The following is a 230686-nucleotide window of genomic DNA, read 5'->3' on the forward strand; positions in this document are numbered from 1 at the left end:
TACAAAGTGGAGGCATTTGATGTACTGAAGGTGCCTTACTATGCCTCCAGCATCTCGGCTGGATTTCCCTCTCTGGCTGATGATTACCTGGACGAGCGTATCAATTTAAATGAGTTCCTGGTGAAGAACCCCACCGATACATATATGCTAAAGGTGCGTGGAAATTCTATGGAGGATGCAAATATAAAAGACGGCGCCATATTGATTATAGATCGCTTGCTGGAGCCGGAGAACGGGCGTATTGCTGTTTGTTACCTCGATAATAATTTTACTGTAAAAACGATCCGGAAAAGAGAGGGCCGGGTTTTTCTGGAAGCTGCCAATGCGGCCTATCCGGCAATAGAAATTACGGAAGGCATGCGCATGCAGGTGCTGGGGATCGTAACGTTTATTATTATTAAGGCGGAGGAGCAATAGAAGGATTTAGAGCTTATTTATTGATTTCTGCACTTTGCTGCCCTTTTGCTGGCGCGAGCTTGCAGCTCGTGCTTGTAATATACCTACCTAATAGAATGCTGCCAGCTCGCGGCAGCGGGAAATATTAGGACTACAAATTAAATGAAATAAACATAGGTTCTTTTGAAAAAATATTCGGTTGCAAATTAACTAGTTAAGGATTTGTGGGTGCTTTTATTTGGAGTAAGAAATTAAATATTAGAGAAAGGGCATGTTCTTTGAAACAGAATTATTGTGGCTATATCAGGCACATTGTTTTCTAATATATAAGTATCATGAGAATATTCATTACGATTCTTGCTACGTTATTAATGAGTGCCTGCACACTTCTCCGGAATACTGTTGAAATTGGTATGACCGAAAGTGAGTTTAAGCAAAAGAACATCCCTGTTTATTTGTCTGAAATGACGGAAGAGTATACAATATACCGGATTCCCCAGGACGAATCCAGGGATCTGTTCGTTTACTTTGAGAAGGGTAAGTTAGTACGGGTTCAGGAAGTTGTCTACAGGCCAGACCTCATTATCGAGAAACGACAGAATTAAAGATCTTCTTCTTGTTTTAGAGCATCCATTGTTTTTTCCTTCCAGGCTGGGTTCTGCAAAGGCTTTCCTTTTGTTTAGAGGTTTTAGGCTTCTCAGCCCTTTGCTGGCGCGAGCTTTCAGCTCGTGCCTTTTTTATTCGGCAATCTCTTCTAAGTAGAAAGAACAATTAACAAAATTTTTCCTTTGCTTTTGTTGGATTGGATGCTGCGAGCAAAGGCACGAGCTGCAAGTTCGCGCCAGCGGGTCGTGCCGGATAAGTTTGCTCAGCGTGTTTGCCAGCTGGCATCTGTTACAGGATGGAGAGTAGGAGAGAAGGTCGGGCGGGGTGCAATGTCCAGGAAAGGGTAGGTGACTTTGGAAAGGTACAGCCCCTGCGGATACGCCGGTGTCAGGTGTTTGGGCGCTTTCTCAAGAGCCAGGTAACTTTCGAACTCCTGCAGGCTGAGCGTGCCGGAACCAACCTGCAGGAGTTTGCCCACGATAATGCGGATCATGCGGCTCAGGAACCTGTTTGCCGTTATCTGAAAACGCAGCCTGTTACCCTGCAGGTCCATAAACCAGCGGGCTTCTGTTACATGGCAAATGGTGCTGTCGTGCTCTGCGGGCGTAATACACAGGTTCCTGTAATCGGAATAAAGAGGGAGCAGGGCAGAGGCCGCCTGCATAGCATCCAGGTTCAGGTTCCGAACCTGATACAGGGCGCTTACATCGTTCAAAAACGGATCTTTGTAGGTATGTATAAAATAGTCGTAGCTTCTTTTGCTGGCATCGAACCGGGCGTGGGGCAGGCCTTCCACCGGAATAATATCAAACACAGCAATATCGGGTGGTAATACTTTGTTCAGCCTGAATAGCATGTCGAAGTCCCAGGGCTGTGCTACATCCAGGTGAAAAAAGAACTGGCTCGCATGTACTCCGGCATCTGTTCGGCCACAACCCACTATAGCTACCGGCTGCTTCAGAATCTTCTTCAGACAATCTTCTATCACCTGCTGCACCCCAACACCATAGGGGTGTCGCTGCCAACCTTTGTACTGTGTGCCGCTATAGCCGATATGAAAGAAGTAACGCAAGGTTTTGCTCCGGTTTAAGTGAAGGAAGTTTCCTTGCAAGATAGTGATAAAGGAAGTTTAGTATACTAGTGCTCCTCCAATTTGATTTTTAGAAAGGTTATGTGCCTTTAAAGTTGTTCCAAAGCGGCCAGAGGCCGCGGAATAGCAGTCACAAGCGAGGACGCTCGCGCCATGTTAATTTCTAATTTTTAATTTGGAAGTGCACTAGTCAGCACAATGAATATGGATGTTTAAGTATTCCCTCCCGTGAAAGCGACTGTCCTTGGCATCACCCCTCAGTTTAAAAATATGGTATGTCCTGGTTTGCTAGTCGTTTTCGACAGCCCGGCCGATGCACGCACTGTTGGCTAAAATGATGTGCAGGCAAATGTTTGGCGGGTAGGGGAGTAGGTTAATATAAGGCACTATTATACTTCCAGTGCTCCGGCTCCGATACAAATCAAAGACAGCGGATTCTATTTCAGGGGGTTAGGTAAAAAAATAATATAAAATAATTTGCGCAACCGATTAATTGCGCGTATATTAGCAATCATTCGGTTGCATATTTAAATTGACAAATGAGAAGAGACGTTTTCCAGGCTATAGCAGATCCTACCCGTAGAGCCATTATTGGTTTAATTGCCCTTCAGGCCATGACTCCGAATGCTATAGCCGAACATTTTGACACTAGCCGGCAAGCTGTTTCAAAGCACTTGCAGATCCTGACCGAGTGCCAGCTTGTAAAACAGGAACAGCAGGGGCGGGAAATTTATTATCAGCTTGAAGTTTCTAAAATGAAAGAAATTGACAAATGGCTGGAACAGTTCAGGAAGATCTGGGAAGACCGTTTCAACGAACTTGACACAGTATTATCAAACATAAAATCAAACAAGCCATGAAAAAAGACCTGGAATTCGAGTTTTCCGTGAACAAGGAAAACAAGACAATCACCGTTAAAAGAGAGTTTGCAGCAGAGCTCCCGCTGGTGTGGGATGCTTACACAAAAAGTGAGCTCCTGGACCAGTGGTGGGCGCCTAAACCCTGGAAAGCTCGCACCAAAACAATGGATTTCAGAGAAGGCGGCTACTGGCACTATGCCATGGTTGGTCCGGAAGGGGAAGAGCATTGGGCATTGGCCAATTACAAAACCATTGATCCTAAAAAGAGCTTTACCGCGCTGGATGGCTTTGCAGATGCCGAAGGAGTGGTAAACACAGAAATGCCGCAATCGAAGTGGGAGGTAAGCTTCACACCCAAAAATGAAGTTACCTTAGTTGAGAACCTGATCATATTCGATGACCTGGCTCAGCTCGAAACCACGATCCAGATGGGCTTTAAAGAAGGCCTGACCATGGCAATGGAAAACCTGGATGCCTTACTGGCTGCTCAGAAACAGGAGGTTTAAAGTCTGTAAGCTGCAGAAAAGAGATCATTTTTAATAGCATGCTATAAAAGCGGGGCTGGTGCAAAACCTTCGAGCCTCGCTTTTATAGTTTAATGTACTTATTCATCGGCTGCTAGTACAATCTTTAAGCTCGTGCCGGTACTCGTGCTGATGGTACATCTGCGTGGAAAAGAATTGAAAATTGGAATGATGCTCTGAAGCAGCATTTTCAAATCTTTCAGTTTTTATCAAATTTTGATATTAAGTTGACTGTGTACCAGATGCCTTCACTAATAAAATGTCTTGTACACCCTTGAGGCTTTATAGATACATATACTTCCGAAGGCCATTTTCATTAGAATATTTTAAAAACCGGATGGCATATTGAACCATCTTACCCGAAGGAAATTTTTTTGACTTGATTTGATAAGGCTGCAGCCTTGGGACCAGTTTTTTATATTCCTCTTATAAGCTTTTCCTGTAATTGTCTGTTTTCTACTTGTTTTTCCTGAATACTAACTGCTTTTCCTATCTTTGTAATATAAGCTTTTCATGATAGCCGATGCATGATAATCAAATTTCCTCTGCTGGCGCGAGCTTGCAGCTCGTGCCTCCATTTCCATTGCGCTTTTCTCAGGCTATATCTATTTCCAGCAATCCTTTGCCGCCGCTGTAGTCTATGGCGCTGCTGTATTTCCAGTAGTGGGCCTCCGATACAAAGCCAGCTTCTACCGGGTTCTGGTGGATATAGTCGATCTTCTGGTCGATCACGGCGGCACTCCAGAGCTCAACAGGTTGGTTGTGCTGCTGCCAGAACTGCCGGTGCTTCACGTTGCTGTTCTTTAGGCCTGCCCGCTCCATGAGCCACAGCATCCATTCCTTCCGGCTTTCCTGCGGATGTTCGGCAATGGCTTTCTGCAGCGCTTTGGAAGTAAAGGTTTTCAGTTCCTTGAGCAGCACGCTCGGGTTATGATCTTTTGCCCGGAATAGCAGGTGCACATGGCTGGGCATGATGCACCAGGCGTAAATTTCCATGCCTTTGTTTTTTCGGCAATAGTCCAGGCTGTCTCTTACAATAGCAAAATACTCTTCCCGCGTAAAAACGTCTATCCAGTACACTACCGCAAAGCTCACAAAGTACAGCCCTTGCTGGTCATGAAATTTATACTTCCGGCTCATGTTCAGGATTATACTGCCAATAGCTGATTTCAGGTTCAGAAGCTACCTATTTACCGGTGCCTTGCCGAGCGTTGCTGGCAATTCTATAATTGCTGGTACTTGCTGGCGCGAGCTTGCAGCTCGTGCCTCCTTTGTGTCAATGCATTAATCCTACTGCATGCTGCCAGTAAAGAGATCGAAGCTTTTGTTTAAAGTGAATGGTTCGTGGAGAGGGAAAGGCACGAGCTGCAAGCTCGCGCCAGCGGGGCTGAATGTATAGCTGCATGTAAAAGTAAAGCCCGAACTGCACGTTCGGGCTATAAAGTGTAATATTTATACATTGATTAACTAAGAACTATTTCCTCATATCTTTTTGCTCTCATAGTGAATGCATGTTTAGTCCCCTCCATGACATCACAAATTTCCTTTTTAATATCAGGTATATCAACTGTTCCAGAATATAGAACACCTAACTTTTTACTTTCTGAATTCATAGATACGATATACTCTGCGTCACCATTGACAGGAATATTAGCGTTATGAGTAACAACAATTATTTGGCGTTGTTCTTTTGCAAATTTTAGTCTATCAACTATCAGCTCATAAACCAATCTATTATCTAAATCATCTTCAGGTTGATCTAATAATAAAGGCATGTTGCCTTGGGAAAGTATAAATGTCAAAATTGCTGTAGTTTTTTGACCTGCAGAGGCCGTGGACAATGGTCGGAAAGAAGCATTATTTGTTGGTTTATACTGAATCTCAATTTCATCTTCAGGCCATAACAAGTCAATTTCATCAATTTGAGCATCATTTAGTTTTTCTACTAAATTATAGAAGTAACCAGTAATCTCATCCACTTCTTCTTTATTTCGAATTCTGTGAAAGATATTTCTGATACCGTTTATTGTTCTCTCAACATTCCCACTAAAACATATTTCAACTAAAATGTTGATATCTTTATCAAAGCTATTTTCTTTTTGTAGAATTGTTCTAAGTTTGGTTTCGAAATCTGTTTTATTCCTAAGTGGCTTTATCAAAATCTTAACTTTGTCATCAGGAAGGATAGAAGCTACAGCAAGCTGCCTTTTTTGTGTAATCTCTTTGGTTGTATCTAAAAATTCTTTCTGGATTTCTTCCCGAGATTTTAATTCTTGATCCAATGTATCCTCTAAAACATTTATCTTATTTAGATCCTTTTCTTTGGAAGCTTTTTGTGCAGTTATTTTCTCAAAGTTTTTGATATCATCTATGCCTTGAGCTTCTAAATCAGCTTTTTTTGCATTGAAATCGGAGAGATTTCTATTGTACTTATCTTTCCATTCTGACACCTTAATTTCATCTATCAAAGTATCTTTTACATTTAATACTTTATTTTTAAGAACTTCGATTTCTATTTTAATGCTCTCTAAATCTTTTTGAGCTTTGCTATTGATTTCGTAGAGTTCTAAAGATTCATTAGCATTAAATGCAGTTAGGTTTAATGAATCTATATGGATTTGATCAATTAAATCATCAAAGGAACTTTCAATATTTTCAAACTTGGATAATTCATTATTGATCAAAACTTCCTGTGTTGTAAGCAACTCCTTTTCAGACAACAGGTCTGCTATTCCACTTTCATGAAAAAGCTTTATTCTTTCTTCTAAATCTTTGATCTCTGTCTGTAGTTTGCCCTTGCCAGCTATTTGTTGCTGAATGGTTCTAATAGAAGTAGATTTCTCTAGAAATAACCTTTTTGTTGTTTCTCTACTATCTTTTAATGTTTCTATGTCAACATCCAATTTGTCAATTCGCTCTCTTAAGCAATTGGGCTCTTGAGCTATCTCATATATTTGCTTTTGAGAATACTGTTCATATTCAAAGAAATCGATAAAGCCCTCTTCTTCTACAGTTACCCAACTATCCTTGGCTGTATCAAACTTTAGTATTTCTACCTTTTGAGACTCTTGATGAATTATATCAGTTGCTTTAATTTGATATTTTACTTTGTGCCGAATGAATTCAATCAGTATCTCAGAGTTTTCAGTTAAGACTCCTTTTTTTGATCTATTGTCAAATCTTTTATAGAAATCTTTTTGATCAGCAAAAATCTCCTTCAAATCACATATATCTGCACACTTATTAAAGACTCCTCTTATAAATCTAAAAATACTTGACTTTCCACTTCCTCTTCCGCCTATAATAGTTGTTAGTTGAGGATTAAAATCAATTCTTAAAGGAGTAGTGTGATCTGTAATAGTAGTATTAGTTATCTCCAACGATTTTATCCACAGGTCAGGGGCTTCGTAAGGTATATCAGCGCAGATATGATTAGTTTTAACTCTTCTCTCAGGGATCAGAAATGCTTGCCTTAAACCTTCTAAAGATGGTTTTTCATCCATCTTAATCCAGCTATAGCAGCTTCCAATTCCCCACAAACCATGTTTTGGATTATTCTGTTCATGAGGGTTATCAGAGAATGAAAGTACAGCTAAGTTGGCATCATTAGCATATTTTACTGCAGTTGACCACTCTTTTATAATTGAATCATCTATTTGTGGATTTGGATAAGAATAATAAAAATTAAATTTCTCTTTAAGCTCACTGTCATATGGTGACGAAATAGGTGATAAAAATTCAGGGTGTACTACCTGAACAGCATTAATGTAATCAAGCGCGTAGAGCTTTTTTAAATTAGCTACGCTTATTGAGCCTAAACCATTGTACTCATCTATATGAGCAGGAATAATAATAGCTCCTGCATTTTTTGCTTTTTCTGCTACTTCAAAAATACTAAGCGAGGTGAAAGCTTCCTGCGTACCAAACTGACTTCTAGGGATACCACAGGTTATTAGAAAATCATTAATATCATCTGACGTTTTATCGGTATCGAAAATTATTAAAAGGTGTACCTTCGATGGATCGCATGTAATTTCAACACCAGGGAAAACAGTGAGTTCTGTTCCTTCAGCAGCTAATTTTATTTGATCAACCATAGCTCCAGTATTATGATCAGTAACTGCTACACAGTTTAAACCTTTTTTTAGAGCTTCATTTACCCACTGTTCTGCAGTAACAGTTTTATCTTGAAAGCAAGCACTTGCTGTTGAATGGATATGAAGATCACATTTGAACCATCTTGCACCTTTATACTTCATAGCATCTATTCTTTTGTTCGTTAAAGGGAATTTAAAATCAATAAATTCTTAGTATGTTGTAAGTCAAAGTTAGATGCATAATATATATATATTGCATTATATAGAACTTTATTTATCAACTAATTCTCCACATTCCTAGCTGTACCACAAGGATGACCTAGCCAGAAATTTGTAGAATCTTTAGATCGGCTATTTTATTAGTTTTGTAATTATCTTACTGAAGTCACGTTTAAAAAATTACCCCTTGCCTTTCAACCCATTCACCATAGACCTCCCCGTTCGGGAAATCATACCTGCCGTGCGGGAGCACCTGGCGGCGCAGAACACATTAATCGTAAACGCCCCTCCTGGAGCCGGTAAAAGCACTTTGCTGCCGCTGGCTTTGCTGGACGAGGCCTGGCTGCAGGGTCAGAAGATTATTATGCTGGAGCCGCGGCGGCTGGCGGCCAAAACCATTGCCGAGCGGCTGGCGCAGTTGCTGGGCGAGGAGGTAGGCCAGACGGTTGGTTACCGCATCCGTTTCGAGACCCGCATTTCGGAGCGCACCCGCATCGAGGTCGTAACCGAAGGCATCCGATTAAACTTCTGGCTATGGGCAAATCGTATGTTATTGATTTTCTAAAATAGATATATCTTTAAAAAATATTTTAGATGTGTATGGTTCTACTTTTACGTTTAATAAAATCCCTTTTCTTTCTCTTCCTTTTACTGCTCGCCACCACAGAGGGTATAGCGCAAAGCAAAAGAGCTAACCACTGGTACTTTACTTATCTTTCCGGAATTGATTTTAACTACAATCCGCCTCGTGCCACTAATCACGGAAAGGTGGAGCATGTGTTCAGAGGATCTGCGACTATAAGCGATGCTGCAGGGCGACTCCAGTTTTATACCGATGGGCACAGCGTCTGGAACAGGGACCACCAGGAGATGCCTAACGGCTCAGGCTTAACAAAGGGTGAAGTAGCTACTTATCTACAAACGTCCATAATTGTACCCAGGCCAGGCTCCGAATCTTTGTTTTATATTTTCACAACAAACCCTGGCCACGGGCCGGTGGACCAAGGCCTGTTCTACGCAGTAGTGGACATGTCGCTCCGGGATGGGTTAGGCGATGTTATACAGAAGCATGTGCCGCTACAGAACCCTGTTACGGGAAGTCTGACTTCGGTGCTGCATGCTAACGGAACCGATTACTGGGTTATAGCACATGAGTTTGGAAGCGGCAACTACCTGGCCTATCTCGTTACAGCATCAGGTGTGGAATCAACGCCTGTCATCAGTGATTTACCTTCCCTACAGAGGGAATACCCTGGCCAGATGAAGGTCTCCCCTGATGGAAGCAGGATCGTCGTGCCCGCAGATGGAGGAGCTGAAATCTCTGATTTCAACACCCGAACAGGTAAGCTGTCGAACAGTTATATACTGCAAAGGAGGGGCCTGAGAGACAGGATATCCGGATTAGAGTTTGCTCCTAACTCAGCTGTGCTTTATGTTGCAAATGTAAATGAGACCATTTACCAGTATGATCTGAGCAAGAATTCATGGGCTGAAGTTGAAGCCTCTGGCTACCAGGTGGGAGGCTGGGGGTTCTCAAACATCATATGCGATTTGCAACTGGCACCAGATGGCAGGATATATGCAGCCAAAGGCGGTGGGCAAGGCTCGGGAGCTGCCTTTCTGGGCGTTATAAGCAATCCGAATGGTTTGCGCCATCAGGCAAGTTTCGACGAGAAGGGATTTCCGCTGGTGTCGCCTGTCGATCAGCGGTTGCCCCCGTTTGTTACGTCGTTTTTGGCTGATCCTGCAGCTATTAGTTACACCAATCATTGCTTTGGTGAGGCTACAGCCTTTCTGGCTACTGGCATTGGCAGCAGGAATGCACTACTTTGGAACTTCGGAGACCCAGCTTCAGGAACACACAATACCTCAACCAACTTAGACGCCACACACGTGTTTAGTTCGCCCGGTACCTATACAGTGACATTGCAAGTTACGTTAGAAGGCCAAGTGAAAATACACCATGTAAAGGTAACCATCCACTCCATTCCGACAGTAGACCTGGGGCCAGCTATACGTGTTTGCGAAGGCACCGCAGTAATGCTTGATGCAGGCACTGGACCCGGGTTCACGTACCGTTGGTCAAACGGCGAAACAACCCAACAGATAGCTGCCACTTCCGCCGGAAACTATTGGGTGGAGGTAAGCAACGGCTACTGTACAGCAAGAGGCGAAGTTAACGTGGTTTTTACGCCAAACCCCGTGCTGAACCTTGGGCCGGATCGTACGGTTTGTGATAATACGCCTGTGCTCTTATCGGTAGGAGGGGCAAACCAGGCTCATGAAATTTTATGGTCTACAGGCGAAACAACGCCAAGCATTACCGTAAGCACATCTGGTTTGTACTGGGCAGAGATTGTCAGCGGAACCTGTCGTGTGCGGGATGAAATTAAGATCAGTTATTCCGGGCTAAAGGATCTGTCGATAACGGCGGTGAAGGATGCTTTGTCTTATATGGAACCGCTATACCTGCAGGCGGAGGGCACTGATTTAGTTTCGTGGAACTGGGATTTGGGCGATGGCACTACCTCCAGTACCCTGCATCCTATCCACCAGTATGCCTATGCAGGAAAATACAACATTACCCTTTCCGCGACAAATAAGCAAGGTTGTTCGGCCACAATTGAAAAGGAGGTTGTTGTGAAGCCGCACCTGTTCATCCCGAATATCTTTACACCCAATAACGACGGGAAGAACGACTTCTTTCAGGTAGAGTACAATGGCAGGGGACTTTTTAAAGTGCAGGTGTTCAACAGGTGGGGCAAACAAGTATACCAGGCCGATACAAAAGACTTTGCATGGTCCGGAGATGGCTTTGCAACAGGTTTATATTTCTATTTAATAAAAACCGAAACCAGTACTTACCGCGGCTCCGTAACTTTGATGAACTAAGACATACCTTAGATCACTTAACTTTCCCCAACTTTGTCCTTCAACCCATTCACCATCGACCTCCCCGTTCGGGAAATTAAACCTGCCGTGCGGTAGCAACTGGCGCAGCTGCTGGGGGGAGGTATATTCTGGTTTTCCTGAGTTTGTACGCTATGTACCTGTTTTTCATGCCCTGTACATCTTTTTCTGGTCAAAGTTTAATGAACAGTTTCTACATACTTTTAGCCAACAGTTCAATTTAATGAACAATATTGTACGCTTATCTGTACAACATATTGTACATTTGTTTAAAACTACGTTTATGAAAGCCATTACCATCACCAGTTTAAGAAATCGCATTAAAGCCTATCTGGACGAGGTCATCCAGTCAGGCGAGACCATTATTGTGGCACGCAATAACTCTAATGATGATGCCGTGGTGTTAATGTCGCTGCGTGAATATAACGCACTCAAAGAAACAGAATATCTGCTCTCTTCAGAAGCAAACCGTTCGGCACTAGAAAAATCGATATCACAGCTAGATGCCGGCAAAACAATTGCTTTTCCGATGGACAATCTGAACCAGTAGGCATGAACATTACTTTTTCGGAACAGGCTTGGGAAGAGTACCTTTACTGGCAGAGCGTTGACCCTTCTATAGTTTCTAAAATCAATGCCTTGCTGAATGTTATTAGACGCACTCCCTTTGAAGGGATAGGAAAACCAGAAGCTTTGAAGCATGGCCTGAAAGGATTCTGGTCGCGCCGCATTACAGATGAACATCGGTTGGTATATCGTGTGTACGGCGATAAAGGTATAAATCAGGTATGCGAAGTAGCCCAGTGTCGCTATCACTACAAAAGGTAAATGCGATTCGCCACTCATGCTGTTTTTAAAACTTAAACTCATCTTAATTTGTACCAGGAACAACTTAAAGCACTATTTTTGAAGGCTTGTGTCTTGATACTTGTGTCTAAAATCTAAAAAATTGCCCTTCAACCCATTCACCATCGACCTCCCCGTTCGGGAAATCATACCTGCTGTCAGAGAACATCTGTCAGCCCAGAACACGCTGATCGTAAACGCCCCTCCCGGAGCCGGTAAAAGCACTTTGCTGCCGCTGGCTTTGCTGGACGAGGCCTGGCTGCAGGGCCAGAAGATTATTATGCTGGAGCCGCGGCGGCTGGCGGCCAAAACCATTGCCGAGCGGCTGGCGCAGTTGCTGGGCGAGGAGGTAGGCCAGACGGTTGGTTACCGCATCCGTTTCGAGACCCGCATTTCGGAGCGCACCCGCATCGAGGTCGTAACCGAAGGCATCCTCACCCGCATGATTCACAGCGACCGCTCCCTTACGGGTGTAGGCATCGTGATCTTCGATGAATTTCATGAGCGCAGCATTCATGCCGATGTAGCCATGGCCCTGAGCCGCGAGGCGCAGCACACGCTGCGCCCGGACCTGCGCATCCTGGTGATGTCGGCCACGCTGGATATGCCGCAGCTCACGAGCCTGCTCAAGGCCCCGGTGGCGCAAAGCATGGGGCGGCAATACCCCATCGAAACCATCTACACCGGCGATGCCGACGACCGCATGCTGCCCGAACTAACGGCCAAGGTCGTGCAGCAGGCAGCGAAGGAGCAGCAAGGCGATATCCTGGTGTTTCTGCCCGGTGAAAACGACATCCGGAAAGTGGAGGAACTCCTGCGCAGGCAGCTGCGTGGGTTTGCCATACATCCCTTGTTTGGAATGCTGCCGTTCAACAAGCAGTACGCCGCCATTATGCCCGACCGCAACGGCAAACGCAAAGTAGTGCTGGCCACCAGCATCGCCGAAACCAGCCTCACCATAGAAGGCATTTCGGTGGTGGTCGATACCGGCTTCGGCAAAACTTCCCGCTTCGATCCGAAGTCGGGTTTGTCGCGGCTGGAGACGGTGCGCATTTCCAAAGACGCCGCCGACCAGCGTGCCGGTCGCGCCGGTCGGCTGGGCCCCGGCACCGCCTACCGCATGTGGAGCAAAACCACGCACGAGCGAATGGCCCTGCACCGCACCCCCGAAATTCTGGAAGCCGACCTGTCCTCGCTCGTGCTCGACATGGCGCAGTGGGGCATTATGGATATCCGTGGCCTGACCTGGCTGAACCCGCCGCCACGTGCTGCGCTGCAATATGCTACCGACATGCTGCACCAGCTGCAGGCGCTGGAGCATGGCCGCATAACCGAGCATGGCAAAAAGATGCACGCGCTGCCCTGCCACCCACGCATTGCGCACATGCTGCTCAAAGCCGAAGAAGCCGACCAGGTGGCGCTGGCTTCCGATATTGCCGCCATCCTGGAAGAGCGCGACCCGCTCGACCGCAATGCCGGCATCGACATTAACTTAAGAATAGAAGCTTTGCGCCGTTACCGGAGGGAGCAGGGGCAGGGCAAGCGTTTCGGCAAGATCGAAAAAGTAGCCCGCTCGTACCGCAGCCTCTTCAGCATAGAACCCGACAACAGCACCTACGACGAGTTTGAAACCGGCGTGCTGCTGGCGCACTGCTACCCTGAACGCATCGCTTACGCCCGCCCCGGCAACAACGCGCAGTTCCAGCTGGCCAACGGCAAATACGCCTCCGCCGGCCACCGCGACGACCTGGCGCACGAGCCCTGGCTCGCCATCGCGCACCTGCACGCTGGCGGTAGCGACAATCCGGGCCGTATTTTCCTGGCCTCGCCGCTCAACCCCAAAGACCTGGCCCCGCTTGTAAAGCAGCAGGAAAGCTACCACTGGGACGTAAACGATGGCGAACTCACCGCCTCCCTCGACACGCGCATCGGCAGCATTGTGCTGCAAAGCAAGCCGCTGCCACCCCCCGACGAGAAGCACAGAATACCAGCCATTTCTGAAGCCATTAAAGTAGAAGGCGAGCACCTGCTGGATTTCAACGAGGAAGTAACCCAATGGCAAAACCGCGTCCTCAGCCTCCGCAAATGGCGGCCACAGGAAAGCTGGCCCGACGTAAGCACCTCCACGCTGCTCATGACCAACTGGGACTGGCTCCGCCCTTACCTGCCGGACATTGAAGGCCCGGATGATCTGATGCAAATAGAATTGCTCCCGATCTTGCAGAAGTACCTCGATGAAGAGAAGCTGGCGCAGTTAGAGGTATTGGCTCCTGCTGAATTGCCGCTTCCGGATGGCTCCACCATTGAGCTGCAGTACCAGGCAAATGGTACGCAGCCCAAGCTCGAAATTCGCCTGCAGGATATTTTAAGTTGGCAGGAGCAGCCCCACGTGGCAGCAGGTGAAATAGCCGTAGAACTCCACCTGCTCACCCCCGACCTGAAGCCCATCACCACCGTATCGGATCTGGCCGCCTTCTGGAAAGGCAATTACCGCGTTATAAAACGACAGCTGGAAGTGGTGTTTCCGGAGGTGAAGTGGGAGAGGGGGTAAAGGTTTATTAATTCAAAATTAAAAATTCAAAATTAGAAATTTGGTCTTGCTTGATTGCGCTTTGAATAATGGTTTACACTTGTCATTCCGAGCGCAGCCGAGGAAACTATTCAGTAGAAGAAGCAACAGCGGTAGATTAACAGATCGGCTGATCAGGCAAAGAGGAAGCTCTATTAGCTGAAACGTTGAAGTGCCTGCTGGTTAGGGTATCAAAAGCCAAGAGGTATTAAATAGTTTCCTCGGCTTCGCTCGGAATGACCTACTAGAGTGTTGAAATAGAATTTTGGATACGGGTACAGAAAGACGATGGTGAAGCGGAACTTCTGATACACTCGCAAGGTTAGGCTACCACAAATACAGGTACATGTTCAATAGCAATTTCTTCGTTTACATCACAACAAACCCAAAACGGACCACCTATTACATTGGCGTTACAAATGGTCTGACAACCAGGCTAACACAGCATTACCAGAACAGCGGCGATAAGAAAACTTTTGCTGGACGCTACTTTTGCTACAACCTAATTTATTTTGAACGATATACCTCGGCTATTCACGCTATTGAGCGTGAGAAGCAGTTAAAAAGCTGGAGTCGTAGTAAAAAGGACACCTTAATAAAAAGTAAAAATCCTGAGCTCAAGTTTCTGAATAACCTGGTAAGGGAAAAGGAGTAAAATGAAGAAGTTAAACTTATAGTAAACACAAATTAATGTGAACTAGGTTGAGCAATTTTATATTCAGGTAAATTGAGCCTAGAAATTAGTTTTAAGGTTTTAATAAGCCAGTTAACCTTTAGTCTCAGAATAGAAAGCCGATCAAGGACGCTCGCGCTAGTCCTATTTTCCACATTACCCTGCTTTATTTGCCGCACTACTTCCTTCACCGACCTTACTTCCATTTCCCCAGCAACCTCCTAAACAACACAATCTCGCCGAGGTGGTAGGCATTGTGTTCGGCTACCAGCATGGCTTCGCGGAGCAGGTTCTGGCCGTTGCCGTGCGCAAAAGGTTCGAACAGGTCGTTGGCAGGATCCTGCACCATAGTCACCATCGTTTCTACACCAGCTCTAATCTTCTGAACGCTGGCTTCCAGGGCGGCCTGGTTGGCGGGGGCATATTCTTCGGGCCAGTATCCGTCTGGCCAAGTTGGTGACTTATAGCCAGGATCCCGACTGAACTCGAGGATGTCGTATAAGGCGATGCGCATGTGCTCAATGATCTGCCAGAGCGTGTACGGCAGATTTTTAACGGTTTTCCCGGCATCGGCAGCCTGTATATCGCCCAGCACCTCCTGCAGCGAGGTAAATGCCTGTCCGCAGCGCATGAGCTTGGAAAGCTGGTCTCTAAGTTGTTGATCTTGTCTCATATGGAAGTATAGCGGCATAAGCTGTTTTCAGGTTTCCGGTTTCTCCTTTATAAATGCTTTTGTTTAAATCCCAGTTGGTGTGCCTTTAGCTAAGCCGGATACCATAAGGTAAATTCTTTTAATGAAAAAGCCCTTCCAGAGGTAAAAGGCAGGCTATCAGGCTTAGGGTAAGAAGGTGTAAAAGTTGCGGGTAGTTCTATTAGTAAGTCAAGTCCGCTTCACTACATAACGGAAGTTACGCAATACCCTGTAAGAGCCATATTGGACTGGTTTCTGTAGAGAGCAAAAAAAAGCCTCCCGTTTTAGGGGAGGCTTTATAATGTCAAGGCTGCTTAGTTGCCGGGCCAGGAAATCCAGGGAATGCGCACCAGGATGAGGATCAGGGCAATGGCATAGAAAATGGCGATGCTCTTGAATCCGGAATTTTGCCCGATCAGGCGTTTAGCGCGGGAGTACCCCACAGTTACCAGCACCACCGCTATCACCATGGTAAGCGGGTGCTCCAGCATGTAAAGCCTCGAAACAGAATCTTTCATGGAATCACCAGAAAAGTTTGAAGCACCAAGCGGCGACACAAAATACAAGATCAGTCCGAAAACGATCTGAAGGTGTGTTGCAATGAGCCCGAACAGGCTGAGCTTGCGATCTTTGTCGGTGTACGGTCGGTTGCCAAATGTGCCAGCCAACGCAGCGCCCAGACTAATGAGAAGTCCCAAAAGTACCAGGTAGGCCATGTAAGAGTGTAAATGCTGTAATCCTGTATACATGTTTGTAGTGGTTTGTATCTGCTGTAAAGATAGGAGAGTCTGTTTATATTCCGACTCAAAAGTTATACAATTCGGGTTCGGCTATCAGATCTGCGTTTTTTTCCAGGTTCCTTTCCGGAAGAGCCACCAGCTCACCAGCGCATGAAACGAGTGGCAGAAGGCAATAGCGATAAAAATACCGGTAGCCTCCAGGTTCATCGTAATGGCTAACAAATAAGCCAGCGGAATTTCAATCACCCATAGCACGGTAATATTGATAAGGGCTGGCGTTTTAGTATCGCCGGCTCCATTAAAGGCCTGCACCATGACCATGCCTAGCCCAAAAAAGATGTATCCCAGGGTAATGATGCGGAGGGCTTCGGAAGAAATTTCGATAACTTCTTCATTACTTGTAAACAAGGCGGAGAGGTGGTCGCCGAACAACAGGAAAACAAGCGTGGCCGCCGCCATAAAAATGACATTGTAACGTGCCGTGAGCCACACTGCCAGCTCCGCACGTTTTGCTTTCTGGGCACCCAGGTTTTGCCCCACCAGCGTAGCCGCCGCCGAGGATAGGCCCCAGGCAGGCAGCAAGGTAAACACAATAAGCCGGAAGGAAATAGTATACCCGGCGAGTGCATTGCTGCCAAACTCTGCAATAAGCCTGGTCAGGAAGATCCAGCTGGCGGAGTCGATCAGGTACTGCCCCATCCCCCCCGACGATACCTTGATAATTCGCCAAACCATCGCCAGGCTGATGACAAGATTCCGGCGCGTGATGCGCAGCAGGTGGCGACCATTAAAGAGGTGGTAAAGCTGGTATACCACGCCAATGCTGCGGCCTGCCGTAGTGGCCCAGGCGGCACCCTCTAAGCCTAAACCCGGTATGTTGCCGATTCCAAATATCAGGATGGGGTCCAGCAGGATGTTGGCGCCATTTGCCAGCCACAGGGCCCGCATAGCCAGGTGCGGTGAGCCCGCCCCACGAAATGCCCCGTTTATCAGGAACAGCATGATAATGGCGAGGTTACCGGCAAAAATGATCTGAGCATAGGCCAGGCCCGTGTTTAATATCTCTGCGGAAGCACCCATCAGGGCCAGGATATCGGCCGCAAAATAAGTGGCTAGTCCGCCCATGAGCAGCGCCAGGATGACACCGGTTGCCACCAGCTGATAAGTAATATTACCGGCTTCGTGGTAGTTTTTTTCGCCAAATCGCCGGGATATCATGGCAGTTGCTGCAATACTGATGCCCATGCCTACTGCATAAATAATCATCAGGATAGACTCAGTAAGGCCTACGGTAGCCAGGGCATCGGAACCCAGTTTGCCTACAAAAAAGATGTCAACCACCGCAAACAGCGATTCCATCAGCATTTCCAGTATCATGGGAATGGACAGCAGCACGATACCTTTTTTGATGCCAAGGGTGGTGTAGTCCTGTTCCTTGCCTTTTACGGCAAACCAAACCAGCTGCAGAAACTCTTTATACCCGTTCATAGTGTTGTTATCTGGAATGGATGTTTAGGAGGTAGTTTTGCTTCTCTAAAAAGAAATGGTAAATGTATTTGTTTCTGTTCTGATGAAGCAAACTGTTTTTATTAAATCTCGATAAAATTAATGAGTTACAGGATGCACGGTTGCTGTAGGGAGAAGGCTTTGGGTTTTATTAGATGATGCTTTTGTAATAAGCTTTCCTGAGGCTGGTAAGGGAATGCAGGCTCTGGATGTAGGTCAACTGTATTTCCCTGATACACTTTCCTCTGCCAGAGTTTAGAGGCCTGCTTTCTTTGGCAGCTGTTTCTGCGGTAGCACTTAGTTGGTGACTACCTCTTCCTTCCTTTCTTTATCCTGTTGGTTCTCCTTCTTGTTCTTTTGTTTGTTCTCCTATTTGTCATCCTGAAAGGATCTCGTGGGCGAGATCTGACTGCAGTCGCTAGTTGCTTTTTGGTTCAAATTCCTTGCTAGTGCGAGCTTGTTGCTTGTGCTTTCATGCCAAGGGTTTAACTTTCTAGCGTGAGCGAGATTCGCTAGCTTCTGCTATTTTTGGTTTAGACTAAGTTAGCATAGTGGCTTTTCTTGCTGTGACAGCGGAATGAAGCTGTTGCATTGCTGGAGTTTTTGTTCTTTTTGTCTTGATACAAAAAGAACCAAAAAAATCAAGACGATTTTGAACTCGCTGAACGCTCAAACATAAAATCGTCAATGTTGCACCTGGCAAGGGTTTTCCTCTGTAGCTGGCGTATGGTACTACAAAGATTTTGTTAGCTAGTAGATCTTTCTATAGCAATCAACAACTAACAAATACCAACCAAATTATTCTAATAAAAGTGACCTTCCAGAGGCTATTAAGTGATACAAGGCATAGGGCTTTTATGTCATTCTGCGAATCCTAGAATTACCCATAATTTCTAATTTCCAATTTATAATGAGGCGCAGCTACATCGGGCGCAGCCATGCAATTCTTCTAATAAAAACAGTCTTCCGGCGGCAAAAAGGAGTATTGAAAGTATTGGACGGGCATAAAGTAGTATGATGCATATTGAGTTGTGGGGAAGGTAGACAAACTTCAGCAAAGTCTCTCTATTCTACAAACGCTTCTTGTAAAGTCATCCTGAGCTTGTCGAAGGAACAATTAAGTAAAGGTATTGTAACTTCAACCATTTTGAGGCTGAACCTGAAACTAGGGTAATTGCAAGAGAACCCCTTTTCTGGAGTAGGAGAAAGTTCCTTTTACAAGCTTAGGATGGAGATATTGGTTTTTCTAGCTAACACTACTAGTGCTGCTTTTTCCCCGCAATTCTGAAATGCTCTTATTTCATCTTCTGAAAACATCAGGACATTTGCTCAATTCTTCTAATAAAAACAGCCTTCCAGAGGCATATTCTAGGGTTGGGGAATAGGGGGGAGGTGATCTGTAAGGTGGCTACAGGTGGTAGAAATCTTCTTTTTACCTACTGATATTCTTCTACGTTTAAGAGGATTACCGACTGATGTGGCTAAGCCTGAAATGTAAAAGGGGAACCCGAGAGTCCCCTTCTTCAACAAAATATGAACAGCTAAATAATTCAAATTAAAAGGTGCCGGACACGGGGTCAGGCTTAGCAGGCCTGTGCCACAGCAAGAAAAGCTACAGCGTTTCGCCGTGCTGGCTGTAGTCGAGGCCCTCTATTTCCTCTGCTTCGGTTACGCGCAGCTTTGTGATGAGATCGGTTACTTTCAGGAGCAGCATCGAACCAAAAAAGGCAAAAATGCTCACACCCACTAGTCCGGCTACGTGCACCAGAAAAAGCTTGGTTTCGCCAAAAATAAGGCCATTGCCCAGCTCTATGGCCGGGTTAATGTTTTGACTGGCGAAAACTCCTGTCAGTAGCATGCCTACCATACCGCCTACACCGTGGCACGGGAACACATCGAGTGTATCGTCGAGGGTGGTTCTGGTCCGCCAGTCTACCACCAGGTTGCTTACCAGAGAGGCTACCACGCCAATAACAATGGAGTGAGGAATAGAAACAAAACCTGCCGCAGGCGTAATGGCCACCAGACCTACTACGGCTCCAATACAAGTGCCCATGGCAGAAGGCTTTTTGCCTTTCATGGCATCAAAAAAGATCCAGGCCAGGGCAGCAGCAGCCGAAGCGGTAGTGGTGGTGCCCAGCGCAATTACAGCCAGCGTACTGGCTCCCAAGGCTGAGCCTGAGTTAAAGCCGAACCAGCCAAACCAAAGCAAACCGGTGCCGAGCATCACGTAGGTAATGTGGGCAGGGTTGTGGTTGGTGTCGTAGCGGCGCTTCAGAAAAATAGCTGATGCCAGTGCCGCCAGACCAGCTGACATGTGCACCACGGTACCGCCTGCAAAATCCAGAATGCCATAGCCCATTAGCAGGCCGTCGGGGTGCCAGGTGGCGTGTGCCAAAGGCGCATAAATAAACGTGAAAAAGAGGCAGATAAACAGGATGTAAGATTTGAAGTTGATCCGCTCTGCAAAAGCTCCTGTAATAAGTGCCGGCGTAATAATGGCAAATTTCAACTGAAACATGGCAAATAGCAGCAGCGGAATAGTGGGCGCGCCAGGCCAGGGGGCCCCGCCAATTACGCCGCGCATCATAAAGAAGGTAGCCGGGTTGCCAACAATGCCACCTATCGACTCTCCAAAGGCAAGGCTAAAACCATACACGATCCAGATTACCGTTACCACCGCCATACAGATAAAGCTCTGCAGCATGGTCGAGATGACGTTCTTTTTGTTTACCATACCACCATAGAAAAAGGCGAGGCCAGGCGTCATGATCAGCACCAGGGCGGTTGCTGTCAGCATCCAGGCAGTATCGGCGGCACTTATATCTCCGTTTTCTTCGGCTATAGGAGCCGAAGGAACAAAAAGTGCCACCAGTACAATCAATAGTAAAAAGAAAAAGGGTATACGAGTTAGATTTTTAGCCATAGGATAAAGTAGGTTTTATAGAGGGCCGAAATTATATCGTAATTTTTAAAAATAAAACATTTCGCAATATATTTTGAAAAATTATCAAATAAATAAATAAAATGTAAATGAAATGATATTGATTAAGTGCTTTGACTGCGTCTGCTGAAAATATTGTTTAAAGGAAAGTTTACCTTCCTTTTAACAGTAGCCTGTGGTGAGGGAGGGTGCCAGTTTACAAAGGCAGTTTCCACCGATTTCTGTTTTACCTACATCGGCTGTTGCTAGTTTATCCTGTGAATTGGCAAAAGAACTTGATTATGATTACCTAAATTTCAGGTAGCTGCCTCTCTTATTGTATTGCGACAGGAGGCTACAGAGCAGACTCCTTTGCCAGGTGCACCATTTGACGCTAAACTGTCGGGGGTAGGGGCCCTCTATAAAGAGCGTTCAGCAAGTTTTTCGCGTCTTGATTTTTCTTGTTCTTTTTGTATCAAGACAAAAAGAACAAGAAAGCCAGCTATGCAACAGCTTCACTCCGAAGTCACAGAAAGAAATTAACTATGCGAACTTAGACTAAACCAAAAATAGCAGAAGCTAACGAATCTAGCCCACGCTAGAAAGTTAAACCGTTGGCATGAAAGTACGAGCTACAAGCTCGCACTAGCGAGGGAACAGTAGCCTTTGCGAAAAGGTCTTGCCCACAAGATCCTTGCAGGATGACAAAAAAGGAGTATTGCCTCTCGCTCACAAGATCCTTCCAGAATGATAAAAAGGAGGTGGTGATACCGCTAATGGAGAATGTTCAGATACTGCACAAATGAGTTATAGGTCTTACCTGGTGTAGGAAATAACTGGGTATTTAGAGGTTTCTGCTTGTAGCTTAGCTCAAGTTCTTTATTTTTACACCAGGTATATAAGGCTAAAGTCATAATTTAATAAAACAAATATTAGTTAATTTGTGCGAGCAGGTAAAGCGCCTGAGGCAAAGGCTGCACTGGTGGTAGCTCCAAAAAACCAACTATCTCTCAACAACATACACATGTTTCAGAAGATAATTCCTACAGACAATTCCCAAACCACTATCCTGATTCGGCTGATGGTAGGTGCCGTCTTTTTTTCTGAAGGAATTCAGAAATTTATGTTTGCCGAAATGCGTGGGGCTGGGCGCTTCGATAAAATCGGACTGCCCGAGCCGGAGTTTTTGGGTGCCTTTGTCGGTGGGTTTGAAATTGCCTGTGGTCTGCTCATTCTGCTGGGCCTGCTAACGCGCCTGGCCTGCCTGCCGCTCATTTTGATCATGCTGGTGGCCATTGCCACTACTAAAGCCGATGTGCTTGTAAACGATGGATTTTGGGCCATGCTGCACGGCAGCCGCACAGACTGGGCTATGCTGCTGGGGAGCATTTTCCTGCTGATCAGGGGAGGCGGCAAATGGTCTTTCGATCACCAGATTACAGATGAAACGACAGCAGTAAACTAGCACCTTTACAGCTATCTTTTGCATGGGAGCTAAACATTATTCTTCTTATTTACCTGTTGGTAGTAGCATCTTCAGATTGTGAATTGTTTCCGCACTTGGTTAGTACCTTTGGCCGAACGATTTATTAGTTTCACTCAAGTTGTGCGGTGGAGTATTTTCTCTTAACGCTACATCTGTCTCCCTTTTGTCCTCCTGGAAGGATCTTGTGGACGAGAGCCTTTAGCTACAAAGGTTACTGGTTTAGTTGTCTAAGTTCGCATAGCTACTGCTGATGCTTTATCGAGCTGAAGTTATTTCATTGCTGGAGTCTTTGTTCTTTTTGCCTTGATAAAAAAAGAACCAAAAAAATCAAGACAATTTTGTCTAAAGGGGGCCCCTGCACCCCCACTCGCTGAACGCTCAAACAAAAAATTGTCAATGGGTGCACCTGGCTCAGATGATCGCTCTGTAGCTGCTGTACGGCACTGTAAGGAATCGTTGCTAGTTGAGCTTTCTATAGCAATCAACAACTAACAAATACCAATCAAATTCTTCTAATGAAAATGGCCTTCCGGAGGCATAATAGAAGCTCATGATGTAAGGCTTTATTATCAGAGAAGTCTTTTGATAATAAAGCCCATAATTTCTAATTTTTAATTAGACAAAGTCATGTAAATTTTCTTTTGAAATTAGCCTTCCAGAGGTGGTAATAAGGTGGTGCGGTGATGGCTTGTAACTTACATGGCTTTGAAATCATTTTCCTTCACCTGTTCTACCAGCACAAGCTTTTGAAGGATTTAAATAAAACAGGTCAGCTTGATCAGGGAACCTTTTCCTTCCGAAGCCTCAATCTCCAGTTCGCCACCCAAGAGTTCCATTCTATGCTGGATGCTTCTTAAACCGATTCCTTTCATACTTTTAAGCTCCTCCTTTCCCAAGCCAATACCATTGTCTTGCACAACGAGTGTCACCTTTTGGCCTTCTTTGTGCAATTCTACAGAAGCTTTGGTTGCCTTAGAATGTTTAATGATGTTATTTATAAGTTCTTGTGTAATCCGGTACAGCAACAGCTCAATAAAGTTATCGAGGCGATTTTCAAAGCCATGGTATTTGAGTGTGATCCTAAGCGTGGGACTGCTAATACGCGATATGATTTCTTTCAGGGCGGCGTGCAGGCCAAAATCCTTCAGTACAGACGGGTTTAAGCCAAACGATATGTTTCGGGTTACCTGAATGGTTTCCTTTAGCAATTCCCCGATTTTGTTTATGATAGCTTGCTCCTGCTTGTTCTGGGGCTTTAGCTGATCCAAATTCAGTTTGGTGGCATACAAGGTCTGGCCAAGGCCATTATGCAGGGCTTCCGATATATTCTTTCGTTCGGCTTCCTGCGTTTGGAGCACAGCTTTGAGAATTTCGCGGTGTTGCGATAAGCGTAACCGGGCATTTGCCTCCTCAGAATCTTTAAAATCCTGAATGTCAGTGGCAGTTCCTATCCAGAGACTAATTTCTCCTTCGGCACCTTTTATGGGAACATTTTTAAATACATGGCTGCGGAACCTTTTGCTGCCTTTGTGCCAGATACGTGCCTGGGTGTTTAACACTTCTCCTGTTTCCAGTGATGCCTTAAACTTCTGCAGAAAGGCATCTTTATCCTCTGGATGAAAAGCAACAGACCAGCCCCATCCCTTCGAGTCTTCCGAACTTAAGCCCGTAAAATTGTGCCAGGCTTCATTTACCGATATGTTCTCACCGCTGGGTTGGTTTGTCCAGGTAATAAGTGGCACGGCTTCGAGCAGCGTACGGAACCGATAGGCGCTTTTCTCATTCTCTTCCTGCTGCCTCATTATTTCCTGCTCGTATAGTTTTCTTTCGGTTAAGTTGTGGAGCGTCAGCACCAGGCCATCTTCAAATCTAACAGCCACTATGTGCATCCAGAGCTGCTGCTTATTGTGCAGTTGAAATTGCTCCACTTGCAGCAGTTCGTCCTTCTCAACTACCTGCACCAGGCGCTCAAACATGCCCTGCTCTAACAAGGCTGGCCAGCCTTTCCAGAGGGTGCTGCCCTGCAACTCATTTTCTGAAGAACCGAATAGTTCCTGAGCATTGCGGTTTACTGTGCTTATGCTAAAGTCTACGATGGCATTGCTGCTATTGCGGACAGACTTTAGGGTTATAATGGCGTTAGGTGAGCTATCCAGAATGCCCGATTGCATGAGGTGCAGGGTTTTAAGCTCATGAATCTGGATGAAAATAATAATAGCGCCATCAATTTTCCGAGCCTGTGTAATATAGGGCAGAATACGCACTTGGTACCAGATGCCGTTGTTGTCCTGCACCTCTCTCTCCTGGACATGCGTGTTACTGATTACCCTTTTAATGTCATCTATCAGGTTCTCGTACTTCAGGTTGTTGGATATCTGGTAAATTGAGCGGCCAATATCGCTTTCTATCAGGTTAATAAGGCGTGCAGCGGCAGGCGTATATTTCCGGATAATCAATTTTCTGTCCACAAAAATTTGCCCGATCTCGGTGCTTCTGAAGTAATTGTTCAAGTCATCGTCGAGCTCCATCAGCGCCTTAATTTTGTACTGGTGCTCGGTGTTGATGGTGTGCAGCTCCTCGTTCAGCGACTGCAGTTCCTCGTTGGTGCTCTGCAACTCTTCGTTAGACGAAAGCAGTTCCTCCTTGGTACTCTGGAGTTCTTCGTTCGAGGTTTCGAGTTCTTCTACAACTGCCTGCAGGTCATCTTTAGTGTGCTGCAACTCTATTTCCAGCTCTTGTACCCGGCTCTCGTTTTGAGGTTCTGATAAAGAGATCTGGGTAACGCCAATATCGGTTCTTGGCCTAGCCTCCTCAAAAATTACCAGAAGCGCTTTTTGTTGCAGCTTATTTTCCTTCAGGTAAGGATTTACGATAATATTGATAAAGCGCAGAGAGTTGCCATCGCGCACCTGCACGTTGTGTGCCACTAATTTTTCGTGGTCGCGGGCCGCTTTCCGCAGGAGTGTGCCTAAGTTAGAGGCCAGGTCCTGGGGCACCAGCTTGAGCAGGTTAAACGTGAAATTCTGATCTGGCAAATCGAGGTAATTCTTAAATTTGCCCACCCCGTGCAGGATATCGTAATTTTCGTCTATGTAAACAGCAGCAAAACCATATTCATTTATAATGGTGTCGTTGAGCAGCTCGGTAAAGTTCTGCTGCAAATGTTGTTTCGAAGTTAAATCTCGCGTATAACCTGGTGCATGGGTGCCCACCGTTTTTTTGCTCAGGTTGCCGCTGGTAAACGATTCCATTCCCAGGGCGTGCGCCTGCTCTATGCTTCGGTAAATTTTCCATTTTTTATTTACCTCCTGAAAGCTTTTGAGTTCTCCTATACTCTCGCTTGATCCCAGAAACAGGTAACCGCCCACCTGCAAAGCATAATGAAATCTTTCAATTACTTTTTTCTGAAGCTGCGGGTTCAGGTAAATGAGCATGTTACGGCAGCTAATCAGGTCTATTTTGCTGAAAGGAGGGTCGTTGGTAACATTGTGTGGGGCAAAAATAACCATGCGGCGCACCCGCTGGCAAACTCTGAATTTTCCTTCTTCTTTTACAAAATACTCGTTTAGCCTGTCTTCCGACACTTCGCTTACGCTCCGTAGCGGGTAAAGGCCCTTGCCAGCATATTCCAGAGCTTCACGGTCTATGTCGGAGGCAAATATTTTTACCTCCAGCTCCTTTTTGAATTTATCCATGTACTCCCGTATGAGAATGGCTATGGAGTAAGCTTCTTCGCCGGAGGAGCAGCCTGCTACCCATACACGCAACTGCTCAGAGCGGTTTTTGATCTCAACTATCGCGGGTATTACCTGAGAGGCCAGCACTTCGTAAGCTTCTTCGTCGCGGAAGAACTTGGTAACACCAATCAGAAACTCTTTACTCAGAATCTCCACTTCGGCCGGGTGCAGGTTCAGGTAGTCGAGGTAATCTACGAGCGAGGTTATGTCGCAGAAAGCCATACGCCTGCTGATGCGCCTGATGATGGTGGGGCGTTTGTAGTTGCTAAAGTCTATGCCGGTACGCTCATGAATCATGTCCAGAATAAGGTAGAAAGAAGATTCATTGTCGCTGTTTACCAGCTCTGAAATTTCGCTGACAATAGGCGATACCTTTACATAGTTAAAGATCTCGTGCGGCATGGCCTCAGGGTCCAGAATAAAGTCGGCATACCCTGTGTTAATGGCATTGCGCGGCATGCCGTCGAACTTAGCCGTTTCAGGATTTTGCACTATTACCATACCGCCGGCTTTTTTTATGGCCACCACACCTTCGGTACCGTCGGTTCCTGTACCCGACAGGATTATGCCAATGGCGCGATGCTGTTTATCTTCGGCCAGCGATTTAAAAAATATGTCTATCGTTTTGGATCGGTCCTGAAAAGCTTTCTCAGTTAATTGTATCAGGTTATTTTTAATGGTGAGTTCCTTGTTATTCGGAATCACGTACACCTTGTTCGGCTCCACCAGCATGTTTGGTTCGGCCTCTAATATATCTAGGATAGAATGTGGCTTCAGGAGCTCTTTTAAAAAGCTTCTGTGTTCAGACGAAAGGTGTTGCACGATAACGTAGGCGACACTATCGTGGGGAACGTTGTTAAAAAGAACGCTGAGCGCTTGCAAACCTCCGGCAGAGGCACCTATTCCGATAATGTATACTTCTTTAGAGGCCTTTTTAGCCGCACTGTATGTTTGCTTTTTCTCTGTCTTTGCCATGCCCGGTTTTTATGTGCAGAATAGTCCTGATCTCTGAAACGTTACCAATTTGCAATTTACCAATTTAAATTCATTATAACTTCAGGAGGCTAAAGTATAAGTATTGACAGAAGATGCAGAATAAGTATTAGTACGCAGCGGTGCTTACTTAATTTTTACAGGAGCTGGTGCTGCTATCAACTCTCTGTTCATAGCCACCGTAAACATGAGCTCATATACTGGTAAACGGAAGAAGGAGCGAACGATGCCTACTAAAAACAAAATAATAGTAATTGGTACATCTGCCGGAGGTATGCAGGCCTTGTGCAAGTTGGTGGACCAACTGCCAGCTGATTTACCTGCCTCTATTTTTGTGGTGCAGCACCTGAGTGTAGACTCTTCAGTTTCTTTCCTGATCAATCGACTTAGCCAACATACAGCGCTTACCTGCAAAGCAGCCCAACACGAGGATACCATAGAGCCAGCCACGCTTTACATGGCGCCTGCCGATAAACACCTGCTCTTAAACAAGGACTCTTTAATAGTAGTGCGTGGTGCCCGCGAGAACCAGTTCAGGCCTGCCATCGACCCCATGTTCCGGTCTGCGGCAGCTTACCACGGCCCTCATGTTATTGGGGTAGTGCTTACCGGGTTTATGTCTGATGGTGTCGTTGGCATGGAGTCTGTAGTCAGGTCCGGCGGCACAACCGTAGTACAGGACCCTGCTGATGCAGAGTTTCCGCAGTTACCATTAAATGTAATCCGAAATGTAACCACAGATCATGTAGTGCCGCTAACCGAAATGGGAGCACTGCTGACTAAACTTGTTGATATGCCTGCCCCAGAATCGGTGACGGTGCCAACCGATATATGGCAGGAGGCTCGAATAACGGAACGAATTATGAAAAACAGTAACATGACCAGTATCGAAGAATTAGAGAGTATAGGAGAAAGAGCTGCCTATAGCTGTCCGGATTGTGGAGGTGGGCTTTGGGAACTCACGCAGCCAGGCACAGTAACGCGGTACAGGTGCCACTCCGGCCACGCCTACACTCAGGACACCCTGCTGCACGGTATGTCCAGCTCCCTGGAAGAAACCCTTTGGGTAGCCATGCGCACCCTCGAAGAACGACGCAACATTTTACTGAACATGTCGCAGGCTGAAAGCAGCAACTCCAATAAGCGCTGGGTGAGCCTGCAGGAAGAAAGAGCCGAAGAGATGAAGGTGCACATTGAGCGCTTACGCGAGCTGCTTATCAAGTCGGCCTTATCAGATGAGGAGCATCTGGGCGAAGCAATGTAAAGGTAGCTAGCGTCTTCTCTGGAGCTAGTGAAAGGCCTAAACCCCTGCTGTATTCAAAACAAGGAAGCCACAGACCTATGATAAATTAAAAATTAGAAATTCAAAATTAGGGTATCCTAAAGAAAGATCAGGTGCCAGCAAAAGCCTAAAGCCATTTACTTACCATCTTCCTCTGGAAGGGCATTTTAATTAGAAAAATTAATAAGCTTATAGCTAATCTTAAATAAAATATTGCGGCAGGATGCTACAGGGTAAACACATCTGACAGGTGCAACTACTGACGATTTTTTGTCTGAGCGTTCAGCGAGTTCAAAATCGTCTTGATTTTTTTGGTTCTTTTTGTATCAAGACAAAAAGAACAAAGACTCCAGCAATGAAATAACTTCAGCTTGATAAAGCATCAGCAGTAGCTATGCGAACTTAGACCAAATGTTCCATAGCCGAAGCTAAAGAATCTCGCCCACGCTATAAAGTGAAACCGTTGGCATGAAAGTACGAGCTACAAGCTCGCACTAGCGAGGAATTTAAACCAGAAAGCTACTAGCGGTTGTTGTAGGATCTCGCCCACAAGATCCCTTCAGGATGACATAATGGAAAAGGCTGACTTAACACGTGGAAGAGAGTTGGTGCTCTGTATCATAATCTCCATACTGCCTCCGGAAGGCCAATTTCATTAGAAGAATTCATTGCTACCAAGAATCATGGTAAGGAGGTGCGTAACATCAATAGCTACTTTCACCCACACCTCCTTACAAAAAAAAACGCTTTCAACAAGCAGCTAAAAAATCAGCATTTCTGAAGTCTCCTAAACACTCATTTTCTTCATCAACCCTTTTACTCTTTGCAACAGGTTAAATCATTCCCCGGGCTTTAATGTCGAGGTATTTGTTGATGGTGTTAACCGTAAGCTGCTCCGGCGGCGTCAGGATGGTGAGAATGCCGTGCTGCTGCAGCTCTTTTACGATTTGGCGTTTTTCGTAATCAAACTTCTGGGCAATGGCTTTGGTGTATACTTCTTCGGTATTGGCGGCCGGCTTGTGCAGCAGGGTGTGCAGCTCTGTGTTCTCGAAGAAAACAACCACCAGCAAGTGGTGGCGGGCCAGGGCACGCAGGTAAGGCAGCTGGCGCCTGCAGCCGCTCAAAGTTTCAAAATTGGTAAAGAGCAGGAGCAGGCTACGTTGCGTTACTTTTTGCCGCACCGCCACATAGAGGCGCTCATAGTCTGTTTCCTGGTAGTGGGTTTTCTGATTGTAGAGCAACTCCAGAATGCGGCGTATCTGGTCCGGCTTCCGCTGTGCCGGCAGTAGGTTGCTTATGGTATTGGAAAAGGTAATAATCCCGGCTTTGTCTTGTTTCTTAAGCGCGATGTTCGCTATCACCAGCGAGGCGTTAATGGCATAGTCTAGCAGGGTTAACCCCTCAAAAGGCATTTGCATAACCCGCCCCTTGTCTATAAGGCAATATACCTGCTGCGACCGCTCATCTTGGTAACTGTTCACCATCAGTTCCGACCGCCTGGCAGAAGCTTTCCAGTTGATGGTGCGCTGGTCATCGCCTGTTACATACGGCCTGATTTGCTCAAACTCAGAGCTGTTTCCGATGCGCCGAACCCTTTTTGTGCCCACCTCCTGCAGTTTGTTCGATATGGCCATCAGTTCATAATGCCGCATCTGGATAAAGGAAGGATATACCGGCACCTCCTGGTCCTGGGCAAAACGATAGCGCCTTTTAACGAGCTGTAGTGGCCCCAGCGCAAACACATTAATGGCCCCAAAATGATAGCTGCCCCGTTTGGTGGGCCGCAGGGTGTAGTGCAGCACATGGGTGCGGCCGCCCGGAATATACACCCTGAACAGGTTGTCGCGCTTCTGGAACTGGAAGGGGAGTTCATCTATTACCTCGGCGTGCAGGCTAAAAGAATACTTGTTCTCCAGGTACAGGTAAATGTCGTTGTCGGAGCCATTAGAGAGTTTTTCCTGCATGCTCCGGCTGGCAAAGGTGCCCTTTTTTGTGCGGTAAAGCAGAAACAGGTCTAGCAGGAAGCACAGCAGGAGCACCCCAAAAGCAATTTTGGAAAAAACCAGCAGCAGGGGCAGAAAGAAGGACAGCACAAAAAGCACGACTAACCCTGCCAGGCCCAGGTACAAACGGTTCGAAAAATACAGGCTACGAATAAAGTGCACTAGCGCGGAACTTCTATTTTCTGGATAATCTGTTTTACAACTTCATCGGGCGTTATTCCTTCCATTTCGCGCTCTGGTGTAAGTAGGATGCGGTGCCGCAGCACAGCCGGTGCCAGCTCCTGTACATCCTCGGGAGTTACAAAGCCTCTTCCACGGAGAGCAGCCAAGGCTTTGGCGCTGTTCAGTAAGGCAATAGAGGCGCGTGGAGAAGCTCCCAGGTACAAAGACTTGCTCACCCTTGTTTCGCCCACCAGCTGCGCAATATACTCCAGCAGCTTGCTGTCGAGGTGCACGGCCTGAACCGCCTGCCGCAGGACGAGCAACTGATCGGCTGTGAGAACTGGCTGCACACGCTCCAGGTCCTGTTTGAGATCTTTGCCCTTGTGCTGTAACTCCAGCAGAGCTACTTCTTCGGCCAGGCTAGGGTAACCTACCAGAATTTTAAACATAAAACGGTCGAGCTGGGCTTCGGGCAGCCGGTATGTTCCTTCCTGCTCAATCGGGTTCTGCGTGGCTAGTACTACAAAAGGAGCAGTAAGCGGGTACACTTGGCCATCGTGGGTAATATGCTGCTCTTCCATAACCTCGAACAACGAAGCTTGTGTTTTAGCGGGAGCACGGTTAATCTCGTCTATCAGTACAATGTTGGCAAAAATAGGACCTTTCTTATAATCGAAGCTGGCGGTGCCGGGGTGAAAAACAGATGTACCCAATACATCAGAAGGCATAAGATCAGGAGTGAACTGTATCCGGCTAAAGTCTGCCTGCACGGTGCGGGCCAGAAGTTTGGCTGTCAGGGTTTTGGCTACTCCCGGTACCCCCTCTATCAGCACATGCCCGTCGGCGAGCAGGGCTACGAGCAACAGCTCAATCAGCTGATCTTGCCCCACTACCAGCTGGTGCAGTTCTTTCTTTATGGCACCAACAGCCTGGTGCAGGTCGCTATAATCGGTTTTGTTTTCTTGTACGGTGGTTAATACTTCTTCTTCCATGCGTTCTTTTCAGCCTTTGTGGGCTTTGCTTGTGTCTGTCTGTAAAAATTTTCCAGGTTGTTGTTTAGCTCCATCAGGATCTGCTCACTTATGGCTTTGCTGCTCCAGATGGACTCTATCAGGTTAAAAAGCTGATTTATCAATTGTGCCTCCACGCCTGCTTTGGCTACCACCCGCTCGCGTAGCTCCTCGTTCCACTCATTAGTAGCCAGGTGGTAATGGGTGCGCAGGTATTCCAGGAAATAAGTTATCTTTTTTTCTGCTATGTTTTTGTGGTGGCCATTGTTGAAGTACAGATTCCCCATTACCTGCACAAAATCGAGGGTGGTGTTGCGGGGCGGCTCCAGCACAGGAATAACGCGTTGTGTCCGTTTGCTTTTAAAGAACACAAACAGCGCCACTGTAAAGAGGCCAATATAGTAAGCCCACCGCAGGGGTTCGTGCGCCAGCAGCACCCTGAACACCGATTCCTCTTCCTGTCGGCCCAGTTTCTGGTATTCGTCCCAGTACACTGGCTGCAGGGGCAGGTGCGAAAGGGCAGTGGCAGCATAGTTGGGTTCGTTGAGGGTAAGGAGCTCATAATTGGTAAAGGCAAGGGGCACGGAGCTGATGTAAAAAGCGCCGGCACCAAAATTCATCCGCAGAAAATTCAGCTTTCCGGCTTTGTTCCTCCCCAGCGGTTCGTAGGGCAACGAATCTGGTACCGTCAGGTAATAGGCATAGTGGTTGGCGGGGTAGGAGTAGGCTTTCTCATCAGAAAGGCCTGTAAACATCAGTGCTGTGGTGTCGGGGACCATGCTGTCGTGGGATTCGGTGCTGAGGTGCAGGGTATCTGCCAGCAGGCCATCTATCCATTCGGCTGCAATAAACACCTGGTTGCCCCTGTGCACAAAGTCCAGCAGCATATTTACGTCCAGGCTGTCGGCGTCGAAATACTCGTTAATAAAAATGTAGTTGCCGGTGAGGCTACTATCCTGCAGGTGGTTAAAAATCGGCTCCCGCACTACCTGAACCGGCTGTTCGGGGAACAAGTCGGGCAACAGGGTGTGCAAGGCGTAGGTGCCAAATGGAATTTTGTCATGAGTGGCATAGCTTTGGGTCCAGTCCACGGGTTTGGGCCTGAAATATTCCAGCAAAACCAATGCTCCAAAAAGCAGCATAATAAGAGCTATGTAGCGTCGGTACCCCTTCATGCGTGCTGTTTAATTAGGGCGTCGAATTGAAGAAATTCTGCGCGGGCAGTAGAAAAGAGTTCGGTTCCTAAACCGGCTCCACCGTACCACACATACTCAAACATGCTGGTGAGCTGCTCAAACTCCTGCCGCAGGTGCGGGTGCTGAATTTCGGAGATATAGCTGCGGTTGGTTTTGCCAGGCTGCCAGTTAATTAGGTTGGCATCTGTTAATTTTTTAAGGCTCAGCAGGTAGTGCAGCCGTATAGCCTTGCGAAGTTCCTGGTTGTTAATGGCTTCTTCTATCAGTTGGTTCAGGTCCAGGGCATGAATATTTTCTTCCACAACATCGTAAGGCATGGAACCGGCGATATTCATTTTGCTTCTATTTTCGGTAATTCCGACTTTCTGCATTTTAACGATTACGTACACAACAATCCCAACCATGAGCGCATAAATAACAAACTCCCAAAAGCTGCTGGACTTGCCTTTGAAAAAGAGATTATTTATCCAGCTTCTTACTTTGCGGGTAAAGCGATCCCAGAAAGAGCTATCTTGCTGTACCTGCTCGTGGTAATCAAAATCTTTGTCGGCTCGTAATGCTGCCAGCTTTTCGGGGTGGGGGAGGCGCACCACCAGTTCTTGCTGTGTGGTCTGCACACTATCTGGTGCCTGGGCATAGCCTGCATAGCCAAATCCGGAGAAAAGGCAGAAGGACATCAGCCAGAAATAAAATTTAATAGTGGCCTTCATTTGCGGAGGTGGTCTGGTGGTGGCGGCCAATAAGCTCTGCTTGCTCTAAATACCCGATGCCGTCTTTTTTCTCTACCAGGTTGTAATACTGAAATCCGACGGCCACAATAGAAATGACATAGACGTAAATAGTCAGGACGGAGGAAATAACGCTGGCCACTACCAGGAGCAGCTCACTCTCCATGCCAGGCACCTGCAACCCGCGTAAAAAGGCTACCATACCTACCGGAATGGATGCCAGCCAGCCGAAAACTGCCTGAATGAAACCGGCCGTTAATATGAAGCCAAAGGTGGCCCACCAGTTTCGTTTTACCAGGGCAAAACAGCGTTCTGTTGTTTCAACAAAACCTGTTTCTTCGCGCACCATTACAATAACGAAGATCGACATTACCACACTCAGGTACACGCCAATACCCAGCAAAGCCACGGTTAGCACTATTAATACGCCAATGGCAATGCCGCTGTAAATAACCTTTACCAGGTGCTCTTTCACCAGCGGCCATACTTCGGCAGGTTCTGCTTCCTGGTCGTGGTCCTGGTACAGCACCATGTAGCTGTAAACAGCTAGCGAAAGCACCAGTACGCTCACCACCGTAAAAAACAGCATGGCAAAGTAGTTCAGGGAGTTCAGTTGGCTAAAAAAGTTCAGATCGGCGTAGGAGTCGTAAGAGCTGGCGCCACTGACGCGTTGCATCAGGCGGGCCTGGTATACTCCGGAGAGCAAACCCGATACCAGGGCAAGCGGTGTACCATAGAGCAGCACCAGGCGGCACAAAGGCCGGAAATGTGACTTTATAAAATAAAAGGTGACATTAAGCTTTTGCCCGAAATCTCTTTCCTCTCTGAAATTAAACTTCTGAGTTTTTTCTAGCATGTGGTTGGTGCAGTAAACGTGGGTAAAGTATAAAGTAAAAAATGATAAAGGCCGCAGAAGCCGCTATTATGAGCAGGCTCAGGGCAAGGGGCATTTCGGTGTGCCGTGTTACGAAGCCTTCCAGAAAACCTGCTACTACAAAAACCGGCACCAGCCCAATAACTATTTTAATGCCTTGCCGTGCACCGGTTTTAAAAGAGTGAAGCCGCGAATATGTTTTGGGGAACAGCAGGCTATTGCCCATCACAAAACCGGCACAGCCCGCAATGATAATGGCCGCAATCTCCAGCGTGCCGTGTATCCAGATGGTCAGGACAGAAGGCAGCAACAGCCCCTGTTTGTAGAAAAAATACTGAAATGCGCCCAGCATAATGCCGTTTCTGAAGAGCATCCACACAGTGCCGACCGAGAAAAAGACACCCAGGATAAAAGCCATAAAAGATACTTTTATGTTATTAAGGGTGATGTAGAGAAACATTTCGGTTTCGCCCTGGCTCTTGTAAACCGCCATGGGGTCTCCTTTCCTGATGTTTTCCAAGGTCATGTTGACATAAGAGTCGCCCAAAATGAGGCGCACAAACGTGTCGTCGAGGGCAGCGGAAAGCGCTCCAATAAATACGGCTACAGCAAAGATTAAAAAAGCATAGAGCAGCTGGCGCTGGTGATGCCGAAACAACAAGGGAAGCTCAGATTTCCAGAACGTAATAAGCCGGTTCTGCTTCACTTTCTTGTTTTTATAAATAGCCTGGTGGAATTGCCCTGCCAGTGTATTAAGATACGCGGTGGTGTCGGAGTTAGGGTAAAAGGTCTGGGCATAAGCCAGGTCGTTTGTTAGCTCCACAAACCTGTCGGCCAGTTCATCAGGGCCCGACGGTTGCTGGGTTTCGAAAGACTTCCACTTAAATTTATTTTTCTTTATGAAGGCAGCTTCGCGCAAAACGATAGGATTTTAATCTAAACCAAATATATGTATATTGTGATGTAAATAAAAGGAAATTCTTTAGTATGAATACGATTAAAGTAAGAACAACCCAAAACGTAGAGGTAGCCTATGCCATAGCCAGTGTAGGAGACAGAATAGTGGCGCATCTCATCGATCTGGCGGTTTATGTGGTGTGGGTATTCAGTATTGCTTTTATTATGGCTGGTATTGGTAATATAAAATCGCCTTTGTTCTATATTTTACTGAGTATTCCCCTGCTTTTTTACCATTTGCTCTGCGAAATTTTCTTTAATGGTCAAAGCATTGGAAAAAAGGCGCGCGACATTAAAGTAATAAAACTTTCGGGTGCCGCTCCCTCTATTGGAGATTACCTGCTGCGTTGGATGTTCCGGCTCATCGATACCGGCATTTCGTATGGCCTTTTAGCCCTTGTTACTGCGGCTATCAGCAACAAAGGGCAACGCCTTGGCGATATGGCTGCAGGCACCTGCGTGATAAAAACAAAAGCGGTAAAACCTCAAACCAGATTTCAGGTGGAGATAGAGGAAGATTACCAGATTCAGTTTCCGCAGGTGAATGTGCTGACCGACGAAGATGTGGCCCTGATAAGAAAGCTGCTGTCGAAGGCCCAGGAGCACAGCAACTATAACCTGCTCGAAAAAATTGCTGAGCGTGTTAAAGACACCACCGGCATTCAAACCGACATGGCCGACTGGCAATTTCTTGTTACGATTATAAAAGATTATCAGCACTATACCTATGCGATGTGGCGGTGCAGTAGTTCTGGAATAGTGGAGGTTGTTTAGAGACGATTTGCTGCCGCACATCAATTATTCTAATGAAATGGACCTTCCGGAGGCTTTTTGGTGATATAGAACTCAGGGCCTGTTGAAGTATAGAAAATAGTATAATTAACCTAGGCTTATCTTCTCTGTGCCCTATCCGCTATGTCATTTTGGAAGGATCTTGTGAGTGAGAGCCTTAAGCTTTTAGGTCTAAGTTCACATAGCTGCTGTTCCTCGCTAGTGCGAGCTTGTAGCTCGTACTTTCATGCCAACGGTTTAACTTTCTAGCGTGAGCGAGATTCGTTAGCATTGGCTACTGGAGTTGCAGTTATAGTCTAAGTTCGCATAGTTGCTTTCTTTCTGTGATATTTGCGTAAAGCTATTGCATAGCTGGCTTTCTTGTTCTTTTTGTCTTGATACAAAAAGAACCAAAAAAATCAAGACGATTTTGAACTCGCTGAACGCTCAAACAAAAAATCGTCTTTGGATGCACCTGGCGAAGGTGTCTGTCCTGTAGCTACCGCACGGTACTGTTATGAATCGTAGCTAGTTGAGCTTTCTATGGCAACCAGAAACTAACAATCAAATTCTTCTAATGGTTTTTGCCTTCCAGAGGTTTTTTAGAGGCAAAAGGCCTTAGGCTTTCTGTTACACCGATGCCTTGGGAACATACTCATCAAGCTAAATGATCTTGGCAAACGGGTTAAAGCCTTTGTTAGCAGGTGTTGAAAGGTTCTGGTATAACATAGGCAGTAGGAAATTATCCTTGGCTGTCGTTGTCTGTTGATTGCCCTGGCTGCAGCATCCGTTCTAGAGTAGTAGTTTTAGCTTTCACCATGCTTTTGAGGCAGGTGTAATCCGGAGAGGTTTGCGCAATGGCGTCTGTTCCCTCAAAATATGACTGTAGTGAAGCAAGCGTTTCTTTGTCGAGCTTTATTTCCTGCTCTTCTTTAGCATCATCGGAGGAGATGCGCCGGCCATCTGCTTGGATATACACTTTAAAGCTAGGGATCTGACCAGCTGTAGCAAGTGATTCAAACCTGGCGAAAGTAGTTAAAGCCTTGCACCCAGACCTCTATGTATACCACTATCCCAACTGCTCCGGGAGGGATGCTCCTTGCAAACGGCAAGTATGGCTTAATTATGGTGGAGCCGGAAGAGGGGATGGACCCGGTTGACAAAGAACTTTACAATATACAGGGCGACTTTTATACGAAGGGCAGCTTTGGTGCTCCGGGCCTGCAACCTTCTGACATGGAAAACCCCCTCGATGAAAAACCATCTTATGTGTTGTTCAGCGGCACTGTTGGGGCCCGGACCCGCGACAAGGCCATTACAGCCAAAGTAGGAGAAAAACTGCGTTTGTTTGTTGGCAATGTCAGCCCCAACCTGGTGTTTTCTTTCCACGTGATCGGCGAGATTTTCGACAAACTGTATCTTGAAGGGGTTCTAACATCAATACCAGCGTGCAGACAACGCAGGTGCCTGCTGGCAAATCGGGCATAGAAGTACTCAAAGTAGAGGTACCCGGAAAAACTTTTGCATCTAAAGCCTAGTGTCTAAAATCTCGTAAAAGCCTCGGGAAGGGCAATTTTATTTAAATAATTTAGAGATGCTATAGCCCCTTTTTCATTCCTATGTTACCACAAATGTTTTCATAAATTCATACTCCGGCTAGTGCAACGCCGGCCGGGTATTGCTCGTAAGCCTCAGAATAAATTTAAGGTTTTATGATATCATATTTATTTCAGGATTGGGATGCGAACAGGGGCAATTTAAAAGGAAGGCTTGTCATGTTTTTGTTTCGCCTTGCCCGACCTGCCTCTATTAATAATAAGTTGCTAAGAGTGCTCTGGCTTCCTTACCTGGCTTTTTATAAAGTATTCGTCGAATGGTTTCTGTGCATAGAGCTGCCCCACTGGACAGCTGTAGGACCGGGCTTAGGCCTGTTTCACGGGCAGGCCCTGGTGGTAAACGGCTGTACCACTATCGGTAAAAACTGTTACCTCCGGCAATCAACCACCATCGGCAACATTATCCGCGAGGATGGATCTTATTCTGGCTCGCCCATTATTGGCGATAATGTGGAGATTGGCGCGAACGTGTGCATTATTGGCGAAATCCGGATTGGGAACAACGTGAAAATAGGAGCGGGCTCTGTGGTTATCAAAGACCTGCCAGACAATGCCATTGCAGTAGGTAATCCGGCTCGCGTAATCCGGATTGCACAGCCGGTTAAACCAACACTACAAAACGAGCCGGAAATGTTACAGGCTTAGCCCGTGGCAATACAACATCCACTTTAAGAAGGTGATAGGCAAGCTTAAACGAGTTACTTGTGCTAACATAACATCAGGTTAAGGCGATGCTTATATGGCTGCCTGAAAATAAACTCTGAAAAATGTGCCTGATCCTTCCTCACTTTCTTCTTCTATTTTACCACCTGCCTGTTCAATAATCTTTTTTACCATATAAAGGCCTATTCCTGATCCTTCTACATGATCGTGAAAGCGCTTGAACATGGTGTAGAGTTGCTCCTGCTGGTGCTTACTTATGCCCAGGCCATTATCCTTTATGCCTAGCACCACATACGGCTCCTCCAGCCAGCTATGTGTTTTAATTATACACTCCCGGTCTGGTGCCTGGTACTTTACGGCATTGCTAAGCAGGTTGTACAAAATGCTTCGGAAGCTTTTCTTTGGAAATTTTAACTGGTGTACCTTAAAATCTGTTTTCATAAAGCAGGAGCCAGGGGCAATTGCATAATCCAGATCTTCCAGAACGTTCTCGTACTCTTCCTGAATATTGAGAATATCATTTGTATGGTGGTAGGTAATGTTCTTTTGAAGCTTGTTTATTTCTGTCAGGTCCTCCACTGTCTGCTTAAACCGAATTACAGCATCTTTGATGCCTTGCAAAATAAACTCCGTCTCAGGACTGAAGCAGTTCGCCTTTTTGAGGTCCTGTTTCAGCAGATCGGTTAAACCTTCAATATTAATGATGGGAGCACGCAGGTCATGTGAAGCTGTATAAATAAAGCTGGTGAGGTCCATGTTAACCTTTCGAAGCTCATTGTTTTTAGCGTCTAACACCAGTTTCTGCCTTTCCGCCAGCTTATCCTGAAGCGCTTTTTGCTTGGTTAAATCGCCTGTAACTTTGGTATAGCCAATATGCTTTCCCTCGGCCGACATAATAGGAGTCAGCATAACGCTTGCCCAAAACAGAGTGCCATCTTTCCGTTTGCGCCAGTCTTCGGCTTCATAAACACCATCGCGCAATGCCTGCTCGAGCTCCTCTTCTGGTTTGCCTGCCTGCTGGTATTTGTCGGGGTGCAATATGCCATAAAACTGCCCTATTATTTCATCTTCAGTGTATCCTTTAAGTCGCTCTGCCCCCTTGTTCCATGTGGTAATAATCCCATTGGTGTCGGTGGCAAAAATGGCATGGCCTTTAACCTGGTCTATAAAAAAAGAGTTAATACTAGCTGCTGAATAAGGTGAATCCATAGAATTTGTGGGTTGTCGGCTCCTCAACCTCTACTACATCTAAGTACCAAAAGTTGTTTGAAGATCGCGCTACGATTCTATTTATTCCTTCTAATTTTATTACAGCAGGCTGAATGGTAACGGAATTTCTGGATTTGGTGAAGTAGCTTGTAAAGGAGGTGAAGCAGGTAAAAAATACTTGCCAGGTAAGGCCAAAGTAACCACCAAGATGAAGTATATTTAAGCCTGGATTTTTATGTTGGTTTTCTGGTATGGCCTTTTTCCGATCGCTCGAATGCTTGCTTCACCGCACGGCAGCTTTTTGCTTCTTTTTATTATTTTTTTCCTGCTCGGAACCCGGTAACGACAGTTCTTTCTTTGATCTTTTTGAAGATAAAGATCAAAAAGAAGAGGTAGTTGTTCCAGCTTCGTTTACAGAAGGCAGCGCTATTCAACTCTGTATGCAGGTCGATTCTATGTTTAAGTACCTGCACCAGAAGAAAGGTTTTAACGGAACGGTGCTGGTAACTAAATACGACCAGGTTATTTACCAGGGCGCCTTCGGTTATGCTGACTTCAAACGCAAAGACACCCTTACTACCCAAACAGTATTTCAATTGGCCTCCGTATCCAAGCAGTTTACAGCCATGGCCATTATGATGCTGAAAGAGCAAGGGGTGTTAACCTATGAAGACAGTGTGCAGCAATACTTTCCGTGGTTTCCGTACAAAGGTATAACTATCCGGCATCTGCTCACGCACCGTTCTGGTTTGCCCGATTACACTTATTTTAGCGAAAAGCACTGGCCCAACCGCAATTTACCTATCAGCAACCAGCAGGTATTGCAGCTGTTAACGGAGCATCAGCCACAGGTGTATTACCAGCCCGATAAGCGCTTTTTCTACAGCAACACGGGGTATTTACTTTTAGCTGCCATTGTAGAGGAAGCCTCCGGTATTTCGTTCGAGAGCTTTTTACAGAAGCGCATTTTTGAGCCACTGGAAATGACCCGCACCTACACTTACAACCCGGAACTTATTGCCCAGCCTGGTGTGGTTGCCACTGGCTACCTCAGCGGTAGAAGAAAAAGAACCCCAGATTACCTCGATTCTGTATTGGGCGATAAAGGCGTGTATTCTACTGTAGAAGACTTATATAAATGGGACCAGGCGCTTTACACACAGAAACTGGTAAAGCGGGCGACCTTAAAAGAAGCTTTTGCCGTTACGAACGGAGTTGATAAGAAAACAGAAGACTATGGGTTTGGCTGGCGCATTCGGCAGGTAGAAAGTGGCGATACCGTTGTGTACCATGGTGGCCTGTGGCACGGATTTAACACCTATTTTTTAAGAAATCCCAAAGATCATAGCACCATTATCGTGTTAAGTAACCTGACCAATGGCAGCCTGAATTACATGAAAGAGATCCGGAATTTCCTGTATCCTGCTCCTCCGGTTATTATAGCAAACCATAGCACCGAAAATGAAAAAGCAGCTGGTTCCTGAGCTTATTCCGATGCTGCTTCTCTTGTAAAAGGTACAAACACCACAGGCATCAGGTGCTTGCTTACGGCCTTCCCGTTTTTCTTTTGGATCAGCTTAAGTGATTGAGTCTGGCGCACAGGGCCAACAGGAATTACCATGCGACCACCTTCTTTCAGTTGCTCGAACAGGGGAGGAGGTACAGTTTCAGCCCCGGCTGTTACGATAATGGCATCGAAGGGAGCATGCTCTTTCCAGCCTTGGTAGCCATCTCCGATCTTGACTTGTACATTGTTATAGCCAAGAGCTTTTAACCGCTCTGCAGCCATTTTACCATGAGCTTCCACTATTTCTATGGTATACACTTCTTTTACAATTTCTGCCAACACAGCAGCCTGGTAACCGGAGCCTGTGCCAACCTCCAGTACTCGCATCTGCTCATGAGGCTTCAGCACCTCCGTCATGTAGGCTACTATAAAAGGTTGAGAAATGGTCTGGTCATGTCCAATCGGCAATGGGTGGTCTTCGTAAGCATTTTCTACTTGTGAGGCGGGTACAAACAAATGCCGCTTAACAGAACGCATAGCTTTTAGTACAGCTTTGTCTTTTATGCCTCTGGCAGCAATTTGCCGTTGCACCATGGCTTCTCTTTTTGCTGTATAAGGCTCTTCCTGGGTGGGCAAAGAGCTCAGGAAAAACAGCAGCAGGAAGGAAACAGGAAATAACATAAGCCTTCTTCTTTTTCAGCCTTACCCTTCTTATCTTATAACAGTAATTTTTCGAACTAGCGCACACCTAGCATGTTTCTTGTGTCGGCTGCGCTTCACCGGCTTCAGCACAAGTATGTCCTAACGGCACCGGATAAGGGTCTCCAGATTCAACAGTTGTTACCTCTGGGTTGATATTATATACTGAAGCATGTTAAATAGGTTTTTCTTGATAGGAATAGGAGAGGGAAGTCTAGCATTTGGTTGTGCCAGACCAGGTATGGAGGTAAAGATAGCCTTAGAGGAGAGCCACTGGTGCTGCGTTACACCTAATTACTCTTTATTATAATAGACATAGCCTCCCTGCTCAAATCGTGCTTTGATAACGGATGGTGGAGTAAAGACTGCAGGTCGTCTTTATAAGGCAAGCGAGTAGTTTTCCTTTGATTATCTGGTGATGAAGTTAATTTGGTTTCTAACTCAGTTTATAATGCTTAATTTTAGCTCAAACTCCAGAATATCCACCTATGATAAAATGCTTATTAGTTGAAGATGATGCCAGTGTAGCCTCCTTTATAAAAGAGGGTTTAACAGATAATCAATATCAGGTTGAACTAGTATCGGATGGTTTCCAGGCTGTAACGTTAATTAGCGAAAATGAGTACGATGTTATAATTCTTGACATCATGCTGCCAGGTATAGATGGTTATGAGGTATGCAAGATTACCCGCAAACGGAACATCAAATCTATTATAATTTTTCTTAGCGCCTTAGGAAACCCTGAAGAGCGAGTAAAAGGCTTGGAAGCAGGTGCCGATGATTTTATGGCAAAGCCCTTTCATTTCAGAGAACTGCTGGCCCGGATAAATGCTCACATGCGAAGGAAGCAGCTGGAGCAAGGCATTTTTGAATCAGATAAATATGCTGACCTGGAGGTAAATGTAGAACAGAACAAAGTTGCCAGGGGAAATACCGAAATTTCCCTTACCTCAAGAGAATTCAACTTATTGATTTTCTTGTTGAGGAACCGGGAAAAAGTCGTTTCGAGGGTGGAAATCGCGCAGGCCGTCTGGGACATTCATTTCAGCACTAATACCAATGTAGTAGATGTGTATATCAATTACCTGCGAAACAAAATAGACAAAGGGTTTTCTTATAAGCTGATACACACCATTAAAGGAAGAGGCTATATGCTGGCTCGCAAAACAAATGAATCTTAAACAGAAGCTCGCAATACGCTCTACGCTTGTATGTGCTTTTACGCTCCTGTTAGTGTTTGGTAGTACCTTGTACATTTACCAGAAACAAACCATTAACTACTTTTATAACAAATTGGAGGGTAGAGCCTTGTTATCGGCGATCATCTATTTAGAAAAAGATGAGCTGAACAAGCAAAAATACCATGAGTACGAAAGCAGGTACCTTAACCGGGTAGATAAAGAGGTCGTTCAGATTTATGATGCAAACGATCAGGTAGCCTTTGTGCCGGAAATTTCTTCTTTCCCGGTAGAAAAATCAACCTTAAACAGGATTCGCAGAAAAGGAAAAGAAAATTTTCTGGTAAACGGGAAGCAGTACACCGGCCTTTATTACGAAGATAACCAGGGCAATTTCGTAATTATAACCACTGGAGAGGATAACTCCGGCCGTACGAGGTTGCAAAATCTCGCCCTGGTTTTAGTCTGCCTGTTTGTGGTTGGCGTTCTGGTGAATTACATCCTGAATGTGCTGCTGGCCAGAAAAACCTTTAAGCCTTTTTCCTCCATTCTTCGCAAGGTAAATACCATTTCTACTGAGAACCTGAACTCCCGCCTTGAGCAGGTAAACCAGCCCGGAGATGAGCTAAGTGAGCTTATAAAAACCCTCAACACCTTTCTGGATAGGCTGGAACTGGGAGTAAATACACAGAAACAATTCTCCAAAAACGTTTCGCATGAGCTCAAAACTCCATTGGCTGCCATTATAGGCGAAGCAGAACTCAGCCTGCACAAAGAAAGAAGCCAGGAGGAATACCGAGTGGTTCTGCAAAAGATACTGAAGAGTACAATCGACATTAACTCTGTAATAGAAGGCTTGCTGCTCATTAGCGGGTTAAAGCAAACAGACTCGCGGGCCCATTTCCGAAATTTCAGGCTGGATGAACTACTTTGGGAGGTACTGGAGCGACTCAAGATTAAATATCCTGAAGCTGAAGTAGACACGCTGCTCGAAGTAGAAGATGCCGACCTGCTGGAACTGCACCTGCACCCCGAGTTGGTTTCCACTGCCATTACCAACATTATAGACAATGCCCTTAAATTTTCAGAAGATCAGAAGGTAAAGCTTGTTTTAAGGGAGCTGGACCGGAACCGACTGGCCCTGCTCGTGCAGGACACAGGACCGGGAATACCCGAACAGGAACAGGAGAAAGTGTTTGATCTGTTTTTCAGAGGATCTAATACCCAATACTACAAACCAGGCCATGGAGTTGGCTTGTCGCTCACCAAGCATATAGCAGAATTCTGCCAGATTGAGATTTCTCTTTCCTCGATTACAGGTCAGGGTACAGAAGTTAAACTGGTATTTCCTCCATCCGTAGTGGATTTAATGCAAAACTAACCTGGTTCTAATGTAATTCTAATATTAGCCAAAGAAGCATTTAATGTTGTGGATATAGCTTTGTAAAACAAATTTACAAGCTACACTGGCAACATGACAATAAAGCTATTTTCTTACATTCTATTTCTACCCATTTTACTCCTCGTATGCGGCTTGCCCTCGCAAACGCAGGCGAAGCAGACTGATACCCTATCTGTCACAAGAGTAGAGGCAGAGCGAATTTTTCTGGAGCGTAACCTGGCCCTGCTGGCAGAGAAACTTAACCTGGACCAGGCCGATGCGCTGATTCTGCAGGCAAAAGCGTGGCCTAACCCATCGCTGGAGATAAGCGAGGTAAACTTTTGGGCAACGCCACACCAGGTTGCTTATGGCGACGGTAACCCTCCTCTTTTTCGAAACGGTTTCGGTGAGAACAGGCAACTCTCAGCACAATTAGACCAGTTGGTGCAAACAGCCCGCAAACGTAAAAAGAATATATCGTTGCAGGTTGCCAACCGGCAATTGGCAGAAGTTGCCTATTCTGAAGTACTGCTGTCGCTAAAAGCGGAGTTCCGTACACTCCTTTCGGAGCTGCAATTTCAGCAAAATAATGTGCGAATACTTCAGCAGCAAATGCAGGTGCTCAACCAGCTTATACGCGCGCAGGAAGTGCAATTGCGCAGCGGCAATATATCCAAAGCAGATTTTTACCGGGTAAGGGCACTCGACCTTTCTTTAAGAGCCGAATTAAAAGAAGCGCTACAGGAAAGAAATGAAGTACAGCAGAGCTTAAAGTCCTTGCTGTTGCTGCCTGCCGAAACAACAATTTACCTGGAAGATTCGCCTAACATCTCCCGCAGCTCCTACCTTCTTACTCAACCACTGGATAGCCTGCTGGCACGTGCCGAAAAATATAACCCTGACGTGCGGGTGGCGCAATCAGACCTACGGGTAAGAGAAGCGGAGCATACGCTGGAGCGTGCCATGCGAGTTCCGGACCTTACTTTTAATGCCAACTACGATCGCGGCGGTAATATCCTGCTCAATTTTATTGGCTTTGGAGTATCAATGGACTTACCCTTCTTCGACCGGAACAAAGGAAATATTCAGGCAGCTCAGATAGGAGTGCAGCAAGGCAGATACCTACATACTCTGCGGGTGCAGGAGGCGCGGAATGAGGTAGTAAGGGCTTACAGCGACTATGTGGAACTTGCGGATCTCTACGAATCAATAGACGAAACCTATATCAATGAGCTGGACGATGTGTTGGCTGGAGTAAGCCGAAACTTCCAACGCAAAAATATAAGTCTGCTGGAGTTCCTGGACTTCTTTGATGCTTTCAAAGATAACAAACTGCTCTACTTCGACACCATCAGAAGCCTTGAATCTAAAAAAGAAGAACTCAATTTATTAATTGGAAGCGACATATGATACTTTCCTTGCAGATTAAAACAATATTACAATTTTCGGCAGTTGCCTCTCTTGCCCTTACCTTCTCTTCGTGCCAGCAACAGGAAGCGGCAAGCCAGGGAACAGGCAAGGCTGCCGCAGGTTACTGCCTTACCGGCACGCTCGCTAAAAACATGAAGCTGGCAGAAGTAACGCCTGTTTCCGAAAACTTACAGACCCAACTCACCGGAAGAGTGGTGAGCAATCCTGAAAAATACTTCCGTTTTGTGCCTTTGCTGGACGGTGTGGTATCGAAGGTGAATTTTGGCTTAGGAGATTACGTGAAGAAAGGAGCGGTATTGCTTGAAGTACGAAGCCCTGAGCTGAGCAGCCTGAACGCCGAACTCCGTACCGGACAGGCACAGCTAAAACTGGCTCAGCGCCAGTTAAGCGCTACTCAGGAAATGTTTGATGATGGCGTTGCTTCGGAGCGTGAGTTAATTGAGGCACAGCAGGAAGTGGAAATGGCGCAACTGGAGATCGCCAAAGTACAAGAGAACCTGGCTATATATGGCGGCAGCCTGGAGCGTGGCGTGCTGATAGTGCGTGCCCCTTTCAGCGGCTATATTTTGTCGAAAGATATTGTAAGCGGGCAGCAGATAGAAGCGGGAGATGAGCCTCTTTTTGCAATCTCAGACTTGGAGGAGGTTTGGGTAATGGCCAATGTGTATGCTGGAAATCTCAGCAGCATCCGCGAGGGCATGTCTGTTTCTGTTAGAGCTTCTGCCTACCCTAACCAAACTTTTGAAGGAAAGATTGATCGGCTTGCCAACACCTTCGATACCGAAGAACGGGTACTGAAAGCACGCATTCGCCTGCAAAACAAGGACCTGCTGCTGAAGCCTGAAATGTTTGTGAACGTTTTCGTGAACCAGGAAAACGACACTTCAGACCCGGAGCTGGCGCACCTGCTGGCCTTTCCATCCAAAGCCATGATTTTTACCGACTCCAAACACCAGGTAGTGGTATACCGCGACAGCTGCAACTTTGAGATTGTGGAACTGGAGCCAGTGTACCAAACCAGCACAGCAGTTGTGGTAAAGAATGGGTTGAAGGAAGGCGATAAAATTGTGACCGAAAATCACCTGCTGCTTTATAACCAGATTCATAACTAAAAGAAGAAAGCACCGACTTACCACATGGATAAATTTGTTCAGAGTTTAGTATCATTCTCGCTTAAGAACCATATAATAGTATTCTTCCTGACGGCGCTTCTGGTTGCAGCTGGTATTTTCAGCTATGTCAGAACTCCGATAGAAGCCTTTCCGGATGTAACCAACACCAGGGCCCGCATTATTACCCAATGGCCTGGGAGAAGTGCGGAAGAGGTAGAGAAGTTTGTGACTTTGCCTATTACCAGGCAAATGAATACCATACCAAGAAAAGCAGAGGTACGCTCCACCTCCCTGTTCGGGCTGTCGGTGGTTACAGTGCTTTTCGATGAGAACGTAGATGACTTTTATGCCCAGCAATATGCCTCAAACAGGCTGCAAAGCATTGAGTTGCCAGACGGAGCAGAGGCAGAAGTAGAGCCGCCTTCAGGTGCCACAGGCGAAATTTTCAGGTATGTGCTCCAAAGTAAATCTCGACCTGTGCGGGAACTTGCTGCTATACACGAGTGGGTTGTAGAGCGCGAGCTGGTAGGTGTACCCGGCATTGCAGAAGTAGTTAGCTTTGGCGGTGAAGAGAAAATTTATGAGATACAGGTGAACCCTGTTGAACTGGCCAACTACAACCTCTCGCCCCTCGATGTATACGAGGCGGTGGAGAACAGTAATATTAATGTAGGTGGTGATGTGATTCAAAAAGGCGATCAGGCATATGCTGTTCGTGGCGTTGGATTGCTGGAAAGTGTTGCTGATATCGAAAACATTCTCATCGAAAATGTAAACGGCACGCCTGTATTAGTTAAGCACGTGGCGGATGTAAATATATCAGCTAAGCCTCGCCTGGGGCAGGTGGGCCTCGACGACGAGGATGACCTGGTGCAGGGTATTGTGATTATGTTGCGTGGCGAGAACCCTAGTGAGGTTATAGAACGACTGAAAAGGAAGATTGATGAGCTCAATGAGCGGATTCTGCCATCTGATGTCAAAATACAGGCTTTCCATGACCGAACGATACTAGTAGATAACACAGTGAGTACTGTTACGCACAACCTGGTGGAAGGTATTATACTGGTATCGGTGCTGGTGTTTATTTTCCTGTTTAACTGGCGTACTACTGTTATTGTAGCCTCTGTTATTCCGCTGGCATTCTTGTTTGCCATGGTAATGCTTCGCATACAGGGTTTGCCGGCCAACCTTATCTCAATTGGTGCGGTAGACTTTGGCCTCTTGCTGGAAGGTACTATGGTGGTGGTGGAGCATGTATTTGTAGGTCTCGATAAACGGGCCCAACAACTGGGTATGCCCCGCTTTAACAAAATAAGTAAACTGGGCATTATCAAGAACCAGACGAGAGGGGTGGCAAAATCGATTTTCTTCGCCCAGATAATCCTGATCGTGGCCCTGATGCCTATCTTCACGTTCCAGAAAGTGGAAGGTAAAATGTTTGCGCCGCTGGCCTTTACATTGGGTTATGCCTTAATTGGGGCCGTTTTACTCAGCCTAACTTATGTGCCTGCCATGTGTAAGGTGCTCCTGAACAAGAATGTGGTAGACCGCGATAACCCGATTACCAATTTTATCAGGGGTGTTATGTTTAAACTGTACCAGTTGGGTGCGGCTTCTAAAAAATTAACTATTACCTTGTTTGTGATCTTATTGGCACTATGCGGATTCGGATTTAGCCAATTAGGAACAGAGTTTATTCCAAAGCTGAACGAGGGCGCTCTCTATGTGCGGGCAACTTTACCGAACAGTGTGAGCCTTCAGGAATCGGTGAAGCTGACAAAAGAAATGAAAGCCAAGTTCAGAGAGTTCGAAGAGGTGCAGTTTGTGCTGACACAAACAGGAAGGCCAAACGATGGAACGGACCCAACCGGTTTCTTTAACATTGAATTCCACGTGCAGTTGGCAGATGAGAAGGACTGGAATCGCAAGATCACAAAAGATGAGCTCTTGCAGGAAATGGAATCATCTTTAACGGTTTATCCAGGTGTTATATTCGGGTTCAGCCAGCCGATTATGGACAATGTGGAAGAATATGTATCGGGTGTAAAAAGCTCGCTTGTAGTAAAGATCTTCGGTAACGATTTGTTCGAGCTGGAAAAATCTGCAGATCAGGTGGCAGAAGCTATCAAGGATGTACCAGGTATAGAAGACTTGAATATTTACCGCAATATTGGTCTGCCGGAACTGCGCATTAAACTGGAAGAAACACGTATGGCACGCTATGGGGTGAGTATGGCAGATGCACAGGCCGTGATAGAAATGGCTATAGGCGGTAAAGCAGCTACCTCTTTTTATGAAGATGAGCGTATTTTTGATGTGCGGGTTCGCTATGCGGAGCCATTCCGAAAATCAGAAACTGAGATTCAGAATATATTAGTGCCAGCCAATGGAGGTTCTATGATTCCGCTTTACGAAATAGCGGATGTGGGCTTCTTTACGGGACCAGCCTTTATTTACCGCGAAGGCAGCAGCCGTTACATTGCCGTTGGTTTCTCAATACGTGGTCGCGACCTAGGTAGCACCATAAAAGAGGCCCAACAGCGGGTAGATGAACAGGTACAATTGCCAGAAAGTTATGCCTTAACCTGGGCAGGAGAGTTTGAAAACAAAGAAAGAGCTACCAAGCGCTTAACTTACATTGTACCTATTTCGCTTCTGCTTATCTTCTTCCTGTTGTTTGTAAACTTCGGAAACTTAAAGGATACTGTTATTTCACTCATTACTATTCCGTTTGCCTTCGTCGGGGGCTTCCTGTCGCTGTGGCTCTCGGGCACTACGTTTGGTATTTCAGCTGGTATAGGCTTTATCATCTTGTTTGGTGTAGGTACGATAGATGGTATTATCCTGATTGCAGTTATGAAAGAATATCTGCGGAAAGGCCTGCCTTTAGAAGAAGCGATTTCGCAAGGGGTGTACAGCCGTATCAGGCCAGTGTTTATGATTGCAATCATGGGGTCGGCCGGTTTGCTGCCTGCAGCACTCTCGTCGGGTATGGGGTCTGAAATTCAGAAGCCGCTCGCCATTATGATTGTAGGAGGCCTGATGATTTGTATGATTCTCTCCCTGATCGTGCTGCCACAGGTTTACTACCTGGCATACAAAAAAGGGAAAAGAGCATAAGCTTCTAAGGAGTATATACAGTGTAAAAAAGGAGAAGCCGGTTCAGTGTTTTCTGAACCGGCTTCTCCTTTTTTACATCTCCGTGTAGCTCTTATTCCCCAGTAACAGCTGCCGACCAGAGGTAAGAGGGTAGGGCAGGACCATGCCTTACCTGGGAACATCTAGCTGCGCACTTATAGCTATCCGGTTCCACGCGTTTATGGTGACCACAGCCATAATGATCTCGCTCAGGTAGCTTGCTCCAAAAATTTCTTCGGCTTTTTTATACGTGTCATCCGTTAAACCCTTCTGATGTATCAGAGTAACTTCTTCTGTTATGGCCAGTATGGCTTTTTCTTCTTCGGTAAATAAAGCTGTTTCTTTCCAGGCATTTAGCAGAAAAATACGTTGATTTGTTTCACCGTTTAGAAGCGCATCTTTCGTGTGCATGTCTATACAAAAAGCGCAGCCATTTATTTGAGAAGCCCTGATCTTGATCAACTCTTTTTGTGATTTCGATAATTGTGTTGTCGAAAGATAGGCTTCTAACCCATACATAGCTTTTGCCGCCATAGGTTGTGATTCCATAATGTTTAAGCGCTTTTCCATTTGTTTTTTGTTAGAGTAAGAGATAAAACAAAGGTCGGTAGGGCTGCGCTGAATATACTTAAACTAGTTTAAGAACGATTCCTGCTTCTGATTTCGCTTAAATATTCTGGCGTAAATCCTAGGAAGGAAGCCAACAGATATTGGGGTACCCGTTGCACAAATTCAGGGTAATGCTCGTTAAAATGACGATAGAGTTCTTCCCTGGATAAACCATACAGATACCTAATACGCATCTGAGAAGCCGCAAAGGCTCTTTGGTAGACATACCTGAAATAACGCTCCATTTTCGGATGCTGTTGCAGCAGGTTCTCTTGTGAAGAGTGGCTGATGGAAAGCAAATCTGCTTTTTCCACCGCCTGAATATGAAAGCCAGATTGCAATTGCCGTTCGTAGGCAATGTGGTCTGTTAACCACCAGTTCTCGATGGCAAACTCTGTTGTCTGCTCCACCCCCTTCTCGTTTATGAAAAACTTTCTGAGGCAGCCTTTAAGAACGAAATAGTGCTTTTTACATACCTGTCCTTCCTGCAGCAGATACTCTTTTTTAGATACCGAATGGGCCTCAAAGAAGGTCAGTATCTCCTGGTATTCCTGATCTGAAAGGTGTATGAACTTGTCTAAATGGCTTCTGAATATTGCTGACATGAAGGTTCTTCTAATTGATAATTTTAGTAATAAACACAAAAGGCCTTTTTCTGTATTATTTTAGCGACAGTTACAACATCCTGGTATCGTAATTTTAACTATTAATTAGGAATCTAAGACAGGTTTTTTGCCGATTTTACTTAAATAATTTACCAGTAAAAAGGGTACCACAATGTACTATCCTGTTACTAGCACTTTCTAAACAGGTACGCAGATTCCACATAGTGCTACTGCTAAATTATTCTAATGAAATTAGCCTTCCGGAGGCTTTTTGGTGGTTTTGGGTATTAGGCTACTTCTTAAGCTTTCATTTCCAGTACATACGTTTGCAGGAGCTGCAGACGCTTTGAGGCAATACTGCTTTTTTCCCTGATACTTAATTTACAATTAATAATACAGCACTCACCAATTAGCCACCAACCACCAATTATTCTAATAAAAACTCCCTTCCGGAAGCAAAAAAAGCTAGTTACCCTTAAGGGTTTCAGAATGGTTTTAGCACGATTTAAATATGTAACGTTGTCACTTGCTTACTCTTCGCCATTATTGAATTTTTAGATGATAAATGCATCTGTGCAACAACTAAAGGCTTAGGAAAGTATGGCAAAGCAAACATTTTGTCTTAGGTTGGCATGGCAGAAAATTGCAGCAGATGGCAACTGTAAATTGTCTAAATCAAATATTCCGGGTATTTTTGGCCGGCGCTATTTTTGCCGATAATGTATGAGCGATAACAAGGATGAGGCCATTAGGTCGGATATATTAAACGAGGCGCAGAAATTGTTTGGGCATTTTGGCTTAGCTAAAACTACCATGGAAGATATAGCCAAGGCCGCAGGCAAGGGGAAGAGCACGCTTTATTATTACTACAAAAGTAAGGATGAGATTTTTGATGCGGTTGTAATCCGTGAGATGGAGGAAGTCTTTCGTATTGTAAAGCAGGAGGTCGATAAAGTAGAAACGGCAGAAGAGAAACTCAAAGTGTTTTTCCTGACTAAATTTAATATTGTGCAGGGTAGAGCTAATCTCTGGACAATTCTACGGGGTGATATAGAAGCCAATTTGCACCATATCATGGACTTGCACAGAAGATATGAACTGAAGGAGCTGAGCCTGGTGCGGAACATCCTGAAGTTTGGTCTTGGAAACGGGGAATTTGCACATTATGCAGCCGAGGACGTGGATGCTGTTGCTTTTGGCCTTGTCTGCGCTTTCCGTGGATTAGAAGTCGGCTTGCTGGTCGAAAACAAATTTGCAGACTTTGAAGCCAGGTTAGGGGTGATCCACGGTATCCTGATGCAAGGGCTTCGGGCTTAAGATTATCTCTTAATAGACCTGTAGGTGTGTGGTAGGTTGGTCCAAATTCTGGACGCCTCAAATCTTATAACCCTTACATCACCTGTCACCCGATTCCAATTCTTAAACAGTTAGTTTCTGAGCAATTGCTGCAGGTTTCACTTATACTCCGGTTTAGAACTTCATTAAAGCTTCAGCACAACTAATAAAAGGATATAGGCAGATAATTTTGTGAATTGATAAGGAACTTTTAAATTTGCTAACACTGTTAGGTAAAATAACAGGAGTATAATGGGCATAACAGAACGAAAGAAACGGCATAAAGAAGAATTGCATGCATCCATACTGGCAGCTGCCTGGCAACTGGTGGTGGAGGATGGATGGCAGGCACTTTCTATCCGTAAAATTGCTGATGCGATTGAGTACAGTGTGCCGGTAATTTATGACCATTTCGAGAACAAAGAGGCGATATTACTGGAGTTAACAAAGCAAGGTTTTCGAAAGCTAAACCACGATTTGCTGGAGGCCATAGAACTTGCTGCTGATCCGGAAAGCCAAATTGAAGGTATGGCATATGCTTATTGGAGGTTTGCCTTTAACAACAAAGCTTACTACCAGGTAATGTATGGTTTAGGAATACCCTCCTGCGAGACTGTAAACCAGATCAGCGAACTAAGTACTTTTAGTGGACTGATTCTGCAGCCTATCCGGGAGCTAATTTCCAAAGGCCAACATCCTGACACAGATCCTTTTCTTAAGTTACATACCTATTGGTCTATGCTGCATGGTCTCATCTCTATCAACATGATGGGAGCTCAGCAGGATAAAGAAGAATTAAACCAGATGGTGTTAAAAGATTTTATTCGTGGTTTTATTTCAGGTTTGAAAGCATAATTTTTTGCATATAACCTAACAGTGTTAGAAAAGTTAATAGAGTTAAATAATATTATAAAAGTTAAATATATTCAATAGACAATGGCAACAACTAAATGGTCTTTAGATCCAACGCACAGCGAATTGGGCTTTAAAATTAAGCACCTCATGATTTCGAACGTGACTGGAAAATTCACTGATTTTGAAGCAGAAGCAGAAACAGTGGGTGATGACTTTTCAAGTGCAAAAGTGGTGGCTAACATAAACCCAGCTTCCATTAACACGAGCAACGAACAGCGTGATGAGCACCTGCGTAACGCTGACTTTTTTGCCGTAGAAAATTACCCGAACATGAAGTTTGTGTCTACTAAAATAGAGAAAGTGGACGACGATACCTTTAACGTGGTAGGCGATCTTACCATTAAAGATATTACCAAGCCAGTAAAGCTCTCGGTGGAGCACAATGGTGTAGCAACTGACCCTTGGGGAAACATTAAGGCTGGTTTTTCTTTCAGTGGCAAGATCAACCGTAAAGATTGGGGTATTACCTACAATGCAGCACTGGAAACAGGAGGCGTAATGCTAGGCGAAGAATTAAAACTGCAAGGTGAGGTACAGTTGGTAAAGCAAGCCTAGTAGCTCGTGAAATTAAAAATCTTGGATCATCCTTCTCAATAATAGGGAAGAGCACCAGAAATGGTTAATACTATAATAAGAAGGCTGCCTGCTTTTACCTGGGCAGCCTCTATTTTTTTAAAAAGCTTGGGACCGGATCATCTCATTGCAGCTTAGAAACTTCTCCATGCTTTTTACTCTTTCTCCGATTTTTCGAACATCAGGAAATGCTGAATCGGCAGAAAATCTTTCCGCTGGAATAGCTTGAAACCATTTGCCTCCAACTCTTTCTGTACCTGCTTGGCAGTCATTTTGTGTAGCTCCCGAATAGCCACCTTCGGGTCCTCGGCGCGGTACTCCATCAAAAGCAATTTTCCATCGGGTTTTAATGCCTTGTGTATTGCCTGCAGCATCTCCTGGGGGTATTCCAGCTCGTGGTATACGTCTACCATAAACGCCAAGTCAAGCGACGCCGCAGGCACATTTAAAGACTGAGTACCGCTCTTTACCACTTCCACCTGCGGGAGATTTAGTTCCTGCCTGCGCTTTTTCAGTTCGGAAACAAACTCATCCTGTAACTCTATGGCATAAATTTTACCTTTGGGTAGTAAAGGAGCTATTTTAAAAGTATAATAGCCTGTTCCTGCCCCAATATCAGCTACCACACTTTCAGGGCTCAGCATCATGCTGTCAATGGCCCGCAGCGAGTTTTCTTCTTCCTGCCTGGTGCTGCGGTCGAGCCAACCGCCGCCGCCAGCTCCTATGACCCGTGCTATTTCGCGGCCCATGTATACTTTGCCCGTACCACCTGAAGCAGGTGATTTTGTAGTATAATGAACTACTTCTTTTTGATCTACTTGTGCTTGGCAGGCACTGCTGCCAGCACTAAGCAAAAAGCCTAATAGCAACACAAAAAGTTGCTTCCTACTATAGTAAGTGGATAATTTCATTCGTATTAGGAAAAGAGTGAAATCATTTTTCCTTTTGTTACGGCATCCATTTGGTGAAGTCTTTTTAAAGCTGAATATTAACTCTTAAATTTTATTGTTTAAATCGATTTTTAATAACTTAAATTGGCTCTTTCCTTACTATCTTGAAAACTCTAACTCAACAGTCTTGCGAACTAATAGTAATATTATGAATTACCTGCTTTTTCCATAATAGTTATTCTTTTTTAGTTTTAACTCCTTAAATTATAGTATTTTAGGGTGTTAATGGGCTGGCGATTTCTAAGGAAATAATCACAGATGTTTTTATACTCTAACCTGATGAAGGGATGTAACTAATCAAGAAGTGGTATACTGCAGGCGGTGCATGATCCTACATCGGGAGATACCAAAAAGAGTAGCATCAGCTTATTTATATTTTTAGTTTACTTGGTCTTTTGCATCAATTCCTGCTCCTTTGCAGAAGATGTTCCGTACAGGAGTAACCTAATGCAGCATTAAAGTAAATATTTTAAATATACCTGATATGACTTTAACTGAGCTTTATAGCAATGAGTATGCAAGGGTAGAGACCAATGCAGAAAATCATTTTATTCAGGTAACCTGGCTACAGCACGCCAGTCATACAGCCTTAAGGGAGGTGCTTGAAAAAGCGCTGCAGTATGCAAAACCAGCCAAACTTAACCGCTGGCTCTTTGACATGCGTAAAATATATTTTGTGACAAGTGCCGATCAGGTTTGGACAGAGAAAAGGTATTTTCCTTCTTTTGATCCTGCGCTACAACATCATGTAGCCTGTGTACTGAGTCTGCTCAACGCAGAAATGATCCCGCTCGCCCAGGATCGGGTACTGTCAGACAATATGGAGATGCAGATATTCCTGGACATCGAGATGGCCCACAGCTGGTTGTTGCCTCATTAATAAACGTGCTTTTGTATTACATTAGTATTAAAGTCAAAAGCCGAACTGGTAAACCGTATACAAACTATCTATGAAACTTACGCTGATCTACTCCAACGAAAATGCCCGAATTGAGGCAAGTCCGGAAGATAAATACATACAAGTGACTTGGCTGGAACACACGAGTGGTACTCCTTTAAAGGATGTATTACTAACAGCTCTACAGTATGCTCTTTCAGAAGGTATTTTTCTTTGGCTATACGACATGCGTAAAATAAATTACACTACCGTGGCCGATCAGGCCTGGACTTTAAAAGAGTTTTTTCCAGCTTTTGATGCTCAATTGCAATATCGGTTAGCCTGTGTCGCAAGACCAGAAAACGTGGAAATGCTCCCCGATGCTCTTATACAAGAAGCTATTGACCATGATCCGGTACTTTACAAGAACATAAAAATGAAGATACTGTTAGACATGGAGCTTGCTAAATACTGGCTATTTCACTAATACCAGATTTGGTGGAGTTCTCTTTTCTTGCACCTTTTGCTGTAAATTTAAAAAAGTATAGCAAGAGGATTCAGTAACCGTTACTTCATAACTTCCATTTAATCCTGTTCACCTAGTTTATCAAGAAATGGAATAGCGTTTAAGTGGAATGCGGTCAAATATTATCCGTAAGCTGAAACAACTAAGTAGGGGGCTCCGTATAAAGAGAAGGCTAAAAGTTGTTAAATTTCGATTTTAAATAAAGGAAGGCTCTCTGATGAAAAGGAGAGCCTTCTTTGTGTTTATACTTATCTAATCTAGGTAATAGCTTATTTCTTAATGGAGCAGCTAGGAAGAAATAAACCCAGCATGCCTTTCTGCCCATCAGCTTTTACTTACAGTAAATTCAGTTTTATACCACCATTGATCACTCTTCCATCTACTGGTGCATAAATTTTATTAAACGCAGGGGTTCTCATGCTACCGCTGTAAATACTTCCAAACCTGCTTTGCCTGGTGTCGAAGATGTTCTCGAAGTTAAGGAACAAGGAAAAGTTTTCAAACATTTTTTCCATCATGATCCCGTTTATCCAGTAGTCTCGCCCCCAATTGTTACCCGGCAGTTGTTGACGACTGAAATAATACGCTTCCAGGCCTATGCGAAATTTGTCCTCCTTCTCAAACATCAGCACCGTATTCACTCTATGCTTAGGCGTAAGAGGCATATCCGTAACGGTGCTATTGTAGTGCTGCCTTGCATTGGTAAAGGTATATCCAAGGAAGAGCTTTGCCCATTCGTAGCCGAACTTTATATTCGTCTCTACACCTTTAGTATCTACGTATCCGTTCGCATTCTGAAACTCATACAGATTGTCTGGCCGTAGCATGAGAACAAGGGGGTTATTGAGGTAGGTGTAAAAGAACATGTGGTTTAGGCTGAAGGTAACATCTTCTCCAATCAGAGTGTTGTAGTTAATATCGGCGTTTCCGCCAATAGATGTTTCCGCCTCTGTCTGGCTTAGGTTCAGCGGGAGTATGTTGCGAAAAGCCACATCTTCTGCATCCTGAGTAAAAATTGTAGGAGTTTTGTAACCCATGCCTCCACCTATACGGGAGGTCAGACGGTCACTTATTTCAATAAGAGCAGATATTCGAGGCAATATGAACAAACCTTTTGTCTTGTTAGCGGGGGAAGGGCTCACATAATCGGCTCTTAGACCTGATTCCAGTACAAACCAATCGACGGGTGAAAAGGTGTTTTGAGCAAAAAAACCTACTATCGTGCTATGATAATTTCTGGGGCCGACAGCATCAGCACTCTGTTCCGAAAAATTATCTGTCCAAAGGTTCGCTCCCAACACCCAATCCATTTTTTTAGTATTCAGGCTATAAGCCACTTCGCTGAAACTGGCAGATTGCTTTCCTGCAAAATTATAAACAGGTACCGCAATGTTTCGATCAAAGAAACTAAGACTGTTCTTTACCCAAAGAATAGAATTTTCTGATAGCCGATGCTCAAAGTTAAATTGAGTAGATAAGCGTTCTGTTTTATTGTGTTCAAAATAAAAATCGCCTTTTTCTCCATCAATGTACCGCAAATCGCCACCTAATCGGTTTTCTTTGGATGCGTTCACACCCAAAGAAAGTTTAGTGTGCTCAGTAGGGTAGTAGTGAATGGTAGGATTTGCTGTGTACCGTTCAAACTTTGGTATGGCAGAGAAGCCAATGTTAGCGGGATCATAAGCCTGGTTGGCGTTTCTGGAAGCAAAAACAGTGACGCCCAGTTTGCCGAACCTTTTGCCAAAAAAACTGCTCAGGTCAAGCCCGTTTGCACTGGTAACATTCGCCATCAAGCTCAGTTCGCCTTCTTCTGTCGGTTTCTTTGTAATTAAGTTTACAAGACCGGCTATTGCACCGCCACCGTATAAGGTGGATGAACTGCCTTTTATTATTTCTACCTGGTAGAGGTTGAGCGGGGGAATTTGCATGATGCTCAGGCCGCTGGAAAAACCTGCGTAAAGCGGTAACCCATCCTGCAGGATTTGGGTGTAGCGACCATCCAACCCTTGAATACGAATATTGGCGTTGGCACTTGTAGCAGATGTTTGTTGTGTCTGAATGCCGGTACTTTCGCTTAACAGCATGCGAATATCCCCGGGCTTCATATTCGCCTTCTCTCCAAGCTCTTCCAGCGTAATAGCTTCTACACGCGTCGGGATATCTTGTATGGTACGGCTGCTGCGCGTAGTCGTCACCACCACTTCTTCCAGTTCCTCACCACTTGGAGTTAGTAAAATAAGGAGGGGTTTGGTTTGTGAAAGGGGGAAGCTAAGGGTATCCCATCTATCTTCATATCCTACAAAGCCAAACCTGATAACCTGCCTGCCATCTGGAATATTGGTCAGTTCAAGTTCTCCATCTGCATCGGCACTTGCACCTATTGTAGTTCCGTAAATGGCTGCAGTTGCACCTACTAAAGGCTCTTTCGATTCGCTGTTTCTGATTATGGCTTTTAGTGTATTCTGGCTAAAGGCCAAATTATTGCTAATTATTATGAGCAATACAAAAATGTATTTTTTCATTTTGATTTAATCTAATGCTATAATGGAATATCGTGCGGTACAGGATTGCGCCGCATAAAACAATAACTTGTATGGCATTAGGTTAGCTTTGGGGGCTGCCAGAACGAAAGGTAAATCTGAGGGAAGGAGTTCGGCTTGTACTCCGCAAATTGGGGCTTGAGATTAAGCTGGAAGTTGGCTGGATCAAGGAAACAATTCAACAACGTAAAACCGATACAGGCTGAGCAACTATAAAAGGGTGAGCATAATTCAGCTTTTGGGCTGTGGTCATCTGTATGTTCGGTTTTGATACTATCAATTTCGCAATTCTCAGAGATGCAGCATGGCATCACCGAGAGTACTGTGACTAGTAGAGCTAATATAATAGGTATCACTTTCACACTGCAAATATACGGCTTCTATTCTTAACTGTAAAGCCTGGCAACAATGCCTTTCATATGCTGCTTATCATACTAATCAAAATGGTGGATCAAGTTAAATGAGAATAAACCCGTTGCGTGCACCTGCTAATGACACTATATACTTCCGATTTCTATGTATAAGTTAATTATTATTCTGTTCCATGAAAGGCATTGAAATCAAAAGGGCAGCTCCTTGGTTTGTGGAGCTGCCCTTTTGATTTCAATGCCTAGAATTTTTCTAATAAATTTACGTTGATATTAAGCAGCATCAAGTGCTTCGCGAAGGGCTTTAGCGGCGGCTGCAGGGTCAGCGGCACTATAAAGAGAAGCCCCAGCTACTGCAACCTTAACACCTGCTTGCTTTACAGCTACAATGTTGTTGATGTTTACGCCACCTGCTATAGAAACGGGTACACCAACGCGAGCTGCTTCATCAATCAACACCTGAATAGAATATCCGGGCTGTGCCTGCTCATCAAGACCTGCGTGCAGCTCTACAAATTCAACACCCAAGGCTGTTACTTCCTGAGCACGCTTTACACGGTCAGCCTCTCCAATAGTATCTACAACTACTCCTTTGCCATATTTCTTAGCAGCTTTAACAGCACCTTCTATAGTGGCATTACCTGTTGTGGCCAGCACAGTTACTAAATCTGCACCAGCCTTAAAAGCCATTTCTGCTTCAAGTTCACCAGCATCAGCTGTTTTAAAATCAGCGAAAACGATTTTATCTGGGAAAGCATCTTTCATCGCAGTGATTACTGCCAGACCTTCGCTCTTAATCAAAGGTGTACCCAGCTCAATGATATCAATATAAGGTGCTACTTTTCCTGCAAGAGCCAACGCATCGGCTGTCGTTAATAAGTCTATTGCTACTTGTAATTTTGCCATTATTATTTTTATATATGTAAAAAGATACTTGTTTTGGTGCTGTGCGTTTATTATTCAAGGTTTGCATGTCGCTTCCATAGTTCTTTGGCAGGTGTTTCGTCTAAAGCCCATAGGGTCTGAAAAATGGCATCAGTGAGGAGCAAAATGGCCTGTTCAAACAAGCTGCCGGCATATTGTTCCGAAACAGTGGCACTATGGTCCTGCTTTTGTGCAGCAGGAACAACTGCCACATGCGCTGCCAGTGTTCCTAAAGGGGAATTAGCTGTTGTAGATAATGCCACCACTTTGGCACCAGCTGCAACTGCTTTTTCTGCGGCTCTAACAATAGAGCTTGTTGTGCCAGAACCAGAGGCGGCTATAAGCAAATCCCCATCCTTAATAGCTGGCGTTGTTGTTTCTCCAACTACAAAAACGGAAAGGCCCAGGTGCATGAGCCGCATAGCGGCTGAATGTAATGCTAGCCCTGATCTCCCGGCTCCCACTAAGAAAATTCGCTCAGCACGCTGAATAAAGGGAATGAGTTTCGCTACGTTATCATATTGCATCTTATCAGCCAGCTTCTGATTTTCGTCTAATATAAGTGCAACATTAGCCTGCAGAGAAGCTGCTAAATCATGGCTGTTTGTCTGTGTCATCTTGTGATGGGGTTTACTATCAAAATCGGCTTACAGCGGGTGCTCCTATATACTACATATTCTTCTGTTAGCTGGTACAAAGGTAGGGCCACGAGCTTTGCTCAACGTTACACAATCAGCGCAATGTGTTGGACAATTTAGAAACTGTAGTGCTAAGAGCTTAAAAGGAACTTATACAGAAGACAGAAGACCATATTTACAGTTTGATCCTGTAAATTTGCACAAGCACATAATGTAAATGTTTAGGAGGTTTCTTGTTGGATCTCCGCGCAATCTTATATTACCAAGATTGCATGAGTTCGCGAAAAGTGCTGATAAGTAGGAAAAAATGATAGAAGAAAAAGTAACGGAAGAGCTGAATAAATCACTTATCTATATAAGAAACCTTGCCAGCTGCCCGCCAAGCTATTTGAATGACCCTGGCAGAAAAGAGTTTTTTGAAGTAGTCTGGCTAAAAAATGAATATCCACTGCACGCCATAAAAGATGAAGATGTACCTGAAAGAGGGCATTGGATTTATTTACTGCCGCCTTACCGGGTACATCAGTTGAACAAGGCAGGTAAGAAAGGCGTTTTGTTGTCTTTCAAAAGGGACTTACTGGATGAAGAGGCAAAAGAATTTTCCCTTGATGTTTTTAAAATATTTAATTTTCATGGAGAGTATACTTTCCTGAAGGTTAGTAAGGAGTTATCTGATCAGCTATGCAAGGTATATGACCTCATGGAAGAAGAGTATCAGAAAGGAGATTATAGCCTGTTGATTATTCAATCTTTGCTGAAAGCCTTTCTATTGAATATCATCCGAATCAAGGAACATGCGTTCACCACACAAGATGTTAATCAGAAAAGAGTGTATGAATTTATGTTGTTGTTAGAGGAGAACTACCTGCACAGCAGGAACATAGACTTTTATGCAGATAAAATAGGGGTCAGTTCAAAGCGGTTAAATCAGATCTTGAAGGAAAAGCTTCAAAAGACGGGGTTACAGTTAATTCATGATAGGATTATTCTGGAGGCAAAAAGGCAGATAATTCATAGTGCCCATACACTTAAAGAGATAGCATACCTCCTTGAGTTTAAAGAATACCCTTATTTTAGCCGCTTTTTTAAACACCACACTTCTCAAACACCGGAACATTTTAAAAAGCAGGCTCACAACCACATTGCTTCAAAGGCAAATACATTAATATGATGTAAAGAACTAGGTATCCGCAGCTTTAATTGGTTGGTAAATAAGTGGCTAAGTGAAAAATGTCTTATCGCTATTTGCTATTAAGTAGTACAATATAAGTTCTGCTTACAGACCTAAAAGTTCAACAAGCTGGCCAGATTTTACACTTGAAGCTACCTTATAGACAAAAAAGGCTCCTTTAAGAGGAGCCTTTTTTGTCTATAAGGCTAACTATTCTTGAGCAGTTGAAAATACTATTAACTTAATCGGAGCAAGGTCCTTACATTACCTTCTTAGTTAACTTTTCAAAAGAGTTGTTCTTCAGGTACATGCGAAAGGCTTTTTCGGCAGGTTTTTTTGCACCACTTGCTTGCTAAAATTTTTTCCTAATTAATTTAGCTGGTATAGCAAAAAGCTTGAAAGTTCTATTGTTAGATAAGTCAAGTCCAGTACAGGATAGGGGCTGCCGGAAAGCGTTTCTTCAGTTCCGAATAGAAAAAGCTGCGAAGAAGGTTCATGGTTTGCGTATTGTAAACATATTTTTTACCGCCAAACTTGTTGTACTTTAGCGACCGGTTAGCTTCATCAAAGTCAATTAAAGTGTTTGGATACCACTCCTGCAAAAGTGCTTTGGAGCCTGGTGTAAACCGGTGGCTGATCAGTTCAAAAGTTAATTCACAAGTGAAGTCAAGCGTTTGCTCTAGTCTGTCCAACAGGTGCGTATACTGCTCTTCCCAATCTGGAACAGGCATAATTGGAGAGATAATTAAACCTACTTTATAGCCTCCTCCGCCTTCTGCTCTTGGAAGAGCCAGTTTACGTATGGCCGCTAATCGAGCCTCAAGCGAGGCGGTGCCACCTTCCATGCGTCTCGATATAAAGTCTGTGTTGAGGCTAATTCTGGGCTGGGTGTTGCCATGGTGTGGAAGGTTAAGCAAGCCGTCTACCTGGTCGAACTTTGACACCCATCGCAGATGCATGTCTTTCTGTTCTCCGAAAAAGCGGATCGTTTTGGCTAGGCTGCCTGTTAGGTGCTCTATGCCTAACAGATCGGTATAGCAACTTGCCTCAAAAGTACTCACTTCCTGTGGCTTTTTATAGTTCACAAGATTTTGCAGGATAGAGGGAAGGTTTGCAAAAGCACGAATAACAGGTGGACCCTGCAAGCTTCCGGCCAGGTAGCAGTACTGGCAATGGGCAGGGCATCCTTCTGCCAGGTGAAATTGCCAATCAGCCGAAGGGGGAATAGGCTGCAATTTAAAGGCACTTGGTGGCGCTGTGACAATGGCCAGAGTGCTTTTTGCTATACGGTATGTTTCCCGCTCATCCTCCCCACGTAGGCCAGTAATTCGATTCTGTTTTAGTTCCTGAATCGGTAACCCCAAAGCCTGAACTCGTTTATAAATCTGCTGGCCCCAAGGCTCTTCCAATGCGGTGGGCGTAAAGAGGACTTGCTTGGGCATCCAAAGTTTTGATGCTGGCTTAGTTGTAATCGTGCGTGTTTCTTCCTTGAAGACTATTTCCATGCGTTATATATCCTATTAAATGGATGAGGTTAGGCCACTGCATTTATTTACCTAAAAAGGTACAGCAGGTGCTATAAAGTCAACATAAATGCAGGCATTATGATTCATAAAAAATAAGTTATAAAATAATTTAAAACATTGATAATCAATATTTTGTAAACTTATTTTTATGAACCTAGCAGGTAGTATGGCTGTTATAAGATAGTATGCAAAAATTCAATCCAACAACTATTTTTTATACCCCGGATGCCCTAAATGAGCGCGGGAAGCAAGTACTACGCTCTTACCCTGCAGCGGCTCAGAAAGAGATTGTGCAGCATAATAGGCTTCCTGGTCTGGAAGGCAATCATTATCAGGTAAAATCAGATGTGCTGGTGCTGGGACGTTTGAAGACGCTGGTATGCAAGGAAAGTGGACGAAGCTCAGATTTCATTTCTCCCAGCCTTGCCAACGGCTGCATGGGAGCCTGTGCTTACTGCTATGTAGACCGTAACAAGGCTGTAAATCCTATTACGCTTTTTAGTAACACTGAGGAAATATTGCTGGCAGTGGACAAGCACGTGCAGAAGCAGGCATGGCCTAAAGAGCCAAACCAGACGCATGCACAGTACTACACCTACGACATCGGTTGCAATTCTGATGTATCGGTGGATGCTGCCATTTCAGATGGCGTGCAGACGGCGATCAGTTTCTTCAGAGAGCATCCGAAGGCTTTTGCCACCTTCGCTACCAAATTTGTGAATCAGGAGATGCTGACTTATGATCCGAAGGAGAAAACCCGGATTCGCTTTAGCCTCTTACCAGAAAAAATAAGTAAGCTAGTGGATGTACGAACCGACAGTTTAGCAAAACGTTTGGCTGCCATCAACGATTTTTATCATGCAGGTTATGAGGTGCATATTAACTTTTCACCAGTTGTCGTGTACGAAGGCTGGCTGGAAGATTACAAAGAATTGTTTGAGCAATTAAATCAGGTGGTGCATCCTAAACTTAAAGTGAAAATGAGCTGTGAAGTGATCTTCCTGACGCACAACCAGTGGCAACATGAGCTAAATGTATCTATCAACCCGAAAGCGGAGGAACTGATCTGGACACCTGCCATTCAGGAGACAAAGCAAAGCCAGTTTGGGGGCATCAATGTAAGATATCAATATCAGCTAAAGGCACAATGGATCAGCCAGTTTAGAAAGCTGCAACAGGAAGTTGTGCCGTGGTGCTTTATTCGCTATATATTCTAAAGGATGCACTAATTACTAGAGTTTTTGTAGCTAATCTAAAAAGGGATTAACCGAATTAAAATGCTGCTTCAGTTTTAGCTGAAGCAGCTATTAAATACACTAAGGGAATAAATTGTAGCAATTCATTGAAAATAACTTTCGCAGCGTTACATAAATCTTATATATAGGTGAAGGGTAGAGGATATTATTTTACTGCATCACAGGCTCAATTATAGTGTATCGGATACCCTGTTAGCCAATACTAATCATAAACCGTTATTTCCCTGTTAAGTATAAAGCGATAGGTCATGTTCTGTTGCTTTCATTCAAACGCTTTGCGTAAAGCATAGCCCTCATGAACAAATCCTAATAGCCTTTTTCCCCTCAGGTTTTTTTGTTCACCATTTCTTCAAGGCAGGACCGTAAATTGGCTAGAACCGTTTGCTTTGGATTGACTGCCAGGTTAATAATATGGCAACACAAAAATACTATCTTCTTTTATTAGAACAAGACACTATAAATATTAATGTGATAAGTGTCTGTGATTGGGCTAATCTGATTAGATTAACCCACTAAATGTACTGGTCTCTTTCCTCTCCGGGCTAACTGCCTTTGCCTACCCTGATCAAGCTACCACTAGGTTAAAGCTTACTAGACCCAATACCTAATTTAATAATTGACGATAAACCAGTACAAAAAGACACTAATTTGAAACATTTTTATATAGTTTATAAATAATTAAAAAATCAGTAATCTTTAGCTAATACGGCACGGCTAGCTTTGTGTAACAAATAAGATCAATATGAGAAACTATTCGCACACTCAACTAAGCCTGGCTATGGCTTTTGTTACCCTTTTCGCAAGCGGATGCAAAGATGAAAACAACTCAGAAACAGATGTACCTGCTGTTCTAATCGAAGACCAATCTGTAAATCCCTCTCTTGTGAAGGTATTGCCCGGATTTGAAGGCGTAAAAATTAACACGCTTATCAGCAGCGACGATGTGCTGCCACAATCTCCAGATTTTGTGTATGGCGGTCAGCCAGATGGCGGCGGCATGATGAAAGATCCAGCCGGTGATGGTTTTATCATGATCACAAACCATGAGTTTCTTCGCTCTGTTTCTCGTGTTTACCTCGACAAAAATATGAAGCCGGTTAAAGGAGAGTATCTGGTAAATGGCACCGGCGGTATGTGGCGCCTATGCTCCGCCACACTTGCTACTCCACAGGAGCATGGGTTCGGTCCAACCTTTCTTACAGCAGGAGAGAGCGGCGTGGAATCTATGATTCATGCCATTGATCCGCTTGGAAATGCTGCCGACAGAAGTCGTACCGACCGCGTTTTACCTGCTTTAGGTAAAGCAAGCGCTGAAAATGCAGTACCTCTCCCTAAAGGAGCTTATGCAGGCAAAACAATTATTTTTATCGGTGAAGACGAGAGTACCCCAGCCAACAGCATGGGACAGGTAAATATGTATCTATCCAATTCAGTCGGTGATTTGCAAAACGGTAAATTGTACATGCTGCGCCGGAAAGATTTGAATGTAACAGAAACAGATATGGAAGTAGGCAAAACTTACGATATCGAATTTGTAGAATATTCAAATGTTAAAAATAGTACTGGTGTTCAATTAGCTCAGCAAACCATAGAACAAAAAGCCATTCAGTTTGCCCGGGTAGAAGATCTAGACTATGGTAAGGGATCTGCCGCAGCTAATCGTACGCTATATTTCGTATCTACCGGCGTTAGTCCCGATAAAGTAAATGCTGCTCCTGGTCTGACCATGTGGGGTCGCCTGTATAAATTGGAGTTAGGTGCCGACAATCCACTTGCAGGTAAAATAACTCCTCTGGTTGATGGAAACGAAAATCCAGGTAACAGCATTGTAAATCCTGATAACGTGTGTGTAACTGAAAATTACGTTTATATACAGGAAGACGGTGACTCGTTTTACGAAGCCACTAAACATGATGGCCGTATCTGGCAATATAACATCAGTAATAAGCAGCTTAAACCAATGCTGGAAATGGATCATCGTCGTAACGATCCTGCCTTTAACGCTAAGTATAATACTACAAACAGCAACCTACTGAGTTCGTGGGAGTATGGTGCTATGTTCGATATTTCTGACCTGACAGGCAAGCCTGGTACCTTCGTAGTAAACCTGCACCCGCACACCTGGCGTGATGAGAAATACAAAGATGCCGATGGCAGCGGTATTTCTACAACAGGCAGCGGGCTGGAGGGAGGACAAACTGTAATTCTGACAAACGTTCCCCGCTAACTTCAACTCTTTATAATCTTCCAGCAAAGCTTTCCGACACACCGGAAAGCTTTGCTTTCTTTATTTTAAGCCCTGCTAAGCTCATATTGATTCTGCACTATTACAACCTGCTGTGTTTATGAGAATTATTATTTGTTCTATACTGCTTCTGCTAAGCATTTTTTTAGCTTGCTGTACAACTAAAACTCCTCCTGAACCTGCCCAGGAGGCCAAAGCCTATCTGTTGAACCGGCTCGACACTTTACAGACTGTTGCAGATAAGCACCTGCTGCGGCTAGCTAAAACTGGCGATGAGGATTCTTTGCGGCTGGCCTTCCGTAAAACCCGTTTAGCCTATAAAAAAGTAGAACTCTTTACAGAATATTATGCTCCCACTGCCAGTAAAGAAATGAATGGGGCACCGCTACCTGAGTTAGAGGTAGAGGAAACAACTGCATTTGAGCCTTCAGGCTTACAGGTAATAGAAGAGTATTTATACCCAGCCTTTGAGGAGGCTAACAGAGATGAACTGATACGGGAAGTCTTAAAATTTATTTCTGTTACAAGCCGTGCCCGGTCTGTACTACAGGAAACAGATTTTACCGATGCTCATATATTCAATGCCTGTCGTCAGGAAATATTCAGAATAATGGTGCTCGGATTTACTGGTTTTGACACACCGCTCACAACTACAGGTGTGCAGGAAGCAGCCATTGCCCTGGAATCAGTAAGGGAGGTATTGCAGCTTTACGGGCAAAACCCAAAGGTTCAAAACTTATTAACTGAAGCAATTGCCAACACCGCTGGACACCAGGATTTTGACAGTTTTGATCGAATGGCTTTTATTACACGATTTGCAAATCCTGTTACGGCAGAACTTGTGCGTTGGCAGGAACAACTGAACATTGCACCACTTTCTGGTCTTATGGCCGTTAGTGCACAGACTTCCTCTTTGTTTGAAGAAAGCAGCTTGAGTGCCGATTATTTTGCAGGAACTACCGAGGGAAGAATAACACCAGCAAGAGTAGCGTTAGGCAAGAAGTTGTTTTTTGATCCAAAATTATCGGGCAACACCAGTACCTGCGGAAGCTGCCATAAACCAGAACTTGCCTTTACGGATGGCCTGCCTACAAGTGCCGCTCTGGAGGCTGGCACTTTTGTGCAACGAAATGCACCTACGCTGTATTATGCAGGCCTGCAGCACGCTCAGTTTTACGACATGCGTGCTCATTCTTTAGAAAGCCAGGCGGTAGACGTGCTACGAAACAAACAGGAAATGCACGGTTCTGTAGAAGAGGCGGCTCAACGCCTAAATCAGTATCCTGAATTTGTGTACCAATTCCGCCAGGCATTCCCTGATATAGAAGTAGAGGTACAACCCAAGCACGTGATGTTGGCTTTAGCTACTTATGTTCGCTCCCTTACACCTTTCAGTTCCCGCTTCGATAAGCACATGCGGGGTCAAGAGCAACTAACACCGCAGGAAGTAAAAGGTTTTAATCTGTTTATGGGAAAAGGGAAGTGTGGCACATGTCATTTTATGCCCCTCTTTAACGGTACAGCTGCTCCTGCTTTTACAAACACAGAAGCTGAAGTATTAGGTGTACTTCAGAACCCACGGGCAGCTCAACCTATAATTGATCCAGATCAAGGGCGTTATAATCATGGCAAGATGGAGGAACTTCGTTTTGCTTTTAAAACACCTACATTACGAAACATCACTAAAACAGCTCCTTACATGCACAACGGTGCCTACAAGACGCTGGAAGAGGTAATGAACTTCTACAATAAAGGCGGTGCACAAGGATTAGGACTGCAATTAGAGAACCAAACTTTACCACCCGATTCGCTCCATCTGACGGAAGAGGAATCTCAATCCATCATCGTATTTATGCAAACACTTACAGATGAAATATAAAGTTAAAGCAGCGAGTTGTTCTGAAGATGATGATCTAACTGCCCTCACACAATAGGTATCGTCCGTCTTTGGCCGCAACTTGAGAATCAAATCTGTTTAGCAGATAGGGTGAGCTTTGTCCTGTTAGGAATTTAATAAACTTTCTCTGTACTTTTTGCCGCCTGTGTGATTGGTTTGTTATTTTATTAAAGTAAAAAAGGACCACCGATTTCCTGCTTAACACCTTTTAATTCAACCAAAGCGGCAATTACTGGTAACTGAGTTCACAGCCATTAGCTTTATGCGGCATCTCCTCCGCAGCAGCCAGACATACAGACAATAAACAGCAAGGAAAGTCAATAACTCCTGCTCCTTTATCCGTACATATAGATTATGTTTGGAGTAAATGACATCCCGAAGTTTTTTCTGGCCTTCTTTCTGGTGCTTCCGCTAATTTCTTTTCTGCACGAGGCGGGGCATGTGTTCTTTGCCTGGCTGATGGGAGGCAGAAATATCCGGGTAACCATTGGCTCGGGTGCCGTGCTCTTCCGCTTGGGAATGGTGGAAGTGCGCAAATATTATTTTTGGTACGGCCTCTGCACCTTCGACAACCTGAGGCGTAATCACCGCTTTGCCAATCTCCTTATCTTCTCTGGAGGGGCAATCTTCAATGCCATTTCAACAGTGGCAGTGGTTTACCTTATTGAAAATAATATGCTGGAGGAGGGTATGCTTACTTACCAGTTTACCTACTTCTCCCTCTACTATATTTTTTTTGCGTTGCTGCCCATGCCTTACCCGGACGGCAACTCCAGCGATGGGAAAGTTATACTTGATTTACTCCGAAACAAAGAGCAGGCGGCGGAAAGAACTTACCGCATACAATGGAATGAGGAAGAGCAGCAATGGTGCGTGCTGGACCACAACCAAGAGCTGATAGAAGCCTTTGCTGATGAAGCACAGGCACTCACTAAAGCGCACCAAGTGGCACAGCTAAACCGCCCTAGCCGCCTGCTAAGCACCAAGGGCGGCAAGGAAGCAGAGCTTATCAATTACCCGAGGGTGCCTTTGTAATTCTTTTATGCTTGCATTGTTTTGAGGTAAAGCAGATCATCTTCCTTATAGTGTAATGAAAAAGAAATTCTGTGTTTCCTGAAAACCTTTATAGTAATCCGTAGGAGTGAATTATTGAACCTTCTCCACAGGGGTTTGGCTACATTGATAGAATATTTGAAGAAGGCAGACTATAATCTTTGAATTGCTGGGCGTTTTTTCTTATTTGTAAATAAAAGCTGCCATTTCCGGTTGTTTCTCTGGGATGCACGTTAAGAGTAGCATACTTATAAACAGCTAATTGTCAAGTAAAAACACAAATCAATTCGGCGTGTGGCTAGATTTACACCATGCAACTGTAGTAGGCAAAGAATTGGTTGATAGCGGAAATTTTGTTATTCTGGCCGAGGCTTAGAGTGTTAATCAAGGAAATTCTTCTAACGAATATATAAGCTATAACTCAGAACAAACGTTACAGCAAAAATTTTTTAAAGTAATAACCTCGCACCTGCAGAATGCTGAAGAAGTGCATGTAACTGGTAGTGGTATTACGCAGGAACAATTTTTAAATTACATTGCGCAAACAGCCCAGTTTAAAATCACGGAAGCTAACGAAAGTACTTCGCAAAGAATGAGCGACGAGAAGTTGGTTGAATATATTGCCCAAAAATTTAATTAAAAAATTAGCATTTTAAACAGGAGGCTGCCTCAAATTTTCTGAGGCAGCCTCCTGTTTTTGTATCCAATATTATATAAAGTTACTTATATGATAACTTTCTCTGTGATTGATTTTTTGAAAAGAATCAATCACATCTTCAGCTATCTGATTTATAATTTATAGCATCACTGCCAACTCAGTTCCTTACAAAGAATCGTAGTGAGAACATACTGATAGAATAATTCACGACCATGAGAGGCTGTTTTGATTTCATTTATCAAGTTTGTTAAGCATGATTTGAATCATAGTTCCTTTGATAATGGTCTCAGATGACTTTGTTGAGCACTCATAGTCTTTGGAGAGCCTAAGATAAAGATTGAGCCAGCCGAAGGATCGCTCCACTATCCACCGCACCGCTTTGGCAAAGCCTCAAAGGCTTGCTTATGTATTTTGTTAACTATTTCCAGTTCAGGTGGCGGAAGGTATTCATTGCAGTGGGTGAAAATTTGACATTTTGACTTTCAAACTGTCAAATTTACTGTGCAAATAAATTATTGACCCATTTATTAACTTTGGTATCTTGATTGATAGGCAAAATTTGAAGTCACAGGCCAGTGAACTTTCGTCAAAGTTAATTTTTGTGTGATCGCTAAATAGCGGTTTTCAATTTAATTAAATGATAGTTGAATTGTAAAACACCAAAATCTAATGAAGATAAATATCGCTACAAGAAAGCTCTCAGCAGGTTCTTGTCTGTATGCTATAGTAAATATCCCTTGCCTGCTCCCTCAGGATAATAGAAGAGTAGCTTTACTTTTTCCACCACTCTCTCAATAAGTTTGTTACCACAGATAAGCCGTCCCTCTTTCTATGTCTATAGCAGATAATGAGCTATGATAGACACAGGAATTAGGATGTGGTAGCAAACTTATACTTGTTAATGAATTCATCTAAATATGTGATATCAAACTATTAAAATCTTTAAGGTTTAAAAGTTATGAAAATAGCACAAATATCACCTTTGTATGAATCAGTGCCGCCAAAGCTTTATGGTGGTACTGAACGAGTTGTCTCTTACTTAACAGAGGAGTTGGTACAGCAAGGTCATGAGGTAACGCTTTTTGCCTCAGGTGACTCCTGTACGGCAGCTAAGCTTATTAGTCACGTAGATAGTGCCTTGCGCCTTAATAAAAAAGTAGAAGATTCTCTGGCCCATCATATTGTGCAGATGAAGGATGTGGCAGAGCGAGTGCATGAGTTTGATGTGCTGCACTTCCATACCGACTACCTTCATTTTCCGTTTTCAGCTTTACTAAAGAATCCGCACCTCACTACGTTGCATGGAAGGCTGGACATTCCTGACCTCCGGTATGTGTACCACAAGTTCGGAGATCAACCTGTTGTCTCTATTTCTGATGCTCAAAGAAAGCCGCTGCAACAGGCTAATTGGTTAGGAACCATTTACCATGGACTGCCTGTAAATCTGTACAAAAAAGGAGAAGGGAATGGCGGATACGTGGCGTTTATAGGTAGAATTTCACGTGAGAAACGACCAGACAGGGCGATAGAAATAGCCAGAAAAGCAGGTGTGAAAATTAAAATAGCAGCAAAAATAGATAAGGCAGATAATGCCTATTTTGAGAATGAGATCAGGCACCTGTTAGATCAACCGCATGTAGAATTTATTGGTGAGATAGGTGAAGATATGAAAGGGGATTTTTTAGGAAACGCCAAAGCGTTGCTTTTCCCAATAGACTGGCCGGAGCCATTTGGTATGGTATTGATTGAGGCTATGGCTTGTGGCACACCTGTTATCGCCTACAATCATGGTTCAGTTCCTGAGATCATATGTAAAGGAGAATCAGGATTTATAGTCGATCATATGGATGATGCCGTGAAAGCCCTAGAAAATATAGATCTGCTGGACAGGAACAGAGTGAGGGAGGTTTTTGAAAAGAGATTTAGTGCGCGCGTAATGGCCGAGAACTACGCCAGGCTCTACGAAAAGCTAAGCAGGAAAGCGACCTCTATCCATATCTCAACCCAATCAAAAGAAGGAAACTTGTTGCAGCTAGAGAAGTAGTTTTCTAGCTGCACTTATACAAGCCAAAGGCTGGCACGAATGTATTATCAAACTAAGATTCATATAGCTATGGAAGAACAGATTATGCAACTGGAAGATAACAAGTACTACATATCGGCAGATTCCACTTATGCCGATGATCGGGTACAGGTGCTAAATCACTGTGACACATTCGGCATTTTTGACCGCTGGGGAGATATTTTGCCCATTGGAAAAGGTACACAGGGAATCTATTACCGCGATACACGCTTCATCAGCAGATTGGAGCTACGGCTTAATAACCAACGCCCGCTACTGCTTAGCTCCAATATAAAAGAAGAAAACGAAATACTTTCTGTAGACCTTACTAACTCAGAAATGGAGCTGGATAATGGTAAAGTTTTGCATCATGGTTCCATTCACATACGCAGAAGCCAATTTGTGAAAGATAACCTGTATCATGAGAAGATCGAACTGGAAAACTATAACGGAGAGTCTTATCCGCTCGATTTATCGCTGAAGCTGGCTGGGGACTTCCGCGATATCTTTGAAATAAGAGGCCTTGAGAGGAGCAGGCGAGGAGAAATACTGGAAACACAATGCGTAGATCACAAAACTTTGATTCTGGCTTATCGGGGTTTAGACGGTCTGGTCAGAAAAGCAAAAGTTTCTTTCCCGCTTCCTTTTGAACAGTATACCGAGGATGGTACCATACATTATTGGGTACTACTATCTTCGAAGCAAAAAGCCACTTTGGATTATAGTATATTGTTTGAGCAGGGAGAGAACGGAGATGAGGATGACGGTAAGAAAGACACATTAGGCTATTATGAAGCCAGGGAAAGTTTAGGGCCAGATCTGGATAATACCAAGTCCTACTTTCCCGTGATAGAAACGGCAAACGAGCATTTCACCCACTGGGTAAACCGCTCTCAGGCTGACCTGGTGTCGCTGATGGCAGATACGCCCTACGGGAAATACCCATACGCGGGCGTGCCCTGGTACAATACGGCTTTTGGCCGGGACGGAATTCTAACTGCCTTTGAGACTTTATGGGTAGCTCCCGATTTAACAAAGGACGTGCTAAAATTTCTGGCTGCTCACCAGTCCAATACCTTAAATGAAGCCGCAGATGCTGAACCAGGAAAGATTCTGCATGAGACACGCGGTGGCGAAATGGTAGCACTAAATGAAGTTCCGTTCAAACAATATTATGGTACTATAGACGCAACACCTTTATTTGTACTACTGGCCGGGGAATATTTCGAGCGTACTGCAGATTTTGACACGATCAAGTCCATCTGGCCGAATCTAAAGGCTGCTATGAACTGGATTGCAGCATATGGAGATCCAGACGGTGATGGTTTTGTGGAATACCAGCACAAAGCCGCCAACGGCCTGACCAACCAGGGTTGGAAAGATAGTTTTGATTCGGTTTCCAATGCTAATGGTGAGTTAGCCGATCCACCTATTGCACTTTGTGAGGTTCAGGGCTATGTGTATGCTGCCAAAACCCATGCTGCCAACATTGCGCAATTAATGGGCGAGAAAGAGTTGGCAGAGAAGTGGAAAGCAGAGGCCCGGGAACTAAAGCTGAAATTTAATGAGGTATTCTGGGATGCCGAGCTAAACTGCTTTGTGCTAGCTCTCGATGGACAAAAGCGCCCTTGCCGTGTAAAATCTTCTAACGCGGGGCACCTACTGTTTACAGGTATAGCAGACAGTGGCAAGGCTAAAAATCTTGTAAAAACCCTTATGCGGCCTGATATGTTTAGTGGCTGGGGTATCCGGACGCTATCAAGCAATGAGCGCAGGTATAATCCTATGTCCTATCATAACGGCACCGTATGGCCGCATGATGTTGCACTTATTGCTTTTGGCATGGCTAAGTATGGCTTCAGAGAAGAAACCGTAGCGCTTGTTACAGGCCTTTTCGATGCCTCTTTGTTTATTCCTCTGCAACGCTTACCAGAGCTGTTCTGTGGCTTTGAAAGAAGGAAGGGCGAAGCGCCAACATCGTATCCTGTTGCCTGCTCACCGCAGGCCTGGTCGGTGGCGGCTGTTTTCATACTGCTACAAGCGCTGCTGCAGATCAGGATAAATCCTTCGAAAAAGGAAATATCATTTCATAAGCCCATACTGCCAGGTTACCTAGAGGCAATCAGGATTAAAAACCTGCAGGTTTGTGATCTTTTAGCTGATTTAGAAATTTCCCGCCATGGTAACGATAACATGGTGGGGGTAAACTGGGAAAATCATCCAGAAGATTGGAAGTTGGTGGTCGTGAAATAGCGAAGCTATATAGCAGGCTTTTGAAACAGAATGATCTAACCAAGTGGAATGACTATGTAAATACTTGAAAGGAAATGGTTACCCGATGATGTTTGGAAAACTTTGAAGACAATATTTATACTGATTTTTTATCAGTACCACACAGAAATTTTGGCAAGAAAAGTGTCAAAATTTCTGTGTGGTTAAATTGGCAAGCCGTTTGTTTGGGGCTTATTAGCTTTTTAAGCTTCTCTTTTATTTAAAAATGTAATTTAAATAAGAAAGGAGGATTAGATATGGGAACTCTAATGATAAAACACAAGAATTTATTTCCAACCATTCCTTCATTCTTTGATGACAGCATGTTGAGGGATTGGTTTAACTGGCCGCTCACCAACAATACAGAGCGAGGATCGGTGCCTGCAGTTAATATTAAAGAGACCAATAATGCCTATGAACTTGAAGTGGCTGCTCCAGGTATGAGCAAGCGGGACTTTAGAGTTGAGCTCGACAATAACATGTTGGTAATTTCTGCTCAGAAAGAAAACAACCATGAAGAGCAGGACACCGAAGAGAACTATACCCGTCGCGAGTTCACTTATCAATCTTTTACAAGATCATTTGCCCTGCCTGAACGACTGGTTCAAGCCGAACAGATCGCTGCAAAATATCACGATGGCATCCTTCATATAACATTGCCTAAAACGGAGGAGGCCAAAGTGAAGCCTGCTAAGCAGATAGAGATTTCCTAAAAATTAAGGTTAAATATAAGAAAGGAGGTAGCTATGAAAACACAGTTGTTTTATGATAGACTGTTGGAAAGATGGGTGCCTGCACCTATAGATACACTTTTGATAGACAAACCTTTGCCGGATCTTAGTTACTTCAGCGCCTTTGATAACAACCTGCTCGAAACACCTGATGGTTACAGGCTGGAAGTGGCTGTACCGGGCATGAGAAAAAAGGATCTCAAGCTGGATGTCTCTGGTCGCGTCCTTACTGTTCAGGGGCAGAAGCGTCAACAAGATGTGTTCGGGTGGTTTGGAGAGGGCGTTAGACTTAAGAGGACGCAATTGTGCAGAACCATTATCTTACCCAAAGATGCCGATGCAAACAGAATAAAGGCCAGGTGCAGGGACGGTTTGTTGGTGATTAAAGTACCTAAGGTTAATAATAGGGATGAAAAGAGATACATACCTGTAGAGCTGGCAGAGGAACAAGAAAGCTGGGGGCAAAGCTTTGTGAATTCTGTTAAAATGCTAAAATCAAAACTTAACATTATAATGAATAAGCTAGGCTTTGGTTCTGGACCTCGTAAAATCATATTGTCCTAAAATCTGCTACTTTGTATAGGAAGCAGGTGTAGAACCCGTACAGATGCAAAGTGCTTTTGCCGCTTCCACATGTGGTAAATTTATATAGAAGGTTTATGTATGGAGAAGAAGGTAAGTTTTCGGTTGCATACTTTCAAGGCTTATTATTCTTCCTGAATACATTGTAGGGGAGTATCAGAACCAAGCTGGTACAGAATCTTCTTCCTCTATCAGCACGGTTCCTTCAGCTCCCTGGCGGCTAAGAATACCATCTGTAGAAGACCAAAGAGAAAGGCAGTTTATAGTTTATCTATTAACTGGTTTCGAGGATGAGAGCCTGCTACGCCCGGTAGAGGATGCAGGAGTGGAGCATAGTGGCAGAATGGAGGTAAACACGTTTCGGGACGTGATCCTCAACTGGGGCCTTCCTTTTGTGTTGATTTATTTGTTGTGACGATATATCCTCTTCAGCCGCAAGCACACAGGAAGTATGCTTGATTTAGGTAGGAACAAAGCTAAAATTCAGGCAGAAAAACCTGAAAAAGCCATTTTCTTTAATGATGTGGTAGGAGTGGATGAGGCAGTAGAGAAAGTCGCTGAACTCCAGAAAAGCCCAGAGAAGTTTACTTGTTTGGGCTTTTCTGGGCTTTTATAAGTGGGACCTCCTGGCACAGGTAAAACACTTCTGGCCAAAGCCGTTGCTGGCGAAGCTGGTGTTCCTGTGCCAGGAGGTCCCACAAACAGACCTGAGGTGCTGGATCTTGCTTTGCTGCGTAAAGGCAGGCTTGACAGGCAGGTGGTAGTAGATAAGCCTAATGTGAGAGGCCGTGAAGCAACCTATAAAGTACATACACGCTTTTTAACACTGGATGCTGGCGGTGATCTGAGAAAGTTGGCTGCCCATACAACAGGATACGCAGGAGCGGAGATAATAGGGAGAAGGAAGAGCTGACATCACTGATACCCCTCCCCAACTGATTTAGCTGTGAAAACAAGCTCTGGAAAGAAAGAATAAATGGTGTTGATGGGAGGCTACAGAAGCTTTGTGTCCGAAATAAAAAAAAAGCCTCTCAAAATAAAATGAAAGACTATCTACTACACCCAGTGAGTGAATGTTTAAACTTTACTCACAGAGATCTTGCCAAACTTCTGGAGTATTTGCCAAGGACTACATTTAATGCAGTGCTACTGTGAAACCTCTCAAATACTACAAGTGTAGCAGATTAGAACTTGTAAACTAGAAAGCAGCCTCTTTGTATGTTCCAGGTATTATATTATGTTTACTTATGAAAAATTTTTCTATTTGATTTTACTGGCAAGTTAGGTGCTATAACTAATTATAAAATTTGTGAGCGATTATATTATGTGGTCTCTATTTATAGTACTTGGATTGAGTTGGTGGTTGAAAGCGTATTTTCACTTCCTACTTTTCAAGAAGAAAAAGAACTTAGACATCACTCTATTTGATTTATGGTTTAATCCATTCAGTTACCTATACTCCAAACTGTTCATATTCTTTCCTTTTTACTTATTTAAATCATCAGAAGAAAGAACAGAATACAATAGACTGAGAAGATTAGTAGTAGTTTGCTCTTGGGTTAGCTTTGTTTCTTTTATTACTCTTGGAACATTAGCAATATATTTAGATAAGCAAAGCTCTTAGATAATCAAGATAATAAAAAAATTAAAGCACCTTACAAGGTGTATACCTTATGCTTCAACTGACTGCCTCGCACAAGGTATACACAAGCCGTTACCATTAGGCTCTAACCTTCAACTTCACAGCAATGCACGAAACGCTGCTTCAGTACATAAGCCAATATGCAAAATCTTCCCTAACAGATGAGGAGAAGGGCCTGGTAAGCACTGCCTTTCTACCGAAGAAGCTACGGAAAAAGCAGTACTTTTTGCAGGAGGGAGGCGTTTGTAAGCATTTCGGATTTATTGTGCATGGTGCCATGCGCCAATACAGCGTCGATGAAAAAGGAATCGAGCATGTGGTGCAGCTGGCCACAGAGAACTGGTGGGTCGGAGACAGGGAAAGCTACCTGATGCTGACTCCATCACTTTATAATATCGATGCCTGGGAAGAGACGAACTTGCTGATCGTTGAAAGGGCAGATCTGTTGAATCTGTTTCAAGAGGTACCGGCCCTGGCTCTTATGGCAAGGGAAATGGATAACAGAAACGCGATGGCCTCACAGAGAAGGCTGAACGCCGCCATAAGTTTCTCCGCCGAAAAACGCTACTCAGATTTTGCTAAAGACCACCCTGAGTTCCTGCAGCGTTTCCCCCAGCATTTGATTGCCTCTTACCTCGGCATTACCAAAGAAACCCTTAGCCGTATCCGCAAGCAGTTGATGTAGTTTTCGCCTTCAACCTTCCTAATAATTTCTGCTTTTCGTTGACATTTGTCAACGGCATTTCTTATCATACCTCATCGACAAAAGGCTGGCGAGGGTTGCACCTTTGTATCGTTAGTTAGCTCGTTGAAAAGCAGCTTTTATCAAACCAAAAAATGATACGAAATGAAAAAAGAAGTAAGTTTCTCATCTCAGGGCCAGAGGGCCGACATAGGCGATATTATCATCTATCGCATTTTGCCTAATTGGTATGCAAAATCCGTGGGGCCATTTGTTTTCCTGGACCATATCGCGCCTACCTTCCACGCACCGGATAAGCCTCTTATGAAGAACGGAACAGGTGCACACCCGCATAGGGGTATAGCGACCCTGACCTACCTTCTGCACGGAGAAGGTGAGCACTTCGACAGCGCCGGGCACCATGCCAAAGTAAGTTCAGGAGGCATACAATGGATGAAAGCGGGTAACGGCATTATTCACGACGAGAACCTGAACGTTGATTCGCAGGCTGGAAACAGACTCACGCACGGCCTTCAGTTCTGGATTAACCTATCCTCCAAAGCCAAGGCTGAATCGCCCGATTACCTGGCGGTTCAGGCAGAGGAAGTACCACAGAAATTGCTTGACGATGGTGCAGGATGGTTGAAGGTGATAGCTGGAAGCTATGAAAACCTAGTGTCCAGGATACCGAGCTATACAGATCAGTTTCTGTACCACGTTCATTTAGAGGTAGGTAAAACACTTTCAATAGAGACAAAAGATGGGCAGGAATATGCTGCCTTTCTACTGGAAAGTTATGGTAACATAAACGACACTGCCTTCAATGCAGGCGACTTTATCGAGTTTGGCCGAAAGGAGGGAAGCATTGAGATAAGCAGTAGCGCTGAGGCTACTATGGACCTGATCCTGTTTGGAGGTGAGAAATATATGGAGCCAATCGTGTCGGAAGGACCTTTTGTGATGAACAGCAGGGACGAAATCGTGCAGGCCTATAGAGACTTTTTTAACGGCAAGTACGGCCAGATTGTGTACAACAACTAATTCAGTTCCCATAAAAAAGCTATTATTATGACAACAATAGGAATAATAGGCGCTGGTAAAATAGGCAAAGCCTTAGCCACCCAAGTAACGAAGGCAGGTTATGAGACCCTCATCAGCAACAGCCGAGGACTTGAATCATTGGATGTGATTGTGAAGGAAATAGGCAATGGCATCAAGGCAGGAACCGTAAAGGATGCAGCCTCGGCGGATGTAGTTTTCCTGGCCGTGCCTTGGAACAAACTGGAAGAGGCAACGGCAACTGTACCTTCATGGGTAGGTCGTGTTGTTATAGACGCCACGAACCCTGTGCTGCCTGGATATGTGGCAGCCGACTTGGGTGGAAAGGCCTCCAGTGAAGTAGTAGCATCTTTGGTGGAAGGTGCCAAGGTGGTAAAAGCGTTCAATACGCTGCTGGCTCATGTTTTAAGTTCAAGTCCAGAAGAAGCTGGAGGAAGAAGGGTTATCTTTTTCTCTGGCAATGACAGTGAGGCAAAAAGAGTTGTTGCCGAAATAATAGAACGTATCGGTTTTACTGGCATTGACCTGGGCAGGCTGGATGAAGGGGGAAGGTTGCAGGAGTTCCCGGGAGGGCCTTTACCTACGCTTAATCTTGTAAAACTATAACTGAAAACGTCATGAAAATAAAGCAGAACGATAACGGGAAAAGAGGCGGGTTCTTTATCGAGCAGGAAAGCAGAACTGTCGCCAAGATGACTTACTCCTGGGCAGGAGAAAGCAGAATTATAATAGACCATACGGAGGTGGATGCCAGTCTGAAAGGGAAAGGAGTAGGAAAGCAACTTGTGGCACAGGCAGTTTTATTTGCCCGCGAGAGAAATATTAAAATACTTCCGCTGTGCCCCTTTGCCAGGAGTGTCTTTGAGAAAATGTCTGAATACCAGGATGTGCTTTAAAACAGGTTTGCTATGCAGAATAAAGAAATAAAATATTCTAACGGTGAAATCACTGTTATCTGGAGGCCCGAACTCTGCCAGCATGCAGGTATCTGTGTTAATATGCTGCCGCAGGTTTATAACCCTGCGGAAAGGCCTTGGGTAAAAATTGGCAATGCAAGCACAGAGGAGTTAGTGGAGCAAATAATTAGCTGCCCTTCGGGTGCGTTAAGTTACCTTTTCAACAAGGGGAATGAAGATCAAGTAGGCAGGTAATCCATATAATCGGCAATGGTTTTTTGCTTTGCAAGGAGACAGTTGAGGAGTGACGTTAAAGTGGCCGCTTGCTATTGTGCAGTATAATCGGGTTCAAGAAGGGGAAATCTTAATTATGTTCTTAAAAAAGGAAGGGCACTATCTCAGTTCGATGAAGTGCCCTTTTATCACTATAAGTAGACCAAAGGAATGAATTTCGAACCTTATCCACAGGGATTTATGTGCTATGAGCGATTATTCAACGTGAGGTAAGTGCAGCAAGCTTATTTCCTGTGATGTCAGTTTTTTACTTTGCAACGGCCTGGCGTTTCGTGGGAGAAAAACAAGTTTAGAACAGGTTTAATGAATAGTCCCAGCAAGGGAGTTGTCAGCTTGGTAGTGCAACCCTTTCGTCCGGATGATTCTCTGACCCAGCAGCAAGATCAGCAACGAGAACAAAGCTGACGCGGCCATAACGCCCGCCATGGGCACGGCGGAGTGGTTGCTGAAGAGGCTTAAGACAACAGTTGCCAAAGCTCCAATTCCCATCTGTGCGGCACCCATCAGCGCGGAGGCACTACCTGCGTTCCTGGTGAAGGGCGCCAGTGACAGCGCAGAGGCGTTGGGGAAGGTAAAGCCGAGGCAGCAAAGAAACAGGAAGATGCACGCGATGGTCGGGAACAGACCCAGCCATCCATTCATTGTGCCCAGTAGCAACACAGCTCCTACCACCAACTGGCACACGAGCGCAGTCACAATAATCGATTGGCTACGGTACCTGCGTAGCATGATGCTGTTCACCTGGCTAGCACCAATTAGGCCAATGGAGAGGAAGGCGAAGATCCAGCCGTACTCCTTCTCGTTCACTCGGAAGAGCTCCATGAACAGTAGCGGCGAACCAGCCACGTAAGCCAGCAGCCCCGCGAAAGAGATGGCACCGGACAGGGCGTAGGTGTAGAACTGTGGCTCCTTTATAACCTGCAGGAACTTTGAGAGGATGGGTTTGGGCTTGAGCGAGTAGGAGGGGTCAGGTTTGCTGCTCTCGGGTAGGCCTAAATAAACGGAAAGTAGAATAACCGCCGCCATGGCAGCCAAAATAAGAAACACGGCCTCCCATCCGAAACCGGCTGTCACGTAGCCGCCCACTGTTGGAGCTATCATCGGCGAAACCCCGATAACGAGCATCAACAGCGAAAACACCTTAGCGTTGTCTTTAACAGGAAACAGGTCCCGCACCATAGCTACGGAGGCCACCGCGGCAGCGCAACTGCAGACCGCCTGCACAAACCTCAGCACAACCAGCGCTTCGATAGAGGTGGCAAAGGCACAGGCCACTGAGGCAAACAAGTATCCAGCAAGCCCGATGTAAAGCGGCCTCTTCCTTCCAAAGCGGTCCATAAGAGGGCCGTACAGCAACTGGCCGGCTGATATACCGATAAAGAAACTGGACAATGAAAGCGAAACCTCCGCCACCGTTGTTCCCAGATTTTTGGCGATGGCCGGGAAGCCAGGCAGGTACATGTCAATCGAAAAAGGCCCCAGAGCTGAGAGGGTTCCTAAAATGAGAATTAGCGAAAAGTATTTCTTGCGAGTCATAAAATGGGTAATTACGCAGCAAAGGTACAATAAAAGAAGTTGCGACTGGGGAGGAGGTGTAACTGCTACTGTCAGCGATTTCGTGAGAGTTGAGGGCTGTCTGAGAAACACATCCTTATGTTCAATTTCGGCTAATTTTGTACTCCACTTGCAAAAGCAGCTTTTTTGGTTTAGTAGACTGAAGGAATGAATTATTGAACCATATCCTCAGGTATATGACAAAATTAGAAGAATGTCTGGACTTCTAAAACTTGATACTATTAAGGTAATGATTTCTTATTAGTTGCTCTGAATTGCTCGGGAGTAACACCGCTATGTTTTTTGAAAAAGCGGAAGAAATAAGCGCTGTCAAAATAGCCAAGCTCTGCAGCGATCTGAGAGCTAGTCAACTCAGAATGAACCAATAGTCTTTGTGCTTCCAGCAGTGTCCGTTGTTGCATCAGCTCTTTTGGTGTTTTACTCAAATAATTTCTGCAGACGGTATTTAAGTGCTTTGTAGTTACATGCAAACGCTCAGCATAAAAGGCTACGTGCTGGTGCTCCTTGTAATGCATATCAATGAGTCGCTCCAGGTTTTGCAGGAGGGTTTGTTCTTTCCCTTGATGGCTTGCTCCGCCTTCAATCGGCCGGAAGATACGGGTCAACTCGATTAGAAGTACATCCAAGTACCTACTGAGCATAACTTCTTGCATCAGCATTGGCTGCTTGTGCTCGAGCTCTATTTTATGCAAAATGGGGATGAGCACATTTTCATCTTCCTGTGTGATATGCATTACCGGGTTGTAGAGCAAGGCATTGAAGAAGGGGTAATCAAGAAGCAATCTGTTTGGGTACTCTTTGGCATAATACTCTTGTGTGAAAAACATGACATAGCCATCGGCATCCTCAGACAGCTCCCAACTGTGCACCTGGCCAGGCGTCATAAAAAAGAACATACCTGGCTTTACGTCATTCGCCTTGAAGTCTATGGTATGTACCCCTGTTCCCCGGGTCACGAAAAGTACTATGTAGAAATCGTGCTTATGGGGCTCGCGTATAAATAGGTGTTCCTGCAGGTGCGCTGCGAACGAACTAAAGTAGAAGTACTGGTCTTTCTGTTCCCGGGCCTTAAAATCCTGTATCTGGTAAATAGGTAAAAGTTCTTTCGGCATAAGAGTTCTTAACGCTGCTTAAGTTGCAGATGGTTTATCAAGGTATAATCCATCTGTATGCATAAATGTGGTACAAAAGTACAGTAATTCGTCTCTTTTGTGCAGATACTTAGCTCTGTTAGCGTGTTAACTTTGTAGCGTTAGTAAGGAATAAAGTTATGACCCAGAAAAATTCATTTTTATATAGTGCGCTTACTATTAAGTGCCCTCGTTGTTGTGAAGGGAATATGTTTCCGGAAGGCACCTTATATACCACCAAATTTGCAGACATGCACAAGTATTGCTCGTGCTGCGGTCAAGCTTTTGAGCCTGAGACTGGGTATTACTATGGAGCCATGTATGTTAGCTTCGCTTTTAACGTGGCCATCTTCCTGGTATCCTTTTTTATACTCCACCAGTTCGTGGAAGAAGTAACGATGGCTATGATGATGGGAGTAGTGGCCATCACGGTTGTTGGGTTTCTGCCGGTTATCTTCCGATTATCCAGGGTATTGTGGATCAGTATTTTTGTCAGGTATGAAGGGCCTTGCAGTCTCATTCCCAAAAAAAACACAAAATGATAATGTTATGAAGGATTGCTGCAAAACAGGTGACGAAATGCCACCTAAAAGGGGACAAGTTTGGCTGAAAAGGTTTGTATATGCCATTGTTTTCATATTTATGACAGTAGTGCTATTCCAGCAATTTACCTTCTGATTAGAAATGAAAAAACAACTGACTTATTTCGCAGTAGCCTTTTTATTGCTCTCAAGTGGTTGCAAAGAAGATAATATGCAGGAAAGCGTTTATTCAGTTGATGCAATTAAATCAACAAAAGAGAAAAACAGTTTAGTGCATGCATCTCAGGACTTTGTGACATTATTAGGTGCAAAAGAACCTGTTCAAATGCATGGTGGTCTTCCAAAAGAGTTTGTGTGCATGGTCAATAATGCCTACATGGGTAAAGCACAGTTTCCTGTTGAATTTGAGGGGAAGCAATACTATGGATGCTGTCAGATGTGCGTGAAAGCTATTCAGAATGAGCGTCGGGTGCGTGTTGCATTGGATCCATATACTGGAAAAGAGGTAGACAAATCATTTGCATTTATTGCGCTCAAGCCAGGCTCTGTAAATGGAGAAGTATTTTATTTTGAATCTGAAGCAACTTTTGAATCCTACAAAGTGCAGAACTAGGTATGTTGACTTCCAACGGAGATGCATTTAATTATATGCCGTAAAAGGAGTTGAAGTGTTGATGGGTTCTTGTAAATCAGGCAAAGGTGAAACTCTTTGCCTGATTTATTTTTAGCAATAATTTTATCATGATTTAAATGACGGAGCAAATCAGAAACTATGGCTTTAAGGAGGGAATGCCTGTCGAGTTTGAGATTGTATCCATCACTGATCTTTACAAGAAAAACAAAGACATATTAACTTCTCCCCATAGAACAGCTTTCTATCACATTCTCTGGTTTCAAAAGGGCACTCCAAGCCATTTAGTAGATTTCAATCCAGTCGAAATTAAACCCCAGACGCTGCTCTTTCTGAATAAAGATACGGTTCAACTCTTTGATCCTAAAGAAAGCTTTGAAGCCAAAGGTATTCTATTCACTGACAATTTCTTTTTCAGGACTGAGGCAGACATGAAGTTTCTCCGCAGTTCCATTCTGTTTAATGACCTGCTGGGTGTTTCTCAAGTGCAGCTTGATAGCTCTATAGACAATTTTAAAATCCTCTTCCGCTTGATGGAAGCAGAACTGGCTAACAAGCATGAAATTTATTACGCCGATACGTTAAGGAGCCTGCTGCATAGTTTTCTGTTGCTAGCTGAGAGAGAGCGTCGCAAGCAGGACTTCACAGAGCTGAAGAAAGGGCCGGACTTAGACTATACCATCCTTTTCAGGGATTTGGTTGAAGCTGATTTCAGGCAATTGAAGCAAGTTAATGGATATGCGTCTAAGTTAAGTGTGACCGAGAAACGACTAAATCAGGCAACTACGGTAATACTCGGCAAATCCCCTAAAAGCATTATCGATGAAAGGGTAATGCTGGAGGCAAAAAGACTGCTGGCACATACCAACGACAGCATAAAAGAGATTGGCTATTCGCTGGGCTTTCAGGAGCCGACCAACTTTATTAAGTTCTTCCGCAAGCACAACAGGAGCACTCCTGTAGAGTTCAGAGAGCAGTTTGCTACCTAAGTCCTCTTCCCAAAAGTATCATCCAAAGGACTAAACCTACCTTTTACAACCTGCCTGTTTGTAGGAACTTTGTATCCATAAATAAACAAGAAAATGAAAGTATTTAAAACTTCCTTATTGGCAGTAGCAGTGGCAGGTATAGTATCCTGCTCTCTGGAAAATAAAGTATCATCACAAGAAGAAGACACAGCAATGAGCACAAAGAAACAGCAAGTAGTAGAACTTCTAAAAGCACTTGAGACAGGTGCAACAGAACCGGTAAGCGTAATCAACCCTGACAAATACATCCAGCACAATATACAGGTTGCCGATGGTCTGGAAGGGTTTGCGGCATTTGCCAGCATTCTTCCTAAAGGAGAAACGAAAGTAAACACTGTGCGGGTTTTCCAGGACGGAGACTATGTGTTTGCGCACAATGAGTACAACGTCTTCGGCCCAAAGATCGGGTTCGACATCTTCCGTTTTGAGGACGGAAAGATTGTGGAGCACTGGGACAACCTGCAGGAGACACAGCCTGTTAACCCAAGTGGCCATACCATGATTGACGGCGCTACTGATCTGAAAGACCTGGACAAAACGGAAGCAAACAAAACGCTGGTTAAAAACTTTGTGGATGACATATTGGTGAACGGCAGAATGGAGAAGCTCATCGGCTATTTTGACGGCGACAACTATATCCAGCACAACCCTTACATCGGCGATGGGCCGTCCGGATTAGGTAAAGCGCTGGAGGAGTGGGCAAAGCAAGGCATCACCATGAAGTATGATAAAGTGCATCAGGTTTTAGGAGAAGGCAACTTTGTATTGGTGGTAAGTGAAGGTGAGCTTGGTGACATGCATACAGCATTTTACGATCTGTTCCGAGTAGAGAATGGCAAGATTGCAGAACACTGGGACACGCTGGAAACCATTCCTTCAAAGGATCAGTGGAAAAACAACAACGGTAAGTTCTGAATACAGAATGGCACCACAAATTTTGAAAAGTTAGCCATGAAAGATAATAAGATGAAAATAGAAATCTGGTCTGATATTGTATGCCCCTTCTGCTACATCGGCAAGCGCCAATTTGATGAAGCACTAGCACTATTCAAGCACAGGGATGAAGTGGAGGTAGTGTGGCATAGCTATCAGTTGTTTCCAGACTATGAGCAGAAAGAGGGTTCGGACTTTTACACTGAAGTTGGACGACTGAAGGGAAATAACCGGGAGTGGAGCATCTGTTTCCATAACCAGATAACAGAACATGCGAGAAGGGTCGGGCTTGAGTACAACTTCGAAAAGATCCCCTTCCCCAATACCTTCAACGCCCACCGCTTTTCCCTTTATGCTAAAACCAAAGGGGTGCAGCATGAGGCAGAGGAAAAATTATTCCGCGCTTATTTCACTGAAGGAAGGAACATTGGTGATTTGGAAGTTCTGGCACAATTAGGGGAGGAGATAGATCTGCCAAATGCTGATGTTAGAGAGGCTTTATCTGGCAATCAATTTTCTCAACTGGTTCGTAAAGACATCGCCGAAGCTCAAAGGATTGGAGTAAATGGAGTGCCTTTTTTTCTCATTAATGGAGAACTGGCAGTAGCAGGCGCTCAAGACCCAAATGGATTTGTTAAGGTCCTCAACCGTGCCTGGGAGAAATGGAGCATAGAAAACCATAAAGCCCTCATCGGAATTGTGGAAGGAACCACTTGCGATGTACAGGGAAATTGTAAATAATATTTAAAAATTTAAAAAGATGAAAATAGCTGTTATCGGGGCTACCGGATTTGTGGGTAGCCAAATTACGAATGAATTAATAAACAGAAATCTTGTCGTTATTGGTATTTCTAGAAAAGAACAATTATCTGACAATAGTAATCTTCAATATGCAAAAGTGGATGTTAGTGATGTAAATGCATTAACAGAGATATTGAAAGGAATGGATGTTGTAGTGAATGCCTTTAGTCCTGTAGCGGAAAATCCTAATCTTTTGGAAGACTTTATGAAAGGTTCGAAAGCGATACAGCAAGCCGTTGAAAATGCAGGTGTAAACCGATTCATCATCGTAGGTGGCGGAGGGAGTTTGTTAAACGAAAATGGTGAGCAAATTATCGATACCATACCACAAGACCTTCCATTTATCCCGAAATCAAAAGCGACCAGAGCTTATTTTGAGGTGATCAAAGAAGAAAAAGATCTGAATTGGGCTTATTTTAGTCCTGCTTTGGAAATGAATCCACGCATTACGATTGGAAGAACCGGCAAATATCGTTTAGGAACAGATTATCCCGTAATGAATGAAGGAGGAAGAAATATACTTTCTGTGGAAGATGTAGCCGTAGTGATTGCAGACGAAGTAGAAAACCCCAAACACTATCAAGTTCGTTTCACTGCGGGATATTAAGCTTGAATTACGGGTTTAGATAACTACACAAGAAAAGAGGGAGTAACAACGAAAAAAATAATTTTTGTTACTCTGAAATGAAAGAACCCGCTTATTTACACAAATAAGCGGGTTTTAAAGCTTTACTGTGTAGACCGAAGGATCGATTTAACGACCCTTATCCATAGGTTTGAAAGGCCTGATTTTTAGTCTCAAAAATGTCCGTGGCTGTTGCACAACTCAGCTTTCGACTTATCCCCGGTCCTACTTTAAGCTTAATACTTAAGCCCCGACTTAATCTTACAGCTGAAGAAGTGATGATCTAACCATAAAAAACAACTACAAAAAGCCTGTTGCTGCTCCACTTCCATCGCCTTGACCATGCTTACCGACTTGGTTGGCTTGAACTTCATGTATTTTCTGAGGATGAAGGCAGCCGCAGCCATCAGCATAACCTTATGCGCCCCTGATATCCCTAGCACATTGATCTTGTGCAGGCCATAGTACTGCACCAAGCTCCCTGTTAGCTTGTAGAGAAAGTCCAGATTTAGACACTGCTTCAGCTGCTGATAAAAGTTTTGCTCCGGCACGTGTGCCGAGAGCGAGAAGTGCAGCTCCTTCTCATCCTTAAAAGTCTTCCTGCCCAGCATAACACCAAAGGTTTAACCTATAGGCTTACGGCTATATTTGGACAGTTGTGCAACAGCCACTCCCGTTTATTGAGGCTGCCCCATCCTGAAGCGGCAGTCGCTCTAAGCTAAACTTCTAATTCTTATTTTGCCGTCTCAGAAATCAAAATGGGGTTTAGATCTTTGTGATGAGTAGCTGAGACAGTTAGAGAAGTTATATCAAAAAGGATAAAGCTGTTGCGGCAACTGACAAACTAGGGAAGGAGAAAATTAGTCATCTCTATGCTTGCCCTACTAAGTAGCAGGTGTGCAAATAAATTAAATAAGAGGCGTTACTGACTACTCTAGCGTTCGAATAGTGTCCGAACCACATAAAGAAAGCCGCTCCATTTTACATGAAGCGGCTTTCTTACTTTTGTAGACCAAAGGATTGAATTATCGAACCTTATCCACATGGATTTGGAGGCCGTGAGTAGATACCTGGAGGTGGGAGAGGAGCGTTAAAGCCTTTCAACAGTAGCATTGAGTGCTTGTTTATCACAACACTTGTTAGAGTGCTGCTTATAGGCTACAAAAATGAAAGGCTCCCTGTCCCGAGGAAGCCTTTTTTATAAGATCAGTTTTAGAAAACTTATCAGCTTTCAGCCATGCCTTTATACACAGCCTCTGCGCCTAAACAGGGGGAGGAAAGAAACGGTCGTTTTGTTTACACAGCTTATTTATAGTTTCTCATCTAGCCTAATCTACTTCGGTACTCACTTGGGGTAGCACCCAACAACTTTTTTACATAGCGGGTGAAAAATGAACGGCTGCTAAATTCCATCTCATCGGCAATTTCAGAAATATTAAGGTCTCTGTTTTGTAAAAGGATGATGATGCGCTCTTTGGCGAAACGTTGGACCCATTCAGAAGCTGTGATGCCGGATGTATTTTTACAAATCTGGTTAAGGTACTTGGAAGTGATGTTCAACTGATTGCTGTAGAACTGTACTTCACGCTCAGTTAAGCAATGCTCCTGTGCCATTAGCATGAATCGCTCATATAAAGTTCCGGTTTGCAGACTGTGCTTCCTTCTTTCATACTCATTGGCAAAGATGTGCCACATGTCGAGGATAAACAGTTGCATCTGCAAGTTCAGGACTTCGTCGTAAAAGCGATGATCGGTTCCCAGACAGCGATCATTTAGCCATTTAAAGTTCGAAAGGATTTTCTGCCTGTCATTTCTGTCATGTATCTTTTTTACCGGATATACCCTGGAATGCAACAGGGCATTGATACTCCAGCGTTGGTCAGGAATGTTGTTGTTCAAAAAATCTTTTTCCACCAGCAATGCTGTTGCTTTAAAGCTTTTTGAAAGCTGCAAGCCTGCAAGTCTGCTCTCGGCAAACCAAAACAAAAATTCCCCTCTCCCGCATTCCATCTGCTGGTCATTGAACATAAATTTAATGCTTCCACGATGACAGAACAAGTGGGTATGGTAAAGCTTTTCGAAATGACTGGGAAAGTCTTCCTTATTTGATATTTCTAATGAAATAACTTTCGGCTGTACTTCATTTGACATTGAATGGAATCTTTCTGCTAATATAGGTGATATTTGACATTACTGCCGAATAATGTGTAACAATTGAGAAGTTGTTTTGCTTTAACTTTGTAATTATCAATATGATACACTATGAACACGTCCGACAAAGATATTTTCGAACGATTGAGGAAAGGGGAAGCAATCAGCCCAGATGATTCGCAGAGTGGCAGACTGCGTGCTGCATCCTACGCTACGATGGAATTGGTTCAAATAATGAATAATTCCAGCAACCCTGAGGAAATTAGAATTATTCTGGGTCAGATCACTGAAAGTGAAATTGATGCGTCAACGGCTGTATTTCCACCCCTGTACATCAATTACGGCAAGAATACCAAAATCGGAAAAAATGTGTTTATCAACTTTGGTTGCACTTTTTTGGACTTGGGCAGCATCACCATTGAGGATTATGTGATGCTGGCACCCGGTGTGAAATTGCTTTCAGAAAGCCATCCGCTTTCCTCCGAAAACAGGCAATCGCTTGTCGCAAAACCCATTCACATCAAGAGAAACGCCTGGATTGGTGCAAATGCAACAATTCTTCAGGGGGTTACGGTTGGAGAAAATGCTGTTGTTGCAGCCGGGGCAGTTGTGTCAAAAGATGTGCCCGATAATGCAGTTGTGGGCGGCATTCCTGCAAAATTAATCAGAGCAATCGAGTAGTTACATTCAGTTCAACCCCACAGTTGGACAGTTAAACTTCAAGAGACATGAAAAGAATAACAGTTTTAGTTGTTGCGTCCCTCATGGTTTTGGGGCAGGCTAATGCGCAAACAAAGCAAAGAGTAAAAACCGATAAGGCAAAGACAGTGATAGAGGAGGATACAACAGAGCATTATACATTTCCATTAAGCGATAAGGTTACCCGCCAGGAAGTAACTTTCAAGAACCGCTATGGAATCACAATTGCGGCTGATTTATACCTGCCTAAAAACATTGGAAATCAAAAACTTCCTGCCTTGATACTGAGCGGTCCCTTCGGAGCGGTGAAAGAGCAGTCTTCGGGACTTTATGCAAACGAAATGGCGGCCAGGGGTTTTGCAACGTTGGCCTTCGACCCCTCCTTCACAGGCGAAAGTGGAGGAGAAGTTCGTAACGTTGCCTCGCCTGATATTTATACTGAAGACTTCAGCGCAGCCGTGGACTATATCGGCTTGCTCCCTTCCGTTGACCGTAACCGCATTGGTGCTATAGGAATTTGTGGTCTGAGCGGTATGGCGCTTACTGCCGCCACCAGCGATACCCGGATTAAAGCTGTAGCCACCGCTTCGATGTATGATATGTCCCGCAGCATCAGCCGCAGTCATAAAGATGGTTATACATTGGAACAGCGCCAAAAGGTGATAGACTACCTAAGTCAGCAGCGTTGGGCAGATGCGGAAAAGGGTACCTATGCCTTAGGATTACACGAAGTTCCGTTTGATGAAAAAGGCAACATGGTGAAAGGAAAGCGTGTGCTTCCTGAAACGCTTCCAAAGGAACCAAATCCTGTTTTAGCTTCCTTCTTCGATTATTACAGGACGCCACGAGGTTTTCATCCAAGGTCCATCAATTCAACTACAGCATGGACTGCTACAACACCCATGTCGTTCTTCAATTTTCCGATGATGGCAAACATAGAGATGATTTCGCCTCGCCCGATTATGCTGATTGCAGGAGAAAATGCCCACTCCCGTTATTATTCTGAAGATGTTTATAAAATGGCTTCCGAGCCGAAAGAGCTTGTGCTAGTACCCAATGCAGACCATGTGGATTTGTACGACAGAACAGAGGTGATTCCATTCGATGAGCTGACCTTGTTCTTCAACGAAAACCTGAAAACGGCTAAGGCTGATGAGGCAGAGAAGGCAAGGGGGAATGGTTCTGCAAATGGAAGATAAGCAAACACTTAAATGAACAGAATGAGACTATCCATGATGACTGCCATTGTTCTTTATAGCATGCTAACCACAGGCTGTAAAGAACAAACTGATAGGCAGACAACTGCAGAAGCAGCAGCAGAAGTGCAAAGCATCTTTCCGAAAGGTGAAAAAGGATCTTCGGAGTATTTCACTGGCAATGCTTATACCAATGGGCTGGTTCCTGCGGACTCCACCTATGCTACGCTGGTAGGCAACGTTTACTTCGAGCCTGGCGCCAGAAGTAACTGGCACAAGCATCCGGCCGGACAAATCCTGATTATCACAGATGGTGTGGGGTACCATCAAATAAAAGGGCAAGCCCGGCAAACCATGAAAAAGGGAGATGTCATTCAATGTCCGCCCAATACAGTTCATTGGCACGGAGCCAGCCCGGATACAGGCTTACAGCAGCTATACATCATTCCTAATACAGAAAAAGGTATTGTAGAATGGATGGGCCCTGTGACCGATGAAGAATACCAAAACGCTGATTGAGAACAATAAACAGGTAGGCGATTGATTCTGCACGACTTAGAGGAGGGTTTATTTCCGATTCGACAAGCAGGCACTATGCCGAACTGTCTGATTTTGTTTTACATATTTTTGATAAAAAGAAACTATTAATACTCAAATGAACAACATAGAAGGAAAAGTAATCGTCATCACCGGTGCAAGTAGCGGTTTGGGCGAAGCAACGGCGAAATATCTCTCTGAACTTGGTGCTACGATAGTTTTGGGCGCAAGACGCGAGGACCGGATACAGTCCCTGGCAGATGAACTTAGTAAAAATGGAGGGAAAGCGCTGGCCAAAGCGACTGATGTCACAAACCCTGATCAGGTAAAGGCCTTGGTTGATGCCGCCGTGGAAGCATATGGGCGTGTGGATGTCCTCCTCAACAATGCAGGACTGATGCCGCTATCGCCCCTGGAGGATCTCAAAATTGATGAATGGAACCAGATGATTGATGTCAATATCAAGGGTGTCCTTTATGGTATCGCCGCAGCTCTTCCACACATGAAACAACAAAAATCCGGTCATATCATTAATGTCTCTTCCGTGGCGGGGCACAAGATTTTTCCTGGTTCTGTGCTCTATTCAGCCACTAAATCAGCTATTCGGGTAATATCCGAGGGGTTACGGCAGGAGGTGAAGGAGTACAACCTACGAACAACCATCATATCACCAGGAGCAGTCAAAACAGAGCTTCTGGAACATATCAGTGTAGATGACATTCAGAAAGCCAATAAAGAGTATGTGAATCAGGTAGGGCTGTCGCCTTCAGCGTTTGCTCGTTTGGTTGCGTTTGTGGTGAGCGAACCAGAAGATGTTGATATAAACGAAATTTTGTTTCGCCCGACAGCGCAAGGGTTGTAATTCTATTCGACGTCCTTAACTGGGTATTTTTTGTGCAGAGACATCAAAAGCGAAAAGTATGAGGCGATTACTTATCATTATTATTTCAGTAGTATCTCTTAACGTATTTGCATCCTGTGATATAGGCAATGATGCAATGGCAGATACAGAAAACATTCAAGGCGACAGTGTTCGAAAAACGAAAGGAAATCAAATGAAAGTAACCATTGGAACAAAAGCATTTGAAGCAACACTTGTCGATAATGAGACGGTAACGGCACTAAAAGAAATGCTGCCACTTAGGTTGGAAATGAGTGAGCTGAATGGCAATGAGAAATTATTCCGTTTTTCGAATAGCCTGCCTGAAAAAGCTTCCAATCCAGGGACCATTCATGCGGGTGATTTGATGCTCTGGGGTTCTAATACGCTGGTGCTCTTTTATGAGACATTCCCAACTTCCTACAGCTACACCCGCATAGGAAGAATAAAGGATCCTGCTGGTCTTGCCCAGGCAGTTGGTTCTGGAAGTGTAATGGTGTCTTTTGAAATAGAGTAGAAAGTAAAAGTAGAAGCAAACATAAATTCAAATGGAAATCATTAGAAATGGTTCACAGGCATCCCTAAAAGGACCGGAAGACTGGTTCACGGGTGCGGTGAGAATAGACCCTTTGTTCTCAAAAAAAGAAACAACAAAGGCAGCAGGGGCACTGGTAACTTTTGAACCGGGTGCCAGAACAGCCTGGCACACCCATCCTGCCGGACAAACGCTCATCATAACATCGGGCTTGGGTTGGGTACAACGTGAAGGTGGTCCGGTAGAGGAAATACGCCCCGGAGATGTGGTGTGGTTTGAGCCAGGTGAAAAACACTGGCACGGAGCCAGTCCGGGTAAGGCCATGAGCCATATTGCCATACAGGAAGAAGTAGCTGGCGAAGTAGTGACTTGGATGGAAAAAGTTACGGACGATCAATATCAGAAGTAGCTCACCCTTGTTTAAGTGTATGCTTTTGAGTGGAGAGATGAGGGGACTGTACTTCAAGAAATAACCGAAGGGGATTAATATCGAACCAAAAAAGCCGCTCCATATAATATGAAGCGGCTTTTTATAGTAGTAGTCCGTAGGGGAATCGAACCCCTGTTGCCAGAATGAAAATCTGAAGTCCTAACCCCTAGACGAACGGACCGTTTTGCTGTGATTGCGGGTGCAAATATAGGGATAATTTAAAGCAACGCAAATAATATTTTCCCTTTCAAGCCTATTTTCTTTAAAAAAATACTTGCTTTGCAGCAGACCTTCCTGGAGGATAAAACCAATATAGTATAATACCGTTATTACTTAGAGATAAAACAAATTTTCAGAAACATGGCTAAAAGTGCGCATTACACTGGTGTGAAACCTGAAGTATATAATCAACTGAAAGAAAAGCTGCAGTCGATGGGGTTGCGCCTGGAAGGAAACAGCGGCAAGTTAAATGAGAAGGGAGTTTCGGCAAAGTACCAGTATAATCCTGAGGCTGAACTGCTGGAGATAAATGATGTATCTGTCGGGTTTCCGGCAAGCATGATGCTGAATGCTGATAGCCTGATCGAGCGGATGAACCAAATGATTGTACAATATGGTGGTCAGCCAAAAACTTAATTTTAGCAAGCCAATCTTATACAACTACCGTATAAGAAGCAATCGCTAAAATAATAAATAGCTAAAGATAAAATTATGGAAAACGAACAAAACCAAAGCTCCAACGCTGGCGGTAACAAAGGCACTCAGAAAAAGTCCTCTGAAGGCACGTTGCAGTTGCTTCAGCCGCATGATATGTCAAAAACAGTAGAATCTGCCATGCATGTATTTCAAGGTCGCCACGAAAAACTGCCTGAACTTTTACATGATGTAGGCACCTTGGTATTGAAAGCAACCAAAAAGCTGACAACAACACAGTTAATTCTTTCGGCTGGTGCAATAACCATTGGCGCTATACTGGTTGCACGTTATGTAGGCGATCAGAATTTTGACTTTGATTCAGAATAAGCTGGATTTTATATATAGGAAGCCCTTTGCTGAAAAGCAAAGGGCTTTTTTTATTTTAAGCTGCGCAAAAAGCTGGTACAGGTTTTGAATAGGGAGCAAGTATAGCAAAACGCTATGCAGTGCAACAGGCAATCTACAACAACATTGTAATTCCTGTTTTCAACCTTTTTACAAAACCATAAAATTATGAAAAAGTCAAAAGTAATGTTGTTTGTGATGCTGGCCATGGCCTTGCCTTTATTTGTGCAGGCGCAGGTACAGCAGGTAATGCCTCCTATGATTAGCGTTAACGGCTTAGGCGAAGTGAAAGTACAGCCAAACGAAGTAGTGGTAACCTTAGGAGTAGAACTCCGTGACAATGGCCTGGATCAGGTGAGGAAGCAAACCGACAAAAAGGCTGCCGCTATTATTGCTTACCTAAAAAAGCAGGGGGTAGAAGCCAAAAATATTCAAACTTCTTATATGAATGTGCAGCCGATGTTTAATAACATCAGCTCGGACTATGGCAAAACCACCCCTGACTTTTACATGGCCAACAAAACCATGACCTTTGTGCTGACGAAGCTGGACAAGTTCGATGAGGTGGTATCTGGTTTATATGGCGTTGGTGTGAACCGTGTAGATGGCATTACCTTCCGGGTATCGGATGTTGAGAAGTACAAAGAAGAAGCCCGTAAAAAAGCAGTGCAGGACGCTAAAACAAAAGCTGCAGCCTTAACAAATGAGCTGGGTGCAAAAGTGGGCAAAGTATACGCCATTAGCGAGAATACCAATGGGGGAGGGCCTCAACCACTTTACAAGAACAACATGATGATGCGCGAAGCAGCGATGAGCGATGCTAGCGGACCATCTATTGCCGGTGGCGAGGTGGTAATTACCTCTAATGTAAACGTAAGCTTTATTATTGAGCAATAAGCTCTGGCTAATATCATAAAAAAGGTCCTGCCACAATTGGCAGGACCTTTTTTATGATATTAGCCTATAAGCTCAGCTTTATCAAATAGGTTGATTTCTATAAACTGGCCGGCTTCGTTGGCTATAAAGCTAAGTACCTGCGTTGGATCAGGCATCAGGTGCTCTTTCCGGATGCTCCAGGGCTTCAGCATTTCCTCGAACATGTGCGCGTAGCTGCTCATCTCCCAAGGGTTAAACACTTCGTTTGTTACATCATCTATCAGCGTATCCAGTACTAAGTGTTCATCTCCGGGTTTTACAGGGCGCTCAAAATATTCCGGCACCACATTAAAAATGTAAGCAGCATAAAATACTCTGGCTTTAAACTCCGCCAGTTGCACCGGGTGCAATTTTTTACCTTGAGTAAGCTGGTAAAACCTGCCAAGTGCTTTCCTAATGATGCCGTTATCTAAAAGGGTGCAGACAAGTGCAACTGACCCTAATTTTATGCTAAAGGCCATAGTAGTTAGCTCATCCTGATACTCAAAAGGCAGTTCGTCTTCAGTAGGGCTTACCTCTACCAAAAAGAGGGAGCAGGGAATAAAATCAGAAAATACCATAGGAACCCGCAGCGACTGGAACACCTGGTAAAAAGACCTGAACTTGCCGAGCATTTTTGGGTTCTCACTCACCGCGTATTCCGGCCTGATGAGCGGATCTGCCTCTTTTATTAATTCGGTAACCAAGGTTCCATAGTACATTTTTCCTATCCACTGAAACAGCTTTTGTTCCTCCAGCGCCTGCAAGCCGGCAAGGCCATTTTTAGCAGCCTGCTCCACCTCCTCTTCCAGTGGTATAATATGGTGCACATGGCAGTGGTCGCAGCATGGAATAGTTAGGTCTCCAAAGGTAGTTACGCTTTTATCGAGCAGGAGCAGTTCCTTATGTTGCAGCCCGTATTGCTGCTGCAGCCAGCTGGCAAAAATAGGAGTCCGTTGCTCTTTTGTGATCGTGGTGCCGCACAAGAAACAGTTCTCGTCACTGAACTGCATTTTCTCAAAAGGGTCGTATAATCGTAAATCGTTCATTTCATAAAGTAAAATGCAAAGATACGAAAGCAGCCTTTCAGGAAGATGTAAAACATGAAATTGTTCGTGCTAAGGCTTCCTCCAATCTGTAATACAACCAATTCTGCTAATGAAAATGCCCTTCTGGAGTCATTTTGGAGATATTAGATGCTAGAGTATAGAGGCTAGATCAATCCTGATATGATTATTTCCTTGTGCCAAAATTTTGTTCAGAGGCATGCAGGAGCTGTGCACGCTGGGAGATCTTCGCGTAATCCTCAATTAACCATTTAACCATTAAGCCATATAACAATTAACTACCAACAATCAGCAACCAATTCCAGATTCTGCTAATGAAAATAGCCTTCCAGAGTCTTTTTCGAGTATTGGCGGTATAGGGTCTTCGCGGCAGGATAAGAAGTTGCAGTTAAAAGCTGAGTTCAATTGCCGCTTTTAAGGTAAGGCAGGCAAAGGGAACAGGTGGGGAAAGAATAAACATAACGGCAAGCCGATAAGCCGGGTTCTGTCGCTCCACCCGAGGGTGTGCGTCTTATCATTTATCTAGGCTTGCACTCACGCACAGGCTCCATCGACCTACCCACTGACATCGGACGAGCAGCCCTTAGCCTTGCCGAAGCAAGGCGCTGCCAGCCTATTTGGTCTTTCAACTCCTAAGGTTTACCCAGCTGGAACGGTCACCCGCCCACTGGTGCGCTCTTACCGCACCTTTTCACCCTTACCTTTTTTGCAAAAGGCGGTTATTTTCTGTGGCACTGGCTGTATCCCGATTTCTCAGGACCCTTCCCGTTAGGAAGTAGGATGCTCTGCGTTGCCCGGACTTTCCTCTCCTCCTTTACGAAGCAGCGATAAGATGGCTTGCCGTTGTGTTTATGCTGCAAAGATAGTTTTAAATCTTAAGACTAATGTGTTTAATTAGGTTCTTAAAAAGCAAAGGCTTCTGATGAATTACCAGAAGCCTTGTGATTAGGGGTTGAATATACCCAGTTTTGGTCTGCCTACCGCAATCTAACGAGTGTGGCGCCGTACCCGAATTTTTCTTTGCGGGCATCTTCAAAATATTTTATGCCACTGGTGCGGCTCAGTATTTTTTGAATTTCTTTGCGAAGCACCCCGCTTCCGGAGCCATGAATAAAAATTATTTCGTGCATGTTAGAGGCCATGGCTCTATCCAGGGCATCCTGGAAGTGCTCCAGCTGTAGCTTCAGCATGGCGCTGTTGCTCATTCCTCTGGCATCCTCCGTAAGCTTTTCGATGTGCAGGTCTACCTCATGTTCCGGTGCTTTTAACTTGAAACTCTCGTTTTGAGAAAGCTTTTCGGTTAGCTGCCCCTGAATCTGGCCGGCATCTACCGGCACCGGTTTGGAATCCAGTTGGTATACATAACCCTCTTTTTTAAGCAGAGGCGCCATTTTTTTGCTTTTGTAAAAAGAAGCCGCTTTAAACTGAAGGCGCTTCATTACTGGCTCAAACAAGCTGGGGCCACCTGTGCGGTGCTGCAAAAACTGAATAATTAAAACAGGCCACTGCTCAAAATCCTTGAGGTGGTAATGGCCAATTACACGTGTTGCTTTAGGAGCCACTTTGTCGTTGTGCAGGCCGCGGTATTTCTCATTTCGTTCCTCGCCGCTTGTAAACAACACGTCGTAATCGGTGTTGTTGATGATGGTGGCAGCCAGCAGCTCGTCGGACTGGTGCACCATGGCCAGGTAAATACCATGCGCTGCCAGCACAGGTGCCGGCGCTTCTTTTTTAGCGACAGGTTTAGGGGTGTCGTTGCGTAAAAAGGTGCTTTCTTCTGCTGCAATTACCACAATTTCGCGACGTGCCACGGGTATGGTAAAGTCATTGTCTATGGCAACTTCTACTATATTATTATCTAAAATCCGGGTTATAATGCCTTCTTCTCTGCCAGACATTAACCGGACACGGTCTCCTACGTTCATCTTGCTTCTGTTTTATGTGCCTACAAAGGTACGAGGTTTTTAAGAAAGTGTAGCGGTGGGGAAAAGGCTGCTATTTTAGTTAAGGCTGAAATCGGCCGGTGCCTTTTTTACAGGACCCTATAGCATTTTATTTGCAGCTACCGGAAAAAGGTTACCTATAACTCCAGCTGCGCACGAATCGGTAATAACAGATAATTTACTTGGCATGCTAAAAATAAACCGGATGCAACTTAATCCCATTTCGGCTGCTGAACTCCAGGGTAGGTGCCGGTATTTTTACCATGTTCAGGATAAAGATGGCTGTGTTGAGCACTTTATTCTGACCTTTAAAGTGCTGCAGGTTCAGGTCAGGGCTGAGGTAAAATTGCCGGTATGCCGAAAATCCCAGCTTATGATTGGTGGGGGCATGGTTATAAACCATTTCTTCCGCGCCATAACCTACTGCTATATTCAGCCATCGAGGGTATTTCGTTTCTTTTGGTAGAAAAGCTCCTACATCCACCGAGAGCCAATAAGTTTGCCCATTATAATCTTTCAGAGCCTGTTCCGCTAGGTTGCTGCCTAACACATTAGGGCGCATGGCTGCATAAGGCGTGGTTCTGAAGGAGTATTTGGGCATGATGCGGATTTCGCGCCAGGCCAGTTCCTGGGCCACAACAGCTGCAGAACCAACTGTGTTAGCTGCAAGATCTCCTAATGAGGCACCATAATCAGACTGAAAACCGTCGAAAATCTCGATTGGAGTTTGCAGCACTACACCGAGCAGGCCTCCGTACACAATGGCTTTCTTATCTGGCAGGCCTGCCCAACGCATCAGGTCTATGCCTGCCCGGCTCTGGTGAAAGGCACTCCAAAAGTGGCCGGCTTTATCCATTTGTTTCCATTCGTGGTTGTCGTTGAAGAAATGGAAACTCGTGCGCTCCTGGTCTTTATACCAGGCGTGGTGCAGCGTGTACAGCATGCCGGTATAGCCAACTCCGAAACCTGCGCCTAAAGCCCAAAGCCTTTTTTTGTTTACAGTGCTGGAATCGGTATCTGAAGAAAAGGGAGCTGAAGCACTTACCGGTTGGAAGGTGGCCAAAAGCAGCAGGAAAGAGAGCAGGTATTTTGCCATCGCCCAAAGGTAAGTAACCTGAACAAATAGCGCTAGCGCTCGCTACTCAAATTTGTAAATCCGGCATGGCTTCAAAGAAGTTTCTAATCTGATTTTAATGTACTTTTAATGTTGGCGGCTAATTTTGCGCAAACTTGCTGCTTTATAAAGTCTTATGAGATTTTGCTTCTTCTTTTTGCTTTTACTTTTTCCATTCATCGTAAAAGCCCAACACCATGCTCCTGCAGATTCTGCTACACATAAAAGTAAACCTCTGAAACTGGAGCATGCGGAGCCGCTTTATATCGACCTTATCAGAGATCTTGGCGCGCACAAGGGGGAGAAGGAGTGGAACATTGGAGCAGGCATGACCGATAACCTAAACTATGACAGTTATAAGTTTCTGGTAGAGTATGAGTGGGCCCCCATCGACAGGTTAGGGCTTGAGGTGGAAGTGCCTGTTACGGTGTATACCCGCAACAACCGCGACAGAAGACCTGATATTTTCAGGCCATCGGATAGGGTAGAGTCTTTAAAGCTCGCTTCTCAGTACACTTTTCTGGTGAACGCAAAGCTGCAGACCTCGATGGCGCTTGGCCAGATAACGGAGTTTGAACTTGCAGACCTGGACCGGATCGGAAAAGAAGATCTTTTCAGTGGGCTCCTGTTTAATCCTTTTCTGGTAGTAGCCAAGCGTTGGGGCGGTCATTTTCATTCGTTAATTTACACCGGTCCCCGATTACGCAGGCATTTTGGCCATAGCGGCATTGCCACCGACTACGAGGTTAATACAAGCTTGCACTACATGATACCAGGCAGCAGGAATTTTGTAGGAGTAGAGTTTAATAAAGATTTTATGGAAGATCAGTTCAAAATGGTTATCCGGCCTCAAATGCGGCTGGTTATACATGAGTCGCTGATGCTGGGTATTGTTACAGGAATCCCAATCTCCAGAACGAGCGAACGCCTGAGTTCCTTTGTTCGCCTTATTTACGAACCAGGCAGCAGAAAAAGCCACCACAGCCATTAATTGAATAGCTGTGGCTTCTTACACTCTAGGTTGTGTAAAAAGCTTGCTTATCCGGTGGTAAAGGACTCAATGGACTTCTTAAAAGCACTGATGGCCCTGTCTCGGGCTTTGGAATGATCCAACATGGGGGCGGGGTAGGCAGTTGTCTGGAACTCGGGAACCCATCGTTTAATGTACGCATATTCCTTGTCAAACTTTTTAACCTGGTTATCCGGATTAAAAATACGGAAGTAGGGTTGCGCATCTGCGCCGGTTCCTGCTGCCCATTGCCAGTTGCCCACGTTGCTGGATTGCTCATAATCGAGTAGCTTGGAGGCAAAATAAGCTTCGCCCCAGCGCCAGTCCACCAGCAGATCTTTCACCAGAAAACTGGCTAGGACCATGCGAACTCTGTTGTGCATAAAACCAGTTTGGTTCAGCTCGCGCATACCGGCATCTACCAATGGGAAACCGGTGGTGCCGGTGCACCATTTTTCAAACTCTTCTTCGTTGTTGCGCCAGGCTATGTTGCGAAACTTTGGGTGAAAACTCTCTTCTACGGACTCTGGAAAGTGGTAGAGGAGCTGCATAAAAAACTCTCTCCAGATAAGCTCCTGCAGCCATACCGGATTGTGCTCCCGTGCCATATTTACAGCCTGCCGAATACTAAACGTTCCAAACCGAAGGAGAACGCTCAAGCGGCTGGTGGCATCTAAGGCTGGCAGATTGCGGGTGTTGTGGTAAGCCTGCAATGTTTCGACCGATACTTCCTGCATCGGCACTTCTATGTTCGATTTTTCGAAACCAAGCTCTTGTATGGTGGGGAAATGGGTAGTGGCATGGGGCTGCAATTGCGATAGCAACGTGTGGCTTGGCAAGGAGGCAGCCTGTGCTGAATCAAAATGCTTCAGCCAGGAATTTTTGTATGGGGTGTATACCTTATAGGGGCTGCCGCTCTGGGTTAGAATCTCTTCTTTTTCAAAAATCACCTGGTCCTTAAACGTGTGAAACCTCACTTGCTTTTTCTGCAGCAACCGACCTATGTGACTGTCGCGGTGGCGGGCATAAGGCTCGTAGTCGTGGTTTGTATATACTGCCTCCACCTGGTACTCTTCGAGTAGCTGCGCCAACACATCTTCTGGTTTGCCATGCTTTACAAGAAGGGTGCTGCCTTGCTTTTCGAGTTGCCGGTGCAGGTCCTGAAGCGTTTGGTGAATAAACGAAACTCGCGCATCCCGCCGGTCTTCAAGGTTGTGGAGGATTCCAGTATCGAAAATGAATAGAGGAAGTACCGCCGAGCCAGTCTTGAGCGCGTGGTAAAATCCGGTGTTATCGTGTAATCGTAGGTCACGTCGGAACCAGAATAAAATCATGAACAAATAAAGTTTTAAATATTATCTAAAGCCAGAGCTACCTCATTTTAGCCCTTCAACCCAAAGTAAGAATAACTACTCCGGAAGGCCTAATTCATTAGCAGAATTCGGATTGGTTGCTGAATGTTAGTAGTTGATTGACAAAGGGCTATATCGTTGGCTGAGGGTTATCAGTAAGGCTACGCAGTGTGTAAGGTTCTGGACAAAACAGAAACTCCTGGAAGTACATTCTACCAGAAAAATCTAACATCTATAGTCTAACACCTAAAATCATTAAAAAGGCTCCGGAAGGGCATTTTCATTAGCGGAATTTAACTTACTTTTAAATTTCCTATTCCGCCGTTTACGTGCAGTACCTGGCCAGTCATCCAGCTGGAAGAATCGGAGAGGAGAAAGGTGGCGGCAGCTGCCATATCCTGCGGTTGCCCCACCCGGCCCAATGGATGCCGTTTGGCTGCGGCTTCTGTTTTCTCAGGAGTGCTAAGCAGGTTTTGGGCAAGCGGTGTGTTGGTAAGAGAAGGCGCAATGGCATTGAACCGAATCTGGCTTGCCGCATACTCGGCGGCCAGCGACAAAGTTAAACCCTCTAAGGCGGCTTTGGCAGTGGCAATGGACGCATGAAAAGGCATGCCTGTAGCAGCAGCTACTGTGCTGAAAACCACGACGCTTGCGCCTCCTGCTCTTTTAAGAAAAGGCATTGCCGCTTGTAGTACCTGCACCGTTCCCAGTACATGCAGTTCCAGTTCCTGTCTGAAATCCTCTGGTTTTAGTCGCTCAAAAGGCTTCAGTTTAATGCTTCCGGGGCAGTAGAGCAGGCCATGCAACACGGCAGGTATACTTTTTGTAAAATCAGCATCAAAATGAAGAACGTCGAGCGGCAGGTGGGGGAGACCTAGTGCCATGGCGGCCTCTGATTGTTTTCTGGATGCTGTGATAACATTTGCACCTTGCTGTTGTAGCTGCTCTCCTGTTTTAAGGCCTATTCCGGAGGTGCCGCCAATTATTAATATGTTCTTGTCTTTAAAAGTCATCATTAAGAGTGCTTAGGCTGTAACTACTTTATTGTTGTGCCGCAGAAGCAGCTTAATGTATACCCAGACTAATAACCAGCAGCCTTTCCGATTGTTATCAAACATAGGAAATAACTTTTAGCACCAAATGTCTTGAAGGACTTCTTGTAGAAAGCTGGAGCTATGCATTTGGGTTGTTAAATGCGTCTATAAAGTTAGATCCATGAACATATACTGCCAGAAGGTCATCCGTAATGGGTGCCATTTTGATTTTTCTCTTTATTTCCTTCTCTTTGTAATGGTTGTACAGAGCAGGATAATTTGCTTTCTCCGATTCAACTGCTTAAACACAAACCGAACTACCTACATCATGTACATCTCCATCAGTTCTTTCGAAATAGCCAACGACATGGCTTTTGAAGTAAAAGAAGCCTACCGGAACAGGCCTCACCTCGTAGACAGTGCAAAAGGCTTTATAAAACTGCAGGTGCTGAGCCCCCATGAAAACCCTAATGAGATCTGGCTGATGACTTTCTGGACCGATGAGGAGAGTTTTCAGGTTTGGTACAAAAGCCATATGTTCCACGACGTGCACAACAGCATACCTGAAGGACTTAAATTAGTGCCAGGAAGTGTGAAAATTCGTGGTTTCGAGCACGTAGCAGAGTAAAAATTAAAAATAAACTATAGGAAGAGAGCGCAGTTCTGAAAGGAACAGCGCTTTTTTATTTTGAGGAATTTTGTATCTTGATTGGGAGAAATGCCGCCATGAGCGATACTAGAATTAAGTTCATGACCAGACCATTTTAAACAATATAGCATGAAGAGAATCAAAACTTTCCCCTACCTCTTACTCCAGGTTATCTCTCTTTTTTTTCTTATCATGCTGCTGCCGACTGCCTGTAAAGAAACAGAGAACAATAAAGCTCCAAGTATTGCTGGCTATTATAAAATCGAATCATTGTATGCGGATAGGCAAGTAGATTTAAATAATGATGGAAACGTCTCCACAGATGTAATGGAGGAGGTCAGCCGAAATAGATTTAATCGTCAATATAATTTTGATTCTCCTTCAGCTTACATGGAAATAAGGCCTACGAAACACAATCATACTACTCATCAATATCTGTATGTTCCTTTTCCGGATCCACGCCTCACTTTTGAATATACCGATTCACCTAATGGAGCAGTAACTTACCTTAGAAACGAACTGAATGGTATTGGTTATAAGTATAGTTATGATGAAAAGAATAAACTTATCTATATAGACCGCACCGACGTGGAGGAGAAGAATGAGGAGTTTTGGGGCCAGCTGGTAGATATGAAGGTAATTGAAAAGGACAGACTTGAGCTATTGGTTAGTAAGAACTATTATGATTTCGTGACCGCAAGCTGGATAAGGTTGCAGCTGACAGCCATTTATGTAAGAGTAGAAGATTGAAGATTGTTTTGTAGTATAGTAGCAGCAGTCATAAAATAAATATATCCTGCCTTATAGTTCTTTGCGCAGCTGCCAGAGAAAGATGCTCAGTCAGGATGATGAGGATAAGTGTCAGAGTGCCTGTAGGCAACCCTGTGCAAAAGGACTGCACCGGTGGATGACTTGCCGCGGCTCTTCCATTTTACTTTTATTGAGTAATTATAGTGCCATGCAAACAGTTGATTAATTACGGGGCCGATCATAATAATAGTGATCATTATGAAGGATCAGTTCAAATTAGTCTTCCACTTAGCACTGCTGATTTTAGGTTGTGAGAAAGACAAATTAAGTAAAACCTTGTTTATGCAAACTGTACATAAAGTTAATGTTTGCATAAACAAGGTCCCTTATCAATTCGGCGGAACCGTACAAACTTGGCTAGATACCAAGGATGCTTTGTTGTTGCCTCAGAAATATTACTTACACCCCTTTGTACATTTAAAAAGTTTTCCTCTCCATTTCTTGTATATTTTACATAAAAATTCTGGTCTTGTTCAACAGCCTTGCTAACAACCCTTTTAAACTCAAAAAAAGTAATGATTGTGTTTCCGTTTGTATAGTTGCCAAGTTGTTCTAAATCTGTTTCAGCTACTTCAACCAAATCCTCTTGCCAAGGAGTTAGATGAAGAGAAGTAGGAATGAATAGATGATTTGTTACACCCCCTTCAGTTCTTAAGTTACTAAACATAGAAAAAGAATACTGTGTTTTCAAGCCAAAATACGGGCTCAACCCATTAAATATAAGGAGTATCGGAACTATCCATAAAACACTACTCCGTATTCTGAAGAAGTTTGAATCATGCGTATCATCATTATATTGAGTGAACGCAACGGTTATATACATAATGATTACTATCATTCCCCATACATACCACGCGGTGAAAGGAAAATACCTGAGGGGATGGTCGTATTTTGCTAATCCGAGAATGACAAGTACAATAAGGAAGCCTATGGCACCTAGTGGTACAAACACTTTAAGAATTGCAGACTTGCCATTTAACAGACCCGTAAGAACCGTGTAGAGTTTTTCAGTGAAATCAGGTGGAGTGAAAAGGAAATAAAGAGAATAAAGCATAACAACGAAGCTAAACATTCCTTCGTTCGGGTCTAGAGATAAAAGAAAGTGGAATGCTAATCCTAAAAGAATCCCCAAAACTCTGGTTTTTCTAAAGAACAACAACAACAGTATGCCAGCTTCACAAACTAATGATCCATAAACAGAAGCTTGTTGAATAAATTGATTGTCAGGTATGAAAGAGAAGCCGCTATTTCTAAATACATCTAAATACCAAGTAGCACAGCTAACCGCAGGATTAAGATAATCCCAATTTAATTTATGTAATACAGCGAAGAAGTAAAGAATCAGTAAACACCATCGAGCCACCGGCGCAAAAGTATTAAAAAGTTTCTCTCTATCAATTTTTTTGATACCTGCAGTAAAACTGCCTTCCTTCACATAAGGAAAGATTGCCATTACAAAAGATAAAAATATTCCTGTATTTACTGCAAGGTCAAGAATGAAATGATTAGATGTGCTAGGTATTTTATTGAATATTAGAAATATTCTCAAACCTATCATTAAAATAAAAACAATAACATACTTAGGCTTTAGAACAAGAAGCAAGGCACATAAAGCTATTAAGAAGCCAATGGGCTTACTCAATTCTCCAGGATAGGCTAGAATATGAAACAAATTCGCTACAGCCCAAAGAAAAATAAACAATGACAGCCTATCTGGTTTTTTGATACTAATGCCCATGTTTTACATATAATTTTTATAATTATTGTTAAAATTATTATAATAAACAAATAAAATCATCAAAAATTTGTAAAACAAGTGAATTGTCCAGCTCGATTTATCATAATCACAAAGTACCATGACTTAGGGAGTTAGGAAAATTGCAGACAAGCAAATTGCCAAACGCCACTCTGCAGAAATGGATATGATGGTAAAGGGCCTACAGTGCTTATTGAAAGTAGGGAGGAAAATAGAAGATACGGTTTCTTATTTAATAAATTATTTAAGATTAAAGTAGGGAAAATATAATTACGCTCTATGAAAGTCGATAAAGGGTAATAAATATATGCAATGACATCTTCATGATAAGTCTGGCCAAGCACTAATTGTCTCTTCCAGCTGGTTTATAGTATGAAATAATTGACTATCTTTTACCTGCATTAATGAGCCGAGACTTACATAAGAGCCAAGCCATGATGTAAAAGTAAATAGCATATGAGCATAATAATTTCTGAAACAAAAGAAGTCAACCTACATGACATTGTTGCTTTATATCAAGCTAATAAATGGTCCTCGGCTGAAAAGCCGGATCTTTTGTATAAAGCGCTTCTAAATTCGCACTCACTTATCACAGCTTGGGACAGCAAAAGTTTAGTAGGGCTTGGTAATGCCATATCAGATGGCTTTTTGGTTGTCTATTATCCTCATCTTCTTGTTCATCCAGCATATCAAGGAAAAGGAATAGGCAAGTTGATTGTAAATAAATTGAAAGAGATATATGGGAACTTCCATATGCAAATGCTAACTGCAGACGGAAAAGCTGTCGAATTTTATATAAAACAAGGCTATGAACGAGCAGGGCATACTGAACCAATGTGGATTTACCATGGTCGTGAACACTGAATTTAAGCGTAAAGAAAATCGGTAGTAACCAAAGTTGAAAAATGATCAAACGTATCTCATCAACCCTAATTTTACTCCTAACATTTTCCTTAACAGTGGCAAATTCTCAATCTTTGACAATAAGTGGAATTGTAAAGAATAGTAAAACAGATGAGCCTATACCCTATGTAAACATTGGCATCAGAAAGAAAAATATTGGAACAGCAGCGGATTTAAGTGGCAGGTTTAGATTAACTATTAACGATGAAAACAGAAAGGATACCATCACCTTTTCTGGAGTAGGTTTTGAAGAGCTCTCCTTATCGATAGATGCCATTCTCTCAGACAGGCAGACAGAGTTTTTCCTAAATGAGAAAGCTACTTCACTTCAAGAAGTAGTTGTTACAAATAGAGCAAGAAAAATTAGAAAAGTTGGCACAATCTCCAGAAACCCGCTTGTTACTGGAACTGCTCAAACACGCAACTCAAATGATATATCGGAGCTGGCAAATCTAATAAAGCTAAATCAAACGCCCTCGGAGTTGCTTTCGGCAACGCTTTACCTGAAAAGTTTGAAAATAGACTCGGCCAGCTTCAGAATAAATTTTTTAGATAGTGTAGATGGAGAACCTGGAGATCGTATTGTAGAGAAGAGTATTATCAGACGCCTACCCTTAACAAGCGGTTGGGTAACGGTTGACCTTGAACAGTACAACATAGTTATAGAAAAAGACTTTTTTATCAGCTTTGAATACCTCCCAGACCCTAACTATAATGAGAAGTTCCTGTTTTATTATGGAGGAGCTTTAGGAGGTAACTACTATTCCCGGAATGTTAGCTTGGGCAACTGGAAGAAAGGGAATGGAGCAAGAATAGCGGCTTATGTGACCGTAAGGCAGTAGTTGCCAATATAATACCTAAGGCCTTTCTTCGGCTATGGCTTATCCTATTTGGTAGCAATTAACTTTCAAATAAGCTTACAGATATATTCTTCTTTTAAGTTTAACGGCTTGGTATTCATAAGAATAGTAAGAAGCCTGCAAGATGCTCTTTGAGTTTACAGCTTCCCAACATTTGTTGCTTTCGGCAGAGATTTTCTAGCCAACCCTGATTTTGCCAGGCGTATCGAAATAATTGTTGCCTTAAGTGAGGTTAACTTCACTACGCTTAGTACACCGGGTGCCGTAGGCTAAAGATTATGAAACAATATAATTCTCAGTTTCAGTAGCTAAGATAATAAGCTAACTAATTTTACCATCAGATTGCCTCAGGTACCGGAGCAAAGGTAATGGAACTATCAGAGAAGTGCAGAAGGGATAATACCTTATTGCTCGGGCTGCTCAATTCTAGGTGCTTTAAACCTTAGGTAGCTTCAAGCGTATGCTTAATTCCTTTAATCACATTAACTTCGCTCCAACTACATCTGCTCATGACCCATTTCTATAGACTTTAAATAAACATGAACATGATGCAATCAGCAAAACGTTACTTTTTACTGGGCCTTTGTATTATACTATTTGTTGGCAGCAGTTGTAGTAAAGAGGATGAAGCCTCTCCAGATAATGGCGAAGTAACCTGGGGCTCAGGTATTAAGATACCAGCAGACCTTCAGGGACGCCTTATCTATGATTGGGTAGACGAAGGTGTTCTGACAGTAGACACAAGAACAGGAGCTAAAAGTGTGCTCTTAAACGAAGAGGTGCGAGGCAATGGCTTTGACATAAGCCGGGATGGAAGAATACGCCTTACCTCCACTGATATTCGTGGCAACTACGATGCCAGCCAATACACCCTAAGCAATGTGGCTGATGGGAGCATTGTTAGCCAGTTTGAATTTTATCCGCCAAACGGAGGCTCAAAGTATAACTCTGGGCTGTTGTCGCCGGACAATAGCCTCATAGCCATCAAACCTACCTTTGAAGAAGGCATTATTATTTTAGATAAATCGGGAAAGGAAGTGGTGCATTTAACGGCTATCAACAATAATGCCTTTACCAGAAATGACAGAGTGGAGTGGCTGCCCGGGAATGGCATTGTGTTTACGAACGGCAAGTATATTCTAAAAGCAGTTCCTCCATATACCAATGCTACGCTGGTGAAAGAAATGAATTACCAGGATTGGGGAAATGTAAAAGTTAGCCAGGATGGTCAGAAAATATCGGTGCTGATAGACAAGCACATTTACCTGATGAACATAGACGGCAGTAACCTGACGCAGGTAACAACAAGTAAAACCCAGGAGCTGGAGGCCGTGTTTTCGCCGGATGGCAAGTACCTATTGGTGGGTTCCGACTTCAGGCGCACAGGTGTATTTGGAGCTGTACACAACCTTAAAATTATTCCTGCCGATGGCAAGCTTTATGATCTGGATGCGGAACAAATGGCCTCATCGAGTGCAATACCTGTTATTCCTAAAGGAGAAACAAAGATAGAAACCTCCGATGGTATAATGCTCTGGCGTTAAATTATAGTTTTATTCAAGTATAAAGCTGCCACGGAAGAAGTGCTTTCGTGGCAGCTGAGCTATTATGCAGGCCGGGCAATTGAGAACGTAAAGTAAACAGCTAAAGGAGTATGGCTTCTCAATACAAATTAATATGGTTACTTAGGTTTAGCTGGGATAAATAGCACTGATCACGCCTTCGTATTTTGACAAAATCACCTTTCGCTTGAGCTTAAGAGTAGGAGTAAGTTCACCGCCTTCAATAGTCCACTGGAACGGGAGTAGCTCAAAACGCTTTACCTGTTCCACCGGGTTAAATTGCTGATTGTACCACTGCACAGCTTCTGCAATCAGGGCTTGAACTTTTTTGTCTTTGATCACTTCTATATTGCCAGGGTACACTTCGCCTTGGTTGGTGTACCACTCCTGCAGCTTCTGAAAAGCAGGTACTATCAGGGCTCCTACATATTTTTGTAGCTCACCTACCACCATGATCTGCTCTATCCAGGGGCTTTCCACCATTCGGTTTTCAATAGGCTGAGGGGCCACGTATTTGCCGCCACTGGTTTTGAAGAGCTCTTTTTTGCGATCGGTAATTTTAAGGAATTTATTATCGATAAGAGTGCCAATGTCGCCGGTGTACAGCCAGCCCTCTTTTATAACTTCAGCCGTTAGTTCAGGACGTTTATAATAGCCGAGCATTACATTAGGGCCTTTGGCAAGAATTTCACCGTCCGGAGCAATGCGAACCTCTACATCCTGTAGCAGTGGTCCTACTGTGCCAAACATGCGGTTCTTTTCGGGATAACGGTTCCCGCTAATAATAGGGGAGGCTTCTGTTAATCCGTATCCTTCCTGAATAACAATCTGGGCGGCTGTGAAAATGCGCAGCAGGCGTACCTGGCAGGCAGCAGCACCGGTAATAATAGCCTTGACTTCACCGCCCAACGCTTCGCGCCATTTACTGAAGATGAGTTTATTGGCCAGTGCCAGTTGCAGCTTATAAGCGACACTATGATTAGTATTGATGTCAAACTTCTCAGCTAGCGAAAGTGCCCAGTAGAACAGCTTACGCTTGACTCCGGTTAGTTCAGCGCCTTTGGTGATTATGCTCTCGTACACTTTTTCGAGCAGTCGCGGTACGGTGGTGAACAGGGTGGGCTTTACTTCGCGCAGGTTCTCGGCAATCTTCTCCATGCTTTCGGCATAATAAACTGAGACCCCGCTGTAAAAGTAGCAGTAGGTGGCCATACGCTCAAAAGCATGGTTCAAAGGCAAAAAGCTCATAGCTCTTTTGCCTTGCACTCCGATCTCCTGTATAATCAGTGCACTGCCAAAAACGTTGCTAACGATATTCCGGTGCGAAAGCATAACCCCTTTTGGGGTGCCGGTAGTACCGGAAGTATAAAGTATGGTCGCTAAGTCATTTTCCTGCACAGCATTTTTCTGCTGTTCTACCTGTATTGCTTGCTCTGGAGTTAGGGGTAAGAGAAGTTCTTGCCAGTGTTGTGCCCCCTGCACCGGCCTAAACGCAAAAATTTGCTCCAGGCGCGGCAAAGCAGCATTTAACTGGTGTACTTTCTGATATAATTTTCCGTCTCCAACAAAAGCAACTTTTACAGAAGCATCTTGCAATACAAACTGCAGCTCGTTGTCGTTGATGGTAGGATAAATGGGCACCGGCACTACCCCAATTTGCTGCAGGGCCATATCTACCAGTAACCATTCAGGGCAGTTTTGGCTGATAATAGCGACTTTGTCTTTGCTCTCGGCTGTTCCGTCACCAGCAGAAACGCCCATTTTCAAAAAGGCTGCGCTGAGTTGGTTTACCAGGTCCGCTACCTGTTGGGTACTATATTTTTTCCATTGGCCGTTTTCTTTGGAGCAGAGCATATCGTCCAACGGAAACTTTTCTAGTTGGTAAGCAAGAAAATCAAATAATCGTTTTGGCTCTTTCATGACGCGGATTTAGCTGCCAAAGTGATAATACTAGCATATTAGCAATTGGTTACTAATAGGAGCAGGACAAGACAGAAGATATTACAGCTGCTACCCATAATTCTACTTCCTGGCGTTTTATACCGGTCGAAACTCACAAACAGTAATTTTTCCAAAAAACCGAAAACATTATAGGAAAGAATTCAGTTAATTACTAGTAATTATGCTGCATGCATACTATTTTTGAATTGAAGGGCTTTTTTTGGGACAGTGCTTTCAGGGAGCATGAAGGAAGGAATACCACTCCCTAAGCACGCCAAGATCCAAAACACCTCCGGAAGGCCTTTTTCATTAGAATAATCAGGAGATGAGAATTAGAGATCAATCGTCTTCATAATCCAGGCCCATCATTTTGTTGTAGGCCTGCTGCAGTTCCGAAAAAGCGTGGAGGTTTCCTTCCTGGCGGCTGATCTGCATTCCTTTTTTGTAAATGCGCTCTGCTGCGTCGTTTTGGCCAAACTCTTCGTATAGCTTGGCAGCGTGGTAGTAAGTACCTACGTAGTTCTCGTGCTCGGCCAGCAGCTTTTCATAGTATTCCATCGCCTTTTGCTTATCGATGTTACGATATTCAGTGGCGATTGCGTATAGTGTAAAAGCATCGTTCGGATCTTCCTGCAGGAAGACGAGGAGTTGTTCAAGTCGGGAGTCAGCCATAGTTCGTTTTTGCTATATTTAGTAACTTCACACAAATTTATAATTTATAAAGCTAACATTTCTAACCATGAAAATATTAGTTTGCATAAGCAACGTACCAGATACTACTTCTAAAATCAATTTCACGGGCGATGGCAAATCGTTTGACAAAAACGGTGTGCAGTTCGTGATAAACCCGTGGGATGAATATGCCCTTACCCGGGCCATAGAATTAAAAGAGGCTAAAGGTGGTACTGTTACCGTTTTGAATGTAGGAGAGGCCGACGCAGAGGCCAATATTCGCAAAGCCCTCGCCATTGGCGCCGACGATGCCATTCGAGTAAATGCATTCCCTAAAGATGCCCTGTTTGTAGCCCAACAAATTGCAGCGGTAGCCAAAGAAAACAACTACGACCTTATTCTAATGGGAAAAGAGTCTATTGATTTCAATGGGTCGCAGGTGCATGGTATGGTAGGGGAGTTGTTGGGTATACCTTCTATTTTCCCGGCTTTTAAGCTCGACCTGCTCGATGACGCTACAGCCCGATTGGAGCGTGAGATTGAAGGTGGCAAAGAAGTGCTGGAAGTAAAGCTACCCTTTGTAGCCAGCGCACAGCAACCTATGAGCGAGCCCCGTATCCCCAACATGCGTGGTATTATGACGGCCCGAACCAAGCCTCTGAAGGTGGTAGAGCCAATAGGCGGGGAGCCTAAAACTGAGTACACCAACTTCAGCAAGCCTGAAAAGAAAAGCGGAGTGCGTATGATCGATGCCGAAAACGCAGGGGAATTAATTTCATTATTAAGAAACGAAGCTAAAGTACTTTAATATGTCTGTATTAGTTTTAGTAGAAGGATTTAACGGCGAGGTAAAAAAATCATCGCTGGAAGCGGCTACTTACGGAAGTCAGGTAGCCAAAGCACTCGGAACAGATGCCATTGCGGTAGCCATTGGCGAAGTGCAGGAAGCAGCCCTTGCCGCACTGGGTGCTCAAGGAATCAGTAAAGTTTTATTTGATGATGACGTTCGTCTTCATAACTTCGTGGCCGAAGCTTATCTGAAGGTAATTGCCCAGGCCGCCTCACAAGAGAATGCCAAGGTCATTATCTTCTCCAACACCAACATTGGCGCGGCCCTTGGCTCGCGACTGGCGGTGAGGCTAAACGGTTCTTTGGCAACAAACGTAACAGAGTTACCGGTTATTTCCGGAGATTCGTTTACGGTAAAGCGAAGTGTGTTCTCCGGCAAGGCCTTTGCAGATGTTAACCTGACCGGAGACATTAAAATCGTAGCGGTCAAAAAGAACAGCATTGCCGTGAACAGCGACGCTGGCAGCAATGCCACCGTAGAAAAGTTTTCAGCAGGTTTATCGGATGCCGATTTTGCAGTGGCTCCAAAAGAAACCGTGATGCAGGAAACAGGCGGTGGAGTGTTATTGCCGGAAGCGGAAATTGTGGTTTCTGGTGGTCGTGGCCTTAAAGGGCCGGAAAACTGGCACCTGGTTGAGGACCTGGCAAAGGCATTGGGAGCAGCAACAGCATGTTCTAAACCGGTTTCGGACCTCGATTGGCGCCCGCACCACGAACATGTTGGGCAGACTGGTATTACTATTAGTCCAAATTTGTATATTGCCATCGGAATTTCCGGAGCCATTCAGCACCTGGCGGGGGTTAACTCTTCTAAAGTGATTGTCGTTATAAATAAGGATCCGGAAGCACCATTCTTTAAAGCGGCCGATTATGGTATAGTTGGAGATGCTTTTGAGATTATTCCTAAGTTAATTGAGGCGGCTAACGCCTTAGACAAATAGACAAAAAGCTTATTGTGAAAAAAATTCAGCTAGAGATACTTGGTCTCTCTTCCAGTCAGTCACAGACTGGGTCGTTTGCGTTAGTTCTTGGCGAGAGAGAAGGCAACAGAAGACTGCCGATTATTATTGGAATGTTCGAGGCGCAATCTATTGCTATCCAGATCGAGAAGATTAACCCGAATCGCCCGCTCACGCACGACCTTTTTAAGAGTTTTGCCGAGCAACTGAGTGTGAGCATTACAGAGGTGCTTATATCAGACCTGAAAGAAGGGGTGTTTTATTCTAAAATATTGTGCTCGGATGGCATCAAGGAATTTGAACTGGATGCGCGTCCTTCAGATGCCATTGCCATTGGCTTGCGGTTCGGCGTTCCGATTTACACCGTAGAAAGTGTGCTGTCGGAGGCTGGCATTATTCTGAGCGACCTCGAAGATGAAGACGAAGAGGCAGAAGAATTGACGGTTAAAAACTCCCCGGCTTCAGGCTCTACGTCTAAAGAATCGCTGAGCCAGACCTCGGTAGATGAGCTGAATAAATTGCTGAACGATGCTCTTGAAAAAGAAGATTACGAGCGTGCTGCCAAAATTCGCGATGAGCTGAATAAACGCAATTAATGTAACAACAACAATCATATAGGAAACTCCTGCCTCACAAGGGCAGGAGTTTTTGGTTTATAAAAATATCTGCTTTACTTTTGAGAAATTTCTCTCAAGCATGTCTGATATTTTAAGAGGGCTCATTGGCTTAATCGCTATTTTGGCCATAGCTTTCCTTTTTTCAAAAAATAGAAAATTTATAAGTTGGAGGTTGGTCGGGTTCGGAGTTTTTCTTCAGCTCTTTTTCGGTATCATTGTTACTAAAGTTCCTTTTGTTGCAAGCATTTTTGCCTTCATTAGCCGCAGGTTTGTAACGTTCCTCGATTTTTCGCAGGCGGGTGCCCAGTTCTTGTTCGGGAACCTGGCTGATCCTTCTCAGAATGCTGGTTTAGGATTTATTTTTGCCTTCTCTGTACTTCCTACTATCATTTTCTTTTCTTCTGTTTCTGCCGGTTTATACTACCTGGGCGTGTTGCAGAAAATCGTGTATGGCATTGCATGGGTCATGTCGAAGGGAATGCGGATGTCCGGCGCTGAGAGCTTATCTGCTGCCGGCAATATCTTTCTGGGGCAAACAGAGGCCCCTTTGTTGGTGCGCCCGTTTATAGGCCGTATGACGCGCTCCGAACTTATGTGCCTCATGACCGGTGGTATGGCTACGCTGGCAGGGGGTGTGCTGGCTGCCTATGTATCTTTTTTGGGCGGCACTGATCCAGCTGAGAAAGCTATTTTTGCGGCGCACCTGCTAACTGCCTCACTTATGAATGCGCCAGCCGGTATAGTGCTTGCTAAAATTCTGGTGCCAGAAACTGAGCCCGAAAAAATCAATACCCATCTGGAAGTGAATGAGGAGCAGCTAGGCGTGAACCTGATTGATGCGCTCTCCCGCGGAGCTGCTGACGGACTTAAACTGGCTGCCAACGTAGGAGGGATGCTGCTTGCTTTTATTGCCGTTATTGCCATGGTTAATTACCTGCTTACGAACGTCATCGGGAGTTGGTCTGGTCTGAACGAGCTAGTAATTTCCAGCACGGGCGGTCAGTTCAACGGATTTTCGCTTCAATACATACTGGGGCAGATTTTTCGAGTATTTGCTTTCCTGATGGGAGTGCCTTGGGCAGAGTCGCTGCAGGTAGGTAGTTTGCTGGGGCAAAAAACTGCTATCAACGAATTTGTAGCTTACCTTGATCTGGCCCAGATGAAAGAGGCGAACTCACTTTCTACCAAATCGATTGTGATGGCTACCTATGCGCTATGCGGGTTTTCTAATTTCAGCTCTATTGCCATACAAGTTGGGGGTATTGGCAGCATGGCACCCAATCAACAGGGTAACTTATCTAAGTTAGGGTTTATAGCCTTGCTTGGAGCCTCTCTTGCCTGTATGATGACGGCCACCATTGCTGGTATGTTATACGATTTGTAGGGCTACTGCCTGGTAAGTAGAAGCAAAGCCTTGTGGAACTACAGCAGGCAACGAGTAATTATTCTAATGAAATCGGCCTTCCAGAGCATTTTAGCATTGATTTTGCACTAGGGATGATACTATAGAACGAGAGCGGCGCTTCACAAGGAAGAGCCGCTCTCGTTCTATAGTATCATCTGGTAAAGCCGTCCTATCATCAGCAAGCTTTGAGGTGTGGTTAAAACTATCTCACTAATAACTGGCTCTTAGGATTGTCCTTTTCCTCTTCTTACAAGCGTTCTTCTTCAGCGCGTTCGTCTTCCACTTTTTTGGCATCGCGCATCAGGCGGTTGGCAAATATGAAGTCATTAAGCTCTTTGATGTCAGTCTCCATTATTTCTACACTATTGCCTTCCCATAGCTTTTTGCCTTTGTACAGGAACATGATCTTGTCCCCAATCTCAATTACGGAGTTCATATCGTGCGTAACGATGATGGTGGTAATGTTGTACTCCTCGGTAATTTCCTTAATTAGTTCGTCAATGGTGATGGCTGTCTGCGGATCGAGGCCGGAGTTTGGCTCATCGCAGAAGAGGTAAGTACAGTTAGGAGCAATAGCGCGCGCAATGCCAACCCGCTTCTTCATGCCGCCACTAATCTCAGATGGCATTTTATGGTTGGCATTTTCGAGGCCTACGCGGCTCAAGCAAAAGTTCACGCGGTCCATCCGTTCGCTTTTGCTCATGTTGGTAAGCATGCGCAGCGGGAATTCCACATTCTGTTCCACGTTCATAGAATCGAAGAGGGCCGATCCCTGAAACAGCATGCCGATCTTTCGCCGGATCTCCTGCCGAATGTCGAGCTTGTTATTAGTATAGTAAGTGCCATCGAAAGTTACGCTACCGATATCGGGCTTAATCAGTCCTACAATGCATTTTAAAAGCACACTTTTACCGGTTCCGCTCGCTCCAAGAAGCAAATTGGTTTTTCCTGTCTCAAAAATGCCGCTAACACCGTCAAGCACTTTCTTGCCACCAAACGATTTATGGATATTATGAATCTCAATCATAGTTTTTCAAATCAAAGTAATAACTGTGCCAGTACAAAGTCAGCCACCAGTACAGCAATTACACTGTTTGTAACAGCTTTGGTACTTGCCTCACCTACTTCCAGTGCGCCGCCATCTGTTTTGTACCCCTGAAACGAAGAAATGGAAGAAATCAGGAAGGCAAATACAACCGATTTAATTAGTGCGAAAAGGATGTTGTAAGGCACAAACTCGCCGCGTATACCCGAAATATATTCCTGTGGAGTAATTTCGCCAGACAATGCCCCTGCTACAAAGCCACCACCTATCGATAAGAACATGGCAATGATTACCAGCATGGGGAACACCAGAACAGAAGCCATGATCTTAGGTAGCACCAGGTAAGAGGCTGAGTTAATGCCCATTACCTCCAGGGCATCTACCTGCTCTGTTATTTTCATGGTGCCCAGGCCGCCTGCTATGTTGGAGCCAACCTTACCTGCCAGTACGATAGAGGTAATGGTAGGAGCCAGTTCCAGCAGGGTCATTTCCCGCACCATAAAGCCGATTGTGGAACGAGGTATGAGCGCATTCGTAAGATTATAAGAAATCTGAACGCAGGTTACCGCACCTATAAAAGTCGAAACAATGGCTACAATGACAATAGAATTTATTCCTATCAGAATGGCTTCGTCTATGGTTCTGTTAAAAATAATTCTGGCAGCCTCTCCTCGTGCGAAGAGGCTTTGTATAAATAAAAGATACTTTCCGAAATTTGTTAGCATATAGAGCTGTAACGCTGGGTGTAGTGGATGTTACGATAGTTCAACTTAAAAATCATGTAATAATAACTATATTACGTCTAAAATTGTAAAACACATAAAAACTCATTTCTAATTATGCAGCGATACATTCTGGTAACTGGAGGAACAAAAGGAATTGGTAGAGCCGTTATCGAACAGTTTGCCAAAGAAGGCTTCCATATCCTAACCTGTTCCCGAAACGAGAAAGACCTGCAAAAGTTGAAGCTAGAGATAGAACAAGCCTATACTTTTTCAAAGGTTTTTTACCAGGAGGCAGATTTAAGCGAAAAAGCTTCGTTAGATCGCTTTGTGGCTTATGTAAACGAGCTTGGTGTGAAGCTGGATGTACTGGTAAACAACAGCGGCCTATATGTTCCGGGTACCATTTTAGATGAGCCGGAAGAGGCACTGCCGCACATGATCAGCACCAATGTGTATAGCGCTTATTATATAACGAAAGCTTTTGCACCTGGCATGGTTCGTCGCAGGTCAGGTCATATTTTTAATATCTGCTCCACGGCCAGCATCGTGCCTTACATAAACGGCGGTTCTTATTGTATTTCCAAGTTTGCCCTGTATGGCATGACGCAGGTACTGCGCGAAGAAATGAAGGAGCATCGGGTAAAGGTGACAGCGGTAATTCCAGGTGCCACGTTCACTGCCAGCTGGGAGGGGGTAGACCTGCCACCGGAGCGCTTTATTAAGCCGGAAGATGTTGCCAGCGCTATTTACAACGCCTACACCTTATCAGAAAACAGTGTGGTAGAAGAAATCCTGATCAGGCCACAGCTGGGAGACCTCAATTAGAACCTGGTACTCAGCAGCCCTAAAAGGGTGATAAACCTGGCGCGGCAGTTACTCCGGCAAGAGCCAAAAACAGAAAGTGGGACAAGGACTTTAACCTTGCTCGGTGGTGTGTAGGCTTAACTCATTGAATCTTTTCTAAAACACTTCACTCCAAAGTTCAAGGTCTATAGCCTTCCGACGGTAAAACACCTCCGGAAGGCTATTTTCATTTAAATAATTCATGAATGAGCCAGCTGTGGCTGCGGTAAGTTTAAATGCAAATAACAATAGCACCCTTAGGTAGAGAGCAGTGGAGGTAAATGCCCTTACGCCATGCGCCTCTTTTTTGCCTCCGGAAGGCCTTTTTTATTTAAATAATTTTAAGATAATCTGATTGACATTTCGTGTCCTGTAGGATCAGGATGTTTTATAACTGGCGGTGCTTTTAACTTTGTTTCAATTGGTTGAGCCAACGATTGCTGCCCCTATTCTTCCTTCTTCCAAAGCACCATTATCTCTAGATTTTTTATAAGCTACGCTTTACTTAGAAAAACTTGGTTCGCTTTAAACGGAACCGACCGGTATTTTCAAAACCTTTTCTTTTAAATCGGGTACTAAAGGTGGGACTACTAACTGTTTATGACACTAAACCAGCAGCAGGCACTACAGATTGAACGAATCGGGATATTTTTCGATAAAGATCATTTTCCTCCTTTAGCGGGGCGGATCATGGCGTTATTGCTGATTGCAGAGCCTCCTTATTGCTCCTTCGAGCAAATTATAGAAAATCTCCAGGCTGGGAAAAGCTCGGTAAGTGCTTCCCTCAATATGCTGCTGCGCGAAGGTTTAATTGATTTCAGAACCTTTCCCGGAAATAAAAAACGCTATTTCTACATCAATGCCAGAACGTGGCTCGAAATGTTGCGCAAACGCGTGGAGCAGCTGGGGCCATTTCGCTCTATTTTACAGGAAGTAGCCCAATCGCGCTCAGCAAAACACCCGGAGTTTAACCACATGTTGCAGGAAATGAACCAATTTTATGGTGAAATCGAAGAAGCCCTGACGCACGTAATGAAGAGCTGGTCTGAAAGGATAAACCATGTAAGCCAGCAACCAGAAGCAGACTAAGTAGCATAAACAAGGATTGACTGACGCTGTTTAGGATACAAACGAGCCTGGTACCTCTAAATGTTATTACCTGATGCTACTAACGGTTTCCCAAACATTGCCTTTTACTTTGCCAGTACTATGAAAACATGCATACCGTTTTTTAGAAACAAGCAGAAGAGTCTGATACAGTCACTTTTTTGTGCTGCTAAAGTAGGTTCTCGCACAGCTGCTGGTGCACTGTTTGTGTTCCTTTGCTGTGCTTTCGCACAGGCGCAGGCACAACAACAGGCAACACCGACAGATACGCTGGAGCTTCGGCTGGACGATGCCGTGCAGAGTGCAGTCACCGGTAATCCGGATGTACTTATTGCCCAAATTGGTATGAGACGTGCCAACAGCCAGCTTAAAGCAGCCAATGGTAACCGCCTGCCAACAGTCGGCATAGATGGGCAATATGCCCGCAACCTGAAACGGCCTGTTTTCTTTCTTCCGGCCGATTCCAATTTCCCGGGTGGGGGTGGAGGAGGCCCCGAGGAAGGAACTGTTATTGAGGCTGGCTTTGACAACTCCTATCAGTTGGCAGCACAGGCAAGTGTACCTCTTTTTAACATGCAGGTAAGTGCCGGAGCCAAGGCAGCCGAAACAGCCATGGCTGTAAATGAGCGCGGGGTAGACATTACCCGCAACGACATCCGGATGCAGGTGCAAAAGGCTTATTACGATGCCTTGCTGGCTCAGGAGTCGCTTGTAGTACTTACCCAAAGCCTCGAAAACGCCCAGCAGAACTTCAGAAACACTCAGAATCAGTTCGCCCAGGAGTTGGTGCCACAGTATGATGTTATCCGGTCGGAAGTGCAGGTAGAGAACATCCGTCCCAACATTCTTCAGGCAGAAAATAACCTGGAAGCCGCCATCAGCAACCTAAAACTATTGGCCAACATACCCGACGAGCAACCCGTTACGCTGGTACAAACGCTACAGGAGTTTCTGGACAATATAAATCCCGAACTTATCTCGAGCTACGATGTGGCCCAAAACCCCAACTTGCTGCAGTTAGATGCCCAGCGGGTGCTCCAGCAGCAACAGATTAAGGTGCAGCAGGCCAGCTATTATCCATCTGTCTCCGCCTTCGGTAATTACGCGCTGCAAACCCAGGCTAACACCTTCGACTTCCGTAATTACTTTTGGGTAAACACCTCGGCGGTAGGCCTGCAGCTGAGTGTACCGATTTTTCAAGGCTTTATTCGGATGCGGCAGGTAGAGCAGGCTCGCCTCGACCTGGAGCAGGTTGAAATACAGCAGAAGTATCTGACCAAATCGCTTACCATACAATCTCGTAATGCCCTGAACCGTATTAAGCGGGCTAGGGCGGCGCTGGAGGCACAACAGGATAACATAGCCCAGGCACAGAAGGGTTTTGAAATAGCTCAGGTAAGCTACCGCAGTGGCGTTGGCACCTTAATAGAAGCCAACGATGCAGAGCTGGCGCTCACACAGTCACGGCTCAGTTACCTGGAGGTGGTATACGAGTACCTTAATGCTGTTGCCGATTTTGAGCAACTCACCGGAACCAAGTCCAAAGGCAGATGAAAAACATTTTCCAGGCAGGGCAGTTGAGCTCCGTTACTTATACCCGCTGTACCACCAGCACATCTCCTGTTAATCTTCACGAACAATTCTAACCTCAACCAGCTCTTGCCAGAGCCACGCTTAATAATTGCACGAAATGAAGCATGTAAAACTACCTATTTTCCCCTGGCTACTCTTGCTGCTACTGACCGCGTGTGGTGGCAGCGACCAACAAGCTACCCAGGAGGAGCCTGCTGCTGAGCAGGCCATTGCCATAGAAGCACAACCCATACAAATGCAAAAACTGCCACAGCAAATTGAATACACCGGTAACATAGAAGCTTGGGAGGCCGCGCTTGTTGCTGGCCAGAGTGGCGTGCGCATAGACCGGGTACACGTAGAGGAGGGGCAGCAGGTGCGTAAAGGGCAGGTACTGGTAACCATGAACTCCACCCAACTGAACCAGGCGCGCATCCAGCTCGACCTGGCACGGCGCCAGGTGCAGCGCCTCGATACGCTTTACCGCATCGGATCAGTTTCGGGCCAGCAGTTCGACCAGGCGCAGACGGAGTTTCAGAACGCAGAAGCCAGTTACAACAACCTGGCGCAAAACACCCGCCTTACCGCCAATTTCAACGGGGTAGTCATCAATAAGTATTTTACCGACGGGGAGTTGTTTGTACCGGGAGCTAACTCACCGGCTATACTCAACATTATGCAGATTGAACCGGTGAAGGTGATCATTAACGTGTCGGAGAGCTATTTTACCAGGGTGAATGACGGTATGCAGGCCACCGTGTTATCTGATGTATATCCTGGAGAAGAGTTTATAGGTAAAGTTTATCGTAAATCACCTACCATCGACAGGGCCAGCCGCACCTTTCAGGCAGAAATACGCATTGAGAACAAAGACCGGCGCTTGCGGCCTGGCATGTTTGCGCGCGTAGTGCTAAACCTGGGCGAAATGGAGGGCCTCTATGTGCCGGCTGCAGCCATTGTCCGGCAGCCTGGTACCTCCAACGAATTTGTATATGTAGTGGGAGAAGAGAAGAGGGCACGACGAGTACTGGTTAAGACCGGTAATCGCCACCGGGAACTCATTCGGGTAGAGTCAGGGCTGGAGCCTGGGCAGACTATCGTAACCGAAGGAATGGCCAAGCTCAACGAAGGCGCCCTGGTAAGAACTGTAAATGAGGCTGCTGCAGCTGAGCCAGAAAAATAAGCAGTATGAATATATTTAAAATTGCGATTTTTCGTCCGGTTGCCACCACCATGGTTTTTATGGCACTCATGGTGTTCGGCATCTACTCAACTATAAACCTGCCGGTAGATTTGTTTCCGGAGATAGATCCTCCAGTTATTACCGTCATCACGACGTACCAGGGAGCAGGTGCCTTGGAGGTAGAGCAAAACGTGACAAGGCAGTTGGAGGACCAGTTTAGTACGCTCAACGACCTGGAAGAAATCACCTCCACCTCTGTCGACAACATGGCCATTATTACCCTGGAGTTTGACTGGGGTTCCAACCTCGACGAAGCCTCCAATAACATCCGGGATGCCCTTAGCCGGGCGCAGGCTGTTTTACCTGAGGAGATCGACGATCCGATCATCTATCGGTTTAATGCCAGCAGCATTCCGGTTATTACGCTGGCAGCCACAGCCAACGAGAGTTATCCCAACCTCCGCCAAATCCTCGATAACCAGATTGTAACGCCACTTAACCGCATAGCAGGAGTAGGTGCGGTAAACATGGAGGGCGGACCGGTAAGGGAAGTGCAGATCAACCTCGACCCGCAACGCCTGCGGGCTTATGCAATAGATGTAGCTGAAGTTTCGCAGGCGCTTCGCAACGAGAACGTGATTGTGCCAGCCGGCGATATTACGGTGGGGAGGCAGCAGTACAATGTACGCATCGACACGGAGTTTAAAACGGTGCAGGAAATTGAGCAGATTGTGATCCGGAACACGCCACAGGGTGGGGTGGTGTATGTACGCGATGTAGCAGAGGTACGTGACGCCATTAACGAGGAAAACCGCATTTCTGTGGTGAACGGAGGCAAGGCCATCACCATTTCGGTGCAGAAGCAGAACCGTGCCAATACCGTAAATGTAGCGGAAGAAGTGCTGAAACGACTGCCGGAACTTACCCGCACCCTGCCTCCTGATGTGAAGGTCGTAACAGTGGTAGATACCTCCCGCTATATCGTGAATTCGGTGAACAACCTCTCCGAGGTACTGATTTACGCTGTAGTGTTCGTGGTGCTGGTGGTGTTTGTGTTTTTGAGAAGGTGGCGGGCTACTTTCATTGTAGGGCTCACCATTCCTTTCTCCTTAATTGCCGCCTTTATTTACCTGTCCGTAACCGGGAATACCCTTAACCTGATCTCGCTGTCTTCGCTTTCAATAGCCTTAGGCATGGTGGTAGACGATGCCATTGTAGTGCTCGAAAACATTACCACCTACACAGAGCGAGGTACCAAACCCCGCGAAGCAGCATTGTACGGAACAAACGAAGTGGGGGTAGCTGTTGTAGCTACCACACTTACGGTCGTGGCTGTTTTTCTGCCGCTTACCTTCCTCACTGGCATGACAGGCATCTGGTTCGGTCAATTAGGTGCGATTGTGGTGGTAACGATTGTAGTTTCTACGCTAGCTGCCCTTACGCTCATTCCGATGATGTCGGCGCAGCTGCTGAAGGAAAAGAAAAAGGATCAGGTTAAAAAGAACGGATTCCGCTACAAGCTCGACAGGAGTGTGGAACGCATGCTTACCAGCCTCGACAATGGCTATAAAAAGCTTTTGCGCTGGTCGCTTCTGCACAAGGTCTTGGTAGTGGTGCTGGCGGTGGTCATGTTCGTGGGGTCCCTGATGCTGATGCCGCTCATTGGAACAGAATTTATGCCGCAGGCAGATAACGCCCGCCTCATGATAACGCTCGACCTGCCGACGGGCCGAAGCTCCGAAAGTGCCCTCCCTACCATTAAGAAGGTAGAGAATATTTTTGCGCAGCACGTGCCGGAGCTGGAAATTATTTCGTCGGCTGTAGGGTCTAATGCCGTGGGTGGCGGTGGCTTTGGGGGCGGCAGTACAAGTCCCAACGTTATCGATATTACCGCCACGCTCACGCCTGTAAGTGAGCGCGAACGGAATATTTTTGAGATTGCAGAGGTAGTACGCGAAAAGCTGCAGGATCTGCCGGAGGCTGTTAAGTTCTCGGTAAGTACCCAGGGTGGACCAAGCGCCGGTGCACCGGTGGCCATTAACGTAATTGGCAACGATCTGGACCAGATCTCAGGTCTGGCAGAGCAACTGGTAGCGCGACTAAACAAAATAGAAGGTGTTCGGAACGCAGATGTTAACCGTGGAGAACCGCAGCCGGCTCTTCAGATCGACCTGGACCGCAACCGGCTGGCACCACTAGGTTTAAATTCCGGAACTGTTGGGCAAAGCATCCGGAGTTTATTGGCCGGGCAAACCGCCACTGAATATCGCGAACAGGGCGAGGAGTACGACGTGGTAGTGCGCTACGGAGCGCCTTTCCGCCAGAGCCTGGACGATGTGAACCGCATGGCTATAACTACCCCCGATGGTAACCTGGTAGAGGTAGGCGCGCTGGGAGAAGTGCGGGAAATCTATACACCACCCAATATAGAACGTATTGGCCGTGAACGTGCTATTGGCGTAACGGCAGACCTGGTGGGCACTCCTCTAAATGTGGTAAATGAGCAGATGACAGCTTTTATCCAAAACGAACTGAACGTGCCGCCTGGTGTGGAGATAGAGTTTGGAGGCGACATTGAAGAACAGCAAGAGGCCTTTGGAGACCTGTTTCTGCTGCTAGGCCTGAGTATTTTGCTGGTGTACATTGTAATGGCCGCTCAGTTTGAATCGCTTAAAGACCCTTTTATTATCATGTTCTCGCTGCCTTTTGCCTTTACCGGCGTTATGCTGGCACTCGTACTTACCAGCACGAAGCTGAGCGTAATTGCCTTTATCGGCGGCATTATTTTAGTCGGCATTGTAGTGAAAAACGCCATCGTGCTGGTCGATTACATTCAGTTGCTGCGTGGCCGGGGGCTTTCACTATTCGACTCGATTATAGAGTCGGGGGCCTCGAGGCTACGCCCTGTGCTCATGACAACACTCACGACCTTACTAGCCATGTTCCCGCTTGCCATCAGTACCGGTGAGGGTTCCGAAACGTGGAAACCGATGGCAGTGGCTGTAATAGGAGGATTAACGTTTTCTACCTTAGTTACCTTGGTGTTTGTGCCCGTCATGTATGCTATTTTCCACCGGAAACGCAAACATAGAGTAAGCCTGCTATCAGGTTAAGGCATTCGATATTCTAAAACTTTATTGAGTGAGATCTTCTTCTTAGGTTTAGATGTGAACGTGGAATGTGAGACCCAACAAAAAGCCTGGGAGATAATTGGTGACAGAAAGCTTAAAATGACTCTGGAAGGACATTTCTATTTAAATAATTCATGTGGCCAAACCGAGCCTGTTAATTCTAGGTTAGTGAAATACACAGCTCTTTTCTATTTTATTAATTATCTACTACCAAGCATCTAAAAAATGAAAGGAATAATGATTATCTTCAATCAGGCTTTATCGGAGGACATTGTGGAATTGTTGGATGAGCTGGAGGTGCGCGGTTTTACCAAGTTTAACGACCTGCAGGGGCGGGGCGCACAGCAGGGAGAGCCTCGTATGGGTACACATACCTGGCCGGCGCTAAACAATGCTATTTTATCTGTTACAGAAGAGGCAAAAGCAGCTGTTTTGGTATCGCGCCTCAACGAAATGAACCAGGCAGCGGAAGAGCAGGGGCTGAAAGCCTTTAGCTGGCAGGTTGAGGTGGTAGTACCCTGAGATAATGCCGATTAGCTGTCCCGTAAGCTCTTCAAAGCCTATACAACTGAAACCTTGTACCAAAGGAAGAATGAAAGCTCTATGCATTTTAAAACCCGCGTAAAGATTTGCTGCATCAGCAGTGTACAAGAAGCGCACTCTGCCATTGCGGTGGGGGCCTCTGCCCTGGGCCTGGTAGGCGAGATGCCCAGTGGCCCCGGCACCATCAGCGACCCGCTTATTCAGGAAATAGCCCTTGCCGTGCCGCCTCCCGTCGCCACCTTTCTGCTTACCAGCCGCACCACAGCAGAAGCTGTGGTGGCGCATCACCAGTTGGTGCAGACCAATACCATTCAGTTGGTAGATGCCATCGACCCAGATGTGTTTGCTGCCATTCGGGAGGCCTTGCCTGGCGTAAAACTGGTGCAAGTGGTGCACGTGCAGGATGAGCGCTCGGTAGAGGAGGCGCAGCAGGCAGCTACCTATGCCGATGCCATTCTCCTGGATTCCGGTAACCCTAAGTTAAAGGTAAAAGAGTTAGGTGGCACCGGCCGGATACACGATTGGGTACTGAGCCGCAGGATAAGGGAGAGCATCCGGAAGCCGCTTTTTCTGGCAGGTGGCCTTACGCCTGAAAATGTGCGGGAGGCGATTGAAGTGGTGCAACCGTTCGGTGTGGATGTTTGCAGTGGTGTACGCACAGCAGGTTTGCTGGACCAGTACAAGCTGGAGAAATTTATGAGAGCAGTGGAGAAAGGGTCATAGTGTTATAAGCCTGAAAACAGCTCCGGAAGGGTCTTTTCATTAGAATAATTTTAATTTCTGGTTTCTTCTCCTTTATATTCACGTAAAACTATTTTTATCTGTTCTCAAACCAATGAAAATAAACTTACATGAAGATAAAAGGAAAAGTAGCCGTTGTAACAGGCGTAAGCAATGGTATAGGTTTAGCAACAGTTAAAGCTTTATTAGAAGAAGGAGTAAAAGTGGCCGGCTGGGGCAGAACGGCTCCGGATCTTACGCACAGCAACTTCCATTTTTTCTCCTGCGATGTCCGGAAGCCGGAAGCGGTGCAGGAAGCCTACGATAAAACGCTGCACAAGTTAAAAGGGCCTGTCTCTATACTGGTAAATAATGCTGGCTTAGGTTTGCAGGCCAACCTCGACGAGCAGTCGCTGGAGGATTGGCATACCATGTTCGATACCAATGTGCACGGGCTTTTTTATTGTACCCGCCAGGTGCTGCCCGGCATGAAACAGCAGGAGGAGGGACACATCATTAACATTTCCTCTATAGCCGGAAAGAATCCGGTGCCGGGCATGGTAGGCTATGCCGCTACCAAGCATGCCGTTACCGGTATTTCACATTCCTTATTTATGGAGGTGCGCGATTTCGGAATAAAGGTTACCTGCCTCTACCCCGGCTCTACCAGCACCCGCTTCTTCTATAACATAGAGAACTCACCGGCCAGCCCTAACATGATGCGCCCCGAAGACATAGCTTCCACCATTGTGCATGTTTTGGCTTCTCACCCCAATTACCATCACGTAGACATAGAGGTGCGGCCGCTGATGCCAAAAGGCAAACAAAAGAAATAGCAACAGAGCTAACCGAATTTTGTAGTTTTGCTTTACTAAACCAAATTTGCAGTGCGACACAGGAGCAAAGGAGTTGACTCAAGCCTTACCCTTTGCACCTTGTGGCACTATTTTAAACGCAAAAAGGGTACTACTAAAGAAGCTTCATCTATTATAAAGCAGGAAAAATACATTGTCTGTTGAAGTAAAAAACTTAATAAAAACATTCGGGGCGCAGCGAGCCGTAGACGACATTTCGTTTACTGTGGGGCAGGGGCAGATTCTGGGTTTTCTGGGTCCAAACGGTGCCGGAAAATCCACTACCATGAAAATTGCTACCTGCTACCTTCCGCCCAGTGCTGGTACTGTGCTGGTAAATGGGCACGATGTGGCGCAAAACACCATGGCGGTACGGCAGCATGTAGGTTATTTGCCTGAGCACAACCCTCTCTACCTCGATATGTACGTGCACGAGTACCTGCGCTTTGTAGCCTCCATCTATGACCTGAAAGGCAGCAGAGCTAAAGCCCGTGTGCAGGAAATGGTAGAATTGTGCGGCCTGACGCTGGAGCAGGGCAAAAAAATTGGAGCCCTCTCAAAAGGCTACCGGCAGCGTGTGGGGCTGGCGCAGGCACTGGTGCACGACCCGCAGGTACTCATTCTCGACGAACCAACTACAGGGCTGGACCCAAATCAAATTGTGGAAATTCGTGCTCTTATTAAACAGGTAGGCCAGAATAAAACTGTTATTTTCTCCACGCACATTATGCAAGAGGTAACTGCTATCTGCGACCGGGTGGTTATTATTAACCGAGGCAAACTTGTGGCTGACAGCGATGTGGCAACCCTGCAGGCAGGCAGCCGAAACGAAAAAATAACGCTGGTAGAGTTTGAGCAACCTGTTGCCACCGATTTGCTACAAAAAATACAAGGGGTGCTGCAGGTAAGTCTAGCCTCGCAACCAAATACCTATCGGGTTACCTCCCGCAAAGAGGCAGACATCCGTCCGGCGGTGTTTAAAATCGCTTCTGAGCAAAACTGGCCTTTGGTAGGCTTACGCCAGGAAGAAAACTCCCTAGAAAATATTTTCCAACAACTGACAAGAAGCTAATATTTAGCTTCTATTTGTTACTTTCTCTGTTTTCAAATTTTACAGAAATCTTTCAAGAGAAAAGAAGTTTCAAATACAGGCAAATCATTGCTTTCAGCTAAACAAATTGTTTACTATCAAATATCTAGCATCTTCAATCTTAAAAATGCTCGCAATACTAAAAAAAGAGTTTAATGGCTTTCTGAATTCGCTTATCGCCTACATCGTTATAGGGGTGTTTTTAGTCGCAATTGGCATGTTTATGTGGGTTTTCCCGGAGACAAATGTGCTGGATTATGGATTTGCCGATATGCAGACGCTTTTTAACATGGCGCCCTGGCTGTTCCTGTTTCTGATTCCGGCTATAACTATGCGCACCTTTGCCGAAGAAAAGCGGGAAGGTACAATCGAACTGCTGCTGACTAAGCCAATAACCGACCTGCAGCTGATACTTGGCAAATACACGGCAGCCCTCTTGTTGGCGCTCTTTGCGCTGGTGCCAACCCTGCTGTATTATTATTCGGTCTACGCACTCGGTAACCCAGCAGGTAACATCGATTCGGCAGCAGTGGTAGGGTCTTACCTGGGGCTGGTTTTTCTGGCGGGGGTATTCTGCGCTATAGGTGTGTTTGCCTCTTCTGTGTCAGATAACCAGATCATCTCTTTCGTAATAGCCGTTTTCCTTTGTTATATCTTTTACATGGGCTTCGACCTAATAGCTACTCTGCCTATGTGGGGGAACTATAGCTACCAGGTAAGTCAGCTGGGTATAGCTTATCATTACAGCAGCATCAGCAAAGGCCTGATAGATTCACGGGATGTGCTCTATTTTATTAGTGTCATAGCATTTATGGTCTTATCTACTAAACTCGTCCTGAAGAGCAGAAAATGGTAACAGAGCAGCCGCAAGTACCACAAAACAAGCGCAGGCGCGACATTATTAACTTCCTGCTGTTGGTAGGAGGAATTGTTCTACTGAATGTACTGGCAGCCAGCTATTTTTTTAGGATCGATCTTACTGAAGACAAACGCTATACGATCGCACCTGTTACCAAACAGATGCTGTCCAACCTGGACGATGATGTGGTGGTAGAAGTGTATCTGGAAGGAGATTTTCCGGCTGGTTTTAAACGCCTGCAGCAGTCGGTGCGGGAAACCCTGAATGAATTTAAAGTGTATGCCGGAGCCAATATTCGGACGGTGTATATAGACCCGACTGCCATTCCGAACGATACTGCCAGGGCTCATTATTTTACGCAATTGGCTGAGAAAGGCATTATGCCTACTAATCTTCGGGCTAGCGAGGAAGGGAAGCAGGTAGAGCGACTGGTTTTTCCGGGGGCAGTTGTGAAATATAAAGGAAAAGAGGCAACAGTTAATTTACTGAAGGGCAATCTGGCTGCCTCTGCGGAGCAACGCCTGAACCAGTCGGTGGAGGGAGTGGAATACGAGTTGGCGACTGCTATCCGAAAAGTAGCGTTTCCGGCACGCAGAACCATTGGCTATATTATGGGGCAGGGGCAGCTGGAAATGCAGCAGGTGGCCGATCTGGTAGGCTCCTTGGGCGAGTATTACCGCGTGGCCAGAGGGGAACTGTCGCAGATCCCGGACCTGCAGGGACTGGACCTGATTATAGTGGCCAAACCAACCAAGCCTTTCTCAGAACTAGATAAATACAAGATCGACCAGTTTATAATGAATGGGGGCAAAGCAGTTTTTTTCGTAGACGCGCTAAATGCCAGCCTCGACAGTGTAGGAGCAGGCGGTATGTTTGCCATGCCCTATAACCTGAACCTGGACGATCTGCTTTTCCGCTATGGTGTGCGCCTGAATCCTGAAATGATTATGGACCTGAACTCGGGTTTTATACCTATGGTAACCGGTTACCTCGGCGACAAACCACAAACTGAGATGATAAACTGGCGATTTTACCCGCTGCTTAACAATTTTAGTCAGCACCCGATTACCCGGAACTTAGATGCCGTTTACACAAAATTTGTCGGTACCATTGATACTGTTCGTGCGGATGGTATTCGGAAGACCCCATTAATTTTTACTTCTACCTACTCCAGGGTGCTACAGCCGCCGGTGCCGCTTACGTTCGAAGAAGCGCGTATGGAGGTGAGACCAGAGCAGTATACGGCCGGTCCACAGCCGGTCGGCTACTTGCTGGAAGGCAAGTTTACTTCGCTTTTCCGGAACAGGCGTGCACCACAGGGAGCGGCCACAACGGCTGTTAAAGAGAAGGGACTAGCAACCACAGTAGCTGTTTTCTCTGATGGCGACCTGGTAAGAAACGATGTAAACCCGCGTACCGGGCAGCCATACGAATTAGGTTTTGACCGATACAACAATGTTAAATTTGCTAATAAGGATCTTGCACTGAACACCATTCATTACATGCTCGATTCAGAAGGTCTTATAAACGTGCGCGCTAAAGAAATAAAGCTAAGGCCGCTGGATAAGGTGAAAGTAAAAGAAGAACGCACCCGCTGGCAACTACTCAACCTGGTGGTGCCTATTGTGCTATTGGCCATTTTCGGCATGTTGCGCCTTTACCTGCGCAAACGCAAATACGAGTTTAAAAAATAAGTACTTCAGCTTAAAGGAGAAGCATGGAGTGCGGTTTTAGACCTTTCATACAAAAGAAAGCTAATATCTGTTAGTAAAAGTGGGGCTCAGGGCACCTGTCCTTAGGCGCTACAACTAAAATAAGCTGGGTTTTACCTGCAAAAAAGTAATAATTCGCAAAAAAGGCCCTGCCTTACCCGTAGGACAAATGCGAATTATTTATAACTTTGTCCAAATAACATTATAGGCACGCGTAATGAAATTTATTGTAACTTCATCTGCTCTTCTGAAGCAGTTATCCAGCATCAACGGGGTTGTAACGAACAATCCGGTTGTTCCAATCCTGGAGAATTTCCTCTTCGAGATTAACGACAGCACTCTCACCATCACAGCAAGCGATCTGGAGACATCTATGATCACTGAACTGCAGGTGGAGGCGAGAGAGAGCGGACGTATTGCCGCCCCCGCTAAAATTTTGTTGGAAACACTGAAAAACCTTCCGGACCAGCCGGTAACATTTACTATAGATGAAGAGACCTATACGATAGAAATTAGCTCCGCCAACGGCCGTTATAAGCTTTCCGGCGAGAATGCAACAGATTTCCCTCGGGTACCTGTGGTAAAAGGTGGCAATGCTATTGAAATTCCTTCTAATGTGCTCGCGCGTGCCATCAACAAAACCATATTTGCGGTTAGCAACGATGAGCTTCGTCCAGCTATGACTGGTATTTTTGTGCAGCTGCGCTCCGATAACGTTACGTTTGTAGCTACAGACGGACATCGCCTGCTACGCTACCGCCGCCACGATATTTCTACAAGCCAGGAGGCATCCCTAATCATTCCTCGTAAAGCGTTTACTTTACTTAAGTCTACGCTGCCTTCTGAGGCGACAACAGTGCGAGTGGAGTTCAATAACTCGAATGCTTTCTTTAGCTTCGATAACATTCGTATGATTTGCCGCCTCATAGATGAGCGCTACCCTGATTACGAAAATGTAATACCGGTGCAGAATCCAAATAAGCTGGTAATCGACCGTGCCGATTTATTGAGCTCTGTTCGCCGTATTTCTATTTACTCCAACAAAACAACGCACCAGATCCGCCTGAAATTAACCGGAAGCGACCTGCAGGTTTCTGCTGAAGACCTTGATTTCTCTAACGAGGCAAACGAGCGCCTGTCGTGCCAGTATGAAGGTGAGGATATGGAAATTGGTTTCAATGCTAAGTTCCTGCTGGAGATGCTCAACAACATGGATTCTGATGAAATCTCCTTTGAGCTTTCTACGCCTAACAGAGCAGGTTTACTTATGCCGCTCGCCAATGAGGAGAACGAAAATGTATTGATGCTGGTAATGCCTGTTATGCTGAATAATTACGTATAGTAGATTTGAAATTCCCATAGACACAGAAAAGGCCGGTTTATCCGGCCTTTTCTGTGTCTAATGATTAGTTAAACTTTTATTATTTAGATAGATGTAATATCAAGTCTGCTTCACTAGCTCTCCTCACCAGAAGTACATAGGTAAATAATTCCCTCAATAAGGAACTCAACAAATCTTATAATTGATTTTTAGTTACTACTTCGCCTAAGTAGTCGGCAGACGTTCGAAAAAAAGATTAGTCTGGACCTGTTTTTGCATTTCTTCAAAAAAGTTATTTTAGTCCTTATGCAGTCTTCTTTAAAATTGTATTTTTTTCGTGCTGCGCCTGCTCTTTACGCATGTTCATTTAAGAAGAAGTATGCAGTACAAAACCTCCATGTACTGCGGCTGGTTACTTGGATTATATTTGGACTTACATCTTTGCTTTTGGTGAGCTCCCTCTTTGTTCATTATGAAGCCATTCTGAAAAACAGGGATGCTTTCTTTTATAATACACTTTTCCTTTGTGTGGTTTCTGCACTAATGCTTCCTGCAGTTGCCTTGCTACGAAGAAAAGCCAGGAAAAATTTTAGGTTCTCCCAATTTTGCTGCCTGTTGTATGCCGTACTATTTATTTCATCATGCATGTCGGTGTCGTTTATAGCGCAGCACAACCCAAAAAATAACATGACCATGTATTTATTGGGAGTAATTGGTGCTTCGGTTTTTTTTGTTTTTTCGCTGAAAGAGGTGCTGGTGCTTATGGTGCTGGTGAGCATGACGTTTACGGTAGGTCTTTCTTTGTGCTCACTCTCGTTGGAGCAGGAGGTGCTTAACAGTTTCGGGTCTATGTTTATTTTAACCTGTTTTTTCTTTATTTCCAGAATCATTTACTCTTACCGGCTAAACCATCATGTGCAGGTAAAGCTAATAAAAGCCCAACGCCGGCAAATTCAGAAAAACAGCCTCGCAAAATCAGAGATTCTTCGCATTGTCGCCCACGATATGCGTGCGCCATTTGCCAACATTGAAATGCTGGTGACGCTGCTTCGGAAACGGAAAAACATGCAGCCTGAACAGCAGGAACAATACTATGAGATGATCTTAAAGAGCTGCCATAAGTCTAAAGGATTGATAAACGACTTGCTGGAACTGGCGAACCTGGAGCAGAACAAAGAATTGCCGCTGGAGCCAATCGACCTTAATTTATTTATGTTTGAGGTGCAGGAAGAGTGGCAGCATAAGCTTGGCGAAAACAAACGCCTTGTTTTTAATTTCCCTGAGAAGCCAGTTTTTGTGGGGCTTCACAAGCAGAAATTTCAACGAGTCCTGGAGAACCTGCTTTCTAATGCTGTTAAGTTTACTCCTGAAAATGGTATTATTCAGGTAGCTATGCAGGAATCGGGGAACGGTGTAACCATCCAGATTGCGGATAACGGTATTGGTGTGCCACTGCACCTGCAACAGCACCTGTTTAAGCCTTTTTCGAAGGCAGGACGCAAGGGCTTAAAAGGAGAAACATCTGTTGGCCTTGGGCTTAATATAAGTCAGAAACTGGTGGAGCAGCATGGAGGAACCATTTCAGTAGAAAGCGAAGAGGAAAAGGGTACCACCTTTCACATAAAACTACCGCTAGCCTCAAAGAGTTAAGGAGCTTATTAAAAGGGGCCTTAACCAGTTTTGCTGCCTTTAGCCTCTGGAAGGGCATTCACATTAGAAGAATTTGATTGTAGGTTGTAAAATGGGTAATTGGTGGACCAAAGGTAGCTGGAAGTCCTCGCTATGTATGCAGCCCTTGCTAGGATTTTTTAAAAGTAGAAGACAAAGTAGCTGTCTAAGAACAAAGGCTAGCCTTTTACCTTCCACGATCAAAATCTCCCAAAAAGCCTCCGGAAGGCTGTTTCCATTAGAATAATTTGTTCTTGCTTAGCCTCGGCGGCCGTATATTTACTCATAAGGGCGCGCCAGCTCTTCTGCTAACAGATCAGGGCTTTACCTTGATGTAGATAGGGAAGTGGTCGCTGGTGCCGCCTTGATAGGTAGTGCCGGCATAGGTTCTGCGGGGGGTATTTTTGTACTTGCCGAACGTATGTTTAAGACTTACCGGATCATGAATGGTTGCTGAACCACGTACAAAGTGTAAACCTTCTCCTGCTATCCATGATTTAGATACCATGATCTGGTCGTGCATCTGAAATTTGCCTCTATAGAAGGAGCTTCCACGGTTTTGTACGTGGTACATGTAAAATGCATTAAACAGCTCCTGGTTATAATTCGGATCTGGCCTGCCAGTGGCTAGTAACGTCTGCTCCAGGATAGTTGAAGAAGGGTCTTCTGTAAAGTTACCCATCACAATGATCTTAGCATTTTTATCTATCTTCTGCTGCTCATTTATTTCCTGCCTTAGAGTGACGGCAGCGGCCCTTTTACGGCTTTCCCGCAGGCGCGTACTAGGTGTAGCTGCATCTGGCCAATGGGTCACATACACGGTAATTGGTTCACCCCGGAGCAGGCCCTTTACCTGTAAAATGCCTCTGGACTGGAAATTTGCCTCTGCAAAACCAACAGGCAATGAGGCATGAAACGTAGGGCTAAAGTGCTTTGGCTTGTAAAGCAGTGCCACGTCCAGCCCTGATTCGTCCTGCGAATCGTAATGAATAATTGCGTACTTTTTATCCTTTAAGGGAAAGGTACTTAGCAGGTCCTCCAGAACCCGCTTGTTTTCGATCTCTGATAAGCCAAGCAATTCTGGTCCGTCTTTATCGCCCATGTTGGCAATAGTGGTGGCAAGGCTTTTCAGTTTAGCTTTGTACCTGTCTTCCGTCCAACCTAAAGTACCCTCAGGCAAATACCTGTTGTCTTTATTTGCGGAGTCGCTTCTTATATCGTAAAGGTTTTCTAGGTTATAAAAAGCTAATGTAAGCAGTTCCTCTTTTTTAGAAGATGGTGATAACACTTTACAACCTGAGAAGGCGATCAGTATAAAAAGGGTAAAGAAGGTTTTAATTCCGTAGCGCATCGTGTAACTTTGTACAAAATAGGTAATCAAAGGATAGTACGAGAGATATATAGTATAAAGTTTAATAATACGAAAATGAAGAAATCAGAAATATACTTCAGCATTGCGCTAGACGATCAAAAGGTGCCGGAGGCCATTAGCTGGAGAGCTACCGATGCTGGTGAGAAAATACACTTTGCCAAGGCAATCAATATTTCCTTATGGGACAGAGATGAGGCTGGTACTATGAAGATTGACTTGTGGACGAAGGATATGCCGGTAGACGAAATGAAGTACTTTTGTATAGATAGTATTGGTGCGATGGCGCAAAGCATTATGACGGCTACAAACGACCAGGTTATGGCTAAAAAAATGCGTGACCTGTGCGAAGATCTAATGAAGCACGTGGAGCAGGAAAACAAAAACAACAACGGCTAGAGCCAACTCCTATTCCATAAAAGCAAAAGCCCCACCATATTTATGGTGGGGCTTTTGCTTTTATGGAATAATGTAATTAATCAATAGTCGAGATAGCTCCTTCTGAACCAGCACCGGAAGTTATAGCGACAGGAGCTTTGTCTTCCGCATTATTTCCAAGAGCAGCCATATACTGTAGGTCAAACTTGGTCAATGATTTTCTGGATCCAAAGTAGTTGTTGTACTGCACTGTGCTCAGAACGCGCTCTAATTCGCGGTCACGCTCAGAGCAGATAGCTTTATATTGTTTATCGAGCATTTCCTGATTGCCTGCAAACGCTTTTTCTGCAGCTACCATTTTGGCTGCCTTATCAAGGTTAATGGCTCTCACTTTGGCTGACTGGTAATTGTTCAGGCGCAGTTCCCGTATCATTTTGTCGGAAAGGTTATTTGCTCTTTGCTCCACCAGGTTATTGCCAGTTGCAGCCGCACCAAATACAATACCAAACACCAGGAAAGTTAATACAATTAGATTTTTCATAAGTTAGTAGGTTTTGTGGGTTGTATGTTCGCAGTAGGCCTTTTATGCCCTTCTGGTAAATATAACGCAGGCAGGAGCAAAATAATTCCGTGCAAATAAGTTTATCTGTGGCACGCCGTTTATAGCCTGTAGCTGGTGCATGAGCACAGCTTAAAGGCTATACGAACCAGCCTATCAACTGTAGAAAATCCGAAAGCGGCTATTTACCACTCGTTCTTCCACATCATAGATTCTACTGGCGTAATAGTACGTTTGTTGTACTTAGCGTTTGCTTTTTGGTTGTAATAATTGTCTATGCCTCCTTTTACCTCAAAGTAAATCAGCTGGCCAATGGGCATGCCGTAATAGATGCGAACAGGTTGCGTTACTGATATTTCCAGCGTCCAGGTGTTGCAGAAGCCCACATCGCCTTTCCCGGCTGTTGCATGTATATCGATCCCAAGTCTGCCTACGCTCGATTTTCCTTCCAGAAAGGGTACGTGTGCATGTGTTTCGGTATATTCTAGAGTTACACCTAAATAGAGAGTTTCTGGGCGCAGCACATAGCCTTCCTGCGGTATTTCAAACACATCTATCTCGTTGTGCAGGCGAGCGTCCAGTACTTCGTCTCGGTATGTGGCCAGGTAGCGACCTAAATGAACATCGTAGGAGTTGGTGCCGAGGCTGGCACGGTTAAAAGGCTCTACCAGGATGGTGCCTTTGGCCATTTCCTCTAAAATTTGCTGATCTGTCAGTATCATGTTTCTGCGCTAAAAGTCGGGTGGCAAAAGTACGCATTTCAGTTGATAGATACTATAGGAAAAGCGCCAACTGATTATACCGAGTATCTGCTTCTGGAAGGCTTTTTTCATTAGAATAATTTAGTGGGTAGTAGCTAATTCACCTTCACCACCTTCTTGACCACCTGCTGCCTGCCTCCGAAATCCAGCACAAGGAGGTAGAGCCCTGCAGGGTACATAGACAAGTTAACTTCTGTGGCGCCTGTCACTCCTTTCTGCACCCGGCCTACGAGTTGGCCGGTAGAGTTGATAATTCGGAGATCATACACTTCATTGTCGCGGCAATTGTTCTCCTGGCTGATGCGCACAGCAGTGGTGGTAGGGTTGGGATAGGCTATTACAGACACTGGTTCAAACTCACGTGGCAGCGGCTCCAGGTTGTTAAAGTAGGACTCAAGAAAAAGGGGAGTATATGGTCCTAAATAGGCTTCTTGACCTAAGGCAAATGTTTTCTTTTCAATTTGTACGTCAAATTCTTTTCTGTTAGGGTGGTGTATGACGAGCAGTTGCCGTTGAGAGTCTTCACCTTGCAGGGCAAGCCAGTTGGTGCCGCTGTAGATCCGGCCATCCGGTGCCAGTTGTAGGGTAAACGAGGGTCCTCCGCCATTTCCTGCCTGATAATTAAAACAGGTATTGTTCGCTATTAAACCAATAGCAGAAGCATTGATAGCAGCTACAGCTGGATTATTCACTTCGTATTGGTAAATAGCATTATAGGCCTCCTCACTAAATCTTGGGTCTTCATTAATACTTATAAATGATACATACAATTTACTGTTGTCAGGAGAAAAGGATAAACCGAATGGGGCTCCTGGGTGCGCCAGTGGTCTGTAGTTGGAGAGAAGGCCGTTAGAAGCATCAAAATCATAAAGCTGTAGGTTATCTTCTGTAGTATAGGTATCTGGATTTATGGTGCAAGCCAACATTTTACCATCAGGTGAGGGCTTCATTGTGCCATGATTTAAGATTGTTGGTCTGGTAGCGGGAAAGTCAGGCCCGATGCTCTGGGGCTGGAATTCAGAAATTCCCTCTCTGGAAACAGAAGCAACAAAAAAAATGTCTGATGTGCGTGAATGGGTAATGAGCCAAAAATCATTTCCATTGGTATGCGGCACAGCGGTTAACCTAGAGGAGAGGTCTTGCAGTAGCAGTTCCTGCTTTGCTACAATATCCCCCAGGCCGCCATGCAGGTTCATGTTTACCAGCGATGCAAATAAGCTATAGGTAAAACCACGTGAACTATCGTGGTTAATAGTAAAAATGTAAAAGAAGTTGTCCCTGTCTCCTGCGGGAACAATGAGGCTTTGGTGATAAATGAAATTATCTGTGTTTGGGCTCAATTCCTGCCCATTCGGCATGAGTTGGTGATTTCTGTTCCAGGCGTTCCACCCATCTGTATAAAAAAGAAGTTCACCTGTTACTGCATCAGAGATGGTGGCAGCCACAGTTTTAAAATAGCTCTGTCCAGCACCAATGTCCAAAGGGCCATTTCCTGAAGCAACTGGATTTCCTTTAGAAAAGTCGAGGTGCGCCTGCTTCCCCATAAACCAGTGAGAGGCTTCTTTTTGGGCGTAAACCTGCAGATGAACCAGGAGTAGGAAAGAGAGAGAGTTAGGAATTTTTTCATATGCTTTTTGTTTTGTTATGAAAAACCGTTTCTGACCCAAATTTGGCTTCTGCTGCCGTACTAGGTAGCATTTAATGAAATGTTGAAATTACATTGCATACTGGGTATTCTTCTGCATGTACTCCGGCTATGGAACTATTGTAAACACAGGCGTACTTAGAAAAACAAAGGTGTTTTCTATGCTCTGGTTTGGCCACACTGGAAGGTAAATTGGTCCCGTGCCTGCATCGGACGGAATGGCAACCTGAACTGAGTCTGCAGATGTCATGATGAACGGATAAGCAGGCTTGTGAAGCATTTCTCCATTTGCCCCCGTAAAGCCTAGAATATAGGAGGCGTGAACGGTTTTGTCGAGTTGCCTGCCATAAATTGTGACTACTGTTCCTGCGCTGCCATTAGTTGGGCTAATGCCGGTAATTTCCGGCGACGGGTATTCGTTTATACTGATGCTACTTGACGCTGGCTGGTGATTATTTCTGGATACCACAAGGTCTACGTAAGCAAAAGGTACGCCATCAGGCACAACCACTTTCAGCTCTTTTGTAGAGGCAGCTACAATAGGTACCGGAATGCCATGAATGGTTACATGGTTTTCTGAACGATTCTGGCTAAAGTTTTGGCCGGAAACGGTGAGGGTGTCACTTATCATACAGCTGTTGAGCTTAGGGCCACCTATAAAGGTAGCGCCCGGGTTAATACTCTCAATTACGATTTCTTGCTGTTCTTTTTCGCTGTCGCAGCTCTATGCGAGGAGGGAGAGGCAGATAAGCAAGTTAAAGTTTCGTCTCATGGGAAATCCTTTATTTATTAAATTTTGCGGCTCATGTAAAGCAGAAGGAAGCGTAATCGTTGTTATAACAGCTTGTTAAATATAGAAAATATTGATAAACAACCTACCTTTTAACATAATATTTATATTTTATGATCGGGTAAAAGAGTGGAGTATGTTAGAAGGCTAAGCTGCTGTTGCCGAATGGCAGCGTACTTCATCAAGATTAAACTGATCTGCTTCGTATAAAATAAAAGCGGCAACCCCTGCAAAGGGGTTGCCGCTAAATTATTCTAATGAAATTAGCCTTCGCGAGGCTTTTACTGGTGTGCCTCTTGAAGGGCTTCGAAGTTTGCCTGTAGGAATTGCGCTACCAGATCTTCGGTAATCGCTGTAGACACAAACAGCGCCTCGTACTGCGAAGGAGCCAGGTAGATGCCCCTGTTCAACATGGCATTAAAGTATCGTCCGAAAAGTGCTGTGTCAGAAGTTTTTGCACTCTCGAAATCAGTTACAGCTTCTGTAGTAAAGAAGATGCTGAACATGGAGCCAATCTGGTTTATAGTATACTTTAGCCCTAGTTTTTGCATGTTTTCTTTTATACCGTTCACAATGTTGGTGGTAGTTTGCTCCAACTGTTGGTATGTTTCCGGGCTTTGTTTTAGATGCTGCAACATGGCCATACCAGCCGACATGGCAATAGGGTTACCAGATAAGGTACCTGCCTGGTAAACAGGACCGGCAGGAGCTACATAATCCATTAGCTCTTTTTTTCCGCCATAGGCACCAACCGGCATGCCGCCACCTATGATCTTGCCTAGCGTAGTCATATCAGGGGTAACTCCTAATAATTGTTGTGCACCACCCGGGGATAAACGGAAACCAGTCATTACCTCATCAAAAATGAGCACAATGCCAGCCTCATCGCACAGCTGGCGGAGGCCTTGCAGGAACTCAGACTTAGGAAGCACCAGCCCCATATTGCCTGCCACTGGCTCCAGAATGATAGCGGCTACTTCGCCGGCATTTGCAGCAACCAATGTTTTTACAGCGTCCAGGTCGTTATATGGAGCGGTTAGTGTATCAAGGGCTACTCCTTTGGTTACACCTGGGCTGTCCGGAACTCCTAACGTAATGGCTCCACTGCCCGCTGCAATCAGGAAAGAGTCGCCGTGGCCGTGGTAGCAGCCTTCAAACTTAATGATTTTGCTCCGGCCGGTATAGCCCCTGGCAACCCGAATGGCAGACATAGTGGCCTCTGTACCTGAATTTACCATGCGTACCTTCTCCACAGAGGGTACCATGCTGATGATCAGTTCTGCTATTTCTATTTCTTTGCGGGTAGGCGCACCAAACGACAAGGAATTCGGAATGGCTTCCTGTACTGCTGCCTGCACTATTTCAGAAGCATGACCCAGGATCATGGGGCCCCAGGAATTAATGAACTCAATGTATTGGTTCCCGTCTTCATCGAACATGTAAGGTCCTTTGGCGGATACCATAAAACGAGGATTTCCACCTACGGCTTTAAAGGCTCTAACTGGGGAGTTTACTCCTCCCGGAATAGAATGCTGCGCGCGTTGAAACAATTCGTTGCTGATGGGTGCTTTTTCCATAGAAATTAATGTGCTTAATAATGAATTGGCTGATGTGCTGTTTTTGTTCACTAAACCATCAGCAGTTTTTATCTAATCAGTTAAGAGGACTTCATTAACTAACAGAAATATCTTTTCCTAAAAACCAGCCGGGTTTACTACCATTAACTGCATGTTCTCGAGTTTGGTAATGGGAACGTACTGGTTGTCGTTTCTAAATTCGTTGCGGTTAGCAGAGTTGGTGTAGCCAATGCCTTGGTAAAGAACGCCTCGCCTGGTCCCTGCCATTGGCAAATTTTGGCTAAAGCCTGAGCCGTATTGCTGCAGCATACTTCCGAAGTAAAAAAGCATTTCGTAGCCGGAATAGGCATAGACAGAGGGCGGGATATTATACTGAGAAGTATATTTTTTCTTGAAGTGCCGCACCGTCTGCGACTGCTGGTCGAAGTACTTCGGCGATATAAAGTACACCTCCTGGTCGTCTAGCTCTCTTATGGTAACCTGGTTAATGTCCAGCCATTTATCGTAGGTCATTAAAGGCATTCTGGTAGGCTGGCTGCTTACCAAACTGATGGCGTTTACAGCGGCAGTCATTTTATCTGAAAAAACAGCTAAATGCCCTACATCTGTAATCGTTAAATTTTTAAAAACACCGGCCGTTGCCGAGGATTGAGAAGAGTTTATAGCTTTATAAGCAAGCACTTTACCACCTAGCTTCTGAAACTGCTGCCGGTAATGACGGGCAAAAGTCGTGTCGGCGGTTGCCCCTTCGTACACAATCACCACCGATTTTGGGTTGAAATTTTGATAAGCATAAGTGGCAGCTTGCTGCGCCTGTGTCGCCGCCGCCGACTCGAACAACAACACCTGAGGGCTTTTGCCAGCTACTTCTGTGTCTTGCGACAAGGGGTTTATGACCGTTACATTGTTTTCGGCGGCAAAACGCATGGCTACCTTGGCCGTTGATTTATAGATGGGGCCAATAACCAGGTCCATGGCTTTCAGTTCCGGTTGGTCCAGCAGCTTTTTTACACTGGCAGTATCTGATCCGGCATCGTAGGCAAACAGTTCCAGGTTTACTCCCTGCTTCTGGAGCGAGTCCTGTGCCAGTTTCATGCCTGCATAGAGGTCTGTTATAAACTGATTTTTCCTGGCCGACTGCCCAAGGTCCTGGTTTAGCTGAAAGGGAAGGATGACCGCAACCTGATAGGCTTTCTTACGAAGAGCTTCCGGGCTCAGGTACCGTTTACGGTCCAGGTTAAAGCGGCTTACAATCTGCTCCAAGGCTGTTTTGTCCTGGGGGCGGTACCAGCCAGCCAAAAGCTTATCGGCATATACCTGGGCAACAGTTTTATCGGAGGAGTGTTGCTTGAGAAGTTTCTCGTAGGCTTCTCTGTCTGCAAGACCCAGCAGGTAATGACGCTTCATTCTTTCTGCATCAGCTGCTAAAGAAGAAGATTTTATTTGATTCAGTGTAGAAAGGGCCTGATCGTATTGCTTTTGCTCAAACTGTATATTGGCCAACAGGTAATTGGCGTCTGGCGCACCGGCCCACTGCGGGTGCTGCTGCTTCAGCTGCCCCAGCATTAAAAGTGCCTCCTGGTAATTTTTAGATCGAAAGGCTGCTAAAGCATAAAGGTATGAGGCTTCCGGGGCGAAGTCGTTGCCTGAGGCAGCTGCCGTAACCGGTCGCAATTCTGCCATAGCCTGTTCGAAGCGTTCTTGCTGCAACAGAACTTTACCATTTTTATAGTTAACTTCAAAGTTCTGCAGTTGTTGTGCAGTAACAGGTAGTGCCAGCGCAGCCAGCAAAAATATGCCTGTAATATGCTTCAGAAAGCCTTTGGTCATGCCTTTTTTTAGTTGTGAATGAGAGAATGAGTGATGGCGTGAGTGAGTAGTAAATAAATATCCGCTCATTCATGCCATCACTCATTCAAATGAAAGCTACTCCCACTCAATAGTTGCTGGTGGTTTAGAGCTGATATCGTATACAACGCGGTTAACCCCTTTTACCTTGTTTATGATTTCGTTCGACACATCGGCCAGGAACTCATAAGGCAATCGGCACCAGTCGGCTGTCATGCCATCTACACTGGTTACGGCGCGTAGGGCTACTACGTTTTCGTAAGTGCGTTCATCGCCCATAACACCTACCGACTGAACCGGTGTTAGAATAGCGCCTGCCTGCCATACCTCGTCATATAATCCTGTTTTTTTCAGGTTGCTGATAAAGATATGATCGACCTGCTGTAATACCTGTACCTTTTCTGCGGTAATATCGCCTAGTATACGGATAGCCAGGCCTGGCCCAGGGAAAGGATGCCGGCCGATAATATTTTCATCTATCTTCAGTGTTCTTCCTACCAGGCGCACCTCATCTTTGAAAAGTGTGTTGAGGGGTTCCACCACCTGCAGTTTCATGAAATCTGGAAGACCTCCTACGTTGTGGTGCGATTTAATGGTAGCTGAAGGACCTTTTACGCTAATCGATTCAATAACATCAGGGTAAATAGTGCCCTGCGCCAGCCACTTCACGTCTTCCACCTGGTGTGCTTCATCGTCGAATACTTCGATAAACACACGGCCTATTGCTTTGCGTTTGAGTTCCGGATCTGAGATGCCAGCTAAGGCCGCATAGAATCTGTCTTTTGCATCTACGCCTTTCACGTTAAGGCCCATGTGCTTATAGGAATCGAGCACGCTTTCGAACTCATCTTTGCGGAGCAGGCCGTTGTCTACAAAAATGCAGTACAGGTTTTTGCCAATCGCCTGATGAATAAGCATGGCCGCCACACTGGAATCTACACCTCCAGAAAGGCCAAGCACTACTTTATCGTTCCCGATTTTTTGCTGCAGCTCGGCTACTGTGGCTTCTATAAACTGATCAGGCGTCCAGTCTTGCACGCAACCGCAAATATGCACCACAAAGTTGCGGAGCAAGATCTTGCCTTCGTCGGAGTGCGTTACCTCCGGGTGAAACTGGATACCGTACGTTTCCTGGTCGCGGAGCTTATAAGCTGCTACCCGCACAGAATCTGTACTGGCTATTACTTCGAAATTATCCGGAATTTCTTTGATGGTGTCGCCGTGCGACATCCAAACTACAGAACCGGGAGTTAGTTCCTTCATGAGGCGGCTGGTGGTGTGCAGCTCAGAGAGGCGGGCACGGCCATATTCGCGAATAGTAGAAGGTGTAACTTCGCCCTGGTGCTCAAAGGCAATCAGCTGCGCACCATAGCACACGCCCAGTAGCGGAACCTGCCCCATAAATTGGGCAAGGTCGATGGTAGGGTGTTCCTGGTCGCGAACCGAGCAGGGGCTACCTGATAAAATAACACCCTTCACATCTTCGGTCAGGGCCGGCACATTGTTGTAGGGATAAATTTCGCAGTAAACATTAAGCTCGCGCACCCGCCTTGCAATAAGCTGGGTATATTGGGAGCCAAAGTCGAGAATGAGGATTTTTTCTGGCATGCGCAAAGGTAAGGCTCTTTTCAGATAATTGCCAACAAGATGGCTTACAAACCCAGTCTGTTTTTATATCCTTAGCGTTTTTGGCACTAAAAAGGCTAAGGAAGATCCTTTTCATTAGCAGAATTATAGAACAGCTGCACCTGGTGTTGAAAAGCCTTTAACCTTTTTGAGCTGCTTTACTTTTAGCGCTTACCTGTTTTACTGGCTTAATGTATCTACAATAGTCGCAGCCATTTAAGCACTAGATTAGTCAATAGATGATAAACAGGGAATCAGAGGCCTGGAGGAGTAGGATTTTCGGCAATAAAATTAACTTGCTTAAGTAGCAATAGGGGTGGGGGGGACTGAAGATAAAATATTTTTTAGGGTTTTTACTCTCAGACCTAAGATTTTAAGTTGTTTATTTCCAGTGCCTAAGGAAGTTTGTTGATATAATCCCCGAAAGAGTAGATTCAATAAATTTAATTTTATTGCTGCTACCATTTGTATTGAATCATAATTTATCTACCTTTGCAACGGCAAATCGGCACGGTCAGCTCCCGCCAAACTCCCCCAGGCACGGAAGTGAGCAAGGGTAGGTGGTTGTAGCGACGCGATGTTGGTTTGCCACTTTTTTTTGCCCCTACCTCAGTGCTAGCACGCATCCCCCCAAAAAAAACGTATTTCTTTCCCAAATCTCATTTATTGCATTAGATTTGTAGGTAAAACTATAGCAATTACGTTATGAAATTTTTTATCGACACAGCAAACCTGAAGGAAATACAGGAAGCACACGACATGGGTGTGTTAGATGGTGTAACAACAAACCCTTCGCTTATGGCGAAAGAGGGAATTTTTGGGCATGACAATGTAATGGCCCATTATAAGCAAATCTGCGAAATCGTAGATGGCGACATCAGCGCCGAAGTTATCGCAACTGATTATGAGAATATAATAAGAGAAGGAGAGGCGCTAGCTGAGCTGCACCCTAACATCGTAGTAAAAGTACCTATGATCCGCGAAGGCGTTAAAGCCATTAAGTATTTCAGCGATCGTGGCATAAAGACTAACTGTACACTGGTATTTACAGCTGGCCAGGCACTTTTAGCTGCTAAAGCAGGCGCTACTTATGTGTCTCCTTTTGTTGGTCGCCTGGACGATATTGCTACAGATGGTATGGCCCTGATCGAGCAGATCGTAACTATTTATGGCAACTATGGTTACCAGACACAGGTGTTGGCTGCTTCTGTACGCCACGTAATGCACCTGCTGCAGTGTGCAGAAGTAGGTGCCGATGTGGTTACCTGTCCGCTTTCTGTTATCACTGGCCTGCTGAAGCACCCGCTTACAGATTCAGGACTAGAGAAATTCCTTTCCGACCACGCCAAAGGAAACCAGTAGTTTAATTAAAAATTAGAAATTATGAATTAGAAATGTTTGTGAAGTATAGACTTTCTCCTTTCCACCATTATTCTAATTCATAATTTTTAATTTCTAATTTTTAATTAAAATCAATGTACATCATCAAAGTAAAGGGCAAAGCCAAAATTCCGGATTATATTCAGCTCCGGGATGAGCAATTTGTACTTATTGCCTATTTTAGGGCAGATCGCCCGCTTAAAAACCTTGAACGCTACGGACTTGGAGGCAAAGAAGAAGCGCTCTCTGCTGTAATTGCTGCCCTAACGTTCGGGAAATTACAGAAATTAGATATTTAGTCTTCATGAATTTTTCTTCTTCCCCTGTGGTTTCGCTACGCGATGTAGCTGTGTACCAAGATGTAAACACCATTTTAAGCAGTGTCAGTTTCGATATTGAAAAAGGGGAGTTTGTGTACATGGTGGGGCGCACAGGCAGCGGGAAAAGTTCTTTGCTGAAAACACTGTACGGCGACCTGCCTTTGTTAACGGGTGCAGCCTCTGTAGCCGATTTTAAACTTACCAAGCTGCCTCGCAAGCAGGTGCCTTTTCTGCGCCGAAAAGTTGGCATTATCTTTCAGGACTTCCAGTTGCTCTTCGATCGATCGGTAGCTGAGAACCTAACTTTTGTGCTTAAAGCCACCGGTTGGAAAGATTCTGCTAAGCTTAAGCAGCGAATTTCGGAGGTACTGATGCGGGTAGGTTTGGATGCGGCAGCCTCTAAAATGCCTCACCAGTTATCTGGCGGCGAGCAACAGCGTATTGTAATTGCACGTGCTTTACTGAACGAGCCTGTTATCCTGTTTGCCGATGAGCCCACAGGTAACCTCGATCCGGAAGTGGCTGACGATATTATGAAGCTGTTTTTGGAGATTAACAACAGCGGAACGGCGGTGTTGATGGCTACACACAACTACGAAATAATAAACCGATACCCTAAACGCGTGCTTAAATGTGAAGGAGGCAAAGTACTCGATTCTACAACAGGAGCATTTAAGCTTGCAAATGATTTCTGAGGTATCTATACTTATTCCTGTATTTAATTATGATGTAAGGCCGCTGGTAGAGGAACTACTGCGGCAATGCCTGCAACTGGATCTTACTTTTGAAATCCTGCTTATAGACGATGGGTCAGAGGAAGAAATCAAGTTCCTGAACCGTGCTCTATGTAAATTTGAGTCAGTAGATTATCGAGAACTACCTGAAAATATTGGCCGATCTGCCATCCGGAACATGCTGGCCACCCAGGCCCAGTACCGCTACCTGCTCATGCTCGACAACGATTGTATGCCAGCAGGCAAAGACTTTATAGCCAGTTACCTGGCTGCGGCTGCTAAGTCTGATGTAGTAGTTGGAGGTATATCTTATACCGAAAAAGCGCCAGCTAAAACCTATCGGCTTCATTGGAAATATGGTCAGCGTGCAGCAAAACCCTCCTATATCCGCCAATCAGAGCCCTACCAGGATATTTACCTGAGCAATGCCTTCATGAAGCGGGACCTTTTTCTGCAGTACAGACTGTGTGAGAAGCTAAAACACTATGGCCACGAAGACACCATGTTCGCCATAGAACTAAAGCGGAACAAGGTAAAGGTAAAACATACTGAAAACCCTGCGCTGCACCTTGGCCTGGAAACGACCCAGGTATTTTTAACCAAAACCGAACAGGCCATAGCAAACCTAGTTAAACTCTATAACAGGGGAGTGGAGGTAGAGCAGTTAAAAATAGTAAAGGCCTATAAGGCACTCCAGTACTACAACCTCGATAGAATGTTTATCAGCGTGGCACGAAAGTGCAACAAACTTTTTTTGCTGAACTTCACATCCAAACAGCCCAACCTGCTTTTGTTCGACCTATACCGGCTTCAGTTATTTTGCTCTAAAATGCAAACAACCAAAGTAAAGCAGGAAGAGTCTATTTTTCATTCCTGAAAGCCTCAGGCTTTATCATCAATAAAATGCCTCTGGAAGGGCCATTTCATTAGAATAATTGCGCGATTCGGCCAAATGTTGCGGCTCATGCCCTAGATCCCATTTTTTTGAAAAAGCCAGCTGAAGGCGGTTTTCATTAGAAAAATAAAATCCTACGGCAGCCTTTGCCGATAGGCCGGGTTAAATGGCTGGCTTAGGAGAAGCTATGTTTTGGGTTTTAATCAGCTCTTGGAATTCCGATTGCTTTTGTGCGATTGCTAGCTCATCTGCCGGGCGCAACTGGTCTTGTAGCTGGCTCTTTCTGGTATTAAGGGCCGTCCACCAGCCCTGTATCAGTTCCCAGTCTCGGGGAGTATACACTTCTTTGTTTTGCACCACCGTATTTACAAACTTCTGATAGGTGGCCGTAATATTGTCAGGTAAAATACGGTCCAGATCTTCCGAAACTACTTCTACGCCTAAAAGATCTTGTCTGAGTCTATATCGCGCCTGTGCATCGTCATACTTCTTTTGCTTTTGGGAAAGGGCAATGCTAAAGCGCTCTTTGTAATCTTGTATAGTTTCGCGCTGCTGGGGCGGGTAGTGCTGTATGTAATTGTCTACTACATCTTCTAGCTGGTGATACTCCTCTTTCAGCCTGTTGGCCTCATCTTCCCATATTTTAGTAGTATCCTCCAGATCAGTTTGTAAGTCATCTTCTACCTGCCTAACAAATTGTTTCAAATCTTCTAAGGCTTCCTCACTCTCTGCTATAACCGATTTATCTTCAGGTTTTGAGCATGAAAATAAAAAGGCTGATACCAAAAATAAAGTAGATAGCAAGATTCGTGTCATAAGCAAATTCTATACAGACTCACGTTCCTGAACGCGATGCGCTGTTGATGGTTACAATATTACCATTTAGCATTTAATTTATGGCCTGCAAAAGAATATAAATTTAATTGTGCAGATCGGGTTTGGTTATATTTACAGTAAAACGAGAAAATCGAACTAATAAAATGGAAGATATAAAAATGGGCGATGCCAAGGCCCCATATGCAGCACTGAAGTCAGAATTGGACGATGCATTTCAGTTGGCTATGGAAAACATGGCAAATCCGGATGTTCCTCAGGTCTTAAAACTAGCCCAAACGCTGCAGGATTACCTGCAGGTGCGCCAGGTTGTGCCATGTTCACATGGAGCTGATGCTTTGGTATTAGCTCTGCAGACCTTACAGTTGCCGCAGCAGGCAGAAGTAATATTGCCGGCCTTTGGCGATAGTTTTGCAGCCGGTGCCATAAAAAGACTTGGCCTGACTCCTGTGTTTGCCGATGTGCTGCCAACTACTTTTACCTTAGACCCAGTTTCTGTAGCCAAGCTAATAACAGACAAAACAGTGGCAATAATGCCCATGCACCTCTTCGGACAATGTGCGGATATGGCTCAACTGCTGGCCTTAGCAGAAACCCAACAGCTACTCCTGCTCGAGGACACTACACAAGCACTGGGTGCGGTTTACAGGTTGCCGGGTGGAAAAGAGCAGCGTGCAGGTACAATGGGTCATCTTGCCTTTGCTTCTTTGCTTCCAACAAAACCTCTGGCTTGCCAGGATGAGGGCGGTGCTGTAATTGTGAACAGCCAGAACCTTTGCGACACCTTTCAAATTGCGGAACTGCCATGGGCGACGGCAGCAGTACAATTTCAAAAAACCACTACAGACACTAAAATTGCAAATCTGCAAGCGGCGATGGTAGAGGTGAAGTTACGGTACCTGGACCAGTTTAACCAAGCCAGACAAGAGGTAGCGGCAGTATATGACGACTTATTTAAGGATACGAGCTTGTTACAGATTCCTGGGCACACTCCAAATAGTACCCTTATATACCTCCAGTACACCATTAAAGTACCTGCAACTCTTCGGGATAAGCTAAAGCAACACCTTCAGGATAATTATATTCCTAGTGCTGTTTATTACCCGGAACCACTGCACCTGCAGGATGGGCAAACGCCAGGGAGTTTGCCGGTTGCAGAAGAATTAGCCAAAACTGTGTTATCGTTGCCCCTGCATGCTGGTCTTACAGTGGAGCAACAGACTTATGTGGCACAGCAGGTGTTGTCTTTTCTAGAGAAGAATTTGTAAGCGTTTATTGCGTTAATACCTTCTGTTATTTTCGAGGCATTAACCTTTTCAAGTTCACCAGAAACCAGGCATTCATTTCCGGAAAAACTTTCAGACCGATCGTAAGGCTCCCATAGATGGTAGTAATCATTGCAGACCGAACCAACATATCGAGGTACACATTGCCCAGGTATGGCAGCAGGTAAGAGGCTCCTAAGGCAGCAGATGCTATGACAGCAATTAGGAGTGAACTTAGGGCAAAAGGCTGCATGCCGTACAGGAACTGCAAAAAGAACAAGCGGGCCAAGTTAATGCTGGCATAAGAAAGCATGGAGGCAAACGCTGCTCCGTTAATACCATAAATTGGAATAAAGTAATAGTTTGTCCAAACGGTTAGGACTGCCAGCACCACATTAAAAACAAGGTCCCAGCGGTACTTGTCGGAGGTGGCCAGAATAATGCCGTTGATTCCGGTTGCCAGGTCTACAAGTCGTGCTACTGACATAAACAGCACCACATACTTGCCTGCCCGGTATGGCTCCGGCATAAAAGAAAATAGGTTATCGATATTGGCCCATATTCCAATAGAAAGCAGTAAGCCTAAAATCAGATTTACAAGGGTAATCTGTTTATATAATTTGCTTATACCTTCCATGTCTTTGTCTTTCCAATAATCGGCTACCTGAGGATACGCAATTTTTAGCACCGATTTGGCCGGAATCATAATGGCTGTGGTCATAAAAAAAGCGGTTGTGTAAACCCCATTGTCAGAGAGGCTGTAGGAACCAATCATAAACTGGTCGATGGTAGTGATAATGGTTGTAGAGATGGTACCTAAAAAGGTGAAGAAGCCATAATGCAGCAGCTCCCGCAACGGCATCACGCGCAGCGCCGCCCAGGATGGCTTCAGGAATAGTTGCTGCAACCACATAGTATATAGGACAAGTACCAGCAGCACCACGGAATGTATGCCGATGTAGAACATCACAAACTGATGAAAACTCATCCAGCCAAGCGAGTATACCAGTATGAGTACCGAGGTGAGCACCTTCAGCAGAAAATCCTGCACAAAAGACGATACAATGGTTTTGTATAACGATCTTAAATAGGAGGTAAGCAGGTTGAGCAAAAGCGTAAAGAACGCCAGCGGAATAATGTAATAGTAGAAGTCGAGCAGTAGCTGCGAGCTGTCTTGGTAAGCTTCCACCACCAAGGGCTTGGTGAGTAAAAACAGTGCTGTGATAACAGCAAACCCAAAGATCGGAATGAGCAGCAACAGAAAAAGGAAGCCGTTGTGCGCTTTAGTCTTATCGCGGAAGTAGGGGAAGTAGCGGGCACTCATGCTGTTGAAACCAAGTGCCGAGAACTGAGCATACATCAAGGCCAGCGAAATGAGCAGGCGTGTAAGGCCAACCTCTTCCTCCTCCAGAAAATTTGGGAAAAGGAGGACCGTGTTTACATAGCCGACACCTATACCGGCATAAGAAATAAACGTGTTCCAGATTCCTTCGCGCTGCAGTTTTCCCATCAGGTGTTTTGAGTTCAGGCTGCAAAACTATGCTTTATAGCGGAGTGAACAACCACATACTGATGCAAATTTTATTTGCCGCCGTTAAAAGCTGTTGCCGCCTCAGCACAGGTCAGAAAGGTGGAGCCTTCCTGTCTTAGAAGCAGTAGTATTTCATTCAGAACTTCCCGCCAGTTCGGCTCGTGCGGACCAAGTGAGTATTCGGAATAATCTGAAATGTTTTCGTTGTGCCAGAGTAGGGTAAACAAACCATTAAACTTTTTAATTTCCTGCATTACCTGTCGTACCAAGGGCAGTGCTTCTGCTGGTCGCAGCTGCATGTAATTAGGGCTGTATAAGGTCACGTCCATGAGTATGAGCGGTAACTCTATATAATGGCAGGCTTTCCGGTTTTTAAAATCATATGGAAAAAAAGGGTGGCAAAAGGAATTTCGAAAACCTAACTGTTCGGCAAAACCTAAAGTGCTATCGTATTGCAGGAAAGTTTCGCTTAATACCTGAGGCGTAAGTTCCGGTTTGTATTGTAGGTAATGGAAGCGGTTTCCTGTTACTGGAGCACCAATTTTGACAGCTTCTGCTAGCAATTGGCCGCTGTTATTGGACGTGCCAAAGCTACCATGGATACCTATTTCATGCCCTTTATCTAAAAGTTTCTTTATTTGTAATTGGTATTTCGGCAGTTCTACAAGATAGTCGGCATTGGGGTGACCATTATATTTTTGGTTATTAGCCATCCAAAAATAAGTTGATTTCAGCTGATGCTGGTTTGCAAGTGCCATTAGTTCGCTAATATTATCCCAGGCATCTTTCCTAAGTAGCTTTTTAGTGACCAGGCGGCCTACTGCTAAATATTTTCCTTGCTTAAACCGGTGCAAACCCGCCACTTTCCAGGCTGAGGTAAGTCTGTCGATATCATGGGTGAGGCAGGAAGCAAAAGAAGCATTAGGCCAGAGTTCCAGCTCCAATTTTAAATTGAAGGCATGTTGAATTGCCTCCTTCAACATGTCGAAATAATAGTTCACTACTGGTACATTAATAAAACCATAGGTGGCCTGCACACTGGCTTTGTAGGGAAACCTGCCGAAGCGATCGCGGTGGCTGCTGTGATACTCTTGCCAGCCACTGAGCAGAAAAAAGGCAGAAGCAATAATGTCGTAGTTTATAAGGGCACGACCATCAGTGTAGGTAATTGGAGCTACCGTACTGGTCTGGTCAAAAAAGAAGGGGAGGCGTGTGCCATTCCACTCCTGCCAGACAACTTGTTCAGGTTGCGCCACCTTTCCTTCAAAAAAGTTTCCTTCGTATTGGCGAATAAAAACTCCTTTAGCGGCAGAATCTTCTCCATAATAAATTGGAAGGTCTTTTGCCTTTGGGTACAGGCGGTAAAAATGGGTAAGGACGTAGTTTAACAAAGGTGCACCTATTTTATTATTTCAATCCAGCCCTTATACTCTCTGGAGGATGGGCCGCTTTTGATATAATAATAATAAATTCCAGCTGCAACATTAGAAGGCGACCAGGTATTTTTGTAATTATTATCTTTATAAATGGTTTTGCCCCAGCGATTGAAGATTTCAAGCCGGACATTTTTCATTTCAATGCCCTGTATGCTAAACAAATTGTTCAACCCATCACCATTTGGAGTAATGATGTTCGGTATTACCGGGCAATCCTCCGCTAGCACTTCCATATGATGACGATACACACAGTCGTCCACTGTTATGTCTACCCAAAAGGTTCCAGTTTCAGACACTTGTATACTCGAAGCTTGTGAGCCGTTGCTCCACTGATATTTAGCAAAACCAGCTGGTGCAGTTAGGGTAGCCTGACCTCCTGCGCACAAACTTACTCCTTTACTTAGTTCTATGGCAGGCAGTAGTCGTTCCTCAACGGTAAAGGTATCTGTTACGGCACAAATACCTGAATAAACCGTTGCCCAATATTTTCCAGGTGCTGAAATGTTAAGTATTTTCCCTTGGTGCCCTGTATTCCATACTGGCAAGAGGTCTGTTTCTGCTATCAGCTCCATACTGCTACCCCTGCAAATCGATTCAGGACCCCTGATAGACAGCTGCCCTCCGGCGGCACCTGGCACAATAAATTCTCTTGAGAACCCATCTGTTTTAATGTAGGCCGCTCTTGCTTCAACGGTGGTGGGAAGCCTGTTCCAAGAAAAAAATTCGTTGTTCATTCTGGAATATGTTTCGGCACTGCAAAATTTATTATCAGACGAATAATTAATGTTATAGTTATCTGCTTTGTGCAAAGCCGTAAACACGCCAAAATAGTCGCTTACTGGTTGAGAATTTGGAATACCTGCAATGCTGTTTGGCCTTGCCTCGACTTGGTATATGTGAACTCCGGCAGTACGTGAATTAATGCCTACAGAATCTACCCAAAACCTGCTGCCATCTTCAGCCTTATATTCTAGTTGTTGCCCCTGCCAACTGCCTGTGGGGTAGAGGTGAACGCTTTTGTCTCCTATTGCTGCCCCAGAAGTGACCCAGTCAGTAGCAGGGTTTATGTTCCGAAAAGTACCATGCATGCTATAGCTACTAAAGTCATGTACTGTATTTCCTGAGGAAACATCCATCTTATAATAAGCTACCAAGCCAGGTGAATCACCTGGGATCGATCTGCACATGTTTTCCCTGATCTGCTCAACTGTCAAAGCTTTGTTCCAAACCCGTATTTCGTCTAAGGAACCTTGATATTGCTGACTATTCAGCAGGTAGTCCTTTCCTATGGCGAGTGCAGACCTGTTTTTTAATATAGCCGGTTATAAGTTCACTCTCAAATACTCCATCTACATAAATCTGCCAGGTTCCGTTATTGCAAACTCCAGCTAAGTGATGCCAGTTATTATCATTTATGCTTTTCTGAGAGTAACCGGATTCTCTATAAATTCCAACTCCATCACTACCATTAAAGGCTGCCTTCCCATTCTGGATAATGAGGTGGTATCCATGTTCACCCAGCGATCATATTTTCCTACTACCCAATGATATTTATAGGAGGTGTTTTTAACCCAAGCCTCCACTGTTACACTATGAGTTACACCTCTATCGTTTGTACTAAATTCTACAAAGTCGTCTATGCCGTCAAGGCGTAGTGCATTACCAGGGCCCTGAGCACTACTGTAGAAACTCAAAAATAAAAAGGCGAAAGTGGTAAGTAGCAGTCGAACTACCAATTTTATAAGTCATATATTTATTATTATAAATATATGACTTATAATTGATTTTGAAGCATAAATCCTTTTATTAATTCTATTGCCAATTCACTGCTTTTGCCATCCTTTGCTGTACCTATGGTCGCATTGTAGTATTTAGCTCTTAAATATACAGAGGGCCTATTCTGCAGGTGCTGCTGCAGAAGGAGCAGAAGAGCTTCGGTAGTTGCAACGGCATCTACCAAACCATTTTCGACAAATCCATAATAGTCTTGTAATTGCTCCTTGGGATTCAAGTTAAAATAGATGGACCAAACATTTAAAAGTACTGCCTCTAAGTGAATTCCGGAATTGGCACTTATTTGCACATCAATTTTTCGAAGATAATCGAAAGCTGCTTCAGTAAGTGAAGGAGAGATAGAGACAAGCGGAGAAATTTGTTTTAGGAAGTTAAAATCCCGCTGGTCTCTTGGGTGTGGCCTTACCACCAAGTGCACTTCTGGTAAAGCAGCAGTAATTCGGTTAACCAATGCCTCCAGTTCACTTGTATGATCCATCAGGTTGCTTCCTATTCCAATAGTCCGGATAACGTTACTTTGGTTCCTATGAGCAACATAAGCATCTGCTTTAGGCATGCCAATAAGATCAACCTTGCCGTTGATAGAACCGCAGCGTTTGTATTTGTTTAAGGAATCCTCACCTTCAAGCAGATTTAGGTCAAATTCAAGAGGAGGAAAATTCGGGCTGACACTGGCATGCTGAATATAAACTGTTTTGATGCCCGCTTTTTTTGCTGCTAAAAGCATGGCTCTCGCATCAGGGTTATGGTCATTAGCAAATACTATACACTTCGGGCTATAGTACTCTAACTTATTCAGGTATACTTCATAAAATCCAACCGCATCAAATAATATATCGAAAAAGCGGTAGGTGTTTTTACTTTTGTATTTGGCAAATCTTAAGAGGAGTGGTACAAATTTATAGTAATACAGAATTTTGCGCCTCAATGAAATACGAGCCACAGAATAATTGTACTTACCTAACGATTTGTTTTGGCCTGCCACTAAAACGGCATCAGGTAAAGCATCTGCTAAAAAACTGAGGCTATCGCCGTTGTTCTGGCTGACCACATATAACCAGATTTTTCCTTTTAATTTTTCTGGCTGCTCCACTGATTTGAACAGGTTTCCGAACAATCTGACAACAGTATAGCCCTTTATCTTTAAAAGCCGCATCACTAAATTTGTTGGTGACACGGCTCTTTTAGCACTTTCAGGCAATTGATAAAAGCTGTCTGTAAAGTAGAGATAGAGGATGTTACTGTAAAGCTTGAACCACTGCTTCATTTGTTATACCATTTCCCAACTTAGAGGAGTTCCTGCTTTTATTGCAGTCTTTGCTTTCTTACCTAATAGTTGCTCAAAATGCTTTGGTGCCAATCCTAAACCAGGACGAATGATACGGATGTTATCATATGTGAGCTGCTCATCTGGGGCAATGTCTCGGGCTGCATAAATGGATCGTTTAAAGAGTCTGCTTTTTTCTTCTGCCCGCTGCACCCCGTATTGCACCTGGCCCAATGCCAAAAAAGCTCGTTCAGATTCTATAACAAGTGATTTTAGCTCCGAGGGCTCCAGCGAGAAGGCCGCATCTACACCGCCATCTGCACGGGTAAGTGTAAAATGCTTTTCTATTACCGTAGCACCAAGTGCCACAGCAGCCACAGCGGCTCCTATGCCCATGGTGTGGTCTGATAAACCAACCTGCACTTGATACAGGTCGCGCATATGAGGAATAGTTCTGATATTCGTGTTTTCGGGCGAAGCAGGGTAAGTGCTTGTGCACTTCAGAAGGATCAAGTCTTTACAGCCTGCCTTTCTCAAAACGCGTACGCCCTCATCAACTTCTGATACTGTGGCAGCACCTGTACTCATTATAACAGGCTTGCCAGTAGCTGCTACCTTGCGGAGCAAGGGGTGATCAGTGTTTTCGAAGGAGGCTATTTTATAAATTGGAGCACCCAGTGTTTCCAGAAAATCAACGGCTGTTTCGTCAAAGGGGGAGGAGAAGGCTATGAGGCCCCGTTCTTTTGCTCTGTCGAATATAGGCTGATGCCACTCCCAAGGGGTGTAAGCTTCTTGGTAGAGTTCATATAGCTCGCGACCTTTCCAGAGGGAGCCTTCATCGTCTATGGTAAAAGCTCCAGGAAGCGTCATGGTATCGGCTGTATATGTTTGGAGTTTTATAGCATCAGCGCCTGCATCAGCAGCGGCATCTACAATGGCAAGGGCCCGCTCCAATGACTGGTTATGATTGCCTGACATTTCAGCTATAATGAATGGTTTTTGTGTAGGGCCTACCATTCGGGAAGCTATCCTAATTTCGTTTGTCATTTAAATTCAAGAGTTGAAAGTCTGTTTTGTTTGCAGTACAAATCTGTGTGCATGTGGGTATTTAGGATCAGGAGCGGCATATTCAAAACCAGCTTTTTCAAAAGCTCTGACAGAGGCCTGATTGTCTTTTTGTACCAGTCCTTCTATGTTGGTAATAGTTGGTCGTTGTTCCAGTAATTTTTTTATTCCTTTTAACAATACACTATGTCCCAGGCCCTTTCCTCTAAACTCCCTACTAATCATGTAACTAACAACACCTATTGTTTCCGCTACTTCAAACCGTATATGCGCGGCTGCTACTCCATTTACTTCAGCAATATACAAATAGGCATCTTTTTGTTTAAGTTTTAGATTAAACCAAGTTTTATGACCTTCTAATGGTATAGGTTTGCTGTTAAAGGAGCGACGCCGAACTTCTGGATCGTTTGACCAATCAAAAATCACCAGCATGTCCTCTTCCATAACATTCCGTAAAGTCACCTGTGATATCATGGCAAGTGTTTCCATCACTTGTAGTATCCTGTCACCACTACGACCATCAAAAGTTTGTCGCTGTAGCGCAACTTTGGTCTCAAAACTAGTCATTAGCCAAGCTTCAGATATAATTTGAGGAAGCATATTTATGTCAGATGCAAGACCGCTATTTATCAAATAGTTATATAAACCTTTCTGATTACCAGCGGTCTGCTTAATGAATAATAAACCTCCTACTGCAGCATATTCGTAGGCTATTCCACTGGCAGATGTAACAGCTATGGCACATAACTTCATGATCTTACACATGGCATCTGCCGATAAATTATGGTGCAACTCCACCTGCGACTTGTCTTGCAGCCATTCCTCAAGCTCCGGTCTAAAAAGATAGGCGCTGCCAACTACAAGGTGTAGGTGCCCAATGCCTGGAACTTTATATAACCTCTTTGCTACCTGCAGCGTAAAATTTTGTGGATCAGCCCCACCAAAGTTTAGTAGTACATGCAGTTGTGGAACAGGAAAAGGGCGACTCTCTTTCGAAGCTACCAGAAATGGAGGGCGAAGTAAGGCAAAATTGGGTCCCAGCAGCAACCGGGTGTAAGAAGCAGTGTTATAGACGTTCGCTAATATACCACCTGCCTGATTTAGGACAACATCTGCAACATAAGGAAAAGCACATGTATCGTCAATGCAAAGCAGGGCACAGTTTTTACTTTTTAAAGTTTTTTGATAGTTGGTTTCAAAGTGATAGCCGTCCAACACTACTACATCAGTAGATCTTAAGACATGCTCTGTTAAAAAACGCGCTTCATGGAGTAAGTTATTTTCTGAAGGAAGATTAATCAAAGTAGCGCCTACTGCTTTAATTTGTTCTTGCAACGAAGCATCAGGTTGCTGTATGGCAAAAAACACCTTAAACTTGTCCTGAAGCATTTGTGCCAGCGCCAAACACCTTATTACATGACCTAAGCCAATCTGGCTGCTACCATCTGCTCTAATTATTATTCTTTGGCTATTAGTCACGGCTGTTTTTTAAAAGGATATAGTTTGCACTCGAATCCATTCCTGCCTGTTGTAGTAAACGAGCAGCATCTGCCAATTCATCTTGCTCAGAGTTATAAATTTTTTTCTGATTATTTGAGGCGTTAATTTGGGCGAGCCATGGCCAATTTTGTAAGATAGCCTTTAGTGTTTGAATTGAGAAGGAAGTAAAATCTGCTTGTACTTTTTCAAACAGAAGGCTTATCATGGCATAGTCGCTCGGGTAATCTATTGTAAGTCGCAGGTGCTTTAATTCAGTCGGAACAGAGTCTGACATATTGATAAGCTGAATAGGCCGATTGCTTTTAGCGCTATACATAAACGGGGTTACATGTTCCCTTTCAAATGGTGCCTTTGCCAACTGATGCGCCTGCTGTAGGGCTTTATAGGAAAAGGCTTCCACATTTGTGCCTAAGGGCAATCCTTCTGTGCGTGTATAAGCTGCCTCTGTTTTTAAATGATGTTCAATGGCATAATCAATTACTTCTGCTGATACACAAGGATTATCGCCAGTTAAACGAACGATGGTAGACAAATCGTATGCAGACGCGGCTGCAAAGAAACGAGCAAGTACATCCTGCTCCTCCCCGCGATAATATACAATACCCTTTTTTTTGCAAAATTCAGCAATCTGATCATCGGCAGGGGCTGTGGTTGTGGCTACAATAATATGGTGAAGGTGGTAACTCATTTTTGCCCGACTAACCACATGTTCCAGTAGTGTTGGCCCGCCGCTAAAGGGTAACGGCAGCAACGCTTTTTGAGGAAGACGCTCAGATCCCAGCCTTACCTGGATAATAGCACCAATTGTTTCTTTTACCATATGGTCCAGCCTCCATCTATCAACAGATTCTGACCTGTAACAAAAGAAGAAGAATCGGAGGCAAAAAACACAAAGGCGCCTTTCAGTTCTTCTGGTTTTCCGATTCGGCCCATTGGGTTCTTCTTACTCAGCCTCTTTACAAAGCCCTTGTCTTGTTGTACCAGCTCGTTTGGAAAAGGTCCAGGGCTGACCACATTTACAGTGATGCCATGTGGTGCCAGGTAGCTGGCAAAATACTTTGTTAATTGTACAACACCTGCTTTTGCTGCACCATAGTGGGGTGGATTAAGCGAAGCAGGACTTTCTTCGTAAATTGTAAAATCAGGTGAAACTACACCGTACATCGAAGCAACATTTATAATGCGCCCGGCACCTTGCTTTTTCATATACGGAATTACTTCCCTGATGCACCGGTACACACTGTTCAGGTTTCCATCAATGCCTAAGGCCCACTGCTCATCTGTTAGATTTTCAGGGCTCTGACCAGCCGAATAGAAGGCATTATTGACTAGAATATCTATTTTACCCTCTACTTCCGCTACTCCAGCAATAGCGCCAAGTATACTTTCAGAAATAGAAATGTCACAGTACCTGAACTTTAGTTTGAGCAGCTCCTGGTCTGGAAAAACTAATTTAAATTTTTCTTCATTTCTTCCTAACACATACACGGTTGCTCCAGCTTCAGCCAGGCCCAGACTAATGGATTTGCCCAAGTGGCCATAGCCTCCTGTTACCAAGGCGGTTTTACCTTTAAGCGAAAAAAGAGTGTCTAAGGACCTTTGCATTAGAATTTCCAATTAAAAGGGAGCAAAATATCTTCGTCTTCTACAGTATACGGTGCTAATGCAGCAGCTGTCTCCTGTATTTGACTGGCAGGTAAGAAACCTTCCAGATTTTTCCTGAGTGATTCTAAACTATCTATGCCAATTACAAACTTATCGATGTTGGGCTGTGCTGCCACAAAGCTTAAAAGGAGGGTGTGCAACGGTATTTTCATTCGCCTTGCCATATGCTGCAGGCTAGCTATTTTGTCTTTAACTCCTGAAAAATGAATACCTAGCTCGCTGGGGTTCATAAAAAATAACCCCTGAAGGAAAATAGACCGCACATGCGTCTCAATCTGCTGATCTTTCAGCTTATCCAGTACTTGATCAAAGCGTCGGTCAAATAAGTTGTAAGGAAACTGAACCAACTGGCAAGGCACCAACTGATCTAAAATTTCCTGGACTTCCTTGGGGTGGTAGAGTGAAAAGCCTATAGACCCAATCAATCCTTCTTCCTGCAGTTTAAGCAACTCTTGCACCACCAAAGGAGTATTTTTGTAGATGCTAAAATGGTGCAGCAAGTAGCCTTCTAGCTTCTGTACGCCTAACTTTACCATCGATTTTTCTAGCTCCCGTCGAACTTCTCCAACTGATTTGACAGGCGGCAACTTTGAAATTATATTAAAAGAAAGTCCTGTTTCTCGCAAAGCAAAACCAATAGCTTCTTCGCTTTCTCCATAGGCTGCTGCTGTATCGAGGGTAGTTACTCCTTTTGCATGTGCATGGGTTAATATCTGACAAACCTCCTCTCTGGAAACCTGACCTTTGCTGTTACTTATGCCATAGTGCAGACCAAACTGCACAGTGCCCACTATCATTTTTTGACTAAGAGAAGGTAATGTCATGCTATTTCTGAAAAAACTCCTTCACTTTTTCAATTACAAAATCCTGCTCTTCATCCGATAGGGTGGGGTAAAGTGGCAGGCTTAAACATTGGCTGTAGTAGTGTTCTGCAACCGGGAAATCTCCTTTCTGGTAACCAAGCCTACGATAGTAAGGCATGGTATGAGCCGGAATATAATGGACCTGAGCAAAAATCTGGTGCTGTCGCAGGTAGTCGTACAAGCCTTTGCGATCTTGTATCTGGATGATGTACAAATGATAGGCATGGCCTGTGTCGCCAGCCAAACCTGTAGCGGATGCGGCTGTTTGCACCAGTTTGATCTCCGGTACCTCCCCAAAAGCCTGATCGTACCTGTGGGCTAGTTCCTTTCTGCGGAGGAGGCCTTCATCGGCGCGTTGCAATTGAGAGAGGCCAAGGGCGCACAAAATGTCAGAAATTCGGTAATTGTAACCTAGTTCCTGCATCTCCATATACCAGCCACCGTGGTTTTCTTGCAACAGGTCCGGGTCTTTTGTAATGCCGTGGGTGCGATAAAGTAGCAGTTTCCGGTACAGTGCTTCATCATTGGTCGTGACCATACCGCCCTCACCTGTGGCGATGTGTTTCACCGGATGGAAGGAGAAAATAGTTAGGTCGGCATATTTGCCATTGCCGCAGAGTTGCTTTTCCCCTTGGTCATCGTAAAAGTAGCCACCAGGGGCATGGCAGGCATCCTCTATAATCCACAGGCTATGCCGGTCGGCGAGCTCCCTAAGCTCTTGCAGCTGAACAGGGTTCCCTCCAAAATCAACAGGTATAATGCCGCTATAGTACCCTGGAGGTTTACTTTCGAGAAGGCGACGGATATGTTGGATATCCAGTAGGATAGTATCAGGATCCACATCAGCAAACTCAATGGAGCCGCCACAGTACAACACACAATTGGCTGAGGCCACAAACGTAATGGGCGTGGTTATAACGCGGGTGCCTTCTGTAACGCCTAAAGCCAGGCTGCATAAATGGAGTGCAGCTGTACCGTTGGCTACGGCCACCGCGTATCGGGCGCCAACATAGCTGGCAAAAGCCTCTTCGAAGGCAGCTACCTGCGGCCCCTGTGTCAGAAAATCAGACCGCATGGTTTCTACTACAGCGGCTATATCTGCCTCTGTAATATGCTGCCGTCCATAAGGTATAGGCTGCTGTAGCGGATGCTGGTCTTTCATTTCTTTAGGTGATGTTAAATTGAATATAAGGTAAAACCCGGGGAAGTAGCCTAGAAGGCTCTTATGTAATTTTTCGAATGAATTTGGCCTTCCTGAGCTATGTTAATATAAAACATCAAAAGGCCAAGAAAGCTTTCCCCTAGCCCATTGTGCTAACTTGTATTAGAAAAGCCGCGATGAAGTTAAGGAGCCGCTTATGGCTCTCCGCCAGTACCATTTAAACCGTAAAAGCCGGGTCGACGTGCTGGCGAATCTGGTCACGTAGCTGTTCTACTGTTAGCCACTCGTTGTTTGTGCCGGAATTATACTTAAAGCCCATTTCTACCATTTTGCCATCGTGTGCCTTCAAGAAATCCTCGGTTTTCCAGATAGGAGTGGAAGGAAGAATGACATAGTATTTGGCCAGTTCTACTGTGTTCAGGGAGTCCGTTTCAGTAATCATTTCCTCGTGAAGTTTCTCGCCTGGGCGGATGCCTACAATCTCTTGCGTACAGTTGGGGCCTATGGCTTCGGCAACTTCTGTAATGCGGTAAGAAGGGATTTTGGGTACAAAGATTTCTCCTCCCCAATGGTTCCCAAGCGCATGAAACACCAACTCAACGCCTTCTTCCAACGAAATGTTAAACCGTGTCATGTCGGGGTGGGTAATCGGCAAAACTCCTTCTTTTCGCTTGTTCAGAAAAAAAGGTACTACGGAGCCGCGTGAGCCAATTACATTTCCGTAGCGCACTACCGAAAAACGGATGTCTCGTTTCCCTCTCATGTTGTTGGCTGCCACAAATAGCTTATCGGAGCAGAGTTTGGTGGCACCATAGAGGTTGATAGGGGCAGCGGCTTTGTCGGTAGAGAGCGCCACCACTTCTTTTACGCCACAGTCTAGCGCAGCATTAATTACATTTTCTGCACCCAACACATTGGTCTTAATGCACTCTATAGGGTTATATTCTGCAGCAGGTACCTGCTTTAAGGCAGCAGCGTGTACAATAATGTCTATGCCTTCACAAGCCCGCTTAAAACGTTCTCCGTCGCGAACATCACCAATAAAGTACCGGATAGAAGGGTATTTACTGTGCGGGAATTTCTGCGACATCTCAAACTGCTTGAGCTCATCGCGGGAGTAAATTACCAGGCGCTTTACCTGCGGAAATTGCTTGTATACCATTTCCACAAACTTTTTCCCGAAGGAACCTGTGCCACCCGTTACCAGGATTGCTTTATGATTAAGGTCTAATGCCATTCTATAAAATAAATCTTAATACGTTTTGGTGCAAAAAGTCACCTTTAGGGGCTGCAAGTTACAGAATTTCCACTATTGTTAAGAAATGCCTGAAACGCTTATTTCCTGCAGCCTTCACTCACCTGTTCTTGCCGTCGAGCCATACCACCACCTGTAATACTACCTAACAAATTATTCCAATAAAATGAGCCTTCCGGAGGTAAAAAAGACATATTTTCCATAAAATGCTCTAGCCCTTTCGCTAACTCTGGTGCTACCGTCTAGCTTAATATCTTGAAACTGGTAAAGATGCCGGAGCCGGTTAATCTACCAAGTCTCTAATGACACCGGCAAGCTGCTCGGTAAGGTAGCGCCTGGAGTAGCGGGTGTGGTTTATTAGTGGCAGGTCGAGGTTGGGATTTAAAAGCCAGGCTTTGCTCATTTGCGTCATGTGGTCCAGCATGAGTTCATAGGCTGTGTAATGGAACAACCGGCCTGCACCGCATTCATCAATAATGCGATCGGTGTCGGAATGAACAGGGCCAAGGCAAACAATAGGTTTGTTCGACGCCAGGTACTCGAACAGTTTGCCGGGTACGTTTGCGAAGACATGGGGCACATCGGCTATGGCCAGTAAGAGAATAGTGCTCTCCATAAGGTATTGTATGGCTCTAGTGTGCGGTACATGCGGTACAAACTCGGTGATGCCAATTAAGCCCGCCTTTTCTATCCGCGTGCGCACACCTTCCGATACCTTCCCCACAAAACGTAACTTATAATTTATTTCATGGTGCACCGACCGCAGGTGGGCCAGCACCTTCAGAAATACGTCTATGTTGTAGGTTTCGGTAATGGTGCCGGTGTAGGTAATCAGGAAGGAATCTTTCGGTGAAGCCGAGGGGTATATAAAGTCATCGTCATCGTATCCATTCGGAATAACATGAATTTTGTCTGGATCGATGCCAATCGGCTTGTTCAGGAAAAGGCGCTTGGTATCTTCGCTGGTAACAATTACAGCATCTGCCTGCTCCAGCACCTGCCGCTCGTATTTCTGGTCGAGGCGCTTGGCCAGGGCAGTGTGGTAGAGTTGGTCGTAGTAGTGTATGTTTGTCCAGGGGTCACGCAAGTCCGCAATCCATTTTATGTTATGCTTTTTCCGCAGCTCCAGACCAATAAGTTGGGTCGAATGTGGCGGACTAGTGGTTAGAATGGCGCTATATTGCCCACGCTGCAGCAATTCCTCTGCCTTCCGAAGGGCGTGCTTGTTCCATCCAACCCGCGCATCGGGTATAAAGAGATTGCCCCGCACAAACTTAAACACTTTATCGAGTAAAGAAACTTTTCCTTGCTGATTGGCAAAGCCACTATATGGAATTTCTTTTTTCCCTGATAGCTTTTTGTAATACTCAAATGGCTCAGAGGTAGCGGTGCGGTGCACCTCCAGTTCCTGAGGCACTTCATTCAAAAAAGTTTCGTCTAGCAGGGGGTAAGAGGCCTGTTTCTCATCTACGGTAAGCACAGTAGGCCAAATGCCAGCCTGCGGAAAATATTTCACAAACTTAAGGCCTCGTTGCACACCTGGTCCGCCGGAAGGAGGCCAGTAGTAGGAGAGGAAGAGCAGTTGTAGTTGGTCCTGTGATTTCAATTTTAAGCCTGATAATCTTAGTTTCTGGTTTGTAAAGATATTCTGCCGGTTAAAGCCTCTTTCGTCTCTATTAGCTGTGCTCACATAAGGTTAGGCAGAAACAAGTAAATGTTTATTCGGAACTTTCGTTGCTGTAGCTTCATGAGCTGCCATGCGAGCCATTTTTCATCGTTAAATAGCCAATAATCCTATTTTAGAAGGAAGTTTTAAGGCTGTACGAATTCTTAGGCATACTGTCTGAACCCGGAATTACAGAAATTTAAAGTTACTATATTTTTTAATGATTGTAAAAGTGCAGCAGAAGACTGTAAAAAGAGGTTGGTACTCCTGGCTAAACCAGACAATAGGCATAATTACAGCTTCTTATTCCTACAAGGGCTGGTCTTCCATTAACTTCCTTAACGCTTCGAAGGAGTTATAAGGACCAGTGGTTGCCACCGTATTGACCACCCAGGCAGGTAAAGAGCCTCCTGGGTTCACTCCAAAAACATATTCAGCTATTAAAGTGGTGTCTGTCAGTGGCGAAATTTTCCAGGATGAACTAGAGTACGGGACCCTCACTTTTCCTTTCTGATGGGGCATGTAATCGTCAAGGCTTTTGGATTGAATGTAAGTTTGCTTAGTGGCCGGGTCCTTCTTTACGGTTAGCTGCAGCACCATATCGCGGTCGCTCACAGGCCAGGGTAAATCGGCTACATTGTAGTAAATAACGGAACTATTATCGATTTTCTTGAGCAGCCTGCTTTCTTTAATGCCATAAACCCAGTTTTTAAGATTGTTCACGTCCATGATAATGGCTACTAATTGCTCCGGTGTACCCTGCAGTTCCGAAACCACTTTGATTTCTTTCAGTTTCTCATGAGCAAGCTTTCGGGTGTATATTTTTATGCCATTTTCATCTTTTTTCAGTTCCCAGTTATCCTGGGCTACTAACTCATTGGTAATAATAAGCTGTAATAACAGCACAGCTAACAAAAATACTTTTCTCATTTGCCAACTTAATTAAATAGTAAGTAGTTAGGGTAGCATAAACATTCAACGCTAATGCTAGTACGAAAATTTAGGCAAAACTATGTTCCTTCCACTATTTAAACCCAGTTACTCAGGGGCCTGTTGATTTTAAACAGCAGGAAGATAAGTTCATAAGGCAGGAGCTAACGCGTCAACGCCAGGCAAAAATCAATTTTCGTTTAAACTTTTGACGACAAACCACCAAGCTTTGGCTGGCACCAGTATCATATAAAAAGAAAAATCCTTATTTTTGTAGGTAAATCCAGAAAAAGAGATGTTTGATAATTTAAGTAACAAGTTAGACCGCGCCTTCAAAACCCTGAAAGGCCAGGGAAGCATTACCGAAATCAACGTTGCGCAGACCATAAAAGAGGTACGCCGTGCCCTGGTAGATGCTGACGTAAACTATAAAGTTGCCAAAACGGTCACCGATAAAATTAAAGATGAGGCCATGGGCCGCGATGTATTAATCGCTGTGTCACCGGGCCAACTCATGGTTAAAATCGTGTTCGAGGAGCTGACAGCCTTGATGGGTGGAGAAAAGCAGGACATCAACATCAAAGGCGATCCGGCCATCGTGCTGATTGCAGGGTTACAGGGTTCTGGTAAAACTACTTTTACAGGCAAGCTGGCCAGCTTTCTTAAAAAGCAAAACCGCAATGTACTGGTTGCTGCCTGCGACGTGTATCGCCCGGCTGCGATTAACCAGCTGCAGGTGCTGGCAGAGCAGGTAGGTGTAGAGGCCTATACCGAACTGGATAATAAAAACCCAGTTCAGATTGCGCTGAATGCCATTGAACACGCCAAAAAGACAAATAAGAAAATCGTCATTATCGATACTGCAGGTCGTTTGGCCGTGGACGAGGCGATGATGAATGAAATTGCCGAGATCAAACGTGCCGTAAAGCCAACCGAGACCTTGTTTGTGGTAGACTCCATGACTGGCCAGGATGCGGTGAATACAGCAAAGACTTTTAACGACCGCATCAACTTCGATGGCGTGGTACTTACCAAGCTCGACGGTGACTCCCGCGGTGGTGCAGCCCTTTCTATTCGGTCTGTAGTAGAGAAGCCGATTAAGTTTATCTCTACCGGTGAGAAGATGGAGGCGTTGGACCTGTTCTACCCGGACAGAATGGCGCAGCGTATTCTGGGCATGGGCGACGTGATCTCTCTGGTGGAGCGTGCACAGCAAGCCTTCGACGAAGACGAGGCAAAACGTATCAACAAGAAGATCCGCAAAAACCAGTTCAACTTCGACGACTTTCTTACGCAGCTGGAGCAAATCAAGAAGATGGGCGATATCAAGGACCTGGTAGGCATGATACCTGGTGTAGGCAAAGCATTGAAAGATGTAGAGATAGATGAAAACGCCTTTAAGCCTATCGAAGCCATTATCAAATCCATGACTCCATACGAGCGCGAGAACCCAGATGTAATTTCGGGTAGTCGTCGTGCCCGTATAGCTAAAGGTAGTGGCACCGATATTCAGCAGGTAAACAACCTGATGAAGCAGTTTAACGACATGCGCAAAATGATGCGTTCTATGAACAAAATGGCAGGCAAACCAGGTGGTCTGGCAAACCTTGCCAAAATGATGGGCAAGTAATTTGTAACTCCATCGTTTTTAATAGTAGCAGGGGCTGCATCACATATGGTGCAGCCCCTGCTGTTTTTGGGCTTGACAAGATTTATTTTAGTAAAACTTAGCCCTAAGATTATCTGCTTTTCTGCTGATACAACTCCTGTTTGATGCCAGATTTTTTCCAGATACAGGACTTCGGGTAAGAAAGAGTGATGGAGTTATCCTTATTGAAGCCACACTACTAGTTTATTTACCAAGCTTCTAATCAAGCATCAATCTGCTAATTCTAGCACATCAATACATTAAGCAATAGCACATCAAATTAATAGGCTTTTTTGTCTTCGAGTTGCTGCCATGCCTCAAATCCAGCCAATGCTTCCTCTCGCAGGAGTTGCTCCATGGGTATTTGCCGTTCAGGGAGCGGTTTATCAAGCTCATCATAAATAAACTGGTCGTCGAACCCGATTTGGGCGGCATCTGCCTTGGTGTTGCCATAATATACCTTGCTGGGGCGGGCCCAATAAATGGCTCCCATACACATAGGGCAAGGCTCACAACTGGTATATAATTCACAGTCGGTCAGCTGAAAAGTGCCTAACACCTGGCAGGCCTTTCGGATGGCGTCAACTTCTGCATGGGCAGTGGGATCGTTAGAGGCCAACACATTATTAAACCCACGCGCTATTATCTCTCCGTTTCGCACCACCACGGCACCAAACGGGCCACCAAAACCCGCTTTCATTTTTTCTATGGAAAGGCGAATTGCTTCGCGCATAAACTCTTTTTGGTCCTTCATTTGTTGTAGTGTTATATAGGTTAAAAAGCTCAGCACTCTTTTTCATACATTACAGGTACGGCAAATGCTGATTTTGATAGCGATCGTACAACCGGCAGCTGCTGTAGCTGAAACTATAGTTACCTGCTGTATCACTTAAGGAGGTTTGAGCGTTATAAATGGAAACTAACCTGAATTTAGCTTAATTTTTAACTTTACAGAAGCAAAAATAAAAAGCTATGACACCCATATTGTTGCTTTTGCTGTGGCTTTTTGCCAGCCCCTTAACGGTAGGCAGCGCCTTACCGTTGCATGAACCAAAAACACATGCCAGCCACGACTCTGTGGCAGAGCTGTCGAAAATCTGGATACTTCGGGAACGTTTTGTACAAGACGAGGAAGAGCTTGTATCCGTGCGGCCAGTGCCGAAATTTGTTCTCACTTTTCATCCGGACAAGACATACCGCCTGATACAGGAAAATGATATACCAAACGCTGTAAATGGCCCGGAGGTTGTAGAGGAAGGCGTGTGGGAACTCGACGAAAACAAAGGATACATTGGTGTACAGGTAACCCAGGTAGATGGCCGCGCCATTCGGAGTGCGCTTGCCTACCGTTGGCAGATTGCACGCATTTTGCCGAGCCAGTTGGTTTTGTCTACCATCACGGCCGGAGCAGAAGTTCTTGTTTTTGAGGAAAGAAGAGATACCAATAAGCGAAAACTGTAAAGCGGCAGCTAGGGCAGTAGAGGAGTTGGTTATTTATAGTGCTTTAAGGTCATAAAAGAAAAAGGCAGCATAGGTTAAAACCTGTGCTGCCTTTTTCTTTCCTCGCTTTTTTCTTGCAATGCCTTTAACATTAGTGGGCATAGCTTTTAAGCTTTGAAGAAGCTTTCATCCTGCTTATATCTCTATAAGCATCATTGGGGATAAAACTTTTTAGATACTTTATTTTACGAGTTATATAAAAAGATGTTTAATTCTGATAGTGCTTTTAATATATCATTCTAAAAAAATCAGTAAAGCTAATTAGCTAATGTTTCTACTTCCAAAGAATCATCTTCTGTAAACGCGCCTCCCGGTGCAGGTTAACAGAATGATCGGGAAAATAAATAAGCTTTGACTGAAGGATTTGCAGCAAAAAATCAAAAACTGGTTCTGCTCGTAATAAGGTAGATAAAAGTCTTGCTTATATTTGACTTATGAAACAAGCCAGTATTCTTTTAGTACCTGTTCTGCTTTGCCTATTAGTGCTAAGCGGTTGTGCCCTAACCAAAGAGCAGCAACTGAAAAGAGATTACCAGGACTTTAAGGCATGGATAGCCAACCAGGAAGAGCAGCCTGAGATCCAGACAAATGAAAGCTGGCAGATAAACAACGCTGCTTACAAAGCCAAAACAGCTCATCTTGACCAGCAGCTGCATAAGTTACCAGTAGAACAACAACAGGAATATAAGCAGCTAAAGCAGCAATATGAGGAGGTGCACGAAGCGCAGGCCAGAATTCGTTTGAAAGACAAATGGAGAAACGACCTTTTAGAAGATGCTGCCGATACCTCAAATATTACATCAGAAAGCCTTTGGCAGGCGTATGCCACCTTTATGAGCAATGTGCGGCTTCGCTGCAAAAAATGGGAAGAGCAGGATTGGAAAATGGCCAACGAAGTTTATCAGGAGCTCACAAAGCGGCAGGAAGAGGTATATGCTGGCGTAACCACTGAAGACCAGGTTCGGATAAAAGCGCTACAGATGGAATATTATGCCCTTAGAACGAGTGCTGAAGAAGAGGAAGAAGCACCGGAAACAAAAGAATCCTAAAATCTGACAGCAGCACCTGTTTCCTCTTCACATATAATGAAATTTGAGTGGTAACTGGTAACCTGAGATCTATCCAAAAATTAGTTTAGCGCCTCCCAAGAAAATAAAAATCCAGATCAGACCTTTAATAAAGAAGAATAGGAATCCGGCGATGCCAAGTTTTTTAAGGCTACTTTTTAGTTTAGACATAAGCTGTAGTCAGTTATTTTGTATCCGTTTCAGAACGCACAAATATACAAAATAGTCCCTTCCCAGCTCAAAAATAATCTGAATGCTTACCCTATATTGTATCAACCCTAATGCCTAAAATTGTTTAAAAACCTCCGGAAGGCTATTTTCATTAGAATAATTTGTGCGATTTAAGAAGCATATAGTTGGCTTAAAGGCAGACATTTGCAACAAGGCTTTTAATCACGGCAAGAGCCCTGCACTTAGGAAACGGAGTGAGTAACAAAAGGAACAGCCATGGCTGCAGGCAAAGCATAAACCGGAGCTAGTTTAGCTAGCGATCTAACTTTTCTGAACCTGAAAAAGGTCAAAAACCAGCTGAGGATAGTTGAAAAGGTAAGTAACTACTCCTGATGAAGGGCTTGCTTTAGGTGCTTTATTTGGGCAGCGTGGTGGTCGAAATGATCTTGCAAAAAGCTGAGGCATTGGGACGCAGTAAGAGGCCCTACGTAAGGGTGCTTAAAAAGGCATTTCTCAAGGAGCTCGGGGGTAAGGTCGGTCAGCAGGTCTTCTAATTTGAACCGGATGGTATCCCACTTACTCCGGATAGTTTGGAGACATACCTGTTCCGGAACTTCTGCTACTCTGGGAGGAGCTTTAAATTTAAGGTTGGTTTTAAGAGCAACTTTAAGAAGAAGGGACTTGAGCGAATGCGAAAGTGAGGCATTTTCCAGTTGATCAGGTTCCTGTAACTTTCGGTGCATGTAACTAAGTGTAAATTCCTCCACCAGCACCAGGTGCGCCACAATCTGCGCCATAGACCACTTTTCTTCCACGCAGGGAGTGTTCAGAATAACTGGTTCAATGTGCTCAAGTTCGTCCAAGAGCTTATTCCGGGATTTTTCGAGCTGCAAATACTTAGCTTCTAGGATTAGGTTCATCAGCGAATAGGAGTATGGGTAAATGTCATCATTAAAGTCAGTTCACTGAATATATATAAATTAAGATATATTTAATGTAAAATGCAAATCTGAAATGGCGGCAGGCATAGATTTAACATTGTGGTTTTAATGCATGTTAGGATCATTTGCCTCTACTGCTAATACGTTTTAAGAAGCGTTTCGGATTAGAGCAAGAATGCGGTAGATTTGTACTTTAATTTACTTATGGAAGATAAACAAGATCCTATTGGAGCTGCTCTCCTGGATAAAATGCGTGGGATAACTGGCGCCGAAATAATAGTAGAAAGCAACCTTACCGAAGACGACATCATGCCGGTAGATTACCTGTTCCGGAACCATGGCGAGATGCCAGAGTTGGAACAACTGGCGCTGGCGGCCTGCCACGGCGCTGTGCTGGATATTGGAGCCGGAGCCGGTAGCCACAGCCTGGCGCTGCAGGAAAAAGGCCTGCCTGTTACTGCCCTCGACATTTCGGAGGGTGCCGTAGAGGTAATGAGGAGGAGAGGAGTACAGCAGGTCCTGCATCAGGATGTCTGGCAGCTGCAGGAGCAAAAATTTGATACGCTGCTGTTGCTTATGAACGGCATTGGCATTGCTGGCGACCTGCTGGGCCTATCTCGGTTTTTGAAGCACGCCCGCACGCTGCTACGCCCCGGAGGGCAGGTGCTCCTAGAGTCGTCTGATATTCTTTATATGTTTGAGGAAGAAGATGGAAGTGTGTTGCTGGACCTGAACGCAGGCTACTATGGGGAGGTAATGTACAACATGCACTATCAAGGGCACCACACTGGTTGGTTCAAATGGCTCTTTGTAGATGCTGCCATCCTACAAGATTATGCTCAAGAACAAGGTTTTTCCCTCGAATTGCTTTATGAAGGAGAGGAAGGCAACTACCTGGCGAAGCTTACCTTTGAAAATTAACTAAAACACAGGTGTCCTTATTAAACCTTCATAATATGTTTTGTGGCAGCAGACGAAAATTCCACACTGAATTATTCTAATGAAAATGCCCTTCCGGAGGCATTTTGGGCTCAGATAAGGAAAGGGTTTACGAAAAGCTTCACGAGTTGCTCCACTGGTATGACACCATCCTGAATATAAAAGTATCGTATGCATAAGCGGAGCTTCCTTTGCCTCAAAGGGCTTGGCAACAAGCGTTTTGCTCTGAGCTAACTTGGCACATCTCTGCGAATGAACGAGAAAGTAAAATACACCTGGAATATCACGAAGCAAACATTCAAGGACTTTGCTGAGGATAGACCCTTGGATTATGCTGCGATCATCGGTTTTTACACCATATTCTCGCTGCCTGCAGTTCTCATCATCACGATTCGAATTGCTGGTGCGGTGTTTGGGCAGGAGGCGGTGCGGGGAGAGGTTGTAAAGCAGATCAGTGGCATAGTGGGGCACCAGGGCGCGGAGCAAATTCAAAATATCATACAAAATGCCAGCCAGTCGGAGTCGAGCACTATCGGCACTATTATCGGTGTCGCCACCATGATCTTTTCTGCCACCACTGTGTTTGTGGCTTTGCAGGATTCCCTCAACGCCATGTGGAAGGTGAAGGCGAAGCCAGAGAAAGGCTGGTTAAAACTGATTATCGACCGGGTGGTATCGCTGGCAATGGTGGTGAGCCTGGGTTTCCTGCTGCTTGTCTCTCTTTCCTTAGATGTGGTGCTGGGCATCATAAATGATTACCTGCGGCAGGAGCTATCTGGCATAGCCATCTATTTTATGACGGCAGCCAACATCGCTGTTTCCATTCTTATTGCCGTCCTTATTTTTGCTGTTATTTTCAAGGTCTTGCCCGATGCTAAAATAAAATGGATGAATGTGTGGGTCGGAGCCACTGTTACAGCTTTGCTTTTTGTTATAGGCAAGTTCGTGCTTAATATTTACTTCCGGCACGATCCGCTGGCCGATACTTATGGGGCGGCCGGCTCGCTGGTGCTGATACTGGTATGGGTGTATTATACCTCCATCATTTTTTTGCTGGGGGCCGAGTTTACACAAGTCTACTCCAGAATCCACGACCGCAGGATAGAGCCGCAGGATAACGCGGTGAGGGTTCGTATAGAAGAAATCGAATCGGATGAGACAGGGGAGGCAAGGCACGAAAAAAAAGGGGGAACTCTTTAATTAGAGATCCCCCTTTTCTGCTTATGTAAAGTCTTAAGCTTTTTTATACATTACTTGCTTTACAGCTTCGATAGTACGTTCTACGTTTGGCAAAGAAGCTTCGATAAGCGTAGGTGCATACGGAAGCGGCACATCGCGGCAAGTAACGCGTTTTACAGGAGCGTCCATGTAATCGAAAGCGTTGCTTTGAATGTGGTAGGCGATTTCAGAAGAAATAGAGGCCAGAGGCCAGGCTTCTTCTACTACTACCATGCGGTTGGTTTTCTTTACAGACTCAACTAGTGTTTTATAGTCAATTGGTCTAACAGAGCGCAAGTCAATTACTTCTGCGTTTACACCGTCTTTGGCAAGTTCTTCAGCAGCAGCCAGGGCTACTTTCATCATTTTACCGAAAGATACAATGGTTACGTCAGAACCTTCGCGCTTCACGTCGGCTACTCCAATCGGAATCAGGTATTCTTCTTCAGGCACTTCGCCTTTGTCGCCGTACATCTGCTCCGACTCCATAAAAATAACAGGGTCGTTATCGCGGATGGCGGTTTTTAGGAGACCTTTTGCATCGTAAGGATTAGATGGTACTACTACTTTAAGACCGGCTGTGTTCGCAAACCAGTTCTCAAAGTTCTGAGAGTGCTGCGAAGACAGCATACCGGCACTACCTGTAGGACCACGGAAAACCATAGGGGCACTGTACTGACCACCAGACATGGACATTACCTTGGCAGCCGAGTTAATTACCTGGTCGATAGCCACCAACGAGAAGTTGAAGGTCATAAATTCAATAATGGGGCGCAAGCCGTTCATGGCTGATCCAACGCCGATACCTGCAAAACCAAGTTCTGCGATGGGAGTGTCGATAACACGCTCCGGACCGAATTCGTCAAGCATTCCCTGGCTAACTTTGTAGGCGCCATTGTACTCGGCCACTTCTTCACCCATCAGATAAACGCTCTTGTCACGGCGCATTTCTTCGCTCATGGCTTCGCGCAGGGCTTCTCTAAACTGTATACTTCGCATATATGATGTTTATTTCTCTTTCTGCTGGTAAAATTAAGAGAAGTCAGTCAATTTACAATGCCTTCTTTATATTTCTGCAACTGACCTAGCGCAGAAGGGCGTCCTGAAATAGCCTGGTGCCATGGTATTCCCTGAATTCCAGGTCCTCTACCGCCTCTTTTATAAGGGATTGTTTGCTTCGTACGGCCTGGCGGAGATTTGTAGTTAACATCTGTTCGTTCTTGCTCCTGGCTCCCACTACTGCTAAAAAATAATGTGCCAGGGCATCGTAGGGCTTATGTTCTAAAGCTTGTTTGTAATAACCTTCTGCCCCTTCGTAGTTATCTTTTAATAGATAACTGAGGCCCATGTTCATTTGTGTTTGGTAGCTGTCGCCGGCGTAGCGCAGGCTGGCTATTGCCTCATCATATAGCCCCATCTCTATTTCCAGCGCTGCCTTGTCTGCGAAAATCCGTGTTAATAAGGTGTCTGGCCCTCCCATCCGAATGGCATAATTGTACGCTTCGAGGGCTTTAGGCTTGTTGCCACGTACATGGCAGGCGCTGGCCAGGCTGTAATGCACGGAGGCCGTAGGGTTTCGGTAACCTGCATAGGAGAGGTGCTGAATAGCCTGGTCGAGGAGCTTATGCTTTACACTTACCCGATATTCTTTTAAAGCCATTTGCAGGTATACTACCCCCAGGTTAAAGTAGGCTGGCCATTTATCAGTTAGTTTAACAGAAGCTTCATACAGTTTTCTTTTCTCTTTTAGCAACGGGGTTAAGGTGGCGGCGTAGAGTAATTCATCGGCTGACAGTTGGGTTGGGTCTACTGTTCCATCAGCTATTTTTTTGGCGAGCAGGTAAAGTTGGTAATCAGGCTTCCGACTGCGCTTATAATTTATTTCTACCCGGGCTGACCGCAATGAAGGATAAATGTACTTTTGAAGGTAACTGTATGCCTCTGTTTGTTTAAGGGCCTCAGTCTGGGCAGCCATTGTTCCTCCTTTTTGTAATATGGCCAGCACTTCAGCCACCTGCTTTTTAGGCAGCGCTGACTGCTTTACTTTATCGGCAAGCTGTTCAGCATAATCCTCTTCATGTTGTATTGTGAGGCTGACTTCTTTCCCCACATAATCCAGCATTTCTACCTTGCCCAGGTAATAGGCTTGCAATTCTGCTGCTCTTCTGGCGGCCAGGTCTGCGTCTGCTTCCTCAGGCGATTGGCTTCCAAAGACTTTTAATTGCTGCTCCTCCACGTTATCTAAAACATACTGGTCGAGTATTCTCAGGTTTGAGCCTATATAGTCGCGCAGCCTGTACTGGTTTTCTTCAAAAAAGAATTCAAGCACCTCAGCCGTATCTTTATCCGGGTGGTAAGCATTCGGGATGTATAGCACCTGATTATTTTTTACGACCGATAAAGGAGTGGTCGAGATACCAGACGCGATCTGTGTGGTTTTGCCAAACTGCGCCTCATTTGTTTTCGCATTCAGCACACGCCCCTGCACCATTAATCTACCTTCTTTTTTGGCGGGGTCATATGGGAAAGCCAGCGTTTTGCTGATAGTTGGTTTTTTGTTTTCGTACAGAAACTCACCAAACTGAAAATTGAGGGTGCCTATATTTTCACGCTTATTCTCGCCGTACTCAAAGTAAACATCGAGTTTATACGGATAATTTTTGTTCACGAGGCGTTGTGGCACACTTACCGCTATTTCAAAGGTAACTTCATCCCCGGATGCTGCCAGAGGCATCGGCTGTACCCGTACTTCCTGCTTCTTTTCGGCATACTTTATAAGGTAGGGTAGGGAGCAGGACGAAAGTAAGAAGCTGATAATGAGTACATAAAGGGTACTCTGTTTAATGGAATCATAATAAAAGGGCATATCCTGTTTCTAAATTAACCGTAAAATACATCAAAATTCCGCTTTTGCCGTTATTAGCCAATAAGGTTTTAAAGCTTTTATGTTGTATCTGCCTGGTTCTTAAACTTTTTAAGCTTCAGTATGTTAGTGCAATGCGGTTCTTTCGAAAAAAAAATAGCGCTCTTTTACTTGTTAAAAATGACACTACAGGTGCAGCAGATAGCGAAGGGGCTGGCAGTAGGCGAAGCTTACAAAATTTTATTTTGACGGAAGAATTTTATATTCTATTTTTAAAATTAAATTAATTCAGATTTATGAGACGGCTCCAGTACTTTATCGAATCTCAGGCATTTGGTGTATGCACCATGTTGGGAGAGAAGCTTGGAATCGCTTCCAGCAGCATACGATTCTCTTTTATTTACCTTTCTTTTCTAACTTTCGGCTCTCCGGTACTGCTGTACCTGATGCTTGCTTTCTGGATGAATGTAAGCAAACATTTGCGCCGGGAGCGTAGCACGATCTGGGATCTATAAGTCCTGTACCGTTCTTTTTTGCCGGATAAAGTATTGCCAAACAATGCTGCCTTTGTAAACTCCGTTTAAGGTGCCCAGTTTGCGTTTGTTTTGTTGCAGTTTACGGCGGGCGTGCCAATACCCTGCATTCCGTAGAATAGCAGCATGAGCGTCCAGCACAGCTTTTGCATCTGCTACCTGCCCAGCCACCAGCATGCGAGCCGCCGCTAACCAGTCTAATATAATTCGGAAAACCATAACCGGCAGCAGTTGTGAAAGCGGCATGTTCTTGTATAACATGGCCAAACCATTCCGGAAGTTCAGGTATGTTTTGTGCGGGTTCGATTTGTGCAAGGTTCCTCCGCCCACATGCAATACCCGGCTTGAGCCTTGGTACATTATTTTATACCCGGCATTCCTGATGCGCCAACATAAGTCTATTTCCTCCATGTGCGCAAAGAAAGCAGGTTCTAAACCGCCCAAGCCATGGAACACAGATGCCCGGACAAACATGCAGGCGCCGGTAGCCCAAAACACTTCTTGCACATCGTTATATTGCCCATTGTCTTCTTCCAAATGCTCGAACAGGCGGCCCCTGCAAAAAGGGTATCCTAACATATCGAGCATACCTCCGGCTGCGCCTGCGTACTCAAACAGGTGCGGGTGGTGGTAGGCATTGATTTTAGGCTGACATACAGCTACTTTTTCATCTGCCTCCATTAACGATATAACAGGGGAGACCCAATTAGGAGTTACCTCCACATCAGAGTTTAGAAGCACATAGTATGAGGCCTCCACCTGTTTAAGCGCCAGGTTATAGCCTTCGCAAAAGCCAAGGTTTGTGGAGTGCCGGATCAGGCGCACCTGCGGGTATTGCGCCTGCAGGTACGCCACCGACTCATCGGTAGAGGCATTGTCGGCTACTATAATTTCGCAACCGGTACTATATTTTATAACAGATGGCAGAAACTGCTTCAGGTGATGCAGTCCGTTCCAGTTTAGAATAACAATGGCCGTGTGGCCAGGTTTACATGCCAAAGTTACCTAAGTCTAATCCGGGAATGTTAGGGAGCAGGCCTTCAGTGTTTTTCTTTAGCTCTTCCTGTGCCTTTTCATTAGCCGATTCCATGGCGCTGTTCACTGCGGCTACTACCAGGTCATTTACCATGTCGCGGTCGTTGGTGTTTAGAATGGATTCATCGATCTCTATTTTTAGGAGTTTTCGCTGACCATTTACAGTGGCCTTAACCAGCCCTGCGCCAGACTCTGAGGTAACGGTAATGTGCTGCAGTTTATCCTGAGCTTCTTTAATTTTCGCCTGGACTTCTTTTACCTTTCCAAGCATTCCGAACATATCAAACATGGTCCTATATTAGTTTATGGTGAGTTGCCAGATGTTTTTTGTCCGGCAATTTGTAATGGCAAATATACGAATAAGCGGCTATTGCATCATCTAATCAGGGTCACTGTTCCTTTGCGATCCTTCTTTTCTCCGTCAAGTGTAGTCAGTTGTATTTCGTAAACATAGGCTCCGGCCGGTTGTGACTGACCCTGGTAAGTGCCGTCCCACCCTTCGGTAGGCTCAATAGACTGGTAAACCACCTGCCCTGACCTGTTGTAGATTTTAATGCTGTAGTTCTCATAGAATTTCCCCTTTACGGTGAAAACATCGTTTAGGCCATCGTTGTTTGGACTAAAAGCACTCGGCACAAACAATTTTAAAGGTTGCACTACCTCCAGGTAATTAGAGTAGGAGAATTGGTTGCCAGTGCGGGAGGTGGCCTTGATCCTGTACCGGAGCCGGGGTGAATCGTACGCGTTGTTGTCGGTGTAGCTGGTGCCGGAAACAGGATAACTGGCTAAAACCTGAAAATCTGAGTCGAGCACTTCTACTTCGTACCTGCCAACACCTCCCCGGAATTCTGAGTAGGCCGACCAACGCAGCGTAGTTACTGCCTCGCCTTGCTCCCGAACCGTGAGCAGCATAGGGCAGGTTGTGTTGCTGAGGCTGGAAACTGCTTTGCAGTCGTTAGTGTAGGTGGCTTGGTAGCAGTATGCTGCCGGTGCACTTAGCTCATCGAGGTAACTGGTTGTACCAGAAGTACCACTTGCCTGCGCATTGCCGCCTGCACTGCGCTGCACGTTTATCTGTCTTACTTCCTGCCCCTCTGGTGCCTGCAGCAAAAGTTCTACCTGGTTTTGTTGGTTGTATGTCGAAAGTAGTAATCCTGCAGGAAGCGTTTGATCAGAGGAGATCTCTATGCATTGTTCTTGCGCAATTCCTACTCCGTCAGCGCCACTAACATAGGCCGAATAACAGTATTGACCACACGCTAAGTTAGCGACTGTATAGCTGTCTAGCTGGTTAGAGGATGTATGGATGGTCGTATTTGTTCCCGTCCTGATTTCAACTTTCTGATTTGGGAACAGATGCGTTTTCCAGGAGAGTTGGGCCTCTCCCTCCACTGCAGCTGCATTAAATACTATAGAACAAATAGAATTGGAAACACGGCTGTTTCCGCAGGGATCTATTACCCGGACCCGGTAACACCTTGGTTCAGCTGTGTTAATATTTTCAAGTGTTTTCACTACTAAGGAAGATCCACTACCAAGATTCGGCAATGAGTCTACTGCTATTACAGCATTGTCTGCAGGATTAATATGCTCCAGGAGGTAGGTGTACCTGGATTCTACCAGATATACAATATCTATAATGCCGTTTACCTGAGCTTGCTCCCTGATGTTCACCTGGGCAAGAACGGGAACAGGAAGTGGCTGGAGGCTCGCCTGCTGTACAGTAGTACTTTTTGAGCAGGTTCCGCCTTGGTAGGAGCCGGTTAAGGTAAGTTCATATGGTCCTTCAGCCGGGTAGGTATAAGTTGCTGTTTCTCCTGACTTTACACTTCGCGTTTGCCCATTACCAAAATCCAGTTCATAGGTATCGTAGGCTTTGTCAGTAATAGCAACCTGCACGGTTTGCTTGTCGCAGCTGTTAACCGTGAAAGTTGGATCTGGGGCTTCTTTTACTTCAAAGGTTTGGGTAAAGAGGGAGGTGCCCTGGTTGTTGAAATTAGCCAGCTGCCGGATTGTTACTGTGCCAGCTTTGGTAAAGGTGAGGGTCTTAACAGTATCCTTGTTTGGGTTGTTCAGGTTCTCATCCGGGTGGTAATAATACTCCTGTTCCGGGCTCACCCGACCACTGCAGTCTTTAAATCGGATCGTCTGTCCTACACAAAAAACGGTAACTTCTTTGCCTTCATGGTAGGCTTTAAAGCACCTGCTCTGTGCCAGCACCACCAGGTTCGAAAACAGAAAAAAAATGAACAGCAGGTACTTCAATGGGAATGGTTATTTATTTTCTTCAAATCAACTAAAAATAAAGCAGCCATGCATGTTTATGTTACTGTTTTAGTTGTGCCTACTAAATTAACTTAAACCAGCCTCTTTTAGTATTGCCTCTGCATATATGTTCCTGCTGCGCCTTTACCCCAAAGGTTTAAGCAAGGCCGCTATTAATCTAATGATGAAGAGGTAAAGCTAATTATTCTAATGAAAACGGCCTTCTGGTGCCTATTTGATTAGCCTGGAACCAAGGGTTTGTAAAAAACTGCTGCTACTCTGTATCTCCTGCAGTTCCTGCCTCTAAAAGATCTTCTACCTTAAAAGTTCTGAGAAAGGAGATGCTGCGCTGGAGGTGGGGGTGCAGGAGGGTATCTGTGGCCATAAACGGCACCTGCTCTCGGAATGCGGCTACTACCTTTTCCAGTGTGGCGGAGGTTCGAAGAGGTCTCCTGAACTCAAGCGCCTGTGCCGCATTGAGCAGCTCGATGGCCAATACGGCTTCAACGTTCTGCACCACCTGATACAGCTTAGTGGCTGCGTTGGCTCCCATACTCACATGGTCCTCTTGTCCGTTGGAGGAGGGAATGGTGTCAATAGAGGCGGGGGTGCAGAGCTGCTTGTTTTGACTAACGAGACTTGCAGCAGTATACTGGCTGATCATTAAACCGGAGTTCAGGCCAGACTCCACAACCAGGAACTCCGGCAGGTGGTTGTTGCCTGTGAGCAGCTGAAAGGTTCTGCGTTCCGAAACGCTAGCCAGTTCTGCCAGTGCAATGGCTGTAAAATCCAGCGCCAGCGCCAGCGGTTGCCCATGAAAATTACCTCCTGAAATAATCTGGTCTTCCTCCGGAAAGATACTTGGGTTGTCGGTTACGGCATTAATCTCTGTGTTAATCACTGAAGTAGCATATCCTATAGCTTCTTTACTGGCGCCGTGCACCTGCGGAATACATCGGAAGGAATACGGGTCCTGCACATGCTCTTTAGGTTGACCAATCAGTTCGGAACCCTGCAAAAGTTGCCTTACCAGCCTTGCCGACTCCACCTGTCCCTGGTGGGGCCTGATCTGGTGGAGAATTGCCTGAAACGGCTCGATGCGACCATTATAAGCATCTAAAGAAAGCGCCCCTATAACATCGGCCCAAGCTGACAGGCGCTCTGCCTGCAGAAGGCAATAAGTAGCATAGGCGCTCATAAATTGGGTGCCATTGAGCAAAGCAAGACCTTCTTTGGCCTTAAGCTGAATAGGGTCCCAGCTAAACATCTCCAGTATATGCTTACTATCCAGCTTGTACCCCTGAAAGTTGGCCTCGCCCAAGCCCAGGAGTGGGAGGCAGAGGTGTGCCAAGGGAGCCAAGTCGCCACTAGCCCCCAGAGATCCTTGCTGGTATACCACCGGGTACACCTCCCGGTTAAAGAAGTCAATGAGCCGCTTTACTGTAGGTAGCTGCACGCCGCTGTGCCCGTAAGCCAGCATCTGTACCTTTAGCAGCAGCATAATTTTAACTATTTCTGCGGGCACCTCAGCACCAGTGCCACAGGCATGCGACATCATGAGGTTACGCTGCAACTGCTCCAGGTCTTTGGCAGACACTCTTTTATCGGCTAGAGCACCAAACCCAGTGTTGATGCCATAAATGCTTTCGGAGGTACTTTTAATCTTTTGCTGCAGGTAATTAAAGCAGTTGGTTATGCGCTCCTCAGCTTCGGGAGCAAGCGCCAGTGTATAGTTGCCATACAAGATCTTCCCGATCTGCTGAATGGTAAGTATACTGCTGGAGATGGTGTGTACTCTGCTCATTTTGCAAAAAGTATATGATTCTATAGATATTGCCATGTGCACCACCACAAAATCAGTAGGTTATAACCTTTATTTAAATTTATAATAGAGGCTGATATCGTGCAACAACCTGTGAGAAGGTGCGGATTATCTGCTCCTTTAGCTCTTCCTTTGGTTCATCCTGAAGCTTGATTCCTTATGCTTGCCAAGAAGAGGCAGGAACCTATATCAGCCTTAATCTGATTTTAAAGAAACTAGCTCCGGAAGGTCATTTTCATTAGCAGAATTTGCCCTTTACGGAACTTCAGACTTACCTTAGTTGGCTAAAAACTGCACCAGTTCGCTTGCCGTCAGGTCCTGCTGCTCCCCTGAAAGCATGTTGCGGAGCTTTAATTTTCCGGTGGCAATTTCCTCAGAACCAATTAGTATAACATACGGAATACGCTTTTGGTCGGCGTAGCTCATCTGCTTTTTAAGTTTGGCTGCCTCGGGATACAGTTCTGCGGCAACACCTGCATCGCGTAGCTGCTGCAGAAGCGGCAGGGCATGCTCCTCCGACTCTTTATCGAACTGCACCAGCAGCACTTTGGTGCCGATCTGGCTGCTGTCAGGGAAGAGTTGTAGCTCCTCCAGCACATCGTACACCCGGTCTACGCCAAAAGAGAATCCAACTCCAGAAACGCCGGAAAGGCCAAACATGCCGGTCAGGTTATCGTAGCGGCCACCGCCACTAATGCTGCCCATGTTCGCGTTATTAACTTTTACTTCGAAAATACAGCCGGTGTAGTAAGAGAGACCCCTTGCCAGCGTTACATCGAGCTGCAGGCGAGGTTGTCCTGATGGATTTTCGCTCGCCAACGCCTTGCTTTGCAGCAGCTCTAAGTATTTCCATACTTCCCGTAAATCGGCGAGGCCTCGCGTGCCTTCTGTCGTTTGGCTGAGCAATTGGGTCAGTTGTTCCAGCTTTTCTAGGTTAGAGCCTGCCAGCTCATAAAGTGGCTCCAGCTTCTCTATGGCTTCTGTGGTGATACCCCGCTCCAGCAGTTCTTTACGCACGCCTTCTTTCCCTATTTTGTCGAGCTTATCTATGGCTACACAAATCTCGCTTTCACGGCCTTTTTCGCCTATGGCTTCTGCTATGCCTGCCAATACGCCACGGTGGTTAATTTTTATGGTGAAGTCGGTGAGGCCGAGGGTGGTGAGCACCTCATTGATCATCTGCACAATTTCTGCCTCGCAGAGCAGTGAGTTGGTACCCACTACATCGGCATCGCACTGGTAAAATTCGCGGTAACGACCTCTTTGAGGTCTGTCTGCCCGCCATACGGGCTGAATCTGGTAGCGCTTAAACGGAAAAGAAATTTCGTTGCGGTTCATCACTACGAAACGGGCAAAAGGCACTGTGAGGTCGTATCGAAGTGCTTTTTCGGAAATTTTACGGATAACATGCTTGGAACCCTGCGCCAGGTCGGCTGGTGTAGTTTTACCCAAAAAATCGCCTGAGTTGAGGATCTTAAAAATCAGCTGGTCTCCTTCGTCGCCGTATTTACCTGTCAGTACCGAGAGCTGCTCCATGGCAGGCGTTTCGAGTGGCAGGTAGCCATAGGTTTCGAATGTGCGCTTGATAACGCCAAAAATATAGTTTCGTTTGACTACCACAGCGGGGCCAAAATCACGTGTTCCTTTTGGGATGGATGGTTTCTCTTTGCTCATGCCTTCTGAGTTTGCTCCGCGAAGTTACTAAATAGCTTGCGAATAGAGGGTGGTGAGTTTTGGAAAATTGCTGAACATACCGTTTACTGAGGTTTATCACCACTTGAGACGGTAAACAAATCGCAAAGTAGAGTAGGATCGGAGGCAACCTCGCTAGCTGTTGAGGCAGGCAGCACAGCCATTGATAAAATCAAACAGGCAAACCGTAAAAACAATAAACTGAACTCAAAGTTACTTCCGATAACCGTTGATTAAATGAAATTCTTCTAATGAAAATGCCCTTCCAAAGCCAATGAGAAGCTAATATATGTCAGGCATTATTGCAATGGTCTTTTGTTTGGGAAGATTGATGCCGGAAAGATATTTAGAAGGCGTTTTTGTCGCCGCGAAACATATTGTAGATAGTGTAAAAAATTATTTTGATGTCGAGCATAAAAGTCCAGTTCTCCAGGTAAAAAATATCGAGTTTTACACGTGCACGCATTTGGTGTACTTCCTTCGTTTCTCCACGGTAGCCACGAACCTGAGACAGGCCTGTTATACCAGGTTTGATAAAATGGCGTACCATAAACTTATCTACTATAAGCGCATACTCCTCCGTGTGTTTCAGCATGTGCGGCCTTGGACCCACCACCGACATATTCCCAATGAGCACGTTAAAGAACTGCGGAAGTTCATCTATACTTGTCCGCCTGATAAAGGCTCCGATCTTTGTTATGCGTTCATCATCTCTTCTTGCTTGCACAATGTCCGAATCGCTGTTTACGTACATAGAGCGCAGTTTCCAGCAGTTAAATATTCGGTTGTCAATGCCTGATCGTTCCTGCTTAAAAAATACTGGACCTTTGGAGTCGAGTTTTATTAGCAAGGCTACCACCGGTATAACCCACGATAATATAAATACGATCACGAACAAAGAAAACACAATGTCGAAGGAGCGCTTCAGTAATTTGTTGATGATATCATCCAGCGGTATGGACCGGAGGATGAGCACTGGCAGCATATCATAAAAGTCGATTTTAAGACGCTTGTATTGAAAATCGCCAGGCTCAGGCATAATTTTCATACGCACCAAGTTGTTATCCACAAAATCGAGAAGGCGTACTACCTGTTCCTTGGTTAGCTCATGTGGGGTACAGTATATTTCATCAACACCATTTTCGAGTACAAATCTTTCTACATCGCTTATTTTTCCTAGAACATACGGCTCCTGGGTAGCCTTATCGTCGAAAAAACCAACAAAGCGGTAGCCATGTTCCGGGTGCTGATTAAAGAAGCGCCGAAGTTCCTGACCAGTGCTGCCGTAGCCTACAATAATTACTTTCCTAAAGTTATAGCCTTTCCGTCGGAGAAACTTAAGCAAATAGACTACAAAAAGCCGCCAGAAGAGCACTGTGCCAGCCAATAGGAGGTAGTGGAAGAGCAGAAAATCTCGAGAGAAGGTATCTATGTCGAAGGCATTAAGCGAGGCCTCAACTAACAGGACATAAAGAAAAATTACCTTTAACGCATTTACCAGTACCCGAATGGTTCGTGCCACTCTAAAATAGCGGTAAATGCCTAACAGAGAGGCGCAGCTGAACCAGCCAATCAAAGAGTAGAAGGTAAAAGCATCGAACTGATTCGTGAAAAAACCGCTCAGGCTGCCGGTAGCCAAAGCAGATGCTGCAACTACAGAGGCAGTAACAGCAATTAAATCTCCAAGAGCATGTACAAGTTTAATGTATTTAGAATATAGTCCGGGCATTTTAAAGTTTGGGTATTCAGAAAGGTTTGTTCACGATTCTAACGCAATATTCTCAAAAATTAAGAAGAATAATATTTTTATTTATGGCGTTTAATGAATCTGGCCCTATGATATGGACCAAATATTTTCATGAGCTACTTTAGCATGTTCAATCTCTGCAATCCAAAATGTTTTTATCAGGATATACTCTATATTATGAAAAGCAGAGCCAGTTATAAGTTAAGTGGCAGAAAAAACACTAATACAGCTACCTTGGCCATTAAATTTATTGGAGTAAGTTTATGTTAGCTCTTTGGCTATAAATGTATCAAATAAGGCCACTGACTTGCTATTTTACTTCAATGCATATTTTTTGAAAATTAAAATCTTTGTTACAATACTTTTTTTGATCCATTATAATCAACAAAACGAAATGGTAACTGGATCTAGTTTCCGTGCTATATAATAATTTTAACGAACCTCATCTGTTGCTGAGGTTCGTTAATACTTTAACTTCTTCAATCTAGGTTTTTATAACTGAGTAAAACAATTTAGTGCAAAAGATGAACGATAGATTTAGCTTTCATCAATAATGCTTGTGCATTCGCCCTTAACGTCATATTATCGTCCCCCACTGATTATCTTGAGCCTTACAAACTTCCTAGTAAGGAGATATAGCAGGAAAGTTACTACCAGAGATGCTGATATTTGTAGTAAAACCTTTATATTATCGTTCTCTACTGTTGAAGTTAGAACTGGTAATATAATTATGATTATAGGGGCGTGATACAGATGAAGAAGATATGTGTAGCCGCCTACATCAAAAAACCTCACCGGAAGATCTATCAAAAGCAGGAACAGCAGTAATGATATAAAGTATTTTGTGAACCCGGAGCTGAAGCAGAATGATAAAGCAGTAATTAATAAAAGGCAAATTAATATTTTTCTTTTATTAATTATTTTCTCAAAGTAAGCATATGATGCACCAATAGAAAATAACAGGAGGATTTCATAACGTAACATTAATTTCCCAAAAACTAATAGAGGAATTAGGAGGATTAACATCTTGTAATTTTTTCTTACTATCAATTCAATAATAGCAAAGACTACAAAAAGATCTCTGATAAAATAGGTTGGAGGATTAATTGGAGCAACATTTAATGAGAATACCCCCTCTTGTATCAGCCTATAGTCATAAGGTATTCTATTTAATATATTATATCCGAATGAATGAAGAAGGAGTACAGGAATCAAAACTAAAGTATTAGCTATGAGAAAAGGATAAAGGAGGCTTTGTACTTTTCTTTGAAAAAAATCTTCTTTATGGAGTGAATGTTTACAAAAAAGATAGCCTGAAACAACTGAAAGGATTAGCGTCCCATAGGTTGGGAGTACTTCCAAAATATAGTAGGCTGGACCTTCTGAAAAATTATGCCTTGTATGGGTAAAAGTAATCAAGACTACAGCAATGAAGCGAATTAGTTCCAGGCTATAATTCATTAATTAAGTAAATGCTTGTGTGTGAGTCTAGTTTTTAACCTGCAGATAGATCTGGCTAGCATTGTCTGAGTATAAAACCTCTCTATTGAATAGATATTACCATTGAGTGAAGGTAGCAAAATAATTATGCAATATAAAAACCAAGTCGTACTGCAGGGGAAACCAATAGGTGACTATACCTCTACCTTTTTAGATACTCTTGTCATACCCAGTATGAAGCATACAATACATAGAAAATATAAGATGCTTTAAAGCATCTATGTTCCAATAATAAAAAGTGTATTGGAATAATGTTAGTGTGATCAATAATGATTAAAGCAGGTATAGAATAGGTAAAGGAATTTGCTTTTTAGGAAGGCTGACGCAACAGCTCACTATTAATACGCTTGCGTTCTTGGTCTTTAAACCAACCCCATTTAGTAAAATATTTTATCATAGAGGATAAGTGAATTATAAATAAATAACCCTGTTTAGCTGATGCTCTTTGGTAAAGGTGGTTTATATTTACTTCTGGAAAGTATAAGGTCTTGTACTTTTTATTTATTCTCCGGCAAAGATCTAAATCTTCCATATATAAGAAGAAACGTTCGTCAAATCCTCCAACTTCTTTTAACACATTAGTCCTAATCATCATAAAACATCCTAGTAAAAACGGAACATTTAATGTCGTATCATAAGAAGTATGTAAAAACTGGTGAAATTTATGTCGCTTAGGAAAAAAATGCCGGAGAAACGGAATTCTCCGGATGGCAATGTCGAAAGGTGTGGGTAGAGATCTGCATGATAGCTGCAGTTTACCGTTGGGATATAATATTCTAGGAGCCACTAATCCTATTTCACTGTCTGAATCAAAAAGCTCAACCATCTTTTTAATGATTGCACCATCAAAATAGACGTCAGGATTAAGCACGATATAATATTTACATTGATGAAGTGCCTTTTTTATACAAATATTATGAGCTCTGCCAAATCCAATATTTTCGTTATTGAATAAATAAGTAATGCGATTGTCTTCTGTTATTTCATTACGTAATTTATCAGTAGGCGAATTATCAAAAATAAATAATCGGATTACATACTCGGATTTGAGTAAGCTTGCAATGGTTTGGTTAATAATACATGCTTTAGTTTTAAATACTACTATGGAGGCTATTATTTCTACCATTTATTTAACGACGATCACAAGCTTTAATAAAAACAACTTTACTATTATCATTGTTGTATGGCTGTTTTAGCTGCAAAAGTAAATAATTTGTTTATGAATTTAATGTTTTTTCCAGGGTTTCAGTAGAGTTGCCCTTCATCTGCATAATAACATATTGATACTATTATCAAATTAATATTGCATTACTGCTTTATATTTTAACCTTCCTCTTATAATTTTATAAGCAATATATCATCAATATATGTTTTCTCCATACAGTAAAAAATCAAGAGCATAGAGTAAGTTCTACTATTGTGTAGGTGGGAAGACATTAGTTCAACTTACTGCTTCTAACCAAACCCATTACTGACCTCACAGACTTGTAGATTTGCTAATTTTGCCAAAACTTATAATTCTCGTTACTTTCTGGCTTAATTCATCGTGTTAGGATTTTTGAATAAAGTACTCAGCTGCTAAATGCTAACTTGCGTCTGCGTTTAGTGGTAGAGTAGAAAACCTTTAAAGATTGGTCATGTGATTAACAGGATTTTAGCAATCATAAAGTCAAAGTTTTCCAAGAGCCTTAATAAAAAGGATATATTACAAAATATTGGCTGGCTATTTTTTGATAAAATATTTAGAGTAGGGTTAGGTTTTGTCTTAACAGCTTGGACTGCCCGGCATTTAGGAACAGAACTATTTGGTGTATGGAATTATGCTATTGCTTTTGTAGCTCTTTTTAGTGTTTTGTCCACTCTTGGCTTAGAAAGTATTGTGGTTAAGGAACTCGTGAAAAGCGAAGTTGACAAACAAGAAATATTGGGAGGCGCTTTTTTTCTACGCCTGGTAGGAGGAGTTGCAGGAATAATCCTTTCGGTTGTAATACTTTACTTTATCCATTCAGGTGAACGCTTCCAGATTTTGATAGCTGGACTAATAGCAGCCGGGTTTATTTTCCAGTCGTTTGATGTTATAGATTACTTCTTCCAGTCTAAACTAAAATCTAAGCATGCTGTACTTGCTCGTAATATAAGCTTTACGCTAAGTGCATTCTTGAAAATTACACTTTTGCTTGGGAAATTTTCTCTTCTATACTTTGTAGTTGCAAATTTGATTGAATTAGCCATTACTTCTTTTTGCCTCATTTACATGTATAACCGGCAGGGGAGGAGCATTTTGTTTTGGAAACTGAGTAGGAAAGCAGTAACAAAGCTTCTAAAAGAAAGCTGGCCTTTATCTTTAGCCAGTATGGTAATTCTTATTTACATGCGCAGTGATCAAATAATGCTTGGCAACATGATTAGCAACCGCGAAGTAGGTGTTTTTTCTGCCGCTGTTAGACTATCAGAGGCGTGGTGGTTTATACCAATGATTGTTACGAACTCTATATTGCCATCTATACTTGCTTCTAAAGCTGAAAACCAAAAAAGCTATATCCATAAAATTCAGATGTCATTTGACCTTATGGCTGTTCTTGGTGTAATTATTGCAATTGGAGTAACTTTTTTTGCTACCGAAATAATTCAGTTTATTTATCAATCTGATTATTATGCTGCTGCCCCAATTCTAGCAATTCATACCTGGACCAGTGTTTTTGTCTTTATGGGCTTTGCATCTAGCAATTGGTTTGTAACAGAAAACCTACAGAAATACGTGTTTTACCGTACGCTTGCAGGTGCGTTTCTAAACCTTATTCTGAACTGGGTTCTTATTCCTCCTTACCAAGGCGTAGGGGCCGCTTATGCTACTTTATTTTCCCAATTTGTAGCTTCTTATTTTTTTAATGCCTTCAGCGTCCGCACTAGAATTATTTTCAAAATGCAGACGCTGGCACTTTTAAAGGTTACAGGAATCTATTACTTCTATTTTTTATATATGAGTAAATTCAAATAACAGTAACTAACTCTCATCAAATGGTTGCCTGATATTTTCCTTCATACTTTTTAAAGTAAATATTTAAAAATTTAAGAGCCTCCTCTGGCTCCATTTCAAGCATAACATCCACATCTTTATTATAAGGAAATTTTTTCTTTCTGTCTGACTTATTTACATAGCCATTCAGGTAAGCTTCTTCAGGATTAAGTTTAGTCAACGATAAATTCTTTTCCTTTGGAACCAGGAAAACATTATTATAGTAAAGCTCAACCAAATCGTAATCATATTTCTCACATAGGGTATAAAGTTGCCCAATGGATTGACCAAAGAAGTGGTTCACCTCCCACATGTAATTCCTGTCATACCTAACGGTGAATTTAATTGGATAAGGTATTTTTTCATTAATCTCAGCACAGATAAGAGTAGGGCGATATTTTTTTAGTAATTCATTTAAAACAAAATAATCGTAGCCATCAATATCGAAACTTAAAAATCCAAAATCATAAGGGATTTCATTTCCTTCTAATAATTTAATTACATTATCAGGATAAACTAAGGTTTTACTCAAAGAGACTCTTCCAAACTTTTTATAGGAGCTTGCCAATGATGAAAATTTTACATCGTCGCACTCCACAGCGAGCCCGCTGTATCCTGCCTTGTAAAGCTTATAAGTATTAGACATGAAAACTCCATCATGTGCGGCAATGTCAACAGCAATTTTTTTATGGTCAAGGTGTTCTAGAAAGTAGTTAATTCTTTCTTCTTCACCAAAATTTGAATAATCTTTAATCAATCCTAATTTGTTGAGAATCTTCTTTACAAGCATCTGCTATGACTTATGATTATGCCTAATTTATGTATAAAATAAAAAATCAAATTAATAGAGTTTATGCTCGCCAGGAGAAGTATTCATAATTTATCTTTAAGCTTTTTACCGAAGCTAATGTAGTAAAATTTAAGAAGCTTTTTCGGCGGTTTTGGCAATAAAGGTTCGACTGGGTTCTTAGGGGGCTGTATAAAGTAGTCATTTAAGTGATTGTCGCCCTATATAATTGCCTAACTTCTTCTAATTCCTGAATATTATTTATGCCTCCATCAAAGTTTTTCAGCTTGGTTTATGTATTCCAGCCGAAATTAAATTTAAACTTAAGATTATAGTGTATATTACTAGATTAATTTCTAGACTCAGATTTGAGTCTAGTACAGAGTATAGAACTCTGAAAGGAGAAAAAGCTTACTTTATAAAAACAGGAAACTTAGGTTTGAAAAGTGAGGCCTTTTAATAAAATTTGCAATACTTCAGACTAAATTTTTGTAGCAAAACATAAGTGTTGCTGGTATCGAAAAATTTAATTCTATATAGTCTAAATTGACTGAGTATATAATGCAAAAAAAAATCGTAAATAATAAAGGAGTACAAAGCTCGAGAGAACTATATTGTTATGGCACTTAAAGTTGTGCTCTTGTCCAAAGCTATGTTGGTAAATAGTACTCATAGTAAAGCCGAGCTATTAGGAAAAGCAGTAGATTTAACACTTATAACTCCTGTTTCATGGCCTTATTATGTGGAAGAGAAAGAGTCTTACTCAAAAAATTATAGTCATATTAAAATAAAGACTTGTTTTGAAGGTAAAAATCATTTCCACTTTTACAGGGGGTTATCACATTATCTTCGAGAGCTAAGGCCGGATATTATTCATATTGATGAGGAGCCTTATAGTATAGTTACTGCTCAAGTACTTCGAATAGCGAAAAAATACGGTGCCAAAACAATCTGTTTTACCTGGCAAAATATTTACAAAAAATACCCTTTCCCTTTTAAACAACTGGAGCATTATGTGTACAATAACATTGATGCCATAATAGCTGGTAATAGAGAGGCAATTACAGTTCTGCGGCAGAAAGGTTATTCTAAAATGATAGAGGTTATTCCTCAGTTTGGCGTGGACATGTCTACTTTTTATCCAAGGGAGGAGAACAGGCGACAACAATCTGGCAAGTTTAAATTATACTTAGGATATGTGGGCCGTATTGTAGAGGAAAAAGGATTAATCATTGTTTTAGAGGCTTTAAGAAAATTACCTAAAGTGCATTTTACAATTGTAGGAACAGGACCGTTAGAGAGTAAACTAAAGAATAAGGTAATGAATTGGGGGCTCAGTGCCCAGATTTCTTTTGCAGGTGGTGTTTCTTCATTAGAAGTAGCAGATGTGATTTCTTCATTTGATGCATTGATATTACCTTCTGTTACCCAAGCTAATTGGAAAGAACAGTTTGGAAGGGTATTACCAGAGGCAATGGCTTGCAAGGTCGCAGTGATTGGCTCTAATTCAGGAGAAATACCCCATGTTATTGGAGATGCCGGGTTAGTTTTTAAGGAGCGAAATGTAGCTGAATGTAAAGCATGCATAGAGAAGCTATTAGATAAATCTACGTTAGAAGCGTATCAAGACGCAGGAAGAAGTAGAGCTTTAGCATTTTTTACCCAAGAGTCCATAGTTAGTCAAACCCTTAACGTTTACAATAAAATTGGTTAACTCTGCTTCTGTCAACTACATTGTTTTTTTCTTGTTAACACTAGTGTATTTATCTGGGGCGCTAATTCTAAACAATTTGGGGTTTGTGATAGTGGGCAGTGTTATGATAGCTTGGGCTTTAATCGCTTCTTTATATACTTATTATACTAATAAACTAGTTAATACACCCGCTCAATTTTCATTCTTTATATTTTACACCCTCTATCTGCTTTTAGCTTTTAGCTTCTGGGAAGGTGATTATGATCCAAAGGACATTATTGCCACCTATCTCTTCTTCGTGTTTATCCCTATTTTAGTTGTAAATCTTCATAGCAGGCACTCCACTTTTGAGTTAGCTATTAATCATGCATTACGAGCATTCTTTTTACTTTTTTCCCTGGCAATCTTTTATCATGCGTTCCGATACGGAATTGATTGGACCAGACCAACTTTTTTTAACTTAGATTTCTTTCATAAGAATGGTGTTTCAGCTATCTACGAGATAGTTTATATTTATATTCTCTTTAAAAATAAGAAGAGCTCGAAAAAAGTTATTTCTCTAATTATTTTTATTGGGATGAGTTGTATAGTCATTATAGGCAGTAAGACAACATTTGGTCTGGCCACTTTATTCACTATCGGTTTTTTTTCAAGGTCTCTTTTTGTTGTGCTGAGCCTAATTACTTTAGGTGTGCTGGTATATCTTGTGTTTTTCTTCGAAGACTATAGCAAGTCTCCGTTTAGAACAGCCAGCTACCGTGGGTTGCTTTGGCGGCAGGCTTGGAAAGAAATTGTCGCTTCTAAAACTACCTTTTTCTTAGGAAATGGGCCTGGAAGCTTTGTCTCTACTGTTAAGGAATATGATTTATTTGGAATGGAAGGCACCCATAATTATATACTTCAAATTATGCATAATTATGGGCTTTCTGGTTTGCTTGTCTTTGGAGTCTTTTTCAGGAACTTGTGGAAAAGGTTTGGGCTTTTTGCCAGCCCAGCGGCAGTAGCATTTTGGATGTTTAATCTCCATGCTCTTTTTGATGTTGGCTGGATAAAAGGTACAGGCTTTTTTGCTAGTTTGTTTCTTGGAATAGCAATTGTCATTGCCATTGTTCAGAAAAATGACAAGAAAGAGCCTCTGATACTATAAGTTTTCTGCATCTTATTCTCACACTTGCTACACCGCTCACTAAAATGCTGATAAAAAAAAAGATTTATATAAACGGAAGGTTTCTAACTCAAAAGATTACAGGTGTACAGAGAGTCGCTTGGGAGATAACAGCATCAATAGATCGGATAATGTATGATAACAAAGATTTACAGGAGCAATATGAGTTAACTGTTATTTGTCCTCAACTGCAAACCGCCCCTCCACTATATACCTCGTTAATTCTGAGGCAGTCAGGAAAGTTGGAGGGACACCTGTGGGAGCAGCTAGAATTACCTTTTTTATCTGGTGATGGTTATTTGTTGAATCTGTGTAATGTGGCGCCTCTTCTTAAGCGAGACCAGGCAGTAATGATACACGATACAGCAGTTTATGCATGGCCGAAGGCATACAGCTTTATTTTTCGGATTTGGTATAAAATGAATTACATGTTTACCTCCTGCCTTGCAGATATGCTTCTGACAGTGTCAGAGTTTTCTAAGTCAGAATTGATTAAATATGTAAATACAATACCTTCTAAGGTACATGTAACTTACCCGGCGTCCGTCTTTAAAATAGATCCTACCAGTAAAAGAAATAGAGAAGGTGTAGGTATTGGAGGAGCGCCTTATGTATTAGCAGTTAGTAGCTTAAGTCCTCATAAAAATTTAAAGGCTGTTATCAAAGCATTACATCTCTTACCTTTTCCCGATATTCGGTTATTTGTTGTGGGTGGAAAGTTTTCGCAAGTCTTTAATAATCCGGATCTGGAATCAGAGGACCAGCAACATGTTAACTTTTTAGGCTATGTAACGGACGAGCAACTGGCAGAACTTTATCAGAAGGCACTATGCTTTGTATATCCCTCTTACTACGAAGGTTTTGGTTTGCCACCACTTGAAGCGATGGCATGTGGTTGTCCTGTTGTAGTGTCGGACAGAGCTTCGCTACCAGAGGTATGCGGTGAGGCGGCCCTTTATTGTGACCCAGATAAGCCAGAATCAATTTCCTCTGCGATTCAGAAGCTGTATCTCAATCCTGATTTAGTACACACACTGGTGAACAGAGGGTATGAGCAGGTATGTAAATTCAGTTTTGACTCTACCGCCAGCAGAATTCTGCAACTAGTCCTAAAGAATGTGAATTGTTGATACAAATGAAAGACGATGTCTGTTCTACAATTGAGAGATCTAAGTATTTCCTATTGTTAGCTATTACAACTACATTGCCGTTTTCAACGAACCTTAATAGCTGGTTAATTATACTTTTTGTTGCGTTGACCATCTATGGCATTTCTCGGAATTCTATGAATTCTGCAGGTGACTTACAACTTCTTGTTCCTGTACTGGCGCTCTTTGCCTTGTATCTTTATGGAGTTTTTGTAACTGAAATTAAATGGCAGGAGTTAAAAGGGCTTGAACAAAAGCTATCGCTGCTGGCACTTCCAGGAGTGCTGTTCTATTCGCCACCTCTAAGCAAGCAAAGGCTTTTTTACCTGCTGCTTTCTTTTACCTTATCCTGCTTTGTTGTCTCCTTGTTAACGTTTAGAGAAGGCTTTGGTTTTCTATTCGCAGAACATCGGGTGTGGGCATTGGATGACCTGTTACTGATGCATAGGCCATTCCTTGGATTGTATTGTGTAGCGAGCTTATTTATCTTAATATATCTGTTCTTAAATTCTAGAGGGGCAGTGTTAAGAGGCCTGACCATTTTATTATTTTTGTTCTTCCTAGTATACGTTTACATAATAAATGCTAAAATGGCTGCTTTGGCTTTTATAATTGCAGGTTATTGCACCGCCAATCTATTTCTTTGGAAGAAGCAAGAGTACGCAATAGTATCTTGGATTAACATTGTTTGTGTTGCCTCTACAATTATAGTCTATTATAGTAGCGGAGGTGTTCAAAAGTTCATGCAAACACTGTTGTATTTCGAGCACTTTTCATATTCGGAATATAACTCTATGATGGTGGACAGCTTTAATGTTAGGTTTGGTATTTGGAAATGTTGTAAGGAGGTGCTGCTATCAAATTTCATATGGTTAACAGGTACTGGTATCATAGAAAGTAAAAGCCTGCTCCACCAGTGTTATATTGATAACTCTTTTGAGCACCAGGCAGAGTTTAAATTTGATTCCCATAACCAGTATCTTGGAATTTGGATGAGTGCAGGTATCTTTGGATTGATAGTCTATTGCGGGGTGCTCTTATACCTGTTGTGGACAGCGTACAGCAGACAGCAATATTTATACTTTAGCATTATTATGTTGTTTTCAATCTGTTGTATTACAGAAGGAATGATGAATTCTCAAAAGGGCATTTTGTTTTTCAGCTTATTTTACACTCTATTTACATTTCAAGAAAAAGACCAGACAGAGAAAAAGAGCTATATGTACAGTACGAATATCAACCTCTAAAATGAATTTCCCGAAGAAGTATGCTATTGTTCATGATTGGTTACCTCTTATCGGAGGTGCGGAACGTGTGCTGGAGTGCATTCATTCAGTCTATCCTGCACCTATTTATACTCTCATGAAAAATGATGAGGCTATTAGAGGTACTTATTTTGAAGATAAAGAAATTTTCACTTCTCTAATTCAAAAATTGCCTTTCGCAAAAACAAAATATAGAAATTACCTTCCTTTATTTCCGTATGCCATAGAACAAGTGGACCTGCGGGCTTACGACGTTGTGATTTCATCTTCTTATGCTGTGGCTAAAGGTGTTTTAACAAATTCAAATCAGTTACATATTTGCTATTGTCATTCTCCAGCACGCTATGCGTGGGACCTGTATCATCAATATATGGAGGAAAGCAATCTGAACAGAGGAGTGAAAGGACTTATAGCGAAAATTGTATTGCACTACTTGCGCCTGTGGGACAGTTCATCCAACAACAGAGTAGATTATTTCATTGCTAATTCCAATTACATTGTAAACAGGATAAAAAAACTATATAATCGAGATGCTTATGTAATTTATCCTCCTGTTGCTGTCGAGGATTTTGAATTCTGTGATGTTAAAGAAGATTATTACCTAGCTGCATCAAGGCTTGTTCCCTATAAGAAAATTGATTTAATTGTCCGTGCATTTAAGGAAATGCCGGATAAGAAGCTAGTTGTTATAGGTGGAGGTCCCGACTACAAAAAAATTAAATCAATTGCATCTCCCAATGTAATAATATTAGGGTTCCAGCCATTTCAGGTTCTAAAAGAGCGAATGCAAAAAGCTAAGGCTTTCATTTTTGCTGCAGAAGAGGACTTTGGAATAATTCCTGTAGAGGCTCAGGCCTGTGGTACTCCTGTGATTGCCTTCGGTAAAGGGGGGGCACTTGAAACTGTTATTGAAAATAAGACGGGGGTATTTTTTTACGAACAAACAACAAAAAGTATACAGGACGCTGTACACTTTTTGGAATCTAATTATTCAATCTTTGATTTCTCTTTCATACATAATCATGCCCAGAAATTTAGTAAATCGAACTTCAAAACTAAATTAGAAAATTTTGTGGAGGATAAGCAACAAGCTTTCTTTAAAAAGAACAGCTTAAAATAAATTTTTCTATTTTATTTAAGGTGCTGCTCGTTTTAATTAATTTATAAACTCCGTTATTTAGATAGTCCACTTAAACACCATATATATATATTCAGAAAAGTGGGGTTGCGCTCAAAAAGAATGTATAGTAGCGTAGCATGCTTATAATTTTTTATCAAATACAATGTATAAAGAGAAACAAGGCGAAAAAAAAGGTGAGGTTACAGAACAATTTCATCGAGACGAAGTAGATTTAACCTTTATAGTAGAGAAAGTAATAAAAGGTACTAAGTCTGCGGGTAATGGAATTTCATATATTTATAATCTAATTTTAAGAAAGAAGCTTCTATTAACTGGTTTTATGGTGTTTGGTATTATCTTAAGTTATATAGCGCATCAAGCCACTAAACCTTACTATAGTTCTTCTATGACTTTTGTTCTAGCTAAAATTAGAAATGATTTTGTGGAAGAACAGCTTAACGGTTTAGAATCGATGGTGGTAGATAAGAACTTTGAGGCTATTGCTGAACGTCTGGACATTACACTTGCCACTGCTCAGCAGATTAAAGACATGGATTTCATAAATCTGGATGAAGAAAGAATTACCATGGACAGTGTTCTGACCGGCTCACCATTCAGAATAGAGCTCAATGTTTACGATAACCAAGTATTTAGTTCTTTAGAACCTGCGTTAACCAGTTATTTAGAGAATAATAGATATTTTACCAGACAAAAGCAGATAAAGGAAGAACAATATCGGAAGATGATTTCAAAATACAGAAGTGATATTTCTTCTATCGACAGTATAAAGGGAGCTGCCCTCTTGCCTAAAGGACCGGTTAATGGCTTTATTTTTGGTCAGCCACTCGACCCGACGGAGCTTTATAAGCAAGGGATTGATATGTACAAAGATCAGGTGGAGCTAGAGGCTGAGTTAGATCAGTTAGATAACATTCAGGTGGTTAATGGCTTTGTACCCAGGAAAAACCCAAGTGGGCCAAACTTATTTTTATACCTGCTTGCAGGAGCTGTACTATTCCTGGTTTTGGGCTTGATAACAGCCAGTACTCTAGAAAAAAGAAAGAGAAAAATTTAAGGAGTACCTAAAAAAGGCTAAGTTTCAGAAAAATGCCCTTTGCATTATTAAATGCAAAGGGCATTTTCTTTTTTATAGAACACTTTTTTTGTCGTTCATACCTTAAAGGTTGAGGAGGTTCATCTAGGCTAGCAAAACATGAATTATCCAATTAATAGGGCTTTGGCCTCAGAGCATAAATTCCTTCAATAATCTCTACTACTTTTAATCCTTCTAATGCATTTGTGGCTACGGTATTTCGTCCTTTTAGAGTGTCTACTACATTCTCAATTACATAATGGTGATTTTGCGCGGAGCCCTTGTATGCTCCATAATCGTTACACATGTTGGTTGGGTTAAGTTCGGGCATGCTGTAGTTTTTTACATGACAATACTCTACCTTGTCCATATATTGACCGCCAATTATAACAGAGCCATTTTCCGCCACTATGGTCATACTGCTTTCCAAGTTCTGATTCCAAACTGCAGTAGAATAATTTAGGCATCCCATACCGCCATTAACAAAATCGAAAGAGACGAAGCCAGAATCTTCGAAATCTGTTAGAGATTGATGGTTAAAGTCCTTGAACTTCGCCTGAATATTTTCAATGTCTCCAAAGAGCCAGTACATGATATCCAGAAAGTGAGAGAATTGAGTAAATAGTGTTCCTCCGTCAAGATCTTTTGTACCGTGCCAGCCTCCTTTTTTATAGTACCGGTCATCGCGGTTCCAGTAGCAATTAAGCTGTACCATAAAAATTTTACCCAGAACCCCCTGTTCAATCAGGTCTTTCACCCAAATAGAAGGAGGGGAGTAGCGGTTTTGCATGACAGCAAAAACCTGTTTATGCATGTGCAGCGCTTTAAAAATCACTTGCTCTGCATCTTTTCGTGTTAAGGCCATCGGCTTTTCTACGACTATATGTTTTCTTGCCTCCAGACACTGCATGGCTTGGGCCGCATGAAAACCATTGGGAGTAGCAATATTAACCACATCACAATCAATTTTTGCCTCTAAAAAATCTTCTAGTGAGGAGAAAAAGGGTATGCCCCATAAGGCATCATTTAATTGTAACTCTTCTTTTGGCCTGATATCAATTAAGGCTACTAATTCACATTCCACATTTCTGAGGATCATTTCAGCATGTCTTTTACCAATATGACCCAGCCCAACTACGGCAAATTTAATTTTTCGATCCTGAAAAGGCATTTAAGAGTTTTTGGTTACCTGATTGTTTTCAAGTTGATATACTTCTCCGCTTTCCGGACAAGTGGCCTGGCCGTTCTGATCAAAGTATAGCCGGTGACCATACTCACTTACCCAGCCAATCTGCTTTGACGGGTTGCCCACAACCAGCGCGTAGGGCAATATATCCTTTGTTACCACAGCTCCGGCACCTATAAAGGCATAGGCACCAATATGATGTCCGCAAATAATGGTTGCATTGGCACCTATGGTAGCACCTTTTTCTACATGAGTCTTAACATATTGCCCGCGCCGGTTTATAGCACTTCTGGGGTTTTTTACGTTTGTAAACACCATAGAAGGGCCCAGAAATACATCGTCTTCGCAGGTCACGCCAGTGTAAATGGATACATTGTTTTGCACCTTTACATTGTTGCCTAATATTACTTCCGGCGACACGACTACATTCTGGCCGATATTACATCCTTCCCCGATTATGCATTTACTCATTATATGGGAAAAATGCCATATTGTCGTTCCGCTTCCTATCTGGCAACCTTCATCAATCACGGCGCTTTCGTGGCTTGTAAAACTCATACTAATACTACCTCCTGGTGTAAATATTCCCTTATAACCGATGCAATGTAAGATAAATGATCTTCTGTCTGTTCTGAATGTATCGGCAGCGAAAGCACCTGACTCGAAAGTTGCTCCGACACAGGATATCCTGTTGAATCTTGAACGAAGTGTGTATAAGCCTTTTGCTGGTGTATTGGCAAGGGATAGTACACCATGGTTGGAATACCCTTTTTTTGCAAATGAGCGCGAAGATTGTCTCTGTTAATGCCTGTACATTTTAAGGTATATTGATGGAAGACATGGCTGGATCTTTCTGATCTTTTAGGAATGCAGATGCCATCTAAGTTGCAGAAGGCCGCATCGTAGAAAGAAGCCGATTTATTACGGCTTGCACAAAAGCTGTTTAGGTGCGGCAGTTTAACTCGTAATATGGCGGCCTGAATGCCATCCAGGCGCGAATTAATTCCTATAAGCTCGTGGTAATACCTGGTTCTTTGGCCGTGGTTGGCAAGAATCTGTAGTCTTTCGGCGAGCCTAGTATCATTTGTGAGCAATGCTCCTCCATCCCCATAGCAACCCAGGTTTTTGGAAGGAAAAAATGAAAAGGTGCCGATATGGCCCATAGTCCCTGCTTTTTTACTTGTGCCGTCAGAGAAGGTATATACAGCTCCTACAGCCTGAGCTGTGTCTTCTATTACATAAAGATTGTGTGCCTGAGCCAGTAAAAGAATGTTTTCCATTTCAGCGCACTGACCAAACAGGTGAACAGGCACTATTGCTTTGGTTTTAGGAGTAATCTTTTTCTCAATAGATGCTGCAGTTAACATGAACAGATCCGGATCTACATCCGCAAATACCGGCGTGAGGCCTAACAAAGCTATGGCCTCTGCTGTAGCCACGTATGTAAAACTTGGCACTATTACTTCATCGCCAGGTTTGAGCTCCAGTGCCATAAAGGCTAATTGCAGAGCATCTGTGCCGTTTGCGCAGGTTACAGCATGAGGGGCTTGGTTATACGCAGCAAATTCCCTTGCAAACTGATCTACCTCTGGTCCATTGATAAAACCTGCAGTTTCTATAACATTAGAAATTGCGGCATCTATTTCCTTCTTTAAGGTCTGGTACTGACTTTGCAGGTCAACCATCTGTATCTTCATATAGAGAGACCGTGAATAGTGATTTAGGTTTGACGAGTGGTATTAATGTGCGCCTACCAATAAATTTATTTGTATATAAATACAATATGCAATAATAAAATAAGTTAACAAATTTTTCACTAACACATGTTGGTCACTATGTTTAATGTTAACTTCTGCAATAAGCTAAACGGAGACATTTCCATAGAAAAGGTTGCCTTGTGAACTCTTAGCATTTTCCATATTCATTAAACTGAATGCAACTTGAACTTCACCTTGTGGGAATAAAGCCTAATGTAAACCATTCGATTATTTGCTTTTTACAAGTTTTCCTGAATTTATAAGGAAAAAAAATTGCATGCAGAAGGTAAGCCAAATTTATGAAATTATATAAAAATGCGAAAGTTAGATATAAAACAGGAGCGTTCAGATTTAAGCTCAATCCTCTTTTGAGGTAAAGAGGACTCTATTCGTATAAAAATAAAAAAGCTAGGGCTTTCTTCAGTGGAAGGTAACCCTAGCTTTTTAACTACTTTACATAAGGTTTAATCATCCTTCCTTAAAACCCAACTCAAATTATACAAGTCTTTGCGTCGATCTTTCAGGTTGCGGACACTGCCAGCGGTGTTTAAGTCCTTGAGCAGGTCTAGGTCAAGATCGGCTATCAGCGTCATCTCGGTGTTTGGAGTGGCCTCTGCTACTACAGCATCGTGCGGAAAGGCGAAGTCGGAAGGAGAGAAGACAGCCGATTGTGAATACTGGATGTCCATGTTCTCTACCTTTGGTAGGTTACCTACACTTCCAGTAATGGCCACATAACACTCGTTCTCAATGGCGCGGGCCTGGGAGCAGAGTCGCACCCGCAGGTAAGCGTTTTTGGTATCCGTCCAGAAGGGTACGAACAGTATTTTCATGTCCATGTCGGATAGCATACGTGCCAGCTCTGGGAACTCCACATCGTAACAGATCAGGATGCCGATTTTGCCAATATCTGTGTCGAATATTTTGAGTTTATGGCCACCGCGCATACCCCAATAATGAGTTTCGTCGGGGGTAACGTGCAACTTGTATTGCTTGTCGTAGGTGCCATCGCGGCGGCAAAGGTAAGATACGTTGTAGAGCTTGTTGTCGTAGTACTCCGGCATACTGCCCGAAATAATGTTGATGTTGTACGACAAAGCCAGGTGAATCATGCGTTCTCTAATTTCCTCGGTATACTCCGCCATGCTCCTGATCGCCTCCGATGGCGTGTCCTCGTTGGTAAGTGCCATAAGGGGAGCGTTGAAAAACTCCGGGAACATCACGATGTCAGACTTATAGGAACTTACAGTGTCTACAAAGAATTCAACTTGCTGCATAAAATCGTCCAGCGACTTTACCGCCCGCATTTGCCACTGCACAATACCAATCCGGACAACTGTTTTTTTACCGCCTATCAGTTTCTCCTTCTCTTCATAATAAACGTTGATCCATTCTAGCAGCGTGGCATAGGCTTTGGATTCCTTATCGTCCGGCAGGTAGCCTTTGAGGATCTTACGCACGTGGAAGTCGTTGCTGATCTGGAAAGACAGCACCGGGTCAGACAGCTCCTTGTTCCGCACCATTTCGATGTACTTGGCAGGGGAGAGCTTGTCGGCATAATCGATGTAGCCAGGTATGCGACCACCCGCAATAATAGCACGCAGGTTCAGCTTTTCGCACATCTCCTTACGCGCATCGTAGAGCCTGCGGCCCAGGCGCAGGTTGCGGTAATCGGGGTGCACAAATACATCCAGCCCGTACAAAGTGTCGCCTTCCGGATCGTGGGTTTTAAAAGAACCTTTGGTAATGATTTGGTCGTAGGTGTGTTTATCGCCTATGGTAGCATAGTCTACTATAATACTCAATGCGGCTGCCACCACATTTCCTTTGTCTTCAATACAAATCTGGCCTTCCGGAAATTTTTTGAGCAAACTGGAGAATTCTTTTCTGGTCCAAGCTCCCATATTGGAATACACCTTGTCCATGATCTCCTTTACTTCTTTATAATCTTTCAGCTCCAACTGGCGAAGGAGCAACCTGTGTTCTGTATTGTTGTCGTTTCGTTCACTCATAAATTAAGGTAAAATTTGATCTAAACGTATACGGGATACAAGTATAGTTAAGATACGATATGCAATGAAAGTCTCTTGTGCAGAGACCTCACCACAAAATTAGTCAATTTTGCTGATTTCTTTTTGACAAGCAATTTACTTAAAAGCTGTAGGAGCACCGTAAACCTTGGCCTCCGAAAGCAAATTTAAGCTTCGGAAGGTCATTTTCATTAGCATAATTTACTTACAAGAAGTTTAGCTCTTGTGCGGCACTCGATATTACACCTGTACCTCTGGTATGTCGCCTTCTATTATTAGAGTGCCGGCGGTTGCCTTTTTTATGTCTTCTACTGTAACGCCAGGGGCTCTTTCCAAGAGTATAAAGCCTTGGTCGGTTACTTCCAGCACAGCCAGATCTGTTACAATTTTTTTTACGCACGCAAGGCCGGTAATGGGCAGGGTGCATTCTTTTAGCAATTTGGAGGAGCCGTCGCGGGCGGTGTGCTGCATGGCCACAATAATGTTTTTAGCAGAGGCCACCAAGTCCATGGCGCCGCCCATGCCTTTAACCATTTTGCCCGGAATTTTCCAGTTGGCTATATCGCCTCGCTCCGAAACTTCCATCGCACCTAAAATAGTAAGGTCTATGTGTTCTCCTCGTATCATCCCAAAGCTTTCGGCGGAGCTGAAGAGAGCGGAGCCTGGCAAGGTGGTAATGGTTTGTTTGCCTGCGTTAATCATATCGGCATCCACCATTTCCTCCGTAGGGAAGGGCCCCATGCCCAGCAGCCCATTCTCCGACTGCAACACCACTTCCAGCCCCTCCGGAATGTAATTGGCCACCAAAGTAGGAATACCAATTCCGAGGTTCACATACATGCCATTTTTAACTTCCCTGGCAATTCGCTTTGCTATACCGTGTTTATCCATGTTAATGTGGTAATGTAATAAATGTGCTGATGTGATAATTTTTAAACTGCTGTCAGTAAAATATTATTTGCTGTTTATTTTACTGCTATATATGATTTTTGATAATAGCTTCTGTACCTCCAAAAGTTTTGTTAGTTTATCCTGAATATCTGGAAAACCAGCCCTAAACTTACAGAGCATGAGCCAATACTCAGTCTCTTTTGCTTCTTTGGCGGCAATTTTTAGTTTATGTATAAAGTCCGCTTTGCTTTCTGCTTGTTGCGATTCCCATACATTGGCTCCTATGGATGTTCCGCTTTTTAAAAGCTGATTAGCAATAACTGACTTTTTGACCTGTTCTAAAGCTTCTGCATACTGTATAATAGTAAGCGCGAATTCAAAAGATTTTTTGACAGTAGCGTTATCATTTATTCCATTCATTCAAAAGTCCTTCTTTCAAAAAACGATCATTTAAACTTTTTCCTAACCAGCACATTTGCACATTAAATAACCGTCCTCTGCTCAATGCGCTTTTCGTAGTGGGTGCCCTGGAAGATGCGCTGCACGTAGATGCCTGGGGTGTGGATGGCGTTGGGATCTAGTTCTCCGGCAGGTACCAGCTCCTCTACTTCGGCAACCGTTATTTTGCCTGCTGCAGCCATCATAGGATTAAAGTTGCGGGCCGTTCCTTTATAAATGAGATTGCCGGCGTTATCGCCTTTCCAGGCTTTTACAAAAGCAAAGTCTGCCTTCAGCCAGTTTTCGAGCAGGTACATTTTACCGTTGAACTCCCGGCTCTCTTTGCCTTCGCCTACTTCTGTGCCGTAGCCGGCAGGGGTGAAGAAGGCCGGTATGCCGGCACCGCCTGCTCGTATGCGCTCAGCCAGTGTGCCCTGTGGAATCAGCTCAACCTCCAGCTCGCCTGTGAGCAGTTGGCGCTCAAACTCTGCATTCTCGCCCACGTAGCTCGAAATCATTTTCCGAACCTGGTGTTGCTTGAGCAGCAATCCAATTCCGAAATCGTCTACACCCGCATTGTTAGAAATGCAGGTCAGTTCTTTTACTCCCAGGCGCAACAACTCCGCTATGGCATTCTCCGGAATGCCACACAATCCGAAACCTCCCAGCATGAGCGTCATACCATCCTGCACACCTGCTAAGGCCTCGGCAGCATCTTTCACCGTTTTATTGATCATACTCCGGAACGATTGTTTATGATGAAATTTAGATAGAAAAAAGGCTATATGTATAGTATAGCTGTTCGTAATTTCATCAGAAATGGTTGTCGGATGCGAAAGATATCTGACTAACAGCTGTTATTTATTTTCGAATTATTCTAATGAAAATGCCCTTCCAGAGCTTAAGGGCTTCTTTAAATGTCTAGGGGTGGAATTGTAACCTACCTCCTGATGCTCACCATTACCTCCAGCTCCACTTCTTTATCCAGTTTAGATGAAATAGCTGCCTTCACTTTATCGATGTGGTGCATCTGAATAGGTTTATCGGAGGTAAGGTGCACGCGAAGCAGGAGGGGAGTACCACCACGCAACACACTTACTCGGTTTATAAGAATACTGCCTACCTCTTGGTTATTTAAGGAGCGCACAATTCTTTGCTCCTGCACCATGTTCATAAAACCATAACCAAGTGGAATGCTCACCAGGGCTACTACCAGCAGTGAAATCAGCAAGCCTTTACGAGCCAGCCGAAAAGGGCTGAAACCAAGAGCCATAAAGCTTATGGAACCAGCTAGAACAATGCCGGTTAAGTTGGTCAGGAACAGCAGCAGGGCACCGGTAAAAACGTGCCAATCGGTCCAGCCCAGGCCAATGCCCGACACCGCCACCGGTGGCACCAGTGCAACGGCAATGGCTACTCCTGCCAATGTTTTGGCAACCTCTTCGCGGGCATGAGCATAAGCACCGGCTATGCCAGACACAATGGCTACACCCAGGTCGAGCAGATTGGGCCTAATGCGGCCGCTAATTTCTGAGTTCAGCTCTTGTAAAGGCACAATCATGGTTACAAAAACAGCAGCCAGGTACGCCAGCAGTATACCCAGCCCTATGGTCTTGGCACTCCTAATTATTAGTTTTCGCTCCTGCCGCAATACTCCCATCGACAAAGAAATAATAGGAGCCATGAGCGGAGCCAGTATCATCGCACCTATTATAACAGGCGAAGAATCTGAGAAGAGTCCGAGTGTTGCCAGCAGCGTAGCCAGCACCATCAGGGTTAGATAAGAGCTGGTTGGTTTTGCATTTTCCCGAAGTATTTTGAAAAGGTCTTTGAACTCTTCTGTAGAGGCATGGTAAATAAAAGAAAGGGGCTTGGCCACAATTTCAGATAAATAACTGTCTCCGGTGGGCAATGCAGCAATCTTATAAGTGTCGGCTCGGGAAGAGGCGCTGTGGTCATCCTTGAGATACCTGCCTGGTATAATCAGGAGGCGATTTTCGCTTACTTCTAGTTCAATCTCACGTGCGCTCATCAGGTTGCCATCCTGCGAGAAGTCCATAGGAGCCGGGCTGCTGATGCAAATGGACCTGGTTTTAATATGCCCAATAAACGACGGTAGTTGCTGTTGCTGCTTTAATCTGAAAAAAGAAGACAGATAAAATCTGCTAAGCTGCATTATGCTTTTGGGTGCCAGCACCAACCCGTGCAGCCTGCCATCGTTGATGTGTGAGTTTTTGATTATCTGCCGCGATAAAATAGTGCTTTTTCCGTGCAGTACGGCTACTATGCCGAGGGCGGCTGTTTTAATGGGCGCTTTATTTTCGGTGGTGATGGTAAAGGCTCTAGGCTCCAGCAGGTTCAGGTTGGTTATAAAACCTTTTAGTTTTTCAAGACCAGCCAGCACACCGTTTTTTTGTATGCTACCTGACATAAGGCTTAAACTGTTGCCAATAACTACCGCATTAAACACAGGACGGCCGTTGCACAGAAGCAAGTCAGCTGCAATTCCTTTCTCAGTGTTTTTTACATTTTCAATGGCTTCTGTCAGGTTGCCGGAAATACCATAGCCTTGCCGCGCCTCCTTCATTCCCGGATGTGGCAAAAAGCCAAGCGTCCATTTTTTTTGGGAAGCAATGGTGATAATTTCCTTTAGCTGCTCATCGCTGAGGTAGCATACAACGGTTTGCTCCTCCGGCACATGTTCAAAGGTATTGTTCGTTTGTTCGAAGGGGAGAAGCTGCAGTTCATGATCGGCGAAAGCATCCGTTATTTTTTCCTGCACCGTTCCATCTTGCAGCCCATCGTAAAGTAAAGTTATGGCTTTTGTCATGCAGGTTTAAAGTAGCGTTAGTGGTAAAATCTTGCGCTAACATTCTCTGAAAAGGAGTAGAAGTATAGATGCAAAACAGGTAGCTTACTAAACCTGCAGCAGAAGGTTGCCCTTACTTACAGAAATTTGAAAGAAAATAGAGGAGATTACGTATTAACCCAATTGGTGTCGGTATAACTTCCAGCCAAATGAGCAGGCCATTTTCATTGGTATAATGTAAAGAAGCTTAAGCTCGGAGCGCTTCCTCTGTGGCGACTTTATCCAGGGCAAGCTGAGTCTTTAAGGCTTCAAGCCCGTCGAACTTTTGCTCAGGGCGCAGGTACTGCACAAATTCCACCGTAAGGCTTTTGCCGTAGAGGTCGGCGTTGTAATGTAAGAGGTGTACTTCCAGGGTCAGCTTTTTACCTTCTACAGTAGGCCGGAGGCCAATGTTCATCATGCCTGGTAATGGTCCTTCCTCTCCCTGCACCCGTACCCAAACAGCATACACTCCGTTGGCCGGTATCAGTTTGTGCTGCCCCGGCAAGGCTAGGTTGGCAGTAGGGAAGCCTATGGTGCGGCCTAGTTGCTGTCCTTTTTCTACGGTGGAGGTGAGGGAGTAGTGGCGCCCCAGGTAGCGACTGGCTGTGGCCGGATCGCCTGCCTCCAAAGCTTTTCTTATTTTGGTAGAGCTTACGGCAATATCATCTATATCCTGCTGTGGAATTTCTTCTACTTCAAAGCCATACTGCTGCGACCGTGCCTTCAGGTGTTCAAAACTGCCTTCGCGGTTTTTCCCAAACCGGTGGTCGTAGCCGATTACCAGCACTTTCGTATTGATGGCGCGTACCAGCACATCAGTTACAAAGGAGCGGGAGGTAATACGGGAGAATTCTTTTGTAAACGGTATAATAAGTAGGTAATCTACCCCATAGCTGCTAAGCTGGCTAATGCGTTCTTCTATATCAGACAATAGCTTTAGGTCATTGTCTTCCGGAAAGAGCACCAGGCGTGGGTGTGGCCAATATGTAATAACCACGCTTTGGCCATTGGCCTGGCGAGCCCGCTCCTGAACACGCTTTAGTATTTTCTGGTGGCCAATGTGAACACCATCAAACGTGCCGCTGGTAACTACGGCATGGCTTAGCTTCGGAAAATCAGCTATATCACGAATTACTTCCATCCGCGGCTAATTGGGTATTTCTGATTTGTTGAATATCTTCAATTGTTAGCGCATCTTTTAGCTGGTACTCCCCAATGCGGGTGCGCACAAGCTTCGAAAGGTGAGCGCCGCAGCCGAGTTCCTGGCCCAGGTCGTGCGCCAGGCTCCTGATGTAGGTGCCTTTGCTGCAGATTACTTTAAATTGAAGCACAGCACCCTCTATGGCCTCTATATCAAAAGCTTTGATGGTAATGCTGCGAGGTTTGATTTCGGCAGATTCGCCTTTGCGGGCTAGCGTATAGGCTCTTTTGCCATCTATCATAACGGCAGAGTATAGTGGGGGTACCTGCTCAATGGTGCCTACAAAACGGGCAGCAGCCGCCTTTATAGCTTCTTCAGTCAGATGGCTAATGTCGCCCGAATCTGTTACCTCTGTTTCCAGGTCGTAAGAAGGAGTGGTCTGACCTAAAGTAATAGTGCCGGTGTATTCTTTTTCCTGTGCCTGAATTTCGTCGATACGCTTGGTGAACTTGCCGGTGCAAAGAATGAGCAGGCCCGAAGCAAGCGGGTCAAGCGTGCCAGCGTGCCCTATTTTTTTAACACGAAGTATATTGCGCACCTTCTTTACCACATCAAAGGAGGTCCAGGTCAGCGGTTTGTCAATGAGTAAGGTTTCTCCGGCTACAAAGTCGTATACCATTTCTAGAATTTTAAATCAATGCCCATGGCAATTAGCATGATAATAGCTATGCCTACGGCAATACGGTAATATCCGAATACTCTAAATCCATATTTCGTCAGAAAGGTTATAAACGATTTTATGGCAAACATGGCTACCAGAAAACCGATTACGTTCCCGATAAGCAACAGCTTTATGTCTTCGGAGCTGATAATAGAAAAGCTATGTTCTATTTTAGGCCAGTCGAAATACAGGATATCAGTAATTTCGAGCTGTAACATATCTCTGATAAACTTAAACGTTGCTGCTGCCAGCATTGTAGGAACCGCCAGGAAGAACGAAAACTCGGCAGCGGCCTTGCGGTTAATGCCTTGCGTGAGCCCTCCGATAATAGAAGCAGCAGAGCGCGAAACACCCGGAATCATGGCAATACACTGAAAAAAGCCGATGACAAAGGCATTTTTATAATTAATCCTATCCTTGTCTGCGTGAGTAAACCACTTGTCTATAAACACAAGTAGGATGCCTCCCAAAATAAGCATAATCGCGGTAATCAGGATGCTTTCCAGCATAGAGTCTATAACTTTCTCAAGCAGCAGCCCTAGCACAGCAGCAGGAATAAACGCTACCAATATTTTTTTATAGAGGTCAAAGCTGGAGATAAACCGCCTCCAATACAGCACCACAACCGACAAGATTGTACCAAACTGAATACTTACCGCAAAGATTTTAGTAATAGGAAGCTCGTTTATTCCCATCAGGGTGGCCGCAATAATCATGTGGCCTGTAGACGAAACTGGTAAAAACTCGGTTAGCCCTTCTACAATGGCTAAAATAATAGCTTGCCAAACGCTCATCTACTCCGCTGTTTTATCTTTTACCAGAATAGCGAAAATCTCGATAACAAAGCCAGCTAAAACTATCATCGGGCCCAATGTAACCCCCATAAAACCAAGGCCATACTGCTGGTCGTCCAAGGTCATGATAATAAAGCCCAGGGCGAGTACAGCAATTCCTGCCAGCATGAGCACGTAGTTTTTCCTGCCAAACGCAAGTTTAGGTTTATTCTCCATAGTTAGTATAATTCATCTAAAGACATTCCAAGATATTTCCGCACGGCCCGGTAAGAGCTCAGGAAACCAATAATACAGCCTAACACGACCAGGGCGATCATGAGTAACATCATTTGTTGCTCATCGCGCAGCAAACGGAGTTCTTCTATTTCGAAATAGGCATACTGCATGAGCGCAAACAGCAGCGCCGAGGCTATAATGCCGCTCAGTATGCCCTGCCAGGTGGCCCGGTTCAGGAACGGTCGCTGAATAAAAAAAGAGGTAGCCCCAACCAGTTGCATACTCCTGATGAGGAAACGCTGAGAGTAAAGAGCAAGTTTAACAGTGTTGTTGATCAGAATGGTTACCACCAGCAAGAGGATGGCCGCAAAAGCCAGCAGTACCAGGCTCACTTTCTGAAGGTTGCTGTTGATAGATTCAATCAGGTTGGCAACATACTGTACTTCGTAAACGCCATTGATATCCTGCAGGTCTTTCTGTATTTTCTGGAGCTCTTCGGAACTGGAGTGTTCCGCATCTATTTTAAGAATGTAGGCATCGCGTAGTGGGTTTTCACCCAAAAAGGCCATAAAGTCTTCTTCTGTCTCATCCAAAAATGCCCTTGCGCCATCTTCTTTGGAAACAAACTGCACCTGTGCAGTATCGTTCTTATAGGCAATATATTCTTTGGTGGTAAAGGTTTTCTGCAGGCGCACGAGTTGCACGTCGGTGAGGTTGCGGTCCAGGTATACCTGCATCTCTATACTTTCTTTTACAATATCAGAGAGCTTGCCCGCATGAATGAGTAACAAACCGAAAAGGCCGATAACAAAAAGAGAAAGCGTAATACTAAACATCACCATCGCATGCGGATAGCTGCCAAGCTTTTTCTTTTTAATTGATTTTGGGTGCTGCTTTACCATAAGTGTAACTTCGGCACAAAAATAGAAATATTATTTAAGAGCTTGTTTAAAAATTGATAATTGCCGGTCAATTACTATACAAACCAGTTTAGGGCCCGTGTGGTTACGGCAAACCTAGGTGGGTTGCTGCCAGCCATGGTACCTCCATAACATTTTGTTGAAACGCTTCTGGTTAGTTCAATCTTATGCGAGCAGGTTGTTTTAATTCAATTATTCTAATGAAAACAGTCTTCCGGAGGTGTTTTTCATCTGTAAATCACTAGGTTTAAGTAGGGAAGCTGCCTAAAGCGGTTCCTGAAATGTTAGCTGCTGCTTTTGATCATGGGAAACAGGAAAAGCTTTGTTTTAGAACAGGATTTGCCTTTTTGAGGTAACATTATTTTTTTGTTATCCTTAAAGAACAGGCCAAAGTGGTAGTGCAATGTAAATGCAGGGCCAGCTTGTTTAGAAATTGGCTCTTTCAGCTGGCACTTTAACTGCTGAAGAAAACAGGCTGCTAAAGCCGGAGGCGCGGGTCAGAGTCGAGAATAATTTGCTCCTGCTGCTGCAACCTTCGTAGCCTCTTAGAACCTCGGCTGCGCCCAAAAAGCTCCCGCAACGAATCGAACCGCTTGGTGTGCAGCATACTGATTCTTTGACTAACCAGCACCCTGTTGGTGATACCACTCGGGTTCTGGTTATACTCAAGGCGCGCGCGCAACTCGCCACTTCTGGTAATGTAGTATTCCAAAGACCAGTCGCCCTGGTAGGTATTGCGGTTGCCGGTACCACCTGTGCCAGCGGCTCCACCTGCATTACTGAAGCCAGACTGGCTGGTTACCCGCAGCCTGCCCTGGAAAAAGTTGTAGCTTAAGCGTACTTGTAACGCAGAGAGGGCATCCTGGTTAAAAGTATTGCTGCCCAAACCAATATCTACCTGAAGGTTACTATCAATGCTATTAAAGAGGGTATTGAGCTGGCCCGAAAGTAAACTACCCAGGCTTCCGCCTACTACGGCAGTGCCAGCCCCATCAAGACCAAAAGTACCAGGCGGTGAGAGCCGTTGAATCACCAGTAAACTAAACACCTGCCGGTTGAGCTCGTTTTCATCGCTTTTGATAGAACTGATAAAAGAAGATAGAGGTGTTTGCACATCCTGTGGCAGATCATCGAAGTTCATGCCTAGCTTTATTTCCGGAGTCAGGATGGGGCCGTTGAGGTCAATAACGGCCGTAACGGGGTAACTGCCCTGAACCTGTGTGTCGGAAGGAGCAAAGTCGGCCAGTGAAGTAAGTTGAGAGTAAGTGGCATTAATGCGCATGGTGCCAGCCAGCGGATCGCCGTTCCAGGCGATTGTGCCACCGGGAGTTACCTTAAACTCCCGCGATACCAGTCCCTCAAGCAGGTTGAAGTTGTAGGCTCCCTGCGCAATTTCAAACGTACCGAACATGTTAAACTCGCCCCGGGTGTCTATCGTCATCCTAATCATGCCGTTGCCTGAGCCTCTGATAACATCCCCGGTTTGCCTGTCGATAATAATTTCGAAGTACGCATCATCGGTTACGTCCAGGTTAAAGTTCATGTTGATGCCTGACAGGTTTACCTTTTGCTCCTCCACATCAATGGCTAACCCGGTGGTATCGGAGGTATTGCGGTTTACAAAACGGATATACTCTTTTTGCCCCAGCTCCGTTTGATTATCCATAGGCAGAACAATCCGCGTATTTTCGTTGCTGCGCGCCGTAACATTAATCTGCAGGTTGTCTACCGGGCCGAGCACAGAGGCTGTGCCGGTGGCAAAGGCAGTGCCATAGTAAAGTTCATTTTGGCTACTGGTGGTATTTAGCACCATAAAGTTGCGGTAACGCGCCTGCATGTCTATGAGCATGTTCTGGAAACCATCATGCGCAATACCACCGCTTACCGTGGCCGTGTTTCCGTAAAGGTCTGTTAAACGGGCATTCCTGAAACTGATACTGTTGGCTCCAAAATATACCCTGTCGGTAATGCGATAGGTAGTGCCCAGGTAGTCAAAGCGGAACTGACCGTCATTAACCATAACAGAACCGGTCAGGATAGGAGAATCCAGACGGCCCAGTATCCTGATGCGGCCTTCCATGGTGCCTTCCAGGTGCGAAACAAGAGGTTTCAAGATTGGCTCTACGATCTTCAGCTGGGAATTGTCCATCACAGCCAGCATATCGAGTTGCTCCTCAGTAACCTGTGGCTTGTAATTGCCAGATACAGAAAGCACCTTCTTGCCGTTGTAGCTGATCCCTACATCTACCACCAGCTGCTGCAGTTTCTGATTCCAGTCGGAACGGCCTGCCACATCGCCAATAAGCACATTGTCGAAATAAAGGGAGTCGACATGGATCACGGAGTTGATAATGGCTTGGTTGTAGATGTCTTGCACCTGAAGTTCTCCGTTGAGTTTGCCTCTTACCTGCTGAGCCATGAGCGGGTTGAGGTTGCGGAGGTCAAAGTTTTTTACATCTACTTGCAGCTTACTTGCCGGGTCGTCGGACACAGTACCAAGCACTGTAAATACCTGATTGCGGTTGGTCAGGGCAAAGTTCTCGAAAACCACCCTTTTGCCATGGTCGCTGATAAAAACGGTGTTGCCGGGCGTAAAGGCCCAGGCATTATCGAGCAGTGTAATGTTGGACCGGTTAAACACCAGCTGTACCTGTTTCTCCAGAAAGTTCAGATCACCGGAAATGGTCATGCGGTTACTTTGCCCCGGTTGCGCCAGGTTGGTAGAGAAGTTAATGGTGCGCTCACTCCAAATTCCCTCCAGGTAAAAGTTTTCGGTTTCACCTACAGAGGGCAGCACCTGGCGGGCAGAAGTTATTAGTGCACTGGCCAGTACATCGGGGTTCTGCTGGAGCTTGGAGGTGTTTAACTCCACATGGTTCTGGTAAAGCGCCATGTTGTCGTACAGGATAGTATCTACCTCCGTGAACAGATCGAATATAATGGTGTTGCCATGCCGAAAAGATCCTTCCACTTTCGAAAAATCAGAAATAGCAGCTTGGGGCACGAAAAGTTGCAGTATAGGATTTACGTGCTTTAAATAAATATCGTAATTCAGTTGATACTCCTGCTGCACGGCTATATTCTTTTTTCGATAGTAGGCGGCAGTGGCTATATCGTTACTTTCGAAGTTGAGCTTGTATTCCTGCACCAACTGCTTCAGGTCTGTAATCAGCACGGTATAGTCGAAATTGCCACTGGCTTGCAGCGTAAGCAGATCTGATACAAAGGAGAGGCTGCGGTTTCCGTTTCCTATTTCAGAGATGATCTGCACGGAGTCCAGAGCGAGCATGTTTCCATCGTAAGTGATTTCAGCATCGTTAAAAAGAGCCGTTCCAGCAAAATCGTCGAGACGCAGACCTGAAAAGTTTACTTTAGACTCAGCGCGCAGGGAGAGCGGTTTATCTGATAGACCTATGCCTTGCAGGTTCACCTTTTGCAGGTTGGCAGCCAGGTTAAAGGCTTTGGCATTTGGCGAAAGGTTAACTACACCATCGGCGGCAATAACCAGGTTTGGGTCGTTTATAGAAACCTTACCTGTAAACAACTGGCGGCTGAGCGTGCCATCGGCCTTAATGTTACGGTAGTTATAGTCGAGCAAGTGGAGTTGCCGAATGGTCGCGTTTAATTTTACCCGTGCTGTCTCCAGGTCAAAGCCGGAACCTGCCACACGGCCTTCCATTGAAATAGTTTTGACTAAATCAGAGTTGCCTACAAGCCTGCCCAGGTTAAAGCTGTTGGTCTTAAGATAGCCGGTATAAGTCGATTTGCGGGATTCATCATCTATTTTAAGGTTGATGTCTGACTCCAGCTTTCCTAACGCGGTGGTGAAGGAGCCATTGGCCACAAAGTCTTCGTAGAACCCAACAAACCTACCTTCCAGTTGCACAGTGCCCAACCGGGCCACCACGGTGTAAAGCTCCTTGGGTAAAAACTGCCTGATGTCTGCCGCATTGATGGTAGAGGAGCTAAGCCGGATGTTGGCAAAGGTTTCTTTGGCGTTGGGCAAGCCATCGGCTCTGAGGCTCCCTACTATGTGCGTGTTCTGCCCATAACTAACGTCGAGGTTCGTAGCCGAAAATTTTCCCACCTTTCCTTTTACTTCGGCGGAGTTTACCAGCAGGTTCTCGTTGTAGTCCAGCAGCTGTGGCGCAAAAATGGCAATGTCTTGAGAATAAACTTTGGAATTTTTGATATTGGCAGTTACACTCACGCTATCTACAAACGACTTAAAGTTCAGGAAACGGTCGTAGTCGAAGCGGACGTAGTGCTGCAGGTTACTGTTGTTCACCTTCAGGTCCAGCTCATCGAATTCCCAGAAGGTACTGGCGTAAGTAATGAGGGCATCCAGGTTGTGCAGTGTGGTGCCAGACCGGGTTTCGGTGGCGTGCAGGTTCGTTACCCGTGCGCGCAGGGTATCGCCGAGGGATAGTTCGGTAAAGTTGCCGTTCAGTTTATCTACCGTAAGGTGGAAATAATCGATGCCGTTCGGGGCAGGGGCTACGCTGAAGTCGTCGTAGGTAAACCGCCCGTTGCGGATTTGTACCTCCTCTATTGAGAACTCGAAAGGCTGTCGCTGGGTTTTAGTAGAGTCTTTTGTGATGAGCTTACCTAATGCTTTAATAAAGGTGCTTAGGTTAAGAGAGTCGGTACCTTCATACTTCACCAGGTTTGCCCGTGGCTCGTTTAGTTCAAGGGTGCCAATGTGGAGTGTGTTCGGGTCGAAAATAGAGAAGAGGCTTATTTCTGCGTCCACACTGCCCAGGTAAAACATTTCCTGATTGCGGTAGTCGAGCACCTGCACCTTTTCCAGCACCACATTTCTGAAAAACTTAATATTAACACGGTCTATGGTCACTTGGTGGTCGAGGGTGCGGGAGAGGTACTCGGCGGCTTTTTGCACTACTTTTGTTTGCACTCCTGGGTTTTGCAGGGCAACATATGCCACGCCAAAGAGTAAGATTAAGAACACGAACAGGCCTAAAGCTATTTTTAGAATAGCTTTTCCTATAACTTTGGCGTAATTCTTTGACTGTTCTTTTTCCAAAAATGACTAAACCTACGATTTTAGCAATCGAATCTTCCTGCGATGAAACCTCAGCTGCCGTTATTCAGGGTGGTAAGGTGCTTTCTAATATTGTAGCCACACAAGCTGTGCACGAACAATATGGCGGCGTAGTTCCCGAACTGGCTTCCAGAGCACACCAACAGCATATTATACCAGTAGTTACGCAGGCACTCCTCCAGGCAAATGTAGCAAAAACTGAGCTAAATGCAGTAGCTTTTACACGTGGGCCAGGCTTGTTGGGCGCATTATTGGTAGGCTGCACTTTTGCCAAATCTTTTGCCCTGGGTTTAAATATTCCGTTGATAGAGGTGAACCACATGCAGGCGCACATCCTGGCACATTTTATTGATGAGCCTAAACCCGTTTTCCCGTTTTTGTGCCTCACCGTGAGTGGTGGCCACACCCAGGTGGTGCTGGTAAAGAATCACCTCGATATGCAGGTTATCGGCCAAACAACAGACGATGCCGTAGGAGAGGCATTTGATAAAACTGCTAAAATGCTTGGCTTGCCGTACCCCGGTGGCCCCATGCTCGATAAAACGGCTGCCTCAGGCAACCCAACAGCTTATAAGTTTCCCATTGGCAACATGCCAGGTTATGATTTCTCCTTCAGCGGAATTAAAACTTCGGTGCTTTACTTCCTTAGAGAGCAAACGAAACAAAACCCCAACTTCGTACAAGAGAACCTGGCAGATATTTGTGCCAGTGTACAGTATACGCTCATTCAGACTTTACTTCGGAAGCTGGTGCAGGCAAGTAAGGAGTTAGGCATCCGCGAGATAGCCATTGCTGGTGGCGTTTCGGCTAACACTGGTTTGCGCCAAACCTTGCAGGAATATGCCAAAAAGCAAAACTGGCAGGTGTATATTCCGGCTTTTCAGTATTGTACCGATAATGCAGGTATGATAGCCATAGCTGCTCATTATCAATATCTTTCTGGTGACTTTACGGACCAATACGCGAGTCCGGACCCCAGGATGAAAATTGGGTAGATTTCCAAATGAGGTAATTTGAAAATTGAGCCTAAGCACAACTCTGAATCTATCAGGTAAAATGTAAAAAATATGGAGGTGATTAGTATAGGAGCAGGCATTTAAATTGTAAGGTGCCTTTTGTCAAACATCTATCATCTATAATCTAGCATCTAAACTTAATGGCAAAACAAGAAAAAGATAGGATAAAGAAGCATGTGAACATTGTAAATCGCAAGGCCTCTTTTGAGTACCAGTTCCTCGATAAATATGTGGCGGGCGTGATGCTGCGTGGCACCGAGATTAAATCTATACGGGAGGGGAAGGTAAATATGCAGGATGGCTATTGTGTCATCCATAACGGGGAGCTGTGGTTGCATAACATGCACATTTCTACCTATACCGAAGGGACACATTACAACCACGAGCCAATGCGGGTCCGGAAGCTGCTGCTTAATAAAATTGAACTTCGAAAATTGGAGAATAAATCAGAAGAGCAAGGAGTTACCATTATTCCCATACGGGTATTTATAAACGACCGTGGTTTTGCCAAAGTCGAAATAGCCCTGGCCCGTGGTAAAAAACTATACGACAAGCGAGAAGACATAAAGGCTCGCGACGTGAAACGGGAGATGGATAGAAGCGCCTACTAAAGGCATTACTTCTTAGTTTCTGATAATCAGAAAAAGCTTTAATTGTTTAGATATTCTTGTTTCGATTCTTGAGGTATTTGTTTATCAGTATAATAATCAATTATTGTTCTAGGATAGGTTGAATATGGGTTGAACCTTTGGTAATGGCAATAGGTATAATTATGGCAAACAAAATACAGGAAGCTTCCGCTCAATTGGTGCCTCAGATGCAGGAGGAATCGGGCAATTTAACGCTCCTTCAGCGCCAGTTTAACCAGATGATGAAGCGGGTGAATGCGTTGAAGGCAGAACAACAACAACGCAAAAATACTATGGCCATACTGAAGGCCCGAGTGCAGAAAGAGCTGGTTCCACTTGAGAATGAAACCATAGACCTGAAGGTGGCCATTGTAAAGCAACTCGACCAAGCCTACCACGAGTCCTTTCTGCACAAAAAGGAACAAGAACAACTGGCTCTCTTTATTAGCGATATGGCCTTTTCCCTGGTCGAAAAGTACGGCAAAGAAGAACTGATAGAGCTTCACGACAGGTATGCGCCGAAAACATACGCAGAAGCAGCACTGGAGGCAGAGGCGAACCAGATGGCGCAGAATATGTTTAAAGGTGCATTCGGTGAGGAGAAAGAAGCTGAAGCGCTTGATGATGTAGAGAGGACGAAGGCAAAGCGAAACCAGAGGCCGTTAGAAGGGCAGCAGGATACGCGACAAAACAAATCGGGTGCTAAAAAGAAAACGAAGACCCAATTAGAAAAAGAGGAGGCTATGAAAGTCGAGGTGAGTAACCTCAGCAAAGCCAGCAGGCGTCTCTACACCGAGCTTGTTAAGCAACTGCACCCCGACAAGGAGCAGGACGAAACAAAGCGGGCCTGGAAGGAGGAGGCCATAAAAGAAGTAACTCTGGCTTATGGCAACAACGACTTTTTTGGATTACTCCGGTTGCAAATGCAGTTTCTTGGAAACAGGAGCAAAGCAGCTGAGGAGGAGCGGGAGATACAGTTGAAATATTATGTAAAGTTACTTAGTGACCAGGTACAGGAACTGGAAAAAGACGCGGCTCAGCATGCCTTGGGGCCAGAGGCTAATCTGCTGTACCAGTTCGGAGGTTCGCCTAAAGCAGTGGAGAAAACAATCAGGCGGGAAAAGAAAGTGCTGCGGGATACCATTCAACAACTGCAGTCAGAACTAAAGTTGTTTACAAATCCTGAGGTGGTAAAACAGTTTGTAAAGCAATTGAAATTCAGGTGACAAGGATTTATTGTTAGAGTGATTGTTGAAGATTGGGAATAGCAGGTGATAGCTATGCTTTGATGCTTTCTCCTTTTGCAGGTAGAACAGTTTATATCAGCTTAGCCTGGGTCTGTTTTCTGTTTTTAAGCTTAGGAAGGCCATTTTCATTTAAATAATTTAGCAGAGCACCTGGAACGTTTTACTGTCCCTGAATAACTGGAACTAGTATTTAATTAAATAGAACACTGCGCTTTATTAGGTGTATTATTGATTCTAGCACACTATATATCATCAAAAAATAAAATAAAGTGGAATACGGAATATCAACCCTTAGCCTGGTGCCAATGCGTGCCGAGCCTGCCGACAGAGCAGAGCAGGTGTCGCAGTTGCTGTTCGGAGAATGCTATAGTATACTGGCTACACAAGGTAATTGGCTGCAAATAGAACTGGCCACTGATCAATACCGCGGTTGGATAGACTTAAAGCAACACAGCCCCGTGAGGCAGGCCTATTTTGAGCGCTGGAAAAATGCCCGCCATGCCCGGGTACTGGATCTGGTGCAGCTGGTTCATTCCGGCGAAACGGCCATTCCAATAGGGCTTGGTGCTTATCTTCCTTTTTACGATGGTTCCAGTCTGCACATCAACGATCAAACCTTGCAATTTAACGGCCGCGCCACTACCCATGAACAGCAGCTAACGGCAGACCAGGTGGTAAAAGTTGGCTTGTCTATGCTAAAGGCTCCTTACCAATGGGGTGGCAAGTCGGTATTCGGAGTCGATTGCTCTGGCCTGGTGCAGCAAGTGTTTGGCGTTTGTGGCTACCAGCTCCCGCGCGATGCCTACCAGCAGGTGGCAGTGGGGGAGGAGGTGCATTTTGTGGCCCAAACCCGCCCCGGCGATCTGGCTTTTTTCTCAAATGCAGAAGGCCGTATTATCCATGTAGGACTCCTGCTGGAGAACCAGCAAATTCTGCATGCCCATGGCGAGGTTCGCATCGATACGCTGGACCATGAGGGTATTTATCAGCAGGACCGGAAACGCTATTCGCACCAGTTGCGCATTATAAAAAGAATTATTCCGGAGTAGCTATATTTTCTTTCCTGTAAGAGCATATCTCTGCGGCAGTTTTCCGTACAAGCATAGCGTAAGACGAAAGCTGTTATGAGAGATAAAGTGCTTATACTCAACCAAGATTTCAGTGCTATTGCAGTTTGCTCTATCCAAAAGGCCTTTGTACTGGTCTACCTCGATAAGGCAGAAACCGTGTCGAACACCCACGATGCTGTGCTGCACACTATCAGCAAATCCTATCCGGTGCCTTCGGTAATTCGGCTGCAGCGGTATGTGCGGGTGCCTTATTACGGAATATCGCTGAGCCGCCACAATGTGCTGCGCCGCGACAACTACAAGTGCCAGTACTGCGGCACAGTCAAAAACCTCACGCTCGACCACCTGGTGCCCCGCTCCAGAGGCGGCGAAACAAACTGGCAGAACCTGGTAACTGCCTGCATGCGCTGCAACACTCGCAAAGGCAACCGAACCCCCGAAGAAGCCGGCCTTAAGCTACTTTCTAAACCAAAACGCCCTTCGCTGCTCTCCTTCCTTCAGCTCCACCTCGATACCCACAACCAAGACTGGCGCCATTACCTGGGAATGGAAATGCAATAAGAATAATTTGTTGCTAATAAATTTAGTTGGGCTTAATAAAGCAGTTATAAATCAGGAATTTAAAGCTATATACCCTAAGAATGGCTTGAGGTATTAAGTTGGATCAAGATCATGATCCTGAGTGTTGAAAGCCTCAGCCTTCAGGCTCGGACATTTTATGGGTCACTGGGCTTTTTTTGTGCTTTTTGCCTCTGGGAGTTCATTTTCATTAGAAGAATTGATAGCAGTCTGGTTCGGTAGCAGACTAAAGCAAGCCAACGGATAGCCAAACAGCCATTTTGTTTGGTACATGACTAGTCCAATATACAAAACACAAGATACAGGTACTTTTAAGGCTAACCTAAAGAAAGGCTTTGGTTGGTCGTGAAGCTGCTGATGGGTTTGCCTTGTGGGTCTGCGGCAGATGCCCTATTGCGGAATACCAGAATAAGGCAGTCTCCTTTAACCCTGAGCCTTACACACCTGAAAACACCTCTGGAAGATCATTTTCATTAGAAGAATTGAGTATGTTGATTTTATATTCTGATAATGAATCGTTTATGCTTGCTTTGACATAGACTTAATGTGTGGCTTCTGGCAGAAAACAAGGTAAGTAAAGGCTACTAATTATTATCTTAAAATGCTGGTGTTTTTCAGGTAAATTCGTACCTTTGCCGCTTCATTCGGGTGAATGGGACCTGTGTTTTAGCAGGGAAATGTAAAACTAAACCAAACCGGCCTATTGCTCTACGCCGGTGGCTTAACCAGAGCAACTTATTATATGAGTAATTCTCCAGATAATTTTGATTGGGACAAGTTTGAGTCTCAAGGTTTCGGCGGCGGCTACAGCAAAGACGAGAAAGCCGAAATGGAAAAAATGTACGACGACACCCTGACTACTGTACAGGAGCAGGAGGTTGTTAGCGGAACTGTTGTTGGCATCACTGATCGTGACGTGATCCTGAACATCGGTTTCAAATCTGATGGCCTGGTACCGGTTTCAGAATTCAGAGATCTCCCTGACCTGAAAGTAGGCGACGAGGTAGAAGTATTTATTGAAGACCAGGAAGATCCAAACGGTCAGCTTATCTTATCTCGTAAGAAAGCGAAAATCGTAAGCGCCTGGGCTAAAATTTACGACGCTCTTGAGAACGACAAAGTTCTGGAAGGTGTGGTGAAACGCAGAACAAAAGGTGGTCTTATCACCGACATCCACGGTGTGGAAGCCTTCTTGCCAGGTTCGCAAATCGACGTGAAGCCAATCCGTGACTTCGACGTGTTTGTAGGTAAGAAAATGGAAGTGAAAGTTGTGAAAATCAACGCCGCTTTCGACAACGTGGTTGTATCTCATAAAGTACTTATCGAGAAAGACCTGGAGCAGCAGCGTGCCGCCATCCTGAACAACCTCGAAAAAGGTCAGGTACTGGAAGGCGTTATCAAGAACATGACAAACTTCGGTGTGTTCATCGACCTTGGTGGCGTAGACGGTCTGCTTCACATTACAGATATTTCGTGGGGACGTATCAACCATCCGGAAGAAGTATTGCAGCTTGACCAGAAAGTTAACGTTGTAGTTCTTGATTTCGACGATGACAAGAAGCGTATTTCCCTTGGTATGAAACAACTTACTCCTCATCCTTGGGATGCCCTTCCTGAAGAGGTTGAAGTTGGTTCTAGAGTTAAAGGTAAAATCGTGAACGTGGCTGACTACGGTGCATTCCTGGAACTGATGCCAGGTGTAGAAGGTCTGATCCACGTTTCTGAAATGAGCTGGTCGCAGCACCTGCGTAACCCACAAGACTTTATTAAGCAAGGCGACGAGGTAGAAGCAGTAGTGCTGACACTCGACCGTCAGGAGCGTAAAATGTCTTTGGGCATTAAGCAGCTTACCGAAGATCCATGGACTAAGCAAGACGTGTTAACGAAATACGGCGTGGGCACCAAGCACACTGGCGTTGTTCGTAACCTAACTAACTTCGGTCTGTTCTTAGAACTGGAAGAAGGTGTAGACGGCCTTGTGCACGTTTCTGACCTTAGCTGGACTAAGAAGATCAAGCACCCATCTGAGTTTGTAAAAGTTGGTGAAAACCTGGACGTAGTTGTTCTGGAACTTGACGTTCCTAACAGAAGACTTGCCTTGGGCCACAAGCAACTGGAAGAAAACCCTTGGGATACTTTTGAGTCTGTATTCAGTGTTGGCTCTACACACAAAGCAACTGTGCTTGAGAAATCAGACAGAGGCGCTGTGCTGGAGCTGCCATACGGTATCGAAGGTTTCGCGTTCCCTAAAGGAATTCAGAAAGAAGACGGTACTACAGTAGAGGCTGGCGAGAGCTTAGACTTTAAAGTAGTAGAATTCTCTAAAGAAGACCGTAAAATCATTCTGTCGCATGCGGCTACTTATGGTGAAGAGGCTAACAGAATTGCCAAAGCCACTAAGAAAGTACAGCCTGCTGCCGGTGCTGAGAAAGCGCCTAAGGCTCCTAAGGCTCAGAAAGAGGTAGAGAACAAATCTACTCTTGGCGACCTGGATGCCCTTTCGGCCTTGAAAGAGCAGATGATGGAGAATGAGAAAGAAGCTGGTGTTAAGAAATTGGAAGCTGCGGCTGCCAAAAAGTCGAAAGACGATACATCTGCCGATGAAACTTCAGAAGAAGAAACCAAAGCGTAAGTTTAGGTTACTTGAATTGTAAAGGAAAGCCCCGGGAAACCGGGGCTTTTTTTGTTGTTTTAGCTTTTCTGCTGCGCCAAGTAATGCTGTTGGTTTAAATATGTACCTATTGTAATAAAGGAGCAGATAGCCATAGTTGTAGCGGAGGTAGTAGGTGCTGTCTTGCTTGGTCTGGTAGAGGTGGGTGAAGGAGCGGAAACCGGAAATTCCCAGTACCACCCGGCAATGGGTGGTTTTATCCTGTGGGCTTGCNTAGTAGGTGCTGTCTTGCTTGGTCTGGTAGAGGTGGGTGAAGGAGCGGAAACCGGAAATTCCCAGTACCACCCGGCAATGGGTGGTTTTATCCTGTGGGCTTGCCTGCCGCAGGATATTGTGACTAGGGCACAAGACCTGGTTAATGGCGCAAAAGCATATCGCTTTGGTCGCCTCTCTTATGGAGTGTATTGGCAGTAGCGTAACACTGGTCAAGTGTGAAAGCTGTTTTATCTGATTTGGTAGGATTCGACAATGGCCCCTACTACGATATTTTAGCAGCCAATGCTTATGCCAGACAACTGAATGAGGAAGTAAGACCGCTAACCGAAAAGCAAAAAGAGCATATAACAGATTATTGGAAAAATGGAGAAATTGCCAAAATTCTATTTAGGAAAAATCAGCAGGTTGTTGAATTAGACAAATTCATATCACCTGCTGTTGTGATTGACATCTCATCAGTTTCGGGCGATAAAGTAATGGAAACAATTGTTGTTAAACATAAGAACAAGGTTGTTCTTGTTGACCTTTGGGCAACATGGTGTGGTCTTTGCCTGGAAGCAATGAATAAATTCAAAAGTACAAAGGGCGACTTTCAGGATAAGGATGTTGCATTTGTGTATCTAACAAACAGTACTTCTCCTCGAAAGCGATGGGAGGAAAAAATCAAAGGAATAGGCAGTGAACATTACTATCTGACAGCCACCCAGTGGGAATATACCATGAACCAGTTTGGGTTTGAGGCTATTCCAGCATATCTGCTATACAACAAAGAAGGTGTGCTGATCAAGAAGTTTACAGGCTTTCCTGGCAATGACGAAGTGAAAGAGATGATTAACGGCCTGTTGTAAAATGAGCAATTCCAGATTGAAATGAACTAAGAGGTTCTCTGCCTTAGGATAAACTGTCAGATTATATCTTGACTATCTCACCTTATCCAGCACAAATTTTTAGAATTAGTAATTCGCTTAAGAATCGATTATTTCAAACCACTACAATCTATCTATCAAGCGCTTCTTGTTAACAGCATTTTAGTTGTTTAAGCGGCTTCCTTTATGGCAACCATAATGTTTTTCCTCAATTAGCCTATTATTCCATTTTTCTCGCCTGGGATGGTGCCTTATCTACTATTAGAACCTACACTTTACAAGATTTGGATGTGCTGCTCAATGGACTTCACCCTGAGAAGTATACATGGAAAAAGAAACAACAGCAGGCAAAGTTAAAAGTTGTACCTCCTAGGTTTTGCCACCGTAAATACCTACCAAATTCAATAGCATGAGAAGGCTTTAAAAATTAATGGCTATGGAAATAGAATACAAGAAATTGCTGGACCAGGATGTTAATGAATTTATACAATTAATCCGCGTGTTTGAAGAGGTGTTTGAAATGCAACAGTTCTTAATGCCGGACCGGAACCACTTAGCGCAGGTTCTGGCAAAAAATGATTTCCTGGTTTTTGTCGCCATGCAGGAACGTACAGTAATAGCAGGATTAACGGTTTATGTGTTACATCAATATTACAATTCTAAACCACTGGCCTATATCTACGACTTAGCTGTACTTCCACAATTTCAGAGGCAGGGAATTGGTAGCAGGCTTATTTCTGAAACAAAACTTTATTGCACCCAACAAGGCTTTGAAGAAGTTTTTGTGCAAGCTGATAAAGCAGATGGTTATGCTTTGGATTTTTACCGGGCAACCAGGCCCTCAAATGAGGAACAAGTAGTGCATTTTTACTACACTTTATAAATGGCCTGAAGTGTTTTGTTGTATTTCTATGGTAATAAATAACTGCCAAAGCTCGTGTCATTTGCATTACTAGAGTTGCAAAGATGAATTGCAGCAGTATGGAAATATGATTTTACGTAGGGGTAAAAAATTAGCGGCGGTTGCTTTGCTGATTCAGAGCATGCCTGCAAACTGATCTAATCAAAATAAAGTTGAATTACAAAGGCAAGGAGTGGCATTTGCTAAAGTAGGTAGAGGTGAATAACAACAGCAGCTAAGATTACGAACTGATAAATTAAATAATTAAAATGAATTTGGTTTTAAGTGATTTTTCAATGAATATCTCAGGATAATTGTAATTTTGTTAAATAGTTGCCGCTTTACTTAAAAAGTAATGATTAGAAGCGGTAATGAGAGAATTAACTATAATAGTGCAATGGTAAACGCTGACTCGGAGAAGAACACAACTTTAAACGGTGAAAATAAGAAAAGCTGGAAAAAATGGGGGCCTTATATTACAGAGCGGCAATGGGGAACAGTAAGAGAAGATTACAGTTTTGACGGAGACACCTGGAACTGTATTACTCATGAAAAAGCCAGGAGTATTGCTTATAGATGGGGAGAAGAAGGAATTGCCGGTTTTTGCGACGACCGCCAGATTATATGCATTGCTCCAGCATTCTGGAATGGCAAAGATCCAATTATAAAAGAAAGGCTGTTCGGCCTAACCAATGAGCAAGGTAACCATGGCGAGGACGTAAAAGAATTATACTTTCACCTCGATTCTTCCCCTAATCACACATATGCTAAATACCTTTACAAATACCCGCAGGCTGCCTTTCCGTACGATGAACTGATACTCCGGAACAAGCAGGATCGTACTAAACCAGAGGTAGAACTGCTAGATACTGATGCTTTTAAGGAGAACAGGTACTTCGACTGCTACATAGAATATGCCAAAGCAGATGTAGATGATATTCTGCTGAAAGTGACCGTTTATAATCGTGGGCCAGAGGCAGCAACTATTCATGTGCTGCCCCACATCTGGTTCCGTAATTACTGGAAACACAACCCCTGGTTCAGAAGCAAAAGACCAAAACTATCTGCTATAGCCGACAATTGCATACAAACCTATTCTACCAGAAATTGGGAAATGTATTTTTACCATGAACCTGGTGAGCAGCTTTTTTGCGAAAACGAGACAAACAATCAGCACATTTACAATACATTAAACGAGTTCCCTTATGTTAAAGACGGAATCAATGATTATGTGCTGAAGGGAAAACACACTGTAAACCCTGATAAGCTGGGTACCAGGGCAGCAGTGTGGTATAAAAAAGAGCTGGCTGCAGGAGAGTCCAAAACGTTTAAGGTGAGGCTAAGTAAAAACCAAACTGCGGATCCATGGTCCGATTTTGATACCATTTTTAGCCGCAGGTCTTCCGAAACAGATCATTTTTATGAGGAACTGACGCCTGAATCCTTTAAACCCGAACACAAAAAACTGCTTCGTAATGCTCTTGGAGGCCTCCTCTGGACAAAGCAGTTTTATTACATGGACGTATACAAGTGGCTGAACGGGGAGCAGGGCGACCCACCACCACAGCGCATTAAAAAGCGAAACGCTGATTGGCACCACCTGACGAACCGGCACGTTATCTCCATGCCAGATAAGTGGGAGTACCCCTGGTATGCGGCCTGGGACCTTGCCTTTCATGCCACCTCCTTTGCACACATAGATCCCGATTTTGCTAAAGAGCAATTGCAGCTTATGTTGCGCGAGTATTATATGCACCCCAATGGGCAAATTCCTGCTTATGAGTGGAACTTCAGCGATGTAAACCCGCCAGTACATGCCTGGGCAGTGTGGGAGGTGTATGAGAAAGACAAACAGAAAACAGGCGTTTCTGATTTGGACTTTCTAGAGAGGGCCTTCCAAAAACTACTGATGAACTTTACGTGGTGGGTAAACCGCAAAGACGTAAATGGCACCGACCTGTTTGAAGGCGGGTTCCTGGGCCTCGATAATATTGGTGTGTTCGATAGAAGCAAAATGCCCGCCGGTATCAAAAACATGCAGCAAGCCGACTCCACCAGCTGGATGGCCATGTTTTCGCTGAACATGCTACGAATATCTCTGGAACTGGCAGGACATAATATTGCCTACGAAGAGTCTGCTGCTAAATTCTTCCGCCATTTCCTGAACATTGCCTGGGCCATGAACCACATCGGCGACCGGAACATTTCGTTGTGGGACGATGATGACCAGTTTTTTTACGATGTGGTACAGTTCGAAAACGGAGGTACTCACAGGCTGAAAATTAGATCCCTTGTTGGTATTATTCCATTGTTTGCCGTGGAGATGATCAGCAAAACCATTTTCGACCATTCTTATGAGTTTAAGGTGCGGGTTATCAATATCATGCGGACACGGCCCGACCTGGCTTCGCTCATTAACCACTTTGAGCAGAAGAACGAGAACGGCGACTTTATGCTTTCTATTATGCGTGGCCCGAGGTTGGAGCAACTGCTGAACAGGTTGCTGGATGAGTCCGAGTTCCTATCTGATTTTGGAATAAGGTCTTTGTCTAAATACCACCTTGAACACCCTTACGAGTTTGATCACCATGGCAAACACGTGATTAAATATGAGCCAGGGGAGAGTTCGTCTTATATGTTCGGTGGTAACTCAAACTGGCGCGGTCCTATCTGGTTTCCGCTGAACTACCTTATCATACAGTCGCTACGCAAATTTTACACCTTTTACGGACCTTCTCAACTCTATGAGTTCCCGACCGGCTCTGGCAACAAGCTCAATCTGAAACAAATTGCCAATGAGCTAACGGTGCGTTTGCTTAAAATATTCGACAAGGACGAGACCGGGAAGTACCGGTACCATTCTAACCACGATGAATTTTCTGATGACGGGCATTTTCAGGATCTGCACCTGTTTTACGAGTTCTTTAACGGCGATACAGGGCAGGGACTTGGTGCATCGCACCAAACCGGCTGGACGGCCTTAGTAGCCAACCTGCTCCTGGAAATGGAAGACGAAGATTATAGAAACACGTTCTCAGATCTGGAAGAAGAGGCCTTTGTTGCAGCTTCTTATCGGGAACAATAAATAACCTGAATTTTGACCTTCAAAGCCAGGTTGTAAAATCAGGCTTTTTGCCTCCGGGAGGCTGTTTTCATTAGAATAATTAATGGGGTATACCAGTTGCCGAATTATTCAAATCAAAATAGCCTTCCGGAGGCATTTTTTGCTTTCAGGCCTTAAGGCTAATTTTATTTCCCTACCATCCGATCAGGGTTATCAGTCAGAAAGCTTTTCCAGGATTTGCCGCCAGACTTTGCATTGTTGCCTTTTTGGTAGTGGTGGCAGAGTGCAACAGCCAGCGCATCGGTAGCATCGTGTAGTTTAGGCGCAGCATCAATTTTAAGGATTTGTGTCAGCATGCTGGCTACCTGTTCTTTCGAGGCGTTTCCGTTTCCGGTAACAGACTGCTTTACTTTTTTAGGAGCATACTCCACATACGGAATATCGCGGGAGAGAGCCGCTGCTATGGCAACCCCCTGAGCCCTACCTAGTTTGAGCATGCTTTGCACATTGGTGCCATAAAAAGGAGATTCAATGGCCAGTTCATCGGGCAGGTACTCGTCGATGAGCTGTATCATGCGGTCAAAAATTTTCTTTAACTTGATGGCGTGATTGCTGTAGCTCTTCAGGTGAATAACGCCATACTGAATCACTACCACCTTAGAACCCTTTACCTCGATCAGGCCATAGCCCATTTCCTGTGTACCAGGGTCGATGCCAAGAATTAGTTTTTGGGGCGGAAGTGCAGGAGTGGAAATCATAGGGCGCAAAAATAAGACATTATCTTGAACATTGATTCCAACAGAAGGTTCCTTTTATACATGGGCAAGGCTATGGTGCTGCTGCTCACGCTTTTCTTTTTATATCAACAGATTTTTTCCGGACCCG

General features: G+C 44.4%; 200 protein-coding genes, 1 tRNA gene, 2 other RNA genes and 2 pseudogenes (2 of these 205 only partly in view). 110 read left to right on the forward strand and 95 right to left on the reverse strand.

The window, feature by feature from the left end; genetic code table 11:
* Positions 1-417 carry the 3' portion of a translesion error-prone DNA polymerase V autoproteolytic subunit gene (locus ACMA1I_RS08175; protein WP_337067819.1) on the forward strand. It extends 51 nt beyond the left edge of the window, so 417 of the gene's 468 nt are visible here — the last part of the coding sequence; the start codon falls outside the window, past its left edge; its stop codon occupies positions 415-417.
* Positions 418-767: 350 nt separating this feature from the next.
* Positions 768-1001 carry a hypothetical protein gene (locus ACMA1I_RS08180; RefSeq protein ID WP_337067820.1) on the forward strand — a complete coding sequence of 78 codons (234 nt, stop codon included), beginning with the start codon at positions 768-770 and terminating at the stop codon, positions 999-1001.
* Between the two features lie 263 nt (positions 1002-1264).
* Here the strand turns inward: ACMA1I_RS08180 and truA are convergent, their stop codons facing one another.
* Positions 1265-2113 carry a tRNA pseudouridine(38-40) synthase TruA gene (truA, locus tag ACMA1I_RS08185; RefSeq protein WP_414703884.1) on the reverse strand — a complete coding sequence of 283 codons (849 nt, stop codon included), beginning with the start codon at positions 2111-2113 and terminating at the stop codon, positions 1265-1267.
* Positions 2114-2631: 518 nt separating this feature from the next.
* Between truA and ACMA1I_RS08190 the strand changes: the two genes are divergently transcribed.
* Positions 2632-2952, forward strand: a complete 321-nt coding sequence (locus ACMA1I_RS08190) for a metalloregulator ArsR/SmtB family transcription factor (protein ID WP_337067822.1) — start codon at positions 2632-2634, stop codon at positions 2950-2952.
* Positions 2949-3458, forward strand: coding sequence for an SRPBCC domain-containing protein (locus ACMA1I_RS08195; protein ID WP_337067823.1), 510 nt, complete (start codon positions 2949-2951; stop codon positions 3456-3458). Before ACMA1I_RS08190 ends, ACMA1I_RS08195 begins: the two co-directional genes overlap by 4 nt.
* Positions 3459-4070: 612 nt before the next feature.
* Here ACMA1I_RS08195 and ACMA1I_RS08200 read toward each other — a convergent pair.
* Positions 4071-4616 (reverse strand): REP-associated tyrosine transposase, encoded by a 546-nt coding sequence (locus tag ACMA1I_RS08200; RefSeq protein WP_337067824.1) that lies wholly within the window; start codon positions 4614-4616, stop codon positions 4071-4073.
* Between the two features lie 323 nt (positions 4617-4939).
* A complete protein-coding gene (locus tag ACMA1I_RS08205; protein ID WP_337067825.1) occupies positions 4940-7735 on the reverse strand; it encodes a TrlF family AAA-like ATPase in 2796 nt (931 codons plus the stop codon).
* Between the two features lie 244 nt (positions 7736-7979).
* Here ACMA1I_RS08205 and ACMA1I_RS08210 point away from each other — a divergent pair.
* The 6 genes and pseudogenes from ACMA1I_RS08210 to ACMA1I_RS08235 all read left to right on the forward strand — a co-directional run.
* Positions 7980-8309 (forward strand): annotated as a pseudogene (locus tag ACMA1I_RS08210) (DEAD/DEAH box helicase); the annotation flags it as partial.
* A gap of 83 nt (positions 8310-8392) precedes the next feature.
* On the forward strand, positions 8393-10684 hold the full coding sequence (locus ACMA1I_RS08215; RefSeq protein WP_337067826.1) for a PKD domain-containing protein: 2292 nt from the start codon (positions 8393-8395) through the stop codon (positions 10682-10684).
* A 283-nt stretch (positions 10685-10967) separates the two neighbouring features.
* A complete protein-coding gene (locus ACMA1I_RS08220; protein WP_337067827.1) occupies positions 10968-11252 on the forward strand; it encodes a type II toxin-antitoxin system Phd/YefM family antitoxin in 285 nt (94 codons plus the stop codon).
* A 2-nt stretch (positions 11253-11254) separates the two neighbouring features.
* Positions 11255-11530, forward strand: coding sequence for a Txe/YoeB family addiction module toxin (locus tag ACMA1I_RS08225; protein ID WP_337067828.1), 276 nt, complete (start codon positions 11255-11257; stop codon positions 11528-11530).
* 121 nt (positions 11531-11651) lie between these two features.
* On the forward strand, positions 11652-14099 hold the full coding sequence (gene hrpB, locus ACMA1I_RS08230) for an ATP-dependent helicase HrpB (RefSeq protein WP_337067829.1): 2448 nt from the start codon (positions 11652-11654) through the stop codon (positions 14097-14099).
* Between the two features lie 364 nt (positions 14100-14463).
* Positions 14464-14772, forward strand: coding sequence for a GIY-YIG nuclease family protein (locus ACMA1I_RS08235; protein WP_337067830.1), 309 nt, complete (start codon positions 14464-14466; stop codon positions 14770-14772).
* 214 nt (positions 14773-14986) lie between these two features.
* Here ACMA1I_RS08235 and ACMA1I_RS08240 read toward each other — a convergent pair whose 3' ends face one another.
* The 4 genes from ACMA1I_RS08240 to ACMA1I_RS08255 form a co-directional block, all read right to left on the reverse strand.
* Complete coding sequence (locus ACMA1I_RS08240; RefSeq protein WP_337067831.1) at positions 14987-15463, reverse strand: DinB family protein; 477 nt, start codon at positions 15461-15463, stop codon at positions 14987-14989.
* A gap of 332 nt (positions 15464-15795) precedes the next feature.
* Positions 15796-16230, reverse strand: coding sequence for a hypothetical protein (locus ACMA1I_RS08245; protein WP_337067832.1), 435 nt, complete (start codon positions 16228-16230; stop codon positions 15796-15798).
* Between the two features lie 84 nt (positions 16231-16314).
* The gene (locus tag ACMA1I_RS08250; protein WP_337067833.1) at positions 16315-17709 is read right to left on the reverse strand and encodes an MATE family efflux transporter; all 1395 of its coding nucleotides are present in this window, start codon (positions 17707-17709) and stop codon (positions 16315-16317) included.
* Positions 17710-19339: 1630 nt separating this feature from the next.
* A complete protein-coding gene (locus tag ACMA1I_RS08255) occupies positions 19340-20653 on the reverse strand; it encodes an ammonium transporter (protein WP_337067834.1) in 1314 nt (437 codons plus the stop codon).
* Between the two features lie 1021 nt (positions 20654-21674).
* Between ACMA1I_RS08255 and ACMA1I_RS08260 the strand changes: the two genes are divergently transcribed.
* A complete protein-coding gene (locus ACMA1I_RS08260) occupies positions 21675-22115 on the forward strand; it encodes a DoxX family protein (RefSeq protein ID WP_337067835.1) in 441 nt (146 codons plus the stop codon).
* A 776-nt stretch (positions 22116-22891) separates the two neighbouring features.
* Here the strand turns inward: ACMA1I_RS08260 and ACMA1I_RS08265 are convergent.
* Positions 22892-26848 (reverse strand): CheR family methyltransferase, encoded by a 3957-nt coding sequence (locus ACMA1I_RS08265; RefSeq protein ID WP_337067836.1) that lies wholly within the window; start codon positions 26846-26848, stop codon positions 22892-22894.
* 205 nt (positions 26849-27053) lie between these two features.
* Here ACMA1I_RS08265 and ACMA1I_RS08270 point away from each other — a divergent pair, with 205 nt between their 5' ends.
* Complete coding sequence (locus ACMA1I_RS08270; protein WP_337067837.1) at positions 27054-28130, forward strand: chemotaxis protein CheB; 1077 nt, start codon at positions 27054-27056, stop codon at positions 28128-28130.
* Positions 28131-28981: 851 nt separating this feature from the next.
* Here the strand turns inward: ACMA1I_RS08270 and ACMA1I_RS08275 are convergent.
* From ACMA1I_RS08275 to ACMA1I_RS08300, 6 genes are read right to left on the reverse strand one after another with little or no spacing between them, the layout of a single operon-like run.
* The gene (locus ACMA1I_RS08275) at positions 28982-30313 is read right to left on the reverse strand and encodes a DUF58 domain-containing protein (RefSeq protein WP_337067838.1); all 1332 of its coding nucleotides are present in this window, start codon (positions 30311-30313) and stop codon (positions 28982-28984) included.
* Positions 30313-31305: a MoxR family ATPase gene (locus tag ACMA1I_RS08280; protein ID WP_337067839.1), complete on the reverse strand. Its 993-nt coding sequence runs from the start codon at positions 31303-31305 to the stop codon at positions 30313-30315. The genes ACMA1I_RS08275 and ACMA1I_RS08280 overlap by 1 nt, the downstream gene beginning before the upstream one ends.
* Positions 31287-32498, reverse strand: coding sequence for a DUF4350 domain-containing protein (locus ACMA1I_RS08285; protein ID WP_337067840.1), 1212 nt, complete (start codon positions 32496-32498; stop codon positions 31287-31289). The genes ACMA1I_RS08280 and ACMA1I_RS08285 overlap by 19 nt, the downstream gene beginning before the upstream one ends.
* On the reverse strand, positions 32495-33229 hold the full coding sequence (locus ACMA1I_RS08290) for a DUF4129 domain-containing protein (RefSeq protein WP_337067841.1): 735 nt from the start codon (positions 33227-33229) through the stop codon (positions 32495-32497). The genes ACMA1I_RS08285 and ACMA1I_RS08290 overlap by 4 nt, the downstream gene beginning before the upstream one ends.
* Positions 33213-34103, reverse strand: coding sequence for a hypothetical protein (locus tag ACMA1I_RS08295; RefSeq protein WP_337067842.1), 891 nt, complete (start codon positions 34101-34103; stop codon positions 33213-33215). Before ACMA1I_RS08295 ends, ACMA1I_RS08290 begins: the two co-directional genes overlap by 17 nt.
* Positions 34078-35040, reverse strand: coding sequence for a stage II sporulation protein M (locus tag ACMA1I_RS08300; protein ID WP_337067843.1), 963 nt, complete (start codon positions 35038-35040; stop codon positions 34078-34080). The genes ACMA1I_RS08295 and ACMA1I_RS08300 overlap by 26 nt, the downstream gene beginning before the upstream one ends.
* A gap of 68 nt (positions 35041-35108) precedes the next feature.
* Between ACMA1I_RS08300 and ACMA1I_RS08305 the strand changes: the two genes are divergently transcribed.
* Positions 35109-35852 carry an RDD family protein gene (locus ACMA1I_RS08305; protein ID WP_337067844.1) on the forward strand — a complete coding sequence of 248 codons (744 nt, stop codon included), beginning with the start codon at positions 35109-35111 and terminating at the stop codon, positions 35850-35852.
* 739 nt (positions 35853-36591) lie between these two features.
* Here ACMA1I_RS08305 and ACMA1I_RS08310 read toward each other — a convergent pair.
* The gene (locus ACMA1I_RS08310) at positions 36592-36828 is read right to left on the reverse strand and encodes a hypothetical protein (RefSeq protein ID WP_337067845.1); all 237 of its coding nucleotides are present in this window, start codon (positions 36826-36828) and stop codon (positions 36592-36594) included.
* An 80-nt stretch (positions 36829-36908) separates the two neighbouring features.
* On the opposite strand from ACMA1I_RS08310, the gene ACMA1I_RS08315 reads away from it, so the two are divergent.
* Positions 36909-37337: a hypothetical protein gene (locus ACMA1I_RS08315; protein ID WP_337067846.1), complete on the forward strand. Its 429-nt coding sequence runs from the start codon at positions 36909-36911 to the stop codon at positions 37335-37337.
* 224 nt (positions 37338-37561) lie between these two features.
* Positions 37562-38110, forward strand: coding sequence for a serine acetyltransferase (locus ACMA1I_RS08320; RefSeq protein WP_337067847.1), 549 nt, complete (start codon positions 37562-37564; stop codon positions 38108-38110).
* Positions 38111-38200: 90 nt separating this feature from the next.
* On the opposite strand, the gene ACMA1I_RS08325 is transcribed toward ACMA1I_RS08320, so the two are convergent.
* On the reverse strand, positions 38201-39337 hold the full coding sequence (locus ACMA1I_RS08325) for a PAS domain-containing sensor histidine kinase (RefSeq protein WP_337067848.1): 1137 nt from the start codon (positions 39335-39337) through the stop codon (positions 38201-38203).
* A gap of 440 nt (positions 39338-39777) precedes the next feature.
* On the opposite strand from ACMA1I_RS08325, the gene ACMA1I_RS08330 reads away from it, so the two are divergent.
* Entirely contained in the window at positions 39778-40821 is a 1044-nt protein-coding gene (locus ACMA1I_RS08330) for a serine hydrolase domain-containing protein (protein WP_337067849.1), read from the forward strand.
* 2 nt (positions 40822-40823) lie between these two features.
* Here ACMA1I_RS08330 and ACMA1I_RS08335 read toward each other — a convergent pair whose 3' ends face one another.
* Positions 40824-41525: a protein-L-isoaspartate(D-aspartate) O-methyltransferase gene (locus ACMA1I_RS08335; RefSeq protein WP_337067850.1), complete on the reverse strand. Its 702-nt coding sequence runs from the start codon at positions 41523-41525 to the stop codon at positions 40824-40826.
* 506 nt (positions 41526-42031) lie between these two features.
* On the opposite strand from ACMA1I_RS08335, the gene ACMA1I_RS08340 reads away from it, so the two are divergent.
* From ACMA1I_RS08340 to ACMA1I_RS08360, 5 genes are all read left to right on the forward strand, one after another.
* Complete coding sequence (locus tag ACMA1I_RS08340; RefSeq protein ID WP_337067851.1) at positions 42032-42724, forward strand: response regulator transcription factor; 693 nt, start codon at positions 42032-42034, stop codon at positions 42722-42724.
* Entirely contained in the window at positions 42714-44102 is a 1389-nt protein-coding gene (locus tag ACMA1I_RS08345) for a HAMP domain-containing sensor histidine kinase (protein WP_337067852.1), read from the forward strand. Before ACMA1I_RS08340 ends, ACMA1I_RS08345 begins: the two co-directional genes overlap by 11 nt.
* Before the next feature lie 93 nt (positions 44103-44195).
* A complete protein-coding gene (locus ACMA1I_RS08350) occupies positions 44196-45512 on the forward strand; it encodes a TolC family protein (RefSeq protein WP_337067853.1) in 1317 nt (438 codons plus the stop codon).
* Positions 45509-46645 (forward strand): efflux RND transporter periplasmic adaptor subunit, encoded by a 1137-nt coding sequence (locus ACMA1I_RS08355; protein WP_337067854.1) that lies wholly within the window; start codon positions 45509-45511, stop codon positions 46643-46645. Before ACMA1I_RS08350 ends, ACMA1I_RS08355 begins: the two co-directional genes overlap by 4 nt.
* 24 nt (positions 46646-46669) lie before the next feature.
* Positions 46670-49765 carry a CusA/CzcA family heavy metal efflux RND transporter gene (locus ACMA1I_RS08360; protein ID WP_337067855.1) on the forward strand — a complete coding sequence of 1032 codons (3096 nt, stop codon included), beginning with the start codon at positions 46670-46672 and terminating at the stop codon, positions 49763-49765.
* A 147-nt stretch (positions 49766-49912) separates the two neighbouring features.
* Here the strand turns inward: ACMA1I_RS08360 and ACMA1I_RS08365 are convergent, their stop codons facing one another.
* Both ACMA1I_RS08365 and ACMA1I_RS08370 read right to left on the reverse strand, forming a co-directional pair.
* Positions 49913-50353, reverse strand: a complete 441-nt coding sequence (locus ACMA1I_RS08365; protein ID WP_337067856.1) for a carboxymuconolactone decarboxylase family protein — start codon at positions 50351-50353, stop codon at positions 49913-49915.
* A 68-nt stretch (positions 50354-50421) separates the two neighbouring features.
* Complete coding sequence (locus ACMA1I_RS08370; RefSeq protein ID WP_337067857.1) at positions 50422-50997, reverse strand: Crp/Fnr family transcriptional regulator; 576 nt, start codon at positions 50995-50997, stop codon at positions 50422-50424.
* 723 nt (positions 50998-51720) lie between these two features.
* On the opposite strand from ACMA1I_RS08370, the gene ACMA1I_RS08375 reads away from it, so the two are divergent.
* From ACMA1I_RS08375 to ACMA1I_RS08385, 3 genes are all read left to right on the forward strand, one after another.
* Positions 51721-52314, forward strand: a complete 594-nt coding sequence (locus ACMA1I_RS08375; RefSeq protein WP_337067858.1) for a TetR/AcrR family transcriptional regulator — start codon at positions 51721-51723, stop codon at positions 52312-52314.
* Between the two features lie 270 nt (positions 52315-52584).
* A complete protein-coding gene (locus tag ACMA1I_RS08380) occupies positions 52585-53187 on the forward strand; it encodes a TetR/AcrR family transcriptional regulator (protein WP_337067859.1) in 603 nt (200 codons plus the stop codon).
* 81 nt (positions 53188-53268) lie between these two features.
* Complete coding sequence (locus ACMA1I_RS08385; protein WP_337067860.1) at positions 53269-53802, forward strand: YceI family protein; 534 nt, start codon at positions 53269-53271, stop codon at positions 53800-53802.
* Between the two features lie 173 nt (positions 53803-53975).
* Here ACMA1I_RS08385 and ACMA1I_RS08390 read toward each other — a convergent pair whose 3' ends face one another.
* The gene (locus ACMA1I_RS08390) at positions 53976-54731 is read right to left on the reverse strand and encodes a class I SAM-dependent methyltransferase (protein WP_337067861.1); all 756 of its coding nucleotides are present in this window, start codon (positions 54729-54731) and stop codon (positions 53976-53978) included.
* A gap of 523 nt (positions 54732-55254) precedes the next feature.
* On the opposite strand from ACMA1I_RS08390, the gene ACMA1I_RS08395 reads away from it, so the two are divergent.
* Both ACMA1I_RS08395 and ACMA1I_RS08400 read left to right on the forward strand, forming a co-directional pair.
* On the forward strand, positions 55255-55650 hold the full coding sequence (locus ACMA1I_RS08395) for a hypothetical protein (RefSeq protein ID WP_337067862.1): 396 nt from the start codon (positions 55255-55257) through the stop codon (positions 55648-55650).
* 70 nt (positions 55651-55720) lie between these two features.
* Positions 55721-56134: a hypothetical protein gene (locus ACMA1I_RS08400; RefSeq protein WP_337067863.1), complete on the forward strand. Its 414-nt coding sequence runs from the start codon at positions 55721-55723 to the stop codon at positions 56132-56134.
* A gap of 374 nt (positions 56135-56508) precedes the next feature.
* Here the strand turns inward: ACMA1I_RS08400 and ACMA1I_RS08405 are convergent, their stop codons facing one another.
* The 4 genes from ACMA1I_RS08405 to hxlB all read right to left on the reverse strand — a co-directional run bounded on the left by ACMA1I_RS08405 (position 56509) and on the right by hxlB (position 60622).
* Positions 56509-58695, reverse strand: a complete 2187-nt coding sequence (locus tag ACMA1I_RS08405) for a TonB-dependent receptor (protein ID WP_337067864.1) — start codon at positions 58693-58695, stop codon at positions 56509-56511.
* Positions 58696-58772: 77 nt separating this feature from the next.
* Positions 58773-59075: a DUF6660 family protein gene (locus tag ACMA1I_RS08410; protein ID WP_414703885.1), complete on the reverse strand. Its 303-nt coding sequence runs from the start codon at positions 59073-59075 to the stop codon at positions 58773-58775.
* Positions 59076-59354: 279 nt separating this feature from the next.
* Entirely contained in the window at positions 59355-59987 is a 633-nt protein-coding gene (hxlA, locus tag ACMA1I_RS08415; RefSeq protein WP_337067865.1) for a 3-hexulose-6-phosphate synthase, read from the reverse strand.
* Between the two features lie 50 nt (positions 59988-60037).
* Positions 60038-60622 carry a 6-phospho-3-hexuloisomerase gene (hxlB, locus tag ACMA1I_RS08420; RefSeq protein WP_337067866.1) on the reverse strand — a complete coding sequence of 195 codons (585 nt, stop codon included), beginning with the start codon at positions 60620-60622 and terminating at the stop codon, positions 60038-60040.
* Positions 60623-60950: 328 nt separating this feature from the next.
* Here hxlB and ACMA1I_RS08425 point away from each other — a divergent pair, with 328 nt between their 5' ends.
* Positions 60951-61814, forward strand: coding sequence for a helix-turn-helix domain-containing protein (locus ACMA1I_RS08425; protein WP_337067867.1), 864 nt, complete (start codon positions 60951-60953; stop codon positions 61812-61814).
* A gap of 419 nt (positions 61815-62233) precedes the next feature.
* Here the strand turns inward: ACMA1I_RS08425 and ACMA1I_RS08430 are convergent, their stop codons facing one another.
* Complete coding sequence (locus tag ACMA1I_RS08430; RefSeq protein WP_337067868.1) at positions 62234-63319, reverse strand: spore photoproduct lyase family protein; 1086 nt, start codon at positions 63317-63319, stop codon at positions 62234-62236.
* A 206-nt stretch (positions 63320-63525) separates the two neighbouring features.
* Here ACMA1I_RS08430 and ACMA1I_RS08435 point away from each other — a divergent pair, with 206 nt between their 5' ends.
* The 4 genes from ACMA1I_RS08435 to ACMA1I_RS08450 all read left to right on the forward strand — a co-directional run bounded on the left by ACMA1I_RS08435 (position 63526) and on the right by ACMA1I_RS08450 (position 69773).
* Positions 63526-64557 carry a spore photoproduct lyase family protein gene (locus tag ACMA1I_RS08435; RefSeq protein WP_337067869.1) on the forward strand — a complete coding sequence of 344 codons (1032 nt, stop codon included), beginning with the start codon at positions 63526-63528 and terminating at the stop codon, positions 64555-64557.
* Positions 64558-65338: 781 nt separating this feature from the next.
* Positions 65339-66823, forward strand: coding sequence for a hypothetical protein (locus ACMA1I_RS08440; protein WP_337067870.1), 1485 nt, complete (start codon positions 65339-65341; stop codon positions 66821-66823).
* A 118-nt stretch (positions 66824-66941) separates the two neighbouring features.
* Positions 66942-68720, forward strand: a complete 1779-nt coding sequence (locus tag ACMA1I_RS08445; protein WP_337067871.1) for a cytochrome-c peroxidase — start codon at positions 66942-66944, stop codon at positions 68718-68720.
* Positions 68721-69092: 372 nt separating this feature from the next.
* Positions 69093-69773: a site-2 protease family protein gene (locus ACMA1I_RS08450; protein ID WP_337067872.1), complete on the forward strand. Its 681-nt coding sequence runs from the start codon at positions 69093-69095 to the stop codon at positions 69771-69773.
* 907 nt (positions 69774-70680) lie between these two features.
* Here ACMA1I_RS08450 and ACMA1I_RS08455 read toward each other — a convergent pair.
* Positions 70681-70821: pseudogene (locus ACMA1I_RS08455) on the reverse strand (transposase); the annotation flags it as partial.
* Positions 70822-71407: 586 nt separating this feature from the next.
* On the opposite strand from ACMA1I_RS08455, the gene ACMA1I_RS08460 reads away from it, so the two are divergent.
* From ACMA1I_RS08460 to ACMA1I_RS08510, 11 genes are all read left to right on the forward strand, one after another.
* Complete coding sequence (locus ACMA1I_RS08460) at positions 71408-72493, forward strand: glycosyltransferase family 4 protein (protein WP_337067873.1); 1086 nt, start codon at positions 71408-71410, stop codon at positions 72491-72493.
* 69 nt (positions 72494-72562) lie between these two features.
* Entirely contained in the window at positions 72563-74764 is a 2202-nt protein-coding gene (locus tag ACMA1I_RS08465) for an amylo-alpha-1,6-glucosidase (protein WP_337067874.1), read from the forward strand.
* A gap of 275 nt (positions 74765-75039) precedes the next feature.
* On the forward strand, positions 75040-75495 hold the full coding sequence (locus tag ACMA1I_RS08470; RefSeq protein WP_337067875.1) for an Hsp20/alpha crystallin family protein: 456 nt from the start codon (positions 75040-75042) through the stop codon (positions 75493-75495).
* Between the two features lie 33 nt (positions 75496-75528).
* Positions 75529-76077, forward strand: coding sequence for an Hsp20/alpha crystallin family protein (locus tag ACMA1I_RS08475; protein ID WP_337067876.1), 549 nt, complete (start codon positions 75529-75531; stop codon positions 76075-76077).
* A 469-nt stretch (positions 76078-76546) separates the two neighbouring features.
* On the forward strand, positions 76547-76711 hold the full coding sequence (locus ACMA1I_RS08480; protein ID WP_337067877.1) for a hypothetical protein: 165 nt from the start codon (positions 76547-76549) through the stop codon (positions 76709-76711).
* Complete coding sequence (locus tag ACMA1I_RS08485; protein ID WP_337067878.1) at positions 76712-77008, forward strand: AAA family ATPase; 297 nt, start codon at positions 76712-76714, stop codon at positions 77006-77008.
* Between the two features lie 835 nt (positions 77009-77843).
* Complete coding sequence (locus ACMA1I_RS08490) at positions 77844-78422, forward strand: Crp/Fnr family transcriptional regulator (protein WP_337067879.1); 579 nt, start codon at positions 77844-77846, stop codon at positions 78420-78422.
* A gap of 162 nt (positions 78423-78584) precedes the next feature.
* On the forward strand, positions 78585-79460 hold the full coding sequence (locus ACMA1I_RS08495) for a pirin family protein (RefSeq protein ID WP_337067880.1): 876 nt from the start codon (positions 78585-78587) through the stop codon (positions 79458-79460).
* A 27-nt stretch (positions 79461-79487) separates the two neighbouring features.
* Positions 79488-80084: an NADPH-dependent F420 reductase gene (locus ACMA1I_RS08500; protein WP_337067881.1), complete on the forward strand. Its 597-nt coding sequence runs from the start codon at positions 79488-79490 to the stop codon at positions 80082-80084.
* A gap of 11 nt (positions 80085-80095) precedes the next feature.
* On the forward strand, positions 80096-80374 hold the full coding sequence (locus ACMA1I_RS08505) for a GNAT family N-acetyltransferase (protein WP_337067882.1): 279 nt from the start codon (positions 80096-80098) through the stop codon (positions 80372-80374).
* A gap of 12 nt (positions 80375-80386) precedes the next feature.
* The gene (locus ACMA1I_RS08510) at positions 80387-80629 is read left to right on the forward strand and encodes a (4Fe-4S)-binding protein (RefSeq protein WP_337067883.1); all 243 of its coding nucleotides are present in this window, start codon (positions 80387-80389) and stop codon (positions 80627-80629) included.
* 339 nt (positions 80630-80968) lie between these two features.
* Here the strand turns inward: ACMA1I_RS08510 and ACMA1I_RS08515 are convergent, their stop codons facing one another.
* Together ACMA1I_RS08515 and ACMA1I_RS08520 are read right to left on the reverse strand one after the other, a co-directional pair.
* The gene (locus tag ACMA1I_RS08515) at positions 80969-82315 is read right to left on the reverse strand and encodes a multidrug effflux MFS transporter (RefSeq protein WP_337067884.1); all 1347 of its coding nucleotides are present in this window, start codon (positions 82313-82315) and stop codon (positions 80969-80971) included.
* A 149-nt stretch (positions 82316-82464) separates the two neighbouring features.
* Positions 82465-83355 (reverse strand): helix-turn-helix domain-containing protein, encoded by an 891-nt coding sequence (locus tag ACMA1I_RS08520; RefSeq protein ID WP_337067885.1) that lies wholly within the window; start codon positions 83353-83355, stop codon positions 82465-82467.
* A gap of 158 nt (positions 83356-83513) precedes the next feature.
* Here ACMA1I_RS08520 and ACMA1I_RS08525 point away from each other — a divergent pair, with 158 nt between their 5' ends.
* The 6 genes from ACMA1I_RS08525 (at position 83514) to ACMA1I_RS08550 (ending at position 87915) form a co-directional block, all read left to right on the forward strand.
* Complete coding sequence (locus ACMA1I_RS08525) at positions 83514-83915, forward strand: DUF983 domain-containing protein (RefSeq protein ID WP_337067886.1); 402 nt, start codon at positions 83514-83516, stop codon at positions 83913-83915.
* 142 nt (positions 83916-84057) lie between these two features.
* Positions 84058-84528, forward strand: coding sequence for a hypothetical protein (locus tag ACMA1I_RS08530; protein ID WP_337067887.1), 471 nt, complete (start codon positions 84058-84060; stop codon positions 84526-84528).
* A gap of 137 nt (positions 84529-84665) precedes the next feature.
* Positions 84666-85535 carry a helix-turn-helix domain-containing protein gene (locus tag ACMA1I_RS08535; protein WP_337067888.1) on the forward strand — a complete coding sequence of 290 codons (870 nt, stop codon included), beginning with the start codon at positions 84666-84668 and terminating at the stop codon, positions 85533-85535.
* Between the two features lie 93 nt (positions 85536-85628).
* Positions 85629-86489: a nuclear transport factor 2 family protein gene (locus tag ACMA1I_RS08540; RefSeq protein ID WP_337067889.1), complete on the forward strand. Its 861-nt coding sequence runs from the start codon at positions 85629-85631 to the stop codon at positions 86487-86489.
* Positions 86490-86525: 36 nt separating this feature from the next.
* A complete protein-coding gene (locus tag ACMA1I_RS08545; protein WP_337067890.1) occupies positions 86526-87248 on the forward strand; it encodes a DsbA family oxidoreductase in 723 nt (240 codons plus the stop codon).
* Between the two features lie 19 nt (positions 87249-87267).
* Entirely contained in the window at positions 87268-87915 is a 648-nt protein-coding gene (locus tag ACMA1I_RS08550; protein ID WP_337067891.1) for an NAD(P)-dependent oxidoreductase, read from the forward strand.
* 254 nt (positions 87916-88169) lie between these two features.
* Here ACMA1I_RS08550 and ACMA1I_RS08555 read toward each other — a convergent pair whose 3' ends face one another.
* On the reverse strand, positions 88170-88544 hold the full coding sequence (locus ACMA1I_RS08555) for a hypothetical protein (protein WP_337067892.1): 375 nt from the start codon (positions 88542-88544) through the stop codon (positions 88170-88172).
* Between the two features lie 712 nt (positions 88545-89256).
* Positions 89257-90084 carry a helix-turn-helix domain-containing protein gene (locus ACMA1I_RS08560; protein WP_337067893.1) on the reverse strand — a complete coding sequence of 276 codons (828 nt, stop codon included), beginning with the start codon at positions 90082-90084 and terminating at the stop codon, positions 89257-89259.
* Between the two features lie 111 nt (positions 90085-90195).
* Between ACMA1I_RS08560 and ACMA1I_RS08565 the strand changes: the two genes are divergently transcribed.
* The 6 genes from ACMA1I_RS08565 (at position 90196) to ACMA1I_RS08590 (ending at position 94340) form a co-directional block, all read left to right on the forward strand.
* The gene (locus ACMA1I_RS08565; RefSeq protein WP_337067894.1) at positions 90196-90765 is read left to right on the forward strand and encodes a DapH/DapD/GlmU-related protein; all 570 of its coding nucleotides are present in this window, start codon (positions 90196-90198) and stop codon (positions 90763-90765) included.
* Between the two features lie 47 nt (positions 90766-90812).
* Positions 90813-91982 carry an alpha/beta hydrolase gene (locus tag ACMA1I_RS08570; RefSeq protein ID WP_337067895.1) on the forward strand — a complete coding sequence of 390 codons (1170 nt, stop codon included), beginning with the start codon at positions 90813-90815 and terminating at the stop codon, positions 91980-91982.
* A 12-nt stretch (positions 91983-91994) separates the two neighbouring features.
* Positions 91995-92498 carry a cupin domain-containing protein gene (locus tag ACMA1I_RS08575; protein WP_337067897.1) on the forward strand — a complete coding sequence of 168 codons (504 nt, stop codon included), beginning with the start codon at positions 91995-91997 and terminating at the stop codon, positions 92496-92498.
* Positions 92499-92634: 136 nt separating this feature from the next.
* On the forward strand, positions 92635-93378 hold the full coding sequence (locus ACMA1I_RS08580; protein ID WP_337067898.1) for an SDR family oxidoreductase: 744 nt from the start codon (positions 92635-92637) through the stop codon (positions 93376-93378).
* 58 nt (positions 93379-93436) lie between these two features.
* Complete coding sequence (locus tag ACMA1I_RS08585) at positions 93437-93913, forward strand: cyclophilin-like fold protein (RefSeq protein WP_337067899.1); 477 nt, start codon at positions 93437-93439, stop codon at positions 93911-93913.
* A gap of 31 nt (positions 93914-93944) precedes the next feature.
* The gene (locus ACMA1I_RS08590) at positions 93945-94340 is read left to right on the forward strand and encodes a cupin domain-containing protein (protein WP_337067900.1); all 396 of its coding nucleotides are present in this window, start codon (positions 93945-93947) and stop codon (positions 94338-94340) included.
* A 130-nt stretch (positions 94341-94470) separates the two neighbouring features.
* On the opposite strand, the gene ACMA1I_RS08595 is transcribed toward ACMA1I_RS08590, so the two are convergent.
* A tRNA-Glu gene (locus ACMA1I_RS08595) sits at positions 94471-94542 on the reverse strand.
* Between the two features lie 179 nt (positions 94543-94721).
* Between ACMA1I_RS08595 and ACMA1I_RS08600 the strand changes: the two genes are divergently transcribed.
* The 3 genes from ACMA1I_RS08600 to ACMA1I_RS08610 all read left to right on the forward strand — a co-directional run bounded on the left by ACMA1I_RS08600 (position 94722) and on the right by ACMA1I_RS08610 (position 96299).
* Positions 94722-94997, forward strand: a complete 276-nt coding sequence (locus ACMA1I_RS08600) for a hypothetical protein (RefSeq protein WP_337067901.1) — start codon at positions 94722-94724, stop codon at positions 94995-94997.
* 75 nt (positions 94998-95072) lie between these two features.
* Positions 95073-95384 (forward strand): hypothetical protein, encoded by a 312-nt coding sequence (locus ACMA1I_RS08605; RefSeq protein WP_337067902.1) that lies wholly within the window; start codon positions 95073-95075, stop codon positions 95382-95384.
* 186 nt (positions 95385-95570) lie between these two features.
* Positions 95571-96299 carry an SIMPL domain-containing protein gene (locus ACMA1I_RS08610; protein ID WP_337067903.1) on the forward strand — a complete coding sequence of 243 codons (729 nt, stop codon included), beginning with the start codon at positions 95571-95573 and terminating at the stop codon, positions 96297-96299.
* 59 nt (positions 96300-96358) lie between these two features.
* Here the strand turns inward: ACMA1I_RS08610 and ACMA1I_RS08615 are convergent, their stop codons facing one another.
* From ACMA1I_RS08615 to ACMA1I_RS08630, 4 genes are all read right to left on the reverse strand, one after another.
* Positions 96359-97366, reverse strand: coding sequence for a hypothetical protein (locus ACMA1I_RS08615; protein ID WP_337067904.1), 1008 nt, complete (start codon positions 97364-97366; stop codon positions 96359-96361).
* Positions 97367-97841: 475 nt separating this feature from the next.
* An RNA gene (rnpB, locus tag ACMA1I_RS08620) (RNase P RNA component class A) lies at positions 97842-98228 on the reverse strand.
* Between the two features lie 133 nt (positions 98229-98361).
* Positions 98362-99309 carry a DUF2027 domain-containing protein gene (locus tag ACMA1I_RS08625; protein WP_337067905.1) on the reverse strand — a complete coding sequence of 316 codons (948 nt, stop codon included), beginning with the start codon at positions 99307-99309 and terminating at the stop codon, positions 98362-98364.
* 208 nt (positions 99310-99517) lie between these two features.
* Positions 99518-100423: a DUF2279 domain-containing protein gene (locus tag ACMA1I_RS08630; RefSeq protein WP_337067906.1), complete on the reverse strand. Its 906-nt coding sequence runs from the start codon at positions 100421-100423 to the stop codon at positions 99518-99520.
* 154 nt (positions 100424-100577) lie between these two features.
* On the opposite strand from ACMA1I_RS08630, the gene ACMA1I_RS08635 reads away from it, so the two are divergent.
* Complete coding sequence (locus ACMA1I_RS08635; protein ID WP_337067907.1) at positions 100578-101432, forward strand: HAEPLYID family protein; 855 nt, start codon at positions 100578-100580, stop codon at positions 101430-101432.
* A gap of 47 nt (positions 101433-101479) precedes the next feature.
* Here ACMA1I_RS08635 and ACMA1I_RS08640 read toward each other — a convergent pair whose 3' ends face one another.
* Together ACMA1I_RS08640 and ACMA1I_RS08645 are read right to left on the reverse strand one after the other, a co-directional pair.
* Complete coding sequence (locus ACMA1I_RS08640; protein ID WP_337067908.1) at positions 101480-102784, reverse strand: deoxyribodipyrimidine photo-lyase; 1305 nt, start codon at positions 102782-102784, stop codon at positions 101480-101482.
* A gap of 311 nt (positions 102785-103095) precedes the next feature.
* Positions 103096-103818 carry an SDR family oxidoreductase gene (locus tag ACMA1I_RS08645; RefSeq protein ID WP_337067909.1) on the reverse strand — a complete coding sequence of 241 codons (723 nt, stop codon included), beginning with the start codon at positions 103816-103818 and terminating at the stop codon, positions 103096-103098.
* Positions 103819-104164: 346 nt separating this feature from the next.
* Between ACMA1I_RS08645 and ACMA1I_RS08650 the strand changes: the two genes are divergently transcribed.
* Positions 104165-104464: an antibiotic biosynthesis monooxygenase gene (locus ACMA1I_RS08650; protein ID WP_337067910.1), complete on the forward strand. Its 300-nt coding sequence runs from the start codon at positions 104165-104167 to the stop codon at positions 104462-104464.
* Between the two features lie 150 nt (positions 104465-104614).
* On the forward strand, positions 104615-105235 hold the full coding sequence (locus ACMA1I_RS08655) for a hypothetical protein (RefSeq protein ID WP_337067911.1): 621 nt from the start codon (positions 104615-104617) through the stop codon (positions 105233-105235).
* 361 nt (positions 105236-105596) lie between these two features.
* Here the strand turns inward: ACMA1I_RS08655 and ACMA1I_RS08660 are convergent, their stop codons facing one another.
* Positions 105597-107033: an HTTM domain-containing protein gene (locus ACMA1I_RS08660; protein ID WP_337067912.1), complete on the reverse strand. Its 1437-nt coding sequence runs from the start codon at positions 107031-107033 to the stop codon at positions 105597-105599.
* Positions 107034-107507: 474 nt separating this feature from the next.
* Here ACMA1I_RS08660 and ACMA1I_RS08665 point away from each other — a divergent pair, with 474 nt between their 5' ends.
* The 3 genes from ACMA1I_RS08665 to ACMA1I_RS08675 all read left to right on the forward strand — a co-directional run bounded on the left by ACMA1I_RS08665 (position 107508) and on the right by ACMA1I_RS08675 (position 110358).
* On the forward strand, positions 107508-107915 hold the full coding sequence (locus ACMA1I_RS08665) for a GNAT family N-acetyltransferase (protein WP_337067913.1): 408 nt from the start codon (positions 107508-107510) through the stop codon (positions 107913-107915).
* Positions 107916-107956: 41 nt separating this feature from the next.
* A complete protein-coding gene (locus ACMA1I_RS08670; protein ID WP_337067914.1) occupies positions 107957-108796 on the forward strand; it encodes a carboxypeptidase-like regulatory domain-containing protein in 840 nt (279 codons plus the stop codon).
* A gap of 563 nt (positions 108797-109359) precedes the next feature.
* Positions 109360-110358, forward strand: coding sequence for a hypothetical protein (locus tag ACMA1I_RS08675; protein ID WP_337067915.1), 999 nt, complete (start codon positions 109360-109362; stop codon positions 110356-110358).
* 147 nt (positions 110359-110505) lie between these two features.
* On the opposite strand, the gene ACMA1I_RS08680 is transcribed toward ACMA1I_RS08675, so the two are convergent.
* A complete protein-coding gene (locus tag ACMA1I_RS08680; protein WP_337067916.1) occupies positions 110506-112296 on the reverse strand; it encodes a long-chain fatty acid--CoA ligase in 1791 nt (596 codons plus the stop codon).
* Positions 112297-112656: 360 nt separating this feature from the next.
* The gene (locus ACMA1I_RS08685; RefSeq protein ID WP_337067917.1) at positions 112657-112989 is read right to left on the reverse strand and encodes a tetratricopeptide repeat protein; all 333 of its coding nucleotides are present in this window, start codon (positions 112987-112989) and stop codon (positions 112657-112659) included.
* 67 nt (positions 112990-113056) lie between these two features.
* Between ACMA1I_RS08685 and ACMA1I_RS08690 the strand changes: the two genes are divergently transcribed.
* The 4 genes from ACMA1I_RS08690 (at position 113057) to ACMA1I_RS08705 (ending at position 116798) form a co-directional block, all read left to right on the forward strand.
* Entirely contained in the window at positions 113057-113797 is a 741-nt protein-coding gene (locus ACMA1I_RS08690) for an electron transfer flavoprotein subunit beta/FixA family protein (RefSeq protein ID WP_337067918.1), read from the forward strand.
* Position 113798: 1 nt separating this feature from the next.
* The gene (locus ACMA1I_RS08695; protein WP_337067919.1) at positions 113799-114779 is read left to right on the forward strand and encodes an electron transfer flavoprotein subunit alpha/FixB family protein; all 981 of its coding nucleotides are present in this window, start codon (positions 113799-113801) and stop codon (positions 114777-114779) included.
* Positions 114780-114793: 14 nt separating this feature from the next.
* Complete coding sequence (locus tag ACMA1I_RS08700; RefSeq protein ID WP_337067920.1) at positions 114794-115393, forward strand: bifunctional nuclease family protein; 600 nt, start codon at positions 114794-114796, stop codon at positions 115391-115393.
* Positions 115394-115493: 100 nt separating this feature from the next.
* Positions 115494-116798 (forward strand): NupC/NupG family nucleoside CNT transporter, encoded by a 1305-nt coding sequence (locus tag ACMA1I_RS08705; RefSeq protein WP_337067921.1) that lies wholly within the window; start codon positions 115494-115496, stop codon positions 116796-116798.
* A gap of 268 nt (positions 116799-117066) precedes the next feature.
* Here ACMA1I_RS08705 and ACMA1I_RS08710 read toward each other — a convergent pair whose 3' ends face one another.
* Complete coding sequence (locus tag ACMA1I_RS08710; protein WP_337067922.1) at positions 117067-117846, reverse strand: ABC transporter ATP-binding protein; 780 nt, start codon at positions 117844-117846, stop codon at positions 117067-117069.
* 11 nt (positions 117847-117857) lie between these two features.
* The gene (locus ACMA1I_RS08715; RefSeq protein ID WP_337067923.1) at positions 117858-118589 is read right to left on the reverse strand and encodes an ABC transporter permease; all 732 of its coding nucleotides are present in this window, start codon (positions 118587-118589) and stop codon (positions 117858-117860) included.
* A 114-nt stretch (positions 118590-118703) separates the two neighbouring features.
* Here ACMA1I_RS08715 and ACMA1I_RS08720 point away from each other — a divergent pair, with 114 nt between their 5' ends.
* From ACMA1I_RS08720 to ACMA1I_RS08780, 13 genes are all read left to right on the forward strand, one after another.
* Entirely contained in the window at positions 118704-119414 is a 711-nt protein-coding gene (locus ACMA1I_RS08720) for an SDR family oxidoreductase (protein WP_337067924.1), read from the forward strand.
* A gap of 618 nt (positions 119415-120032) precedes the next feature.
* The gene (locus ACMA1I_RS08725; protein ID WP_337067925.1) at positions 120033-120521 is read left to right on the forward strand and encodes a GbsR/MarR family transcriptional regulator; all 489 of its coding nucleotides are present in this window, start codon (positions 120033-120035) and stop codon (positions 120519-120521) included.
* 120 nt (positions 120522-120641) lie between these two features.
* Positions 120642-122093 (forward strand): TolC family protein, encoded by a 1452-nt coding sequence (locus ACMA1I_RS08730; RefSeq protein WP_337067926.1) that lies wholly within the window; start codon positions 120642-120644, stop codon positions 122091-122093.
* Between the two features lie 136 nt (positions 122094-122229).
* A complete protein-coding gene (locus tag ACMA1I_RS08735; RefSeq protein ID WP_337067927.1) occupies positions 122230-123294 on the forward strand; it encodes an efflux RND transporter periplasmic adaptor subunit in 1065 nt (354 codons plus the stop codon).
* A 5-nt stretch (positions 123295-123299) separates the two neighbouring features.
* Entirely contained in the window at positions 123300-126407 is a 3108-nt protein-coding gene (locus ACMA1I_RS08740) for an efflux RND transporter permease subunit (protein WP_337067928.1), read from the forward strand.
* 243 nt (positions 126408-126650) lie between these two features.
* Positions 126651-126947: a PG0541 family transporter-associated protein gene (locus tag ACMA1I_RS08745; RefSeq protein ID WP_337067929.1), complete on the forward strand. Its 297-nt coding sequence runs from the start codon at positions 126651-126653 to the stop codon at positions 126945-126947.
* An 81-nt stretch (positions 126948-127028) separates the two neighbouring features.
* Positions 127029-127691: a phosphoribosylanthranilate isomerase gene (locus ACMA1I_RS08750; protein WP_337067930.1), complete on the forward strand. Its 663-nt coding sequence runs from the start codon at positions 127029-127031 to the stop codon at positions 127689-127691.
* Positions 127692-127819: 128 nt separating this feature from the next.
* A complete protein-coding gene (locus ACMA1I_RS08755; RefSeq protein WP_337067931.1) occupies positions 127820-128524 on the forward strand; it encodes an SDR family oxidoreductase in 705 nt (234 codons plus the stop codon).
* 172 nt (positions 128525-128696) lie between these two features.
* Complete coding sequence (gene gldA, locus ACMA1I_RS08760; RefSeq protein ID WP_337067932.1) at positions 128697-129614, forward strand: gliding motility-associated ABC transporter ATP-binding subunit GldA; 918 nt, start codon at positions 128697-128699, stop codon at positions 129612-129614.
* A 145-nt stretch (positions 129615-129759) separates the two neighbouring features.
* Positions 129760-130488 carry a gliding motility-associated ABC transporter permease subunit GldF gene (gene gldF / locus ACMA1I_RS08765; protein ID WP_337067933.1) on the forward strand — a complete coding sequence of 243 codons (729 nt, stop codon included), beginning with the start codon at positions 129760-129762 and terminating at the stop codon, positions 130486-130488.
* Complete coding sequence (gldG, locus tag ACMA1I_RS08770) at positions 130482-132185, forward strand: gliding motility-associated ABC transporter substrate-binding protein GldG (protein WP_337067934.1); 1704 nt, start codon at positions 130482-130484, stop codon at positions 132183-132185. The genes gldF and gldG overlap by 7 nt, the downstream gene beginning before the upstream one ends.
* A gap of 235 nt (positions 132186-132420) precedes the next feature.
* A complete protein-coding gene (gene dnaN, locus ACMA1I_RS08775; RefSeq protein WP_337067935.1) occupies positions 132421-133545 on the forward strand; it encodes a DNA polymerase III subunit beta in 1125 nt (374 codons plus the stop codon).
* Between the two features lie 666 nt (positions 133546-134211).
* A complete protein-coding gene (locus tag ACMA1I_RS08780; RefSeq protein WP_337067936.1) occupies positions 134212-135174 on the forward strand; it encodes a HAMP domain-containing sensor histidine kinase in 963 nt (320 codons plus the stop codon).
* A 334-nt stretch (positions 135175-135508) separates the two neighbouring features.
* Here ACMA1I_RS08780 and ACMA1I_RS08785 read toward each other — a convergent pair whose 3' ends face one another.
* On the reverse strand, positions 135509-136543 hold the full coding sequence (locus ACMA1I_RS08785) for a hypothetical protein (protein WP_337067937.1): 1035 nt from the start codon (positions 136541-136543) through the stop codon (positions 135509-135511).
* Between the two features lie 75 nt (positions 136544-136618).
* Between ACMA1I_RS08785 and gldC the strand changes: the two genes are divergently transcribed.
* Positions 136619-136960, forward strand: a complete 342-nt coding sequence (gene gldC, locus ACMA1I_RS08790) for a gliding motility protein GldC (protein WP_337067938.1) — start codon at positions 136619-136621, stop codon at positions 136958-136960.
* A gap of 76 nt (positions 136961-137036) precedes the next feature.
* On the opposite strand, the gene ACMA1I_RS08795 is transcribed toward gldC, so the two are convergent.
* The 8 genes from ACMA1I_RS08795 to guaA form a co-directional block, all read right to left on the reverse strand.
* On the reverse strand, positions 137037-137480 hold the full coding sequence (locus tag ACMA1I_RS08795) for a hypothetical protein (RefSeq protein ID WP_337067939.1): 444 nt from the start codon (positions 137478-137480) through the stop codon (positions 137037-137039).
* Positions 137481-137683: 203 nt separating this feature from the next.
* Entirely contained in the window at positions 137684-138220 is a 537-nt protein-coding gene (gene dcd / locus ACMA1I_RS08800) for a dCTP deaminase (RefSeq protein ID WP_337067940.1), read from the reverse strand.
* 134 nt (positions 138221-138354) lie between these two features.
* On the reverse strand, positions 138355-139704 hold the full coding sequence (locus ACMA1I_RS08805; RefSeq protein ID WP_337067941.1) for a T9SS type A sorting domain-containing protein: 1350 nt from the start codon (positions 139702-139704) through the stop codon (positions 138355-138357).
* Positions 139677-139886: a hypothetical protein gene (locus tag ACMA1I_RS08810; RefSeq protein WP_337067942.1), complete on the reverse strand. Its 210-nt coding sequence runs from the start codon at positions 139884-139886 to the stop codon at positions 139677-139679. The genes ACMA1I_RS08805 and ACMA1I_RS08810 overlap by 28 nt, the downstream gene beginning before the upstream one ends.
* 127 nt (positions 139887-140013) lie before the next feature.
* The gene (locus ACMA1I_RS08815; RefSeq protein ID WP_337067943.1) at positions 140014-140535 is read right to left on the reverse strand and encodes an IPT/TIG domain-containing protein; all 522 of its coding nucleotides are present in this window, start codon (positions 140533-140535) and stop codon (positions 140014-140016) included.
* Between the two features lie 440 nt (positions 140536-140975).
* The gene (gene hemL, locus ACMA1I_RS08820; RefSeq protein WP_337067944.1) at positions 140976-142271 is read right to left on the reverse strand and encodes a glutamate-1-semialdehyde 2,1-aminomutase; all 1296 of its coding nucleotides are present in this window, start codon (positions 142269-142271) and stop codon (positions 140976-140978) included.
* A 117-nt stretch (positions 142272-142388) separates the two neighbouring features.
* Entirely contained in the window at positions 142389-144101 is a 1713-nt protein-coding gene (locus ACMA1I_RS08825) for an ABC transporter substrate-binding protein (protein ID WP_337067945.1), read from the reverse strand.
* A gap of 96 nt (positions 144102-144197) precedes the next feature.
* On the reverse strand, positions 144198-145727 hold the full coding sequence (gene guaA, locus ACMA1I_RS08830) for a glutamine-hydrolyzing GMP synthase (protein WP_337067946.1): 1530 nt from the start codon (positions 145725-145727) through the stop codon (positions 144198-144200).
* Positions 145728-146242: 515 nt separating this feature from the next.
* Between guaA and ffs the strand changes: the two genes are divergently transcribed.
* The 5 genes from ffs to ACMA1I_RS08855 all read left to right on the forward strand — a co-directional run bounded on the left by ffs (position 146243) and on the right by ACMA1I_RS08855 (position 149056).
* Positions 146243-146340: signal recognition particle sRNA small type (gene ffs, locus ACMA1I_RS08835), an RNA gene on the forward strand.
* A 110-nt stretch (positions 146341-146450) separates the two neighbouring features.
* Complete coding sequence (fsa, locus tag ACMA1I_RS08840; RefSeq protein WP_337067947.1) at positions 146451-147107, forward strand: fructose-6-phosphate aldolase; 657 nt, start codon at positions 146451-146453, stop codon at positions 147105-147107.
* Between the two features lie 113 nt (positions 147108-147220).
* Positions 147221-147424, forward strand: a complete 204-nt coding sequence (locus ACMA1I_RS08845) for a fructose-6-phosphate aldolase (RefSeq protein WP_337067948.1) — start codon at positions 147221-147223, stop codon at positions 147422-147424.
* Positions 147425-147429: 5 nt separating this feature from the next.
* Positions 147430-148140, forward strand: coding sequence for a cell division ATP-binding protein FtsE (locus ACMA1I_RS08850; RefSeq protein WP_337067949.1), 711 nt, complete (start codon positions 147430-147432; stop codon positions 148138-148140).
* Positions 148130-149056, forward strand: a complete 927-nt coding sequence (locus ACMA1I_RS08855) for a glycosyltransferase family 2 protein (protein WP_337067950.1) — start codon at positions 148130-148132, stop codon at positions 149054-149056. Before ACMA1I_RS08850 ends, ACMA1I_RS08855 begins: the two co-directional genes overlap by 11 nt.
* A 180-nt stretch (positions 149057-149236) precedes the next feature.
* Here the strand turns inward: ACMA1I_RS08855 and ACMA1I_RS08860 are convergent, their stop codons facing one another.
* On the reverse strand, positions 149237-149779 hold the full coding sequence (locus tag ACMA1I_RS08860; RefSeq protein WP_337067951.1) for a hypothetical protein: 543 nt from the start codon (positions 149777-149779) through the stop codon (positions 149237-149239).
* 275 nt (positions 149780-150054) lie between these two features.
* On the opposite strand from ACMA1I_RS08860, the gene ACMA1I_RS08865 reads away from it, so the two are divergent.
* Complete coding sequence (locus tag ACMA1I_RS08865; protein ID WP_337067952.1) at positions 150055-151176, forward strand: DegT/DnrJ/EryC1/StrS family aminotransferase; 1122 nt, start codon at positions 150055-150057, stop codon at positions 151174-151176.
* Between the two features lie 25 nt (positions 151177-151201).
* On the opposite strand, the gene ACMA1I_RS08870 is transcribed toward ACMA1I_RS08865, so the two are convergent.
* The 15 genes from ACMA1I_RS08870 to ACMA1I_RS08940 form a co-directional block, all read right to left on the reverse strand.
* Complete coding sequence (locus ACMA1I_RS08870) at positions 151202-152683, reverse strand: lipopolysaccharide biosynthesis protein (protein ID WP_337067953.1); 1482 nt, start codon at positions 152681-152683, stop codon at positions 151202-151204.
* Between the two features lie 71 nt (positions 152684-152754).
* Positions 152755-154095, reverse strand: a complete 1341-nt coding sequence (locus tag ACMA1I_RS08875; protein WP_337067954.1) for a polysaccharide deacetylase family protein — start codon at positions 154093-154095, stop codon at positions 152755-152757.
* Between the two features lie 8 nt (positions 154096-154103).
* On the reverse strand, positions 154104-155327 hold the full coding sequence (locus ACMA1I_RS08880) for a gliding motility-associated C-terminal domain-containing protein (RefSeq protein ID WP_337067955.1): 1224 nt from the start codon (positions 155325-155327) through the stop codon (positions 154104-154106).
* Between the two features lie 76 nt (positions 155328-155403).
* Positions 155404-155661 carry a LamG-like jellyroll fold domain-containing protein gene (locus tag ACMA1I_RS08885; protein WP_414703889.1) on the reverse strand — a complete coding sequence of 86 codons (258 nt, stop codon included), beginning with the start codon at positions 155659-155661 and terminating at the stop codon, positions 155404-155406.
* Complete coding sequence (locus ACMA1I_RS08890) at positions 155553-155834, reverse strand: hypothetical protein (RefSeq protein WP_337067956.1); 282 nt, start codon at positions 155832-155834, stop codon at positions 155553-155555. Before ACMA1I_RS08890 ends, ACMA1I_RS08885 begins: the two co-directional genes overlap by 109 nt.
* Before the next feature lie 80 nt (positions 155835-155914).
* On the reverse strand, positions 155915-157201 hold the full coding sequence (locus tag ACMA1I_RS08895) for a hypothetical protein (protein ID WP_337067957.1): 1287 nt from the start codon (positions 157199-157201) through the stop codon (positions 155915-155917).
* Between the two features lie 3 nt (positions 157202-157204).
* Positions 157205-158248, reverse strand: coding sequence for a pseudaminic acid synthase (gene pseI / locus ACMA1I_RS08900; protein ID WP_337067958.1), 1044 nt, complete (start codon positions 158246-158248; stop codon positions 157205-157207).
* 6 nt (positions 158249-158254) lie between these two features.
* A complete protein-coding gene (gene pseG, locus ACMA1I_RS08905; RefSeq protein ID WP_337067959.1) occupies positions 158255-159745 on the reverse strand; it encodes a UDP-2,4-diacetamido-2,4,6-trideoxy-beta-L-altropyranose hydrolase in 1491 nt (496 codons plus the stop codon).
* Complete coding sequence (locus ACMA1I_RS08910) at positions 159738-160586, reverse strand: glycosyltransferase family protein (RefSeq protein ID WP_337067960.1); 849 nt, start codon at positions 160584-160586, stop codon at positions 159738-159740. Before ACMA1I_RS08910 ends, pseG begins: the two co-directional genes overlap by 8 nt.
* Complete coding sequence (locus ACMA1I_RS08915; RefSeq protein WP_337067961.1) at positions 160580-161371, reverse strand: SDR family NAD(P)-dependent oxidoreductase; 792 nt, start codon at positions 161369-161371, stop codon at positions 160580-160582. Before ACMA1I_RS08915 ends, ACMA1I_RS08910 begins: the two co-directional genes overlap by 7 nt.
* Positions 161371-162255 (reverse strand): aldo/keto reductase, encoded by an 885-nt coding sequence (locus ACMA1I_RS08920; protein WP_337067962.1) that lies wholly within the window; start codon positions 162253-162255, stop codon positions 161371-161373. Before ACMA1I_RS08920 ends, ACMA1I_RS08915 begins: the two co-directional genes overlap by 1 nt.
* 1 nt (position 162256) lies before the next feature.
* Complete coding sequence (pseC, locus tag ACMA1I_RS08925; protein ID WP_337067963.1) at positions 162257-163456, reverse strand: UDP-4-amino-4,6-dideoxy-N-acetyl-beta-L-altrosamine transaminase; 1200 nt, start codon at positions 163454-163456, stop codon at positions 162257-162259.
* Positions 163457-163673: 217 nt separating this feature from the next.
* The gene (gene pseB / locus ACMA1I_RS08930; protein WP_337067964.1) at positions 163674-164693 is read right to left on the reverse strand and encodes a UDP-N-acetylglucosamine 4,6-dehydratase (inverting); all 1020 of its coding nucleotides are present in this window, start codon (positions 164691-164693) and stop codon (positions 163674-163676) included.
* 301 nt (positions 164694-164994) lie between these two features.
* The gene (locus ACMA1I_RS08935) at positions 164995-166401 is read right to left on the reverse strand and encodes a glycosyltransferase family 4 protein (protein WP_337067965.1); all 1407 of its coding nucleotides are present in this window, start codon (positions 166399-166401) and stop codon (positions 164995-164997) included.
* A 285-nt stretch (positions 166402-166686) separates the two neighbouring features.
* The gene (locus ACMA1I_RS08940; protein ID WP_337067966.1) at positions 166687-167307 is read right to left on the reverse strand and encodes an START domain-containing protein; all 621 of its coding nucleotides are present in this window, start codon (positions 167305-167307) and stop codon (positions 166687-166689) included.
* Positions 167308-167602: 295 nt separating this feature from the next.
* Between ACMA1I_RS08940 and ffh the strand changes: the two genes are divergently transcribed.
* On the forward strand, positions 167603-168937 hold the full coding sequence (gene ffh / locus ACMA1I_RS08945) for a signal recognition particle protein (protein WP_337067967.1): 1335 nt from the start codon (positions 167603-167605) through the stop codon (positions 168935-168937).
* A 298-nt stretch (positions 168938-169235) separates the two neighbouring features.
* Here ffh and ACMA1I_RS08950 read toward each other — a convergent pair whose 3' ends face one another.
* Positions 169236-169709 (reverse strand): nucleoside deaminase, encoded by a 474-nt coding sequence (locus ACMA1I_RS08950; RefSeq protein ID WP_337067968.1) that lies wholly within the window; start codon positions 169707-169709, stop codon positions 169236-169238.
* Positions 169710-169927: 218 nt separating this feature from the next.
* Here ACMA1I_RS08950 and ACMA1I_RS08955 point away from each other — a divergent pair, with 218 nt between their 5' ends.
* Together ACMA1I_RS08955 and ACMA1I_RS08960 are read left to right on the forward strand one after the other, a co-directional pair.
* Positions 169928-170416, forward strand: a complete 489-nt coding sequence (locus ACMA1I_RS08955) for a hypothetical protein (protein WP_337067969.1) — start codon at positions 169928-169930, stop codon at positions 170414-170416.
* 473 nt (positions 170417-170889) lie between these two features.
* A complete protein-coding gene (locus ACMA1I_RS08960) occupies positions 170890-171504 on the forward strand; it encodes a hypothetical protein (protein WP_337067970.1) in 615 nt (204 codons plus the stop codon).
* A gap of 572 nt (positions 171505-172076) precedes the next feature.
* On the opposite strand, the gene ACMA1I_RS08965 is transcribed toward ACMA1I_RS08960, so the two are convergent.
* Positions 172077-172613, reverse strand: coding sequence for a DinB family protein (locus ACMA1I_RS08965; protein ID WP_337067971.1), 537 nt, complete (start codon positions 172611-172613; stop codon positions 172077-172079).
* Between the two features lie 225 nt (positions 172614-172838).
* On the opposite strand from ACMA1I_RS08965, the gene ACMA1I_RS08970 reads away from it, so the two are divergent.
* Positions 172839-173555, forward strand: coding sequence for a class I SAM-dependent methyltransferase (locus ACMA1I_RS08970; RefSeq protein WP_337067972.1), 717 nt, complete (start codon positions 172839-172841; stop codon positions 173553-173555).
* A 270-nt stretch (positions 173556-173825) separates the two neighbouring features.
* Positions 173826-174773, forward strand: coding sequence for a YihY/virulence factor BrkB family protein (locus ACMA1I_RS08975; protein ID WP_337067973.1), 948 nt, complete (start codon positions 173826-173828; stop codon positions 174771-174773).
* Positions 174774-174806: 33 nt separating this feature from the next.
* Here the strand turns inward: ACMA1I_RS08975 and ACMA1I_RS08980 are convergent, their stop codons facing one another.
* Complete coding sequence (locus tag ACMA1I_RS08980; protein ID WP_337067974.1) at positions 174807-175790, reverse strand: pyruvate dehydrogenase complex E1 component subunit beta; 984 nt, start codon at positions 175788-175790, stop codon at positions 174807-174809.
* An 85-nt stretch (positions 175791-175875) separates the two neighbouring features.
* Complete coding sequence (locus ACMA1I_RS08985; protein WP_337067975.1) at positions 175876-177657, reverse strand: hypothetical protein; 1782 nt, start codon at positions 177655-177657, stop codon at positions 175876-175878.
* Positions 177658-177950: 293 nt separating this feature from the next.
* Between ACMA1I_RS08985 and ACMA1I_RS08990 the strand changes: the two genes are divergently transcribed.
* Entirely contained in the window at positions 177951-178169 is a 219-nt protein-coding gene (locus ACMA1I_RS08990; protein ID WP_337067976.1) for a PspC domain-containing protein, read from the forward strand.
* On the opposite strand, the gene ACMA1I_RS08995 is transcribed toward ACMA1I_RS08990, so the two are convergent.
* The 8 genes from ACMA1I_RS08995 to ACMA1I_RS09030 form a co-directional block, all read right to left on the reverse strand.
* Positions 178164-179186: a glycosyltransferase family 2 protein gene (locus ACMA1I_RS08995; RefSeq protein ID WP_337067977.1), complete on the reverse strand. Its 1023-nt coding sequence runs from the start codon at positions 179184-179186 to the stop codon at positions 178164-178166. The two genes, ACMA1I_RS08990 and ACMA1I_RS08995, sit on opposite strands and share 6 nt — an antisense overlap.
* Positions 179176-179511: a YbaB/EbfC family nucleoid-associated protein gene (locus ACMA1I_RS09000; RefSeq protein WP_337067978.1), complete on the reverse strand. Its 336-nt coding sequence runs from the start codon at positions 179509-179511 to the stop codon at positions 179176-179178. The genes ACMA1I_RS08995 and ACMA1I_RS09000 overlap by 11 nt, the downstream gene beginning before the upstream one ends.
* A gap of 86 nt (positions 179512-179597) precedes the next feature.
* Positions 179598-181487 (reverse strand): gliding motility-associated C-terminal domain-containing protein, encoded by a 1890-nt coding sequence (locus tag ACMA1I_RS09005; RefSeq protein WP_337067979.1) that lies wholly within the window; start codon positions 181485-181487, stop codon positions 179598-179600.
* Between the two features lie 274 nt (positions 181488-181761).
* A complete protein-coding gene (gene hutH, locus ACMA1I_RS09010) occupies positions 181762-183291 on the reverse strand; it encodes a histidine ammonia-lyase (RefSeq protein ID WP_337067980.1) in 1530 nt (509 codons plus the stop codon).
* 294 nt (positions 183292-183585) lie between these two features.
* Complete coding sequence (hisS, locus tag ACMA1I_RS09015; RefSeq protein WP_337067981.1) at positions 183586-184983, reverse strand: histidine--tRNA ligase; 1398 nt, start codon at positions 184981-184983, stop codon at positions 183586-183588.
* Positions 184984-185347: 364 nt separating this feature from the next.
* On the reverse strand, positions 185348-186730 hold the full coding sequence (locus ACMA1I_RS09020) for an undecaprenyl-phosphate glucose phosphotransferase (RefSeq protein WP_337067982.1): 1383 nt from the start codon (positions 186728-186730) through the stop codon (positions 185348-185350).
* 600 nt (positions 186731-187330) lie between these two features.
* Positions 187331-188209 (reverse strand): acyltransferase family protein, encoded by an 879-nt coding sequence (locus ACMA1I_RS09025; RefSeq protein ID WP_337067983.1) that lies wholly within the window; start codon positions 188207-188209, stop codon positions 187331-187333.
* Positions 188210-188558: 349 nt separating this feature from the next.
* On the reverse strand, positions 188559-189374 hold the full coding sequence (locus ACMA1I_RS09030) for a glycosyltransferase family 2 protein (protein ID WP_337067984.1): 816 nt from the start codon (positions 189372-189374) through the stop codon (positions 188559-188561).
* Positions 189375-189887: 513 nt separating this feature from the next.
* Between ACMA1I_RS09030 and ACMA1I_RS09035 the strand changes: the two genes are divergently transcribed.
* Positions 189888-191246: a flippase gene (locus ACMA1I_RS09035; protein WP_337067985.1), complete on the forward strand. Its 1359-nt coding sequence runs from the start codon at positions 189888-189890 to the stop codon at positions 191244-191246.
* Between the two features lie 16 nt (positions 191247-191262).
* On the opposite strand, the gene ACMA1I_RS09040 is transcribed toward ACMA1I_RS09035, so the two are convergent.
* Positions 191263-192054, reverse strand: coding sequence for a hypothetical protein (locus ACMA1I_RS09040; RefSeq protein ID WP_337067986.1), 792 nt, complete (start codon positions 192052-192054; stop codon positions 191263-191265).
* Positions 192055-192670: 616 nt separating this feature from the next.
* Between ACMA1I_RS09040 and ACMA1I_RS09045 the strand changes: the two genes are divergently transcribed.
* From ACMA1I_RS09045 to ACMA1I_RS09070, 6 genes are all read left to right on the forward strand, one after another.
* The gene (locus ACMA1I_RS09045) at positions 192671-193765 is read left to right on the forward strand and encodes a glycosyltransferase (protein WP_337067987.1); all 1095 of its coding nucleotides are present in this window, start codon (positions 192671-192673) and stop codon (positions 193763-193765) included.
* 103 nt (positions 193766-193868) lie between these two features.
* The gene (locus ACMA1I_RS09050; protein WP_414703886.1) at positions 193869-194891 is read left to right on the forward strand and encodes a hypothetical protein; all 1023 of its coding nucleotides are present in this window, start codon (positions 193869-193871) and stop codon (positions 194889-194891) included.
* Between the two features lie 149 nt (positions 194892-195040).
* A complete protein-coding gene (locus ACMA1I_RS09055) occupies positions 195041-196039 on the forward strand; it encodes a glycosyltransferase family 1 protein (RefSeq protein ID WP_337067989.1) in 999 nt (332 codons plus the stop codon).
* 5 nt (positions 196040-196044) lie between these two features.
* Positions 196045-197304, forward strand: a complete 1260-nt coding sequence (locus tag ACMA1I_RS09060; protein ID WP_337067990.1) for an O-antigen ligase family protein — start codon at positions 196045-196047, stop codon at positions 197302-197304.
* Between the two features lies 1 nt (position 197305).
* Entirely contained in the window at positions 197306-198442 is a 1137-nt protein-coding gene (locus tag ACMA1I_RS09065; protein ID WP_337067991.1) for a glycosyltransferase family 4 protein, read from the forward strand.
* 163 nt (positions 198443-198605) lie between these two features.
* Positions 198606-199517: a chain length determinant protein gene (locus ACMA1I_RS09070; protein WP_337067992.1), complete on the forward strand. Its 912-nt coding sequence runs from the start codon at positions 198606-198608 to the stop codon at positions 199515-199517.
* 151 nt (positions 199518-199668) lie between these two features.
* Here the strand turns inward: ACMA1I_RS09070 and ACMA1I_RS09075 are convergent, their stop codons facing one another.
* The 14 genes from ACMA1I_RS09075 to ACMA1I_RS09140 form a co-directional block, all read right to left on the reverse strand.
* On the reverse strand, positions 199669-200706 hold the full coding sequence (locus ACMA1I_RS09075; RefSeq protein ID WP_337067993.1) for a Gfo/Idh/MocA family oxidoreductase: 1038 nt from the start codon (positions 200704-200706) through the stop codon (positions 199669-199671).
* Complete coding sequence (locus tag ACMA1I_RS09080) at positions 200707-201279, reverse strand: acyltransferase (protein ID WP_337067994.1); 573 nt, start codon at positions 201277-201279, stop codon at positions 200707-200709.
* Positions 201276-202418 (reverse strand): DegT/DnrJ/EryC1/StrS family aminotransferase, encoded by a 1143-nt coding sequence (locus tag ACMA1I_RS09085; RefSeq protein WP_337067995.1) that lies wholly within the window; start codon positions 202416-202418, stop codon positions 201276-201278. The genes ACMA1I_RS09080 and ACMA1I_RS09085 overlap by 4 nt, the downstream gene beginning before the upstream one ends.
* A gap of 524 nt (positions 202419-202942) precedes the next feature.
* Positions 202943-204490, reverse strand: coding sequence for a GNAT family N-acetyltransferase (locus tag ACMA1I_RS09090; RefSeq protein ID WP_337067996.1), 1548 nt, complete (start codon positions 204488-204490; stop codon positions 202943-202945).
* A gap of 258 nt (positions 204491-204748) precedes the next feature.
* Entirely contained in the window at positions 204749-205399 is a 651-nt protein-coding gene (locus tag ACMA1I_RS09095) for a 3-oxoacid CoA-transferase subunit B (protein ID WP_414703887.1), read from the reverse strand.
* A gap of 63 nt (positions 205400-205462) precedes the next feature.
* Positions 205463-205819, reverse strand: a complete 357-nt coding sequence (locus tag ACMA1I_RS09100; protein WP_337067997.1) for a four helix bundle protein — start codon at positions 205817-205819, stop codon at positions 205463-205465.
* Between the two features lie 62 nt (positions 205820-205881).
* Positions 205882-206574, reverse strand: a complete 693-nt coding sequence (locus tag ACMA1I_RS09105) for a CoA transferase subunit A (protein WP_337067998.1) — start codon at positions 206572-206574, stop codon at positions 205882-205884.
* A gap of 203 nt (positions 206575-206777) precedes the next feature.
* The gene (locus ACMA1I_RS09110) at positions 206778-208667 is read right to left on the reverse strand and encodes a TIGR00341 family protein (RefSeq protein WP_337067999.1); all 1890 of its coding nucleotides are present in this window, start codon (positions 208665-208667) and stop codon (positions 206778-206780) included.
* Between the two features lie 226 nt (positions 208668-208893).
* On the reverse strand, positions 208894-209829 hold the full coding sequence (locus ACMA1I_RS09115) for a bifunctional riboflavin kinase/FAD synthetase (protein ID WP_337068000.1): 936 nt from the start codon (positions 209827-209829) through the stop codon (positions 208894-208896).
* A complete protein-coding gene (gene truB / locus ACMA1I_RS09120; RefSeq protein WP_337068001.1) occupies positions 209813-210508 on the reverse strand; it encodes a tRNA pseudouridine(55) synthase TruB in 696 nt (231 codons plus the stop codon). Before truB ends, ACMA1I_RS09115 begins: the two co-directional genes overlap by 17 nt.
* A gap of 2 nt (positions 210509-210510) precedes the next feature.
* Entirely contained in the window at positions 210511-211344 is an 834-nt protein-coding gene (locus ACMA1I_RS09125; protein ID WP_337068002.1) for an undecaprenyl-diphosphate phosphatase, read from the reverse strand.
* Complete coding sequence (locus tag ACMA1I_RS09130) at positions 211345-211560, reverse strand: DUF3098 domain-containing protein (protein WP_337068003.1); 216 nt, start codon at positions 211558-211560, stop codon at positions 211345-211347. It lies immediately after the preceding gene.
* A 2-nt stretch (positions 211561-211562) separates the two neighbouring features.
* Entirely contained in the window at positions 211563-212462 is a 900-nt protein-coding gene (locus ACMA1I_RS09135) for a cell division protein FtsX (protein WP_337068004.1), read from the reverse strand.
* A gap of 496 nt (positions 212463-212958) precedes the next feature.
* On the reverse strand, positions 212959-217449 hold the full coding sequence (locus ACMA1I_RS09140) for a translocation/assembly module TamB domain-containing protein (RefSeq protein WP_337068005.1): 4491 nt from the start codon (positions 217447-217449) through the stop codon (positions 212959-212961).
* Between the two features lie 77 nt (positions 217450-217526).
* Between ACMA1I_RS09140 and tsaD the strand changes: the two genes are divergently transcribed.
* The 9 genes from tsaD (at position 217527) to ACMA1I_RS09185 (ending at position 229822) form a co-directional block, all read left to right on the forward strand.
* Positions 217527-218537: a tRNA (adenosine(37)-N6)-threonylcarbamoyltransferase complex transferase subunit TsaD gene (gene tsaD / locus ACMA1I_RS09145; protein WP_337068006.1), complete on the forward strand. Its 1011-nt coding sequence runs from the start codon at positions 217527-217529 to the stop codon at positions 218535-218537.
* Between the two features lie 161 nt (positions 218538-218698).
* Positions 218699-219169: an SsrA-binding protein SmpB gene (gene smpB, locus ACMA1I_RS09150; RefSeq protein ID WP_337068007.1), complete on the forward strand. Its 471-nt coding sequence runs from the start codon at positions 218699-218701 to the stop codon at positions 219167-219169.
* A gap of 161 nt (positions 219170-219330) precedes the next feature.
* Positions 219331-220413: a J domain-containing protein gene (locus ACMA1I_RS09155; protein WP_337068008.1), complete on the forward strand. Its 1083-nt coding sequence runs from the start codon at positions 219331-219333 to the stop codon at positions 220411-220413.
* A 290-nt stretch (positions 220414-220703) separates the two neighbouring features.
* Positions 220704-221483, forward strand: coding sequence for a C40 family peptidase (locus ACMA1I_RS09160; RefSeq protein ID WP_337068009.1), 780 nt, complete (start codon positions 220704-220706; stop codon positions 221481-221483).
* Between the two features lie 75 nt (positions 221484-221558).
* Complete coding sequence (locus ACMA1I_RS09165; protein WP_337068010.1) at positions 221559-222065, forward strand: HNH endonuclease; 507 nt, start codon at positions 221559-221561, stop codon at positions 222063-222065.
* Positions 222066-222825: 760 nt separating this feature from the next.
* Positions 222826-224715 (forward strand): 30S ribosomal protein S1, encoded by a 1890-nt coding sequence (gene rpsA / locus ACMA1I_RS09170; protein ID WP_337068011.1) that lies wholly within the window; start codon positions 222826-222828, stop codon positions 224713-224715.
* Between the two features lie 470 nt (positions 224716-225185).
* Complete coding sequence (locus ACMA1I_RS09175) at positions 225186-225818, forward strand: TlpA disulfide reductase family protein (RefSeq protein WP_337068015.1); 633 nt, start codon at positions 225186-225188, stop codon at positions 225816-225818.
* Positions 225819-226272: 454 nt separating this feature from the next.
* A complete protein-coding gene (locus ACMA1I_RS09180; protein WP_337068016.1) occupies positions 226273-226719 on the forward strand; it encodes a GNAT family N-acetyltransferase in 447 nt (148 codons plus the stop codon).
* A 415-nt stretch (positions 226720-227134) separates the two neighbouring features.
* On the forward strand, positions 227135-229822 hold the full coding sequence (locus tag ACMA1I_RS09185; RefSeq protein WP_337068017.1) for an MGH1-like glycoside hydrolase domain-containing protein: 2688 nt from the start codon (positions 227135-227137) through the stop codon (positions 229820-229822).
* A gap of 164 nt (positions 229823-229986) precedes the next feature.
* Here ACMA1I_RS09185 and ruvC read toward each other — a convergent pair whose 3' ends face one another.
* Complete coding sequence (gene ruvC, locus ACMA1I_RS09190; RefSeq protein ID WP_337068018.1) at positions 229987-230559, reverse strand: crossover junction endodeoxyribonuclease RuvC; 573 nt, start codon at positions 230557-230559, stop codon at positions 229987-229989.
* Positions 230560-230583: 24 nt separating this feature from the next.
* Here ruvC and ACMA1I_RS09195 point away from each other — a divergent pair, with 24 nt between their 5' ends.
* Positions 230584-230686 carry the 5' portion of a lysylphosphatidylglycerol synthase domain-containing protein gene (locus ACMA1I_RS09195; protein ID WP_337068019.1) on the forward strand. The gene runs 887 nt beyond the window's last position, so only the first 103 of its 990 coding nucleotides appear in the window; the start codon lies at positions 230584-230586; its stop codon lies off the right edge, out of view.

Source organism: Pontibacter sp. 13R65 (assembly GCF_047525655.1).
Taxonomy (GTDB): Bacteria; Bacteroidota; Bacteroidia; order Cytophagales; family Hymenobacteraceae; genus Pontibacter.

Excerpts from the sequence above, each read along its gene's own strand:
- ACMA1I_RS08180 (WP_337067820.1), top strand. The coding sequence starts at position 768 with ATGAGTGCCTGCACACTTCTCCGGAATACTGTTGAAATTGGTATGACC.
- ACMA1I_RS08190 (WP_337067822.1), top strand. The coding sequence starts at position 2,632 with ATGAGAAGAGACGTTTTCCAGGCTATAGCAGATCCTACCCGTAGAGCC.
- ACMA1I_RS08195 (WP_337067823.1), top strand. The coding sequence starts at position 2,949 with ATGAAAAAAGACCTGGAATTCGAGTTTTCCGTGAACAAGGAAAACAAG.
- ACMA1I_RS08200 (WP_337067824.1), bottom strand. The coding sequence starts at position 4,616 with ATGAGCCGGAAGTATAAATTTCATGACCAGCAAGGGCTGTACTTTGTG.
- ACMA1I_RS08205 (WP_337067825.1), bottom strand. The coding sequence starts at position 7,735 with ATGAAGTATAAAGGTGCAAGATGGTTCAAATGTGATCTTCATATCCAT.
- ACMA1I_RS08215 (WP_337067826.1), top strand. The coding sequence starts at position 8,393 with ATGGTTCTACTTTTACGTTTAATAAAATCCCTTTTCTTTCTCTTCCTT.
- ACMA1I_RS08225 (WP_337067828.1), top strand. The coding sequence starts at position 11,255 with ATGAACATTACTTTTTCGGAACAGGCTTGGGAAGAGTACCTTTACTGG.
- ACMA1I_RS08235 (WP_337067830.1), top strand. The coding sequence starts at position 14,464 with ATGTTCAATAGCAATTTCTTCGTTTACATCACAACAAACCCAAAACGG.
- ACMA1I_RS08240 (WP_337067831.1), bottom strand. The coding sequence starts at position 15,463 with ATGAGACAAGATCAACAACTTAGAGACCAGCTTTCCAAGCTCATGCGC.
- ACMA1I_RS08245 (WP_337067832.1), bottom strand. The coding sequence starts at position 16,230 with ATGTATACAGGATTACAGCATTTACACTCTTACATGGCCTACCTGGTA.
- ACMA1I_RS08250 (WP_337067833.1), bottom strand. The coding sequence starts at position 17,709 with ATGAACGGGTATAAAGAGTTTCTGCAGCTGGTTTGGTTTGCCGTAAAA.
- ACMA1I_RS08255 (WP_337067834.1), bottom strand. The coding sequence starts at position 20,653 with ATGGCTAAAAATCTAACTCGTATACCCTTTTTCTTTTTACTATTGATT.
- ACMA1I_RS08260 (WP_337067835.1), top strand. The coding sequence starts at position 21,675 with ATGTTTCAGAAGATAATTCCTACAGACAATTCCCAAACCACTATCCTG.
- ACMA1I_RS08265 (WP_337067836.1), bottom strand. The coding sequence starts at position 26,848 with ATGGCAAAGACAGAGAAAAAGCAAACATACAGTGCGGCTAAAAAGGCC.
- ACMA1I_RS08270 (WP_337067837.1), top strand. The coding sequence starts at position 27,054 with ATGAGCTCATATACTGGTAAACGGAAGAAGGAGCGAACGATGCCTACT.
- ACMA1I_RS08280 (WP_337067839.1), bottom strand. The coding sequence starts at position 31,305 with ATGGAAGAAGAAGTATTAACCACCGTACAAGAAAACAAAACCGATTAT.
- ACMA1I_RS08285 (WP_337067840.1), bottom strand. The coding sequence starts at position 32,498 with ATGAAGGGGTACCGACGCTACATAGCTCTTATTATGCTGCTTTTTGGA.
- ACMA1I_RS08290 (WP_337067841.1), bottom strand. The coding sequence starts at position 33,229 with ATGAAGGCCACTATTAAATTTTATTTCTGGCTGATGTCCTTCTGCCTT.
- ACMA1I_RS08295 (WP_337067842.1), bottom strand. The coding sequence starts at position 34,103 with ATGCTAGAAAAAACTCAGAAGTTTAATTTCAGAGAGGAAAGAGATTTC.
- ACMA1I_RS08305 (WP_337067844.1), top strand. The coding sequence starts at position 35,109 with ATGAATACGATTAAAGTAAGAACAACCCAAAACGTAGAGGTAGCCTAT.
- ACMA1I_RS08315 (WP_337067846.1), top strand. The coding sequence starts at position 36,909 with ATGTATACCACTATCCCAACTGCTCCGGGAGGGATGCTCCTTGCAAAC.
- ACMA1I_RS08320 (WP_337067847.1), top strand. The coding sequence starts at position 37,562 with ATGATATCATATTTATTTCAGGATTGGGATGCGAACAGGGGCAATTTA.
- ACMA1I_RS08325 (WP_337067848.1), bottom strand. The coding sequence starts at position 39,337 with ATGGATTCACCTTATTCAGCAGCTAGTATTAACTCTTTTTTTATAGAC.
- ACMA1I_RS08330 (WP_337067849.1), top strand. The coding sequence starts at position 39,778 with ATGCAGGTCGATTCTATGTTTAAGTACCTGCACCAGAAGAAAGGTTTT.
- ACMA1I_RS08335 (WP_337067850.1), bottom strand. The coding sequence starts at position 41,525 with ATGTTATTTCCTGTTTCCTTCCTGCTGCTGTTTTTCCTGAGCTCTTTG.
- ACMA1I_RS08340 (WP_337067851.1), top strand. The coding sequence starts at position 42,032 with ATGATAAAATGCTTATTAGTTGAAGATGATGCCAGTGTAGCCTCCTTT.
- ACMA1I_RS08345 (WP_337067852.1), top strand. The coding sequence starts at position 42,714 with ATGAATCTTAAACAGAAGCTCGCAATACGCTCTACGCTTGTATGTGCT.
- ACMA1I_RS08350 (WP_337067853.1), top strand. The coding sequence starts at position 44,196 with ATGACAATAAAGCTATTTTCTTACATTCTATTTCTACCCATTTTACTC.
- ACMA1I_RS08355 (WP_337067854.1), top strand. The coding sequence starts at position 45,509 with ATGATACTTTCCTTGCAGATTAAAACAATATTACAATTTTCGGCAGTT.
- ACMA1I_RS08360 (WP_337067855.1), top strand. The coding sequence starts at position 46,670 with ATGGATAAATTTGTTCAGAGTTTAGTATCATTCTCGCTTAAGAACCAT.
- ACMA1I_RS08365 (WP_337067856.1), bottom strand. The coding sequence starts at position 50,353 with ATGGAAAAGCGCTTAAACATTATGGAATCACAACCTATGGCGGCAAAA.
- ACMA1I_RS08370 (WP_337067857.1), bottom strand. The coding sequence starts at position 50,997 with ATGTCAGCAATATTCAGAAGCCATTTAGACAAGTTCATACACCTTTCA.
- ACMA1I_RS08375 (WP_337067858.1), top strand. The coding sequence starts at position 51,721 with ATGAGCGATAACAAGGATGAGGCCATTAGGTCGGATATATTAAACGAG.
- ACMA1I_RS08380 (WP_337067859.1), top strand. The coding sequence starts at position 52,585 with ATGGGCATAACAGAACGAAAGAAACGGCATAAAGAAGAATTGCATGCA.
- ACMA1I_RS08385 (WP_337067860.1), top strand. The coding sequence starts at position 53,269 with ATGGCAACAACTAAATGGTCTTTAGATCCAACGCACAGCGAATTGGGC.
- ACMA1I_RS08390 (WP_337067861.1), bottom strand. The coding sequence starts at position 54,731 with ATGAAATTATCCACTTACTATAGTAGGAAGCAACTTTTTGTGTTGCTA.
- ACMA1I_RS08395 (WP_337067862.1), top strand. The coding sequence starts at position 55,255 with ATGACTTTAACTGAGCTTTATAGCAATGAGTATGCAAGGGTAGAGACC.
- ACMA1I_RS08400 (WP_337067863.1), top strand. The coding sequence starts at position 55,721 with ATGAAACTTACGCTGATCTACTCCAACGAAAATGCCCGAATTGAGGCA.
- ACMA1I_RS08405 (WP_337067864.1), bottom strand. The coding sequence starts at position 58,695 with ATGAAAAAATACATTTTTGTATTGCTCATAATAATTAGCAATAATTTG.
- hxlA (WP_337067865.1), bottom strand. The coding sequence starts at position 59,987 with ATGGCAAAATTACAAGTAGCAATAGACTTATTAACGACAGCCGATGCG.
- hxlB (WP_337067866.1), bottom strand. The coding sequence starts at position 60,622 with ATGACACAGACAAACAGCCATGATTTAGCAGCTTCTCTGCAGGCTAAT.
- ACMA1I_RS08425 (WP_337067867.1), top strand. The coding sequence starts at position 60,951 with ATGATAGAAGAAAAAGTAACGGAAGAGCTGAATAAATCACTTATCTAT.
- ACMA1I_RS08430 (WP_337067868.1), bottom strand. The coding sequence starts at position 63,319 with ATGGAAATAGTCTTCAAGGAAGAAACACGCACGATTACAACTAAGCCA.
- ACMA1I_RS08435 (WP_337067869.1), top strand. The coding sequence starts at position 63,526 with ATGCAAAAATTCAATCCAACAACTATTTTTTATACCCCGGATGCCCTA.
- ACMA1I_RS08440 (WP_337067870.1), top strand. The coding sequence starts at position 65,339 with ATGAGAAACTATTCGCACACTCAACTAAGCCTGGCTATGGCTTTTGTT.
- ACMA1I_RS08445 (WP_337067871.1), top strand. The coding sequence starts at position 66,942 with ATGAGAATTATTATTTGTTCTATACTGCTTCTGCTAAGCATTTTTTTA.
- ACMA1I_RS08450 (WP_337067872.1), top strand. The coding sequence starts at position 69,093 with ATGTTTGGAGTAAATGACATCCCGAAGTTTTTTCTGGCCTTCTTTCTG.
- ACMA1I_RS08460 (WP_337067873.1), top strand. The coding sequence starts at position 71,408 with ATGAAAATAGCACAAATATCACCTTTGTATGAATCAGTGCCGCCAAAG.
- ACMA1I_RS08465 (WP_337067874.1), top strand. The coding sequence starts at position 72,563 with ATGGAAGAACAGATTATGCAACTGGAAGATAACAAGTACTACATATCG.
- ACMA1I_RS08470 (WP_337067875.1), top strand. The coding sequence starts at position 75,040 with ATGGGAACTCTAATGATAAAACACAAGAATTTATTTCCAACCATTCCT.
- ACMA1I_RS08475 (WP_337067876.1), top strand. The coding sequence starts at position 75,529 with ATGAAAACACAGTTGTTTTATGATAGACTGTTGGAAAGATGGGTGCCT.
- ACMA1I_RS08480 (WP_337067877.1), top strand. The coding sequence starts at position 76,547 with ATGCTTGATTTAGGTAGGAACAAAGCTAAAATTCAGGCAGAAAAACCT.
- ACMA1I_RS08490 (WP_337067879.1), top strand. The coding sequence starts at position 77,844 with ATGCACGAAACGCTGCTTCAGTACATAAGCCAATATGCAAAATCTTCC.
- ACMA1I_RS08495 (WP_337067880.1), top strand. The coding sequence starts at position 78,585 with ATGAAAAAAGAAGTAAGTTTCTCATCTCAGGGCCAGAGGGCCGACATA.
- ACMA1I_RS08500 (WP_337067881.1), top strand. The coding sequence starts at position 79,488 with ATGACAACAATAGGAATAATAGGCGCTGGTAAAATAGGCAAAGCCTTA.
- ACMA1I_RS08505 (WP_337067882.1), top strand. The coding sequence starts at position 80,096 with ATGAAAATAAAGCAGAACGATAACGGGAAAAGAGGCGGGTTCTTTATC.
- ACMA1I_RS08510 (WP_337067883.1), top strand. The coding sequence starts at position 80,387 with ATGCAGAATAAAGAAATAAAATATTCTAACGGTGAAATCACTGTTATC.
- ACMA1I_RS08520 (WP_337067885.1), bottom strand. The coding sequence starts at position 83,355 with ATGCCGAAAGAACTTTTACCTATTTACCAGATACAGGATTTTAAGGCC.
- ACMA1I_RS08525 (WP_337067886.1), top strand. The coding sequence starts at position 83,514 with ATGACCCAGAAAAATTCATTTTTATATAGTGCGCTTACTATTAAGTGC.
- ACMA1I_RS08530 (WP_337067887.1), top strand. The coding sequence starts at position 84,058 with ATGAAAAAACAACTGACTTATTTCGCAGTAGCCTTTTTATTGCTCTCA.
- ACMA1I_RS08535 (WP_337067888.1), top strand. The coding sequence starts at position 84,666 with ATGACGGAGCAAATCAGAAACTATGGCTTTAAGGAGGGAATGCCTGTC.
- ACMA1I_RS08540 (WP_337067889.1), top strand. The coding sequence starts at position 85,629 with ATGAAAGTATTTAAAACTTCCTTATTGGCAGTAGCAGTGGCAGGTATA.
- ACMA1I_RS08545 (WP_337067890.1), top strand. The coding sequence starts at position 86,526 with ATGAAAGATAATAAGATGAAAATAGAAATCTGGTCTGATATTGTATGC.
- ACMA1I_RS08550 (WP_337067891.1), top strand. The coding sequence starts at position 87,268 with ATGAAAATAGCTGTTATCGGGGCTACCGGATTTGTGGGTAGCCAAATT.
- ACMA1I_RS08555 (WP_337067892.1), bottom strand. The coding sequence starts at position 88,544 with ATGCTGGGCAGGAAGACTTTTAAGGATGAGAAGGAGCTGCACTTCTCG.
- ACMA1I_RS08560 (WP_337067893.1), bottom strand. The coding sequence starts at position 90,084 with ATGTCAAATGAAGTACAGCCGAAAGTTATTTCATTAGAAATATCAAAT.
- ACMA1I_RS08565 (WP_337067894.1), top strand. The coding sequence starts at position 90,196 with ATGAACACGTCCGACAAAGATATTTTCGAACGATTGAGGAAAGGGGAA.
- ACMA1I_RS08570 (WP_337067895.1), top strand. The coding sequence starts at position 90,813 with ATGAAAAGAATAACAGTTTTAGTTGTTGCGTCCCTCATGGTTTTGGGG.
- ACMA1I_RS08575 (WP_337067897.1), top strand. The coding sequence starts at position 91,995 with ATGAACAGAATGAGACTATCCATGATGACTGCCATTGTTCTTTATAGC.
- ACMA1I_RS08580 (WP_337067898.1), top strand. The coding sequence starts at position 92,635 with ATGAACAACATAGAAGGAAAAGTAATCGTCATCACCGGTGCAAGTAGC.
- ACMA1I_RS08585 (WP_337067899.1), top strand. The coding sequence starts at position 93,437 with ATGAGGCGATTACTTATCATTATTATTTCAGTAGTATCTCTTAACGTA.
- ACMA1I_RS08590 (WP_337067900.1), top strand. The coding sequence starts at position 93,945 with ATGGAAATCATTAGAAATGGTTCACAGGCATCCCTAAAAGGACCGGAA.
- ACMA1I_RS08600 (WP_337067901.1), top strand. The coding sequence starts at position 94,722 with ATGGCTAAAAGTGCGCATTACACTGGTGTGAAACCTGAAGTATATAAT.
- ACMA1I_RS08605 (WP_337067902.1), top strand. The coding sequence starts at position 95,073 with ATGGAAAACGAACAAAACCAAAGCTCCAACGCTGGCGGTAACAAAGGC.
- ACMA1I_RS08610 (WP_337067903.1), top strand. The coding sequence starts at position 95,571 with ATGAAAAAGTCAAAAGTAATGTTGTTTGTGATGCTGGCCATGGCCTTG.
- ACMA1I_RS08615 (WP_337067904.1), bottom strand. The coding sequence starts at position 97,366 with ATGAACGATTTACGATTATACGACCCTTTTGAGAAAATGCAGTTCAGT.
- ACMA1I_RS08625 (WP_337067905.1), bottom strand. The coding sequence starts at position 99,309 with ATGAACGTAGGAGACCGTGTCCGGTTAATGTCTGGCAGAGAAGAAGGC.
- ACMA1I_RS08630 (WP_337067906.1), bottom strand. The coding sequence starts at position 100,423 with ATGGCAAAATACCTGCTCTCTTTCCTGCTGCTTTTGGCCACCTTCCAA.
- ACMA1I_RS08635 (WP_337067907.1), top strand. The coding sequence starts at position 100,578 with ATGAGATTTTGCTTCTTCTTTTTGCTTTTACTTTTTCCATTCATCGTA.
- ACMA1I_RS08640 (WP_337067908.1), bottom strand. The coding sequence starts at position 102,784 with ATGATTTTATTCTGGTTCCGACGTGACCTACGATTACACGATAACACC.
- ACMA1I_RS08645 (WP_337067909.1), bottom strand. The coding sequence starts at position 103,818 with ATGATGACTTTTAAAGACAAGAACATATTAATAATTGGCGGCACCTCC.
- ACMA1I_RS08650 (WP_337067910.1), top strand. The coding sequence starts at position 104,165 with ATGTACATCTCCATCAGTTCTTTCGAAATAGCCAACGACATGGCTTTT.
- ACMA1I_RS08655 (WP_337067911.1), top strand. The coding sequence starts at position 104,615 with ATGAAGAGAATCAAAACTTTCCCCTACCTCTTACTCCAGGTTATCTCT.
- ACMA1I_RS08660 (WP_337067912.1), bottom strand. The coding sequence starts at position 107,033 with ATGGGCATTAGTATCAAAAAACCAGATAGGCTGTCATTGTTTATTTTT.
- ACMA1I_RS08665 (WP_337067913.1), top strand. The coding sequence starts at position 107,508 with ATGAGCATAATAATTTCTGAAACAAAAGAAGTCAACCTACATGACATT.
- ACMA1I_RS08670 (WP_337067914.1), top strand. The coding sequence starts at position 107,957 with ATGATCAAACGTATCTCATCAACCCTAATTTTACTCCTAACATTTTCC.
- ACMA1I_RS08675 (WP_337067915.1), top strand. The coding sequence starts at position 109,360 with ATGATGCAATCAGCAAAACGTTACTTTTTACTGGGCCTTTGTATTATA.
- ACMA1I_RS08680 (WP_337067916.1), bottom strand. The coding sequence starts at position 112,296 with ATGAAAGAGCCAAAACGATTATTTGATTTTCTTGCTTACCAACTAGAA.
- ACMA1I_RS08685 (WP_337067917.1), bottom strand. The coding sequence starts at position 112,989 with ATGGCTGACTCCCGACTTGAACAACTCCTCGTCTTCCTGCAGGAAGAT.
- ACMA1I_RS08690 (WP_337067918.1), top strand. The coding sequence starts at position 113,057 with ATGAAAATATTAGTTTGCATAAGCAACGTACCAGATACTACTTCTAAA.
- ACMA1I_RS08695 (WP_337067919.1), top strand. The coding sequence starts at position 113,799 with ATGTCTGTATTAGTTTTAGTAGAAGGATTTAACGGCGAGGTAAAAAAA.
- ACMA1I_RS08705 (WP_337067921.1), top strand. The coding sequence starts at position 115,494 with ATGTCTGATATTTTAAGAGGGCTCATTGGCTTAATCGCTATTTTGGCC.
- ACMA1I_RS08710 (WP_337067922.1), bottom strand. The coding sequence starts at position 117,846 with ATGATTGAGATTCATAATATCCATAAATCGTTTGGTGGCAAGAAAGTG.
- ACMA1I_RS08715 (WP_337067923.1), bottom strand. The coding sequence starts at position 118,589 with ATGCTAACAAATTTCGGAAAGTATCTTTTATTTATACAAAGCCTCTTC.
- ACMA1I_RS08720 (WP_337067924.1), top strand. The coding sequence starts at position 118,704 with ATGCAGCGATACATTCTGGTAACTGGAGGAACAAAAGGAATTGGTAGA.
- ACMA1I_RS08725 (WP_337067925.1), top strand. The coding sequence starts at position 120,033 with ATGACACTAAACCAGCAGCAGGCACTACAGATTGAACGAATCGGGATA.
- ACMA1I_RS08730 (WP_337067926.1), top strand. The coding sequence starts at position 120,642 with ATGAAAACATGCATACCGTTTTTTAGAAACAAGCAGAAGAGTCTGATA.
- ACMA1I_RS08735 (WP_337067927.1), top strand. The coding sequence starts at position 122,230 with ATGAAGCATGTAAAACTACCTATTTTCCCCTGGCTACTCTTGCTGCTA.
- ACMA1I_RS08740 (WP_337067928.1), top strand. The coding sequence starts at position 123,300 with ATGAATATATTTAAAATTGCGATTTTTCGTCCGGTTGCCACCACCATG.
- ACMA1I_RS08745 (WP_337067929.1), top strand. The coding sequence starts at position 126,651 with ATGAAAGGAATAATGATTATCTTCAATCAGGCTTTATCGGAGGACATT.
- ACMA1I_RS08750 (WP_337067930.1), top strand. The coding sequence starts at position 127,029 with ATGCATTTTAAAACCCGCGTAAAGATTTGCTGCATCAGCAGTGTACAA.
- ACMA1I_RS08755 (WP_337067931.1), top strand. The coding sequence starts at position 127,820 with ATGAAGATAAAAGGAAAAGTAGCCGTTGTAACAGGCGTAAGCAATGGT.
- gldF (WP_337067933.1), top strand. The coding sequence starts at position 129,760 with ATGCTCGCAATACTAAAAAAAGAGTTTAATGGCTTTCTGAATTCGCTT.
- gldG (WP_337067934.1), top strand. The coding sequence starts at position 130,482 with ATGGTAACAGAGCAGCCGCAAGTACCACAAAACAAGCGCAGGCGCGAC.
- dnaN (WP_337067935.1), top strand. The coding sequence starts at position 132,421 with ATGAAATTTATTGTAACTTCATCTGCTCTTCTGAAGCAGTTATCCAGC.
- ACMA1I_RS08780 (WP_337067936.1), top strand. The coding sequence starts at position 134,212 with ATGACCATGTATTTATTGGGAGTAATTGGTGCTTCGGTTTTTTTTGTT.
- ACMA1I_RS08785 (WP_337067937.1), bottom strand. The coding sequence starts at position 136,543 with ATGCGCTACGGAATTAAAACCTTCTTTACCCTTTTTATACTGATCGCC.
- gldC (WP_337067938.1), top strand. The coding sequence starts at position 136,619 with ATGAAGAAATCAGAAATATACTTCAGCATTGCGCTAGACGATCAAAAG.
- ACMA1I_RS08795 (WP_337067939.1), bottom strand. The coding sequence starts at position 137,480 with ATGAAAAATCTAATTGTATTAACTTTCCTGGTGTTTGGTATTGTATTT.
- dcd (WP_337067940.1), bottom strand. The coding sequence starts at position 138,220 with ATGATACTGACAGATCAGCAAATTTTAGAGGAAATGGCCAAAGGCACC.
- ACMA1I_RS08810 (WP_337067942.1), bottom strand. The coding sequence starts at position 139,886 with ATGAAAAAATTCCTAACTCTCTCTCTTTCCTACTCCTGGTTCATCTGC.
- ACMA1I_RS08815 (WP_337067943.1), bottom strand. The coding sequence starts at position 140,535 with ATGATAAGTGACACCCTCACCGTTTCCGGCCAAAACTTTAGCCAGAAT.
- hemL (WP_337067944.1), bottom strand. The coding sequence starts at position 142,271 with ATGGAAAAAGCACCCATCAGCAACGAATTGTTTCAACGCGCGCAGCAT.
- ACMA1I_RS08825 (WP_337067945.1), bottom strand. The coding sequence starts at position 144,101 with ATGACCAAAGGCTTTCTGAAGCATATTACAGGCATATTTTTGCTGGCT.
- guaA (WP_337067946.1), bottom strand. The coding sequence starts at position 145,727 with ATGCCAGAAAAAATCCTCATTCTCGACTTTGGCTCCCAATATACCCAG.
- fsa (WP_337067947.1), top strand. The coding sequence starts at position 146,451 with ATGAAATTTTTTATCGACACAGCAAACCTGAAGGAAATACAGGAAGCA.
- ACMA1I_RS08845 (WP_337067948.1), top strand. The coding sequence starts at position 147,221 with ATGTACATCATCAAAGTAAAGGGCAAAGCCAAAATTCCGGATTATATT.
- ACMA1I_RS08850 (WP_337067949.1), top strand. The coding sequence starts at position 147,430 with ATGAATTTTTCTTCTTCCCCTGTGGTTTCGCTACGCGATGTAGCTGTG.
- ACMA1I_RS08855 (WP_337067950.1), top strand. The coding sequence starts at position 148,130 with ATGATTTCTGAGGTATCTATACTTATTCCTGTATTTAATTATGATGTA.
- ACMA1I_RS08865 (WP_337067952.1), top strand. The coding sequence starts at position 150,055 with ATGGAAGATATAAAAATGGGCGATGCCAAGGCCCCATATGCAGCACTG.
- ACMA1I_RS08870 (WP_337067953.1), bottom strand. The coding sequence starts at position 152,683 with ATGGGAAAACTGCAGCGCGAAGGAATCTGGAACACGTTTATTTCTTAT.
- ACMA1I_RS08880 (WP_337067955.1), bottom strand. The coding sequence starts at position 155,327 with ATGTGCAGATCGATCCCAGGTGATTCACCTGGCTTGGTAGCTTATTAT.
- ACMA1I_RS08895 (WP_337067957.1), bottom strand. The coding sequence starts at position 157,201 with ATGAAGCAGTGGTTCAAGCTTTACAGTAACATCCTCTATCTCTACTTT.
- pseI (WP_337067958.1), bottom strand. The coding sequence starts at position 158,248 with ATGACAAACGAAATTAGGATAGCTTCCCGAATGGTAGGCCCTACACAA.
- ACMA1I_RS08910 (WP_337067960.1), bottom strand. The coding sequence starts at position 160,586 with ATGGTAAAAGAAACAATTGGTGCTATTATCCAGGTAAGGCTGGGATCT.
- ACMA1I_RS08915 (WP_337067961.1), bottom strand. The coding sequence starts at position 161,371 with ATGCAAAGGTCCTTAGACACTCTTTTTTCGCTTAAAGGTAAAACCGCC.
- ACMA1I_RS08920 (WP_337067962.1), bottom strand. The coding sequence starts at position 162,255 with ATGACATTACCTTCTCTTAGTCAAAAAATGATAGTGGGCACTGTGCAG.
- pseC (WP_337067963.1), bottom strand. The coding sequence starts at position 163,456 with ATGAAAGACCAGCATCCGCTACAGCAGCCTATACCTTATGGACGGCAG.
- pseB (WP_337067964.1), bottom strand. The coding sequence starts at position 164,693 with ATGGCATTAGACCTTAATCATAAAGCAATCCTGGTAACGGGTGGCACA.
- ACMA1I_RS08940 (WP_337067966.1), bottom strand. The coding sequence starts at position 167,307 with ATGAGAAAAGTATTTTTGTTAGCTGTGCTGTTATTACAGCTTATTATT.
- ffh (WP_337067967.1), top strand. The coding sequence starts at position 167,603 with ATGTTTGATAATTTAAGTAACAAGTTAGACCGCGCCTTCAAAACCCTG.
- ACMA1I_RS08950 (WP_337067968.1), bottom strand. The coding sequence starts at position 169,709 with ATGAAGGACCAAAAAGAGTTTATGCGCGAAGCAATTCGCCTTTCCATA.
- ACMA1I_RS08955 (WP_337067969.1), top strand. The coding sequence starts at position 169,928 with ATGACACCCATATTGTTGCTTTTGCTGTGGCTTTTTGCCAGCCCCTTA.
- ACMA1I_RS08960 (WP_337067970.1), top strand. The coding sequence starts at position 170,890 with ATGAAACAAGCCAGTATTCTTTTAGTACCTGTTCTGCTTTGCCTATTA.
- ACMA1I_RS08965 (WP_337067971.1), bottom strand. The coding sequence starts at position 172,613 with ATGAACCTAATCCTAGAAGCTAAGTATTTGCAGCTCGAAAAATCCCGG.
- ACMA1I_RS08970 (WP_337067972.1), top strand. The coding sequence starts at position 172,839 with ATGGAAGATAAACAAGATCCTATTGGAGCTGCTCTCCTGGATAAAATG.
- ACMA1I_RS08975 (WP_337067973.1), top strand. The coding sequence starts at position 173,826 with ATGAACGAGAAAGTAAAATACACCTGGAATATCACGAAGCAAACATTC.
- ACMA1I_RS08980 (WP_337067974.1), bottom strand. The coding sequence starts at position 175,790 with ATGCGAAGTATACAGTTTAGAGAAGCCCTGCGCGAAGCCATGAGCGAA.
- ACMA1I_RS08985 (WP_337067975.1), bottom strand. The coding sequence starts at position 177,657 with ATGCCCTTTTATTATGATTCCATTAAACAGAGTACCCTTTATGTACTC.
- ACMA1I_RS08990 (WP_337067976.1), top strand. The coding sequence starts at position 177,951 with ATGAGACGGCTCCAGTACTTTATCGAATCTCAGGCATTTGGTGTATGC.
- ACMA1I_RS09000 (WP_337067978.1), bottom strand. The coding sequence starts at position 179,511 with ATGTTTGATATGTTCGGAATGCTTGGAAAGGTAAAAGAAGTCCAGGCG.
- hutH (WP_337067980.1), bottom strand. The coding sequence starts at position 183,291 with ATGAGCAGAGTACACACCATCTCCAGCAGTATACTTACCATTCAGCAG.
- hisS (WP_337067981.1), bottom strand. The coding sequence starts at position 184,983 with ATGAGCAAAGAGAAACCATCCATCCCAAAAGGAACACGTGATTTTGGC.
- ACMA1I_RS09020 (WP_337067982.1), bottom strand. The coding sequence starts at position 186,730 with ATGCCCGGACTATATTCTAAATACATTAAACTTGTACATGCTCTTGGA.
- ACMA1I_RS09025 (WP_337067983.1), bottom strand. The coding sequence starts at position 188,209 with ATGAATTATAGCCTGGAACTAATTCGCTTCATTGCTGTAGTCTTGATT.
- ACMA1I_RS09030 (WP_337067984.1), bottom strand. The coding sequence starts at position 189,374 with ATGGTAGAAATAATAGCCTCCATAGTAGTATTTAAAACTAAAGCATGT.
- ACMA1I_RS09040 (WP_337067986.1), bottom strand. The coding sequence starts at position 192,054 with ATGCTTGTAAAGAAGATTCTCAACAAATTAGGATTGATTAAAGATTAT.
- ACMA1I_RS09045 (WP_337067987.1), top strand. The coding sequence starts at position 192,671 with ATGGCACTTAAAGTTGTGCTCTTGTCCAAAGCTATGTTGGTAAATAGT.
- ACMA1I_RS09050 (WP_414703886.1), top strand. The coding sequence starts at position 193,869 with ATGATAGCTTGGGCTTTAATCGCTTCTTTATATACTTATTATACTAAT.
- ACMA1I_RS09055 (WP_337067989.1), top strand. The coding sequence starts at position 195,041 with ATGTATGATAACAAAGATTTACAGGAGCAATATGAGTTAACTGTTATT.
- ACMA1I_RS09060 (WP_337067990.1), top strand. The coding sequence starts at position 196,045 with ATGAAAGACGATGTCTGTTCTACAATTGAGAGATCTAAGTATTTCCTA.
- ACMA1I_RS09065 (WP_337067991.1), top strand. The coding sequence starts at position 197,306 with ATGAATTTCCCGAAGAAGTATGCTATTGTTCATGATTGGTTACCTCTT.
- ACMA1I_RS09070 (WP_337067992.1), top strand. The coding sequence starts at position 198,606 with ATGTATAAAGAGAAACAAGGCGAAAAAAAAGGTGAGGTTACAGAACAA.
- ACMA1I_RS09075 (WP_337067993.1), bottom strand. The coding sequence starts at position 200,706 with ATGCCTTTTCAGGATCGAAAAATTAAATTTGCCGTAGTTGGGCTGGGT.
- ACMA1I_RS09080 (WP_337067994.1), bottom strand. The coding sequence starts at position 201,279 with ATGAGTTTTACAAGCCACGAAAGCGCCGTGATTGATGAAGGTTGCCAG.
- ACMA1I_RS09085 (WP_337067995.1), bottom strand. The coding sequence starts at position 202,418 with ATGAAGATACAGATGGTTGACCTGCAAAGTCAGTACCAGACCTTAAAG.
- ACMA1I_RS09090 (WP_337067996.1), bottom strand. The coding sequence starts at position 204,490 with ATGAGTGAACGAAACGACAACAATACAGAACACAGGTTGCTCCTTCGC.
- ACMA1I_RS09095 (WP_414703887.1), bottom strand. The coding sequence starts at position 205,399 with ATGGATAAACACGGTATAGCAAAGCGAATTGCCAGGGAAGTTAAAAAT.
- ACMA1I_RS09100 (WP_337067997.1), bottom strand. The coding sequence starts at position 205,819 with ATGAATGGAATAAATGATAACGCTACTGTCAAAAAATCTTTTGAATTC.
- ACMA1I_RS09105 (WP_337067998.1), bottom strand. The coding sequence starts at position 206,574 with ATGATCAATAAAACGGTGAAAGATGCTGCCGAGGCCTTAGCAGGTGTG.
- ACMA1I_RS09110 (WP_337067999.1), bottom strand. The coding sequence starts at position 208,667 with ATGACAAAAGCCATAACTTTACTTTACGATGGGCTGCAAGATGGAACG.
- ACMA1I_RS09115 (WP_337068000.1), bottom strand. The coding sequence starts at position 209,829 with ATGGAAGTAATTCGTGATATAGCTGATTTTCCGAAGCTAAGCCATGCC.
- truB (WP_337068001.1), bottom strand. The coding sequence starts at position 210,508 with ATGGTATACGACTTTGTAGCCGGAGAAACCTTACTCATTGACAAACCG.
- ACMA1I_RS09125 (WP_337068002.1), bottom strand. The coding sequence starts at position 211,344 with ATGAGCGTTTGGCAAGCTATTATTTTAGCCATTGTAGAAGGGCTAACC.
- ACMA1I_RS09130 (WP_337068003.1), bottom strand. The coding sequence starts at position 211,560 with ATGGAGAATAAACCTAAACTTGCGTTTGGCAGGAAAAACTACGTGCTC.
- ACMA1I_RS09135 (WP_337068004.1), bottom strand. The coding sequence starts at position 212,462 with ATGGTAAAGCAGCACCCAAAATCAATTAAAAAGAAAAAGCTTGGCAGC.
- tsaD (WP_337068006.1), top strand. The coding sequence starts at position 217,527 with ATGACTAAACCTACGATTTTAGCAATCGAATCTTCCTGCGATGAAACC.
- smpB (WP_337068007.1), top strand. The coding sequence starts at position 218,699 with ATGGCAAAACAAGAAAAAGATAGGATAAAGAAGCATGTGAACATTGTA.
- ACMA1I_RS09155 (WP_337068008.1), top strand. The coding sequence starts at position 219,331 with ATGGCAAACAAAATACAGGAAGCTTCCGCTCAATTGGTGCCTCAGATG.
- ACMA1I_RS09165 (WP_337068010.1), top strand. The coding sequence starts at position 221,559 with ATGAGAGATAAAGTGCTTATACTCAACCAAGATTTCAGTGCTATTGCA.
- rpsA (WP_337068011.1), top strand. The coding sequence starts at position 222,826 with ATGAGTAATTCTCCAGATAATTTTGATTGGGACAAGTTTGAGTCTCAA.
- ACMA1I_RS09180 (WP_337068016.1), top strand. The coding sequence starts at position 226,273 with ATGGAAATAGAATACAAGAAATTGCTGGACCAGGATGTTAATGAATTT.
- ACMA1I_RS09185 (WP_337068017.1), top strand. The coding sequence starts at position 227,135 with ATGGTAAACGCTGACTCGGAGAAGAACACAACTTTAAACGGTGAAAAT.
- ruvC (WP_337068018.1), bottom strand. The coding sequence starts at position 230,559 with ATGATTTCCACTCCTGCACTTCCGCCCCAAAAACTAATTCTTGGCATC.